Origin of the sequence: Cellulomonas sp. ICMP 17802 (genome assembly GCF_041295535.1) — a bacterium.
In the GTDB taxonomy this organism is placed as follows: Bacteria; Actinomycetota; Actinomycetes; order Actinomycetales; family Cellulomonadaceae; genus Cellulomonas.
The window spans coordinates 1-225,686 of sequence record NZ_JBGFQZ010000002.1; the positions used below are offsets into that span (position 1 = coordinate 1).

Here is a 225,686-nt window from a genome sequence, read left to right on the forward strand (position 1 = left end):
GGGGGGGGGGGGGGGGGGGGGGGGGGGGGGGGGGGGGGGGGGGGGGGGGGGGGCCCCCCCCCCCCCCCCCCCCGGCCGGGTCGTCAGGAGCTGGCGAGCTTCTGGTCCAGAGCGGCGGCCGCCTGCTCCGGCGTCACCGTGCCCTGCACCATCTGCTGGATCTGCGCGACGGCCTCGACGTTGAGCACGTCCTCCGAGCGCGTCCAGGCGATCATCGGCAGGTACACGTTGCCGGCGCGGACGTCCTCCACGATGGCGTCGAGCGAAGGGTCCACGGTCGGCTGGAAGTCCGACGTGACCGTGATGTCGGCCGAGAGCTTCTGGAACGCCTCGACGCCCTGCGCGCTGACCAGGAACTCGAGGAACGTCTTGGCCTGCTCGATCTTGTCCGACTGGGCGTTGATGGCGTAGCCGGGGCTCGCCGCACCAGCGAGGTAGGGGTCGCCGTCGGGCGCGGCCGGGATCGGGGCGATGGCGAACTTCATGTCCGGCGCCGCCTCCTTGAGCGGCGTGACGTTCCACGGGCCGGACGTGATCATCGCGACGCGGCCGTTGGCGAACTCGTCGAACACCTGGTCGCCGGTCAGGCCGACCGTGTTCGGGTCGCCCAGCCCCTCGGCGTAGAGGCGGTTGAACTGGGTGAGCGGCTCGGTCCACTCGTCCTTGAACGTCGACGTGCCGTCGAAGATGGCCTTGTCCATGCCGAAGCCCTCGGCCGCGTTCTTGGCGCCGACGAACGACGACACGATGGTCGGCATCTGCGAGAGGTCCTCGAGGTACGGGGTGATGCCCGCGTCCTTGAGCTGCTGGCAGAGGTCCAGGAACTCGTCCCACGTGGTCGGGACGCCGTCGGCGCCCACCTGGGCCAGGAGCTCCTCGTTGTACATGATCCCGGCGCCCCAGGTGGACGTCGAGGCGCCGTACACCGCGTCGCCCGAGCTGTAGGTCTTCTGGTTGAACTCCGGGATGGTGGACATCCACGGCTCGCCGGACAGGTCGACCACGTGCTTGCCCTCGATGAGGTTGGTCTTGTTCTCCGCCGCGATGACGAAGACGTCCGGTGCGGTGTTGGACAGCACGCGCGTCTGCAGGGCCTGGATGTACTCGGCGACCGGCGGCGCGTAGGAGACCTTGACCTTGATGTCGGGGTGCTCCTTCTCGAACTCCGCCACGACGGGGGCCATCACCTCCTCGCCGCTCCAGGACAGGAACGTGAGGGCATCGCTGTCGCCGCCGGACCCGCCGCTGCAGGCGGTCGCGGTCAGGGCGAGGGTCGCGACGGCCGTCAGGGCCGCGGCGATCCGGGAGCGTCGCTTCATCGGGAGGTCTCCTCGATCGGTGGGGTGAGTCGGGTGGTGCCTGGCACACCGCGGGCGTCGCGGGGCACCAAGATGGGGGGGTGGTCACCATGGACGACGTCGCCAAGGCCGCAGGCGTGTCCAAGATCACCGTGTCGAACGTGGTCAACGGCAGGAACCGGGTGGGGGCGCCGACGCGGCTGCGCGTGCTGCAGGCGATCGACGAGCTGGGCTACGAGGTCAACCTCGCGGCGCGCTACCTGCGCGTGGGCCGCACCGGCGCCATCGGGCTGCTGGTGCCCGAGCTCGAGCGGCCGTACTTCGGCCAGCTCGCGCGCCGCCTGGCCGACCGGGTGGAGAGCCACGGCATGCACCTCGCCGTGGAGCGCACCGGCGCCCTGCGCGAGCGGCAGCTCAGCTCGGTGGCCAAGGAGCGCGTGCAGCTCTACGACGGCGTGGTGCTCAGCGTGACCGGCCTGACCCCGGACGACCTGCGCCGCATCGAGCTCGGCCGGCCCGCGCTGCTGATCGGCGAGCGCGACGTCCCGGCGACCTTCGACCACGTGCTGATGGACAACGTCGGCGGCGCCAGGCTCGCGGTCGGGCACCTGCTCGCGAGCGGCGCGCGGCACGTCGCCATGGTGGGCGGGACGCTGGGCCGCGCCGAGCGCGACGTCGTGACCCTGCGCACCGAGGGCTGGCGCACGGCGCACGAGGACGCCGGCGTCGCGGCCGACCCCGCCCTCGTGGTCGAGCTGGACGAGCTCGACATGGGCGCCGCCCGCGACGCGGTGCAGCGGCTGCTGACCGAGCGGCCCGAGGTCGACGGCATCCTGGCCATCACGGACGTGGTCGGCTTCGGGGTGCTCCGCGGCCTGGCGGACGTGGGCCGGTCGGTGCCGGGCGACGTGCAGGTGGTCGGCTTCGACAACGTCGACGAGGGCGAGTTCTCCGTGCCCCGGCTCTCGTCCGTCGAGCCCGACAACGACGCGATGGCCGACGCGATCGTCGAGCTCCTGCTGCGCCGCATCGGCTCCCCGGACCCCGTGGAGCCGCAGGTCGTCATGCCCGTGCCGCGCCTGGTGCTGCGCGAGAGCACGCGCTGAGATCGGTCGTCGCCCCATCGCGCACCTCCGCCCGGCTCGTCGTCGAACCCTGATGGTGTATCGATACATCACCCGGTAGGCAACGATTAAGCACAGGTCGGGACGGATCGGTCAAGACCTCGAGATCACGGTTTGTTAACGCTCACATCGCGCCGCCCGAGGGCTGGGCCGGCCACGCGCGGTGCCGGGCGGATCAGTGCTGGTCGACGCGGGCGCGCTCGGCCCCCGTGCCGACGCCGGCCCCGGAGACGTCCCGGCGCAGGTAGTTCCAGGCGAGGAACGCGCAGACCAGCCCGTTGAGGGCGCCCATCGTCACGTCCGTCGGGCTGTGCATGCCGCGGTAGAGGCGGGCGGTGCCCACCGAGATCGGGACGAGCAGGCAGAGCACCGTGACCACGCCGCGCGCGACCGGGTTGCCGATCCGCTGCGCCACCATCGCGAGCGTGACGTAGAACGCGGTCGACGCACCGGTGTGCCCGCTCGGGTACGCGGAGGTGGGCGGCGAGTCGTCGAGGTGCTCGACGTCGGGGCGCTCGCGGCCCACCACGAGCGCGGCCGTCATGAAGACCAGGGCCTGCACCGCGATGGCCTGCGCCGGCACGATCGCGAGCCACCACTGCTTGGTGCGCCACCAGAACAGCGCCACGAACAGCACGCACGCGCCGATGATGAACTCGGTGGTGCCGATCCCCGACAGGACGGCCGTCACCGAGTTCAGCGCGGGCGTGCGCACCGACACGAACCACCGGTTGACCGCGCCCTCGCTCGGCAGCCCGCCCAGCGGGCCCGTGATGAGGAACCCGACGCCGACGACGACCACCCAGAGGCCGACCACCGGCAGCAGCACGCGGACGGCGAAGTCCCGCCACGCCTCCTTGCCGGTGGGGGCGGACGTGTCGAGCTCGTAGCGGTGCAGGAAGGTGTGCATCACGTCTCCGGGGCGGGGGCCGTCGCGGACCAGCCGCTGTAGCCGAGGTAGGACGCGCCCGCGAGGGCCGTCCCGAGGGCGAACCCTGCGACGACGTCGGAGGGGTAGTGCACGCCGAGCAGCACGCGGTCGAGGCCGGTGAGCAGGACGGTCGTGGCCGCGACGGCCGGGACGACGACCCGGCCGCGGCGGCCCAGCAGCGGCCAGACCAGCAGGGTGAGCGTGAGGGCCACCGCGGCGATGTTCGTCGCGTGCCCGGACGGGAAGCTGGAGCCGGGCGCGTGCTCCAGGGCGTCGTCGACCACGGGTCGCGCCCGCTGCACGAGCCCCTTCGCCCCGAGCTGCACGGCCCAGGCGGCCATGATCGTGAGGAACGCCCACAGCGCCCGGGTGGTCAGGCCGTGGCGTCGCCACACCCAGACGCAGACGAGCGTCGCGGCGAGGTTGACCCACTTCGCCTGGAAGGCCTGCTGCCAGACGATCAGCGCCTGCTCGAGGCCGGGGTGCGCCCGCGTGAAGTCCGTGGCCGCCTGGATCGCCTGCCGGTCGAGCCGCAGGACGTCCTCCACCTGCGCGCGCACGACGTAGGCGAGAACGGCGACGGGGACGGTGAACGCGAGCCCGAACGCCGCGGCGCGCAGCAGCGCACGGCGGCGGAGCGGGAGCGGTCGCATCCCCGGAGGCTAGGGGCGTCGGCGGTCGCGCGCGCGTCGAGCGGTCAGCCGACCGTCGTGACGACGGTCCCGGCGGGCGCCTGCCAGAGGAGGTCGAGGACGTCGTCGGCCACCCGCACGCACCCGTTCGACACCTCACCCCTGCCCCGCAGCGTCGTGGTGTGGATCGCCGTGGCGGACGTGTGGGTCACCTTGTCGTAGTCGTCCATCGTCTCGCTCTGGGTCGAGAGCAGCAGCACGCGCGGCGTCGTGGTGCCGGGCTCCAGCCAGTGCGTGCCGACGAGGAACGCGGGGACGTGCGGGGTCGGCTTGTCGGGGCTGCCGGTCGCCGTGGTGGGGAACACCCGCGTCGCCGTGCCGTCGTCGACCGTGATGGTCTGCGCCGCCGTGTCCACCTGGACGGTCCAGCTGGTGCCGGCGGCCTCGGTGTCGGCGGAGTCGATCCAGGCGCTGCGGCCGTTGACCTGCGCCGGGTCCTGGCTGGGCAGCGCCCCGCGGGTGGCGAGCATGACCCGAAGCCAGCGCCCGTGCCGGTCGATCACCGGCAGCGTGGTGCGGACCTCGAGCGTGAGGACGGGGACGACGGCGACGGCGGCCCCGGCGGGGGCCACGCGCGCGGCGGTGTCGCGCACCACGACGGCGGTCTGCCACCGGCCCAGTGCCGGGTCGTCGCTCGCGCGCGGGCCGAGCCCGTCCGTGCCGGGCAGGCCGGGGACGACGTGCAGCGGATCGGTCACCGGCAGCGCGGCGAGGTCCGCCGGCGGCGGCGCGGGGACGGCCGGCGGGGCGGCCTTCGCCACCGGGACGGGGGGTGCCACGACGACGGGGGCGGCCGGCGCCCCGGCCGGCGCGGGTGCGCACGCCCCGGTCACGACCAGGACCGCGGCCGCGAGGAGGGCCGTCAGCGTCGTTCGTGCCACCGTGCCCCCTCTCGTCCCGAGAGGTCATCGTGCGCCGCGGCACGTGATCCGGCAAAGCGCCCGCGTGTCGGGACACAGGTCTCACGATGTGGTCGGGTGTTTGACGCCTCCGCGGCGCCGATCTAAATTCCCTACCAATAAGGTCAAGATTTCCAGTGCGAAGCCCCGGCTAGCTGGATGGCAACCCTCCGCATGGCGGGGTGCCCCGGGTGAGGACCTGGTCGCGGTGGCTCCAGCCGCCGTCGACAACATGCGAGCCCCGACGACCGTCGGGACGAAGGGACGGACCATGGACGCGACCGGGGTCTCCACCCGCTCGATGCTGACGCGTTCCTGTCCGGCCCTCTGTCGCCGCTGACCGGCTGACCCACCCCTCCGCACGCCCCGCGACCGGGGCGCGCGACGCGTACCCCGAAGCGCTCGGCGCTCGGTGAGGCGCGCCCAGAACCTGCACCCGGAACGGAACACCCATGTCTCGGCACGCCCATCTCGGCATCGACCTCAGCGACACCGGCGCCCACGCCGCCGCGTGGCGCGACCACGGCTCGCGGGGCCAGCGCCTGTTCGACGCGGCCCGCCTGCTCGAGCTCGTCACCGTCGCCCAGCGCGGCGCGCTCGACTTCGTGGTGTTCGACGACGACTTCGCGCTGCACCCGAGCCGCAGCACCACGCTGCAGGGCCGGCTCGACGCGGCCCTTGTCGCCGCGCGCCTGGCACCCCGCACCACCGGCATCGGCCTGGTGTCCACGGTCGGCACGACGCACACGGCGGCGGCCCACGTGGCCAAGGCCGTCGCGACCATCGACCACGCGAGCCACGGGCGCGCCGGCTGGCAGGTGGGCTGGGACACCCGGATCGACGACGTGCCGACCGCGGGTCCGCGCTCGTCCGCGGTGCAGTCCGCGGCTGTCGCGGCCGCCGCCGAGGCGGCCGGCGTCGTCGGCCGGCACTGGGACCGGTGGGACGAGAGCGCCGAGGCGCCGTCGGCACGCCGCCGGTTCGTCGCGCACGACGGCGTGCACTTCGCCGCCGCGCCCCCGACCGCGGCACCCCGTCCTCCGCAGGGACGCCCGCCGGTCGTGGTGCGGGCGGACAGCCCCGCGGCCACCGAGCTGGCCGGCCGGCACGCGGACGTGGTGCGGGTGCGCGTCACGGGTCCCGACGAGGCGGCGCAGGCCCGCGCCCGGGTGCGTGCGGCGGTCGCCGCGGCCGGTCGTGACCCGCGCGACGTGCGCGTGCTGGTCGACACCCACCTCGTCGTCGGCCCGGACCGGGCGAGCGCGCAGGCCCGGCACGAGATGCTGGCCGAGCTCGAGGGCGTCGACGCCGGCACGCTGTCGTTCGTCGGCACCACCGCGGGCTTCGCGGAGCTGGTCTCCACGTGGGTGGACGACGAGATCGCCGACGGCTTCGTGGTCCGCCCGTCGTCCGTGCACACCGACCTGCCTGCGCTCGTCGACGGCGTCGTCCCGCTGCTGCGTGCGGCGGACCGGTTCCGCCTCGGGTACCCGGGCGCCACGCTGCGCGACACGCTCGGCCTCCCGCTCGCCGCCGCCCGCTACGCCGCGACGGCCTGACATGACGACCACCACCACGCTCACGGTCCGCTCCTTCGGCCTGCTCGACGACGCCGTGCGGCCGATGCTGGACGAGCTCGCGCACGAGTACCTGACCCGGTACGGCGACGACTTCACCGCCGACGACCTGCGCCAGGAGCTCGAGCGGTACCCGGCCCCGCAGTTCGCGGCGCCCGACGGCGACCTGATCCTGCTGCTCGACGACGGCGTGGCCGTCGCGGGCGGCGCGTTCCGGCTGCGCGCCGAGCCCGAGCTGGGGGACGCCGCGCTGCTCACCCGGCCGGGCACGCGCGACGCCGACGGGCTGCCGACGGTCCGGACCGCCGAGTACAAGCGCATCTGGACGAGCTCCGCGCACCGCCGCCGCGGGCTGGCCCGCCGGGTGCTGGTCGAGCTCGAGGCCCGGGCCGTCGCGGCCGGCTACCAGCGGCTGTACCTGACCACGGGTCCGCGGCAGCCCGAGGCCGCCGCGCTGTACCTGGCGACGGGGTTCACGCCGCTGTTCGACGTCGCCGCGGACCCCGTCGGGCCGCTGGCGTTCGAGAAGTGGCTCTGTACGGACGCGCCCCCGTCCCGTCCGTCTCCCACCCCCTCGGAGTGACCGTGTCCACCGCCTTCCTCCACCAGGACGAGTCCCTGGTCCTGTCCCCACCGCCCGTCCTCCCCCGCGCCGACGAGCCGCGGGTCGTCGCGGCCCGCCACCCCGGCCGCTGGGTCGCCACCGCCGTCGTCGCGGTGCTGCTCGCGATGGTCGTCAGCTCGCTGGTGACCAACCCGCGCTGGGAGTGGTCCGTCGTCTGGCAGTACCTGACCTGGCCGTCCGTCCTCGACGGGCTCTGGGGCACGCTGCGGCTCACGTTCGCGTCGGCGGTGCTCGGCTTCGGGCTCGGGGCCGTGCTCGCGCTCATGCGGCTGTCGCGCTCGCCGCTGCTGCGGTCGGTGTCGTGGGCCTACATCTGGGTGTTCCGGTCCGTGCCCCTGATCCTGCAGCTGCTGCTCTGGTACAACCTCGCGTACCTCTACCCGACCCTCACGCTCGGTGTCCCGTTCGGGCCGTCGTTCGTCGGCTTCGACACGCTCGACGTGATCGACAAGTTCGGCGCCGCGGTGCTCGGGCTGGGGCTGTCGCAGGCCGCGTACGCCGCCGAGATCGTCCGCGGCGGCATCCTCGGCGTCGACCAGGGCCAGCACGAGGCGGCCGCCGCGCTCGGGCTCCCGCGGTCCCGTCAGCAGCGTCGGATCATCCTGCCGCAGGCCATGCGCACCATCGTGCCGACGGCCGTGAACGAGATCATCGGCCTGGTCAAGGGCACGTCCGTGGTCTACGTCCTGGCCTACGGCGAGCTGTTCTACATCGTCGGCGTCATCTACGGCCGCAACCAGCGCGTGGTCCCGCTGCTCATCGTCGCGGGCATCTGGTACCTCGTCGTCACCACGGTGATCACCGTCATCCAGTACTACGTGGAGCGGCACTACGCGAAGGGCGCGCTGCGGCAGCTGCCGCCGACGCCGCTGCAGCGTGCCCGCTGGAGCGTCGGGATCGGGTGGACGCGGGTGAGCGGACGCCCGCTGCCGGCCGACCTGCCACCCGGGTACGGGCGCCAGGCGCGCAACGTGCTGGTCCGCACGAGCAGCAACGACGGAGCGCTCTGATGGCCGCCGGCCTGGTCGAGGTCCGGGGCGTGCACAAGGCCTACGGCACGCTCGAGGTGCTCGACGGCGTGGACCTCACGGTCCAGCCGGGCGAGGTGACCGTGATCCTCGGGCCGTCGGGGTCGGGCAAGTCGACCCTGCTGCGCGCCATCAACCACCTGGAGAAGGTCGACCGCGGCTCCATCTCGGTCGACGGCGACCTCATCGGCTACCGCCGCCGGTCCGACGGCGCCCTGCAGGAGCTCAAGGAGAAGGACGTCCTGGTGCAGCGGACCCGGATCGGGTTCGTCTTCCAGAACTTCAACCTGTTCCCGCACCTGACCGCGCTGGAGAACGTCGTGGAGGCGCCGGTCTCGGCGCAGAAGCGGCCGCGCGGCGAGGTCGAGGCCGAGGCGCGCGAGCTGCTCGCCCGGGTCGGGCTCTCGGACAAGGCCGACGCCTACCCCCGGCAGCTGTCCGGCGGGCAGCAGCAGCGCGTGGCGATCGCCCGGGCGCTCGCGGTCAAGCCGGCGGTCGTGCTCTTCGACGAGCCGACCTCCGCGCTCGACCCCGAGCTGGTCGGCGAGGTGCTCGACGTCATCCGCGACCTCGCGGCGACCGGCACCACCCTGATCGTCGTCACGCACGAGATCGGCTTCGCCCGGGAGGTGGCGACGAGCGTCGTCTTCATCGACGGCGGGCAGATCCTCGAGCAGGGCACGCCGAGCCAGGTGCTCGACAACCCGCAGCACCCACGCACCCGCGCCTTCCTCGACAAGGTGCTCTGACCCCCTAGTTCTTCGTCGCCCGCACCCTGCGGACGGCGTGACGAGCGCGCCCCGTGCGCTCCCGACCGAGAGAGAGACCCCCGTGACCACGACCTTCCGACGTGCTGTGAGCGCACTGGCCTTCGTGCCCCTGCTGGCGCTCGCGGCCTGCGCCGGATCGGCCTCTGCGGACAGCGACGCCGACGCCGCCGCCACCCCCGCGGCGTCCGCCGCGGGCCTCCAGATCAGCACGAGCCCCGACCAGGACCGGATCCACACGACGAAGGCGGAGGACGCCATCGCGCTGCTCCCGGCCGACGTCAAGGAGTCGGGCGTGCTCAAGGTCGCCACCACGGCCGGTGCTGCGCCGCCGCTCGGGTTCCTCGCCGACGACGAGAAGACGCCGATCGGCAACGAGACCGACATCGCCAGCCTCGTCGCCGACGCTCTCGGCCTCAAGCTCGAGCTCGAGCAGAAGGCGTGGGCCGACTGGCCGCTCGCCCTGCAGTCGGGCGACGTCGACGCGGTGATCTCCAACGTCACCGTGACCGAGGAGCGCAAGGAGCTCTACGACTTCTCGTCGTACCGCAACGACCAGCTCGGCTGGCTGACCAGCGCCTCCAGCAAGGTCAAGGAGATCAAGGAGCCCAAGGACATCGCGGGCCTCACGATCGGCGTCGGCTCCGGCACCAACCAGGAGAAGATCCTGCTGGCCTGGAACCAGGAGAACATCGACAAGGGCCTCGAGCCGATCAACGGCGGCGAGCCGGAGTACTACGAGAACTACTCCGACGTGCTCCTCGCGGTGCAGTCCGGCCGGCTCGACACCTACGTCGGTCCCAACGCCAGCCTCGCGTACAGCGCGGCGACGGCACCGGACCAGTTCAAGGTCGTCGGCACCCTCAACGGCGGCTGGCCGTTGACGGCGCAGATCGCCGTGGCCACGCTCAAGGGGTCCGACCTCGCACCGGCCGTGACGGCCGCCCTGCAGCACGCGTTCGACGACGGCACCTACGCCGAGGTCCTCGACCGCTGGGGCCTGTCGGCCGAGGCGATCGAGAAGCCCGAGACCAACCCGCCGGGTCTGCCCAAGACGAGCTGACCCCGCACAGACCGGACGCTCCCACGAGCGTTCCGCGGTGGCCGGTCGGGGTCGGGGGACGCCCGGCCGGCCACCATCCCGTCCCCCTTGGAGGTACCCCGTGCAGCTCGTCGACCACCTCGTGATCGGCGGTGGCGTGATGGGCTCGGCCGCCGCGTGGCAGCTGGCCCGCCGCGGCCGCGACGTCGTGCTGCTCGAGCGGTTCGCGCCCGGGCACGTGAACGGGGCGTCGCACGGCGCCTCGCGGATCTACCGGCAGACGTACGACCGGCCCGAGTACCTGGACCTGGCGGCCGAGGCGCTCGAGCTGTGGCGGTCGTTCGAGGGCGTGCTGACCCTGACCGGCGGCGTGAGCCACGGCGAGGCGTCGCCCGGCGTGCTCGAGGCGTTCGTCGCGCGCGGCGTCCCGCACGAGCTGCTCTCGCCGGAGGCCGCGCACGAGCGTTGGCCGGGGCTGCGGTTCGAGGGGACCGTGCTGCACGAGACGCGGACCGCCGGCCGCCTGCATGCCGACCGGGCCGTCGCCGCCCTGCAGTCCGCGGCGGCCGCGCTGGGCGCCGACGTGCGGCACGGCGTGCAGGTCCTCTCGGTGACGGCGGCCGGCGACGGCGTGCTCGTCGAGAGCTCCGACGGGCCGCTGCACGCCCGCAGCGCCGTCCTGGCGGTCGGCGCATGGACCTCCGTGCTGCTCGGCCGCGGGGCGCCCCCACTCGTCGTCACGCAGGAGCAGCCCGCCCACTTCGCGCCGCTGGTCGGGGCGCCCTCCGTCGACGCCTGGCCGAGCTTCACGCACCGGCCGCTCGGCGACCACCCGTGGCCCAGTGGCACCTACGGGCTGGGCACCCCGGGCGAGGGCATCAAGGTCGGGTTCCACGCCGTCGGGCCGGTGACCGACCCCGACCGCCGCTCGTTCACGGCCGAGCCCACGCAGCTCGCGCTGCTGCAGGAGTACGCCGCGCAGTGGCTGCCGGGCGTCGACCCGACCGTGCCGCACCCGATCTCGTGCACCTACACGACGACCCCCGACCACGACTTCGTCCTGGACCGCCGCGGACCGCTCGTGGTCGCCGCCGGGTTCTCCGGCCACGGCTTCAAGTTCGCGCCCGCGATCGGCCGGGTGCTCGCCGACCTCGCCGTGGAACCCGTCGACGACCCCGTCTCGGCGTCGCACGCCGCCTTCCACCTGTCCCGCCCCGCCCTGCAGGAGACCCGATGACCCGCCGTGCCGTGCCCCTGTCCGTGCTCGACCTCGCCCCCGTGCCCGCCGGCAGCACCGGCGCGGCGGCCCTGCGGTCGGCCGTCGACCGGGCGCAGCGGCTCGAGCGGCTGGGCTACCGGCGCGTCTGGTTCGCCGAGCACCACCTCGCGCCCGGCGTGGCCTCCGCGGCGCCGGGCGTGCTGGCCGCGCTCGCGGCGTCCGCGACGTCGACCATCCGCGTGGGGTCCGCCGCCGTGCTGCTGGGCACCACCAGCCCGGCGGTCGCGGCCGAGCAGTTCGGGACGGTCGCGGCGCTGCACCCCGGCCGCGTGGACCTCGGGCTCGGGCGTGCGTCGTTCCCGCCGCCCGGCAAGGACGCGAGCGCCGCACCCGACGCCTCGGCCCCGGGGAACGGACGGGTGCCGGCGTCGGCGACCGAGGCCCGGGTGGTCGACGGCCTCCTCGTGCCGGCCGCGCCGCCGTTCACGTTCGCCGACCCGGACCTGCGCGCGCGGTTCGTCGCGCAGCAGCAGTTCCTCTCCGCGGGCCGCACCCCGGAACCGTTCCGGGACGAGCTGTCCACGGTCCTCGCGCTGCAGGCCGGGACCGCGCGCGCCGGCGACCGGTCCGTCACCAGCCCGGCCGTCGAGGGCTCCGACCTGGCCCTGTGGGTGCTGGCGTCGAGCGCGGGGGAGAGCGCCCGCGTGGCCGGCGAGCTGGGCCTGCCGCTCGCGGCGAACTACCACGTGAGCCCGGCGACCGTGCTGGAGACGGTCGCCGCCTATCGCGCGGCCTTCACGCCGGGCGTGCTCGACCGGCCGTACGTCGTGGTGTCCGCCGACGTGCTCGTCGCCGACACGCAGGCCCGGGCGGACGAGCTGGCGGACCCGTTCGCCGAGTGGGTGCTCTCGATCCGCAGCGGCGCGAGCGCCATCCCGTACCCGCGGCCGGGGACGACGACGCCGTGGGAGCTGCGCGGCGAGGACGAGCGCGCGTTGCTGCGCGACCGGCTCGACACGAGGATCGTCGGCGACCCGTCGACGGTCGTGCGCGGGCTCGACGCCGTGGTCCGGGCGACCGGTGCCGACGAGCTGCTGGTCACCACCATCACGCACGACCCCGCCGACACGGCCCGCTCGGACGAGCTCCTCGCGCGCGCCTGGGGCCTCGCGGCCGCCGGCGAGCTGGTGGGCGCCTCCGCGGCGTCGGGCTCCCGCTGACCCACCCGCAACGTCCGCACTCCGGCGGGTCCTGACCCCCACGAGTGCGGACGTTGCGCATCACCCGACCACAGTGTCCGCACTCCGGTGGGTCCTGGCCCGCACGAGTGCGGACGTTGCGCGTCGCAGGCAGTGAGGCCTCCCCGTTCGCGTCGGGGGTCGCCCGCGTCGATGCGGAGATGGATGCGAGTTTCGTGGGCTCCTGGACCACGTGTCGTGCATTCATCCCTGCATCGACGCCGGAATGCCGACCGCCGCCGCGGCCCGGCCGCTGCCCGCCGCAGCCGTGACGTCCGGACGCAGCGAGGCCCCGGTGGATCACCACCGGGGCATCGTCGCGGGTCGGTCAGACGGCCGTGTGGTCGCCGATCCGGTGGTAGGTGCGGTCGTGGTAGACGAGCGGCAGCGCCTCGTCGGCGATGCCGTGCGCCAGGGCGCGGACCGAGATCAGGTACGACCCGCCGACGGGGACGCGCTGCACGACACGGCCCCGCAGCCAGGACACCGCGCCGTCGATGACCGGCTCGCCGGTGTCGAGCGCGGCCCAGCCGCCCGCGGCGAACCGGTCGATGCCGCTCGTCGCGAACCGCGCGGACACGTCGTCCTGCGCGGCCGACAGGAAGCTGATCGCCAGCGTGCGCGCCCGCGAGAGGGCCGGCCACGAGGACGACGTCGACGCCAGCGAGAACGCCAGCAGGGGCGGCTCGGCCGACACGGAGATGACCGACGTGGCGGTGAACCCGACCGGCCGGCCCTCGTCGTCGAGCAGGGTCACCACGGCGACGCCCGCCGGGTGCCGGCGGAACACGTCCTTGTAGGCCTGCGGGCTCAGCTGCGGCTCGTCCTGCTCCGCGAGGTCGGCGTCGAGCACGCGGAGGAGCTCGGCGGTCATGCCGGGACGACCGCGAGGTCGAGGGCGGCGCGCAGCGGGGCGGCGGCGCGCTCGAGCCAGCGGTCGATCGCGGCGTCGAGGTCGGCCAGGTCGGCCTCCGTGACGGCCAGGGCGCGGGTGGGCACGGTCGCCCCGAGCTCCACCAGCAGCGGCCGCAGGTGAACCTCGCCGGCGAGCAGGTGCGCCGGGCCGCCCGAGACCACGAGCGGGACGGCGACCACCCCGGCGAGCCCGTCCGGCCCGTACAGGTCGAGGAACGACTTGAGCAGCCCGGTGTAGGTGGCCTTGTAGACGGGGGTCGCGACGACGAGCAGGCGGGCGGCCGAGACCGTCGCGAGCGCGGGATCGAGCAGGGAGCGGTCCGCCGTGAACAGCTGGTGGCCGATCGTCGCCAGGTCGACGGTGCCGACCTGCTCACCCTCGGCGAGCCGGCCGGCGACGCGGGTCGCGGCCGCGAGGGTGCGCGACTCGGGCCGAGGGTTGCCCACGAGGGCGACGACGGAGGGGGCTTGCTGCTGGACCACGGTGGAGCTCCTTCTCGCTGCACGCTTGCCGCGCCGGTCGGCACGGCCGGGTCATCTCCCGGAGCACCCCGTCGTGGAGGGGTTGCTGACCAGCGAGCCGGGGCTTCGCGCTGGTGCTCGTGACCTAGGGCGGAGTTGTAGCAACGGGTCGGCGCCCGGCAAGGGCTTCGCCGGAGAATCCCGAATGACGGACACGCCGAGAACCCGGGAGGATGCGTGTCGAGGACGGGCGGCCGGCTCCGACCCAGCAGTGAGAGAGTCCGCAGGGACGAGAGCACCGGGAGCGCATCGTGAAGTACATGCTGATGATGACGTACCACGTCGAGGGCGTCCCCCCGATCGACACCTGGGCGCCGGAGGACGTGCGGCGCCACATCCAGTTCCAGCACGACCTCGGCGCGGAGCTGGTGGCCAGCGGCGAGCTCGTCGACGGCCAGGGGCTCGCGTGGCCGGGCACGGCCAAGTTCGTCCGCAGCGACGGGGTGTCCGCGCCGGTCGTGCTCGACGGGCCGTTCCCCGAGTCGAAGGAGTTCCTGGCGGGCTACTGGATGGTCGACGTCCAGGACGAGGCGCGGGCCGTCGAGATCGCCGCGAGGGCGTCGGCGGCACCCGGGCCGGACGGCGTCCCGATCCAGCAGGTGTTCGAGGTCCGCGCGCTGATGGAGGCTCCCTCTCCTGTCGACTGACCCCGCGGACCGGACGGTCGAGAACCTGCTGCGCGAGCTGGCGCCGCAGGTCCTCGGCGTGCTGGTCCGGCGGTCGGGGGACCTGGCCGATGCCGAGGACGCCCTGCAGGAGGCCCTGCTGGCCGCCACGACACAGTGGCCGGTCGGCGGTGTCCCCGCCAACCCCCACGCGTGGCTCGTGGTGGTGGGTGACCACAAGCTGGTGGACCGGTACCGCAGCGAGGACGCGCGCCGCCGCCGCGAGGAGCTCGTCGCGACGATGGACGCGGGCGCCGAGGCCGTGCAGTCCGACGACTCGCTGCTCCTGCTCTTCGGCTGCTGCCACCCGGCGCTCAGCCCGACGTCGGCCGTGGCGCTGACGCTGCGGTCGGTCGGCGGCCTGACCACCGCGGAGATCGCGCGGGCGTTCGTGGTGCCCGAGGCGACGATGGCGCAGCGCCTCAGCCGGGCGCGCCGGACGCTGCGCGAGCTGGACGGTCCGTTCCGGATGCCGTCGGCGGCGGACTACCCCGGGCGGCTGCGCGCCGTGCTCCGGGTGCTCTACCTGATGTTCAACGAGGGCTACGCCAGCACGACGGGTGCCGCGGTGGCGCGCGCCGACCTCGCCGGCGAGGCCCTGCGGCTGACCCGCGCGCTGCACGCGAGCCTCCCCGACGACCCCGAGGTGACCGGGCTGCTCGCGCTCGTCCTGCTCACCGACGCGCGCCGGCCCGCGCGCACGGGCCCGCACGGCGAGCTGGTGCCGCTGGCGGACCAGGACCGCGGGCTGTGGGACCGGGCGATGATCGCCGAGGGGGTCGCGCTGGTCGAGGACGCCCTCGGGCGGGGTGCCGTCGGGGAGTACCAGCTGCAGGCCGCGATCGCGGCGGTGCACGACGAGGCGCCCACCGCCGACGAGACCGACTGGCCCCAGCTGCTCGCGCTGTACGGGCTGCTCGAGCGCGCGACCGGCAACCCGATGGTGACCCTCAACCGCGCGGTCGCGCTCGCCATGGTGCACGGCCCCGAGGCCGGCCTCGCGCTCCTGTCGACGCTGGACGAGCCGCTGGCCGGCCACCACCGCCTCGCCGCCGTGCGCGGGCACCTGCTGGAGCGGGCGGGCCGGCCCGCCGAGGCCGCCGACCAGCTGCTCCGCGCGTCGCGGGGGACCACCAGCCTGGCGGAGCGCGAGTACCTGCAGGTGCAGGTGGCGCGGCTGCGGCACGGGTCGGCACCCTGACGCGACGGCAGCCCGGCGCCGCGCCCGAACGGGTGAGCGTTGGACCGTTCGGGTGGTCCGATATGTCCGATGTTGCCGACTCACCCGGACGGACCCACCATGAGCAGATCGCACCTCCCGCGACGCAGCGTCGTCTGATCCCAGGCGCCGAGGGAAAGGCACGCCCGTGGCCGACGAGATCGTCTCCCCCATCCGCCGTGGCGCTCACGACATCGCGCTCGAGCGTGACCGGGTCCGCCGCCGGCGCGTCTACCGGATGTCGGCCGTCCTGTTCGCCGTCCAGGCGTACGTGATCATCACCGCGTTCATGAACCGCCCGCTGGTGCCCCCGCTGCCGACGATCGACCCGCTGATCCTCGTGCCGGTGCTGTTCTTCGCGGCCCTGCTGCTCCTGCTGGTGGCCACCCAGCTGGGCTCGGCCCGCTCGCCGCACGTGGTGTACCGGCCCGAGCAGGTGGACGTCCGGCTGGACGACGTCATCGGCATCGACCCCGTCAAGGAGGACGTGCGCCGGTCGATCGACCTGTTCCAGACGCACCGCCAGTTCGCCGAGCAGATGGGCGGCACCCCGCGGCGCGGCCTGCTGTTCGAGGGGCTGCCCGGCACCGGCAAGACGATGACCGCCAAGGCGATGGCGGCGGAGGCCGGGGTGCCGTTCCTCTTCGTGTCGGCGACGTCGTTCCAGTCGATGTACTACGGCGCGACCGCGAAGAAGATCCGCGCGTACTTCAAGGCCCTGCGCAAGGCGGCCCGCACCGAGGGCGGCGCGATCGGGTTCATCGAGGAGATCGACGCCATCGCGATCCGCCGCGGCGGCCTGTCCTCGGCCGCGACGGCCGTGAGCCCCTTCGACGCGTTCCCGGTGCCGCGGACGGTGACCAACGCCGTCATCAGCGAGGGCACCGGCGGCGTGGTCAACGAGTTGCTGGTGCAGATGCAGTCGTTCGACGAGCCCACCCCGTCGGACAAGTTCGTCAACTGGTTCCTGGCCCGCGCCAACCTGTTCCTGCCGGCGCACCGCCAGCTCAAGCAGCGCAAGCCGGGCAAGGCCCCGATCCTGCTCATCGCCGCGACCAACCGCGCCGACTCCCTCGACCCGGCGCTGCTGCGCCCGGGCCGCTTCGACCGCCGGCTCACGTTCTCGACCCCCGACGCGGGCGGCCGGCGCGCGCTGGTGGACCACTTCCTGGCCCGCCGCTCGACCGACGTCGAGCTGGACGACGTCGTCGTGCGGGACCGCATCGCCGCCGCGACCAACGGCTGGACGCCGGTGATGATCGAGCACCTGCTCGACGAGGCGCTGGTCAACGCGCTGCGGCGCGGCTCGCTCACCATGTCCTACGCGGACGTCGAGCACGCGCGCATCACCGAGATGGTCGGCATCGGCCAGCCCGTCCGGTACACGCACGCCGAGCAGGTCCTGATCGCGACGCACGAGGCCGGGCACGCGGTCACCGCGTGGCTGGCGGCGCCCAACCGCACGCTCGAGGTGCTGACGATCATCCGGCGCGGTGATGCCCTCGGGCTGCTCGCGCACACGGACTGCGAGGAGGTCTGGACGCACTCGCACTACGACCTGCGGGCGCTGGTGCAGATCGCGATGGGCGGCTGGGTGGCCGAGGAGCTCTTCTTCGGCCAGACCAGCACCGGTCCCGCCGGGGACCTGGCGTCCGCCACCCGCACCGCGGCGCAGATGGTGGGTGCCGCGGGCATGACCGGCTCGCTCATCTCGTTCGCCGCCACGCCGCACGACCTGGTGTCCGCGGTGCTCAGCGACACCCAGGCGCGCGCGCAGCTCGAGGCCGTGCTGGACGAGGCCCGCAGCACCGTGCGCCGGCTGCTGTCCCGGCACCGCCACCTGGTCGAGGCGCTGCGGGACGCACTGCTGGAGCGGCACGAGCTGCTCGGCTCGGAGATCACCGACGTGCTGGAGGCGGCCGCGCTCGCGCAGCAGCAGATGCTCGAGCACGAGGAGCACGAGAAGAGCGCGGCCGTGGCTGCGGGCGCCGCGGCGCAGGCGGCGGTCGCGGCGGCGGAGCGGCTGCGCGTGGCCTAGCCTTCGGGGCGTGCCCGAGGGTCATACCGTCCACCGCATCGCCCGCCAGCTGTCCACGGACCTGGTGGGCCGGCGGCTGGCCGTGAGCTCGCCGCAGGGCCGGTTCGCTGCCGGTGCCGGGCGCCTCGACGGGCAGGTGCTGGTGTCCGCGGACGCCGTGGGCAAGCAGCTGTTCTGCACGTTCGAGTCCGGCGACGTGCTGCGCGTGCACCTGGGCCTGTACGGCGCGTGGGACTTCTACGGGTCGCTGACGCCCCTGACCGAGGGCTCGTTCGCGGTCGGCAGCATGGGTGCGCCGCGGCTCCGGCGCGCGGTGCGCATGGGGGAGGACGAGCGCGAGGATCCTGCGGCCGAGGGCGGCCTCGTGTCGTTCCCGCCGCACCCGGTGGGGCAGGTGCGCGTGCGGCTCGCGTCGACCGAGACGGTGGCCGACCTGCGGGGCCCGTCCGCGTGCGAGGTGCTCGACCCCGGGGGTGCGGCCGCGGCGATCGAGCGGCTGGGGCCCGACCCGGCCTCGACGGACGACCTCGACCGCGCCGGCGGCGTCATGGTGGACCGGCTCACGTCGCGGAACGTCGCGGTCGGGCAGCTGCTGATGGACCAGTCGGTGGTCGCCGGCATCGGCAACATCTACCGGGCCGAGCTGCTGTTCCGGGCGCGGCTGGACCCGCACACGCCGGGCCGCCGGGTCCCCCGGGAGGTGGCCCGGGCGCTGTGGGACGACTGGGCGGTGCTGCTGGCCGACGGCATCCGCACGGGCGTGATGATCACCCGCGAGGACCTGTCCGCGGCCCAGCGCGAGAGCGCCCTGACCGACCCCGCCCTGCGCCACTGGGTCTACCACCGCACCGGCGAGCCCTGCCTGGTCAGCGGCGACCCGGTGGGGGTCGAGGAGATGGCCGGGCGCAAGCTCTACTGGTGCCCGGGCTGCCAGGTCTGAGGTCGGACGTCAGTCGAGGCCCAGCAGCGCGCGCCAGGCGCGGTGGTGCTCGACCGTGACGCCCTCGTAGCCGGCCAGCTGAGCGAACGCGTCCCGCACCCGCTCGGTCTCGGCCTCGAGGACCGCCGGCCCCTCGTCGACGAACGTGAACTGCGCGCCGCCGGCCACCTGGGCGGTGTCCGTCTCCACCCCGACCGTGAAGGGGCGCCCGGCCGCCGACGCCGCGACGACCGCGGGTGCCGCCAGCGCGATGATCCCGTCCGGTCCGCGCGCGTGGTCGCTGAACGCGACCACGCCCACCCGGCCAGCACGCGCCAGGACCGCGTCGAGCAGCGTCCCGTCGCCCCACGGCTCGTGGGCGAGCCACCACGGGGCGTCGACGCCCAGGGTGACGCCGGCCGGCAGCGCCGCGAGCACGCCGTCGAGCAGGTCCAGCCACTGCCCGCAGACCCGGGCGCGGTCGGTGGCCCAGGCGGCGGTGGCCCACGGCTCGACGTCCAGCTGCAGGCTGTCGCTCGGGCCGGCCCGCAGCGCCGTGAGGGCCCAGGTCACCGCGAGCGACGGCTGCCCGAGCCAGCCGGGGTCGCCGCCCAGGGGACCGACGGCCACGCCCGCGGCCTGGAGGGCGGTGGTCGCCGCGCCGAACCAGTCGCCCACCGGCCCCTCGTCGGCGGCCCACGGGGCCGAGAGGAACACCCGCTGCAGGGCGCGCTCCTGGCAGAAGGCCACCAGTGCCGCGGGCTCGGCCGGCGCGTAGCCGCGACCGCGGGCGTCGACGGAGGCCGGGACGGGGTTGTCCCACGCCCACATCGACGTGACGGCACTCATCGGAACACGCGTTCGCCCACGGGGATCTCCACGGTCAGGGTGTTGGCGCGGGTGGCCAGCGGGCACACCCACGCGGGGTCGTAGGCGCACGAGGGGTTGTACGCGAAGTTCAGGTCGAGCACCAGGCGGTCGCCCGCCATGCCCAGGTCGGCGCCCTTGATGGTGTCCAGCAGGTACCGACCACCGCCGTAGGTGTCGGGCGACGCGTCCTTCACCGGCACGAACAGCCCGCCGGCGTACCCGCGGAGCACCCACACCGCGAGGCTGCCCAGGTCGCCCGGCTCGACGGTGCCGATGCGCTCGAACGGCACCACGCCGTCGTTGCCCGTGCTCACGTCCAGCCGCTGCGGCGGTGCCGGGAGGACCTCGCACTCGAACCGGTACGCGGGGTCGTAGTGCGGCACCGCGAGCCCCTCGAACGACGCCTTGGCGGCGGCGTCCAGGGGCGACGACGGGTGCTCGGCCAGCAGCTCGTCGCGGCGCTGCACCCAGACGGCGTGCGCCGTGGCGGGGTCGGTCTGCGCGAGCCGCCGGACGTCGGCGTAGATCTGCGCGACGCGGCGACGCCAGTCCGCGACGGAGAACGGCTCGTCGGCGGGGTGGCGGCCGAACACGATGGCGGGGATTCCTACGCTCACCCGCCCACCGTCGCACGCCCGACCGTCCCGCCGCGAGCCGCCCCGACGTGTGTGAGGGTGGACGGCATGGATCTGCGCATCTTCACCGAGCCGCAGCAGGGGGCGTCCTACGACGACCAGCTCGCGGTGGCCAGGGCGACCGAGGACCTCGGGTTCGAGGGCTTCTTCCGGTCCGACCACTACCTCGGCTCCGGCACCGGCGACGGCCTGCCCGGCCCGACGGACTCCTGGACCACGCTGGCGGGGCTGGCGCGCGAGACCAGCCGCATCCGGCTGGGCACCCTCGTGTCGTCGGCCACGTTCCGGCACCCCGGGGTCCTCGCGATCCAGGTGGCGCAGGTGGACCAGATGTCCGGCGGGCGGGTCGAGCTGGGCCTGGGCGCGGGCTGGTTCGCGCAGGAGCACGCGGCCTACGGGATCCCGTTCCCCGAGAAGCGGTTCGACCTGCTGACCGAGCAGCTGGAGCTGATCACGGGCCTGTGGGGGACGCCGGTCGGGTCCCACTACGGGTTCGAGGGCTCGCACTACACGCTGACCAACTCGCCGGCGCTGCCCAAGCCGGTCCAGCGCTCGCCGCTCGACCCCGAGCGCGCGGGCGTCCCGGTGATCGTGGGCGGCAACGGCCCCAGGCGGACCCCGGCGCTCGCCGCGCGGTACGCCAGCGAGTTCAACATGTCCTTCCCCGCGCCGGCCGACGTCGAGGCCCGCGTGGCCACGGTGCGGGCCGCGTGCGAGGAGGCGGGCCGGGACCCGTCGAGCCTCACGTACTCGGTGGCCCAGGTGCTGTGCGCGGGTCGCGACGACGCCGAGGTGGCCCGCCGGGCGGCGGCGATCCGGCGCGACGTCACCGAGGTGCGGGCCGTCGGGTTCGCCGGCACCCCGAGCGCGGTGGTCGACCGGATCGGCTCCTACCGCGAGCTCGGCGTGACGCGCGTGTACCTGCAGGTGCTCGACCTGCACGACCTGGACCACCTGGAGCTCGTGGCGTCCGAGGTGGCGTCGCAGCTCGGGTGACCTGCGCTACGCCGCGGGTCGCGCGCTGGTGATCCGCTCCGGGCGGCGCACCGCACCGGGCTGGTCGTCCACGGGCACCGGCCTGACCAGGGCGACCACGGTGTGCACGAGCAGGACGACGAGGGCCACGTTGCGCGCGGCCAGGGTGAACGTGACCCCGGGGCCGCCGAAGATCACCTCGTTGTAGAGCCACGGGAACACCACCTGGGTGGCCCCGGCGATGCCCGCGACCAGCCACGCCGTGGTGCGCCAGCCCGGCAGCCGCAGGGCGAGCGCGACGGCGACGGGCGGGGCCAGCCAGCCCATGTACTGCGGCGAGCCCACCTTGTTGAACACGAGCATCGCGAGCGTCAGCAGCATCGCGCCGCGGACCAGCAGCTCGGTGCGCGCGATGCCGCCGGACCACATCTGCGCGCCCAGCCGCTCGCGGCGCCACCAGAGCAGCAGCGCCGACGCGCCGATGGCCACGAAGAACAACGCCCCGAGCACGTCGGCGACGCCCTGCGTCCCGGGCCCGTGGATCTCCCAGCTGACGATCGCCTGGTTGAGCACGCGCGTGATCGAGGGCACCCAGAGCCCGGCGATCAGCCACGGCGTGGCGCCCGGGGCCTCGATCTGGAGGCCGCGCTCGTCCTGCTCGGTGAGGAACGACGCGACGTGGGCGAACCCGCCGAGCGCGGCGACGGTCCCGACCACGACCACGCAGACGATCGCGGCGGGCACCACGACGCTGCGCCACGGCCGCTTGACGGCGAAGAACAGCGCGATGAGGAGCGCGCCCGGCGCGACCTTGATCCACGCCGCGGCCGTCAGCAGGGCCGAGGTGATGCGGGGGTGCCGCAGCGCGATCGCCAGGGCGACCACGACCACGGGCGCGACGACCGCGTCGAGCCGGCCCATCGCGACCGGGCCGAGCAGCACCAGGAACGCGAGCCACCACCAGGCGCCGTACGTCGTCGGCGGGTCGTCGGGGCGGTCGGGTCGCCGGACCCGCAGCAGCACCGCCAGCGCGATGCCGTCGAGCACCGTGATCATGACCGACCACGCGGGCGCGTACCCGGAGACGCCGCCCGTCCCGCCGACCGCGGCGACGAGCATCGGCACGATGGCCCCCGCCGGGTACACCCACGAGCCGGACAGCACGGGCCACTGGCCGTCGTGCAGCCCGAGCCACATCCAGTAGCGGTAGAGGTCCAGGTCCCAGAACGCCTGCTGCGGGATCAGGACGAGCCCGACGAGCGCGAGCCAGCCGTGCGCCAGGACGAAGGCGACCCAGACGGCGGCGGTGGAGTGCAGGAGTCGGCGGAGCAGGGCGACCTCCGGAGAGCGTGGCCCGACGAGGCCGGCGAGACAGCGAGACCTCAGGCTAGCCCGACTGCCTGTGCGACCGGTCAGCCGGCCGCGGGGGGCTCGGTCGCGACGGGCGCGACCACCTGGTCGAACGGGGTGCAGCCCGCCGGGGCGACGAGCGGAGCCGCCGGGTCCAGGGTCACCTGCTCGACCGGCTTGAGCTCTGCGAACTCCGCGCCGAGCGCGAGGTCCACGCTCGGGTCCGTGCGGGGGTCGAGGATCAGCACCGCGCCGTCGAGCTGGGCGGCCAGCGTGTACGCCGCCGCGACGCCGGTGGTGCCGAAGATGATGCGGGCGGTGCCGTCGTAGCGGACGGCCGCGGTCTCCTTGGCGCCGATGACGAACCCGCGCTCGGCCAGGCTCGCGGCGGTGGCCCCGGCGAGGCCGACGCGGTTGGTCGCGTTGTAGACCTTGACGGTGATCTGCCCGTACGGCACCGGGAGGGCACCGGCGGGCGGGCACGGGTACGGGTCCTGCGTCGCGGTCGGGCTGGGCTCGGCGGCGAACTCGCGCGCGAAGACCGGCAGGTTGAGGCTCCCCGTGAACACCGCCGCGGCGCCGAGCCCCGCGAGCGCGAGGGCCGCGAGCAGCACGCCGAAGATCACGGCCTGGCGCTCGTGCATGTGGCGTCGGCGCAGCTGACGACCCCGGTCCTGCTCGGTCACTTGATCACCAGCACCCGGGCGTGCAGCAGCGCGCGCTGGTGCAGCGCGGCCCGGACGGCCCGGTGCAGGCCGTCCTCGAGGTACATGACCCCGCGGTACTGGACGACGTGCGCGAACAGGTCGCCGTAGAACGTCGAGTCCTCCGCCAGCAGCGCGTCGAGGTCGAGGGTGCGCTTCGTCGTCACCAGCTCGTCCAGACGCACCTGGCGCGGCGGAACCTCGGCCCACTGCTTGGCTGTCTCGAGCCCGTGGTCCGGGTAGGGCCTGCCCTCGCCCACCGCCTTGAAGATCACGGTCGGAGTCTAGGTGACACCCGACACGCCCGTGCTCATCCCGAGGGTGGAGTCATCGCGTCAGGACCTGGTCCCTCGGCATCAGGGTTCCGTCAAGACGGCCGACGAGGGGCGCGGGCGGGCGTAGACCAGCAGGTGTCCTGCTCGTCCCCCTCGTCGGAAAGTCACTCTCATGGCCGATCTGGCCTTCCTCGCGCTGACGGTGGTCTTCTTCGCCGCCGTCGCGCTCCTCGCCCGCCGGGCGGACCGGTCATGACCGGGTTCGACCTCGCCGGGCTCGCGGTCGCGGGTGCGCTGCTGGTGTACCTCGTGGTGCAGCTGCTGCGCTCGGACAAGGTGAGGTGACCGAGGTGACCGCCGTGGCTCAGATCGCCCTCGTGATCCTCGTCCTCGCCGCCACCCACCGCCCCCTCGGCGACTACCTGTACCGGGTCATGTCGTCGACCAGGCACCTGGCCGTCGAGCGCGTCGGCTACCGGCTCATGCGGGTGGACCCCGACGCCGAGCAGCGCTGGAGCACCTACCTCCTGTCGCTGCTGGGCTTCTCGCTGGCGTCGGTGCTCGTGCTCTTCGGGCTCGCGCGGCTGCAGGACCGGCTGCCGCTCGACATCGGGGCCCCGGCCATGGACCCTGCGGGGGCGTGGAACGCCGCCGTCTCGTTCGTCACCAACACCAACTGGCAGTGGTTCTCCGGCGAGGTCGCCGCGGGCCACCTGCTGCAGATGGCGGGCTTCGCGGTGCAGAACTTCGTCTCGGCGGCGGTGGGCATCGCGGTCGTCGCCGCCCTGGCGCGGGGCTTCGCGCGGTCGGGTACCGACGGGCGCGTCGGCAACTTCTGGGCCGACCTGGTGCGCGCCTGCGTCCGCGTGCTGCTGCCGCTCGCGTTCGTCGCGGCGCTCGCGCTGGTGGCGGGCGGCGTGATCCAGAACCTGCACGCGCACACGGACGTCACCACGCTCGCCGGCGGCACGCAGGCGGTGCTGGGCGGGCCGGTCGCGTCGCAGGAGGCCATCAAGGAGCTGGGCACCAACGGCGGCGGGTTCTTCAACGCCAACTCGGCGCACCCGTACGAGAACCCGGCGCCGTGGACCAACGCGCTCGAGGTCGTGCTGCTCCTGCTCGTCCCGTTCGCCATGCCGCGGATGTTCGGCCGCATGGTCGGCGACCGCCGGCAGGGCTGGGCCATCCTCGCGGCCATGTCGACCCTGTGGGTCGCGGCCGTCGGGTTCCTCACCTGGGCCGAGCTGGCCGGCGCGGGCGCCGCGCCGCTGGCGGCCGGCGGGGCGCTCGAGGGCAAGGAGGTTCGCTTCGGCGAGGCGGCGTCGGCGCTGTTCGCGGCGTCGACGACGATGACCTCCACCGGCGCGGTGAACTCGATGCACGACTCGCTCACGGCGCAGGGCGGCGGGGTCGCGCTGGTCGGCATGCTGCTCGGCGAGGTGGCCCCCGGCGGCGTCGGCAGCGGCCTGTACGGGATGGTGATCCTGGCGATCGTCGCGGTGTTCCTGGCCGGGCTCATGGTCGGGCGCACGCCGGAGTACCTGGGCAAGAAGATCGGCCGCGAGGAGATCACGCTCGTCGCGCTCGCGGTGCTCACCATGCCCGCCGTGGTGCTGCTGGGCTCGGCGATCGCCATCTCGACGCCCGCCGGGCTGAGCGGGCTGCTCAACCCCGGCGCTCACGGCCTGTCCGAGATCGTCTATGCGTTCGCGTCCGCGGGGAACAACAACGGCTCGGCGTTCGGCGGCCTGACCACCGGCACGCCGTTCTACAACACGCTGCTGGGCCTGGCGATGCTCATCGGCCGGTTCGTGCCGATCGCGCTGGTCCTGGCGCTGGCCGGGAGGTTCGCACGGACCCGGCGCACGCCCGAGACGGCCGGCACGCTGCCCACCCACACCCCGCTGTTCGTCGGCCTCCTGGTCACGGTGACGCTCGTCGTCGTCGGCCTCACGTTCGTCCCCGTCCTGTCCCTCGGTCCTGTCGTGGAGTCGCTGTCATGAGCACGTCCGTCCTGTCCGCGCCGACGCCGCCGGTGGTCACGCCGTCGTCCGGCGCGCTCTCCGGCCACCAGCTGGCGAAGGCCCTGCCCGGTGCCCTGCGCGGGCTCGACCCGCGCCGGCTGTGGGACGCGCCGGTGCTGTTCGTCGTCGAGGTGGGCGCTGCGTTCACCACCGTGCTCGCCGTCGCGCAGCCGACCGTCTTCGCGTGGTCGATCGCCGTCTGGCTCTGGCTGACCGTGCTCTTCGCGACCCTCGCGGAGTCGGTCGCCGAGGGGCGCGGCAAGGCGCAGGCGGCCAGCCTGCGGGCCACGCAGCGGGACACGACGGCCCGCCGCGTGCTCGCGCCGCAGGACACGCTGGAGTCCTCGTCGGGGCTCGCAGACCTGCCGACCGCGCAGGTCGCGTCCTCGTCGCTGAAGGTCGGCGACGTCGTCGTGGTCGACGCGGGGGAGACGATCCCCGGCGACGGTGACGTCATCGAGGGCGTCGCGAGCGTGGACGAGTCGGCGATCACCGGGGAGTCCGCGCCGGTGATCCGCGAGTCGGGCGGCGACCGCTCGGCCGTCACCGGCGGCACGGTGGTCCTCTCGGACCGGATCGTCGTGCGCATCACCGCACCCGCCGGCCACACCTTCGTCGACCGGATGATCGCGCTGGTGGAGGGCTCGCAGCGGCAGAAGACGCCGAACGAGGTCGCCCTCAACGTCCTGCTCACCACGCTGACCATCGTGTTCCTGCTGGCCGTGGTCACGCTGCAGCCGTTCGCGATCTACTCGGGGGCGACCCAGCAGCTCGTCGTCCTCGTGGCGCTGCTGGTGTGCCTGATCCCGACGACGATCGGTGCCCTGCTCTCGGCCATCGGCATCGCTGGCATGGACCGGCTGGTCCGGCGCAACGTGCTCGCGATGTCGGGCCGCGCGGTCGAGGCCGCCGGCGACGTCGACGTGCTGCTGCTGGACAAGACCGGCACCATCACGCTGGGCAACCGTCAGGCGGCGGACCTGCTGCCCGCGGCGGGCGCCACGGCGGAGGACCTGGCCGACGCCGCGCAGCTCTCGTCCATGGCCGACGAGACCCCCGAGGGCCGCTCGGTGCTCGTGCTGGTCAAGGAGCGGTTCGGGCTGCGCGAGCGGCACGACCTGGCCGGCGCGGAGCTCGTGCCGTTCGCGGCGCGGACCCGGATGAGCGGCGTCGACCTGCCCGGTCGATCGGTCCGCAAGGGCGCCGCCGCGGCGGTCACCCACTGGGTCCACTCCACGGGCGGGCACGCGGGGCCGGACGTCGCGGCGACGGTCGACGCCATCTCCGCGTCGGGCGGCACGCCGCTGGTCGTCGCGGAGCAGCGCGGATCCGCCCCGGCGCGCGTGCTCGGCGTCATCCACCTCAAGGACGTGGTCAAGGACGGCCTGCGCGAGCGGTTCGACGCGCTGCGGGCGATGGGCATCCGGACGGTCATGGTCACGGGCGACAACCCGCTGACCGCGAGGGCGATCGGCGCCGAGGCCGGGGTGGACGACGTGCTGGCCGAGGCGACGCCCGAGGACAAGCTCGCGCTCATCCGGCGCGAGCAGGAGGGCGGGCGGCTGGTCGCGATGTGCGGCGACGGCACCAACGACGCCCCCGCGCTGGCCCAGGCGGACGTCGGGGTCGCGATGAACACGGGCACGACCGCGGCGAAGGAGGCCGGCAACATGGTCGACCTCGACTCGAACCCGACCAAGCTGCTGGAGATCGTCGAGATCGGCAAGCAGCTGCTCATCACGCGCGGGGCGCTCACCACGTTCTCGGTGGCCAACGACGTCGCCAAGTACTTCGCCATCCTGCCGGCCATGTTCGTCGTGGCGTTCCCGCAGCTCGGGGTGCTCAACGTCATGCACCTGTCGTCGCCGCAGTCGGCCATCCTGTCGGCCGTCATCTTCAACGCCCTCGTCATCGTGGCGCTGCTGCCGCTCGCGCTGCGCGGGGTGCGCTACCGGCCGTCGTCGGCGTCGGCCCTGCTGCGCCGCAACCTCCTGGTGTACGGGCTCGGCGGCGTGATCGCCCCGTTCGTCGGGATCAAGCTCATCGACCTGCTCGTCACTGCCCTGGGGATGTCCTGATGGCCACCGGAACCGATGTCGTGTCGTTCGTCCGCCAGTCGTGGGCGGGCCTCCGCGTCCTGCTCGTGCTCACGGTGCTGCTCGGGGTCGCCTACCCGCTGGCCGTCACGGGGGTCGCGCAGCTCGCGATGCCGTGGCAGGCGAACGGGTCGCTGGTCTCCTCGTCCGGCGAGCGCGTGACGTCGCGCGGGGACGCGGTCGGCTCGGTGCTCGTCGGGCAGTCGTTCGGCGGGCCGCAGTGGTTCCACCCGAGGCCGTCGGCCGCCGGGGACGGGTACGACACGCTGGCGTCGGCGGGCTCCAACCTCGGGCCGCTCAACGCCGACCTGGTCGCGGCGATCGAGGAGCGGCGCGCGACGGTCGCGGCGCTCGAGGGCGTCGACCCCGCGGACGTCCCGGCCGACGCGCTCACGGCGTCCGGCTCGGGGCTCGACCCCGACATCTCGCCGGCCTACGCGCACCTGCAGGCCGCCCGGGTCGCGCGCGAGCACGGCGTGCCCGTCGGGTCGGTGGAGGCGCTCGTCGACCGGCTCACCGTCGGTCGCGACCTCGGGTTCCTCGGTGAGCCGCGGGTGAACGTGCTGCGCCTCAACCTCGCGCTGCAGACAATGGGCTCGTGACCAGCGCTGAGCCCTCGGCTCCCGGCCGACCCGGCCGGCTCACCGTCTACCTCGGCGCGGCGCCGGGCGTCGGCAAGACGTACGCCATGCTCGACGAGGCCCACCGCCGGCTCGCCCGCGGCACGGACGTCGTCGTCGGCCTGGTCGAGGACCACGGGCGCGCCGCCACGGCGGCCCAGCTGGACGGGCTCGAGGTCCTGCCGCGGCGGGTGCTGGTCCACCGCGGCGTCTCGTTCACGGAGCTCGACGTCGACGCCGTCCTCGCTCGGGCGCCGCAGGTGGTGATGATCGACGAGCTCGCGCACACCAACGTGCCGGGCAGCGCCCACGCCAAGCGCTGGCAGGACGTGCACGACGTGCTGGCCGCGGGCATCGACGTGGTCACCACGGTCAACGTGCAGCACCTCGAGTCGCTCAACGACGACGTCGAGGCCATCACCGGCGTGAAGCAGAGGGAGACGGTCCCGGACCACGTGGTGCGCGACGCCGACCAGATCCAGCTGGTCGACCTGGCCCCCGAGGCCCTGCGCAGGCGGTTGGCGCACGGCAACGTCTACCGGGCCGAGCAGATCGACGCGTCGCTCTCCCAGTACTTCCGTGTCGGCAACCTCACGGCCCTGCGCGAGCTCGCGCTGCTGTGGCTGGCGGACCGGGTGGACGACGCGCTGGCCACCTACCGGCGCGACCACCGCATCGAGACACCCTGGCCGGCGCGGGAGCGGGTGGTCGTCGCGGTCACGGGCGGGCCCGAGGCGGACACGCTGCTGCGGCGGGGAGCGCGGATCGCGCAGCGCGCCGCGGGCTCCGAGCTGCTCGCGGTGCACGTGCTGGCCACCGACGGGCTGCCGTCCGCGGCGCCCGGGGCCATCGCCTCGCAGCGCCGGCTGGTCGAGTCGCTGGGCGGCACCTTCCACACGGTGGTCGGCGAGGACGTCGCCACGGCCGTGGTCGACTTCGCCCGCGGGGTGAACGCCACGATGATCGTCGTCGGGGTGTCCCGCCGCAGCCGCTGGCGCGAGGCGCTGTCCGAGGGCAACGGCACCGAGATCGCCCGGCTGGCCGGGGTCATCGACGTCCACCTGGTCACGCACGAGAAGGCGCGCGGGGGCCGACGACGACCGCGACGCTCGGCCCTGTCCCCGTCGCGCCGGGTCGCCGGCTGGGCGACCGCCGTGCTCGGGCCGGTGCTCCTGACGGCGCTGCTCAGCGCGCTGCGCGACGTGGTGAGCCTGCCCACCGAGCTCATGCTCTTCCTCGCGCTCACGGTCCTCGTCGCCCTGATCGGCGGGCTGTGGCCCGCGATCGTCAGCGCGGTGGTCGGGTTCCTGCTGCTCAACTGGTTCTTCACGGTGCCGACCGGGCACCTCACGGTCGACCAGCCGGAGAACGCACTGGCCCTCGGCGTGTTCGTGCTGGTCGCCGCGGGGGTCGCCTCCGTGGTCGACCTCGCCGCGCGCCGCACCGCCGAGGCGTTCCGGGCGCGCGCGGAGGCCTCCGCGCTCGCGGCGGTGTCCCGGTCGGTGCTGACCGGGGAGGACACGGCGGCCGCCCTCGTCGCGCGGCTGCGCGAGACGTTCACGCTCTCGGCCGTCGCGCTGCTGTCCGCCCGGGGGTCGGGCTGGGACGTGCTCGCGAGCGACGGCGCCGACCCCGCCCTGCGGCCCGAGGACGCGGACGCCGTGCTCACGGTCGACGACCGCCGTGTGCTCACCCTCACCGGCCGGGTGCTGCCCGCCGGCGACCGCCGCGTGCTCGAGGCGTTCGCGTCGCAGGTGGGCATCGTGCTCGAGCACGACCGACTGCGCGCGCAGGCCGAGCAGGCGCGCGTGCTCGAGCAGGCCGACTCCACCCGGACCGCCCTCCTGGCGGCGGTCTCGCACGACCTGCGCACCCCGCTGGCCACGATCCGGGCCTCCGTCGACGGCCTGTCGCTCCAGCTCGACCCGTCCGACCGCGCGGCGCTCGTGCTCACGCTGGCCGAGTCGACCGCGCAGCTCGAGCGCCTGATCGACAACCTGCTCGACCTGTCCCGGCTGCAGACCGGCAGCGTCCGGCCCGTGCTCCGCGCGACCAGCCTGGACGAGATCGTGCCGCTCGCGGTCGAGGGCTTCCCGCCCGGCGCCGTCGTCCTCGACGTGCCGGAGGAGCTGCCGTTCGTGCTCACCGACCCGGGACTGCTCGAGCGCGTCGTGGCCAACCTGGTGTCCAACGCCGTCCGGTACGCGGGCGGTGCCGGGCCGGTCCGGGTGAGTGCCGCGGTGGTCGGGCGTGGGATGGTGCTGCGCGTGGTGGACACCGGCCCGGGCGTGCCGGACGAGCTCAAGGCCCGGCTGTTCGCGCCGTTCCAGCGCCTGGACGACGGCGCCGGGACCGGGCTGGGGCTCGGGCTTGCGGTGGCCGAGGGCCTCGCGACGGCGGTCGGGGCCGAGGTCACCGCCGAGGACACCCCCGGCGGCGGGCTCACCATGCTGGTGACGGTCCCGCTCGAGAGCGCCCCGGCGACGTCCGGCGGCGCGGCTCCCGGGGACGACCCGGTCGAGGTCTCGTCGTGACCGGCAACCGCGTCCTGGTGGTCGACGACGAGCCCGGCCTGGCCCACGCGCTCGCGATCACCCTGCGCGCCTCGGGCTGGGACGTCGCGACGGCGGCCGACGGCGCCTCGGCGATCACCTCGGCGGCCTCCCGCGCGCCGGACGTGGTCCTGCTCGACCTGGGTCTGCCGGACATGAGCGGCCTCGACGTGATCACCGCGATCCGGGGCTGGAGCCGCGTCCCGATCGTCGTCCTGTCCGCCCGCCAGCACGGCGAGGACAAGGTGGATGCCCTCGACGCCGGGGCCGACGACTACGTGACCAAGCCGTTCGCCATGAACGAGCTCCTCGCCCGGCTGCGCGCGGCGGTGCGCCGGTCGTCCGTCCCGGACGACGCGTCCGAGGCGGTCGTCGTCGCCGGCTCGCTGACCGTCGACCTCGCCCGGGCCCGCGTGCTGCGCGACGGCGTCGAGGTGCGCCTGACCCCGACCGAGTGGTCGATGCTCGAGGTCCTCGTGCGCAACCGGGGCCGGCTGGTGGGCCGCCGACAGCTCCTTCAGGAGGTCTGGGGGCCGGGGTACTCCGACGAGACCCACTACCTGCGCGTCTACTCCGCCCAGCTCCGCCGCAAGCTCGAGGCCGACCCGGCCCACCCGCGCCACATCCTGACCCAACCGGGCCTGGGCTACACGTTCGAGGTCTGACGCCGGCGCGCCCTCCTGTGCGCCGCCGAGCCCTGAGGCGCGCCGCCGGCACTCCCTCTCACGTCCGAGCCCACCCGCCGGCGCCAGGTCGTGAGTTCGCGACGAGGTCGTCAGTTGCAACTCACGACCTCGTCGCAAACTGACGACCTCGCGCCTACTGCGCGCTCGCGGTGACCTCGCGCCTGCTGTGCGGCTCGCCGTGCCCCCCGCCAGCGCCCCACGGTGGGCCCACCCGCGGTCCCGACGGACCGCGGGCCGTCCGCGGCGGGCGCCCGCGAGGCCCGTGCGGCGGCGCGATCCCTGTCGCTGGATAGCGGTTTCCGTCGTCGGGAGCGCTCCCCTCGACGGAATCCGGCGAATGTCTCAGGACGGGTTGACTCGGGTGAACCAGGCGATACGGTCGTGGGCGGTCGGGGTCAAAGGCGCCCCCGGCCTTCCTCATGGTGGGCACCTTGCTCGCGCACGGGAAACTCGTAGGCGATTGAAAGGATTCAAGGATGAGTCTGACGCAAGGACGAGGATCGACGGCCCCCTGGCGCGGCCGAGCAGCACCCCGGCCGGGCCGCACGCTCGTGGCGATCGCCGGCTCCGCGGTGCTCGTCGGCAGCCTGACCGCGGTCCCCGCGACCGCGGCGCCGGCGGGCGTGGCGGACGCCGTCCGCGCGGCGACCGGCACCTCGGTCGCCGGTAGTCCGGCGGCTGCAGCGACCGGGGCGACCGTGCGGACCGGTTCGCACGGCTCCGCGCCCGGGCCGGACGGGCTCACGCTCGAGCGCGTCGATCGCGGCCTGGTCGCGGCGGTGACCGGGCAGGGCGTGTTCCTCAGCTGGCGGCTGCTGGCCAGCGAGGTCACCGGCGCCACGGCGTCGGGGCTCCTCGGCCCGGACTTCGCGGTGTACCGGGACGGCACGAAGCTGGGCACGGTGACCGACTCGACGAACTTCGTCGACCCGGCCGGCACGGCGACCTCCCGCTACCGCGTGGCGGCGGTGGTCGACGGCGTCGAGGTCGACGGCACCGAGGCGAGCCCGTGGGCCCAGCCGAGCCTCGACATCCCGCTGCACAAGCCCGCCGACGGGGTCACGCCCGTGGGCGGCGCGTACACGTACTCGGCGAACGACATGTCGGTCGCGGACGTGGACGGGGACGGCCAGTATGAGTACATCGTCAAGTGGGACCCGTCGAACTCGAAGGACGTCAGCCAGGTCGGCTACACGGGCAACGTCTACCTCGACGCGTACGAGCAGGACGGCTCGCAGCTCTGGCGCATCGACCTGGGCGTGAACATCCGGGCCGGCGCGCACTACACGCAGTTCCCCGTCTACGACTACGACGGCGACGGCAAGGCCGAGCTCATGATGAAGACGGCCCCCGGCACGAAGATCACGCGGTACGCCGCGGACGGGTCGGTGGCCTCCGAGGCGTACGTGACCCTGCCGCAGCGCGATCGCGACGCCGGCGTCACCGACGCCTCCGACTACCGGCTCAGCGCGTCCGGCTACTTCGAGCATCTGGTCAGCATGCTCGAGGGCTGGAGCAGCCACCCGGAGGTCGTCGCGGGGCACTGGCCGTCGACGGTCGAGGAGGCTCTCGGCATCCCGAAGCAGTACGCCTACCCGCTGAGCCACGAGGACGCGACGGCGCTGGCGAGCTACTTCGTCGACGTCTACGCGCCCAGCCGCAGCACCCGCAACCAGCTGCGGAGCTTCGAGGGCTTCATCGTCGACGGGCCGGAGTACCTCACGGTCTTCCAGGGGGCCACCGGCAAGGAGCTGCAGACCATCGACTACAAGCCGGGCCGCGGCGACGACGGCCTGATGTGGGGCGACTACGCGATGGCCCGCATCGAGCCGGCCAACCGCGTCGACCGCTTCCTGGCCGGCGTCGCGTACCTCGACGGGGCGACGCCGTCGGCGATCTTCGCCCGCGGCTACTACACGCGCACGACGGTCGTCGCGTACGACTGGGACGGGCGTGCGCTCAAGGAGCGCTGGTACGTCGACTCGGGCCACGTGCCGATGAGCAACCCGTTCAACGACAGCCCGCACGGACGCGACGGCACCGACCCGGTCTACGGGAAGCTCACCACGCAGGGCTTCCACTCGCTGTCGGCGGCCGACGTCGACGGGGACGGCCGGCAGGAGATCGTCTACGGCGGCGCGACGATCGACGACGACGGCTCCGTCCTGTACTCGTCGTTCGACACGCTCCCGGCGGGCTCGTCGGCACCCGGCACCGAGGCCCGCCTGGGTCACGGCGACGCGATCCACGTGACCGACATCGACCCGGACCGCCCGGGCCTGGAGATCTACACGTGCCACGAGGGTGCGACGGGCGCGCCGTACGGCATGGCCCTGCGCGACGCCAAGACCGGCGAGGTGCTGTTCGGCAAGTACTCGGGTGCCGACACAGGGCGCTCGATGATCGGTGACGTGCTGCCGGACGTCCGGGGCCTGGAGGTCTGGGCGAGCCTGCCCGGCGGGTCCGGGTCGCTCGGGCTGTACACGGCGACGGGCCAGTTCACGCCCGGCGCCATCCCGGGCACGAACATGAGCATCAAGTGGCTGCCGGACGGCACCACGCAGATCGTCAACGGCTCGGGCGACCAGGACGTCACGATCGACGACTGGACCCGCGGCCGCCAGCTCACGGCCACCGGCACGCGCGCCAACAACGGCACCAAGGGCAACCCGTCGCTGGTGGCGGACATCCTGGGCGACTCGCGCGAGGAGCTGCTGGTCCGCACCGCGGACTCGTCGGCGATCCGCGTGTTCACCAGCACGGCCCTGAGCCACCGGAAGATGTACACGCTCATGCAGGACCCGCAGTACCGGGTCGAGGTCGCCCGCCAGCAGACGACCTACAACCAGCCGTCGGACGTGGGCTTCTACCTGGCCTCGGACACGGACTTCACGCAGGTGCCCGTGCCGGCCTACTACGCGCCGGGCAGCATCGACGCGCTGCGGGACGCCACGAAGGCCCAGATCGCGACGGGGGCGATCACGGGCGTGGCGGTCGTGGGGCTGCTCGCGGCGGTCGAGGTGGCCGACAGGGCTGCCGACGCCGGCAACGAGAGGCTCGCGGCGAGGTCGCTCGGGGCGTACGTCGAGCTGCTGACACCGCGGACGAAGCTGTCCACGGTCACGCCCGCCGCGCGCGCGACGCTGGGGTACCAGGCCCAGCAGGTGATCTCGATGCTCTCTTGAGAGCGTCGAGGTGGGGCGGGGTCGCGGGTGACTACGCGTCCCCGCCCTTCTCACCACGGTTCTCGTGCGCGGAACCTCTGAATCCCGGGTCGGCTCCGGGGTGAGACGACGAAGCCCCCGCCGTCCGTGAGGACGACGGGGGCTTCGCTCTGCCGAGGGTCAGACGCGGTACATGGCCGTCATCGGGCAGTTGAACGGGTCGCGGTCCGGCTTCCCGACCGTGTTCAGGTACTTCACGATGATCGCGTACGAGCGGGGCAGCGACACCTGCACGTAGGGGATGTTGTGCTCGCGGCAGTAGGCCTCGACGATCGGCTTCGCGCGGCGCAGGGACGCGCGGGGCATCGACGGGAACAGGTGGTGCTCGACCTGGTGGTTGAGCCCGCCCATGAGCACGTCGACCCACTTGCCGCCGCCGATGTTGCGGCTGGTGAGCACCTGGCGGCGGAGGAAGTCGAGGCGCGAGTCCTTGGGGATCAGCGGCATGCCCTTGTGGTTCGGGGCGAACGAGGCGCCCATGTAGAACCCGAAGACGCCCATCTGCACGGCCAGGAAGACCAGCGCGATCGGCCAGGACATGGTGAGCAGGACGAGGGCGAGGCCACCGCCGAGGCGGATGGTCATCATGACGATCTCGGCGGCGCGGTGCTCGAGCTTGTCCCGCGACGAGAGGCGCTGGATCGCGGCGAGGTGCAGCGCGAGGCCTTCGAGCAGCAGGAGCGGGAAGAAGAACCAGCCCTGGTGGTTCAGGTACCAGACGCCCAGCTTCGACGTCTTGCGCGCCGCCTGCTCGGGCGTGAAGGCGAGGGCCTCGAGCTCGATGTCGGGGTCGTAGTCGATCTTGTTCGGGTTGGCGTGGTGGCGCGTGTGCTTGCGCTGCCACCAGCCGTAGCTGAGGCCGACGAAGAGGTCGGCGAGCACGAGCGACGTCCAGTTGTTGGCGCGGCCGTCGGAGAAGATCTGCCGGTGCGCGGCGTCGTGCCCGAGGAAGGCGACCTGCGTGAGGATCACGGCGGCGGCGAACGCGACGGCGATCTGCCACCAGGAGTCGCCGACCAGGATGATCGCGGCGACCAGGCCGGCCACGGCGACGACGGCGGCGGAGAGCCGCACGGCGTAGTGGGCGGGCCGGCGCTTCATCAGGCCGGCGGCCTGCACGGTCCGGGTCAGCTCGGTGAAGTCGCTGACCGCGCGGTCACGCGGGCGGGGAGGTGTGGGGGTAAGCGTCGAGGAGCTCATGGCATCCGTCCTGTCGGTCGTGCAGTGCGCGGCGCGAGTGCGGTCGGTGCTGAGCGAAAGAAAGGGCGCCTCGGTGGTGATGCGACGAGACCCCGGCCACAAGAGGCCGGGGTCCCGTGCGATGGAGCTATGAGCTCAGCTCAAGCTCAGAGAGGCGTGATGTTCGACGCCTGCGGGCCCTTGGGGCCCTGCGTGACCTCGAACTGGACCTTCTGGTTCTCCTCGAGCGTGCGGTAGCCGCTCGTCGTGATGGCGCTGTAGTGCGCGAACACGTCGGGGCCGCCGTCCTCGGGGGCGATGAAGCCGAAGCCCTTCTCGGCGTTGAACCACTTCACGGTGCCAACAGGCATGATGTTCTCTTCTCTCACGTGCGGTATGGACAACTCCCGGATGACCGGGACCGGTATTCACGGTGTTCGTCGTCCGTCTCCGAGGTGGTCCTCGAGAACGTCCTGCCAGGGTCTCCCCGTGGCCGTCATGACAAGCGATGCACTGCGACTACAGACACAACCGTACGGCACAATGGGCTCGACCGGAACGTGGGAAGCGAACTGGTCTGCTCGGAACCCCCGGTGCGGAGGGTCCGGGCCGCCCCTGCGAGCCCCCGCGACCTGTTGCTAGGTTCGCCGGGACGAGAGGCGGGGAGACCGATGACCGAGACCGACGACCGCTGTCCGTGCGGGTCGGGCGAGACGTACGGCGAGTGCTGCGGCCGCTACCTCGCGGACGGCCGCACGGCTCCCACCGCCGAGGCGCTGATGCGCTCGCGCTACACGGGGTTCGCCACCGGCGCCACGCACTACCTCCTCGTCACCTGGCACCCCAGCACGCGCCCGGACGAGCTCGAGCTGGACCCGGCCATGGTCTGGCACCGGCTCGACGTGCTGGCCACCGACGCGGGCGGCCCGTGGGACGACACCGGCACGGTCGAGTTCGTGGCGCACTACCGGTTCGACGACGGGACCGCGATCGGCAAGCGCGGGCGCCTGCACGAGACCAGCCGGTTCGTGCGCGAGGACGGTCGCTGGCTCTACGTCGACGGCGGCATCGGCGCCTAGCCGGGGTCGCGCGTGAGCGGGGGGTGCAGTGCGGTCGTCGGGCCGCCCCGGTACAGGGCAGCCGGTCGGCCGGGGCCGTCGACGACCGTGCGACCGGTCTCGGTGAGGAAACCCGGGGTGCTGGTCACCTTGCGGTGGAAGTTGCGGGGGTCGAGTGCGGTTCCCCACACGGCCTCGTACACGCGGCGCAGCTCCGAGACGGTGAACTCCGGGCCGCAGAACGCGGTGGCCAGCGACGTGTACTCGAGCTTGGCCCGCGCCCGTTCGACCCCGTCGGTGAGGATCGCGTGGTGGTCGAACGCGAGATCGTCCGCGAGCGCGTCGGCCACCGGGACCCAGCCGGCCGCGGCGGCGTCGCCCCCCGGCTCCGCGTCGGGCAGGCCGGGGGCGAGGGCGAGGTAGGCGACCGAGACGACGCGCATGCGCGGATCGCGGTGCGGGCTGCCGTAGGAGCCCAGCTGCTCGAGGTGAGCGCCGCCCCGGTGCAGTCCGGTCTCCTCGGCCAGCTCGCGGCTCGCGGCGTCGGCGAGGTCCTCGTCGGGTCGCACGAACCCGCCCGGGAGCGCGGGACGGCCGACGAACGGGTCCTCCCCGCGCGTGACCAGCAGGACGTGCAGCGCGTCGTGCCGCACCGTGAGCGCCACCAGGTCCACGGTGACGGCGAACGGCGGGAACGGCGGCATGCGGGCGACTTTATATCGTCAGGTTGACGATAACAAGCACCGGTGGTTAAGGTCGATATGACGATAAATCCTGGAGAGGATCCGAGATGGCCACCATCAAGCGCTACCCGTTCGCCCGCCACCTGCGCACCGCCCCCACGTCGCACGTGCTGCACCTGCACGCCGGGCGCCTCCGCCACGACGGCGCGGGCCTGGCCTTCTGGTTCCGGCCCCTCTCGGCCGTGATCAGCGAGATCCCCGTCGACGACCGCGAGCTCCCGCTCGTCGCCCACGCCCGGACGGCCGACTTCCAGGACGTCGCGGTGCAGGTGACGGTGAGCTTCCGCTTCGAGGACCCGGCGCTGGTGGCCGGCCGGCTGGACTTCGCCATCGACCCCGACACCGGTCGGTGGACGGGCAACCCCCTGGAGCAGGTCGCGCACCTGCTCAGCGAGCTGGCGACCGGGCAGGTCATGGACGCGCTCGCCGGGATGACCGTCCTGGAGGCGGTGACCTCGGGCGGCGGGGCGCTGCGGCGGCTGGTGACCGAGGGCCTGCTCGCCGACGAGCGCCTGGCATCGACCGGGATCCAGGTGCTCGGCGCGCGGATCGGCTCGGTGCGGGCCGAGGCGGACATGGAGCGGTTCCTGCAGACGCCCGCGCGTGAGCAGGCCCAGGGCGAGGCCGACAAGTCGACCTTCCAGCGCCGGGCGCTCGCCGTCGAGCGCGAGCGGGCCATCGCCGAGAACGAGCTGGCCAACCGGATCGAGCTCGCGCTGCGCGAGCAGCAGCTGGTGACCCAGGACGGCGCGAACGCCCGGACCCGGGCCGGCGAGGCGGCGGCCGCCGCGCTGATCGAGGCGAACGCGGCCGCGGAGCGCCAGGGCCTGCTGGCCGAGGCGAACGCGCACAGCACCCGGATCGTCGGCGAGGCCGAGGGTGCCGCCGAGGCTGCTCGGCTCGCCGCGTACGCGGGTGTGGACCGCGAGGTGCTGGCCGCGCTCGCGATGCGGGAGCTGGCCGGCAACCTGCCGAGCATCGGCAACCTCACCGTCACCCCCGACCTGGTGACCGGGGCGCTGGCCGGCCTGGTCGGCACCAAGGGGGCGTGACGTGGTGCTCGCCCCGCGGGTGGTGGTCGTCCACCGGCGCACCGAGCTCGACGGGTTGCTGGAGCGGCACGGCACCCGGGGGCAGGCGGAGTTCTTCCTGCGGACGCGCGGCCGCACCCTCGCCGACGTGCAGGGCCGGCACGACGCCCAGGAGGCGGCGCTCGGCGAGGTTCGCGCGGCCGTGCCGGGCGAGTGGCGACGGGGCGACGTCGAGCGGGAGGACCTGTACCGGTTCGGGTTCGAGCCCGGGGACGTCGTCGTGGTCGTGGGCCAGGACGGGCTCGTGGCCAACGTCGCCAAGTACGTCGGCACGCAGGTCGTCGTCGGCATCGACCCCGAGCCCGGGCGCAACGCCGGCGTGCTGGTGACGCACCGGCCGCGGGAGGCGCGCGACCTCCTGCAGGCCGTCGTCCGAGGCGGTGCCTCGGTGCAGTCGCGGGCCATGGTGAGCGCGACTCTCGACGACGGGGAGTCGCTCGATGCGCTGAACGAGGTGTTCGTCGGCCATCCGAGCCACCAGTCGGCGCGGTACCGCATCGGGGTCGCGGGGGCCGTCGAGCCGCAGTCGTCGTCGGGCCTGATCGTCGCCACCGGGACCGGCGCCACCGGGTGGGCGGCGTCGATCCACCGCGAGCGTCGGGGCGGAGCCGAGCTGCCGGGGACGGCCGACCGGGCGCTCGCCTGGTTCGTGCGCGAGGCGTGGCCGTCGCCGTCGACTGCGACGTCGCTCACCGCCGGGCGGCTGGTGGACGGAGAGGTCCTCACGGTGGTGGTGGAGTCGGACGCGCTCGTGGTCTTCGGCGACGGGCTCGAGGCCGACCGGCTCACGGCCACCTGGGGGCAGACGATCACCCTGGCGCTGGCGGGACGGGCCCTCCGCCTGGTCTGAGCGGCGGCGGATGTGGGCGTGCGGCGGGAGGATGCGGACATGCTGTTCGCCGACCTCGCCACGACCTCGTCCGCGCTGGCGACGAGCCGGTCGCGGCTCGCCAAGCGCGCGCTGCTGGTGGACCTGTTGCGCCGGACCCCGCCGCAGGACGTGGGAGTCGTCTCGCGCTACCTCGGTGGACAGCTGCGGCAGCGCCGGACCGGCCTGGGGTGGCGTTCGCTGAGCTCGCTGCCGCTGCCCGCCGCAGAGCCCAGCCTGACCGTCGCGGAGGTCGATGCCGCGTTCGAGGCGATGTCGCTGCTGTCCGGCCCGGGCTCGGGCGCCGCGCGCAGCACGCAGGCCGCGGCCCTGTTCGGTGCCGCGACACCCGACGAGCAGCGACTGCTCCGAGGGCTGGTCACGGGGGAGCTGCGGCAGGGGTCGCTCGACGCGCTCCTGCTGGACGCGGTCGCGGAGGCCGCCGGGGTTCCTCCGGAGATCGTGCGCCGGGCCGCGATGCTGGCCGGCGACACCGAACCCGTCGCGGTGGCTGCGCTGACGACTCCGGATCCCGCCGCCGCGCTCGCGGGCTTCTCGCTCGTCGTCGGGAGGCCCGTGCGGCCGATGCTCGCGCAGTCGGCGCCGGACGTCGACGGCGCGTGGGCGAGCCTGGCGCCCGGGCCGGTCGTCGTGGACTCCAAGCTCGACGGCATCCGCATCCAGGTGCACCGGCAGGGGCCCGAGGTCCGCGTGTTCACGCGGAGCCTCGACGAGATCACCGGTCGCGTGCCGGAGATCGTCGCCCGGGTGCTCGACATGCCGGCCACCGACCTGGTGCTCGACGGCGAGGCGCTCGCCCTGGGGCCGGACGGGCGTCCGCGACCGTTCCAGGAGACGGCCTCGCGCTCGGCCACCCGCGACGCCGACGTCGCCGCGGCGGTCACGCTCACGCCGTTCTTCTTCGACTGCCTGCACGTCGACGGGACCGACCTGCTCGACGAGCCGCTGCTGCGCCGGCTCGAGGCGCTCGACGCCGTGGCGGGACCCTCGGTGGTGGACCGGCTGGTGACCAGCGACGCGCCGGCGGCGCGCGACTACTTCGCGGGTGCGGTCCGGGCCGGGCAGGAGGGCGTCGTCGTCAAGGCCGCCGGCGCCCCGTACGAGGCCGGGCGCCGCGGCGCCGCGTGGATCAAGGTCAAACCGCGCAACACCCTCGACCTCGTGGTGCTGGCGGTCGAGTGGGGGTCGGGGCGCAGGCAGGGGCTGCTGTCGAACATCCACCTCGGCGCCCGAGACGGCGACGGGTTCGTCATGCTCGGCAAGACGTTCAAGGGCATGACCGACGAGATGCTGCGGTGGCAGACGGAGCGGTTCACCGCGCTGGCCGACGGCCCGACGGACGGGTACGTGGTGCACCTGCGGCCCGAGCAGGTGGTGGAGATCGCGTTCGACGGGCTGCAGCGCTCGTCGCGGTACCCGGGCGGGCTCGCGCTGCGGTTCGCGCGCGTGGTGCGGTACCGCGACGACAAGCCGGCGGCCGAGGCGGACACGATCGACACGGTGCGGGCGCTGGCCGGCTGACCCGGCGGGCCTGCGGGGTCCGTGCCTACGATCGCCGCGTGGATGCGAGAGCCGGCGGCGCCGTGACCGGCCCGGCGGCGGGGCGGCCGCAGGACCGGGCTTCCGTGGTGCGGGTTCCGACGACGGCCGCGGCCTGACGTGTTCCGTCGGCGGACCGGGTGGGACCTGGCGGACGCGACCGAGCGCCACGCGGCGGCGCCGGACAGGTTCCGGGTGCCCGGCGACGAGGTGCTGGCGGCCCTGCGGGTGGGCGACCGGGTCAAGGTCATCGTCGTGCCTCGGCAGGGCCTCGAGGAGCGCGTGTGGCTGACCGTCGTCCGGGTGGGTGAGCTCGAGCTCGAGGGGCGGCTGGAGAGCGAGCCGGTCGAGGTGCGCGGCCTGCACGCCGGTGATCCCGTGGTGCTCGAGAGGCGCCACGTCGTGACGGTGACACGGCCGCTCGGCTGAACCTGGGGACGACCGGACCGCGACGCCCCGCCCGGCCCTACGCTCGTCCCTCGTGGAGACCGCCGCGCAGCCCGAGCCGCTCGTCTGGACGGCGTGGACCACGGACGCGTCGTTCGTCCGGCGGGCCGTCGGCGCGCAGTGGCGGCACCAGCTCCGTCGCCCGCAGCTGGTGGTGCTCGAGGTGCTGTTCGGCGCCCTGCTGCTGCTCGGGGTCGTCACCCGGTCCGGGCCGACGATCGGCGTCGTCGGCGTGGTGGTGGTGCTCGGGCTGACCGGCTACGTGACCGGGCGCGTCCGCACCGCTCGAGTGCTCCCGGCGGGTTCGACGATCCGGGTCGCGGTCGGTGACGACCGGCTCCACACGCAGGGGCCGCTGGGCTCCGCGGCGGTCCGGTACGGGGTGTACGGACGGGTGCTCGTGCGGCGCCGTCTCGTGCTGCTGGAGAACCGCACGAGCAAGCAGCTGGTGCCCTACCCGAGGGAGCTGTTCCCGGACACGGTGCTCGCGGTCCTGCAGGAGCGGGTCCGGGTGGCACTGCCGGTCGGTGCGGACGCCCCGGCTGATGCGTCGCCGGGTGCTGCCCGCCCGGGCGAGGTGGTCAGCTTCACCACCGACGCGGGGTACGTGCGTCGCCTCGCGGGTGCGTACCTCCGGGAGGTGACGTTCGCGCCCGTGCGCGTCGCGGCGCTTCTCGCCACGATCCTCGTCGGGTCCGCCGTGATGGTCGCCCTGACCGGCGACCCGTCCTCCGGATGGGTCGCGGGCGCGATCTTCGCCGCGTTCATGGTCGGGGTGATGGTGTGGGTCGTGTGGCGCCAGCAGGTCCGGATCGTGCGGCAGCTCACGCGGCAGGTGCCCGCGGGGTCGGTGTTCCGGGCTGCGGTGGGCGCCGAGTCCCTGTGGATCGAGGGGCCGGCCGTCGCCGGCGAGACGCGGTGGAGCGCGTTCCGGTCGGTCTCCGTGCGGGGGGAGTTCGTGTTCCTGCAGGCCCGGGAGTCGCGCGTCCGCTCGATCCTGCCGGTCCAGCTGTTCCCGGGCGGCTCGCTGCGCCTGGTGCGCGAGCGGGTCGGCGCCGCAGGGCCTGCGACGCCGACCGTGGGGGCTCAGGCGCCCTCGTCGACCCGGTAGATCTCGTCGGCCACCAGGCCGTGCGCCTCGCGATGCACGGTGGCGGCGGTCTCCGCGTCGGGGGCGTCGACGAGGCAGAAGATCTTGCCCTGCGACTCGTCGACCCAGTACTTCAGGTAGTTGACGTCGTAGGCCCCCTGCGTGGCGAGGTCCGCCTGGTGCGCCTGCGCGACGTCCTTCATCCCGACGGGTCCGTCGACCCGGTGGATGTCCATGAACAGCGGCATGTCCGTTCTCCTTGCTCCGATGGTCGGTGTGACACGATCAGCGTCGTGGCGAGTACGGCTGCGGACCATGACCGGTTGCCCGGTGCTCCTGATCGGGACCCCACGCCCCCCGACCTGCTGCAGGTCTCGCTGGACCGGCTGCGGCTGGAGGGCGCGGTCTTCCTGCGCGCCGAATACCGCGAGCCGTGGACCTACGAGTCTCTGAGCGGCCCGGCCACCGCCGCGCTGCTGCGGCCCGGCACCAGTCGCGTGGTGCTCTTCCACGTGGTCGCGTCGGGCACCTGCTGGATCGCCGTCGACGGGGGCGCCAAGCACTGGGCCGGCACCGGCGACGTCATCGTGCTGCCGTACGGCGACCAGCACCGGATGGGCGGCCTCGAGGACGCCGACGTGGTGCCCATCTCGACGTTCATGCCGCCGACGCCGTGGGCGCAGATGCCGGTGCTGCGCTACGGCCGGGACGGCTCCGAGACCGACGTCGTCTGCGGCTACCTGCACAGCCGGGATCCCCTGTTCGACCCGGCGCTGCGCGCCCTGCCGCCGGTGTTCGTGGTGCACCCCACCGGGCCGGCCGCGCAGTGGGTGCGGGCGAACATCGAGTACGCGCTGCAGCAGACGTCCGCGGGCACCCTCGGGATCCCCACCCGCCTGCCCGAGCTGCTGCTGGTCGAGGTGCTCCGGCTCCACCTCGCGTCGGCGCCGGCCATCGACCAGGGCTGGACGGCGGCGCTCCGCGATCCCGTGCTGGCGCCCGCGCTGGCCGCGATGCACCGGCGGCCCGAGCAGAAATGGACCGTCGAGCTGCTCGCGCGCGAGTCGCTGGTGTCCCGGTCGCTGCTGGACACCCGGTTCCGCGAGGTGCTCGGGCGGTCGCCGATCCGCTACCTCACGGAGTGGCGGATGCACGTGGCGCAGGACCTGCTGGCGACCACCGACGTCGGCGTCGTCGCGGTGGCCCACCACGTCGGGTACGAGTCCGAGGAGGCGTTCAGCCGGGCGTTCAAGCGCAGCGTCGGGGCGGCGCCCAGCGTCTGGCGGGCGGACCACGCGCGAGGCTGAGGGCTCAGGCGCGCTCCTCCAGCACGGCCAGGTCGCGCTCGGCGTACATCCGGTGCGACCACTCCTCGTTGAGCACCACGAGCAGGCACTCGCGGACCGGGAACGTCGCGCCCTCGTCGGGCCACCCCGGGCCCACCAACGGCTCGGTGCGGCGGTCGAGCTGCTCGTCGGTGAGGCCGTCGACCACCCCCCGCACCATCGCCATCGCCGCGTGCCGCAGGGCGAGGGCCTCGTCCAGCGAGGGCCGCGCGGCCCGGTCCCGCGGCACTCCGGGTCGGTCGCGCATCTCGTCCCAGGGCAGGGACAGCGGGTGCCACGGGCTCCAGTCGTGCAGCAGGCAGCGGCCGACCCACGACTCGCTGGCGAACGCGAGGTGGCGCAGGGTCTCGATGAACGACCACTCCTCGTCGACCGACTCGTGCAGCCGTCCCGGCGGCAGCCGGCGGGCCCGCTCGACGGTGGCCGACCAGAGCCGCTCGTTGAGGTCCCAGGCCTCGCGGAACCCGTCGGCGGTGGTCGGGCGGAACTTCGGCCGGTCCGGGTAGCGCTCGTCCAGCGCGGCCTCGACCAGCGGCACGACGTCCACCCCGTTGATGACGAGGTTCTGGATCCAGCCGTCGAAGCTGGCGTCCACCAGCTCGACGCCGCGCATCACGACCTGGGCCAGCTCGACCGACCGGAACGTCGCGCCCGTGAGGTTCACCGACGCGAACCGTGCCCCGCGCAGGTCCGCGTGCTCGAACCGGGTCCCTCGGAGATCGGCGCCGTCGTCGGAGCTCATGCCGACCACGCTAGGACCGGCGTCCGACATCGCGGCAGACCGGTCACGGAGGCTGCCCGCGGTCCGTTACGTTCGGTGGATGCCGACGCCCGCGCTCGAGCCCGCCGGGCTCCCCGCATGAGCACGGCGACCGTGATCGGCGGTGGACCCGCGGGGTTGGCCGCCGCTGAGGTCCTCGCGCGCGCCGGGGTGGCGGTGACGGTGTACGACCGGATGCCGTCGGTCGGCCGCAAGTTCCTGCTCGCCGGCCACGGCGGGCTCAACATCACGCACACCGAGGAGCGGGACCGGTTCCTGGCGCGGTACGGCAGCTCGGCGGACCGCCTCGCGCCGATGCTCGACGTGTTCGGACCGGAGGATCTGCGCGACTGGTGCGCGGGCCTGGGGGAGCCGACGTTCGTCGGGTCGAGCGGCCGCGTGTTCCCCCGGTCGTTCCGCTCGACCCCGCTGGTGCGGGCGTGGCTGGCGCGGCTCGCGGACCTCGGCGTCCGGATCGAGCGGCGGCACCGGTGGACGGGGTGGACCGACGCGCCCGGCGGGCTCCGGTTCACGGGCGACGACGGAGCGCAGAGCGAGGTCGTCGGCGACGCGACCGTGTTCGCGCTCGGCGGGGCGTCGTGGCCCCGGCTCGGTGCGGACGAGGGCTGGGTGGGACTGTTCACCGAGCGGGGTGTCGCCGTGACTCCGCTGCGGGCCGCGAACGTCGGCGTCCGCGTCGGGTGGTCGGAGACGTTCGCGGAGAGGTTCGAGGGCACGCCCCTCAAGCAGGTGGGTCTGCGCGTCGGCGGCTCGGCGGGGCCGGCGGCGCGCGGGGACGCCATGGTCACGCGCACCGGGCTCGAGGGTGGACCCGTCTACGCGGTCGGCGCCGCGATCCGCGACGCCCTCGACGCCGACGGGCGGTGCGTCGTCGAGGTCGACCTGCGCCCAGACCTCACGATCGACCAGCTGGCCGACCGGCTGCAGCGGCGTCGACCCAAGGACTCCGGCTCGAACTGGCTACGGCGCTCGATCGGCCTCGACCCGGTCGCGATCGCGCTGGTGCGCGAGGCGGGCGGCGGCCCGATGACCACCGATCCCGCCGCGATGGCGCGGCTGGTCAAGGCGGTCCCGGTGGTGGTCGCCGCCACGATGCCTCTCGCGCGCGCCATCTCGACAGCGGGGGGCATCGCGTGGTCGGAGGTCGACGAGTCGCTCATGCTGCGCGCGATGCCCGGCACGTTCGTCGCGGGCGAGATGCTCGACTGGGACGCACCCACCGGCGGCTACCTGCTGCAGGCCTCGTTCAGCACCGGGGTGGTCGCAGCCCGGGGGGCTCTCGCCTGGCTCGCTCACTGAGCCGGGCGCTCCGGGCCTCAGCCGCAGTCGTCGCAGATGCCCGTCGCCGGGAGGGTCATCGAGCAGGTCGGGCAGATGGCGGCGACCGCCTCCCGGGCAGGGGTCGCCCGCGGGACCGGGGTGCGCGTGGGGCGCGGTCGCGGGGCCCGCACCGGTGACGCCGGCTCCGACACCTCGAATCCCCGCCTGCGCAGGATCGCGACGGCATCCTGCATCCCGCCGCTGAAGTCGTCGGACGTCGCCAGCCGCCCGGTGGCGAACCGGTGGGCGACGCCGAGCACCGCCCTCGCGTCGTAGGAACGGCCGTCGTGGCGCAGCGTCCAGGCCGGCGCCGGCTCGAAGCCGTAGACGTCCAGGAACTGCGCGCCCCCGCGCTCGTCGTACTCGGCGAGCGCCTGGAGCACGTGCTGACTCGAGACGGAGGAGAAGGTGGCCACGACCTGGGAGCGTACGTCGAACCGGGCCGGATCTCCCCTGCGCGGGTACGGTGACGGCCACGATCGACGACGAACGGAGCCGGGATGCCGGGCTGGGCCTGGTCGCTGGTCGGCCTCGTCGGCGGGCTCGTCCTGCTGTGGCTGGCGCTGGTTGCGGTCCTCTGGGTCACCCGACCCGACGAGCTCCGCCTCCGGGACCTGCTGCGGCTGCTGCCCGACGTCGTGCGGTTGGTGCGCCGGCTCGCCGCGGACGCCGGCCTGCCCCGCGGCGTGCGCGTCCGGCTCTGGCTGCTGCTGGGCTACCTCGCGCTGCCGATCGACCTCGTCCCGGACTTCATCCCCGTGCTCGGCTATGCCGACGACGCCGTCGTCGTGGCGCTGGTGCTCCGCTCCGTCGTCCGCCACGCCGGGGCCGAGGCGGTGACGCGGCACTGGCCGGGGACGCCCGAGGGCCTGGCCGCGCTGCAGCGGCTCGTGGGATCGCCCGGCTGAGTGGCGGCGTGGCCCTCGCGGGGTCGCACGAGGTGCGGCGTCGGTCTCAACTCAGACCGGCGGTTCGTCGATGTGTTGCGTGTGACGGATGCGACCGGACCGATCGATCGAGCGCTGGACCGTCTGGTGAAGGCGTACGAGACGGCGAACCTCCCGCCGATCCGTCCTGCGGGCGACGTCGACGCCGTCCTCGCGGAGATCCGCAAGGAGATCTCGCCCCTGCGGCTCCCGGCCGAGCTGGAGCGGTTCTGGCGACGGGTCGACCCCGACTCGATCACCGTCGCGCCCTACCCGCGGCCGACCAGTCCAGCGTTCGCGCTGCGCTGCTGGACGACGGACCGCGACGGGTTCGCCCAGTGCCCCCGGCTGCTGTTCCCGGTCGCGTACGAGAGCCACGGCTTCCTGTTCGTCGAGCTGGAGGACGGGCGAGGCAGCGGCGACGTCGTCCTGGAGTGGGCTTACGCGGGGTCGCCGTACTACGTGCGGTTTCCGACGCTGTCGGCCTACGTCGACCTGCTCGCGACGATGATCGAGCTCGAGGAGTTCACTCGCCACCAGCAGGGCACGCACCAGTACGTGGAGTTCGACCCCGAGGGCCGCTGGAACGACGCTGTGGCCGTGCGCCTCTCGGCCGCCCAGCCGCTCCACCACTACGGCCACGCGCGAGAGCTCGACGAGCGCCTGCTCCACTGGCCGCAGCACTGGCTGGTCTCGAGCGGGGTGGCCCCCGAGACCCGCACCCTTCGCGGGGCCACCACGACCGTCGCCGAGCTGCTCGAGCACGTGGCGACGACGGGCGCCGTCGCCGAGGGGACACTGCGCGTCGCACTCCAGGGCATCGTCGGGTCGGCCGCCGGCAGCCGGGTCTCCGTCTCCGACGGGACCGGTGTCCTCGACGTCTGGTGCCCGTCGGCGGTGAGCACGTACCTGTCCACGAGCTCCGAGTTCGAGTTCGACGTCGTCGTGCGCCCGACCACCGGACCCTCCGGGGACTGGAGCCGCGAGCACGGGGAGATCCAGTCGGCCGCGCTGGCGGGCGACATCGAAGGCGCACAGGCTGCGGCGACGGAGCTGTACGCGAAGGCGTTCCTCACGCCGGCGACGGCGGAAGCGACGGCGATCCGACCGATCGTGTGACGGGCGGACCTCGCCAGCCCTTGACCGGTGGGCCGACCACGCCGCGTTGCGCGCCGTGCGACGTCACCGCCTGCGCGCGGACCTGACGACGAGGACCAGCCCGAGGATGGCGATGATCGGGCCGAGGATCGCCCAGAGGGTCACGCCCGTCATGGCGCTGCCACCGAGGTAGCCGAGGCCCTGGAACGTGAACACCAGCCCCATGACGACGAGCACGGCGCCGAGCACGATGCCGACGGTCTTGTTCACGCGGTCCTCCTGACGGTGGGGATGGGCTCAGCATCGTGCGTTGCTGCGGTGTCCGCCAGGGGCTTCTCGTTCGACCGATGGCCGAGCGCTCGGCGACCGTCGTCAGTCGTGGACCAGTCGGGCTGATCGCTGTCGAGGTGCTGGCCTCAGCTGGCGTCGGGCGGGGGCGTCGCGACGACGCCCGCCGACGACGAAGGGCCCGCGAGCAGCTGCTCGCGGGCCCTTCGGTGCGCGGAGGATGGGGGATTCGAACCCCCGAGGGCTTTCACCCAACACGCTTTCCAAGCGTGCGCCATAGGCCACTAGGCGAATCCTCCCGGCCGACTGAGGATAGCCGAGGTCGGCGGGTGCGCCGAATCCGCCTGCTGACGGCTGTCCGTGCCCCGACCTAGGCTGGTCGGGTTCCGGGCCCGCCACCCGAGGGCCCGCAGAGGAGTGCGAGGAGCGAGGCCATGGCGCACGGCGACATCACGCACATCGACATCCCGGCAGACGACCTCCAGCGGGCGACGAGGTTCTACTCGGAGCTGTTCGGCTGGGACATCAAGGAGTCGCCCGGCTACGAGGGGTACCCGATGTGGGCCGCACCGAACGGCATCAGCGGCGGCGGGATCGCCGCCCGGGCGGGCGACCTGCAGGTGCCGCGCAGCTATGTCGAGGTCGACTCGATCGACGCCACGCTCGCGCGGGCACAGGAGCTCGGCGGGCGCACGATCCTGGCGAAGACGGAGATCTCCCCGACCAGCTGGTGGGCGGCCTTCGAGGACTCGGAGGGCAACCAGCTGGGCCTCTACGAGGGCACGACGGCCACCGACTGACGTCCGGCCCGTTCACCTCGGCGTCACTCGCAGGGGTGATGATGCGCCCATGACGACGCTCATCGCCCAGGACCTCCAGCCCGATGTCGATCTCGCCCTCCGCGCCGTCGATGCCGGTCTGGCGGTGGTCCGGGGGGCGGACGACCGGGCCGTGCTGCGGCTCAAGGGCCCGAACGACCTGGTCACGGCGGTCGACCTGGCGACGGAGGACGCGGTCGTCCGGACTCTGCGCGCGGGATCGGCGCTGCCCGTGCAGGGCGAGGAGGGGTCGCCGGGGGAGGCCGCGGCGGACCGCTGGGTGGTCGACCCGATCGACGGGACCGCGAACTTCGTCGCCGGCCTGCCGCTGGTCGCGTGCACGCTGGCGCGGGTGGTGGACGGCGAGCCCGTGGTCGGCGTCACCGCGGACGTGACCACGGGCGAGGTCGTCTGGGCGTCGCGCGGGGCGGGGACCTGGCGCCGGACGGACGGGGGAGACGTCCGGGTGTCCACCCACGGCGGCCCGCTGGACTCGCTCACGGTGACGGTCGGCGACCTGTCGTGGACGTCCGTCGGACCGTGGCCGCTCGATGCCCGGGCGGCCGTGCTGCGCGAGGTCGCCGCGACGGTGGGCAAGGTGCGCGTGGTCGGCACCTCGGCCACCGAGCTCGCGTGGGTCGCCACGGGCCGGACGTCCGCGTCGATCGCGTTCGGCAACGCGGCCTGGGACGTCGTCGCCGGGGTGGTGCTCGTCCGGGAGGCGGGTGGCGTGGTGCTCGATGCGCGCGGGGAGCCGTGGTCGCTCGCGTCCGACTCGATCCTGGCCGCGGCGACGCCCCAGATCGCCGAGGCGATGGTCGCGGCGGTGGCCCGCGGGCTGGCGGTCACAGGCTGAAGCGGGCCACCTGGCGGATCTTGTTCGTCGCGTCCAGGGCGGCCACCTTGTACGCCTCCGAGAGCGTCGGGTAGTTCAGGACGGTGTCGACCAGGTAGTCGACCGTCCCGCCGCAGGCCATGATCGCCTGGCCGATGTGCACCAGGTCGGTGGCCGACGTCCCGAAGATGTGGACGCCGAGCAGCTCCCGCGTCTCGGTGTGGACCAGCAGCTTGAGCATCCCATAGGAGTCGCCGACGATCTGCCCGCGCGCGAGCTCCCGGTAGCGGGCCACGCCGACCTCGTACGGGACTGCCTCCGCGGTGAGCTCCTCCTCGGTGCGGCCGCAGTAGGAGATCTCGGGGATCGTGTAGATGCCGATGGGCTGCATGGACTGCAGCTCGCGGGCCGGCTCGTCGAACGCGTGGTACGCCGCGAGGCGGCCCTGGTCCATGCTCGTGGCCGCCAGGGCAGGGAAGCCGATGACGTCGCCGACCGCGAAGATGTGCGGCACCGCGGTCCGGTACTGCGCGTCGACGGAGATGCGCCCGCGCGAGTCCGCCGACAGGCCCGCCGCCGCCAGGTTCAGCGCATCCGTCGCCCCTTGCCGGCCCGCGGAGTACATGACGGCGTCGGCGGCGATCCGCTTGCCCGAGACCAGGCGCGTCACGGTGCCGTGCGTGTTGCTGTCGACGCCCGCGACCTCCTCGCCGAACCGGAACGACACCGACAGGTCCCGCAGGTGGAACTTCAGCGACTCGGCCACCTCGGGGTCGCACATCTCGAGCATCGCGGGGCGCTTGTCGATGACCGTGACGCGGGTACCCAGGGCGGCGAACATCGAGGCGTATTCGATGCCGATGATCCCGGCGCCGACCACGACCATCGAGTTGGGCACGTTCTCCAGCGCGAGGACGCCGTCGGAGTCGAGCACCGTGCGCCCGTCGAACTGGACGGTGTTCGGCCGGTGCGGCTTGGACCCGGTGGCGATCACGACAAAACGGGCCGTGAACTGGGTGCGGCGCACGCCGTCGTCGTCGAGGAGCCCCACCGTGTGCTCGTCGAGGAACGACCCGGTGCCGTTGAGGATGTCGATGTGGTTGCGCAGCAGCTGGGCGCGGATGACCTCGTGCTCGCGACCGATCACGTGCTGCGTGCGGGCGAACAGGTCCTCCATCGTGATGTCGGACTTCACGCGGTAGCTCGCGCCGTAGACCTCCCGCTGCGCCATGCCCGTGAGGTACATGACGGCCTCGCGCAGGGTCTTGCTCGGGATGGTGCCCGTGTTCGTCGAGACCCCGCCCATCATGTGCCGGCGTTCGATGATGGCGACCTTGTGCCCGAGCTTGGCGGCGGCGATCGCCGCCTTCTGCCCGCCCGGACCCGTCCCGATCACCACGAGGTCGTAGTCGAAGCGAGCCTCCGCCGCGTCCTGCACCACCGCGGCCTCGCCGGGAACGCCGTCAGTCGCCATACCGGAAGTCTGCCCACAAACCGGTCGCCATGTGAGCCGGCCGCAGGAGCAGCTCTCAGGTGGTCGTGCGCAGCGGTTGTCCGTGCCGGTCGGTGAACCGCCATCGGCCCGACCGGTCGCGCGTGATCTCGATGCCGCGGTCGTGGACCACCTCGTGGTGGTGCCAGCACAGAAGACAGCCGGTGTTGACGTCGGTGGAGCCGTTGTCGCGGTGCCAGTGCTCGGTGTGGTGGACCTCGGACATCGCGGGTGGTGCATCGCAGCCCGGGTACTGGCAGTGGGCGTCGCGGGCGATGATCGCCCTGCGTCTGGCTCCCGTGTAGGTGCGTTCCGTGCGTCCCACGTTCAGGACCTGCGACTCCGCGCCGAACACGACGCGGGTGATCGCCGAGTCGCACGCGAGCCGCGCCAGCACGGTGTCGGGGATGGGTCCGGTGCCGACCAGCTCCGCGACCGCGAACCGCTCGACCTCACGCACGGGTCCTGGCGGACGCGGCGACGCCTCCGCGTTATTGGCGGTGCGCGGGCGGGCACCCGGCGCGCGGTCGAGGGCGCGGTTCAGGGTCTCGAGGTCCACCACGGCGGTGATGTGCGGGCGGTGGGTGCCGGTCGCACCGGTCAGATCCCGGTCGAGGACCAGGCGGGTCAGGTTCACCAGCGCGCCCGCCCGGCGCCGCGGCGCGGGTTCGCCGGCACTGTCCGCCGACGTGCTGGTCATCGCCCGCAAGGCGGCCTGCAGCGCGTGGCCGTGCTCGGTGGTGAGGAAGCCGCGCAGGTGGCAGCCGTCCATCGTCTGCGACAGCGTCACGAACTCCCGGTCCGACGCCTCCACGTACCCCCGATCGTCGGAGGCGGGGTCGGCGTGGGCAGCCCAGCGGCGGGTCAGCACTCGAAACTGCGAGGCCGGCAGCACCCGCCCGAGCTCGAGCAGGAACTCCTCCCCGCACTCGTCGGCGGGAGCGGCCAAGGCCGCGCGGCGGTCCTCGGTGTTGGCGACAGCCGCGATCGCGTGTGCCGCGCCCAGTGGCACGGTGCCATCGACGACCTCGGTCGCCGTCGCGGGGAGGTGATCACGCAACGCCCGCCCGAGCGTCACCAGCCGGGCTGCCTCGCCATGGGGCAGCCGACCCTTGGCAGCCACCCACGTCGTGATCGACCGCGCACCGTCCAGCGACCACCACCCGTCGGCCTCCACCGTCGGGATCGTCCGCGCGGCGATGGCGGACAGGCGCCCCGCCAGCGCCAACGCCTCGCGCACGACGTGGACCGCTGCCTCGCCCTCCAGGCGGTCTGCGGGGTTTGTCGGGTCGGAGACGACCGCGAGCAGATCCACGGCCGCGGTGAGCGTCGCCATCGTGGCCGACGCCCTCGCTGAGGCGGTCGCGCCCACGTCGGTCGCAGGTCGGCAGGCGCACCCCCCGGCGGAGCCGCCACCGGCGGCGAGAGGGGCGGGTACAGCGCCCCCGGAGATCTCCTCGATCGACACCACAGCCCACCTCCTTCCCGCGACTCTGGGGATGGCCCGCCAATCGAGCCCGATATCCCGTCAGAAAGAAGTCTCCCAGCCACCACTGACATTGACCGCGCTATTTGCATCGCATGATGAGACGAGAATCGATGTCACCGTACCTGCAGGTCAGCGCTCCGCGGCTGTGCACATCGAGCCGCCCACAGTCCCGGAAATCGGGACCTCTATCCACAGGAAGAATGTCACCACGGTGCAATTGCGGACAGGAATGCGGGGTCTATGAATGGGTCGAAGGCGATCGCCCCCGCTGAGGCCGATGCTCGAGCGCGCTCGCCGCGGAGCCGCGAGCCTGCGCTCACTCTCCGTGCTGTCGCCACGGAACGCTGGGTTCTTCCGGTGGGCTGTCCCACCTGCATCACGGATGAGGTGCAGCGCCAGCACTTGCCGGACGGGCTGAACGAGGACGTTGCCACCGTTCGCACTGGAGCGGATCTCCTCAGGGTCATCAACTCCGTCTGAGCCGACGCCCGGTGTGCCGGCCGCGACGGTCACCGTCGCGGCCAGGTCGACCGGGCTAGACCTCCACCACGATCACGTCCACGCCCGCGGCGACGATCCGGGCGAGCTCGTCGGGGTCGGCGGTCGTGTCGGTGACCAGCACGTGCACCTGCGAGAGGTCGGCCATCTTCGCCAGGGTGACGCGCCCGACCTTGGACCCGTCGGCGACGACGACGACCCGCTGCGCGTGGCAGACCATCGCGTTGTTGGTGCGGGCCTCGGTCTCGTCGTGGGTGGTCGCGCCGCCGGCGGCGCTGATGCCGTCGGTGCCGAGGATCGCGGTGCCCACGTTGATGGCGTTGAACGTGTTCTCGGCGAGCACGCCGACGGCCTCGAACGAGGTCGACCGCACCACCCCGCCGGTCATGATCACCTTGAGGTTGGGCCTCGACGCGATCTCCATGGCGGTGGTCAGCGCGTTGGTGACGATGGCGAGGTCGGGCCGGTTGGCCAGCACCTTGGCCACCTCGGCGGTGGTGGTGCCACCGCTGATCGCCACGCTGTACGGGCCGGTCGGGATCAGCTCCGCGGCGCGCCGGGCGATCCGCTGCTTGGCCAGCCGGAACTGGGAGTCGCGCAGCCGCACGGGCACCTCGGTCCGCACCGCCGCGGAGGCCCGGGCCCCGCCGTGGGTGCGCACCAGGAGGCCCTGCTCCTCGAGGTCGGCGAGGTCGCGGCGCACGGTTGCCGACGACACGCCCAGGGTGCGCGTGAGCTCCGTCAGCGTGACCGTCGCGCCCGGCTCGAGCAGCGCCAGCACCGCGAGCATCCGGTCCGAGCGCTTGCGCGACGTCGCCCGGGGGACGTCCTCGGTGACTGTCATCTCCACCCCGCTCACTCAGAATGATCACTTCGACTGATCGAACGAGGAATTCTTGCACGAATCGATCAGCCCAGCGATCATCCCAGCATGGCCAAGATCGCGTTCGTCGGCGCCGGCAGCGTCGTGTTCACCCGCCAGCTCGTCGCGGACCTGCTGCGCTTCGGCGACCTCGACCTCGAGCTCGCGCTGCACGACATCGACCGCGAGCGGCTGGACGTCGCCGAGGGCACCGCGCACCGCCTGGTCGAGCAGCTGGGACACCCGGCGCGGATCAGCGCGACCCTGGACCGCAAGACGGCTCTGGACGGCGCCGACTTCGTCATCAACATGATCCAGGTCGGCGGCATCGACGCGACGATCACGGACCTCGAGATCCCCGCGCGCCACGGGCTGCGCCAGACCATCGGGGACACGACCGGCGTCGGCGGGGTGTTCCGCGCTCTGCGCACCTTCCCGGTGCTGACCGGGATCCTCGACGACATGCGTGCGGTGTGCCCCGACGCGCTGCTGCTCAACTACACCAACCCGATGGCGATGAACGTCTGGTGGGCGTCGGTCGTCGCGCCGGAGATCCGCACGTTCGGCCTCTGCCACTCGGTCTACTGGACGGCTCACGACCTCGCCGGCCTGCTCGGCCTCGACGTCGAGCAGACCCGTTTCCGGGCCTTCGGCGTCAACCACCAGTCCTGGCTGCGCGACTGGACGACGCTCGACGGCGAGGACCTCTACCCCCGCCTGAGGGCACGGATTGCCGAGGACCCCGAGCTCGAGCGGCGCGTGCGCGTGGAGATGTTCCGCCGCATCGGCTACTACCCGACCGAGACCAGCGAGCACTCGTCGGAGTACCTCTCCTGGTTCCTGCGGTCCGACGCGCAGGTGGACCGGTTCCGCATCGAGCCGCTGCAGTACATCGGGATCAGCCGCGAGAACGTCGCGGAGTACGAGCAGGCCAAGACGCTCCTGCGCGACGGACGAGACCTGCCGCTCGAGGGCGGCGCCTCGGAGTACGCGCCACAGATCATCCACTCGATCCTGACCGGCACGACGCGCGAGATCCACGTGAACGTGCCCAACCGCGGGCTCATCGACAACCTGCCGGCGGGCGCCGCGGTCGAGGTGCCCGCGCACGTCGACGGCAACGGCGTGGTGCCCATCGCCATGGGTCCGCTCCCCGTCCAGTGCGCGGCGCTGAACCGCACCTACCTCTCCGTCGCCGAGCTCGCCGTCGAGGCGGCACGCACGGGCGACCCACGGCTCGTGCGGCAGGCGGTGCTGGTCGACGGCAACGCGAGCTCGACCCTGACCCCGGCCCAGATCTGGGACCTGTGCAACGAGCTCGTCGCGGCCCACGGCGACCTGCTGCCCGAGCCCCTGCGAGCGCTCCTGTGACGCTCGCGCGCACGCGGGACCTGGTCGACGACGCCGTCGCCAAGGGCACGGCCGTCCTCGCGTTCAACGTCATCACGCTGGAGCACGCCGAGGGCATCGTCGCGGGGCTGGAGCGCGCGGGATCGCCGGGCCTGCTGCAGGTCAGCGAGAACGCCGTCCGCTACCGCCAGGGCCGTCCCGGCCCGCTCCTGGCGGCCTGCCGCGAGCTCGCGGAGCAGGCGACCGTGCCCGTCGCGCTGCACCTGGACCACCTGCAGGACCTGGACCTGCTGCGCGACGGGGTCGCGCAGGCCCGGGTCTACGGCGTCTCGTCGGTGATGGTCGACGCCGCGCACCTCCCGTACGACGACAACGTCGCGACGACCGCGGCGCTGGCGGCCGACGCCCATGCCGCGGAGCTGTGGGTCGAGGCCGAGCTGGGAGAGGTCGGCGGCAAGGACGGCGCCCACGCGCCCGGCGTGCGCACCGACCCGGACGAGGCGGCGGCGTTCGTCGCGGCCACGGGCGTCGACGGGCTCGCGGTGGCCGTCGGCTCGGTGCACGCCATGACGACCGCGACGGCGCACCTCGACCTCGACCTCGTCGCGCGCCTCGCGCAGCGCGTGGCCGTCCCGCTCGTGCTCCACGGCTCCTCGGGCGTCCCGCCGGCGACGCTGCAGGACGCGGTCCGCGCCGGCATCCGCAAGATCAACGTCGGCACCGCCCTCAACGTCGCCCTCACGGCGCAGGTGCGCCGGGCGCTGGCCGCCGACGACCGCCTCACCGACCCGCGGCGCTACCTCGCACCGGCCCGCGACGCGGTCGCCGCGACAGTCGCCGCCACCTGCGCGACGATCCACGCCGCCTGACCGACGCGCGCCCGGACGGGCGGCCACCGCACGGCGCGAGCCCGCGCGCCGAGAGGCCGAGAACCCCCGCCCGGCGCGAGCCCGCGCCCCGAGAGACCGAGCACCCCGCCCGGCGCGGGCCCGCACCTACAGGCCGAGCACCCGCCGCGCGTTCCCCGCGTACAGCGCCTCGAGCGCGTCCGCGCCCAGCCCCAGCCCCGACACGGTCCACCGCCCCTGCGGCGGCACGGCCTCGCCGGGCGCGTAGTCGAACGCCTCGTCCTCGGTCTCGAGGAACCGGAAGTGCGTGGTCAGCGCCTCGTCGTCGAGCGGGAACGCGTCGGTGCCGAACAGGACGCGGTCGCCGAACCGCTCGATGAGTCGTCGGGTCCGCCGCGGCTGCCGCCCGAGCTCCGCCATCCGGCCGCCGATGTCGACGTGCCAGTTCGGCGCCGCGGCGAGCAGCTGCTCCACGCGGTCGAGGTCCTCGGCGCAGCAGCCCACGTGGGCGCCGACGTAGGTGGTCCCCGGCGTCGCCAGCACGAGGGTCTCGAGCGCCGTCATCAACCGGTCGAACGTCGGGTGCACGTCGCGGTCTCCGAACCACCAGTCCGGGTGCGCCTGCAGCTCGTCGATCCGCTCGTTGGACGCGTCCACGGGGTCGAAGAACGCCATCGGGTCCGCGGTGTGGATGAGCACGGGCAGACCCAGCGAGCCGGCCAGCGCGAGCGTCGACACCACGCGAGGGTCGTCGGGCAGCACGAGCGCCCCGGACTCGTCGCGGACCGACAGCCCGAGGTTCTTCCACACCTTCACGCCGCGGGCTCCCCGCGCGGCGCAGTCGCGCAGCTGCGCCGCCAGCAGCTCCGCGCCGGACGGCTGGGCGAGCAGTCCCCAGTCCAGCTGGCAGAACGTGACGAAGCGGTCCGGGTGCGCGCGGTCGTACCGGTCGAGGTTGGCCTCGAGCTCGTCGCCGTGCATCCCGTCGAGGTTGACGATCGCCGCCACGTTGCGGCGGTCCATCAGCGCGAGCAGCTCGTCCACCGACGGGGCCGTCCAGCCCGGCGGCGTCAGCCAGCGGCCCAGGTGGTTGTGCACGTCGATGCAGGCCACAGCGCTGCGCTCGACGCGCGTGGTGGCCGCGGCGAGCCGGCTGCGCGGCTGCCAGTCCGCCAGGCGAAGGTGGGCGGCGGCGGTCCAGTCGGGGGTAGCCACAAGTACGGTCCTCTCGCAGGCGCTCACCAATAGTGAGCGTTTGCCGCAGTTTCATTGCGGATCGATCACTCCGGTACGCAGTATTGCGCACACGGCGCCGAGATCAACCCGGCGGCCGGAGCAGAGAGGCAGCACCCGTGAGCACGAGCATCACCGCGCGAGAGATCGCCAGCCAGCCGACCGTGTGGGCCCGCGCCCTGCAGGACGCGGCCACCACCGGTGCGATCTTCGGCGGCCCGGGCGACCGGGTCCTGGTGCTCGGCTGCGGCACCAGCGCCTTCGTCGCCGAGTCCGTCGCGGTGCTGCGCGAGCAGGCCGGCCTGGGCCTCACGGACGCCGCCTACGCCTCCGAGTGGCGCCCGGGCCGCGCCTACGACCGCGTGGTGGTGATCAGCCGGTCGGGCACCACGAGCGAGGTGCTCGCCGCGCTCGAGCTGGTCGAGCCCGGCACGCCCGTGGCCGCCGTCGTCGGCGTCGACGACAGCCCGATCGCCCGCCGCGCCGACCACGTGCTGCTGCTCGACTACGCCGACGAGGACTCGGTGGTCCAGACGCGCTTCCCGACGACGGTCCTCGCGATCGCCCGCGCCGCGTTCGGCGACGCCACTGACCACCTGCCGGCCGCCGCGGAGCGGGTCCTCGACGCGCCCCTGCCGGTGCCGGTCGACGGCATCGACCACGTGGTCTACCTCGGCACCGGCTGGACCCACGGGCTCGCCCAGGAGGCCGCCCTCAAGGTCCGCGAGGCCGCGCAGGCGTGGTCGGAGTCCTACCCCGTGCTCGACTACCGCCACGGCCCCATCGCGGTGGCCCACCCGGGCACCCTGGTCACGCTGTTCGGCACCGCGGACCCGACGATCGTCGCCGACATCGAGGCCACCGGCGCCCGCGTGCTGGCCACCGACGAGGACCCGCTTGTCCAGCTCGTGCAGGCCCAGCGGTTCGCCGTCGAGCTGGCGGAGAGCCGCGGCCTGAACCCCGACACGCCCCGCCACCTCACCCGCTCCGTCGTCCTGTCCTGACCGCGCGCACCACCGACTCGAGGAGAACGACGTTGTCCCCCCAGCGCTCGCACCGGAACCGCCTCGCCGCCCTCACCGCGGCCATCGCCGTCGTCGTCTCCCTGTCCGTGACCGCCTGCTCGGGCGGGAGCGCCGGCGCCACCACCTTCGACCCCGAGGCCAAGACCACCATCACGTGGTGGACCGGCCAGGCGGACCAGGCGGAGACGATCCTCGAGGGGCTGGCCAAGGACTTCGAGAAGCTGCACCCGAACGTCACCGTCGACATCTCGTCGGGCGCGCCCTCGACCGACGAGCTGCTGCAGAAGCTGTCGGCGGGCTTCGCGGGCAACACCTACCCCGACATCTCCTACGCGTACGGCTCGTGGGCGAGCGAGCTGCAGGGCTCGAAGCGCACGCTCGACATCACGGACCAGGTCAAGGACCCCGACGTGAAGTGGGACGAGTTCCCGGCCGCGGCGCGCCAGACGGCCCAGCCCGGCGGCGGCACGACCATCGGCTTCCCCGCCGTCGTCGACAACCTCACGCTCATCTACAACAAGACGGTGTTCGACGCCGCGGGCGTGGACTACCCGACCGCCGACTGGACGTGGGACGACTTCCGCGCGGCGGCCAAGAAGCTGACCGACCCGAGCACCAACACGTACGGCTACGGCTACTCGGTGTCCGGCTCGGAGGAGACCACCTGGCAGTTCTGGCCGCACCTGTGGCAGAACGGCGGCGAGATCCTGTCCGACGACCAGAAGACGGCGACGTTCGACTCCGACGCGGGTGTGACGTCCCTGACGCTGCTGCGCGACATGGCCGTCGACGACAAGTCGATCTACCTGGACCAGACCGACACCAAGGCCGCCCAGCTGTTCGCCAGCGACCGCATCGGCATGATCACGTCGGGCCCCTGGACCCTGTACGACCTGCAGACCGCCAAGACGAGCTACGGCGTCGTGCCGCTGCCCGGCACCGACGGCAACCACGAGAGCGTCTCCGGCCCGGACCTGTGGGTGCTCTTCGACCACAAGGACGCCAACCGTGAGCACTGGGCGTACGAGCTGACCAAGTGGCTGACGTCGGCCGAGCAGGACATCAAGTGGAACGTCGCGTACGGCAACCTGCCGCTGCGGCCGTCGGAGGCGCAGTCGCCCGAGTTCCTGGCACAGGTCGAGGCGCTCCCGGGTCTCGACGTCATGGCGGCCAACATGGTCAACTCCAAGCACTCCCGGCCGACGGTCAAGGGGTACGTCAAGCTCTCCGAGGCGATCGGGTCGGCCATCTCCGAGGTGATGCAGGGTCAGGGTGACCCGGCCGACGCGCTGACCCAGGCCGCGGCCACGGCGACGCAGGCTCTCGGAGGGTGACGATGGCGAGCACGACGGCCCCCGCCGGCCGACGCGGGGCGCTCCTCCCGCAGGCCCACGCACCGCGAGCGGTGGTGACCCGGCCCGGCCAGCGGCGGGAGCGTCGACGGGCGGGGCTGCAGGGCTGGGGGTTCGTCGCCCCCGCGATGCTCATCGTGCTCGGCCTGTCGATCTTCCCGGCGGCCTGGGCGTTCTGGCTCTCGCTGCAGAGCTGGGACGGGTTCTCGACGCCCACCTGGGTCGGCATCGGGAACTACCAGGCGATGGTCACCGACGCAGCCCTGCGCGACGCGGTCGGCCACACGATCCTCTACACCGCGCTCTTCGTGCCGGCCTCGGTGCTGCTCGGTCTCGCGCTCGCCCTGCTGCTCAACCGCTCGCTGTTCCTCATCGGCTTCTACCGGACGGCGATCTTCCTGCCGTTCGTGGCCTCGGCCGCGGCGACCGGCATCCTCACCACGTACCTGTTCAACCCGCAGTTCGGCCTGGCCAACACCGTCCTGCGCGCCCTGCACCTGCCGCAGCAGGGCTGGCTCGAGGACCCGTCGCAGGCGATGGTCGTCATCACGCTGATGTCGCTGTGGGGCCAGGCCGCGTTCACCACCGTCATCTACCTGGCGGCCCTGCAGGACATCCCCGGCGAGCTGCTCGAGGCCGCCCGCATCGACGGCGCCAACCGGTGGCAGTCGTTCTGGCACGTGACGTTCCCGCAGCTGGCCCCGGTCACCGTGTTCGTCACCGTGTGGCAGGTCATCGGCGCGATCCAGCTGTTCGACCTCGTCTACACCACGACGCGCGGCGGACCCCTCGACGCGACGCAGACGATCGTCTACTACCTGTGGCAGACGGCGTTCAAGAACCTCGAGTTCGGCTACGCCTCGGCGGTGGCCTACGGCCTGTTCGCGGTGACGCTGATCATCACCGGCGGCGTCGTCCTGTACTCCCGGCGCGCGAAGGTGGAGGCGTTCTGATGGCCGTCCAGATCCTGTCCCGCACGCCGGTGCCCGACACCCCGGACGACATCCGGCTCTCCCGCCGCCGCGGCGGCCGCCGGCACTGGTGGTGGCACGTCCTGCTCGCGCCGGTCGCCCTGCTGTTCGCCCTGCCGTTCCTGCAGATGTTCCTCACGGCCCTGACGCCGGCGTCGGAGATCAACAAGTTCCCCCCGCGGCTGATCCCGTCGACCCTCACGCTCGACGGCTTCGCCAAGCTGTTCGCCGAGTCCGACATCCTGCGCTGGCTGCTCAACACCGTGATCGTGTCGACCATCGGGGTGCTGTCGCACCTGGTCCTGTGCTCGCTGGCCGGCTACGGGTTCGCGCGCCTGAAGTTCCCGGGCCGCACGTTCGGGTTCCTGGCCATCGTCGCGACGATCATGATCCCGACCCAGCTGCTCATGGTCCCCACCTACGTGATGTTCGCCAAGGTCGGGCTCATCGACACCCTCGGCGCGGCGATCGTGCCGTGGCTGGCCTCCGCGTTCGGCATCTTCCTCATGCGGCAGTTCTTCCTGTCGCTGCCCGCCGAGCTCGAGGAGGCCGCGGTGCTCGACGGCTGCTCGCGGCTCGCGGTGTTCTGGCGGATCGTGCTCCCGCTGGCCAAGCCGGCCATGGCCACGCTGGCGATCTTCACGCTGCTGGGCTCGTGGAACGACCTGGTCTGGCCCCTCATCGCCATCAACGACCCGAGCACGTTCACCCTCCAGCTCGGCATCACCAACTTCCAGGGCGACCGCCGCACCGACTGGTCGCTGCTCATGGCCGGCAACGTCGTGGCGACCCTGCCGCTCATTGCCTTCTTCGTGCTCGCGCAGAAGCAGTTCATCGCGACCATGACCTTCTCGGGGCTCAAGGGATGAGGACCGTCCTCGTCGCCGGCGACGCCAACGTCGACCTCGTGCTCCGTGGCGACGTCGTCCCCCGGTTCGGGCAGGCCGAGCAGCTGCTGGACTCCGGCGAGCTGGTGCTCGGCGGGAGCGCGTCGATCGTGGCCTGCGGTCTGGCCCGGCTGGGGGTGCCGACGGCGCTCGTCGCGCGGGTGGGCGACGACCCGTTCGGCCGGTTCCAGCGCGACGGGCTCGAGGCGGCCGGCGTCTCGACGGAGCACGTGGAGGTCGATCGGGACCTGCCCACCGGCCTCTCGGTGATCCTGTCGGCGCCCGACGACCGCGCGATCCTCACCGTGCCCGGGACCATCCCGACGCTGCGGGCCGCCGCGGTCCGGGCCGCGCTCGCCGCGACCGGCGCGGCCCACCTGCACGTCGCGTCGTACTTCCTGCAGCCGTCGCTCGCGGCCGAGCTGCCCGGGCTCCTGGCCGAGGTCCGCGCCGCGGGCGTCACCGTCAGCCTGGACACCAACTGGGACCCGGCGGAGCGCTGGGACGGCGTGCTCGACCTGCTCGCCCACGTCGACGTCGTCCTGCCGAACCTGGCGGAGCTCCGGGCGCTCGCGGCCGGGCCCCGCACCGACGTCGACCGCGCCCGCCGGCTGGCGTCGCTCGGCCCGCGCGTCGTGGTGAAGGCCGGGGCCGACGGCGGCTGGTCGGTCGACCCCGCCGGCGCGTTCTTCGAGGCGCCTGGGCTGCCCGTCGACGTGGTCGACACCACGGGCGCGGGGGACAGCTTCGACGCGGGCTACCTCGCGGCGCTCGCCCACGGCATCGCCGACGAGGCCGAGCGCCTCCGCTGGGCCGCCGGCGCCGGCTCCCTGTCCACCTTGGGCAGCGGCGGGACCGGGCGGCAGGCGTCGCTGGCCGACCTCGGCGTCGCGTGATCACGGCCGCCGCCCTCAGCCCGTCCCTGGACGTCACGTACGTCGTCGAGGAGCTGACGGGCATCCAGCGGCCGCTCGAGGTGCACCGGGTGGCGGGCGGCAAGGCGCTCAACGCCGCGCGCGCCGCGGCGCTCCTGGGCTCGTCGGTCGCCGCGGTCGCCGTGCTCGGCGGCGGCACGGGAGCGGTGGTCGCCGACCTCGCGCGCGCCGACGGCCTGGACCTGCGGGTGGTCGACGGCGGCGAGCTCACGCGGACCTGCGTGAGCGTGCACGCGCGGTCCGACGACCGGCTGACGGAGATCTACGAGCACGCGACGCCGGTGTCCGCCCCGGTCTTCGATGCGTTTCTCGACGCCCTCGCCGCGCTGCTGGTCGACCGGCCCGGCTGGTGCCTGGTGAGCGGCGGGTCGCCGGCCTCGCTCGGCCCGGACGCGCTGCGCGACCTGCACGCGAGCCTGCCGCCCGGCACGCGGCTGGCGGTCGACAGCCACGGACCCGCGCTTCGGGCGCTGCTGCGCGACGCCTCCCCGGCCCTCCTCAAGGTGAACCGCGCCGAGGCGTGCGAGGCCCTCGACGCCGCGGCGACCACGCCGCTGGCCGAGCTCGTCGTACGCCTGCACGAGCGCACGGGCGCGCCGGTCGTCGTGACCGACGGCCTGGCCGGCCTGGTGGCCACGGACGGGGTCCGCACCCGGCACGCATCGCTGCCCGGCGTGGTCGGCCAGTTCCCCGTCGGCAGCGGCGACTCGCTGCTCGGCGCGCTGGTCCAGGCGCTCGACGAGGGTCTCGACCTGGACGACGCCCTGCGGCGCGCGACGGCCGCCGGCGCCGCGAACGCCCTCCTCCCGGGCGCCGCCCGGTTCGACCCCGCGACCGTCGCACGCCTGACGGATGCGGTCATCGTCACCGACGGTTCGGGTTAGGATTTCCGGCAGACCCCTCGTGCGGCGTCATCTCGCTGAACTCCCCCAGGGCCGGAAGGCAGCAAGGGCAGGTGAGCTCTGGCGGGTGTGCGGGGGGTCCTTTTCATGCCCGCATCGCGAGCCGCGTGAACGTCTGGGCCACGCCTGCCTCCCGCTTCAACCGACGGACGAAGAGGTCCAGGGCCGCGGGGTCGGTGACGACCGCGTGCAGCAGGTAGTCGTACGAGCCGGTCACGTGCACCGCGTCGAGCACATGCGGGAATCCCCGCCGAGCCAGCGCGTCCGTGAAGTCCTCGTTGGTGGTCCCCTCGGCCAGCCGGACCTCGACGAACACCTCGAGCCCCGGCCCCGGCGCGGCCCCGGCGCCGCCCCGGACGATGGTGAACGCGCGGATCGTGCCGTCGGCGACCAGGCGCCCCACCCGGTTCGCGGCGGCGTTCGGGCTGAGGCCGACGCGCGCGCCGAGCTCGCTGTAGGGCAACCGCGCATCCACGGTCAGCTCGCGGAGGATTGCGTCGTCGATGGCGTCCATGCATCGATTCTCTCAGTCTCACGACGAATTCCGCAGAATCGGCTTTCGCCTCCGATGCCGCTTCGAGGAACCTGTCCCGCGTGACCAGCGCCTTCGTCCTCGGCGTGCTCGCGGGCCTGTCCGTCGCGATGCCGGTCGGGCCGGTCGGCGTGCTGCTCCTGCGCACGGGGCTGGTCGACGGCGCGCGGGTGGCCGTCGGCGCGGCGTGCGGCATCGCGACCGTCGACCTCGCCTACGCGGTGCTCGCCGTCGCCGTGGGCGCGCCGGTCAGCCGCGTGCTGGGCGCGCACGCGTCCGTGGTCCGCTGGGTCAGCGCCGGCGTGCTGGTCGCGGTCGGTGTGGTCGGGGTCGTCAGCGCCGCGCGGGCCTCCCGGGACCCCGCGCCGACCGGGACCGTCGCGCCGTCGGCGCCGCGCGCCTACCTGCGGTTCGTCGGGCTGACCGCGGTCAACCCGCTCACGGCCATCACGTTCACGACGATCGCCGTCGGGCTCGCCGCTCAGGTCGGGGGAGCCGGGTCGGTGTCGGCGTTCGTCGTCGGGGTCGGGCTGGCCTCGCTCGCGTGGCAGCTGGTGCTCGCGGTCAGCAGCGGCGCGCTCGGCCTGCGGGTCCCGCCGCAGGCGCGCCGGTGGGTGTCGATGGTGGGTGCCGGCGTCGTCGTGCTCGCGGGCGTGGCGCTCGTGGTCTGACCGAGGGGCGTCCCACGACGGACGGACCCGCGTCCGTCTGCGGGTGCAGAGCGGTCCGGGCGGAAGCAGCCTGCGGGCCGACGCGCGGGGCACGGTGGCGCAGCCAGCCTGGGCAGCATGACCTCCGCCACGCCCCGACTCTCCGCCCGCGGCCTCGTCAGGAGCTTCGGGTCCACCACCGCCCTCGCCGGCGTCGACGTCGACCTCGCCGCGGGCGAGTCGCTCGCCGTGATGGGGCCGTCCGGGTCGGGCAAGTCGACCCTGCTGCACTGCCTGGCCGGCATCCTGCTGCCCGACGCAGGCACGGTCGCGCTCGACGGGCGGGAGGTCGGCCGGCTGTCGGACCGCGAGCGCTCGCTGCTGCGGCGCCGGCACTACGGCTTCGTGTTCCAGTTCGGGCAGCTGCTGTCCGAGCTCCCGGCGATCGAGAACGTCGCGCTGCCCGCGATGCTGCTGGGCACGTCCCGGAAGGAGGCGACGGCGCTGGCCGGGCAGTGGCTCGGCTCCCTCGGGCTCGCCGGCATGGAGGGCCGTCGGCCCGGCGAGCTGTCCGGCGGGCAGGCGCAGCGGGTCGCCGTCGCGCGCGCGCTCATCACCGGTCCGGCCGTCGTGTTCGCCGACGAGCCCACGGGCGCCCTGGACCAGGCCACCGGGCACGACGTCATGCACGTGCTCACGCACACGACGAAGGCGGCCGGCGCGTCGCTCGTCGTCGTGACCCACGACGCCCAGGTGGCCGCATGGTGCGACCGCCGCATCGAGGTCCGCGACGGGCTCGTCGTCGGCGCGTCGGCCCCCGCGGCGGTGGCCCGATGAACGCCGTGGTCGCGCTCGCTCCGCGGTTCCAGCGCGCGGGCGGCCGGGACTCGCGGGTCACCACGGTCCTCGCGATCACCGCGTTCACGGTGACGACCGGGCTCACGCTCAGCGTCGTCGGCGGCCTGCTCGGCTTCGCGGGCCGGACCACGCTGCCGGTCGGCGACGACACGACGGACATCCGCGGGCTGTACCTGACCCTCGCGTGGTTCGCCGTGGTGCTCCTGGTGGTCCCTCTGGTCTCGCTCGGCGGGGCCGCCGCCCGGCTCGGGGTCGCGCGTCGCGACGCCCGCCTGGCGACCCTGCGGCTGCTGGGCGCGACGCCCCGCGAGGTGGTGGCGCTGACGGTCGCCGAGACGGCGTGGCAGGGGTTCATCGGGGCGGTGCTGGGCATCGGCCTCTACGGCCTGCTGCTCCCGGTGGTGTCGCTGCTCCCGTTCCAGGGCACGACGTTCTCCGTCGGCGAGCTGTGGGTGGGGTGGCAGGGGCTGGCGATCGCCCTGGTGGCCGTCCCGGTCCTCGCCGCGTTGTCCGGGGCGATCTCGCTGCGGCGGGTGACCGTCTCGCCGCTGGGCGTGGCCCGACGGGAGACGCCGAAGAAGATGACCTGGCTCCGCGTGGTGGTCGCCGTGGTCGGCATCGGGCTGTTCATGGTGCTCAGCGCCGCGGCGGGGGCGCTCGGGGCGGCCGCGGTCGGTGCGCTGGTCGGGGCGCTCGCGCTCGGGTTCGCCACCCTCAACGCGATCGGGCCGTGGGTGCTCGGGCTCGTCGGCAAGGTGCAGCTGCGCCGCGCGACGACCCCCGCCCGGCTCCTGGCGGCGCGCCGGTTGCTCGACGACCCCAAGGCGGCCTGGCGGGTGGTCGGCGGGCTCGGGCTCGCCGGGTTCGTCGCAGGGGTGCTGGCCGTGCTGCCGGCGATCGTCGCGGTGGACACGTCCCAGGACCCGCAGGGCGCGATGCTCGTGGACGACCTGGTCACCGGCGCGATGGTCACGCTGGTGGTCGCGTTCCTGCTCGCCGCCGTGTCCGCGGGCATCGCGCAGGCCGCCTCCGTCCTCGACCGGCGCCGGGAGATCGCGCTGCAGAACCTGGCCGGGACCCCGGTCGAGCTGCTCGACTCCGTGCGGCGCCGCTCGGTGCTCGTGCCGCTCCTGTTCGTCGCCGTCGGCTCCGCCGCGACCGCGCTCGTCATGTTTTTCCCGCTGTTCGGCACGGCCGCGGTGACGTCGCCGCAGGGCCTCCTGCTGCTCGCCGGGTTCCTGACCGGCGGGTGCGCGCTGGTGTACGGCGCGACCGAGACGTCGCGCCCGTTGCTCCGTTCCGTGCTGGCGGACACGGTGGTGCGCGCGGACTGACCCCGGGGGCGCCGTGTGTGGGTCGGGGCGTCTAGGGTTCGTGGCGTGACGACAGCCCTGTACCGGCGCTACCGGCCGGAGAACTTCGCCGAGGTGATCGGTCAGGACCACGTCACCGCCCCCCTGCGGCAGGCGCTGCGCAGCGGCCAGGTCAACCACGCCTACCTGTTCTCGGGCCCGCGCGGCTGCGGCAAGACGACGTCGGCCCGCATCCTGGCCCGCATCCTCAACTGCGCGCAGAACACCGAGGAGAACCCCACCGACACCCCGTGCGGCGTGTGCGAGTCGTGCGTCGAGCTGGCGCGCGGGGGACCGGGCAGCCTCGACGTGGTCGAGATCGACGCGGCCAGCCACGGCGGGGTCGACGACGCCCGTGAGCTGCGCGAGCGCGCGACGTTCGCCCCCGCGCGCGACCGGTACAAGGTGTTCATCCTCGACGAGGCGCACATGGTCTCGAACCAGGGCTTCAACGCGCTGCTCAAGATCGTCGAGGAGCCCCCGCCGCACATCAAGTTCATCTTCGCGACGACCGAGCCGGACAAGGTCATCGGCACCATCCGCTCGCGCACGCACCACTACCCGTTCCGGCTGGTGCCGCCCGACGTGCTCGTGCCGTACCTGCAGCAGCTCTGCGACGCCGAGGGCGTGCCCGTGGCGTCCGGCGTGCTGCCGCTCGTAGTCCGCGCCGGCGGGGGATCGGTCCGGGACACGCTCTCGGTGCTCGACCAGCTGATCGCCGGGTCCGGCGGGGGCGAGCTCGGGTACGAGGGCGCCGCCGCGCTGCTCGGGTACACCCAGGCCTCGCTGCTCGACGACCTGGTCGAGGCCGTGGCCGCCCGCGACGGCGCCTCGGCCTTCCGCGTGGTCGAGCGCGTGATCTCCACGGGGCACGAGCCTCGCCGGTTCGTCGAGGACCTGCTCGAGCGCCTGCGCGACCTCATCGTCATCGCCGCGTCCGGTGACGCCGCCGACGCCGCGCTGCGCGACGTGCCCACCGACCAGCTCGACCGGATGCGTCTGCAGGCCCGCCACCTCGGGCCGTCGGAGCTGTCGCGGTCGGCCGACCTCTGCAACGCCGCGCTGACCGAGATGACCGGCGCCACGTCCCCGCGCCTGCACCTCGAGCTGCTCATGGCCCGGTTGCTGCTGCCCGCTGTCGAGGACAGCCGCACCGGCATCGGCGCGCGGCTCGACCGGCTCGAGCGCGGCCTGCCGCCCGAGGGCGGGGCGAGTGTGCGCGTGCCCACGCGCGACGCCGCGCCGGCGCCGGTGCAGTCGGCCGCTCCGGCCCCGGCCCGTGCCGCTGCACCTGCCCCCGTGCCGGTGGCAGAGCCCACCCCGGCCCGTGCCGCTGCACCTGCCCCCGTGCCGGTGGCAGAGCCCACCCCGGCCCCTGCCCGCGTCCCTGCCGCTGCGCCGAGCCCGAGCCCGACCCCGGCGCCGGTGGCCGAGGCCGCCGCGGCGTCTGCCCCGATCCCGGCCGCGCTCCCCGAGCCGGAGGAGGAGCCGGCCGCCGAGCCTGCAGCTGTCGCGGACGCGCCGACGCCGACGGAGCCCGCACCGGCCGTAGCCGCCTCGACCGCGCCCGCCGCCAGCGTGCCCGACGCGACAGTTCCGGCTCCGGCCGTTCCCGCTGCGGCCGCCCCCGCCCCCGCGCCGGCCCGCTCCGCCGCCGGCCCCGACACCGAGGTGCTCCGCCGCCGCTGGCCGGAGGTGCTGGAGACGGTCAAGGGGCTGCGCCGCGTCACGTGGGCGCTCATCGACCCCCGCAACGCGCAGGTGGCCGAGCTCGACGCGACGACGCTGAAGGTGGCCTTCGACAACCCGGCGCTGGCGACCACGTTCCGCAACGGCGGGCACGCCGACGTCGTCGCGCGGGCCGTGCGCGAGACGCTGGGCTTCGACGTCAGGGTCGAGGGCATCCTGGCCGAGCAGGCACCCGGGGCGGTCGCCGCGCCGGCGCCGTCGGCGCCTGGTCCGCGGACCCCCGCGGACGACCGAGCCAACCCGCGCGCGGTGACCCCCGCCGAGGCCGCGGCGTCGTGGGACGACGAGCCCCCCGCCGTCGAACCGCCGGACGACGAGCCCGGCGAGCCGGCCACGCCGGACGCCCCGCCGGCCGATCTGGCCCCGCCGGCACCGTCCCCGGGCACGGCCCGCGAACGCGGCATGGCGGCGGCGCGCGAGTCGGCGTCGCGGGTGATCCCCGGCGTGCCGGACGAGCCGTCCCCGGACGACCCCGACATCGCCACGTCGACGCTCATCGGCGCACCCCTGGTCGCCCAGATGCTCGGCGGCACCGTCATCGACGAGCAGCTGGACGACGGCACGCCGTGACGGGTCCGGCACCGCGCGACGGGTGGCGTCCGGCGGCGGGACGGCCGTGACCCCGTAGGCTGGCTGTCGTGTACGAGGGCGCGGTCCAGGACCTGATCGACGAGCTCGGGCGGCTGCCCGGGGTCGGTCCCAAGAGCGCCCAGCGCATCGCGTTCCACCTGCTGTCGGCTGATCCGGCGGACGTGCGGCGGCTGGCCGACGCGCTCACCGAGGTCAAGCTGCGCGTCCGGTTCTGCGAGATCTGCGGCAACGTCGCGCAGGAGCCGCAGTGCCGCATCTGCCGCGACCCGCGCCGCTCGCCGCTGACCATCTGCGTGGTGGAGGAGCCCAAGGACGTCGTCGCCATCGAGCGCACGCGGGAGTTCCGCGGCAAGTACCACGTGCTCGGCGGCGCCATCAACCCGATCGCGGGCGTGGGACCCGACGACCTGCGCATCGCGGCCCTGATGACGCGGCTGGCGGACGGCACGGTCACCGAGGTCATCCTGGCCACCGACCCGAACGTCGAGGGCGAGGCGACGGCCACCTACCTGGCCCGCCTGCTGGTGCCGATGGGCCTGACGGTCAGCCGGCTGGCGTCGGGCCTGCCGGTGGGCGGGGACCTGGAGTACGCGGACGAGGTGACGCTCGGCCGCGCGTTCGAGGGCCGACGACGGATCAGCGCGTAGGGGATGCAGATGAGCACAGCGGCCGACGCCGACCTTCGCGAGATCGCCCAGGCGGTTGCCGCGGAGACCCGCAGCTACCTGACCACGATCACCGAGGTGGCCGCGGGCTCGAACCCGGAGGCCTCGCTGCCCCTGCTGCTGCTCGCGGTCAGCGACGTGCTGGCGGCCGGCGCCCGGTTGGGTGCGACCACGGACGTGGTGCCGGCGGAGCGGTTCGAGCCGGACCTCGGCCCCGACCCCGACGTCGAGCCGCTGCGCGCCAACCTGGCCAACGTGTTCGAGGGCATCGACGAGTACGCCGAGGTGATCGACCCGCTGCTGGGGGCCGAGGTGCAGCCCGCGAGCGTGTCGGGCGACCTGGTCGCGATCGCCGGGGCGCTGGCCCAGGGCCTGCGGCACTACGAGACCGGCGGCGTGCTCGAGGCCCTGTGGTGGTGGCAGTTCTCGTACCTGTCCGACTGGGGCGAGCGCGCGTCGAGCGTGCTGCGCACCCTGCAGACGATGTTGGCGCACCTGCGGCTGGACGTGGAGGACGACGTCGCCGCGGAGGCCGAGTACGACGCCCTGCAGCCCTGACCCCCTCGGGCGAAGGGCTGTTCGGTGCGGGTGATCTGCGGGGCTCGCGCGACGCCGCCTGAGAGCCGACGATCCGGCATCTGAAACTCGCTGCCCACCTGGTGGGCACGGCCGTACACTCGCCCGGTCCTGTCCGAGCCCGCGAAAGAGCTCTCCCGTGGCCCTGATCGTGCAGAAGTACGGCGGTTCCTCCGTCGCCGACGCCGCCAGCATCAAGCGCGTCGCGAAGCGGGTGGCCGAGGCCAAGCGCGCCGGCCACGACGTCGTCGTGGTGGTCAGCGCGATGGGGGACACCACCGACGAGCTCATCGACCTCGCGCGCCAGGTGACCCCGTTGCCGCCGCAGCGCGAGATGGACATCCTGCTGACCGCCGGCGAGCGCATCTCGATGTCCCTGCTGGCCATGGCGATCCACAACCTGGGCGTCGAGGCGAAGTCGTTCACCGGGCAGCAGGCCGGGGTGATCACGGACGAGTCGTACGGCAAGGCACGGATCATCGACGTCACGCCGAGCCGCATCCGGGACACCGTCGCGCGGGGCTCGGTGGCGATCGTCGCCGGCTTCCAGGGCGTCAACCCGACCACCAACGACGTGACGACGCTCGGCCGCGGCGGCTCGGACACCACGGCGGTCGCGCTCGCGGCGTCGCTCAAGGCCGACGTGTGCGAGATCTACACCGACGTCGACGGCGTGTTCACCGCCGACCCGCGCATCGTGCCGAACGCCCGCAAGCTCGACCGGGTCAGCTACGACGAGATGCTCGAGCTCGCGGCCAGCGGCGCCAAGGTGCTCGTGCTGCGCTGCGTCGAGTACGCCCGCCGCTACGGGGTACCGATCCACGTGCGTTCGTCGTTCAGCACACACAAGGGCACGCTGGTGACCGACCAGCCTGCAGACGAGGGAGAGACCGTGGAGCAGCCGATCATCGCCGGCGTCGCGCACGACCGCAGCGAGGCCAAGATCACGGTCGTCGGCGTCCCCGACGTGCCGGGCAAGGCCGCACGCATCTTCGAGGTCGTCGCCGCAGCCGGCGTCAACATCGACATGATCGTGCAGAACGTGTCGGTGGCCGCCACGGGCCTGACGGACATCTCGTTCACGCTCCCCGCCACGGACGGCGCGGCCGGCACCGCGGCGCTCACCGAGCACCAGCCCGACATCGGCTTCGCGTCGCTGCAGTACGACGACACCATCGGCAAGCTCTCGCTCATCGGCGCGGGCATGAAGTCGCACCCCGGCGTCTCCGCGCGGTTCTTCGCCGCGCTGTCGGACGCCGGCATCAACATCGAGATGATCTCGACGTCGGAGATCCGGATCTCCGTGGTCACGCGGGCCGACTCGCTCGACGACGCGGTCCGCGCCGTGCACACGGCGTTCGACCTGGACACCACGGAAGACGAGGCCGTCGTGTACGGCGGGACGGGACGGTAGGGCCATGGGACTGAACATCGCGGTGGTCGGCGCGACCGGCCAGGTCGGTGGCGTCATGCGCCGCCTGCTCGAGGAGCGCGACTTCCCGGTCGCCTCGATCCGCTACTTCGCCTCCGCCCGCTCGGCCGGTACGACGCTGCCGTGGAAGGGCGCCGACGTCGTGGTCGAGGACGTCGAGACCGAGGACCTCTCCGGCATCGACGTCGCCCTGTTCTCCGCGGGTGGCGCGGCGTCGAAGATGCACGCCCCGCGGTTCGCCGCGGCCGGCGCGCTGGTCATCGACAACTCGTCGGCCTGGCGTCGCGACCCCGAGGTCCCGCTCATCGTCTCCGAGGTGAACCCGGGCGCGCTCGCGGGCGCGGTCAAGGGCATCATCGCGAACCCGAACTGCACGACCATGGCCGCGATGCCGGTGCTCAAGGTGCTGCACGACGAGGCCGGCCTCAAGCGCCTCGTCGTCTCCACGTACCAGGCCGTGTCCGGCTCGGGCCTCGCGGGTGCTGCCGAGCTCGACGGCCAGATCCGCGCCGCCGTCGAGCAAGACACGCTCGCGCTGGTGCACGACGGGTCCGCCGTCACGCTGCCCGCGCCGGTGAAGTACGTCGCGCCGATCGCGTTCGACGTCATCCCGCTGGCCGGGAACCTGGTCGACGACGGGTCGTTCGAGACCGACGAGGAGCAGAAGCTCCGCCACGAGTCGCGCAAGATCCTCGACCTGCCCGGCCTGCTGGTCTCGGGCACCTGCGTCCGCGTGCCGGTGTTCACGGGCCACTCGCTGTCGATCAACGCCGAGTTCGACCGGGCGATCACCCCCGAGCGCGCAGCCGAGCTGCTCGCCGACGCCCCCGGCGTCCAGCTGACCGACGTCCCGACGCCGCTGCAGGCCGCGGGGCAGGACCCGTCGTTCGTCGGCCGCCTGCGCCAGGACGAGGGCGTCGAGGGCGGCCGCGGGCTCGCGCTGTTCATCAGCAACGACAACCTCCGCAAGGGCGCCGCGCTCAACGCGGTCCAGATCGCCGAGCTGGTCGCCGCGCAGCGCCTCACCGCCGTCTGATCCCACCCGCAACGTCCGCACTCGAGGGGCCCTGGGCCCGCTCGAGTGCGGACGTTGCTGCGTCTCCGGGAGTCGCAGCGTCCGCACATTCGCGCGCCCCGACGACCCGATCCGCGGACGGTGCGGGAGGACGGGGCGCGGAGGGGGTTGTCGTCCGCGCAGTTCTATGGTTGGTTGGTGGAGTAATGAACCAGGGAAGGAGGCGCGCGATGTTCGACGGGCGTGACCCCCTGTACGTGCAGATCGCCGACCAGATCCGTGCCGACGTCCTGTCGGGTGCGCTGAGCGCCGAGGAGCAGGTCATGTCCACCACGCAATACGCGACGACGTTCCGGATCAACCCGGCGACCGCGGCCAAGGCGTTCACCGAGCTGGTCGACGAGGGCGTCCTCTACAAGCGGCGCGGCATCGGGATGTTCGTCGCCGAGGGTGCGCGGGAGAAGCTGCTGGCCGAGCGCCGGCGCACCTTCTTCGCCGACGTCGTGGACCCCGTGCTGCAGCAGGCCCGGGTGCTCGGCATCGGCGTCGACGAGATCGTCCACCGTCTCCAGGAGGGACCGCGATGAGCGGCTTCGGCGTCGAGGTCCACGACCTCACGGTCCGCTACGGCTCGACCACCGCGCTCGACGCGGTGTCGTTCAGCCTCCGCCCCGGCGTCATCACGGGGCTGCTCGGCCGCAACGGCTCGGGCAAGACCACCGCGCTGTCGGTGCTCGCGGCGTTCCGCCGGCGGACCTCCGGCACGGTGCTGGTGGACGGCGAGGACCCGTGGGAGAACGCGCGCGTGATGAGCGGGACCTGCCTGGTCCGGGAGAGCGGCGACGTCGCGCCGGACCGGTCCTTGGCGGACACGCTGGGGTTCCTCGCGGACCGCCGGCCGCTGTTCTCCCGGGACCTGGCGGACAGCCTGCTCGACCGGTTCGAGCTGGACCCCGCCATGCGCCCCGACCGGCTCTCGCGCGGCAAGCGGTCGGCGTTCGGGGTGGTCGTCGGCCTGGCCTGCCGGACCCCGCTGACCCTGCTCGACGAGGTGCACCTGGGTATGGACGCGCCGGCCCGGTACGCGTTCTACGACGCTCTGCTGGCCGACTGGCTGGAGCACCCCCGCACGATCGTCCTGTCCAGCCACCTCATCGGGGAGGTCGAGCGGCTGCTCGAGGACGTCGTGGTGCTGGACCGCGGCACGGTGCTCACCTCGTCCGACGCGGACACCCTGCGCTCCGGCGGGCTGACGGTCACGGGCGCGGCCGAGACGGTGGCCGCGTTCGTCGCCGACCGGCACGTGGTCGCCCGGCAGCAGCTGGGCCGCACGGCGCAGGCCACGGTCATGGACGCGCGGGCCGACGACGCCGAGCGCGCCCTCCGGGCCGGCCTCGAGCCCGGGCCGGTCGCCCTGCAGGACCTGTTCGTCCACCTGACCGACCGCCCGAGCGCGGCCCCGAGCGAGGAGACCCGATGAGCATCGACACGGTCCGCACCCGGGTCCCCGGCCGCTCCTCCGTGGGAGCGACGGCGCGCTGGCTCCTCGGGATGTACCTGTACCTGGCGGCGTGGTTCTGGGTGATCGTGGTCGTCGCCGCGATCGGCGCGCTGGTGGTGATCGACCAGGTCGGCACGGTGCAGAACAGCATCCTGGCGTTCGCCCGCCAGGGGGCCCTCTGGTTCCCGTTCGCCCTCTTCATCGCGGTCACCGCCGCCTACCTGCCCGTGCACGTCGCGGCCGGTCTCACCCGCCGCAGCCTCGCGCTCGGCTCGATCCTCGCAGCGGTGTGCACCGCGCTGGCCAACGGCATCGTGTTCGGCGGCCTGCTCCTGCTCGAGCGCGCGGTGTTCGGCGCCCTGGGCTGGCGGTGGCGGATCCTCGACGACCTCGTGCCGTCGCCCGTCGACGCCGGGACCTTCCTGCTCTCCACGACCCTGACGTTCCTCGTCGCCTACGTGTCGGGGCTGCTCGTCTGCATCGCCTACCAGCGGATGGGCGGGTGGTGGGCGACCCTCGCGCTGCCCCTGACCGCGGGACCGATCTTCCTGGTCACCGCGCTGCTCGCCCCGGAGGCGGGTCCGTTCGGACGGGTCGGGGGCGCGCAGCCGCTGCTCGTCGGCGCGGCCCTGAGCCTGCTGGTCTCGGCTGTGCTGGCGGTCGCGTTCGACCGGCTGGTGCGCGGCGCGTCCGTGCCCGCGCGCACGTCCTGAGCACGACCGCCCGCGGCGGACGTCGACCAGCACCGCGCGTCGGGGTAGGGAGAACCCCACCCCGACCTCGTGGGTGGTCAGGGTGTCTGGCAGCAGCCCCGGACCCCTAGCGTCACTGTCATGACCTCCCCGACCTCACCGCCCAGCGTGGCCGACGACCGGTCCGTCGTCGCCCCCGCGTTCACGGACCTGCGCGCGCTCGCCGCGGCGCCGGTGTCCGTCGCCACCTGGCGCGGGATCTCGCAGATCGTCGTCGGCTCGTTCGTCATCCTCGCCGCGGCGATCGCGCTGACGGTCGCCCTCTCGTTCTCGCTGAGCCTGCTGGTGCTGTTCGTCGGCATCCCGATGCTGGTCGCGACCCTGTGGGCGTGCCGCCCGTTCGCCCGGCTGGAGCGCGCCCGCCTGCACGCCCAGCTCGCGGTCGACATCTCCGCGCCGACCTACCCGCAGCGCGAGGGCACGTGGGCCTCGTGGTGGGCGGTCGTCGCCGACGGCCGCACCTGGGCGCACGTGGCCTACGTGGTGGTCGCCGGCGCCCTCCTCACGGTGCAGAGCGTCGTCGTGACCGTCGCCGGCGGGTTCGCGGTGGGCGGCCTGGTGTACCCCGTCGTCGCCCTGGCCAACGGCCTGACCCACCCGCCGGTCCCGCTGGTGCTCATGGTGCCCGCGGCGCTGGCCTGCGCGTGGATCGCCGCTCTGGCCACCCAGGCCGGGTCGCTCGCGATCGTCCGGACCGCGCGGTCGCTGCTCGGCGCCTCGCCGCGGGCCGAGGCGGTCGAGGTCGCGCGGCAGGCCCAGGCGCGCGCCGTGCAGGCCGAGACCCGCGCGGTCCAGCTGACCGAGACCCGCACGGCCGCCGTCGGCGCCGCCGACGAGGAGCGCCGCCGCATCGAGCGCGACCTGCACGACGGCGCGCAGCAGCGGCTGGTCGCCCTCGGCGTCGAGCTCGGAGCCGCCAAGCGCAGGGTCTCCAGCGACCCCGAGGCCGCCGCGGCCCTCGACCACGCGCACCGGGAGGTCAAGGAGACGCTGGCCGAGCTGCGCGACCTGGTCCGCGGCATCCATCCGGCCGTCCTCACCGACCGCGGCCTCGACGCCGCGCTGTCGGCGCTCGCCGCCCGCAGCCCGGTCCCGGTGCGCGTCGAGGTCCCCGACCCGCCCTCGCTGAACCGCGCGAGCACGTCGGCACAGGCCGCGGCGTACTTCGTCGTCGCCGAGGCCCTCACCAACGCCGCCAAGCACGCGGACGCGCACCAGGTCGTCGTCACGGTCACCGCCGACGACCGCCTGCGCCTCGTGATCGCCGACGACGGCCGCGGGGGAGCCGTCGCGACGCCCGGCAGCGGGCTCGACGGCCTGCGCAGCCGCGTCGCCGCCCTCGACGGCACCTTCGACCTGGACAGCCCGGCCGGAGCCGGCACCCGACTCACCGTGGAGGTGCCGTGCGCATCGTGATCGCCGAGGACTCCGTCCTGCTGCTCGACGGCCTGACCAGGCTGCTCGTCGCGGAGGGGCACCAGGTCACCGGCTACACCACCGCCGACGAGGTCGTCGCCGCTCTCGGGCCCGACGACCAGCTGCCGGACGTGCTGGTCACCGACGTCCGGATGCCCCCGTCCCACACCGACGAGGGCCTGCGGGCCGCCGTGCACCTGCGCAGCCTGCACCCGAGGCTGCCGGTCCTGGTCCTCTCGCAGTACGTGGAGCAGCGATACGCCCGCGAGCTGTTCGCGGGAGACGTCCGCGGCCTCGGCTACGTGCTCAAGGACCGGGTGGCCGACGTGGACGAGTTCCTCGACGCCCTCGGCCGCGTGGCCGGCGGCGGCACCGTCATCGACCCCGAGGTCGTCGCCCAGATCCTCGCCCGCGCACGCCGCTCGGGCCTCGAGACCCTCACACCGCGCGAGCGCGACGTGCTCGGCCTCATGGCGGAGGGCCGCTCCAACGCGGCCATCGCCGACCGTCTCGTCGTCGGCCTGCCGGCCGTCGAGAAGCACGTGACCTCCATCCTCACCAAGCTCGACCTCCCGCAGGCCGCCGACGACCACCGCCGCGTGCTCGCCGTGCTGCGCTGGCTGGAGCACGAACCAGGAGACCGGCCATGACCACCACCCTCGAACGCCCGACCGTCACCCCGCCGCCGCCGGCGCGCAGCCCGGGCGCCCGCGCCCTGACCTGGACCGGCGCGATCGTCGGCGGCGTGCTCCTGCTCGCGGGCGGCTACAGCGCCGTCGACCTGCTCGTGCTGGGGTCCGACGACGCGTCGACCTTCTCCGACACCGCGTCCTACGCCGCCGCGCCCGTGGTCGAGCTGGTGGCCGACGGGCACGTCTCGGTGACCACCGGAGGCGCCCGCGTCGAGGTCGAGCGCACGGCCCGCACCGCGCTCACCACGGCGCACTACCGCGTCGACCAGGCCGCCGACCGCCTGCAGGTGGCGTACCGCTGCGACCAGTGGCGGCCGGGGTTCTGCTCGGCGTCCCTGGACGTCACGGTGCCCGACGGCACGTCCGTCGTCGTACGCGCCAGCGATGGCACGGTCACGGCGACCACGCTGAGCGGCCCGCTCGACGTGCACGTCAGCGACGGCCCGTCGACCATCTCGGACATCGACGGTGACGTCACCGTCCGTTCCGCCGACGGCGACACCGACATCAGCGACGTCCGCGGGGACGTCACGGTGAGCTCGGCGGACGGTGCGGCCACGGTCTCGGGCGTCTCCGGCTCGGTCGACGTCCGCTCGAGCGACGGCCGCGTCGAGATCGCGGACGTGCAGGGCAACATCGACGCGCACGCCAGCGACGGCGACGTCACCGTCTACGGCACGGGCGAGCCGGTCGCGCTCGACCTGTCCGCCTCCGACGGCCGGCAGATCGTCGAGGGCCCCGTCGACCCGACCGCGTCCGTGCACGTGCGGATCCGCACCAGCGACGGCGACGCCGCCTACCTGCGGCCCCGCGGCTGAGCGACTGACGACCGACCCCCCGACCGGATCCGGTCGGGGGGTCGTGCCGTGCGCTACGCCGCCGGGTCGTACTCGTGCAGGCCGACGAGCACGCCCGCGGGGTCGGTCACGTAGCACCCCCGACCGACGCCGGCGATGGTGAACGGCGGCACGACGACCTGACCGCCGTGGGCCTCCACGCGGCCGCACACCTCGTCCAGGGAGTCGACCCGGATCACCGGGACGGTCCGCGGGGTGCCGTCGCGCGAGGCGAGGAGGGCGGCGTCGACGCCCGGGCCGTCGCCGTGCGGGGCCACCAGGTACCCGGGGTCGGCGAACGGCTGCAAGGCCCAGCCGAACGTGTCGGCGAAGAAGGCGGTGGAGACGGCGAGGTCCGGGCTGCTGATCTCGACGTAGGTCACGGGCATGGTCATCGGTGCTCCTGCTCAGAGGTCGGTCGGTGCTGGGCGGCGCGGGGCGGCGGCGCTGCCGTCCACCGTTCCGCGAGGTCGTGCGCCCAGGACTCGACGAGGAACAGCTGCGCGGGCGCGAGCTGGTTGGGCGCGTTGCGCCCGGTGCCGAGGGGCTCGACCAGGCCGGCCTCGCGCAGCACCCGCAGGTGCTGGGAGACGGCCGGGCGGCTGATCGGGAACAGGTCGGCCAGCTGGCCGGTGGTCGCGGCCCCGTGAGCCAGCCGCTGGAGCATGGCGCGCCGCGTCGGGTCGGCCAGGGCCGCGAACGTCCGATCCAGCACGGCGCCTCCCTCGTTGGTAACGAACAACTTACCAACACCGCGGGCGGGACGGCACGACAAAGGCCCCCGACCGAGCATCTCTGCTGGTCGAGGGCCTGAGCCGTCTGTCGGGGTGGCGGGATTCGAACCCACGACCTCTTCGTCCCGAACGAAGCGCGCTACCAAGCTGCGCCACACCCCGTGGAGCCTGGCAAGGATAGCCGACGACCACCGCGGACACGAAACTGGATCAGGCCGCCACGAGCGTGAGGAGCGTCGCTTCCGGCCGGCACGCGAACCGCACCGGCGCGTAGGGCGAGGTGCCGAGCCCCGCGGACACGTGCATCCAGGTCGAGCCGGCGCCGCCGGGCTGGTCCGGACGCGGCCCCGGCCAGCCGTGCAGCCCCTTGGCGCGGCGGGTGTCGAGGTCGCAGTTGGTCACCAGCGCGCCCCAGAACGGGAGCGCCAGCTGCCCGCCGTGCGTGTGCCCGGCGATCGCCAGGTCGACGTCGTCCGCGTGCATGGCGTCGAGCACGCGGCGGTAGGGCGCGTGCGTGATGCCCAGGTGCAGGTCCACCGGCGTCGAGCCCGTGCGGGCGTCGTCGTCGCCGCCCGCCTCCGGGAAGCGGTCGCGGTCGAGGTGCGCGTCGTCGGTGCCGACGAGGGACAGCACGCGGCCGTCGACCTTGATCACGTCCCGGCGGTTGGTGAGGTCGATCCAGCCGGCCGACCGGAACCGTGCCGTCAGCTCGCGCCAGGGCAGCTCCGGCGGCTGGACCGGGTGCGTCCGGCGTGCGTCGGGCAGCAGGTACCGCGCGGGGTTCTTGGGCATCGGGGCGACGTAGTCGTTGGAGCCCAGCACGAACGCGCCGGGCACCGCGAGGTGCGGCTCCAGGGCCTCGAGCAGGGCGGGCATGGCGTCGAGGTGCGCCCAGTTGTCGCCCGTGTCGACCACCAGGTGCGGGTCCAGCGACGCCAGGTCGCGCACCCAGTCGACCTTCCTGCGCTGGCCCGGCGTCAGGTGCAGGTCCGACAGGTGCAGGATCCGCAGGGGGTCCTGGCCGGTCGGCAGCACCGGGACGGTGACCTCGCGCAGCGTGTACCAGCGCACCTCGACCAGCGAGGCGTACGCGAGCGCGCCGGCACCGGCCAGCGCGAGGGCGCCGGCGGCGCGTGCGAGAGAGTGCGCGGCCGAGGTGTCGTCACCCATCAGGGGTTGCCGCCGCCGCCACCGCCGCCGCCGCGGCCGTTCCCATTGCCCGGGCTGCCCGGCCCCGGGCCCGGTCCGGGCTGGTTCGGGTCGACCTGAGCGGCGGGCTGGCCGTTGGACAGCGTGAGGACGACGGCCGTCCCGCGCGTGGCGCTGCCCGACGGGCTCTGCGACACGACGGTGCCCGCGGGGTAGCCGGACGGCACCTGGGTCGGGTCGATGGCCACGTTGAACCCGGCGCCCTTGAGCACGGCGCGGGCGTCGCCCTCGGACTTGCCGACGACGGACGGGACCGGGATCTTCTCGCCGAAGACCAGCTTGTTGTCCGGAGCGGCGAAGTCGGGGTTGGCCGCGCCGCTCAGCGCCTGGACCGAGAACCGCTTCCAGGTGGGTGCAGCGATCGTCGACCCGAAGGTGAACTTGACGTACTTGCCGTTGATCGTGAGTCGCTGGACGGGCTGGAAGCCCTCCTTGTAGCCCACCCACACGGCGGTCGCCAGCAGCGGGGTGTAGCCGACGAACCACGTCTCCTCGTTGTGGCTCGTGGTGCCCGTCTTGCCGGCGGACGGGAACGGCGGGGCGCCGACCGACTCGGCGGTGCCCTTCCACACGTTGCTCAGCGCGAAGTTGATCGTGTTGGCGTACTTGGGCTCGATCGCGGCGTGGCAGTTGGCCGCCGGGATGGGCAGCTCGGCGCCGTCGGCGTTCTTGACGCTGGTGATGGCGATCGGGGTGCAGTACGTGCCGCCCGACGCGAACGTGGCGAACGCCGCGGCCATCGACATGGGGGCGACCGAGTCGCTGCCGATCACGTTCGACGGGTTGACGGACGGCGTCGTCGTGCCGTCCTTCTTCGCCTTGGCCGTGTGCATCCCGAGGTCCTCGGCGCCCTTCATGATGTTGCACATGTCGAGCTGGCTGGCCATGGTCAGGTAGGCGAGGTTGACCGAGTTCATCGTGGCGTTGAGCACGGTCATCATGCCGGCGCCGCCCTCGGAGTTCCCCACGGGCCAGGGCTTGTTCGGGCCCTTCTGGCCGCACGTGGTGAACATGTTCTCGTTCAGGGTGCGCTCGGTGCCGTTGACCTGCTCGTACAGGCTGTGGCCCTGCTTGAGCCACTCGAGCAGGGTGAACGGCTTGAACGTCGACCCCGGCGCGAAGCCCCCGGATCCGCCGTACGCGGCGTCGGTGTTGAAGTTGACCGACTCCTCGCGCGTGCCGGGCGCCGCGGCCGCCGCGTAGATGCGGTTCTGCGCCATCGTGAGGATCTTGCCGGTGCCCGGCTCGACGGTGACGATCGAGCTGGCCACGCCCGAGGGGTCGTCCACCGGGATGCCGTTCTTCACCTCGGTGTCCGCGAGCGTCTGCAGCCGCGGGTCCAGCGTGGTGGTGATCGTCAGGCCGCCGCGGTAGAGGAGGGCGATGCGCTCGGCCTTGGTCGCGCCGAAGGCGGGGTCGTTGGCGATGACCTTGGTGACGTAGTCGCAGAAGTAGCCCGAGCCCGCGATGACGTCGCCGGCCGCCGCGCAGCCCTGCTTGAGCGGGTGCACGTTGAGCGTCGAGGCCAGGGGCGTCGCCCGGCCGGCCTCGTACTCGGCGTTGGTGATGAACTTCTGCTGGTTCATCAGCAGCAGCACGCGGTTGCGGCGCTCCTGCGAGGCGTCCGGGTGCAGCACCGGGTCCCACTTGGACGGGCTCTGCGTGATGCCCGCGATCGTGGCGGCCTCGAGGTAGTTGAGGTCCTTGGCCGGCTTGCCGAAGTAGTACTGTGCCGCCGACTCCGCGCCGTAGACCGACGCCCCGAACGGCGCGATGTTGAGGTACTTCTCGAGGATCTGGTCCTTGGTGTCGCGCTTCTCGAGCGCGATGGCGAGCTTGGCCTCGCGCAGCTTGCGCGCGTAGCCCTCGGTGCCGCTGGCGCCGCGGGCGGCCTGCAGCGCGGCGAGCCGCTCGGCCTCGGTGTCCTTGGAGAGCGCCTCGTCGATGAGGACGTTCTTGATGTACTGCTGGGTGAGCGTCGAGGCGCCCTCCTGGCCGCCGCTGTCGTCCGTCTGGTTCCGCACGAACGCGCGCAGCATGCCCGTGGGGTCGACGCCCGCGTGCTGGTAGAACCGCTTGTCCTCGGTCGCGATCACCGCGTGCTGCAGCAGGGGCGAGATCTCCGTCAGCGGCACGACGACGCGGTTCTGCACGAAGAACGTCGCGAGCAGCTGCCCGTCGGCGGCGCGGATCTCCGACTTCTCCGGCAGGGTCGCCTCGTTGAGCTCGGTGGGCAGGTCGTCGAAGGCGGTGACCGTCAGGTCGGTCACGCCGTTGGCGGCGGCGACTCCGGGCAGGACGAGTCCGGCGGCGAGCACCCCGCCGACCCCGGCGACGAGCGCGAAGGACAGCAAGAGGGCCAACGCCTGGAAGACGTTGACCTGTCGGCCGCGCTGGCGCGCAGGGTTCGGCATGCCGTCAGGGTAGTCGGCCGGTCTGTCCGCGCTCCTCCGGAACGGGGGTCGACGCCGCGACCTGCACGGGACCTGCACATGCGTGCCTGCACCCGTTCTGACTCGGTCAAGCGTCCATCTGACGATATGACCCGAACGGAGTCTCGCCAGAGTGCCTGTTCGACCGCTAGTTTCCCGGCAGGACTCGGGTGCGGTTGCCACGGCACGCCCCCGTCGGCGTGCTCGGGAGGATGCGTGACCACACTCGTGCAGGACGCGCACTGGACCGCGCTCGCGGCGTGCGGGACGGGCAAGCTCGCGCCCGACGCGCTCTTCGTCGAGGGCGCCGCCCAGCGTGAGGCCCGCGCGGTGTGCACCGGCTGCCCCGTGCGGCTCGCCTGCCTGGCCGACGCGCTCGACAACCGCATGGACTTCGGGGTCTGGGGCGGGATGACCGAGCGGGAGCGGCGCGCGCTGCTCCGGCGCCGGCCCGAGGTGCGGTCGTGGCGCGCCGAGCTGGTCGGATCGGACGTCGTCGACGGGGTGTGAGAGCGCTCCGACCGGTGCAGCGCCCCCGCTAGGGTGGCCTGCATGGCTACGACGTGGGAATACGCGACGATTCCGCTCATCATTCACGCCACCAAGGCGATCCTCGACCAGTGGGGTGCTGACGGCTGGGAGCTGGTCCAGGTGATCCAGGGACCCGACGCCGGCCTGGTGGCCTACCTCAAGCGGCCCAAGGAGTCCTGATGGGTGCCGCTGCCCGGCTCGCCGAGCTCGGGCTCGAGCTGCCCGAGGTCGCCCTGCCCCTCGCGGCCTACGTGCCCGCCGTGCGGTCCGGGGCGTACGTGTACACGTCGGGCCAGCTGCCCTTCGTCGCGGGAGCCCTGCCCGCCACGGGCAAGGTCGGCGTCGGCGTGGGCCTGGTCGCCCCCGAGGACGCCGCCGGCTACGCCCGGATCTCGGCGCTGAACGCCCTCGCGGCCGTCGCCGCGGTGGTCGCGGCCGAGGGAGGCCCGTCGGGCGCCGACGCACTCGACCGGATCGTGCACGTGACCAAGGTTGTCGGCTTCGTCGCCAGCGACCCCGCGTTCACGGGTCAGCCGGCCGTGCTCAACGGCGCCAGCCTGCTGCTGCACGAGGTGCTCGGCGACGCGGGCGTGCACGCGCGGTCCGCCGTGGGCGTCGCGGTGCTGCCGATGGACTCGCCGGTCGAGGTCGAGATCGTCGTCGAGCTGCGCTGAGGCGTCGGGCCGCGCTGAAGCGTCGGGCCGTGCTGGGTGCCGCGCGGGAGCGCGGGCCTCAGCGGGCCCGGCGCTCCAGCCGCTCGACGTCCAGCAGCACGACCGCGCGGCCCTCGCGGCGCACCCAGCCGCGGGCGGCGAAGTCGGCGAGCGCCTTGTTCACGGTCTCCCGCGAGGCGCCGACGAGCTGTGCGAGCTCCTCCTGCGTGAGGTCGTGCGCGACGCGGATGCCCTCGTCCACCTTCTCCCCGAAGCGGGTCGACAGGTCGAGCAGCGCCTTGGCGACGCGACCGGGGACGTCCGAGAACACCAGGTCCGCGAGCGCCTCGTTGGTGCGGCGCAGCCGGCGGGCGAGCGCCTGGAGCAGGTGCTGCGCGACCGTGGGCTTGTCCTGGAGCCAGCGGATGAGGTCGCCGTGGCCGAGCTCGAGCACGACGGCGTCGGCGACGACCGTCGCGGTCGCGGTGCGGGGGCCGGGGTCGAACAGGCTCAGCTCGCCGAACATCTCGCCCGGGCCGAGGACGGCCAGCAGGTTCTCGCGTCCGTCGTTGGAGCGCCGACCGAGCTTGATCTTGCCCTCGCGCACGACGTAGAGCCGGTCGCCCGGCTCGCCCTCGTGGAACAGGGCGTCGCCACGGGCGACGTCGATCGCCTTCATCGTCGCGACGAGCGCCTCGGACGCCTCCGGGTCGAGCCCGGCGAACAGCGGCGCCGACAGCACGATGTCGTCCTCCACGGGGACACCTCACCTTCCTGGCCGCGCGCTGCCCGGATCGTCCCGGTGGCGGCATCGTTCACAACAGTGTTCCGGTGGGCCGGCCGCTGGTCAGCGGCCTGATCCGACCTCAGTCTGCCCCATGGAGGCCCTCATACGCGGCCCAGCGGCTCGCGCAGGCCCACGACGACCACCTCAGGGTTCGCGGCCAGGCGCGCGATCAGGCGGTCGGTGGCGCGTGCGAGCGCCGCCTCGACGCCCGCGGCGTATGTCGAGAGCTGGGCGTCGAGCGCCCGCAGCTCGTGCAGCCGGTCGACGTCGGCCACGCCGTCGGTGCCTCCGAGCACCGCCGCGAGCGCGGCCGGGCGCGGCACCTCGACCCCGACCTCCAGCGGCAGCTGGAACGCGACGTCCTCGCCGAGCGTCTGCGGCCGTGCCGCCTGGGCGACCGCGAGGTCGAGGCGGGCCCTCACCAGCCGGCGCCACCAGGTGACGCGGGCGTGCTCGGCGCGCAGCGCGCGCCGGTCGAGACGAAGATCGCTGACCCGTTGTTCGACGGGTGGCGTCATGGACCAGGCCCTCCTCAGACGGGCACCTCAGAGTGGAACTGTGTGTGGTTTCGGCCCGGTACGGTCCGACCTTGAGGGTGGGTACCTGTGTCTGCCACGGGAATCACTCCAAGGGAGCAACGGGGCGCGACGGGTGCGCGGCGGGACGACGTCGCAGGTCAGAGCCATGTGGGTGACGGGCCGTACGCTGCCGCTGTGACAGCCCCCGACGTGGAGTCCGACCTCGCGCGCACCCGCCGCGCGCGCCGCATCGACCGCGCGCTGGCGGTCCGCTACCCCGACGCCCGCTGCGAGCTCGACTTCACGTCGCCGTTCGAGCTGCTGGTGGCCACCGTGCTCTCGGCGCAGACCACGGACGTGCGCGTGAACCTCACGACGCCGATCCTGTTCGCCCGGTACCCCGACGCCGCGGCCCTGGCGGGGGCCAACCCGGAGGAGCTCGAGGAGATCCTGCGGCCCACCGGGTTCTTCCGCGCCAAGGCCCGGTCGGTCATGGGGCTCTCGCGGGAGCTGGTCGAGCGGTTCGGCGGAGAGGTGCCGGGGCGCATGGCCGACCTGGTGACGCTGCCCGGGGTCGGGCGCAAGACCGCGAACGTGGTGCTGGGCAACGCGTTCGGCGTGCCGGGGATCACCACGGACACCCACGTCATGCGCCTGTCGAAGCGGCTCGGCTACACCGCGAGCGACGACCCGCTGGTGGTGGAGAAGGAGCTGGACGCCCTGATCCCGCGCAAGGACTGGACCATGGCCTCCCACCGGCTGATCTTCCACGGCCGGCGCACCTGCTTCGCCCGCCGGCCGGCATGCGGGGCGTGCCCGGTCGCGGCGATGTGCCCGTCGGCCGGTATCGGGGAGCTCGACCCCGCCAAGGCCGCCGCGATGGTCAAGGCGTAGGGCCCGCGGTCAGACCGGAGCGACCGTCCGCAACCACGTCAGCAGCAGGTCGTTGACCCGGTCGGGCGCTTCCTCGGCCAGGTAGTGGCCCGCGGACGGCAGCAGCTCGAACTGGTAGCGCGGGCCCACCAGGGCCGCGGTGTCGCGGGACAGCGCCGCGTGGGACGGCGGCCGCAGCCCGTCGCGGCCGCCGTGCAGCTGGAGCACCGGCAGCGGCCGGGTCTCCTCGAGGGCCGCGTGGTAGCGGCGCCCGTCCAGCCGGGGCATCGAGCGGACCAGCCACCGCAGCTGCTCCATCTGGCTGTGCGCCGCGAAGGGCACGCGGGCGGCGGACCGGTACGTGGCCTCGGCGTCGGCGTCGAGCCAGCCGGGCGCGCCGCCCCACTCGCGCAGCAGCCGCGACACCAGGTCGCCCGCCATGAGCGCGTTCTCGGGGAACGACGGCAGCTGGACGAAGGCGAGCCGCCGGACGGCGGACGGTCGCACGGCCGCCCGGGGGTGGCCGCGAGTGTCCAGCGGGTGCGGGGCGGCCAGCGGGGCGACCGCCCGCACGCGCTCGGGGTGCAGGCCGGCCATCGCCCAGGCGATCTCGCCGCCCGTGCCGCTGCCCACCACCACCGCGTCGGCCGCGCCGAGCGACTGGATGACGCCGGCCACGTCGGCGGCCAGCGTCGGGACGTCGTACCCCTGCGGCGGCTTGTCCGAGCCGCCGGTGCCGCGCACGTCCATGGCCGCGACCCGGTAGCCCGCGTCGGCCAGCACCGGGAGCTGGTGGCGCCACGCCCACCAGAACTCGGGGATGCCGTGCAGCAGCACGACGAGCGGGGCGTCGCGGTCGTCGGGACCGGCGACGGCTACGTGGAACCGTGCGCCGTTCGCGGCCACGAACCGGTGCTCCCAGGGGCCGTCGATGAGGAGCGAGGCGGAGTCGACGGTGCTCATCGGTGCCGAACCTACCCGGTCCCGGGACCGTCGGGGACGGGTCCGCCCGTCGCGCGTGCGTGATGACGGTCCCGCTGGTATAGCGCCGCGCCGCCCAGGAGGGCCGCGACCAGCGAGGCGACCAGCACGGAGACGACCACGTGCTCGTCGTGCGCGCTGCCGGCCCCGAAGGCCAGCTCGCCCACCAGCAGCGAGACGGTGAACCCGATGCCGCCCAGCAGCCCGACCGCGGCGACGTCCGCCCAGCCGAGCCCGGGTGCCAGCGCGGCGCGCGTGAACCGCGCGACCAGCCAGGTGGCGCCCAGGATGCCCAGGGGCTTGCCGACGACCAGACCGAGCGCGACGCCCTGGGCCACCGGGTCGCGGAACGCGGTCGAGATCGCGCCGGCGGACAGCGTGACCCCGGCCGCGAAGAGCGCGAAGACCGGCACCGCCACACCGGCGGACACGGGCCGCCAGGCGTGCTCCCACCGCTCGGCCAGCGACTCCTCCGGCGTCGCCGAGAGCCGCAGGGCCCGGCGCGTCGCCTCCGGGGTGGCGGGCACGACGAGGCCCAGCGCCACGCCGGCGATCGTCGCGTGCACCCCCGACGCGTGCACGGCGGCCCACGCGACCAGCCCGAGCGGCACCAGCAGCCACCCGCTCACCCACCCGCGCCGGATCGCCAGCGCGAACACGGCGACCACCGCGACGCCCGCGCCGAGCCAGAGCGCCGAGACGGTCTCGGTGTAGACGACCCCGATGACGACGATCGCCAGCAGGTCGTCCACCACCGCGAGCGTGAGCAGGAAGGCGCGCAGCGCGTTGGGCAGGCTGCGGCCGACGATGGCCAGCACCGAGACCGCGAACGCGATGTCGGTGGCCGTCGGCACGGCCCACCCGCGCGCCACGCCGTCGGCGGCGGTCAGGTTGACGGCCAGGTAGAGGAGCGCCGGCACGAGCATGCCGCCGACCGCCGCGACCACCGGGACGACCGCCGTGCGCGGCTGCCGCAGCTCGCCGGCGACGATCTCCCGCTTGAGCTCGAGCCCGACGACGAAGAAGAAGATGGCGAGCAGCCCGTCCGTCGCCCAGGCGGCCAGGGTCAGGTCGAGGTGCAGGGCCGCAGGCCCGACCACCGTGCCCGACACCGCGGCGTACGAGGCCGGGACCAGGTTCGCCCAGAGCAGCGCGACGACCGTGCCGGTGAGCAGCAGGGCGCCGCCGACGCGCTCCTCGCGCAGCGTGTCGAGCAGGTTGCGCTCGGAGCCCGGAGAGAGGGCAGCGAAGAGGCGGCTGGCGGGTGTGGGCACGGGCACCTCCGGGCAGGCGGGTGGGACGTGCCGACCAGGCTTCCCGGCTCACCGAGGCCCAGGCTAGCGGCTACGCCTCCGCGGGCTCGGGGACCTCGTTGCGCCCGTCGACCGCGCTGCGGCGGTCCTTCGGCGGGTCGAAGCGGTAGCCGACGTTGCGGACCGTGCCGATGAGCTGCTCGTGCTCGGGGCCGAGCTTGGCGCGGAGGCGTCGCACGTGCACGTCGACCGTCCGGGTGCCCCCGTAGTAGTCGTAGCCCCAGACCTCCTGCAGAAGCTGGGCGCGGGTGAACACGCGACCCGGGTGCTGGACCAGGTACTTGAGGAGCTCGAACTCCTTGTAGGTGAGGTCGAGCGGCCGGCCACGCAGCCGGGCCGTGTAGCCGCCGGCGTCGATGGTGAGCTCGCCGGACGAGATCTCCTGCGGGGAGTCGTCGTACCCCGCCGTGGCCGCGCGCTCCATGACGAGCCGGAACCGCGTCTCGACCTCGGCCGGGTTCGCCGTCTCCAGGATGATGTCGTCCGCGCCCCACTCGGCCGTGACGACGGTGAGGCCGCCCTCGGTCAGCACGAGGATGAGCGGGACCGTCAGACCGGTCGCGCGGAGCAGCCGGCAGGTGGTGCGCGCGGTGACCAGGTCGCGGCGCGCGTCGAGCACGACGATGTCCGCGTCCGGTGCATCCACGAGAGCCGACGGTTCGACGGGGAGCACACGAACGCGGTGGGACAGCAGACCGAGGGCCGGGAGCACCTGGGCGGAGCCCCCGGACGCTGGAGTGAGCAGCAGCAGATCTGCCACCTGGAACCTCCCCGCGTGCGAGTGGGGGCCACGGTACCGCGCGTCCCGCCCAGGTCGCGCCCGCATGTCGAGGGATGGCGTGGCGTCCCCCACACGGGTCACCCGTCACGCGGGGGAAATCGCGGCGGGATGCGACAATCGGCGGCGTGCTCCTCCCCTCCCTGCAGGCCGGCCGCCGCCGCGCGCGCTCGACGCGACGCCTCGTGACGCCGGTCGCGGGACGGTAGGACGCCATGCAGCTCGCCACCAGAGCGGTCGTCACGGCCGCGCTCGCCGCCGTCGTGGCCGTCGCCGGCTACCTCGGCGGCCTGCCGCTGAGCATCGTCGCCGCGGTGCTCGCGGTCGTGTTCGCGCTCGGCTGGCCCTCGCTCGCCGGGCTGCCCTTCGTGGCCGGCTCGGCCGCGGTGGTCGCCCTCGGGGGGGTCGGCGCGGTCGCCGTCGTGCACCTCACCACCACCCAGCCGTTCCTGCGGTATCTGCCCGTGGTGTTCGCGGCGTCGATCCTGCTCGCGTTCGTCAACGAGCTGCTGCGCCGCGACGGGCGCGCGCGGCTGGTCGAGTCCGTGTCGGGGACGGTCGCCGGGACCCTCGTGGCGGTCGCCGTCGCGGGATGGGTCGCGATCGGCCGCACGCCCGGGGGCGAGCCCCTCGTGGTCGTCGGCGCGCTGGCGCTCGCGGTGGGCTCGGCCGTGGTCGCACTGCACCTCACGCCGTGGATCGGCTCGCTGGTCACGGCCGGCGCAGCAGCCGGCGCCGGCGCCCTGGGCGGCCTGCTGCTGCCGGGCATCGACCCGCTGGCCGGCGCGCTGCTCGGGCTCGCGGTCGGCATCCTCGTCGCCACGCTGCACGCGCTGTTCGACCAGCTGCCGTCGCTCGAGCGCCGTTGGCCCTCGCTCGCCGCGGTGACGCTGCCCGTGACGGTGACGGGGATCCTCGTGTACGTCGTCGGCCGCGTGCTGGTGGGTTGATGGACCGCCTCCTGCTGGTCGTCGCCGTCCTGGCCGTCGCCACGGCGCTCGGCCTGTGGTGGCGCGCCCGCAACGGCCGCTACACCGCGGTCGACCCCGCGCTGCTGGCGTCCGCGCCCGACGACGGGGCCGACGACACGCGCCTGACCGCCGCGCAGCTGGGTGCCCCGCTGGGGGCACGGGCGACGTTCGTGCAGTTCTCCAGCGAGGTCTGTGCCCCCTGCCGGCGCACCCACGCGGTGCTCGCGCAGCTGGTGACCGAGCACGACGGCCTCTCACACGTCGAGATGGACGTGGTCGAGCACCTCGATCTCGTGCGACGCTTCGACATCATGCGCACCCCGACCACGCTCCTGCTCGACGCCCGTGGCGTCGTGGTCGGCCGCATGTCCGGTGCCACGGACCGTCGCCACGCGCTCAGCGCGCTCGCGTCCTGTCTGGGCGAGGTCCCCGCGGCCTGACGCCGCACCCCTCGGGGTGACCGGCCGGGCGCGCAGCGACCTCGGCCGACGTACCCGACCGCGACCCCCCTGCACCGCCCTGGAGCTCTCCCATGACCACGCCCACGCACACGTCCGCGCCCGCGGGCATCGACCCCCGCGGCCCGCGGTTCGGCGCCGCGCTCACCCTCGTCCTGCTCGTCGCCGTGCTGCTGCTCGGCACCACCCCCGGCGCGTTCGTCGTGCTCGCGGTCGTCGTCGCGAGCTTCGCGCTCGGCGCCTTCGGCGGCGTCGGCCGCACGTGGCAGGGGTGGGTGTTCAAGAAGGTCGTCCGCCCGCGCCTCGCGCCGCCCACCGAGCTCGAGGACCCGCGGCCGCCGACGTTCGCGCAGCTGGTCGGCCTGGTCATCACCGGTGCCGGGCTCGTGATCGGGCTCGCCGGGGTGGCCGTCGCCGTGCCCGTCGCGGCCGCGCTCGCGCTGGTCGCGGCGTTCCTCAACGCGGTGTTCGGCCTGTGCCTCGGCTGCGAGCTCTACCTGCTCGGCGTGCGGCTGCGGAGCGGGACCGCCTAGTAGACGAGCGCCTGCGCGCGCTCCGCCAGCGACTCCTCCACGAACACCGCCGCGCCCGCGATCCGGACGCCGGGCAGCACGTGCTCGGGGCCGATGCCGCGGCGGGCGGCGCACTGCGTGCACACGGTCACGCGCCCGCCCTCGAGCACGGCTGCCAGCAGCTCGGCCAGCGGGGTCGCGTGCTCGAGCACCAGGTCGTCGGCGCGGCCGGGCAGCGCGAACCACGCCGACTCGCCCGTGAGCCACAGGCTCACCTCGGCACCGGCCGCGACGGCCGTGGCGGCCACGGTGAACGCCTGGTTGGTGGCCTCCGGACGGTCGGTGCCGGACGTGGTCTTGATCACGAGGGGGCGTGGCGTGGCGCTCATCGGAACAGGCTAGGGGTCCGCGCTCGTTAGGATCGGCAGCATGACTGCGCTCGAGGGAGTCTTCATCGGCCTGCTGGTCGCGGCGACGCTGACGATCGGCTGGTTCGCCGGCTTCGTCGTCTACCGGCTCTACAAGGGCCAGCGCTGACGTCGTGCCGTGAGCTGAGGGAGGCCCCGTATGCCGTTCGTCCTGCCCGACCCCGAGGGGCTCGCCCCTGAGGTGTACCCGCTGGCCTGGCTGGTGGGCACCTGGCGCGGCGAGGGGGTGGTCGACTACCCCGGCATCGACGAGTCGACCTTCACCCAGGAGATCGTGATCGCCAGCGACGGCGGCCCGTACCTGTCGTACACGTCCACCATCCGGCTGGTCACGGCGCCGGCGGACACGGGTGCGCTGGTCGACGAGCCGCCCGCTCCCGTCTGGCAGACCGAGGCCGGCTACTGGCGCGTCCCGCCCGAGCGGCCCACCGACTGGGGCCTCACCGAGGACCAGCACCCGGTCGAGCTGCTGGTCGCGGACCCGTCCGGGCACGTGGCCGTCTACATCGGGGCCGTCGGCAAGGGGCGCATCGACCTGGTCAGCGACGCGATCGTGCGCACGGCCTCCGGCGCCGACGTGAGCGCCGGCAAGCGCCTGTACGGCCTGGTGAACGGCGAGCTCATGTGGGCCCACGACATCGCCGCGTTCGGGCACCCCATGCAGTCCTACGCCTCGGGCCGCCTCGCGCGGGCCGAGGCCCTCACCGACGACGAGGCCTGATGACCACCGACGCACCCGTCGAGACCCCGGCCGCCCACGGCGAGCCGCCGCGGCACAGCAGCCCCCTGCTCGCCCGGCACGGCGCGGTGCGGGCGTCGGGTCCCGACGACGGGGTCGCCTGGCACTACGGCGACCCGACCGCCGAGCAGCGCGCGCTGTCACGGGGCGGTGCCGTGGTCGACCAGTCGTACCTCGGCGTCGTCACCGTTGCGGGTCCCGACCGGCTGAGCTGGCTGAACTCGATCACGTCGCAGGAGCTCACCACCCTGGCGCCGCGCACGTCGACCGAGCTGCTGGTGCTCAGCCCCCAGGGGCACGTCGAGCACGCCGCGGGCGTGGTCGACGACGGCGAGACCACCTGGCTGCTCACCGAGACGCCGATCGGCCTGGCCGCCTGGCTCAACCGCATGAAGTTCATGCTGCGGGTCGAGATCGCCGACGTGACCGACGACTGGGCGGCCATCGGTGAGCCGGTCGACGCCGAGGGCGCGGCCGACGAGCCCGTGACCTGGCGCGACCCGTGGCCCACCACGGCGGCCGGCGGCACGCGCTACGGACCGGCCGACGCCGAGCACCCCGGCGCCGACCGCGCCTGGCGGCTGGTGCTCGTGCCCCGCGACCGGCTGGTCGAGGAGGTGCGCGCGCGGGAGGCCTCGGGCTGGCCGCTCGTCGGCACCTGGGCCAGCGAGGCCGCGCGCGTCGAGGCCTGGCGCCCGCGGGCGTCGCACGAGGTCGACCACCGGACCATCCCGCACGAGCTCGACTGGCTGCGCACCGCCGTGCACATGAACAAGGGCTGCTACCGCGGGCAGGAGACGGTCGCGCGCGTGCACAACCTGGGCCGGCCGCCGCGGCGGCTCGTCCTGCTGCACCTCGACGGGTCGGGGCACCTGCTGCCCGAGCCCGGCGCCGCGGTGCACGACGTGGTGAAGACCGACAGCTCGCAGGAGCCGGGCCGCGTGGTCGGGCAGGTCACCACGATCGCGCGGCACCACGAGCTGGGTCCGGTCGCGCTCGCCGTGGTCAAGCGGTCGACGCCCGCGGACGTGGAGCTCGTGGTCGACTGCGAGGGCGGTGCGGTCGCGGCCGGGCAGGAGACGATCGTGCCCGGCGACGGGGTGTCCGTGGACCGCCCGGCAGCCCGCGGCCCCCTGACCCGCGGCCTGGGGCAGCACCCGAGCCTGTGACCGCCGCCGACTCGCGTGCGCGCGTGGTCGTCGACGCGCGGGTCCGGCAGGGCTGGACCCGGGTCCGGGCCGCCTGGTTCCCCATCCTGCAGGCGTCCGTGGCCGCGGCGATCGCGTTCGCGATCGCCCGGTACGCGGTGGGTCACCCGTTCCCGTTCTTCGCGCCCGTCTGCGCGTGGATCGCGCTCGGGTTCACCACCGACCGGTCCGTGCGGCGGGTGGCCGAGCTGGCCGTCGGCGTGGCGATCGGGGTGGCGCTGGGGGACCTGCTGGTGCACCTCATCGGCAACGGTGCCTGGCAGGTGGCCGTGGTGCTCTTCCTCGCGGCGATCATCGCGCGGTTCATCGACCGCGGGCAGATGCTCACCACGCAGGCGGGCGTGCAGGCGCTGGTGATCGTCGGGCTGCCCGCGATCTCGGCCAGCGGCGGCCCGGTCGGGCGGTGGATCGACGCCGCGATCGGCGGCGCCGTGGCCCTCGCTGTCGCGCTGCTGACCCCGCGCGACCCGCGGCGCCACCTGCGCACGCTCGCGCACGCCGCCGTCGAGGAGCTCGCCGCCATGCTGCGCGTGCTCGGCCGGGGGCTGCGGTCGGGCTCGACGGCCGACGTGCAGGACGCCCTGGTCCGCGGCCGCGCCTCGCAGCCGGCCCTCGACGAGTGGAGCGATACCGCGACGAACGCGAGCGAGCTCGCGCGCGTGTCCCCGGCCCTGCGCAAGTACCGGGACGAGCTGGCGGGGCTGGGCGGGACGGCGGTGCTGGTCGACCGGGCGATGCGCAACGCCCGCGTGCTGGCCCGCCGCTGCCGCTCCGCGGTCGACGCGCAGACGCACGACATGACGACGGTCGCCGACCAGGTCGACGCGACCGCGCGGGCCACCGAGGAGCTGGCCGCGGCCCTCGGCTCCGGGCGCGACCCGGAGCGGGCGCGGTCGCAGCTGCTCGCCGTGTCGCACGCGCTCGACCCGTTCGAGCTGGCCGCCCGCGACTGGCAGGTGCAGAGCCTCGTGCTGCTGCACCGGTCGCTCGTTGTCGACCTGCTCGAGGCGTCCGGCGTCTCCCCGAGCGACGCGCGCGAGTCGCTGCCCGAGATCTGAGCACCCCACACCGGCCCGCCGTCGCTGCACGGATGGATGCATCGGACGCGGCGTTCCGCCCGCCTTTCGCACATCCATAGGTGCACTCACGGGCGCGGGGGTCGACGCGCGCGAGTCGCTGCCCGAGATCTGAGCGCGGATCCGTCGGACCTGCTCCTCGCGGGCCTGCCGGTTCGGTACGGTCGCTGCGTGGACGTCTCGGTCAGCGCGCTGCGCGCGGAGCTCAGGCAGTGGATCGAGGCCGCGCGCGCGGGGGAGGACGTCGTCATCACCGAGCGCGGGATCCCCGTGGCTCGCCTGAGCGGCATCGAGGCGGCGGACCTGCTGGCCCGGCTCGAGCGCGACGGCCTGCTGACGCCGGCGGCCGCGCCGCGACCGGCTGCGCGCAGCGGCGACCGCACGAGCCCCGCCGCCAAGGGCGGGGTCTCCGACCTGGTCCGCCGGCTGCGCCGCTGAGATGGCGGTCGTCTACCTCGACACCAGCGCGCTGGTGAAGCTGTGCGTGGCCGAGCCCGGGTCCGCGCTCGCCGCGGCGCTCTGGGACGGCGCCGACCTGGTGGTGACGTCGCGGCTCGCCGACGCCGAGGTGCGCGCGGTGCTCGCCGCGGGGCGGCGCGCCGGGCGGCTGGACGACCAGGCGGCCGCTCGGGCGCTCGCGGCCTGGGACCGGCTGTGGCCCGGCCTGCACGTGCTCGAGCTGCGCGACGTGGTGACGACGGCGGCAGCGGCACTGGTCGGCCGGCACCCGCTGCGCGCCGCCGACGCGCTGCACCTGGCGTCCGCGCTCGAGCTGCGGTCGCCCGACCTCGTGGTCGCCGCGTGGGACGAGCACCTGGCCGCGGCCGCGCGGGCCGAGGGCCTGCTGGTGGTGCCGTGATGTCTCGTAGGCTCGCCCCGTGATCGCCGGCCTGCAGCTCGTCATCTTCCTCGTCTTCTACGTCGCCATCTTCGGGCTCAGCCTGTGGGCGCTCATCGACCTGCTCCGGCGGCCGGCGTCGGCGTTCCCGCAGGCCGGGAAGCGGACCAAGGGGTTCTGGGGCGCCATCGTCGGCGTCGCCACGGCCGTCTCGTTCAGCGTGATCCCCGTGCCGGGCGTGCCGCACCTGCCGTCGTTCCTGGCCCTGCTGGCCGCCGTCGGCGCGATCGTCTACCTGGTCGACGTGCGGCCGGCCGTCGCGCCGTACACGCGCCGTCGCGGCCCCCGTGGACCCTCGTCCGGAGGCTGGTGACCGTGACCGACATCGGCACCGCCGCGGTCCCGCTGGCGCGGGTGCTGCGCGGGGGGCTGGTCGAGTCGGTGCACTCCGGCCACGTCGTGGTGCTCGCGCCCGACGGGTCCGAGCGGCTGGTGCTCGGCGACGCCGACGCGACGATCTGGGCCCGGTCGTCCCTCAAGCCGCTCCAGGCGGTCGCCATGCTGCGGGCCGGGCTCGACGTGGACGGCGCGGCGCTGGCCCTCGTGTGCGCCAGCCACAACGCCGAGCCGGGGCACCTCGAGGTCGTGCGGGGCCTGCTCGCGGGCGCGGGCCTGGGTGTCGACGACCTGCGCAACACCCCCGACTGGCCCCTCGACGCGGACGCGGCCTGGCAGTGGCGGGCGGACGGCCACGGGACCGAGCCGCTCACCCAGAACTGCTCGGGCAAGCACGCCGGGATGCTGGCCACCTGCGTCGCCGCGGGCTGGCCCACCGACGGCTACCTGGACGCCGACCACCCCCTGCAGCGCGCGACGCGTGCGGTCGTCGCCGAGCTGACCGGCGTCCCGGTCGAGCTGGCCACGGTCGACGGCTGCGGCGCGCCCCTGTTCTCCACGAGCCTGCGCGGGCTGGCTCGCGCGTTCGGGCGTCTGGCGGCCGGTGACGGGCTCGAGCGGCGCGTCGGCGACGCGATGGCGGCGCACCCGTGGCACGTCGCCGGCACGGGGCGCGACGCCACCCGGTTCATGGAGGCGGTCCCCGGGCTGGTGGCCAAGGACGGGGCCGACGGCGTCTACGCGGCGGGTCTGGCCGACGGCGGTGCCGTCGCGGTGAAGGTGGTCGACGGGTCGTCGCGCCCGCGCCCGGCGGTCCTGGCCGCCGCGCTCGCCGTGGCCGGCGTGGACCCCGCGCTCGTCGAGCCCGTCGGGCTGACCCCGGTGCTCGGGCACGGGTCGCCCGTGGGCGAGGTCGTCGCCACTTTCGGCGCATGAGGGCGGTCGTCCAGCGGGTCACGCGCGCGTCGGTCACGGTGGACGGCGTGGTCGTCGGCGCAATCGACCGGCCCGGGCTGCTCGCGCTGGTCGGGGTGACGCCCGGCGACGGTCCGGCGCAGGTCGAGCTCATCGCGCGCAAGATCGCCGAGCTGCGCATCCTGCGCGACGAGCAGTGCGCGGTCGACGCCGGCGCGCCCGTGCTCGTGGTCAGCCAGTTCACGCTCTACGGCGACACCCGCAAGGGGCGTCGGCCCACGTGGAACGCCGCCGCACCCGGTCCGGTCGCGGAGCCGCTGGTCTCTGCCGTCGTCGCGGACCTGCGCGCGCGGGGGCTCGAGGTGGCCACGGGCGTGTTCGGTGCGGACATGGCCGTCGAGCTGGTCAACGACGGGCCCGTCACGCTCGTGCTGGAGTCGGTGCCGGAGCCCTGACGCTCCTCAGTCGCAGCGGGACGTCTCGACGCTGAGCAGCTCCATGCCCGGCGGCGCCGCCGGCGGGTCGACGATCGACGGGTCGGGCTCGTTGGCGAACGTCACGCCGAACCCGTCGCGGCAGAACCCGCCACCGTCCTGGGCTCGCCACCCGGCCGCGACGAGCCCGTCGCCGACCTCCGCCTGCGCCTCGCCCGCGTCGGCGACCGCGTACAGGTGGGTGACCCGCGAGCACTCGTGGAGGCAGAGGGCGTGCTCGACGCTCGACGTGGTCAGCAGCTGCGCGCCCGTCGCCACGGGCAGGGAGGCGCCGACGCCCGTCATGCGGGCCAGGCTCGGCCCGCCGAGCCGGCCGAGCCCCAGCCCGAGCGCCACCAGCACCAGGGCGGCGCCGGCCATCAGCCACCACCGCCGACGTGCCGCCCGGACCAGGAACCACGTCGGGACGAGCGCGAGCAGCGTCGCGGCCACGGCGACCACGCGGCCCGCGCTCGTCCCGAGGTTCCCGGTCAGCAGCAGCAGGCCGCCCACCAGGAACGTCCAGGCGACCCAGAGCACCAGCACCCCGATCGCGCGTACCGCCCAGCGGCCGGTGGTCGGGCGCCGGACCGGGGGCTGCGGTCCCGCCGAGGTGGTCGCCACGGCATCCCCTCTCCGCCGCGACGCTGCGGCGCTGGTGGTCGTCACTGGACGGCCGGCCCACACGGCTCCCGCACGCGGCCCGGCGGTCGACACCGAACCAGAACCGGCGCCGATGCGGATCGCGATCCGCGGCGGTCCACCCGAACGGGCCTCTCGCTTCACCCCCTCGGGGTCGGTGGGGCCGGGCACGGAGAAGGCCCCTCGGAGTAAGCGTCCGAGGGGCCTTACCGTGCTCTCAGGTCTTCCGTCCCCGGCGAACCGGCGACCGACGCCGCTCTGACGGTGCGACTACGTCCCGGCACCCGGTGGGCCACCTGCGCCGTCGACCCCGGAGGGAGTCCAGCGCGTGCGGTCCGCCGTGGGCGGGACGACTGCGAGCAACCTCCCGGTCCGTAACGACCCCCGCGTCGTCATCCGCGGGTCGTCGTGTTGCCACGACGATGTGGTCGCCCGTTCTCCGGTCGGCCCGACATCCACAGCCTGTCGCCCCCGGCGCCACCTCCCCGAAGGGTGTTCTGCGCCGCCGGCACGATTCCCCGAGGGGCCCCGTGCGTCGAGGTTCCGGCCCTCCTGGTCAGCCGTCCACCCGGTCCACGCGATCTCCGAAGAGGCCACCTGACCTGCAGTTTCGTGCGTCCCTGGCGGGATCCTTCACCTGCGGTTCTCGATCTGTCGATCTCGATGTGAGATTTCTAGTCCTCCCCGGGAAGGTGCCACAAGGGCTTCTGTGAGCTTTCTTTGTCCACCGGTTCCCCCACACCCTTGTCCACAGGCCGACCTGCGGAAACATCCGGTTAACACAGGGCTGTGGACGAAATTTGTGGATGGGTCGTGTGTCGTTCACCCGTCCGGACCTCACCCTTCGGTAGCCTCGATCACAGCGAAGGCCCCTCGGAGTAAGCGTCCGAGGGGCCTTGCTGCGTCGCCGGCCGGGGTGATGATGGCGTGGTGCGCATCGAGTCGGTCCAGGGAGACATCACGACGCAGGGCGTGGACGCGATCGTCAACGCCGCCAACTCCTCGCTGCTGGGCGGCGGGGGCGTCGACGGGGCCATCCACGCCGCGGCCGGGCCGGAGCTGCTGGACGCCTGCCGCGAGCTGCGTCGGACCACGCTGCCCGACGGGCTGCCGGTCGGTGACGCGGTGGCCACGCCGGGGTTCCGGCTCCCCGCGCGCTGGGTGCTGCACACGGTCGGGCCCAACCGGCACCGCGGCCAGACCGACCCGGTGCTGCTGGCCTCCTGCTTCGCGCGGCCGCTCGAGCTGGCCGTCGAGCTGGGGGCGTCGAGCGTCGCGTTCCCCGCGGTCAGCGCGGGCGTCTACGGCTGGGCGCTCGACGACGTGGCGCGGATCGCGGTCGGGACCGTGCACGCCTGGCAGAGCAGCACGGACCCCGAAGGCGGGGTCGAGCTCGTGCGGTTCGTGCTCTTCTCGTCGGCCGCGCTGGACGCCTTCCGGACCGAGCTGGGCTGACGCCCGTCAGCCCCAGACGGCCGCCTCGACCGGAGCCGTCGGGGGGACGTACGGCAGCCGGGCCATCCGGAACGAGACGACGAGGCCGCTGAGCGCGGCGACCAGGGGGATCAGCAGGGCGATCTGCAGGGCGAGCGGGCGGGCCTCGGTGTTGATCCGGATGATCTCGTCCTGGGTGTCCTGCGGCTGGCCGGCGAGCAGCTCGTCGAGGGCCGTGTTGCTGACCACCTGCGCGTCGTGCTCGAGCACCTCCGCGACCTGCGTCTGCTCGGCCGGATCCAGGACCGTGCTCTGCGACGCCATCGACCCGAAGATGGTCGAGAGCGCCGCGAGCAGGATCGCCCCCGCGAACGCCAGCCCGAACGAGAGCCCGAACGAGCCGGCCGCCGAGTTCACGCCGGCGGCCTCGCTGACGCGCTCCTCCGAGATCGGCGCCAGCGTGTAGTTGTTCAGCTGCGAGACCAGCAGGCCCAGGCCGGACCCCGCGACGACCAGCGGGACCACCAGCCACCAGCCGGAGTCCGCCCGCGGCACCACGGCGACCACGAGGGCGATCCCGACCACGAGCAGCGAGAACCCCCAGCGGATGATGCCGCTCGGGTTGCGGGTCCCGGCCTTCTTCCCCGCGACGATCGCGACGGCGAACATGCTCAGCGAGAGCGGGGCGATCGACAGCCCGGCGCCCATCGCGCTGTACTCGAGCACCACCTGCAGGTAGATCGGCAGGGCGATCATGGTGCCGCCGAGGGCGATCTGCTGGAGCGTCTGCTCGGTGATCCCGAACCGGAAGACCGGCGAGGAGAACAGGTCCGGGTCGATGAGGGTCGGCCGGGCCTGGCGCTTGCGCCGGGCGAGCCAGTAGACCAGCGACCCGAGGGCCACCACGCCGACCGCCAGGATGGCGGCGACCGACTCCCCACCCTCCTGCCACACCAGGATGCCGAGCACGAGGCCGCCCATCCCCAGCACCGACAGCACCGCGCCGACCCCGTCGATCTCGCGCGAGCCGGTGTACCGCACGTCGTGCACGAGACCGATCCCGGAGAGCACGACAGCGATGACGACGACCTCGAGCAGGAACGCCAGGCGCCACGACAGGTAGGTGGTGATGAAGCCGCCGATGAGCGGGCCGACCCCCGCGGCGATGGCCGCCGCCGCGCCGACCAGCGCGTACGCCTTGCGCTGGGCCGCGCCGGTGAAGTTGCCGTGGATGAGCGACTGCATGGCGGGCAGCAGCAGGGACGCGCCGAGACCGCCGATGACGGCCCAGAACACGATGATCGCCGTGAGGCTCTGGGCCAGGGTCATCGCCAGGGCGCCGACCGCGTACGCGAGCAGCCCGACGATGTACGCCCTCTTGCGCCCGAAGAGGTCGCCCACCTTGCTGCCGATGAGGATGAACGCCGCCGAGACGAGCGCCTCCAGTGCGATCGCCGACTGCACGCCGCTGACCGTCGTGCCCAGGTCCTCCACCACCGCCGAGATGGAGACGTTCATCAGCGACGTGTCCACCACCAGGACGAACATGGCCATCGCGAGCAGGATCGCGAGGCGGGGGTTGCCCGAGGTCTCCGTGGCGTCGTCGTCGGTCACGTCGGTCCCCGCCCGTCAGGCGCGGGCTCGCGTGGGACTCACTGCCACCTGGGGATCCAGGACCGGGGGCGCCGCGGAGCGCCGGCGCATGATCACCTTGTCGACCTCCGCGACGATCGGCAGCAGCAGCGCGAGACCCAGGCAGGCCAGCCACTGGGGGCCGGAGAGCGACTGCGTGGTGAGCCAGCCCTGCAGGAAGTTCAGCTCGGTGGCCAGGACGACCAGGATCACCGGGATCGACAGCACCTTGATGGCCGTCAGCAGCGGCGCGGCCAGGCCGGAGTCGGGCTCCCGGCGCAGGACCAGTCCCGACAGCACCGAGCCGAGGCCCATGATGACGAACGCCATGGTCATCGATGCCGTCGCGTGGTCGGGGCTCGGCGTGTCCGGGCCGGCGACCAGCGGGATCGCGGAGGCGGCGAACAGCACGAAGCCGTACAGGAGCCAGCGGCGCACGGCGTGCGCGTTGCTGATGCCCTGGGTGGGGTCGCGCGGCGCGCGGTCCATGATCCCGGGGCCCACCGGGTCGAGCATGATCGCGATCACCGGGAACACGCAGACGAAGAAGTTGAGGAACAGCACCATCATCGGCGTCATCGCGACGCCGTCGGCGATGTCGAAGAGGCTGGCCGCCAGGAACAGGATCACCAGGCCGATCAGCTGGCTCATCTGGAACCGGATGTACGCGGTGATCTTCTGGTAGATGCTGCGGCCCAGCTCGACCGCGTGCACCAGCGTGCTGAAGTTGTCGTCGGTGAGCACGAGGCGCGCGGCCTGCTTGGTGACCTCGCTGCCCGAGCCCATCGCGACGCCGATGTCCGCCTGCTTGATCGCGGCGGCGTCGTTCACGGCGTCACCGGTCATGGCGACGACGAGGCCCTCCTTCTGCATGAGCTGCACGAGCCGGAGCTTGTCCTCGGGGGTCACGCGGCCGAACACGTGCAGGTTCGGCAGCCGCTCGAGGAGCTCGTCGTCCGTCAGGCGGGCGAGCTCGGGCCCGCTGATCGCGCCCGGGCCGAGGCCGAGCTGGGCACCGATCGCGCTCGCGGTGACCGCGTGGTCGCCGGTGATCATGCGGACCTCGATGCCCGCCTTGAGCGCGATCTCGACGGCGACCTTGGCCGTGGGTCGCAGGGGGTCGACGATGCCGACCAGGCCGACGAACACGAGCTCCTGGACGTAGGACATCGGGTCCGCCGTGATGCCCGCCTCGTCGGCCGGCGTGAGGAACCGGGTGGCGAACGCGAGCGTGCGCAGACCTTGCTCGGCGAGCCGGCTCATCTCGGCCTCGATGTCGGCCCGCATGTCCGCCAGCGGGACGACCTGCCCGGGGCCCGCCAGCGCCGTCGTGCAGCGCTCGAGGACCACGTCCGGGCCGCCCTTGACCACCTCCACCAGCGTGTGGTCGCCGCGCCACGGCAGCCAGTGGGCCGTCGCCATGAACTTGTACGCCGAGTCGAACGGCACCTCGGCGACGCGCGGGTAGGTCCGTCGGCTCTCCTCCGCGTCGATCCCGAGCTTCGCGGCGAGCACCACGAGCGCGGCCTCGGTCGGGTCGCCGATGACGTCGCCGTCGTCGGAGACCGTCGCGTCGCTGGCGAGGCACAGGCCGTAGGCCAGCGGGGTGAGGTCCGGGGCCTCCTTGCCGGCCGCCTGCAGGATCCGGCCGGTCTTGCCGTAGCCGCTGCCCTCGACGGTGAAGTGCTGGCCGACCGTGTACAGGGCGGTCACGGTCATCTCGTTGAGCGTCAGGGTCCCGGTCTTGTCCGAGTTGATCGAGCTGGTCGCGCCGAGCGTCTCGACGTCGTTGAGGTTGGCCACCACGGCCTTCGCGTCGGCCAGCTGCCGGGCGCCGTACGCGAGCATCGCCTGCACGAACGTGGGCAGGCCGGTGGGGATCGCGGAGATCGCGACGGCGGTGGCGAGGAAGAGCAGGTCGCTGGGCGACTGGCCGCGCGCGATGCCGATGGCGACGATCACGGCCACCGCGCTCCACGCGATGACGCCGAGCACCTTGGTCAGCTTGTCCAGCTCGCGCTGCAGCGGCGACTTCGTCTTCTCCACCGACGACAGCAGCGTCGCGATGGTGCCGATCTGCGTGGTCATGCCGGTCGCGGTGACCACCATGGTGCCGGTGCCGCGCGTGACCGACGTGTTCTGGAACGCCATGTTCGCGCGGTCGCCCAGCGGGACGTCGTCGTCGGCGAGCGTCGTGACGTCCTTGCCGATCGGCGCGCTCTCGCCGGTGAGTGCCGCCTCCTGCGTCTCCATGGTGGCGGTCCGCACGAGCCGCCCGTCGGCGGGGACGATGTCGCCGGCCTCGAGCTCGACGACGTCGCCCGGGACCAGCTCCCGCGCGGGCACCTGGACGAGCGTGGCGTCGCGCCGCACGCGGGACTGGGGCTCCTGCATGGTGGCGAGGGCGTCGACGCTCTTGCGGGCGAGCATCTCCTGACGCGCGCCGATGACGACGTTGAGGACCACGAGGAACCCGACGATCAGGGCCGTCGAGCCCTGCTGGATGGCGACGCTCACCGCGGCGACGGCGATGAGCATGATGTTCATGGGGTCGCGCACCTGTTGGAACACCACGGCCCACACCGACGGCGGGGCCTGCGCGGTCAGGGTGTTCGACCCGTACCGGGCCTGCCTGGCCCCCACCTCGGCGGTGCTCAGGCCCGTGGTGAGGTCGGTGCCGAGCTCGGCACCCACGGCCTCCGGGTCGAGCGCCCACCAGCGGGTGGGTGCTGCGGTGGTGGTGCTGCTGCTGAGGGTCTCTGTCACGGGTGCTCCTCGGGCCGCGGCGAGCGTCAGGGCTCGTGCGGCCCACGCTAGCGCGAGATGCCCGGATCGCGGATGATCCGGGCATCTCGGTCAGCGGGCGGTCGGTACCTCAGGAGACGGGCACCGCGACCGGCTGCTCGGCGGGCTCCGGGTCCTTCTGCCGGCTCAGCGCGCTGGGCCACCACATGGTCCTGCCGATGTCGAGGTTCAGGGCCGTGACCAGCACGGACCGGACCACGAGCGTGTCCAGCAGCACGCCGAACGCGACCGCGAACCCGATCTCCGCGAACGCCACCAGCGGCAGGGTGCCGAGCACCGCGAACGTCCCCGCCAGGACCAGCCCGGCCGAGGTGATCACGCCGCCGGTGGCCGCCAGGCCGACCAGCGAGCCGCGGTGGTGCCCGATGCGGATCGCCTCCTCGCGCACCCGGGTCATGAGGAAGATGTTGTAGTCGATCCCCAGCGCGACCAGGAAGACGAAGACGAACAGCGGGAAGGACGTGTCCGCCCCGGCGTAGTCGAAGACGTACTTGAAGATGAGCGCGCTGATGCCGATGGCCGCGCCGAACGAGAGCACGACCGTGCCGATGAGGACCAGCGGCGCGACCACCGCCCTCAGCAGGATCATCAGGATGAGGAAGACGACCAGCAGGATGATCGGGATGATCAGCTTGTTGTCGGCCGACGACGCCCGCTGCACGTCCAGGTTGACGGCGGTCGTGCCGCCCACCAGCGCGTCGGCGCTCGGCACGGCGTGCACGGCGTCCCGCACCCGGTCGACCGTGGCGAAGGCCTCGTCGCTGTCGGGCGCGGAGGTCAGCGTGCCCTCGAGGTAGGCGAGGTCGCCCTTGACGACGGGCTCGCTGACGCTGGTCGGGTCGATGCCCTCGACGCCGGCGAGCACCGTCGCCACCTGGCTGGCCTGGTCGGCGTTCGCGATGACGACGACGGGGGAGCCGGCGCCGCCCGGGAAGTGCGCGGACAGGACCTTCTCGCCCTGGATCGACGGCTGGACCCCGCGGAACGACTCCTCGGTGGTCAGGCCCGTCGCGTTGAGCGCGACGATGCCCAGGCATGCCACCGCGAGGATCGCGGACGTGCCGATCCAGGTGCGGCGCGGGTGCCGCTCGATGCGCGTACCCACCCGGGCCCAGAACCCGTGCACGGAGGGCTCGTCGTCCCCGAGCTTCGGGCTGCGCGGCCAGAAGATCCAGCGGCCGCAGGTGACCAGCAGCGCGGGCAGCAGCGTGAGCATGACCAGCATGGCGACGACGATGCCGACGGCCGCGACCGGGCCCAGGCCCGCGGTGGAGTTCATGGTGGCGAACAGCAGGCAGAGCATGCTGACGGCGACCGTGGCGCCGCTCGCGATGATCGCCGGGCTGGCGCGGTGCAGCGCCAGGGACATGGCCTCGTGCCGGTCGCCGTGCTTGCGCAGCTCTTCCCGGTATCTCGCGACGAGCAGCAGCGCGTAGTCGGTCCCGGCGCCGAACACCAGGACCGTGAGGATGCCGGCGCTCTGGGCGTTGACGGTGAGGTCGAAGTTGTCCGCGAGGAGGTAGATGACTCCCTGCGACACCGTGAGCGCGACGCCGGCGGAGATCACCGGCAGGAGCCAGAGGATGGGGCTGCGGTACGTGATGAGCAGGATGACGATGACGACCGCGACGGCGGCGTACAGCAGCGTGCCGTCGATGCCCTCGAACGCCTTCGACGAGTCGGCGGCCGAGCCGGCGGGGCCGGTCACGTAGACGGCGAGCCCGTCCGGACCGTCCTGCGCGGTGGCCCGCAGGTCGGCGACGGCGTCGGCGGCCAGGTTCCAGCCGTCCTTGCCGAGGTCGAGCGGCACGATGATCTGCGCGGCCTGCCCGTCCTGGGACGGGATCGGGCCGACCACGTCACCGTCGAGGGTGTCGAGCGTGCCGAACTCCTGCGCGTCCGCCTGGATCGCGGCGAGGTCGTCGGGCGTGAGGCCGGACGGGCGGGTGTAGACGATGACCGCGGGGATGGTGTTGGCGGACACGAAGCTGCCGGCGACGTCGAGCACCTCGGTCGACTCGGCGTTGGACGGGAGCCAGGACTTGGCGTCGTTGTCCTGCGCGCCCGTGAGCTTGCCCGCGAGGGGGCCGAGCAGGGCGACGACGACGAGCCAGAAGACGATGACAGCAAACTTGAGGTAGCGATGGGTGATCCATCCGGCGACCTGAGACATGGGTGTTCCTTCGCAGGGGATGTCGACGACGACTGGAAAGGGGCGGACCGCCTGCGCGGAGATACCGCGGCGGGGCGCCGGTCTCGGTGCTGTGAGAGCGATCCTAGGATTGCGGCGTCGGCCGGCCCAGGGATATCAGGGAGACCCCCGAATCGACCCTCAGGTTCCCCTCAGGAGTTGCTCAGGGCAGCCACGGCGCGGGTGACGTCCGCGGCGTCGTTCCAGACGTGGAACGCGAGCCGGACGCCCCCGCCGCGGCCCGCCGCGCGCGTGCCGCCGGCCGCCAGGAGCGCGCGGCGCGAGCCGGCCTCGTCGTCGGGCAGGGACACGATCGCGCTGCCGCCCGGCTCGAGGCCGAGGTCGGCCCGGAAGCTGTCGGCGAGGCCCACCGCGTGGCGGCGGACCTGCTCGGGGTCGGCGGCGGCGAACGTCTCGAGCGCCGGGACCGCCCCCACCCAGCACAGCCAGGCGGGGGAGACGTCGAACCGGCGCGCGTCCCGCGCCAGCGTCATTCCCGGGCCGTAGACCGACGACCAGATCTGCTCGCCCGCGTACCAGCCGGCGTGCAGGGGTCGCAGGTCGTGCGCGAGCTCGGGCCGGACCGTCAGGAACGCCGTCCCGCGCGGGGCGGCGAGCCACTTGTACGACGCGCACACGGTGGCGTCGAACCGCGTGGCGTCGACCGGGAGCCAGCCCGCGGCCTGCGTGACGTCGCAGACGGTCCGCGCGCCCGCCGCCTCGGCCGCGGCGAGGACCGCGTCGACGTCGGCGAGCCGGCCGTCGCGGGACTGCACCAGCGAGAACGCGACGGTGTGGGTGGTCGGCCGGACCTCGTCGGCGAGCCGCTCGAGCGGCACGTGCCGGACCGTCACGCCGCGATCCGCGTGCGCGGTGAACGGGAACGTCACGGAGGCGAAGTCGCCGTCGACGGCGAGCACCTCGGCTCCGTCGGGGACGCCCGCGGCGACGAGCCCGACGAGCGCGGACGCCTGCGACCCGACGGCGACCTGCGAGGCGTCGGCGCCGACGAGCCGCGCGTACGCCGCGCGGGACCGGGTGACGGCCTCGTCGTAGACCGCCAGGTCCGCCCTGCCGGCCTGCCAGGTGTCGAGGGCCTCCCGCATCGCCTCGACGGTCGCCCGCGACGGCAGCCCGCAGGTGGCGGCGTCGAGGTAGCCGGGCACCGGGGTGAACGCGGCCCGCAGGGCGTCGAGGGAGTCCATGCCGACGATCGTCCCGCGCGCGGTCGCGCGTTGCGAGAACCGGGCGTTCCCGCATGCGCGAGACCTCACCTCGCTACCGTGTGACCTGCACCGTCGCACCCGAAAGGTCACCCCATGCCGCCGCTCTGGACCTCCCGCCGCCTGCTGTGGACCGGCGTGGCCGTCGCGCTCGTCGCGGAGCTCGTGGTGAGCCCGCTGCTCGTGAACCTCGCCGCGAGGCTCCTGATCGGGTACGGGGTGCTGGGCTGGATCGACACCGTGCTCAGGCTCGCCGCGTACACCGGGGCGTCGATGGTCGCCGCGTCGTTCGTCGTGCGGGTCCTCGAGCAGCGCGGCGTGGTCCCCGCGGCCGCGCGGAACGCCAACAGCGTGCGCCCCGACGACCGGTCGAACGACCTCTAGCGCGTCAGCGCGTCCTGCACGGCCGTCTCGGGCGGTCCGTCGTACACGGCCGTGCGCCCGGTCGCGACGTCGAGCGCCGCCTTCCACGACGCCGGCAGCTCCCGGACCCGCCACGTGAGCGCCTGCACCGGCCGCACCGAGGCCGACGAGACCCCGACGCCCGTCACGGCGATCCCCGCCTCGGTGCACGAGAACAGCGCGCGGCGCAGGTGGTAGTCCTGCGTGACGACGACCGCCGCGTCCACGCCGAACACGTCGTGCGCGCGGACGCAGGAGTCGTGGGTGTCGAAGCCGGCGTGGTCGCGGACCACCGCGGACGCGGGCACGCCGTGCTCGACCAGCCAGTCGCGCATCGCCGTGGGCTCGTCGTGGTTGGCGTGCGCGTTGTCCCCGCTGACCAGGATCACCTCGACGGCGCCCCGCTCGTACAGGACCCGGGCCGCGTCGAGTCGGCGGGTGAGGTACACCGACGGGCTCCCGCCGGGCCGGAGGCCCGCGCCGAGCACCAGGGCGACCGGCGTCGCCGGCACGTCGGCGGCGGACCGGACCTTGGTCTGGCCGAGCCCCTGCACCCACAGGATCGGCCCGATGACCAGGGCGGACGCGACCGCGAGGGCGATCCAGGCGGCGCGTCGGCGGGTGCTCACGCACGGAGCGTAGGGCGCGGGAGCGGACCCGCGTGACGACTTCGTTGCGCTGAGCGCAACGAGGTCTTCACACGAGGGTGGAATGGCGGCGGTCAGCCGCCGTCGAGGGTCGCGAGCCAGTCACGGACCGCCTCGGCCACCGCTGTCGGGCTCGTCGGCAGGTGCGGGCCGGGGAGGAAGACGGTCGTGACCGGGCCGGGGACCGCGGCCAGGTGCTCGGTCAGCTCGTCCGGCGAGCCGAACGGGTCCGTGGTGCCCGAGACGGCCAGCACGGGGACGTGGAGGTCCGGCAGGTGCGCGGTGCGGAGCGTCTCGGGGCGGCCCGGCGGGTGCAGCGGGTACGACAGCAGCACGAGACCGGCCGCGGGCAGCCCGGCGGCGACGGCCATCGAGCACATGCGCCCCCCGAACGACCGGCCGCCGAGCACGAGCCGGTCCGTGCCGACCCCCAGGGACGCGGCGAACGCCTCGGCCTCGGCGGTCACGTGCGCGATCGCGGGCGCGGCGGTCTTCGGCAGCTCGATCCGCAGCACCGGCAGCGGCGCGACGGCCGTCTCGACGGCGACCAGCGAGGGGCTGTCCCGCGACCCACCGAAGCCGGGGGTGAGCACGAGGCCGGCGACCGTCACGCGAGCCCCAGCACCGAGCTGATGGTCCGGACCACCCCGTTCTCCGTGTTGGCCGGCGCGACGAAGCGGGCGTGCGCGCGGACGTCGGGGTGCGCGTTGTCCATGGCGAACGAGTAGAAGGCGGCGTCGAGCATGCCGATGTCGTTGAAGTAGTCGCCGAACGCCATGGTCTGCTCGGCCGTGATGCCGAGCGCGTCCTGGACCGCCCGCAGGGCGTGGCCCTTGTCCGCGGTCGGGCTCATGACGTCGACCCAGTGCTCGCCCGAGACCAGGGCGTCGAACGGCTGCAGCAGCGGGCCGGCACCGGTCGCGGCCGAGCCGAAGTCGTAGACCGCGACCTTGAGCACGTCGTCCTGGACCGCGGTGAGGTCGTCGACCACCGCGAGCCGGGCGTAGTAGGGCGTGGCCTGGTCGAGGAAGGCGGCGTCGGAGCGCTCGACGTACGCGGAGCGCTTGCCGCACACGACCGTGCCCAGGTCCAGGTGGGTCGCCGCGCGCACCACCTCGACCGCGGCCCGGGCGGCCGCCAGGGACAGGCCGTCCGAGCTGATCTCCTCGTCGTGCTGGACCACGTAGGAGCCGTTCTCGGCGATGTACACGAGCTCGTCGCGGCCGAACTGGCGGCGCAACGTGGCGTACTGCCGGCCGCTCGCGGGGCAGAGGCGGATGCCGCGGCGGTCGAGCTCGTCGAGCAGCGGCCAGAAGTCGTCGTGGATCCGCTTCTCGTCGTCGAGCAGGGACCCGTCCATGTCGACCGCGATCAGCCGGATGTCGGGGACGGGGTCGAAGACGAGGGGTTCCACGCGACCGATCCTGCCATCGACGATCAGGCGGTCTCGCGGGCCAGGTGCTCGACCGTGGCCGTCAACGCCTGCAGCCCGGTCTCGACGTCGGCCAGGCTCACGGACTCGTCCGGGTGGTGGCTGATGCCGTCGGGGTTGCGCAGGAAGAGCATGCCGACGCCCGTGACCGCGCCGATCGCCATGGCGTCGTGGCCCGCGCGGCTGAACAGCGCGGGGACGTGCCGCCGGCCGGTGTCCTCGATCCCAGCACGGACGACGTCCTGCAGCAGCGAGTCGCACAGGACCGCGGGGGCCTCGTGCAGCTCCCGGGCCGACCAGGTCAGGCCGCGTCGGCTGGCGATCTCGTCCAGCTCGCGCGTGATGCTGCCCCACACGCGGTCGCGGTCGTCGTCGTGCTCGCCGCGCAGGTCGACCGTCAGGCGGGCCTCGCCGGGCACCACGTTGACCGCCCCCGGGAACGTCTCCAGGCGGCCGACCGTGCCGATGATGTGGTGCTCCGCGCGGCAGAGCCGCTCGACGGCGAGCGCGACCTCGCTGGCGCCGAGCAGGGCGTCGTGCCGCTTCTCGTACCGCGCGCCGCCCGCGTGCCGGGCCTCGCCGTCGATCTGCACGGCGAACCGCCGCGCGCTCGCGATCGAGGTCACGACGCCGAGCGGGGCTCCGCCGTCGTCGAGCTCGGGACCCTGTTCGATGTGCGCCTCGAGGTAGCCCGCCAGCGACTCCCGCGAGCGCGCTGCGGCGCCGATGCGCCCGGGGTCCAGGCCGAACTCGCCGAACGCGGTCCGCAGGGTGGTGCCGTGCTCGTCGGTCAGGTCCCACCACGCCTCGTTCCAGCGCCCCGCCATCGCGGACGACCCCAGCAGGGCGGTGCCGAACCGCGCGCCCTCCTCGTCCCAGAACGCGACGACGTCGAGCCCGAACCGGAGCTCGGCGGCGCGCGGCCGCAGGGCCCGGACGACTTCGATCGCCATGAGCACGCCGAGGATGCCGTCGTAGCGGCCGGCGTCGCGGACCGAGTCGAGGTGTGAGCCCAGCAGCAGGGACGGCGCGTCGGGGTCCTTGCCGGGCAGGTGGCCGACGAGGTTGCCGGCCTCGTCCTGTCGCGTCTCCAGCCCGACCTCCCGCATCCACCGCGCCGCCACCCGGTTCACGCGTGCGTGCTCGGGGGACAGGTAGACGCGCTCGATCCCGCCGGTCATCGACGTGTACGCCGCGAGCTCGTCGCAGCGGGCCATGATCCGCCGGGCGGCGGTGTGCACGTCGAGCATCAGTAGGCCGAGTACGCCGCGTCGACGCCGCCGCCGTGGGGCACGCGGGCACCCGCGCGGCGCAGCACCTGCTCCAGCGCGGCGAGCGTGACCAGGACCGTGTCCAGGCGCGCGTTGGCGCCCATGGTGCCGATCCGCCAGACCCGGCCGTGCAGCGGGCCGAACGACGTGCCGATCTCGATGCCGAAGTCCTGCAGCATCGCGCCGCGGGCCGCGTCGCCGTCCACGCCGTCGGGGATCTCGACCGCGACCACGTTGTTCATCTTGTGCGCGACGTCCCCGAACACCTGCAGGCCCAGCCCGCGCACCCCCGCGAGCATCGCGGCGCCGGCCCGGGCGTGCCGGTCGATCACCGCCTGCCGGCCCTCCTCGAGGACGATCCGGGCGCACTCGCGGGCGGCGTACAGCATGCTCGTCGCCTCGGTGTGGTGGTTCAGGCGCCGCGGACCCCAGTAGTCGAGCACCATGCCCAGGTCGAAGTAGTTGGAGTGCACGGGCTCGCCCGCGTCCTCGTCGGACTCCTCGCGCAGCCCGGCCTCGATGCGCCGGCGCCCGCGGATCACCTCGACGGCCCGGTCCGACAGGCTGACCGGCGCGCTGCCCGAGGGGCCCGAGAGGCACTTCTGCAGCCCCGCGGTCGCCGCGTCGATGCCCCACGCGTCCATCTCGAACGGGTTGCCGCCCAGGGAGGCCGTGGCGTCCGTGTAGAGCAGCACCCCGTGGCGCGCGCAGATGGCGCCGAGATCCTCGAGCGGCTGGTTCATCGTCGTGGACGTGTCGCCCTGGACCATCGCGAGCAGGTGCGGCTTGACCCGGACGATCGCCTCCTCGACGGCCGACGCGGTGAACACCTGCCCCCACGGCACCTCGATGGTGTGCACCTCGGCCTGGGCCCGCAGCGCGATCTCGGCCAGCAGGTGCCCGAACCGGCCGAACACGGGCACCAGCACGCGCTGCCCGGGCCGGACCAGCGACACGATCGCCGCCTCGATCCCCGCGCGGGACGTGCCGTCCACCAGCAGCGTCGCCTCGTTGGTGGTGGCGAAGACCTCGCGGTACAGCGCCATGGTCTCGGTCATGTAGCCGGTCATCACCGGGTCGTACTGGCCGATCAGCGGCGTGGACAGGGCCCGCAGCACGCGCGGGTCGGCGTTCACCGGCCCGGGGCCCATGAGCAGTCGGGGCGGCGGGTTCACGGGGGCGGTCACGGGGTTCCTCCGAGGGCGCGAGCGTGGCGGACGAGCGAGAGGTCGGTGCCGCGGGGGCCGACGAGGCAGACGCCGACCGGCGCCGGCCCGAGCTCCGACGGGAAGTGCAGCGCGGGCACGGACAGGGCGGGCAGGCCGCCGATGCCCGCCAGGGCGGTCATCCGCAGCGTCGCCGCGCGCACCCGGTCGAGCTCGTCGGCGCTCGCGGTGCGGGCGGGGGCCGGGCCGGGCGTGGTCGGCAGCACGAGCACGGCCTCGTCGGCGACCGCCCGGATCACGGCCGCCAGCCGGTCGACGTCGGCGCGCGCGGCGGCCTCCTGGTCGGCGGTGACCTCGGCGGCGATCGCGAACCGCTCCCGGACGCCGGCGCCCAGCGCGTCGGGGTGCGCCGCGATCCAGGTGCCGTGCGCGCGCCAGGCCTCGGCCGCCTGGACCACGCGGAACGCCTCGAACCACTCGTCCAGCGGGCCCACCGAGATCTCCTCGACGGTGCCGCCGGCCCAGGCCTCGAACGCCTCCCGCGTCGCGGGCTCGACCAGCTGGAGGACCTCGGCCGGCACCACCCGGCGCGCCGGCAGCAGCGGGGCGTCGTCTTCGAGGCACCAGGCGGCGACGTGCTCGAGTGTCGCGCCGTCGCGCGTCAGCCAGCCGACGGTGTCGAACGAGGGCGCCAGGGGCAGCATCCCCTGGCGCGGCACCAGGCCGTGCGTGGTCCGCAGCCCCCACAGGCCCTGGTAGCTGGCCGGCACCCGGACCGAGCCGGCGGTGTCGGTGGCCAGGCCCACGTCCGCCTGCCCGGTGGCGACGGCCGTCGCGGGCCCGCTCGACGAGCCGCCCGGCAGCGCGCCGGGCACGGCGCCGTTCGCGGGGGTGCCGTAGTGGGGGTTCGCGCCGGCGATGGAGTACGCGAGCTCGTCGGTACGGGCCAGGCCACGCACCGACGCCCCGCCCTTGAGCAGGTCGAGCACCGCGGGCGCGTGCTGGCGCTCGGGGGCGGCGTCCCGCAGCCACGTCGGGTTGCCGCCGCCGATGCGGTAGCCGCGGACGGCGAATACGTCCTTGACCGCGACGCGCAGGCCCAGCAGCGGACCCTCGAACGCACCCTGGTAGAGCGGGTCGCCCACCGTCCGCCACACCGACCGGTCGAAGCTCGGCGTGCGACCCGTGACGTGCGCGGCCGTGATGCGCCAGCGGCCGTCCGCCAGCTGCCAGACCTGCGTCTGCAGCCCGGTGCCGCCGCCGTCGTAGCGGGAGGTGGCGACCAGCAGCCAGCAGTCGTCCGCGAGCCGGCGGGACTCCACGCGGTCGAGCACCCGGGGGGCGATGCCGCCGCGGGTGCTCCGGAACGCGCTGATGGCGTCGTGCCCGACGAGCAGGCCGTCACCGTCGCCGCGCAGTGTCGAGGGTCCGGGCGCGAACGCGTCGTCGAGCGCGGCCACGTCGTCGTCGGCGAGCGCGCGCTCGTAGGCGTCGAACGCGGCCTGGAGCTCCTCGGGGATCACCGCGCCACCTTCTCCAGGTCGGCGACGCGGATCCGTGCGTGCGCGCCGCACACCTGGTCGACCACCTGCGAGACGTCGATGTCGGTGGCGGCGGACAGGTACGCGTACGCGAGGTGCTCGTCGAGGCCCCACCGCGCCTGCAGCAGGGCCAGCGCGGCCCGGACGCACCGGCGGACGGCCTCGTCCAGGTCCCGGTCGAGGCCGGTCGGCACCAGGTACTCCGGCGTCTCGACCAGCGGGCCGGTCAGCACGCCGAACTGCGCGGCGGCCTCGGCGGCGGGCACCACGTCGAACCGCAGCGTGACCCGCAGCGAGGCCTCCAGGGCGGTGAGCGCCACCTCGCCGTCGCCCTGCGCGAAGTGGGGGTCGCCCACGTACGCCAGCGCGCCGGCCACCTGGACGGGCAGGTAGAGCGTGGTGCCCACCTGCAGCAGGTTGATGTCGATGTTGCCGCCGTGCGGGCCGGGCGGCACCGAGTGCGGGCGCTCGTCGCCGGCCACCGCGACGCCCATGATCCCGAGGAAGGGGGCCAGCGGGAACTCGATCAGCCGCTCGCCGCCCTCGACCGCGGGCAGGCAGCCGACCAGGTCGCCGTCGCGCTCCCGGACCGACGCGAACACGCTGACGTTCCCCGGCCCGCGCGGCAGCTCGCCCGCGAGGGCACCGCGGCCGTGCCGGTTGGAGATGACGCCGTACGGCACGCGCGGGGTGGTCTCGAGCACGGTGATGGCCAGCAGGTCGCCCGGCACGGCGCCCTCGACGTGGATCGGCCCGGTGACCACGTGCGGACCGTCGTCGGGGGAGCGGGTCAGGGTGCCGACGATCTCGATCGCGTCGGTCAGCACGTCGCCGGGGGCGACCCCGTGGCCGGTGAACCACGCCAGCGGGTCGCTGCCCTGGTCGTCGAGGAGGCCCTCGTGGCTGACCGTGTCGATGGTGACCTCGGTGCCCGACGCGATGCGCAGCACGGGCTCGTCGGTCGCGCACGGCAGCCGGCCCCACAGCACCGTGGCCGGTGTCGACGGCAGGTAGGCCGCCGCCCGGATCGTGCCCGAGCCGGCCTGCAAGATTGCACTCATCGCTCCCGCACCCCCACCATGACGCCGTGAAGACCTGGGACGACGCGCGCCGACACCTGGTGCTGATGCTGGCACTGACGTTCACCACGGGCATCGTCGACGCCGTCGGCTACCTGGGTCTGGACCGCGTGTTCACCGCGAACATGACCGGCAACGTGGTCATCCTCGGCATGGCGCTCGCGGGCGCCGACGACCTCCCGATCCTCGGACCGGCCCTCGCGCTCGTGGGCTTCCTGGGCGGCGCCGCGATCGGCGGACGGGTGCTGCGGACCGCCCCCGCCGGCTGGTCGCACCGCACCAGCGGCACCTTCGCGGCCACCGGCGTGCTGGCCGCGGCGCTCGGCGTCGGCGCGCTCGTGGCCCCGCCCGAGCAGGGCACGTCCTGGGCCCTCGTGGTGACCACCCTGCTGGCCGTCGCCATGGGCCTGCAGGCCGCGACCGCGCGGCGGCTGGCGGTCAAGGACGTGACCACGGTCGTGGTGACCTCGACGCTCACCGGTCTCGCGGCGGACAGCCGCCTCGCCGGCGGGAGCGGCGACGGGTGGGCGCGGCGCTCGTTCGCCGTGGCGCTGATCCTGGTCGGGGCCGGCGTCGGTGCGCTGCTGCTCCAGGTGGGCGGGGAGCAGGGCGTCGGCATCGGCATGCTGGTGGCCGGGGTGCTCGCGCTGGTCGCGGCCGCGGTGGGCCACCGGCACCGCGAGGCCTGACGGCTCACGCACGGGCGACCTCCGGCAGGAGCACGCGGCCGGTGCCGGGAGCGGTGACGGCTCCGCCCTGCACCACCGGCGAGCCGTGCAGCCAGACGGTCCGGACCGCGCCGGCGACGGTCGCGCCGTCGTAGGGCGAGACCGGGTTCCGGTGCTCGAGGCGGTGCACGTCCACCACGCGCTCGTCGTCGGGGGCGAACGCCACGAGGTGGGCGGGGGCCCCGACGGCGAGCTCCCCGAGGCCCGCGAGCCCGGCGACGCGCGCGGGGCCCGTGGTGAACAGCGGCAGCAGCCGCTCCAGCGGCACGCCGCGCCGCCGGGCCTCGGTCCACACGACGGACAGCCCGAGCTGGAGCCCCGCGATCCCGCCCCACGACAAGCCGAAGTCGCCACTCTTGAGGTCGGCGGTGGACGGCGAGTGGTCGGACACGATCGCGTCGACGGTCCCGTCCAGCACCGCGTCCCAGAGCAGGTCCTGGTTGGCGGCGTCGCGGATGGGCGGGCAGCACTTGAACTGCGTCGCCGCCTCGGGCACGTCCTCCGCCCGCAGCGCCAGGTAGTGCGGGCACGTCTCCACGGTGAGCGGCAGCCCCTCGGCCTTCGCCGACCGGACCAGGTCCAGCGAGCCGGCGTCGGACAGGTGCAGCACGTGCGCGCGGGCCCCCGTGCGCCGCATCGCGTCGATCACGCGCCCGATCGCGTGCCGCTCGCTCACGGCCGGGCGGCTGGCCAGGAAGTCCGCGTACCGCCCGCCGAGGGCGCCGTCGGCGTGCAGGTCGGCGGGGTCCTCCGCGTGCACGATCAGCACGCTGCGCAGCGCCGCGACCTCGGCCAGGGCGAGCTCGAGCTGGTCCGCGTCGAGGTGCCCGAACTCGTCGACGCCCGACGGCGTGAGGAACGCCTTGAACCCGCGAACCCCGGCGGCGTGCAGGGGCCCGAGAGCGCCGAGGTTGCCTGGGACGGCGCCGCCCCAGAACGCGACGTCGACGCTGAGCTTGCCGGCCGTGGCCGCGCGCTTGGCGTCGAGCGCCGCGACCGTCGTGGTGGGCGGGATCGAGTTGAGCGGCATGTCGACCAGCGTGGTCACGCCGCCCGCGGCGGCCGCCCGCGTCGCCGACGCGAAGCCCTCCCAGTGCGTGCGCCCCGGCTCGTTGACGTGCACGTGGCTGTCCACCAGCCCGGGCAGCAGCACCTCGTCGTCGGCGAGCTCGACCACGGGCACGTCGGGCGGGGTCGGCACGCCGATCGCCGCGATGCGGCCGTCGGTCACCAGCAGGTCCGCCTCCCGCAGGGCACCGCCCACCCAGGCGCGGCGGGCGCGTACGACGAGGTCGGGCGGCGTCATCCAGGCTCCTTGCGGTCGTCTGCTGCGTCAGGCTACGGCCACCGGCGTCGGGAACGCCGCGCCTGCCCGGCTCCGGACGCGCGGGAGGGCCGGGCGCGGACGCCCGGCCCTCCGTCTGGTGCTCAGTGGCCGTGCCGACCGAGGTCGACCGTCCACACCTCTCCGCCGAGCGTCACGACGTAGGCCGTGCCGCGGATGACCTGGAACGAGACCGGCTGGTTCAGCCCGTCGGCCAGGACCTCGAGGGTGCCGTGCCGGCCCACCTTGAGCAGCTGGCCGGTGTTCGGCGCCGAGGGTGAGCCCGCCTGACCGCCGAGCGGCCAGTCACCCTGCGCGAGCGCGTAGAGCCCGTGTCCCCGGCCGACGTGGACGTCGACCATCAGCGGGCCGCCCGACGCGACCTCGGTCGCGGTGGTCGAGTGCTTGCCGAACGTGACGATCTTCCCGTTCGCCGCGAGGTGCGGCAGAGGTCCGGCCTCGGCCATGTAGACCCGCGACCCGTCGACGTCGATGCCCGTCGGCACGATGTTGTCGAACGCGATCCGCACCGAGGTCGAGCCGTCGAGACCCACCTGGTAGACCCGGTTGTGGTGGCCGTCCGTGACCAGGAAGCCGCCGCGGTAGGGCACGAACGCGTACTGCACGCCGGTCTTGACGAAGAAGTCGGTGGCCGGCGGGTTCGCCTCGGCGAACGCACCGAGGTCGGCGATCAGGGTGAACGCGCTCGGGCCGTCGACGCGGTAGATGCCGTTCACGCCGGTGCCGCCGACCTCGGGGGTCACGAAGGTCACGAGCACGTAGGCGGTGCCGTGGACGAACGCGATGTCCGTCGGGCCTCCGTTGGGGGCCACCGGTAGTCCGCTGGCGAACACGGTCACCGCGCCCGTGCGCGGATCGACCCGGGAGACCTCGCCGGACCCGTTCTCGGCGACGTACAGAGCGCCGTCCGGGCCGACCGTGCTGCCCCAGCCGACGGACAAGCCGCTGGCCAGGAGCCGTGGCTCCGGATCGGTCGACGGATGGTGCGCACTCGCCGCGGACGGCGTCAGCACGAGCAGCAAGGCTGCGGACAACAGGACAAGAACTCGTCGGGGACCCATAGGACCCCTCCCCTCGACAGCTTCCTGGAGCAGTACGTGTCGGGGTAGCAGGGGGCAGCGTGGTCGTCGCCCCCTTGCGCGCCCGGATGTCCCTCCGCCTCTCGACGCTAGACCCGACCGCCGGGAGCGATCCATGACCCCGGGCAACCGGGCGGCGTCGTCACGCCTGCGGCGAACACGGGCAGTCGAGGCACCACCCCGCCGTTAGCATCGAACAACGCCGCCCCGTCGTCCCCCGGTGCGCCAGCCAGGGGAGCCGGCACGCAGCTCGTGAGGAGTGCACATGTTCGAGAGATTCACGGACCGAGCCCGTCGCGTGGTCGTCCTTGCCCAAGAAGAGGCACGGATGCTCAACCACAACTACATCGGGACGGAGCACATCCTCCTGGGCCTGATCCACGAGGGTGAGGGTGTCGCGGCGAAGGCTCTGGAGTCGCTCGGCATCTCGCTCGAGGCCGTCCGCGCCCAGGTGCAGGAGATCATCGGCGAGGGCCAGCAGGCTCCGTCGGGTCACATCCCCTTCACCCCGCGCGCCAAGAAGGTGCTCGAGCTCTCGCTGCGCGAGGCGCTCCAGCTGGGTCACAACTACATCGGGACCGAGCACATCCTGCTCGGCCTCATCCGCGAGGGCGAGGGCGTCGCCGCCCAGGTCCTCAACAAGCTCGGCGCGGACCTCAACCGCGTGCGCCAGCAGGTCATCCAGCTCGTCTCCGGCTACCAGGGCAAGGAGCCCGTCGCCGCCGGCGGTCCGCAGGAGGGGCAGCCCTCGGGCAGCGCCGTCCTCGACCAGTTCGGCCGCAACCTCACGCAGGCTGCGCGCGACGGCAAGCTCGACCCGGTGATCGGGCGCGAGAAGGAGATCGAGCGGGTCATGCAGGTGCTGTCCCGCCGCACCAAGAACAACCCGGTCCTCATCGGGGAGCCCGGCGTCGGCAAGACCGCCGTCGTCGAGGGCCTCGCGCAGGACATCGTGCGCGGCGACGTGCCCGAGACGCTCAAGGACAAGCAGCTCTACACGCTGGACCTGGGCGCGCTCGTGGCCGGCAGCCGCTACCGCGGTGACTTCGAGGAGCGCCTGAAGAAGGTGCTCAAGGAGATCCGCACGCGCGGCGACATCATCCTGTTCATCGACGAGATCCACACCCTCGTCGGGGCGGGCGCCGCCGAGGGCGCCATCGACGCCGCGAGCATCCTCAAGCCGATGCTGGCGCGCGGCGAGCTGCAGACCATCGGTGCCACCACGCTCGACGAGTACCGCAAGTACGTCGAGAAGGACCCGGCCCTGGAGCGTCGCTTCCAGCCGATCCAGGTGGCCGAGCCCAACCTGCAGCACGCGATCGAGATCCTCAAGGGTCTGCGCGACCGGTACGAGGCCCACCACCGCGTGTCCATCACGGACGCCGCGCTGGTCGCCGCCGCCACTCTGGCGGACCGGTACGTCAACGACCGCTACCTGCCGGACAAGGCGATCGACCTGGTCGACGAGGCCGGCGCCCGCCTGCGCATCCGCCGCATGACGGCTCCCCCGGAGCTGCGCGAGCTCGACGAGCAGATCGCCGAGACGCGCCGCGACAAGGAGTCGGCGATCGACGAGCAGGACTTCGAGAAGGCAGCCCGACTCCGCGACGCCGAGAAGCAGCTCGGTCTCAAGCGCGTGGAGAAGGAGAAGGCCTGGAAGTCCGGCGACCTCGACGCGGTCGCGGAGGTGGACGAGGAGCTCATCGCCGAGGTGCTGGCGATCGCCACGGGCATCCCGGTGTTCAAGCTCACCGAGGAGGAGTCCAGCCGCCTGCTCCACATGGAGGAGAACCTGCACAAGCGGGTCGTCGGCCAGGACGCCGCCATCAAGGCGCTCTCGCAGGCCATCCGTCGCACGCGTGCGGGCCTCAAGGACCCGAAGCGTCCCGGTGGGTCGTTCATCTTCGCGGGGCCCACGGGCGTCGGGAAGACCGAGCTGGCCAAGGCGCTCGCGGAGTTCCTGTTCGGTGACGAGGACGCGCTCATCCAGCTCGACATGTCCGAGTTCTCGGAGAAGCACACCGTCTCGCGGCTGTTCGGCTCGCCCCCCGGCTACGTCGGGTACGACGAGGGCGGCCAGCTGACCGAGAAGGTGCGGCGCAAGCCGTTCTCCGTGGTCCTCTTCGACGAGGTCGAGAAGGCGCACGCGGACATCTTCAACTCGCTGCTGCAGATCCTCGAGGACGGTCGCCTGACCGACTCGCAGGGCCGGGTGGTCGACTTCAAGAACACCGTCATCATCATGACCACCAACCTCGGCACCCGGGACATCGCCAAGGGCCTCATGACCGGCTTCCAGGCCGGCGGGGACCTGTCGACGTCGTACGAGCGCATGAAGGCCAAGGTCAACGACGAGCTCAAGCAGCACTTCCGGCCTGAGTTCCTCAACCGCGTCGACGACGTGGTCGTGTTCCCGCAGCTGTCCCAGCCGGAGATCTTCGCGATCGTCGACCTCATGGTCGCCAAGCTGGACAAGCGCCTGCGGGACAAGGACATGGCCATCGAGATCACGCCTGCGGCCAAGAAGCTGCTGTCGGAGAAGGGTTACGACCCGGTCCTGGGTGCTCGGCCGCTGCGCCGCGCGATCCAGCGGGACATCGAGGACGCACTGTCCGAGAAGATCCTGTTCGGCGAGCTCAAGGCCGGCCAGCTGGTGATCGTGGACGCCGAGGGCGAGGGTCTGCTCGGGGAGTTCACGTTCCGCGGCGTCCCCAAGGGCGAGAGCCTGCCGGAGCCGGTCGCGGTCGGTGCCAGCTACGGCACGCCGACCTCGGGGACGGACCTGCCTGCCGCGGGTCCCACCTCGACCATCGGCGACGGCGGCACGGGCACCCTGCCCCAGGTGGGCTGACCCGCACAGCACGCACGACGACGCCCCGGCCCGCTCGCGGACCGGGGCGTCGTCGCGTCCGGGGGACTGCCGTGGCGGCGGACGCCGAGCTCGGTGACTCGTGCCGAGCTCGGTGGTCCCGACCACCGAGCTCGGCGCCAACCACCGAGCTCGGGCATGCGGCCGAGCGGACCGCGGAGGGAGCGCTGGGCGTGGCCCCGCGGTGGCGTCGCGAGCCTCGCCGTGCGACGAGCTCGTGAGTTGGCGACGAGGTCGTCAGTTGCAGCTCACGACCTCGTCGGGAACTCACGACCTCGTGCGGTAGTCGCCCGCCGTCCCTCGCACCGGCGGCCGGGTCGCGCGGCGTGACGCGCAGGTCCGTGTCGGTGGCAGGGTGGGGGCATGCCCGGACTCCGACGCCTGCCCCGATCCACCCCCGAGGAGCAGGGAGTCGACCCGTGGGCTCTCCTGCGGCTGGTCGACGCGCTGGTCGCGTGGCCCGAGCTCCACTCGGTGATGGTGGTGCGGCACGGGTCCGTGGTGGCCGAGGGCTGGGCGGCGCCGTTCGCGGCGGACCGGCTGCACGAGCTCTTCTCGCTCAGCAAGAGCTTCACGTCGACCGCGGTCGGGTTCGCGGTGGCCGAGGGGCTGCTGACGGTCGACGACCTGGTGCTGGACCACTTCCCGGAGCAGGCGCTGGCGGCCCCCGACGAGAACCTGCGGCGGATGCGGGTGCGCCACCTGCTCACGATGACCACGGGGCACGCCGAGGACCCCACGCCGCGTGTCCAGGGGACGGACGACTGGGTGACGGCGTTCCTCGAGGAGCCGGTGGAGCACGAGCCGGGGACGTTCTTCGTCTACAACACCGCCGGCACGCACCTCCTGTCCGCGCTGGTCCAGAAGCTCACCGGGCAGCGCGTGCTCGACTACCTGGGCCCGCGGCTGCTGGAGCCGCTCGGCATCGAGGGTGCGGCGTGGCAGCGCTCGCCGAGCGGTGTCGACGTGGGCGGCAGCGGGATGTCGGGGACCACCGAGGACATCGCGGCGCTCGGCCAGCTCTACCTGCAGGACGGGGTCTGGGACGGTCGGCGCGTGCTCCCCGAGGGCTGGGCGGCCGAGGCCACGCGGGCGCAGGTGTCCAACGCCGGGAACCCCGACGTCGACTGGGCGCAGGGCTACGGGTACCAGTTCTGGCGCGGGCGGCACGGCAGCTACCGCGGTGACGGCGCCTTCGGCCAGTTCTGCGTCGTGCTGCCCGAGCAGGACCTGGTCGTGGCGATCACGTCGGGCGTCGCCGAGATGCACGGCGAGCTCGCGCTGGTGTGGGACCACCTGCTGCCGGGGCTGTCCGACGGGCCGCTGCCGGACGACCACCACGGGCGGCACGCGCTGACCCAGCGGCTCGAGGGGCTGCGGATCGATCCGCCGCACGGTGCGCCGACCACGCCGACGGGGGACCGGCTGGACGGCCGGACGATCACGTTCGAGCCGAACACGCTCGGGATCCGCAACGTGGTCCTCGAGGTGGGCGACTCGCACGACCGGCTCACGGTCGACCACGAGGAGGAGACGGTGATCGTGTCGGTCGGGCACGCCCTGCCGGCCCTCACGCGGACCACCCTGCGCCGCGCCGACCCCGAGGACGTGCTGGTCAGCGGCGCGTGGACCGGGCCCGACACCTACGTGCTGACCTTCCGGTTCGTGGAGTCGCCCTTCGTGGTCACCGCCACCGCGACCGTGACCGGCGACGCCGTCGTCGTGGGGAGCGGGTTCAACGTCGCCTTCGGGCCGACCGAGCTCCCGACTCTCACGGGCACGGTGCTGAGCCACCCGCAGGCGGCGGTCAGCTGAGCTCGAGCACGGTCCACCAGTCGTTGACGTCCCGCTTCGGGAAGCCGGTGACCTCCTGCTGACCGAGGGTCAGCCGGGGATCGGACGCGTGGTGCGAGTGCAGCGCCGCCTTCGTCGCGACGTGCACGAGACGGACGCGGGCGCCGGCGGTCCAGGGGCGGTCGTCGGGGACCTCGACCCGCCAGTCGGCCGAGTCGTCGGCGACGTCCGCGGCGCTGACCTCCTGCTGGTGGGAGAGCGGTGAGGCCACACCCGCCGCGCTGCGGAGCCACCGGCCCGTCGACACGTGGCGCAGGCGCACCACGGAGCCGTCACGCACGTCGGTCCCGGCCGGGGTTCCGTCGGAGCCGACGAGCAGCCAGCGGTCGTTGTCGTCGGCGCCCAGGAAGGCCGTGACCTGCTGGAGGCCGTCTGTCCCGGGGTGAACGTACGGGTGGTCGTGGGAGTGCAGGGTCAGACCGGTCCACACGTGCGACAGCTTGACCGTGTCGCCGGTGGACACCTGGTCCTTGACGTCGGGCGCGTGCGTGGTGAGCACCCGCGGGCGCCGGGGCGTGTAGTCCTGCACGAAGAAGCCGCGCCACGGGTGGCCGTTCGAGGCGGTCCAGTCGTGCTGGTCGCGCTCGGACGTGAGCGTCACTGGCTTGCCGGGGGTGTTGTTGTCGTGGATCTGCACGGTCACCCGGCCCGTAGCCCGGTCCTGTTCGTAGCCGTACGCGATGACCTGGTGGTTGTCGCCGATGGAGCCGAGGTCGCGGGCGACCACCAGACCGAGCACCACGGGCCGGCCGGCGTCGATCGACTTCATGACCCGCGGCAGCTCCTCCTCCTTGGTCCACCGCGTGACGCCCTTGAACACCCAGGTCTCGTCGTCGGAGTGCATCGACCACGTGACGAACTTGGCCGCCGACCCGGTGAAGAACGAGTCCCGCAGCCGCTGCGTGAACAGCCGGGCCAGCCAGTGGCTGTCGGGCGGCACGCGGCTGGGGGCCCACAGGTCGGACCGCCAGCGGGGCACGGGCTGCCCGGCGAGGAAGTAGTCGAGCGCGGCGTAGGCCATCCCGCCGCAGCGGCCCGCCGTGGTGATCTTGGCCCCGTTGGGCAGCGTGAGCACCTCGTTGACGAACGCGTTGGGGAACGCGAACCCGTGTGTCGCCGGGTCGAACGCGACCGCCCGCCGGGTCAGGACCTGCTCGGTCATCGACGTCCCTCTCTCCTGGGCAGCAGCGCGTACGCGCACAGCACCCTCGTGTCGAGGGTGCCACGAAGGAGTCACCCGGGCAGGGGTGAGATACGACGCCGGGACGGGCCCGGCCGCCTGACTTCCCACGACGTCCGAGCCGCAGTGTCCCCTGCCCTGCACCTGCTCGGACGTCCCGCCGTACGGCACCATCGGGGGATGGCCGGACGGTGGCGGGTGATGGCGGTCGCGGCCGTGCTCGCACTCGCCGGCTGCACGACCGGCTCGGCCGGCTCGACCGGCTCGCCCGGCGAGCCGACCCCGACCCCCATCCCCTCGGACGTGCTGGCGGGGCTGTCGGTCGAGGTGCGGCAGGCGCGCAGCGACTGGGCGCTGCGGGTGGTGCAGCTGCGGGTGACCAACGCCGGCCCCGGTGACGTGACGGTCGCGCGGGCGCGGCTGGTCACGCCGGACGACGAGGGTGTTGCGACGAGCGACCGCGAGCGGCCCGTGCGGGCGGGCGTCGACCGGGACGTGTCCGTGGCGCTGGGCCACCCGGTCTGCGACGACGCGGCCTCCGGTCCGGCCCGCGCCGAGCTCGACCTGGTCGACGCCGCCGGCCGCCGGTCGACCCTGACGGTCGAGCCGGCCGACCCGCAGGGTCATCTGGCCCGGATCCACGGCGAGGACTGCGCCGCGGCGGCGGTGGCCGCGGGCGCGTCGCTGAACCTGGCGGACGCGATCACCACGCGCGACGCCGGCGGGACGCTCGCGGCCGACGTGGTCCTGGAGGTCGTGCCCGTGGCCGGTGGGCCGCGGGTGCAGATCACGCAGGTCGACGGGACCGTGCTGCTGGCGCCCGTCGGCGGGGCGACCGCCTGGCCGACCGATGTCGACACCGCCGACGGGGCCGTGGACGCCGTGCCGCTCGAGCTCGTGCCGTCCCGTTGCGACCCGCACGCGGTCGCCGAGGACAAGCGCGGGACGTTCTTCGGGGTGCACGCGTCGGTGGACGGGGTCGCGCAGCCGGTGTTCTACCTGGCGTCGAGCGACGCCCTGCGCGGTGCCCTGCACGAGTTCGTCGGCCGGTCGTGCGGGATGCCGGGCGCGGGCTGACCAGGGCCGGGCTGTCGGGCGCCCGGGACCTGCGGGGTCAGGGCAGGCGGACGTGCTGCGGGCCGAGCTCTTTGACCGTGGAGACGCCCAGCAGGGCCATGGTCCGGCGGACCTCGCGCTCGAGGATCTCGACGGCCCGCTCCACGCCGCGCTCGCCGCCGGCCATGAGGCCGTAGAGGTAGGCGCGGCCGACCAGGGTCGCGTCGGCGCCGAGCGCAAGGGCGGCGACGACGTCGGCGCCGGACATGATCCCGGTGTCGACCCAGACCTGTGTGCGGTCGCCGACGGCCTCGGCGACGTCCGGCAGCAGGCGCAGCGGCACGGGCGCGCGGTCGAGCTGGCGGCCGCCGTGGTTGGACAGGACGAGGGCGTCGGCACCCGCGTCGGTCACGCGCCGGGCGTCGTCGACGGTCTGGATGCCCTTGATGATCAGCGGGCCGTCCCAGGAGGCGCGGATCCACTCGAGGTCCGCGATGGTCATGGTCGGGTCGAACAGCTTGTCCAGCAGGTCCGCCACGGTCCCCGACCAGGAGCTCAGCGACGCGAAGGTCAGCGGCTCCGTGGTCAGCAGGTTCATCCACCACGCGGGGTGGGTCGCGGCGTCGAGCACTGTCTTGACCGTGAGCGCGGGCGGGATGGAGAAGCCGTTGCGGGCGTCGCGCAGCCGTGCCCCGGCGACCGGCACGTCGACCGTGAGCATGAGCGCCTCGTAACCGGCGGCCTTGGCCCGGGCCATCAGGTCCTCGCCGGCGGAGCGGTCCTTCCAGACGTACAGCTGGAACCACTTGCGGGCATCGGGCCCCGCCTTGGCGACCTCCTCGATCGACGTCGTGCCCATCGTCGACAGGGCGTACGGGATACCCCGGCGCTGGGCGACCTTCACGACGGCCCGCTCGCCCTCGTGGTTCATCATCCGCGTGAAACCGGTGGGGGCGAACGCGAACGGCAGAGCGCTGGGCGTGCCGATCATGTCGGTGGTCGGGTCGACGTGCGAGACGTCGTGCAGGATCGACGGCCGGAACTCGAGCTCACGGAACAGGTGGCGGGCCCGGCGCAGGCTGATCTCGGCCTCGGCGGCGCCGTCGGTGTAGTCGAACACCGACCGTGGGGTGCGCTTGCGGGCCAGGGTGCGCAGGTCCGAGATGGTCAGGGCGTCGCCGAGCCGGCGCTTGGTGCCGTCGAGCTCGATCGGCTTGGGGCGCAGGAGCGGCTTGAGCTCGGACCACGAGGGGATCTGACGGTCGGTCACCGGTGACTCCAGGGTGTGTGGCGCATCGTCGGGCAGCACAAGGATTGAAACGATACAACAGGTCCGGGAGGAGGGGAACGGGCGCAGCTGCGTCCGGTTCGTCGGCCCCCGCCGACCGTTCCCAGCATCCACCCGCCGTGCTGCCGACCGCCCCTGGACCACGGGCGCGTGGGAGGCCCGGACGTCCGCAGATTCGAGCGCCCCGGCGACCGGATGTGCGGACGCAACGGTTCAAAGGGCCGGACGTCCGCAGGATCGAGCGCCCCGGCGACCGGATGTGCGGACGTCGCCCCGAGGGGGCGGTGTCCGCCGGGCAGGACGCCCCTGCGGCCCGGGGCGGCGCGTGGCAGGGTACTGCGGGGACCAAGGCCTTTGTAACGATTCAGCGCCGACCCGTTGACAGTCGGGTAAGCGCTCGCCTAACGTCCGGAATGCGCTTTCACACCCCGAGCAAGGAGGCTCAACGACGATGAAGCGAACCCTTTGGAAGACAGCCGCAGTTGCCGCCGTCGCCGCACTCGCCCTGACCGCCTGCTCCTCCGGTGGTTCCGGCAGCACCGAGCCGACGGCCAGCTCCACGGGCCCCGACACGTCGCCCGTCACCCTGAACTTCACGTGGTGGGGCAACGACGACCGGGCCGACCGCTACAACCAGGCCCTCGCGCTGTTCAAGGAGAAGTACCCGTACATCACGGTCCAGACCAGCTTCGCGGCGTTCCCGGACTACTGGACGGCCCGCTCCACCGAGGCCGCCGGGCGCGCGCTGCCGGACGTCATGCAGTTCGACCTGTCGTACCTGCGGGAGTTCAACCAGAACGGCCAGCTGCTCGACCTGCAGAAGTACGTCGACAACGGCACGATCGACCTGTCGGGCTTCGACAAGACGCTCACCAAGGCCGGCGTCCTCGACGACAAGATGATCGGCATCCCGACGTCGACCAACACGTTCGCCATGTTCCAGAACCCGAACGTCATCGAGCAGACCGGGGCCACGTTCCCCGACGAGGCCGAGTACACCTGGGACGACTACAACGACTTCATCAAGGACGTCTCGAGCGCCGGTGAGAAGACGGCCGACGGCTACGGCCTGTATGGCGCGGTCGACTACACGGGCACCTTCTGGTTCTTCATCCAGTGGCTGCTGCAGGAGGGCAAGACGCCGTTCAAGGACGACGGCACGTTCGGCTTCGAGGAGAAGGACATCGTCAAGTTCCTCGACCTGACGGCCGACCTGCGCAAGGACAAGCTGGTCTACCCGACGGACCGGAACATCGCGCTCGCCCCCAAGGGCGGGTTCACGGTCAACGAGACGGCGTCGGAGATGAGCTGGGACAACTTCCTGGCCGGCTACGTGGCCGACTCGGGCACGCCGAACCTGTCGATGGCGCAGATCCCGTCGGTCAAGCCCGGCGAGAAGCACCTGTTCTTCAAGCCGTCGATGCTGCTGTCGTCGGGGGCCAACACCAAGCACCCGGAGCAGGCCGCGACGCTGATCAACTTCCTGCTCACGGACCCCGAGGTCGGCAAGATCTTCGGTACGTCGAAGGGTGTGCCGGCCGACGCCGACCAGCGCGCCGCCGTCGACACCACCGAGGGAAGCGTCGACGCCCAGGTCATCGCGTACGAGGAGAAGATCGCCGACCAGGTGACCGAGTCGACGCCGATCCCCGTCAAGGGCTTCGGCACCATCGAGGCCAAGTGGAAGACGCTGGCCGAGGACCTCGGCTACGGCAACATCACGCCGGAGGACTTCGCCTCGCAGTGGTTCTCCGAGGCGGAGATGTCCACCTCCTGATCCCGGCGGTGGGCCGCCCGCACGCCCGGGCGGCCCACCCTCGATCGCACCTACGAACACCACCGACGAACGGATCACGCTCGTGACCCTCACTGCCGAGGCTCCGACGACGGGAACCTCCATCGCCGCGTCGTCCGCCGCCGCCAAGAAGCGCCGGAAGCGCGCCGAGACCCGGGCCGGCTACGCCTTCCTGAGCCCGTGGCTGCTCGGCTTCGTCCTGCTCACCGCAGGCCCGATGCTCGCCTCCCTGTACCTGTCGTTCACGAACTACAACCTGTTCGCGCCGCCGCAGTGGATCGGGCTGGAGAACTTCCAGCGTCTGTTCCACGACCCGAACTACCTGCAGGCCTGGAAGGTCACCGGCACCTACGTGCTGCTCGGCACGCCGATCAAGCTGATCTCCGCCCTGGCCGTCGCGATGCTGCTGAACAACGCGCACCGCGGCAAGGGCTTCTACCGCTCGTCGTTCTACGCCCCGTCGCTCATCGGCGCCTCGGTGTCGATCGCGATCGTGTGGAAGGCGATGTTCATCGACAGGGGCATCGTCGACCAGATCCAGCAGCTCTTCGGGTTCGAGGCCGGCGGCTGGGTGGGTGACCCGTCGCGCACCATGCCGATGCTGATCCTGCTGACCGTCTGGCAGTTCGGCGCCCCGATGGTGATCTTCCTGGCGGGGCTCAAGCAGATCCCGAACGAGCTCTACGAGGCCGCGGCGGTCGACGGCGCGGGTCCCGCGCGCAAGTTCCGCCAGATCACGCTGCCGATGCTCTCGCCGGTCATCTTCTTCAACCTGCTGCTCGAGACGATCCACGCGTTCCAGATCTTCGCGTCGGCGTTCATCATCTCCAACGGCACCGGCGGCCCCGCGCGGTCGACGTTGTTCTACACGCTCTACCTCTACTTCCGCGGCTTCCAGGACTTCCAGATGGGCTACGCCTCGGCGATGGCCTGGGTCCTCGTGCTCGTCGTCGGCGCCATCACCCTGGTCTTCTTCCGCAGCTCGAAGTTCTGGGTCCACTACTCCGGGGAGGGCAAGTGATGACCACTGTCAGCCAGGTGTCCGCCACGGCCGACCACCTCGTCAGCGCCGAGGACAGCGCCCGCCTGCGCCACTCCACCAAGCTCCGCAAGCGCGGCCGCTCGCTGGTCTTCCACCTGTGCTCGATCGCCATCGTGGTCGTCGTGCTCTATCCGGCGGTCTGGATGGTGGTGTCGGCCTTCAAGCCCAGCAACCAGATCGTCGGCAACGTCAGCCTGATCCCCACCGACGCGACGATCGCCAACTTCCAGAAGGCCATCGAGGGCATCGGCGGCGTCTCGTTCTGGACCTTCTTCACCAACTCGCTGATCCTCGCGGTCGGCGCGGTGGTCGGCATCACGATCTCGTGCTCGGTGTCCGCCTACGCGTTCGCCCGCATCGAGTTCCCCGGCCGGAACGTGTTCTTCGCGCTCATGATCGGCACGCTCCTGCTGCCGTTCCACGTGGTGATCATCCCGCAGTACATCGTGTTCAACCGGCTCGGGCTGGTGGACACGTTCGTGCCGCTGCTCGTCGGCAAGTTCCTGGCCGCCGAGGCGTTCTTCGTGTTCCTCATGGTCCAGTTCATGCGGAACCTGCCCCGCGAGCTCGACGAGGCGGCGCGCATCGACGGCGCCGGTCACGTGCGGATCTTCCGCTCGATCATGCTGCCGCTGATGAAGCCGGCCCTGGTGACCAGCTCGATCTTCGCGTTCATCTGGTCGTGGAACGACTTCTTCGGCCCGCTGCTCTACCTCAAGCGGCCCGACCTGTACTCGCTGCCGATCGCCCTGCGGCTGTTCGTCGACCAGACCACGACCTCCGACTACGGCGCCCAGATGGCCATGGCCGTCCTCGCCCTGGTCCCGGTCATGCTCTTCTTCCTGGTGTTCCAGCGGTACCTCGTCGAGGGCGTCGCCACGCAGGGGCTCAAGGGCTGATGGGCGTTTCCGCCCGGCCTCGGGTACGTGTGAGGCTGGAGGGCATGAGCGCGCAGCTTCCCGACGACGACGCCCAGCCACCCGTCGAGCCGGCTCCCGACGAGAAGCCGCTGCTGGGCGGCGGGCGGTTCGGGCTGTTCAGCGAGGCGCTGCTGGTCGGGCTCGGGGTCTCGGTGCTCAGCCTGCCGCTCGTCACGGCCGTCCCGGCGCTCGCCGCGGGGGTCTCCCACGTGCGCCGACACCTCGACGGCCGGCCCGACACGGTCGCGGTCCTCTGGCAGGACTTCCGAGCCGCCTGCCGCGGCGTGTGGCTCGTGTCGATCGGGATCCCGGTGCTGCTCTTCGTCTTCCTCTTCAACCTCCAGCTCGCCGGCTCGGGCGGCCTCCCCGGCGGCACCGGGGTGCGCATCGCGACCCTGTTCCTCGTCGTCGTCGTGCTGGTCGTCGTCCTGCGGGCCGCGGCCGGCTGGACACCCGGCGCGTCGTGGGGCGCGGTGGTGCAGACGGCGGCGAAGCGGACCGGCGACGACCTCGTCGGCACGCTCCTGCTCGCCGTCGCCCTCGGGCTGTGCGCGGTGATGGTGTGGATGCTCGCGCCGCTGGTGGTCATCGTGCCGGGGCTGCTGGCGCTCGCGGTTGTGGCGGTCGAGCACCGCGCGGCCGTCAGGGGCTGAGCGGGGCGACGACGACCGCACCGTTTCGCTCCCGTTCCGCTCGCGCGTGGCTAATGTCGGTACCAGCGCGAGCAAAGGAGCCGGCGTGGTTGAGGAGAATTGGCACGAGGCGCGACTGATTCCGACATCGGGGATCAGCGGCGCTGACGAGCAGGAGCGCCGAGCAACATCCGCGCTCTTGGCAGTGATGTGTGCAGTCCGCGAGTACGGCCGCTCGCTCACCAAACCTTTCGGGGCTCCGGCCGGAACTGTCGAGACATTCATCGAGGTCCCGTTCATGTTGGGCGAGACCCGGCTTTACCCGGACGGCTTGATCCGCGTGCATCGCGGGCAGAAGTCGTGGACCGCCCTCGTCGAGGTCAAGACGGGAGGAAACCAGCTCGCGGTTCCGCAGATCGAGTCCTATCTGGACATCGCCCGCGAGCAGGGTTTCGACGCGGTGATCACCATCTCCAACGAGATCCCGGCCATCGCAGGGCAGCATCCGACGAAGGTCGACAAGCGGAAGCTGAGGAAGGTTGCACTGCACCACCTCTCGTGGACGCAAGTTCTCGCCGAAGCGGTCATGCAGAAGGAGTTCAGGGGCGTAGCCGACCCTGACCAGGCGTGGATTCTCGGGGAACTCATCCGGTACCTCGAGCACCCACGTTCCGGTGCACTCGAGTTTGATGACATGGGGGAGTCGTGGGTCTCGGTCCGCGAATCGGTCAAGGCCGGCACGCTCCGGGCGACCGACAAGGGCGTAGGTGAAGTCGCGGCTCGATTCGACGCCCTTCTCCGGTTCGCCTGCTTGAGCCTTGGTCGACAGCTCGGGGCTGAAGTGATTCCCGTCCTCTCGCGCAGGGAAATGGCGGAGCCGCCGCTGAGGACGCAAGCTCTCGTGGCCAGTCTCGTCACGAGCGGTCAGATGGTCGGATCCGTGCGCATCCCGGCGACGGCCGGAGACCTCGTGATCACCGCCGATCTCCGCGCGAGTACGGTCACGTGCCACATCGACATCGACTCTCCTCGTGAGGGTCGGCCGACAACTCGAGTGAACTGGCTCGCACGCCAGCTCAAGACCGCTCCCGAGACCGTTCGGGTCGAGGCATTTACGATGCACTCGCGCGGACCGGGCGCGGCTGAGCTGCTTCGGGTCGTCCGAGAGAACCCGTCGAGCCTGGTCATGGATCCTGCTCGCGAGATCAGGTCGTTCCGCATTGCGATGACGATCGCGATGGGAGCCAAGCGTGGACGAGGGCGTGGAGCATTCATCGATTCGGTGCTCGCCGCTGTCGACGCGTTCTATCTCGAGGTGGTCCAGCAGCTCAAGGCGTGGTCCGCGACGCCGCCGCGGCTTCGACCGGAGCCCACTCAAGATGTCGACGAGCAGGATGTCGCCCCCGCTCTCGTGTCGACGGCGCTCTCGTCACAGGATGGAGCCGAGACCTCGACTGAGCCGGCGGTTGCGGCAGACGCAGTCTGAAGCGACGGCATGCTCGCACCGGCAGCCTCATGGTGCTCAAAGCGGTGCGGAGTGACCCAGGCCGTTCAGTCTCTGAGCGCCGCGATCGCCGACGTGGCCCACTCGGCCTGCGCCCGCGCCGACGCCTCGCCGGCGGCGAGGGTCAGGAGGAAGTAGGGGCGGTCGGGGTTCTCGTCCTCCGCGTCGACCTCGGCCCGGATGGCCGCGAGTGTCTCCAGCGTGGCCAGCGCCTCGGTGTGCGCGGTCCGGAGCAGGTCGGCGCACGCCTCGCGGCCCAGGGTCCGGCCGAAGAACAGCCGCAGCAGCAGCCCGTTGCGCGGTGGCGTGCGCTCGATCGGCTCGCCCAGCAGGTTGCGCAGGCGCTCGCGGCCCGCAGGCGTGATCGCGAACTGCCGGCCATCCTTTCGGACGTCCCCGTCGGCCTCGAGGCGGGCGAGCGTGGGGTAGATCTGCCCGAAGCTCTCGCTCCAGAAGTGGCCCAGGGTCGAGATGATCGCGGCCCGGAGCGCGTACCCGGTCATGGGTTCGATCGACAGGGCCCCGAGGACGGCGATCTCGGTCTGCGGGCGTCGGGACATGGGGTGACTATATCTGGCAGATATGATTGGGTGAGCCCATGACACACGAGACGCGGCGCGCCGGGCGCGTCGCCGGTTGCCTGATGGTCACGGTCGCGGCGTTCCAGGGCGCGCTGGCCCTGGGGGCGCCCTGGGGAGAGGCCGCCTACGGCGGGGCGACGGTCGGTGTCCTGGGCGCGCAGCAGAGGATCTCGAGCGCCGTCGCGGTGCCCGTCTACCTGGCGATCGCCGCCGTCGCGGACGGGCGCGTCGGCTCGACGGCGGTCCGGCGGCGTTTCCTGCGTGCCGCGTCGGCGGTCATGGCTGTCGGCTCGCTCGTCAACCTCGCGTCCCCGTCGCTGGTCGAGCGGGTGATCTGGGTGCCCGTGACCGTCGTCGCGACGATCGCGCTGTGGCGGGCAGCACCCGGAGCGCCCGACGCCCCCAGCGAGCCCGCCGTCGCCTGAGGGGGCGCCGCTCAGGGCAGCTGAGCGACGAACTTCTGGATCGTCTCCAGCGCCAGCCGGCCGGCGTCGGTATCGACGTGGAACTGGAACTCGTGCCCGACGGGCGGCACGTGGTCGTCGTCGAAGAACAGGGTCTCGTGCGGCACGTCCAGGCGCTCCAGGGTGGCGACGAGCGAGAGCGAGTGGCGGAGCGCCGGGTCGGCGTTGCCGCAGGACACCAAGGTCCGCGGGAAGTCGGCCGTGAGGTGCTCGACCACGGAGATGCCCGCGAACCGCGGGTCGTCCAGGTACGCCGCCGACCCCGTGAAGGACCGCATCACCGAGTCGACGAACCACCGGTCCCGCCCGCGCAGGCCGCGGGCGAACGACATGTCGAAGACGCCGCAGAACAGCACGGTCGCGGCGATCTGGTCGGGCGAGATCCGCGGGTGGGCGTCGATCGACGCGGCGTACTGCGGGCTCGTGATGACGCCGGCCACCTGCGCCGCGATCTGCGCGCCCGCCGAGTCGCCCGCCAGCACGAGCCGAGCAGGATCGATCCCCAGCTCCTCGGCGTGCTCGGTCAGGTACGCCAGCGCGTCGAGCACCTGCAGCACGGGCGTGGGGTAGGTGGCGCGCGGCGCGATGGAGTAGCCGATGCCGACCACCGTGCTCCCCTCGCCGGCCACCACGCGCAGGTAGTTCGCGATGAGGTCCTTGCTGCCCGAGAGCCACGCGCCGCCGTGCACCCACACGATCGTCGGCAGCGTCCCGTCGGACGCCGTCGACCGGTGCACGTCGAGCAGGGCGTCGCGGTCTCCGTCGCGGTACGGGATGTCGACCAGGGACTCGACGTGCGCGGGGACGTACGGCGCGGTCGCGGTGAACCGTGCGTAGCCGTGGCGGTCGAAGTTGCGCCGGAGCACCACGGAGGCGGGTTTGGGACTGAGACGAGCCGCGATGCCGAAGCCGACGAGGCCCGCGACGAGCAGGCCGAGCAGCCAACCGAACCCGAGCGCGATGCGTCTCATCTGTCGATCGTGCCACCGGCTCGGCGCGTCGGCGGTGGTCGGACCCGGGTGAGTATTCCGGTCCGGGCTCTTCCGCCGTGGGACCTGTCGGGAACGCGCTCCACGGCTTAGGCTGGACGACGACGGACAACGCTTTCCCGCACAGCGAGTCGACGACGACCCCGAGGACACCGTGAGCGACCAGAACCCCACAGCCCCCCGCCCCGCCTCGAGCAGCAGCGCGGCCGCGAGCCCGGGCGTCATCCCCGAGTTCGCTCCGGCGCCCGAGGGCGAGCAACGGCGGTACGCGGTCGTCGGCACCGGGCACCGGGCGGGCATGTACATCGGCGCGATCGCCGGGGAGCACGCGGACGTGGCCACGCTCGTGGCGCTGCTCGACCCGAACCCGGGTCGCATGGCGTACTACGAGGCCGTGGTCTCGGAGGCGCTAGGCCGGCCCGCCGAGCTCCCGCAGTACGCGCCGGACGGGCTCGAGAAGATGATCGCGGAGCAGTCGGTCGACGTCGTCGTCGTCACCGCGCCCGACCACGCGCACGCGGAGCTGGTGGCGCGCGCGCTCGCGGCGGGTGCCGACGTGGTCGTCGAGAAGCCGCTGACCATCGACCGGCCCGGCTGCCGGCGGATCACGGGCGCGGTGCGCGAGACCGGCCGCGACGTCGTCATGACCTTCAACTACCGGTACGCGCCGCGGAACTCGTCGCTGCGCGAGGTCATCGCGTCGGGCGAGATCGGCGAGGTGACCAGCGTGCACTTCGAGTGGGCGCTCGACACGGTGCACGGCGCCGACTACTTCCGCCGCTGGCACCGCGAGAAGAAGAGCTCGGGCGGCCTGCTGGTGCACAAGTCGAGCCACCACTTCGACCTGGTCAACTGGTGGCTCGGGGACGTGCCGGCCCGGGTCTACGCGCGGGGCGGGCTCAAGTTCTACGGCGACCGCAACGCCGCCGCGCGCGGCCTGGGACCCCGGCCGGCGCGGGGGACCGGCGTCGTCGGCGACCCGTTCACGCTCGACCTCCGCGACGACCCCCGGCTGACGTCGCTCTACCTCGACGCCGAGCAGTACGACGGCTACCTGCGCGACCAGGACGTCTTCGGCCCCGGCATCACCATCGAGGACAACCTGGCGCTCCTCGTCGACTACCGGCGCGGCGCCACCCTGACGTACTCGCTCAACGCGCACAGCCCGTGGGAGGGGTACCGCGTGACGGTCAACGGCACCGCCGGGCGGGCCGAGCTCGAGGTGGTCGAGCGGGGCGCGATCGAGCTGGACGAGCACGGCAACGCCCTGCTGGACCCGTCGGCCACGCCCACGGCGTCGTCGGACGCGCTCCGCCCCGAGGGGGAGCGCCTGCTGGTGCAGAAGCACTGGGAGCGCGCGACCGAGTTCCCGATCCCCGACGGCATCGGCGGCCACGGCGGCGGCGACGCGATCCTGCTCAAGGACGTGTTCCGACGCCACCTGCGGGTCTCCGACGAGGCGCTCGGCCGCCCGGCGGGGTACCTGGACGGTCTGCGCGCCGTGGCGGTCGGCATCGCCGCCAACCAGTCGCTGGTCACGGGGCTGCCGGTCACGGTGGCGGACCTCGACCTGGGCGTCGACCTGGACGCCCGGTGAGCGGCCTCGCCGCGCTCCACGACGTCGGGCGCGCCGTCGACGTCACGCTGGGCGGCACCACGCTCGCGCGCTACGTCTACGTCCCCACCGACGTGCAGCTGGAGAGCCCGCGCCCCTACCTGCACCCGGTCCGCACGCGCGGCGGCGACCTGGTCACCGCGTTCCGCCCGCACGACCACGTCTGGCACAAGGGCATCGCGTGGTCGCTGCCGGTCGTGGGCGAGCACAACTTCTGGGGCGGTCCCACCTACGTGCACGGCGAGGGCTACGTGCAGCTGGAGAACGACGGGTCGATGGACCACGTCGCGCTCACGTCGCTCGCCGTCGCGGACCGCCGGGTCGACCTCGCGCACACGCTCGCCTGGCACACGCAGGCCGGGGCGCACGTGATCGACGAGCAGCGGTCGCTCGCGTTCGTCGTCCCCGCGGACTGCGACGACGCCTGGGTGCTGACGTTCGAGACGACGATGACGAACGTGTCGTCGGCCGACCTCACCATCGGCTCCCCGACCACCAGAGGGCGCGAGAACGCCGGCTACGGCGGGCTCTTCTGGCGGGGGCCGCGGTCGTTCACCGGCGGCACGCTGCTGGCGCCGGACTTTGCGGGCGGCGAGGAGGTACGTGGCAGCCGCGGGCCGTGGATGGGGTTCGTCGGGCGGCACGACGAGACCGGCGGGTCCTCGACGGTCGTCATGGTCGACGACCCCGACAACCCGTCGCACCCGCCCCAGTGGTTCGCCCGGACCGAGCTGTTCGGCTGCCTCAACCCGGCGCCGTTCTTCTCCACCGAGGTGCCCTTCGCGCCCGGCGACTCGTTGCGCTTCCGGTACGCGATGGTCGTCGCCGACGGCCCCGCGGATCCCGCCTCGGCCGCGGGCCTGGCCGCTCTCGGCGGCGGGATCCTGTCCGCATGAGTGCGTCCGTCGGTCCGAGCAGGGGGATGCTGTGGCCATGAACGGACTTCCCGGCGGGGTCTCGGTCAGCCACCTGCGCGTGTACGACTGGGTGGCGCCCGACGACGTGGGGCTGGCCGGCAGCGGGTCGCCGCACCTGCACGTCGTGTCGTCGGAGGCGTACGTGGTGCTCGGCGGCGCCGGCGCGGTGCACACGCTCGGGCCGTCCGGGGCCGCCGTGCACCAGTTGCACGCCGGCTCGATCGTGTCGTTCGGCCCCGGCGTGGTGCATCGCGCGGTCAACGACGGCGACCTCGAGGTCCTCGTCCTCATGTCGAACGCGGGCCTGCCCGAGGCCGGCGACGCGGTGCTGACGTTCCCTGCCGCGGTGCTCGCCGATCCCGCGGCCTACCGGGCGGCCGCGACCCTGCCGCCCGCGGCGTCGTCCGACGACGAGCTCGCCGCGGCCGCTCGCCGGCGCCGCGACCTGGCCCTGGAGGGGTACGCCGAGCTGACCGCCGCCGTGGCCCGCGTCGGGGCGGCGGCCGCGCTGGCGCCCCTGCACGAGGCTGCTGCCCGCATCGTCCGACCCCTCGTCCCGCACTGGCAGGACGTGTGGACGCGGAACGTCTACCCCGAGACCGAGACCACGGCCGGGGCGCTCGAGGGGCTGATCCGCGGCGTCGCGCCCCACCTGTCGCGCGGGTCGGTGTCGGCGGTCGAGGCCGCGCCCGCGCCGCGCCGGTACGGCATGTGCGGTCGGCTGCAGACCTGGCCGATCGGGGACTGAGCAGCCAGAAGGGCGCGCGTGGGCCACGATAGGGGTCACGCGTCCGACCACGGAGGGCCGATGAACGTCGAGCAGCAGCGGTTCACCCGCGTCGACCGCTTCATGCGCAACAAGGGTCCCGCTGAGGTGCTCTACGGCGCCCTCGTGTCCAGCGTCGTCCTGGCGGCCACGAGCGCGAGCGCCGAGAGCGGCGAGATCGTCCTGGTGGCCACGGGCCTGGTGTCGGTGACGTACTGGCTGGCGCACGTCTACGCGGACGCGGTCGGCGGACGGTTCGAGGACGTCGACCACAGCTCGGGCCACCGCCTGAAGCACGCCCTACGGAACAACACCGGGGTGCTGCTGGGGAGCATCCCCGTCCTGGTGGTGTTCGCGATCGGACGGCTGTTCGGCATGGGCGTGGTCGACGCGGCGTTCCTCGCGCTCTGGTTCACGGTCGCGATGCTCGCCGCGGTCGCCGCCCTGGCGGCCCACCGCGCGGGGGTGCGGGGCGCCGCGCTGGTCGGCGAGACCGCGCTCGCCGCCGTGTTCGGCCTCCTGGTGATCGTGCTGAAGTACATCCTCAGCCACTGAGCCCGGGCTACTTCGCCTGGTCGTAGGTGTCCACCACGCCGACGTTCAGCGCGAACTCCACGGGCGTGTCGCCGAACAGCAGCCGCCCGGCCTCGACTGCGGACGCCCGGACCGCCTCCGCCACCTCCTCGGCCACGGCGGCCGGCGAGTGCACCATGACCTCGTCGTGCAGGAAGAACACCAGGTGCGGCCGCCCGTCGAGGGTCAGGAGCCGCCGCCGCAGGGCCGCCATCCAGCACAGGGCCCACTCGGCGGCGGTGCCCTGCACGATGAAGTTGCGCGTGAACCGCCCCCAGTCGCGGCCGCGTCGGCGGGCCGCGCGGACGTCGTCGGCCCCCGCCCCCTCCGCTGAGGCGGCGGCGAGCTCGGCCTGCCAGGCGGCGTCGGGACGCGGGGACGTGCGGCCGAGCCAGGTGGAGACGACGTCGCCGCGCTCGCCGGCCCGGGCGCCCGCCTCGACGAGGGCGACCGCGCGCGGGTACGCCCTGGTCAGGCGGGGCATGAGGACGGCGGACGGGCCGGTGGTGGCGCCGTAGATGGCGCCGAGCATGGCGTACTTGGCCTCGGACCGGGTCTCGACGATGCCGGCGTCGACCACGCCCTGGTACAGGTCGGCCGCGCGGCCGGCCGCGGCCATCGCGCCGTCGCCGGACATGGCGGCGAGGACGCGGGGCTCCAGCTGGGCGGCGTCGGCCACGACGAGCTTCCAGCCGGGATCGGCCCGCACGGCCGCGCGCACGGCGGCTGGGAGCTGCAGGGCGCCGCCGCCGCTGGTGGCCCAGCGACCGGTGACCACCCCGCCGGGCACGTAGTCGGGCCGGAACCGGCCGTCGTGGACCCACGCCTCCATCCACGCCCACCCGTTGGCGCTCAGCAGGCGCGACAGCTTCTTGTACGCGAGCAGCGGGTCGCGCACGGGGTGCTCCAGGGCCTTGATCTCCCACGTCCGCGTCGACTCGACGTCGCAGCCGGCCGAGCGCAGCCCGCGCAGCAGGTCCGGCTGCGAGTCCAGGTTCAGCGACGGCTGCCCGAGCGCCGCGCGCACCTCGTCGGCGAGCGCCTCGAGCTTGGCCGGGCGCCCGCCGCCGCGGGGGCGCGGACCCAGCAGGTCGGTGAGCAGGGCGTCGTGGGTCTCGACGCTCCACGGCATGCCGTCGTGCTGCATCTCGGCGGCGATGAGCGCGCCCGTGGACTCCGCGGCGAGCAGGAGCCGCAACCGACCCGGCTCGTCGGCCCCCGCGACGGCCGCGAGCTGGCGCCGCAGCTCGTCGAGCGGGTCGTGCGGGACCTCCGCCCGAGGCTCGTCGAACAGGCTCACCTCGACCGGCGCCGGGATTCGCGGCCCGTCCCACGGCCCGGCGGCCGCCCGGGCGAGCTCCGACGACTGCGCGTACACGCTCCGCCGCAGGATCGCGTGGCAGAGCCGCAGGTCGTGGCACCGCTCGACCGTCACCCCGGCGGCCAGCAGGGGCGGGTACCGGCGGGCCGTGTCGTCCCACACCCAGCGCGGCCGGTCCGCCTCGCGCTCCCGGACGACCGCCGCCAGGCCGTCGACCGCGACGTCCTGCGACGCCTCGAGCGCACCGTCGTCGGAGAGCGACTGCAGCACGACGACGTCGGGGCGCGACGGGTCGTCGGCGAGCAGCAGCAAGGACACGGCTCATTGTCGCCGCCGGGTCCGACACGTGCGCCCGCGTCGTCGCGCCAGACGACGCGGACGACCCGTAGGTAGTCGGGCCGCTCGCTCCCGGCGGTCCCCCAGACCTGCCGTTCGCGCGACCACCAGACCCACGGGCGGGACGGTACCCGGCGAGTCGACGCTCTGGCGGCTCCTACGTCGCTGCGCCCACGACGTGGCGAACGGTCTCGGGCTGATCGAGCATGCGGAGCATGAGGTGGGCGACGTCGGCACGTGAGATCGACCAGCCGCCGCGGGCGTTCTGGTCCAGCGCGGTCCGGTACTGGCCACTGAGCGGCTTGTTCGTGAGCTTCGGCGGGCGCGCGATCGTCCAGTCGAGCCCGCTGGCGCGGACCACGTCCTCCATCGCCGCGAGGTCGGCGTAGTGGGTCGCGAACAGCACCTTCGGGATGCGGCTGAACAGGTGGCGCATGAAGAACCCGTCGCCGGCGTCGTGCGCCGGCGGGTGCGGGGTGTCCGGGGACGGCACGGTCCCGATGGGGGCCGCGCTGACGACGACGAGCCGCGCGGACCCGGTCGCCCGCATGGCGTCGACGATCGCTCGCGTCCCGCGGGTTGCGATGCCCTCGTCGGCCTTCGTCCGCGCGCCGAGCCCCGAGAGGACGGCATCCGCCCCGGCGACCGCGTTCTGCAGCGCCGCCGTGTCCTTCGCCAGGTCCACGGTGACAACCCGGGCCGTCGTGCTCGGCAGCCGGCTCGGGTCCCGGACCACGGCGGTGACGTCGTGCCCGGCGGCGGTGGCCTGCTCGAGCAGCTGCCGCCCGATGCCGCCTGTCGCGGCGATGATCGTGAGCTTCATGGGGGCGCTCCGGGTCTCGGTGTACGGTCTGTTCAGAGAACAAGAAGATATGGAGACCGTAACATATGAGTGCCGAAGCGTCTGCCGACGACCGCCGCCGCAAGCGCCGCCTCGCCGTCTCGGTGCGCGAGTCGATGCGAGAGCTGAGCATCCAGCTGGCCCTCCTCAACCACCAGGTGGGCCAGCGTCTCGACATGCGCGACGTCGACCTCGACTGCCTCGACCTCATCAGCCGCCACGGCCCGCTGGGCGCCTCCGCGCTCGCCCGCCTGGCCGGCCTGCACCCCGCGACCATGACCGGCGTGCTCGACCGGCTGGAGAAGGGCGGCTGGATCGTCCGCGAGCGCTCGCCCGAGGACAGGCGAGCGATCGTCGTCCGCGCCGCGAAGGAGCGGGGGGCGGAGATCTACCAGCTGTACTCGGGGATGAACGGGTCGATGGAGGAGCTGCTCGGCGGCTACTCGGAGACCGAGCTGTCAGTCATCGCGGACTTCCTGGCCCGGGCCCGGGACGCGGGTGTCACGGCGACCGACGAGCTCGCACGCGACTGAGGGGAGTCGGTCAGACGTCGCCGCTCGGCGTTGCACCCAGCTGGCGGAGGTACGCCTCGACCTCGTGGCCGGTCAGCGTCGCCACCCGGTCCTGGGCAGTCTCGAGCCCGTCGGCGCTCATCGCGTCCATCTCCACGCAGTAGGGGATGTCGTCGTAGCAGAGAGCGAGCAGCGGGGCGTCGAGGTCCTTGGTCATCGGCGTGCTGCCGACGAAGCCCGGTCCGAGCGCCTCGCCGCGCGGCCAGCGCTCGGGGTCGACCTCGCGGAACCCGTTCGCGGCGGAGATGTCCCGCCAGAGCGCCGGCCCGTCGTCGACCGACGGGAACCGCGCGACGACGACGTCCACGTCCAGGTCCGGCCAGGTGCAGTGCCAGGCCTCCGCGGCCTCGGGGGCGTAGTCGTCGGCGGGGAGCCGGTCGCAGTCGGCGGTGGCCACCCGGTCGAGGTCGAACGCCCACGTCGCTCCGGTGAACCCCTCGAGCGGGAGGCACGGGTCGGTGGTGATGCCGTTCCAGCAGGACGCAGCCGGCGGCTCCGGGCGCAGGTGGCGCGGGATCGTCAGGCCGACCGCGACGGTGCCGGCGACGAGCAGCAGGCCACCGACGACGGCGACGGAGACGAGCAACCCGCGCCGGCGCGGGGTGGGGTCAGGTGTCACGGAGGTCCATCGGCCGGGGACGGCGCCGACTCAAGCCCCCGGCACACGGTTCCGACGTGACGCGGAGCTCACCGCCGCGAGCTGCGCATCGCCGCCGTCACGGTGACCGCGGAGCCGTCGGGGGCGACGCCGGCCGCCAAGGACTCGTACGCGTCCGACCCGACCGCATACACGGCCAGCCGCCCGTCGGCGTCGGCGTGGATGCCCCAGCCGTACCGCTTGCCCAGGTCGCTGGACCGCAGGCAGGCGTGCGGCGTGGAGTAGAACGCGGCCCACTCGTCGGCGGACGACGCGTCCACCTCGTGCCGTGATGCCCACACCCGGAAGATCACGTCGGACGACCGCAGCGCGTACGGCTCCGGGGCGATCAGCGCGAAGGTCGAGGCAGCGATCGACGAGCCGACGGGCTCGACCCCGGCCACGGCGCGGGTGTCCGGCGCCACGGTGATGAACGTGGAGGTGTAGTCGACGTTCTCCATGACGCCCGACGCTAGACCCGGGCTCCGACAGCCACCCGGCTCATGGGGAAGATCCACGGCCCGTCGTCGGTGGAGATCGCCACGCGCGAGCGGACCGGCTCGTAGCCCAGGGCCGTGTAGTAGGCGACGTTGTCGGGCTTGGTGGTCTCCAGGTACGAGGGTCCGCCGGCGGAGTCGATGAGCTCGAAGACCGTGGCCATCAGCCGCTTCCCCCGGCCGGCCCTCTGCAGGTCGGGCCGGACCCCGAGCGCCTCGACGTACCAGGCGTCGGACGGGACGCCCGCCGAGGTCACGTCGCCGAAGCGGATGATCCCGAGGCTGTGCTCGCGGGTGTGGAGGGCGATCCGCACGATGCGGAGGGCCTGGCGCCACCACCGGGCAGGGGTCATCGGGTACGTCCCCGGCGGGTACAGGGCGATCGCGCCCGTCACGGCGCCGTCGAGCCGCGTCACGAACGCGTGCCCGTACCGGACCGAGTCCGACAGGGTCATCCGGTAGAGCGCGCGCAGCTCGCGCTCGCGCCGGGCCCGGACCGGGAACAGGTGCACGAAGCCGGGGTCGTCGGCCAGCGCCGCCGCCAGCACGCTCGCGGTCTCGGCGATGCCCTCCGGGCGGAGCGGCTCGACGACGTCGGGCGGCGGGGGTGCTGACATGTCGGGCATCCTCTAGGGGACATGCGTCCAGATGCAACCCCGACGGGTGACGGACAACCCGCGTGACCTGCGCAAACGCTCACGACGCTGTCAGCGCGTCCCGCAGCTTGATCCGCCCGCCGCTGCGCAGCACCGCGTGGGAGTAGATCCGGCCCGCCAGCCACACCAGCACCGGGATCAGGGCGAGGGACAGCCCGAGCGCCAGCGCGACCTCCCACGGCTCCACCTCGCCCAGTGCGATGCGCATCGGCATGAGCAGCGGCGCGCAGAACGGGACGTACGACAGCCACACCACCAACGGGTTGGTCGGGTCCCACGGCGCGATGCTCACGCCGATGATGTACGGGATCATCATCAGCGTCATGACCGGCGCGGTCACCGAGCCGACGTCCTCCTGCCGCGACACCAGCGCCGCCAGTGCACCCAGCGCCAGCGCGTACATCGTGAAGCCGATGACGAACCAGATCACGACCCACAGCGCGGCCACCCCGAGGTTGATCGAGCTGGTGTCGACGAGCCCCAGCGCGAGGGCCGTCCCCGCGCCCGACGCGACCACCAGCACCACCTGCGACAGCCCGATCACGCCGATGCCCAGGACCTTGCCGGCCATGAGCTGCCACGGCCGGACGGTGGCCAGCAGCAGCTCGACCACGCGGCTCGACTTCTCCTCCACCACGCCCTGCGCCACCAGCTGCCCGGCGGTCATCAGCGAGATGAACAGCAGGATCCCGGCGACGAACCCGGCGACGATCTGCGCCGCGTCCTGCTCCGGCTCAGGCTCGAGCGCGGTGACGTCGGGCGCCGCCTGCGCGATCTCGCGGCCCACCTCGCCCGGGTCTCCGCCGAGCGACGTGACGGCCGACGACAGCGCCTCCTGCTGCGCGAGCGACGCGAACGCGGGCGCGAGAGCGTCGGGCATCTTCGTGTGCACGACGACGGTCAGCGGTTCCGTGCCTGTGACCAGCGCCGCGAGGGTCCCGTCCTTGAGCAGCGCCTCGCCGGCCGCCTGCGACGCGACCTCCTGCGTCTCGATCGTCGCGCCCGTGACCTTGCCCGTGGCGACGAGCTGGTCGGCCACTGCCGCGGTCTCGGCCGTGACGCCGACGTGCTGCGTGGGGTCGCTCTTGCTGACGAAGCTGAGCAGCACGCCGCCCAGCACCACCGCCGCGACCAGCGCGACCGTCGTCCAGATGAACGCCTTGGACCGGATTCGGGTGCTGATCTCACGCCCCGCGATGAGCCGGACCGCGGCGCCCGACGACAGCTGGACGAGGGTCGGTCGCGGGGTCATGCCGACACCGCCTGCTTCTCGGTCGCGTCGACGTCGGTGCTCACCACGTGGCGATAGAGCTCCGTCAGCGACGGCCGCAGCAGGCTGAACTCGCGCACCGCGCCGGCCGCCAGCGCCGCCCGCAGGATCTCCTGGTCGGCGTCGTCGGCGGACTGGCCCTGCACCTCGACCACCGACCGCGGCCCGTCCGTCGAGACCAGGCGCGCCGACGGGACGGCGGGGACCCACGACGCCGCGGGCGGCCCGTCCACCACCCAGCGCCGGTGCTCCGTGCGCCGCAGCTCCTCGATGCCGCCGAACGCCACCATGGACCCGCTCTTGATGATCCCGACGCGGTCGCACAGCGCCTCGACCAGCTCGAGCTGGTGCGACGAGAACAGCACCGGCACGCCGGCCGCGGCCTGGTCGCGCAGCACGCCGCTCATCACGTCGACCGCCACGGGGTCCAGGCCGGAGAACGGCTCGTCGAGCACCAGGATCTCGGGGAAGTGGATCAGGGCCGCGGCCAGCTGCACGCGCTGCTGGTTGCCCAGCGAGAGCTTGAGGATCTCGTCGCCGCGCCGCTCGGCGATGCCCAGCACCTCGGTCCAGTGCTCCATGGCGGTTCGGGCCGACCGGGTGTCCAGCCCGTGGAGCCTGGCGAGGTACACCAGCTGGTCGCCGACCTTCATGCGCGGGTAGAGGCCGCGCTCCTCGGGCATGTACCCGATGCGCCGCCGCACGTCGAGGTCGACCGGCCGCCCGTCCCAGCGCACCTCGCCGGAGTCCGCCTCGAGCACGCCCAGGACGATCCGCATCGTGGTCGACTTCCCGGCGCCGTTGGAGCCGACGAACCCGACGATCTCGCCCGCGCGCACCTCCATCGAGAGGTCGCGCAGCGCGCGGAGGTCGCCGTAGGACTTGTTGAGGGACTCCATCGTCAGTGCGCCCATGCCGTCGATCCAAACACGCCGCACCCACGCGGATCGAGCCCATAGCAGGATGCAGGCATGCGATCTCGGGCGGTCTGGGCTGTCGGCGTGGTCCTGCTGCTGGCGGCCTGCTCGGCCACCCCGGCAGCGGTGCCGACCAGCGCGCCGACGAGCCTGCCACCGAGCACCCCGACGCCCACCGCGGCTCCCGACCCGCTCGCCGGCTGGACCCTCGAGCAGAAGATCGGCCAGATCGTCATGGTCGGCGTCAACCTCGCGGCGCCGCAGCAGGCGAGCATCGACGCCGTCACCACGGAGCACGTCGGCAACGTCTTCCTGCAGAACCGCACGGCGGCGGGCACGCAGCCGGTCCTCGACCTGGTGCACCGGTTCACCGACCAGGTCGCGGACGCGACGACCCACGGCACGCCCCTGCTGGTCGGCGTCGACCAGGAGGGCGGCCAGGTCCAGACGCTCACGGGCCCGGGCTTCAGCACGATGCCCCCGGCGCTGGCCCAGGGTGCCCTGTCACCGGCCGACCTGCAGTCCTCGGCGGAGACCTGGGGTCGGGAGCTCGCCGCCGCGGGGGTCACCCTCAACCTCGCACCGGTCGTCGACATCCCGACGCAGGAGGGGGCCGCCGCCAACGCCCCGATCGGGCACTACCAGCGCGAGTTCGGCTACGACCTGTCCACGGTCACCACGCACGGCGACGCCTTCGCCGCGGGCATGGCCGCCGCCGGCGTCGACACCGCCGTCAAGCACTTCCCCGGCCTGGGCCGGGTCACCGGCGACACGGACACCACCGCCAACGTCACTGACGACGTCACCGGCCCGTCGTCGGACCAGGTCGCGTCGTTCCAGCACGCGATCGACCGCGGCACGCCGTTCGTCATGGTGTCGACGGCCATCTACGCGCTCATCGACCCGTCGGCGCCTGCCGCCTTCTCCGCGCCCGTGGTGACCGACCTGCTGCGCGGCACGCTCGGCTACGACGGGGTCGTCCTCACCGACGACGTCTCCGCCGCCGCGCAGGTGGCCGCCTGGACCCCGGGCGACCGGGCGATCGACGCCATCTCCGCCGGCTGCGACATCGTCCTGGCCTCCAAGGACCCGACCGTCCTGCCCGCGATGATCGCCGCCCTCACCCAGAAGGCCGAGTCCGACCCCGAGTTCGCCGCCAAGGTGGACGCTGCGGTCCTGCGGGTGCTCGCGGCGAAGCACGCGGGGTGAGATCGAGGGTCCGGCCCGAGATCGACGGTCCGCACCCTCGATCTCGTGCCGAACCCACGATCTCGCCGTGGTCAGCCGCCGACGGTCAGCCTCGCGCCGCGTCGTACGCCGCGCGGTGGCCGTCGATCTCGTCGGCGTGCTCCTGGCTCCACGCGACGAGCTCGAGGACCGGGCGCAGGAGGGTGTGGCCGAGGTCGGTGAGCTCGTACTCGACCTTGGGCGGGACCACGGCGTAGACCTCGCGCCGCACGAGCCCGTCGCGTTCGAGGTGCCGGAGCGTGAGCGTGAGCATGCGCTGGGAGATGCCGTCGATGCCGCCCAGCAGGGCGGTGAACCGCTGCGGACCGGCCTGCAGGGTGCCGAGGATGAGCAGGCTCCACTTGTCGCCGACGCGGTCCAAAAGGCTCCTGATCTGCGAGTTCACCGCGTCGCCGGAGCATGCGACCTGCGGCAGCGCCTCGTCGTGTGACACCGATGACACCTCCACAGGCACATTCGTGTGCCCTGTTGTCTTCGCCCCAACTGTTCCGCACGATGGTGTCAGGCACAAGAGGTAACCGACCTGCAGTGCAGTAACCGCGAGAGAGACCAAAGTATGAACATCGCCCTCTGGATCGTCGCCGGCCTGCTCGCCGCCGCCTACCTCGGTGCCGGGATCATGAAGGCCACGCAGCCGCTCGAGAAGCTCAAGGCCGTCATGCCGTGGACGTCCGAGTACTCCGCGCGGACGGTCCGGTTCGTCGGCGTCGCCGAGATCGCCGGCGCGGTCGGCCTCATCCTGCCCTGGGCCACGGGCATCGCCCCGGTGCTCACCCCGATCGCCGCGACCGGCCTGGTGGTCATCCAGGCCCTGGCCATCCGGCACCACGTGCAGCACAGGGAGTTCCAGGTCCTGCCGGTCAACGTCGTGCTGCTGCTGCTCGCGCTGTTCGTCGCGATCGGCCGCTTCGCCGGGCTCTGATCAGCCCTCGCGCACCACGGCGACCGCGCCCGGCGGCACGACGACGGCCCCGGGCGCGGTCTCGTCGCGCAGCAGCTCGTGCCCGCTCGCCGGGACCTTCACCTCGTCGGTCGTGTGGTTGAGCACGAACAGCCAGGACCGCCCGTCGTCGGCGTGGCGCCGCACCAGCTCGACCCCCTCGGGGGCGTCGACCGGTGTGAGCCCGGCCTCCGCGATCAGCGCGTCGGTCACGGTCTGCAGGCCGTCGGCGTCGAGCCGCGTCGCCAGGTACCAGGCCGCGCCGGTGCCGACCGGCCGCCGGGTGAGGGCCGGCCAGCCCGCCAGGTCGCCGTCGGCGAACGTCCGGACCGTGGACGTCCCCTCGACCAGGTGGATCTGCTCGGACCAGACGTCTGCCGACGAGCCGTCGTCGAGAGTGAGCACCTCGTCGTCCTGCAGAGGCCACAGCTCCTCGGTGCGCACGCCCAGCAGCTCGCGGAAGGCACCCGGGTAGCCGCCGAGGCGGACGTGGTCGTTCTCGTCGGCGATGCCGGAGAAGTACGTGACCAGCACCGAGGCGCCGTCCGACGCCGCCCGCGCGATGTTCGCCGCGTCGGCGTCGGTGACCAGGTAGAGCGTGGGGACGACGACCACCGCGTAGCCCGAAAAGTCCGCCGACGGCCGCACGATGTCGACCGTGATGTTCCGCTGCCAGAGCGCGCGGTAGTGCGCGAGCACGCGGTCCGGGTAGGTGACCGCCGCGGACGGGTGGCTGTCCAGCTCGGTGCCCCACCAGGCCGGGTAGTCGAAGACGACGGCCGCCTGCGCGCGCACGCGGCTGCCCTCGACCTCGCTCAGGGCCTTCAGTGCCGACCCGAGCGCCACGGTGTTCCGCCACACCTCGGTGTCGGTCCCCGCGTGCGGGAGCATCGCCGAGTGGTACTTCTCCGCCCCCGCGGCGGACTGCCGCCACTGGAAGAACATGACCGCGTCGGCCCCGCGGGCCACGTGCGCGAGCGAGTGCCGCAGCATCTCGCCGGGCCGCTTGGTGCGGTTGCGCGGCTGCCAGTTCACCGCGCTGGTCGAGTGCTCCATGAGCATCCACGGCTCGCCCCCCGCCACCCCGCGGGTCAGGTCCGCGCTGAACGCGAGCTCGATGTGCGCCTCGGGGTCGTGGGCGCGCGTGTAGTGGTCGTTGGCGATGACGTCGAGGTCGTCGGCCCAGGAGAAGTAGTCCATCCACTTCGTGCCGGTCGACAGCATGAGGTTGGTGGTGATCGGGATGTGCGGCGTGACCTCGCGGAGCACGTCCCGCAGGGCCCGGTAGTGGACCAGCAGCTCGTCCGAGCTGTACCGCGCGAAGTCCAGCTGCTGCGTCGGGTTCGGGTAGGTCGGGGCGCTGCGCGGGGGCAGGACCTCGTCGAAGTCGCCGTACCGTTGCGACCAGAACGCCGTGCCCCAGGCGGCGTTGAGCGCCTCGACCGTGCCGTAGCGGTCCGCGAGCCAGCGCCGGAAGGCCGCCGCGGCGTCGTCGGAGAAGTCGTGCGGGACGTGGCAGCCCAGCTCGTTGTCGACGTGCCACAGGACCAGCGCCGGGTGCGTCCCGTACCGCTCGGCCATGGTGCGCGTCATCCGCAGCACGTACTCGCGGTACGCGGGCGAGGAGACCCGGTACGCCTGCCGCCCGCCCGGGTGCAGCACCGTGCCGTCCGCCAGCTCGGGCAGGAACTCGGGGTGCTTGCGCGTGAGCCACGGGGGAGGGCTCGCCGTGGCCGTCGCGAGCGTGACCGTGATGCCGGCCGCGTGGAGGCGATCGAGGACGTCGTCGAGCCAGCCGAAGTCGAACTCCCCCTCGCGCGGCTCGAGCTGCGCCCAGCTGAAGATGCCGACGCTGACGAGCGTGACGCCCGCCTGCTGCATGAGCTCGACGTCCTCGATGCGCGTGGCCAGCGGCCACTGCTCGGGGTTGTAGTCGCCGCCGTACTGGATCATCGGGTCCTCATCGGTCGTCGGTCTTCGATGCCGTGCAGGAAGCCGTCGCGCAGCTCGCTCCCGGCGGCCAGGTCGGCTTGGGTGACCGGGCGTCCGAGCGAGGCCGACGCGTAGATCGCGGTGACCAGCTCGAGCGACCGGTGCGGGTCGGCCGCCACCGCCGGCAGCGGCTCGCCGGCGCGCAGGGCACCGTAGACCGCGCGCAGCAGGGGGGCGTGGCCCGAGGGCTCGTCGTCGGTCGGCAGGGTCCAGCTCTCGGGAGCGTCCGGGGCCTCGCCGCCGGTCACGTCGGGCGCCGGAGTCAGCCGCCACGAGCGGGCGTCGTGCCCGTACAGGTGCTCGACCTCGACCGTGCCGAGCGTCGTGTCGACCCGGACGTAGCTGACCTGCCGCGGGGCGAGCGCGGTGGTGAGCACCGACACGATCGCGCCGTTGGCGAACCGGATCACGGCCGTCGACGTGTCCTCGGTCTCCACGTCGCGGTCCAGGCGGAAGGCACGGGCGTCGACCTCGGCCCACTCGCCCAGCAGGAACCCGAGCAGGTCGAGCTGGTGGATGCCGAGCCCGAGCAGCGGCCCGCCGCCCTCCGTGGCCCACTTCCCGCGCCAGGGGACCGCGTAGTAGTCCTCCTGCCGGCGGTACCAGAGCGTGTGGCAGACGCCGACGAGCGGGCGTCCGAGCGTCCCGTCCGCCAGCAGCCGCTGCACGTGCCCGACGGCGGTGCCGGTGCGCTGCTGAAACACCACGGCGTACTCGCGACCGACCTCGCGGGCCACCTCGAGGACGTCGTCCAGGTCCTTGAGGGAGAGCACCGGCGGCTTCTCGCAGACCACGTGCGCGCCGGAGCGCAGGGCGGTGATCGCCTGGTCCTTGTGCAGGCCGGGCGGGGTGCACAGGTGCACGACGTCGACCGTCTCCGCGTCGAGCAGCTGGTCCAGGCCGTCGTACCGGCCGGGCACGGCGTACTCGTCAGCGAACGCGTCCCGCACGGCCGGGTTCGGGTCCGCGACCGCGACGACCTCCGCCAGCGGGTCCCGCGCGAGCACCTGTGCGTGGGCGTGGGCGATGGCCCCGGTCCCGACGAGGGCGACCCTCAGCCGGCCCTCCGACAACTCCGTCACGTCCGCTCCCTCGCGTCGTCCTCTGCCCGTGCCACCGTCACGGTAAGCGCTTGCCTACCGATCCGTCCATCGCCGGTGTGATGCGCGCCGGTGTGATGCGCGCCGGTCTGATGCTCGCCGACGAGCGGCGCCGACGAGGTCGGTGCCCCGGGCCGAGCTCGGCAGTCCGAACCACCGAGCTCGACCCGGACCACCGAGCTCGACCGCCACCACCGAGCTCGACCGCAAGCCCCAGAGCTCGACCCCCACCGCCCAGTTCGGCCGCAACCAGCGAGCTCGACCGCAACCCCGAGCCGGGCCCAGCCCTCGAGCTCGTCCCAAAACCACAAGCTCGGGGCGCCGGGCGACGAGGTCGTGAGTTCGCGACGAGGTCGTGAGTTGCAACTGACGACCTCGCCGCCAACTGACGAGTTCGTCCCCACCGACGATGTCGCCGCCGACTGACGATGTCCCCCCACCGACGACTTCGGCGCCAACCCGCGACGTCGCCCGCCCTGCGAGATCGAGGGTTCTGCGCGAGATCGAGGATCCGGACCCGCGATCTCGCGCCCGACCCTCGATCTCGCACGGCCACGGAGCGGGGTCGCGGCTCGGACCCGTCAGGCCGACGGGTCCGAGGAGCCGCGGACCACCAGCTCCGGCTGGAACTGGACCCGCTGGTGCTGGAAGGACGCGCCCTCGGACCGCTGGCGCAGCAGCAGGTCGGCGGCGGTCCAGCCCAGCTGGTGGGTCGGCTGCCGCACGGACGTGAGGGGCACCGTGAGCATCGAGGCGAAGACGACGTCGTCGTACCCGACCACCGCCATCTCGGCGGGGATCGCGACGCCGTGGGCCCGCAGCGCTCGCAGGGCACCCAGCGCGGTGAGGTCGTTGACGCAGAACAGGGCGGTCGGGCGGTCGCCGTCGCGGGCGAACAGCTCGTCGATGCCGGCCTCGCCGCCGTCCGCGTTGAGCGAGCCGATGGTGATCTCGACCAGGGCGTCGGCGGGGTCCAGGCCGGCGGTCGCGAGCGCCTCGAGCACCCCGGCGCGGCGGTCGTGGCACTGCTTGATGGTGAGCGGCCCGTTGATGAACGCGATGCGGGTGTGGCCGAGCCCGATGAGGTGCTCGATGGCGAGGGCGCCGCCGCGGACGTCGTCGACCGCGACCGACGAGATGTCGTCGACCGGGGAGGTGGTGTCCAGGAGCACGACGTCGATGCCGCGGTCGCGCAGGGCGAGCAGCGCGTCGAGCGAGCCCGCCGACGGCGTGACCATGACGCCCTGCACGCCGTGCTCCTCGAACAGCCGCAGGTAGCGGGCCTCGCGCTCGGGGTCCTCGTCGGAGGACGACAGCATGAGCGTGTACTCATCGGCGGCCAGGCGATCCTCGACCCCGCGCGCGACCTCGGTGAAGAACGGGTTGGCGATGTCCAGGACGATCGCGCCGATGGTCTGGATGGTCCCCGCGCGCAGCTGCCGCGCCGAGGCGTTGCGGACGAACTGCAGCTCCTCGATGGCCAGGAGCACGCGGTCGCGCGTCGCCTCGCTGACCTGGTCGGGGCGGTTGAGCACGTTGGAGACGGTGCCGACGGACACGCCGGCCCGCTTGGCGACGTCCGTGATGGACGGGCGACGGTCTGCTCGCCCTCGTGTCGTCGTCGACATCGACCGTCGTCCTCTCCGTCACGCACTCGCTCGTCCGGCGGCCGGCCGGCGACCGCGCCGTCGGGCCCGGGCCTCTCTGCGTCCGCCCGATGCTAGTTGCCCGTCGGGCGGCAACCGTGCAGGTCAACGCCACACACCGTAGTGAATCGATTCATGGTGCACAAGGCCGGATCGCCGCGAACCGGGGGCTTACGCGGCGATTATTACGATTCAATCACTGCGTTGACGGGCGGCCGAGCGAGGGCCTAGGGTCCGAATACCCGAGTTTTGAATCGTTTTAAGCCTTCTCGACACTGTCGTCGGAACGGAGACGTTGCATGGTGGTCGCTGCCGACGTCCCGGCGCTCGAGCTGATCGGCGTGGCCAAGTCGTTCGGACCCGTCGTCGCCCTGCGCTCCGGCTCGCTCACGGTCCACGCGGGCTCGATCCACGCCCTGGTCGGCGAGAACGGCGCGGGCAAGTCGACGATCGTCAAGATCATGTCGGGCCTGTACCGCCGGGACTCGGGCGAGTTCAGGCTGAACGGTGAGGACGTCGACTTCACGTCCACCGCCGAGGCGAAGGCGGCCGGCGTCGCGGTCATCTACCAGGAGCCGACGCTCTTCCCCGACCTCAGCGTCATGGAGAACATCTTCATGGGCCGCCAGCCACTGCGGTCCGGGCGCCGGATCGACCGCCGGTCCATGCGTGCCCAGTCGGCCGAGCTGTTCGCGCGCCTCGGCGTGCACCTCGACCCCCTCCGCCCCGCCGAGGGGCTCTCGATCGCCGACCAGCAGATCATCGAGATCGCCAAGGCCATCTCGCTGGACGCCAACGTGCTGGTTATGGACGAGCCGACGGCGGCCCTCTCGGGCGTCGAGGTCCGGCGGCTGTTCCAGGTCGCGCGGAGCCTGCGCGACGAGGGCCGGGCGCTGGTCTTCATCTCGCACCGGTTCGACGAGGTCTTCGAGCTGTGCGACACCGTGACCGTGCTGCGCGACGGCGAGTACATCGCGACGTCCGCCATCGCGGACACGTCCGTGCACGAGATCGTCACGCAGATGGTCGGACGCCGGGTCGACGACCTCTTCCCCAAGGTGCCCGCGCAGGTCGGCGACGTGGCGCTGGAGGTGCGCGGCCTGCAGCGGACGGGCGTGTTCCACGACGTGTCGTTCTCGGTGCGGTCCGGCGAGATCGTCGCGCTGGCGGGGCTGGTGGGAGCGGGCCGCAGCGAGATCGCGCGCGCGGTCTTCGGGGTCGACCGGTACGACGCCGGCACCGTGGAGCTGCACGGGAAGCGGGTGGTGCCGGGGCGCCCCCAGGCGGCGGTCGCGGCGGGCATGGCGCTGATCCCGGAGGACCGCCGCCAACAGGGCCTGGTCACCGAGTCGACCGTGGCCAAGAACGTCACCGCGGTGATCCGGTCGCGGATCGCCCGCTACGGGCTGCTGACCACGGGCCGGGAGAGCGTCGCGGCCACACCCTGGGCCTCGCGGCTCGAGGTCAAGACGAACGCGCTCGACATGACCGGCAGCACGATGAGCGGCGGCAACCAGCAGAAGGTCGTCATCGCCAAGTGGCTGGCCACCGAGCCGACGCTCCTGATCATCGACGAGCCGACGCGCGGGATCGACGTCGGGACGAAGGCCGAGGTGCACCGGCTGCTGTCCGAGCTGGCGGGTCAGGGCATGGCGATCCTCATGATCTCCTCCGAGCTCCCCGAGGTGCTCGGCATGGCCGACCGCGTGCTCGTCGTCGCCGAGGGTCGCATCACCGCCGACCTCCCGCGTGCCGACGCCACCCCGGAGGCCGTCATGCACGCGGCGACCGCGACCCTGGAGCACCAGTCGTGACCGAGGTCCTGGTCGAGCCCAGCCGGCTCTCGCCCGCGCGACGGGCGGTGCGCACGGTGCTGCGCTCGCGCGAGCTCGCGATCGCCATCGTCCTGGTCGTGGTGATCGCCGCCGCGACCATCAAGACGGACACGTTCCTGTTCAGCCCCAACAGCTGGCGCGACCTGCTGGTCACGCCCTCGATCCTGATCCTGCTGGCGGTCGGGCAGGCCGTCGTCATCATCACGCGGAACGTGGACCTGTCCGTCGGGTCGGTCCTGGCGCTGACCGCGTACCTGTCCGGGCGCATCTTCGTGGCCAACCCGTCGATCCCGATCGTCGTCGTGTTCCTCGTCGCGATGGCCGCGGGCGCCGGGCTCGGCCTGATCAACGGCGTGCTCGTTGCGTTCGGCAAGGTCCCCGCGCTCGTGATCACCCTGGGCACGCTCTACATCTACCGGGGCGTCGTGCTGACCTGGGCGGGCAGCAACCGCGTGAACGCGTCCGACCTGCCCGACGCCTTCCTCGCCCTGGGCACCAGGACGCTGGCGACGATCCCGGTGCTGACGATGATCTCGCTCGTCTTCCTCGTCGTGGTCGGCTACTACCTGTACACCGCGCGCGGTGGGCGCGAGCTGTACGCGATCGGGTCCGAGCCGGACGCGGCCGTGCTCTTCGGCCTGCCGGTGCGTCGCCGAGTGCTCGGTGCCTTCGTCCTGTGCGGGTCGCTGGCGGGTGTCGCCGGGGTGGTCTACGCGGCCCGCTACGGGACCATCAGCTCCGGGGCCGGCGTGGGCATCGAGCTGCAGGCCGTCGCGGCCGCGGTCATCGGCGGGGTCGCGATCTTCGGCGGCAGCGGCACCGTCTGGGGCGCCGCGCTCGGAGCCGTGCTGCTGGTCACGATCAACCGGGCCCTGCCGATCCTCGGGATCCCCGACTTCTGGCAGCAGGCCGTCGTCGGCGTCCTGATCATCGGCGCGATCGTCCTCGACCGCGTGCTCGCGATGCGCAACGCCCGCCGGCTCGTCGAAGCGAGGGACGCCTGATGGCCCGCAGCTATCCCGCCCACGCCAAGCCGCTGTGGCAGCGGGTGCTGCTCACCCGCGAGATGGCGATGATCGCCCTCCTGGTGGTGGTCGTCCTCTACTCGCTGCGCTCCGTGCCCAACTTCGGCAACCCGCTCACGCTGCCGTACCTGGTGCTGGACACCGCGCCGATCCTGCTCATCGCGCTGCCCATGACGCTCGTGATCGTGACCGGCGAGATCGACCTCTCGGTCGCGAGCGTCGTCGGGCTGAGCAGCGTCACGCTGGGCGTGCTGACCGAGGCCGGCTTCTCGGTGCCCGCGGCGGCGACCGTCTCCCTCGCGGTCGGCGTGCTGTGCGGCCTGCTCAACGGGTTCCTCGTCGCCTACGTCGGGCTGCCCTCGCTCGCGGTCACCATCGGCACGCTCGCGCTCTACCGCGGCATCGCCGTCGGGATGCTGGGCACCAAGGCCGTGACCGACTTCCCCGAGCGCTGGACCCACCTGGCGACCGCGCGGATCGGGGGGAGCCAGTTCCCGGTGATCGTCGTCCCGATCGTGGTGCTCGCCGCGGTGTTCGTCGTCCTGCTGCACTTCACGCCGTTCGGCCGGGGCGTGTACGACATCGGCCTGAGCGCGGACACCGCGCACTTCTCGGGCGTCCCCGTCGCGCGCACCAAGCTCACGCTGTTCGTCCTGTCGGGGGTGGTCGCGGCGTTCGCCGGAGTCTTCTTCACCCTGCGCTACGGCAGCGCGCGCGGCGACAACGCGACCGGCATGGAGCTGCAGGTCGTGGCAGCGGTGCTGCTGGGTGGCGTGTCCATCTTCGGCGGCCGCGGCGCGCTGCACGGCGTCGTCGCGGGCGTGCTGCTGATCGGCGTCATCTCCAGCGCCCTGCGGCTCGAGAGCGTGACGGTCAACGTCATCAACATCATCATCGGCGCCCTGCTGGTCCTGTCGGTGATCTCCACGAGCGTCGTCGGATGGTTCGTCCGCCGACGCCAACGCCCCGCGAAGGCACTCCCCACGGCCGGACGACCCAGCCCGGCCTGACCGCACGCGAACCTGCCCAGGAAGGAAGAACGATGAAGTTCACCAACAAGCGGCCCGCAGCACTGGCCGCACTGGCCGTGACCATCGCCCTCACGATCGCCGGGTGCTCCGGCGACAGCGGTGGCAGCGGCGGCTCGACCGACTCCAGCAGCGGCGGCGGATCCGGCGGCGACGTGTCCGTCGTCATGCTGCCCAAGAACCTCGGCAACCCCTACTTCGACACGAGCACCAAGGGCGCCAAGGCGGCGACCGAGGAGTTCGGCGGCACCTTCTCCGAGGTCGGCCCGGACGCCGGCTCGCCGGACGCGCAGGTGCCGTTCATCAACACCGCGGCCCAGCAGGGCACCAAGGCCCTGATCGTGTCGGCCAACGACCCGAAGGCGATCTGCGACGCCCTCAACGAGGCGCGCCAGGCCGGCACCAAGGTCGTCACGTTCGACTCCGACACGGACCCGACCTGCCGCGACCTGTTCATCAACCAGGCGACGGCCGAGGGCATCGCCAAGGTCCAGATCGACATGGTGGCCGACCAGATCGGCGACGCCGGCGAGATCGCGATCCTGTCGGCCAGCGCGAACGCCACGAACCAGAACGCGTGGATCGAGATGATGAAGAAGGACCTGGCGGACAACCACCCGAACATCACGCTCGTCGACACCGTGTACGGCGACGACAACGACCAGACGTCGTTCGACAAGACCGCCGCCCTGCTGCAGTCGCACCCCGACCTCAAGGCGATCATCGCGCCGACGACGGTCGGCATCGCGGCCGCCGCCCGCTACATCTCGACCTCCGACTACAAGGGCAAGGTCGCGGTGACCGGGCTCGGCACCCCGAACCAGATGCGCGAGTACGTCAACGACGGCACCGTCACCGAGTTCGCCCTGTGGAACCCCGAGGACCTCGGGTTCCTCGCCGCCTACGCGGCGGACGCGCTGGTCAAGGGCGACATCACCGGCAAGGAGGGCGACACCTTCACCGCCGGAAAGCTCGGCGACTTCACCGTCGGCGCCGACGCCACGGTGCTGCTCGGCGAGCCGTACAAGTTCAACAAGGACAACATCGGGAACTTCGACTTCTGAGTCTCCGCAAGGGGCCGGGTGCGGGTCCGCGCCCGGCCCCTTGACAGGTCGACGGGCACCTCCGTACATTGCATGAATCGTTTCAAAGACGACTCGAGAAAGGCGTCGGCATGACCCGCGTGTGCTTCGTCTCGCACGTCCGGCCCGATCGGCTGGACGAGTACCGGTCCCGGCACGCCGCCGTGTGGCCCGAGATGCTCGAGGCGCTGCGGGACACCGGCTGGCGCGACTACTCCCTGTTCCTCGCCCCCGACGGGCTGCTCGTCGGCTACCTCGAGACCGACGACTACGCCGCCGCTCAGCAGGCCATGACCCGCACCGCGGTGAACCCGCGCTGGCAGGCCGAGATGAGCGAGTTCTTCGTCGACGACGGCAACCCGGACGAGGGCTTCACGGTCCTCGACGAGGTGTTCCACCTGGAGGACCAGCTGCTCGCGGCCGGCCTCCCGACCCATCCCCAGGAGCTCCGCGCATGACCATCCACGACGTCCTGGCCCAGCAGACCATCGAGCTCCCCTCGTGGGCGTTCGGGAACTCGGGCACCCGGTTCAAGGTGTTCGCCCAGCAGGGCGTGCCGCGCGACCCGTACGAGAAGATCGCCGACGCCGCGCAGGTGCACAAGTACACCGGCGTCGCCCCGCGCGTGAGCCTGCACATCCCGTGGGACCTGGTCGACGACTACGACGACCTGGCCGCGCACGCCCGCGGGCTGGGGGTGTCGATCGGGGCGATCAACTCGAACCTGTTCCAGGACGACGACTACATGCTGGGCTCGCTGACGCACCCGTCGGCGACCGTGCGGGCGAAGGCCGTCGCGCACCACCTGCAGTGCATCGACGTCATGCGCGCCACCGGGTCCACGGACCTCAAGCTGTGGCTGCCGGACGGCCTGAACTACCCCGGCCAGGACTCGCTGCGGGCCCGGCAGGACCGGCTCGCCGACTCCCTGCAGCAGATCTACGCCGCCCTCGACGACAACCACCGATTGATCCTCGAGTACAAGTTCTTCGAGCCGGCGTTCTACTCGATGGACATCCCCGACTGGGGCACGTCGCTGCTGCACTGCCTCGCGCTCGGGGACCGGGCGTTCGTCGTGCTCGACACCGGGCACCACGCGCCGGGCACCAACATCGAGTTCATCGTCGCCCAGCTGCTGCGCGCGGGCCGGCTCGGGGCGTTCGACTTCAACTCGCGGTTCTACGCCGACGACGACCTCATGGTCGGCTCGGCCGACCCGTTCCAGCTGTTCCGGATCATGCACGAGATCGTGCAGTCGGGAGCGCTGGCGCCCGGCTCCGGCGTGAACTTCATGCTCGACCAGTGCCACAACATCGAGCCGAAGATCCCCGGGCAGATCCGCTCGGTCATGAACGTGCAGGAGGCCACGGCCAAGGCGCTGCTGGTCGACGCCGACGCGCTGCTGGCGGCCCAGACCGCCGGCGACGTGCTCGGTGCGAACGGGCTGGTGATGGACGCGTACAACACCGACGTGCGCCCGCTGCTCGCTTCCCTGAGGGAGTCGCAGGGCCTCGACCCCGATCCGATCGGGGCGTACAAGGCGTCGGGGTACGCGGAGAAGATCGTCGCCGAGCGGGTCGGCGGCACGCAGGCGGGATGGGGAGCATGAGCACGGTCGCAGAGCAGCTGGTCGCGCGGTCGAACAGGCTGGGGGCGGACCCGCGCACGACGAACTACGCCGGGGGCAACACCTCGGCCAAGGGCACGGCGACGGACCCGGTGACGGGCACGGACGTGGAGCTGCTCTGGGTCAAGGGCTCGGGCGGCGACCTGGGCACGCTGACCGAGAAGAACCTCGCGGTGCTGCGCCTCGACCGGCTCCGCGCGCTGGCCGACGTCTACCCGGGCGTCGAGCGCGAGGACGAGATGGTCGCCGCGTTCGACTACTGCCTGCACGGCAAGGGCGGCGCGGCGCCGTCGATCGACACGGCGATGCACGCGCTGGTCGACGCCGCGCACGTGGACCACCTGCACCCGGACTCGGGGATCGCGTTCGCCACCGCGGCCGACGGGGAGGCGCTCACCCAGGAGGTGTTCGGCGACTCGGTGGTGTGGGTGCCGTGGCGTCGGCCCGGGTTCCAGCTGGGTCTGGACATCGCGGAGATCAAGGCGAAGAACCCGCAGGCGATCGGCTGCATCCTGGGCGGGCACGGCATCACCGCCTGGGGGGACACGTCGGAGGAGGCCGAGCAGCGGTCGCTGCACATCGTGCGGACCGCGGAGGAGTTCATCGCCTCCCGCACGGGTCCACACCCGTTCGGTGACGTGGTGGTCACGGCGCTTCCCGACGACGAGCGCCGCGCCCGGGCGGCCGCCCTCGCGCCGGTGATCCGCGGCCTGGCGTCGACCGACAAGCCGCAGGTCGGCCACTACACCTCCTCGGAGGTCGTGCTCGACTTCGTGTCCCGCGCCGAGCTCGGTCGCCTCGCCGAGCTGGGCACGTCCTGCCCGGACCACTTCCTGCGCACCAAGGTCAAGCCGCTGGTGGTGGACCTGCCCTCGGACGCTCCGCTGGACGAGGTGGTCGGCCGGCTCAAGGAGCTGCACGCCACCTACCGCGCCGACTACCAGGCCTACTACGACCGACACGCGACGCCGGACAGCCCCGCGATCCGCGGCGCGGACCCGGCGATCGTGCTGGTGCCGGGCGTGGGCATGTTCTCGTTCGGCAAGGACAAGCAGACCGCGCGCGTGGCCGGCGAGTTCTACGTCAACGCGATCAACGTGATGCGCGGCGCGGAGGCGATCAGCACCTACGTGCCGATCGACGAGGCCGAGAAGTTCCGCATCGAGTACTGGGCGCTGGAGGAGGCCAAGCTCGCGCGCATGCCCAAGCCCAAGCCGCTGGCCACCCGCGTGGCGCTGGTGACCGGCGCCGGGTCGGGCATCGGGCGCGCGATCGCCGAGCGCCTGGCCGCCGAGGGGGCGTGCGTGGTGATCGCGGACCTCAACCTGGAGGGTGCTGCCGAGGTGGCCGCCTCGCTGGGCGGTCCGGACGTGGCGATCGCGGTGCAGGCCGACGTGACCTCCGAGGAGGACATCGCCCGGCTGGTCGCCGAGACCTCGCTCGCGTTCGGCGGCGTCGACCTCGTGGTCAACAACGCCGGCCTGTCCATCTCCAAGCCGCTGCTGGAGACCAGCGTGCGGGACTGGGACCTGCAGCACGACGTCATGGCGCGCGGCTCGTTCCTGGTCGCCCGGGAGGCCGCGCGGGCGATGATCGCCCAGGACATGGGCGGCGACATCGTCTACATCGCCTCGAAGAACTCCCTGTTCGCGGGCCCGAACAACATCGCCTACTCGGCCACCAAGGCCGACCAGGCCCACCAGGTCCGGCTGCTCGCGGCCGAGCTGGGCGAGCACGGCATCCGCGTCAACGGGGTCAACCCCGACGGCGTCGTGCGCGGCTCGGGCATCTTCGCCGGCGGCTGGGGCGCCAAGCGCGCGGCGGTCTACGGGGTCCCCGAGGAGGAGCTGGGCGCGTACTACGCGCAGCGCACCCTGCTCAAGAAGGAGGTCCTGCCCGAGCACGTGGCCGCGGCGGTGTTCGCGCTGACCGGCCCCGACCTGGTGCAGACCACCGGGCTGCACGTGCCGGTCGACTCCGGCGTCGCGGCGGCCTTCCTGCGATGAGCGCGTTCGCCGCGGTCGACCTCGGGGCGTCGTCCGGGCGGGTCATCGTCGGGACCGTGGCCGACGACCGGGTCGCCCTGCACGAGGTCAACCGGTTCCCCAACGGGCCGGTGCGCGTGGGCGGGTCGCTGCACTGGGACGTGCTCGGGCTGTACTGGGGGATCCTCGACGGGCTGCGCGCGGCCGCCCGCGAGGTCGGGGAGCTCGACGGGGTCGGCATCGACTCGTGGGCGGTCGACTACGGGCTGCTCGACGCCGACGGATCGCTGCTGGGCAACCCGTTCCACTACCGCGACGGCCGGACGGACGGCGTGCCCGAGAAGGTGTTCGCCACCGTCCCGGCCGAGGAGCTCTACGCCCGCACGGGCCTGCAGGTGCAGCCGTTCAACACGGTGTTCCAGCTGGTCGCCGCCCAGGGGACCGCGGCGCTGGCGGCCGCGCGCCGCGCACTGCTGATCCCCGACCTGCTGGGCTACTGGCTCACCGGCGTGCAGGTGGCCGAGGTGACCAACGCGTCGACCACGGGCCTGCTCGACGCGACCACCCGGGCCTGGGCACCGGACCTCGCCGGCCGGCTCGGCATCGACCCGGGCCTGCTCCCGCCGCTGCGCGACGCCGGCGTGCTGCTGGGGCACGTGCGCGAGGACGTCGGCCTGCTGGGCTCCGTGCCGGTGTGGACGGTCGGCTCGCACGACACCGCCTCAGCGGTCGTCGCGGTCCCGGCCACGGGCCCGGACTTCGCCTACATCTCGTGCGGCACCTGGTCGCTGGTCGGCCTCGAGCTCGACCGGCCGGTGCTGACCGAGGCCGGCCGCGCGGCCAACTTCACCAACGAGGCCGGCGTCGACGGGACGGTGCGGTACCTGCGCAACGTCATGGGCCTGTGGGTGCTGCAGGAGTCGATCCGCACGTGGAACGAGGCCGGCCTGCCCGCCGACCTGCCCGACCTGCTGGCGGCCGCCGCGCGCGTGCCGGCGCTCACCACCGTGGTCGACATCGACGGCCCGGCGTTCCTGCCGCCCGGGGACATGCCGTCCCGCATCGCCGCGGAGGCCGCGCGCACGGGGCAGACGCCCCCGCAGTCGCAGGCCGAGACCGTGCGCTGCATCCTCGACTCGCTCGCGCTGGCCTACCGCGGGGCGGTGCGGCAGGCGGCGCAGCTGGCCGACCGGCCCGTGAGCGTCGTGCACGTGGTCGGCGGCGGGGTGCGCAACGAGCTGCTCTGCCAGCTGACCGCGGACGCGACCGGGCTGCCCGTGGTCGCCGGACCGGTCGAGGGCGCCGCGCTCGGCAACGTGCTGGTGCAGGCGCGGGCGGCCGGGGTGCTCGCGGGCGACCTCGGCGCCCTGCGGGCCGTGGGGGCGCGCGGCCTGGACCTGCGCCGCTACGAGCCCGGCGCCACCGGCGGCCCGACCGACCGCCAGTGGGCCGCCGCGGAGGACCGGGTCGCTCGTCGACAGGGCCTCGCGACGGTCGGTTCGGCACGTCGCGTGAAGGGTTCCTTGCGCTGAGCGCAACCAAGTCGTCACGCGAAGGGGGTGGAGCCGGAGCGCGATGCGGTGGTGGCCGACGTCCGCGGATCGGCGGGCGGCTGGCGCGTCGACCGCCCGGCGCTCCGCGTGAAGGGTTCGTTGCGCTGAGCGCAACCAAGTCTTCACGCGAGGGGCGCAGCAGGAGCGTGACGCGGTGGAGGACCGACGCGCGGGGCCGCTGCGGACGGATCCGCGCGCCGGTGGTGCCATCGTGCCGGGCGCGTCTCGGCCGTCGCGAGGACCAAGGTCCCTCGCCGCCCGCCCACCGGCACGGAATCCTGGTTGAAAGGATTCAACCAGGAAGGCCACCGCCATGCTCCAGCCGACGATCTCCCGGGCCTCGGTGCAGGTCCGCGAGGAGATCCTCTACTACTGCCGCGAGTCCGTCCGGTCCGGCCTCAACTTCAACACCCAGGGCAACATCAGCGTCCGCCTGCCCGCCGACGACGGCACCGAGGCGATCGTGATCACGCCGTCGGACGTCCGCTACGACGCGATGACCCCGGACGACATGGTGGTCGTCGCCCTGGACGGCACGGTGCTCGAGGGCGACCTGCTCCCGTCGACCGAGCTGCCGGTGCACCTGGCGCACTATCGCCGGCGGCCTGACGCGCAGGCCATCGTGCACACCGAGTCGACGTTCGTGAACGTGCTGGGCGCCCTGGGCCGGCGGATCGACCCGGTGCTGCTCAACATGGTCCTGTACGCCAAGGGTCCGGTGCCGGTGATGCCCTTCGAGTTCTCCACCAACGCCGACTTCGGGCGGCGCAGCGCCGAGCTGATGGGCGACGACGTCAACGCGGTCGTCTGGGCCAACCACGGGCTGCTGTCGGTCGGCGTCTCGCTCAAGCTCGCGTTCAAGGTGGCCGTCGCGGTCGAGGAGAACGCCGAGGTGCTGCACCACGCGAGCCTCGCCGGCACGCCCCGCGTGCTGGTCTACGACCAGATCGACGTCCCCGCGGGTGCGCGCCTGCCCTGAGGGGGTCGAAGGTCCGTATCCCCGGGGCCGGCACGGTTCCTAGCGTGGAGACGAGGCCCCTCGAAGGCGTCGGGCCCAGTCCCGAGGGAGTCGTCATGCGCACCGTCGTCATCACCGGATCGGCATCGGGCATCGGGCTCGCGACCGCAGAGATCCTGCGTGATCGCGGCGACCGGGTCATCGGCGTGGACCTCCACGACGCGGACGTCACCGTCGACCTCACCACCGCCGAGGGCCGGGCCTCCCTGGTCGAGCAGGTCCGGGAGCTCAGCGGCGGCACCGTGGACGCGGTGATCGCCAACGCCGGCCTGGCGCTGCCCGTCGCAGCCACCGTGGCCGTCAACTTCTTCGGCGCCGTGGCCACCCTCGACGGGCTGCGCCCGTTGCTGCTGGCCTCCGACGCCCCGCGCGCCGCGCTCACCAGCTCCATGGCGAGCCTCATGCCGCACGACGACCTGCTGGTGGACGCCGCGCTGGCCGGCGACGAGTCCAAGGCCATGGCCCGCGCGCAGGAGCTGGTCGACGCCGGCCTGGGGCAGCTGATCTACGCGTCGAGCAAGGTCGCGCTGAGCCGGTGGATGCGCCGGGTCGCGGCGGCGGCGGCGTGGGCGGGCGCGGGCATCCCGCTGAACGGGATCGGCCCGGGGATCGTCGAGACGCCGATGACGGCGGAGATGATCGCGACCGAGGAGCAGCGCACCGCGATGGCCGACATGGTCCCCATGCCGCTCCACGGGTACATGCAGCCCGACGTCCCGGGCCACCTGCTCGCGTGGCTGGTCAGCGAGGAGAACACCCACCTCTGCGGGCAGCTGGTCTTCGTCGACGGCGGGTCCGACGTGGTGCTCCGGGGCGACAGCACCTGGTGAGCCTCGGGCAGCGGGCGCCCGTTCCATCCGTGCGGCCCACGTCGTCGGACGGAAAGCGCTTGCCCTCGACCGTCCTCCCGTGGCACGATCGAGACCGACGCGCAGGTCACGCGCGCGTCCCGCACACGAGAGAAGGCAACGATGCCGGCAGTCGCACTGGTCACCGGGGGCAATCGGGGGATCGGCCTCGGGATCACGCAGCGGCTGCTCGCCGACGGCTTCGCCGTGTCGATCCTGGCCACGCGCGAGGAGCCGACCGAGCTGCTGGAGTCGTTGGGCGCGCCCGGTCGGGTGCGCTACGTGCGCGGGTCGGTGGCCGACCTCGAGGACCACGCCCGGTTCGTCGACGACGCGGTCGAGGCCTGGGGTCGCCTCGACCTGCTGGTGAACAACGCCGGGGTCGCTCCAGCCGTGCGGGCGGACCTCCTCGAGGCCGGCCCCGAGAGCTTCGACCGCGTGCTGGGCATCAACCTGCGCGGTCCGTACTTCCTCACGCAGACGTTCGCCAACCGCGTGATCGCGCTGGGCTCCGACACCCTCCCGCGCGCCACCGTCATCAACGTGTCGAGCATCTCGGCGACCGCGGTGTCCACCAACCGCGGCGAGTACTGCGTCTCCAAGGCCGGCGTCGCCATGGCCACGCAGCTGTTCGCGGTGCGTCTGGCCCCCGCGGGCATCGTCGTCTACGAGGTGCGGCCGGGCGTGATCGCGACCGACATGACCGCGGGCGTCACCGAGAAGTACGACGCACTGATCGAGGAGGGGCTCGCGCCCATCAACCGCTGGGGCCGGCCGTCCGACGTCGCGGGCGCCGTGTCGCTCCTCGCCTCCGGCCAGACCCCGTACTCCACCGGCGAGGTGTTCCACGTCGACGGCGGCATGCACATCCCGGTGCTGTGATGGACCGGCTGGACGGGGTTCCCGTCGTCACCGTCAACACGGTCGTCGTCGGCACCGGCTCCGCCGGGTTCTGCGCGGCCGACCGCCTGTGGGAGCTGGGCCAGACCGACGTCGTCATGGTGGCCGACAAGGTCAACGCGGGGTCGTCGCGCAACGCGGGCTCGGACAAGCAGACGTACTACAAGCTCACGCTGTCGGGCGGCGACGGCGACTCCGTGCGGGAGATGGCCGAGACGCTCTACGCGGGCGGGGCGATGGACGGCGACAACGCGCTGGCCGAGGCGGCCCTGAGCGCCCGCGGCTTCCTGCGCCTGTGCGACCTCGGCGTGCCGTTCCCGCAGAACCGGTACGGCGAGTTCATCGGCTACAAGACCGACCACGACCCCCGGCGTCGGGCCACGTCCGTCGGCCCGTACACCAGCCGGTCGATGGTCGAGCAGCTGGAGAAGAAGGTCCACCGCAACGGCACGCGGATCTACGACGAGTGCCGCGTGGTCGACGTGATCGTGCACGACGGCGCCGTGGCCGGGCTGCTGGTGCTGCGGACCGACGTGCCGCACGACGGCGTCGAGAGCCCGTTCCTGCTGTTCCGGTGCACCAACCTCGTCTACGCCACCGGCGGCCCGGCCGGGATGTACGCGACGCGCGTCTTCCCGCACGGCCAGTGGGGGGCGTCCGGTGCCGCCTACCGGGCCGGCGTGCACGGCAAGAACCTCACCGAGTGGCAGTTCGGGCTGGCATCCACCCACCCGCGCTGGAACGTCTCGGGCACGTACATGCAGGTCATCCCCACGTTCGTGTCGACGGACGCCGACGGGGGCGACGAGCGGGAGTTCCTCACCGAGGCCGTCGGCGACTACGGGCAGCTCCTGTCGCTGGTGTTCCTCAAGGGGTACCAGTGGCCGTTCGACATCCGGAAGGCGCGCGACGGCTCCTCGCTGATCGACCTGCTCGTCTACCGCGAGACCGTGCTGCGCGGGCGGCGGGTGTTCCTCGACTTCCGTCGCAACCCCGTCCGCCCCGACCTCGACCCGAGCGCGCTGAGCCCCGAGGCGTACGAGTACCTCGACCGGGCCGGCGTCCTCTTCGGGACGCCGATCGAGCGGCTGCGGCGCATGAACGAGCCCGCGTACCAGTTCTACCTGGGCAAGAACCCGTACGTGGACCTCGAGACGACCATGCTCGAGGTCGACGTCTGCGCGCAGCACAACAACGGCGGGCTCGTGGTCGACGCGTGGTGGCAGTCCAACGTCGAGGGCTTCTTCCCGGTGGGCGAGGCCGGCGGCGCGCACGGCGTCTACCGTCCCGGGGGCGCGGCGCTGAACAGCGGGCAGGTGGGCGCGACGAGGGCGGCGCAGTTCATCGCCGCGCGCCGCTCGGCCGGTCCGGGGCCGTTCGACGAGGCGGCGAGGCCCGTGCTCGACGCCGCGCTCGCGCTCGTCGCGGCCTCCACGGCGCGCGCCTCCGACGGCGTCGCCGACAACACCGGCGACCTCCTCCACGAGGTCCAGGCGCTCATGAGCGCCAAGGCCGGGCCGGTCCGCTCGGAGGCGTCGATCCGCGAGGCGCTCGCGCAGGTGCACGACTGGCTGTCGTCCTTCGAGGCGACCGTGTCCGCCGACGCCTCGTCGCGCCGCTCGGTCAACCGCGTCTTCCTCGTCCGCGACATCCTCACCAGCGCGTACGTCTACCTCGCGGCCATGGCCGACTACGTCGCGCACGGCGGCCGGTCGCGCGGCTCGGTCCTCTACACCGACGCCTCCGGCGAGCTCCCGCACGGGCTCGAGCAGCTGCCCGACGTCTTCCGGTTCGCCCTCGACGGCGGCGCGCTGGACGACGAGGTGCAGGAGGCGTCGTGGGTGCCGTCCGCCGACGACCCCGCGGGTGAGCCGGTCTTCCGCTGGCGCCCCCGCCGGCCGATCCCGCAGGACGACGACTTCTTCGAGAACGTCTGGCGCGAGTTCCGCGACCACGGGAACGTCTTCTGATGCGGCTCGCGCTGCCCGACCCGCGCGTCGAGGTCCGCGGGGCGGCGTGGCTGGAGGGCGGGCTGCCCCACCGGCTCCCCGCCTGGGTGCGGCCGCAGCTGCCCGACGACTTCGCGGCGATGGTCGAGGCGCAGCCGGCCGGCGTCCGGCTGCGCTTCCGTACCGCGGCCCGCTCGGTGCGTCTGGACGTGCGGGTGCTCCGCGTCGCGGTCGCCCCCCAGCCGCCCGCGGCGCCCCAGCCGTACGGCCTGCTGGTGGATGGCGCCGAGGTCGCGGGCGCCGCCGCGGGGGAGTCGGGCGTCGTCGACCTCGAGCCCGTGCGCGGCACCACCGTCGAGCGCCCGGGACCCGTCACCTCCGTCGAGCTGGCCCTCGGCGGGGACGGTCGGTCCGTGCGCGACGTCGAGGTGTGGCTGCCGCACGGCGAGACGACGACGCTCGTCGCCCTGGACGCCGACGCCGACATCGAGCCACCGAGCCCGGTCGCCGCCCCGCGCTGGGTGCACCACGGCTCGTCGATCAGCCACGGCGCGGGCGCGGACACCCCGCTCGGCACGTGGCCCGCGGTCGCCGCGCGTGCCGCCGGCCTGGACCTGGTGAACCTGGGGTTCTCCGGCAACGCGCTGCTCGACCCGTTCGTGGCCCGCGCGATCCGGGACCAGCGCGCCGACGTCATCACGCTCAAGCTCGGCATCAACGTGGTCAACCACGACGCGATGCGCCTGCGGTCGTTCGTCCCCGCGGTGCACGGCTTCCTGGACACCGTCCGCGAGGGCCACCCGACCACGCCGGTGGTCGTCGTCTCGCCGCTGCTCTGCCCGCTCGTCGAGGACACTCCCGGACCCACCTCGCTGGACCCGGCCGACCCCACGGTGTTCCGCACCAGCGGTCACCCGTCCGAGGTCGCCGACGGCAAGCTCTCGCTGACGGTGATCCGGTCGGCCCTCGAGCGGGTGGTCGCCTCGCGCGCCGACGCTGCCCTGACCTACGTCGACGGGCTGTCCCTCTACGGCTGGCCGGAGTGGGACGCCCTGCCGATGCGCGACCTCCTGCACCCGGACGCGCCGGCGCACCGGCTGATCGGCACGCGGTTCGCCGCGGTGCTGGCCGACCTCCTGGCGGAGAGCGCCGACCGCGCGTCAGACCTCGCCGAGGATGCGCTGCCGCATCTCACCGAGCTCGTCGGCGGTGATGAGCCCGCGCTGGTGGAGGTCGACCGCCTCCGCGAGCCGTGACTCCGCCGAGCGCTCCACCGAGCGGTCCGGCGCGAGATCCAGGCGGTGGTGCATCTGCGCGAGGACCTGGGCGTCGGCGGTCAGGGGGTCGAGGCCGGCGTCGCGGAGCACGGTGCGCCGACGGACCGCGACGACGACCGACGAGACGATGCCCACCAGGATCAGGACCGCGACGATCGCGAACACCGCGCTGAAGGCCGCGTCGAAGCCGGTGGGCTGCAGCGGGCTCGGGTCCATCTGGTCCTCCGGGTGGTCGGTCTCCACCGCCGACGCTAGCGGGCCCGACGGTGGCCTGTCCGAGGAACGGGGGCCGGGTCAGAGGTACGGCTGCACGTGCTCCCGGTAGCGCGCGGCCAGGGTGCCGACCGTCTCGTCGCCCGGGGCGTCCCAGACCGACTCGCGGAAGATCTCCACCTCGACGTCGCCGGTGTAGCCGGCCTCGGCCACCCACCGGGTGATCGTCGGGAAGTCGATGTACCCGTCGCCCACGTGCCCGCGCGACAGCAGCGGGTCGGCGGCCAGGGGCAGGATCCAGTCGCACACCTGGTAGCTCGCGATCCTGCCGGCGGCGCCCGCCCGGGCGATCTGCGGCTGCAGGTCCGGGTCCCACCACACGTGGTAGGTGTCGACGACCACGCCGACGACCTCCGCCGGGAACGGCTCCGCGAGGTCGAGCGCCTGGCCCAGCGTCGAGAGGACCGCGCGGTCGGCGGCGAAGATCGGGTGCAGAGGTTCCAGCACGAGCCGGACGCCGTGCCCCGCGGCGAACGGCGCGAGCTCCCCGATCCGGTCGGCCACGCGCCGCCGGGCGCCGACGAGGTCGCGGCTCCCCTCGGGCAGCCCGCCGACGACCATGATCAGCTCGTGCGTGCCGAGCGTCGCGGCCTCGACGATCGCGCGGCGGTTGTCGTCGAGCGCCGCCGTCGCCTCGGCGTCGTCCTCGGCGGTGAGGAAGCCGCCGCGGCACAGCGACGAGACGCGCAGCCCGGCGTCGGCGACGATCTTCGCGGCCTCGGCGAGTCCGACCTCCTGCACGCGGTCCCGCCACACGCCGACCGCGGGGAGCCCGGCGCGCACGGCGCCGTCGACCGCCTCGCGCAGGGTCCAGCGCTTGGTCGTCGCCGTGTTCAGCGACAACCGGCTCAGGTCGGCGGTCACAGCTCGATGGCCGGGACGTCGAGCCGGCGTCCCTCCGCCGACGACCGCAGACCCAGCTCGGCCAGCTGCACGCCGCGCGCGGCCGAGAGCAGGTCGAACCGGTGGGTGCGCCCGGCGACGACGTCGCGCAGGAACTCCTCCCACTGCAGCTTGAACCCGTTGTCCAGGTCGCCGTTGGACGGCACCTCGAGCCACTGGTCGCGGAACGACTCGGTGACCGGGAGGTCCGGGTTCCACACGGGCTTCGGGGTGTGTGCGCGCTGCTGGGCGACGCACTTGTTCAGGCCCGCGACCGCCGACCCGAGCGTGCCGTCGACCTGGAACTCGACCAGCTCGTCGCGGTACACGCGGACGGCCCAGGACGAGTTGATCTGCGCGACCACGGGGTCGCCGCCGGGCGTCTCGATCTCGAAGATGCCGTAGGCGGCGTCGTCGGCGGTGGCGTCGTACGGGTTCCCCTGCTCGTCCCAGCGCGTGGGGATGTGCGTGACGGCCTGCGCGTTCACCGTCCTGACCGTGCCGAGGATGCCCTCCAGCACGTAGTTCCAGTGGCAGAACATGTCGACGACGATGCCGCCGCCGTCCTCCTTGCGGTAGTTCCAGCTGGGGCGCTGGGCCTCCTGGCCGTCGCCCTCGAACACCCAGTAGCCGAACTCCCCGCGCAGCGACAGGATCCGGCCGAAGAAGCCCTCGTCGACGAGCCGGCGCAGCTTGACCAGGCCCGGCAGGTACAGCTTGTCGTGCACGACGCCCGCGGTGACGCCCGTGCTCTCGCGGAGCCGGGCCAGGTCGATCGCGTCCGCCAGCGTCTCGGCCGTCGGCTTCTCGGTGAAGATGTGCTTGCCGGCCTTCATCGCCGCGGCGAGCGCCTCGTACCGGCGGCTGGTCACCTGGGCGTCGAAGTAGACGTCGACGGTCGGGTCCGCGATCACCGCGTCGGCGTCCGTGGTCCAGTGCTCGACCCCGTGCAGCTGCGCGAGCTCCCGCACCTTGTCCGCGTTGCGGCCCACGAGGATCGGCTCGACCTGCACCCGCGTGCCGTCCTCGAGCGTGACGCCGCCCTGGTCGCGGATCGACAGGATCGACCGGACCAGGTGCTGGCGGTAGCCCATCCGGCCCGTGATGCCGTTCATCCCGATGCGCAGGGTGCGAGTCGTCATGGGTGCTGCTCCGAGTGGTCGGGACCGCGGTGTCGGTCGGAGTGGAATGCGCTTTCCAGCGTAGCGCACGCACGCCCGGTGCCGTCAAGGGATCGAGGTCCGGAGCGCTGCCGCTCAGACCGGGTCGGCCACCAGCCCCGCCAGGGCCGAGCGCACCGCCAGCCGGAACGCGTCCTGCCCGGCCAGGTCGTCGCCGAAGACCGCCCGCACGCCGAGCATCCGGTCGGCGAGGGAGTCGAGCGGCCCCGCGGCGGCCTCCGCGAGAGTGCTCGCCAGCGGGTCGTCGAGCGCGACCGGCCGGCCGTCGACGTCGAGCTCGCCCCGCGACGTCGCCCGCACGTAGGCGATCCACGCGGCGACCGTGGTGGCCGACGCCGTGGGGACCGCCCCCGCCGCGAGCCGGTCGCGCACCGTGCCGAGCAGCCGCTGCGGCAGCTTCTGCGACCCGTCCATGGCGACCTGCACGGTCGTGTGGCCGGTGTGCGGGTTGGCGAACCGCGCGAGCACGTCGTCGCGGTACCGGGTCAGGTCCACCCCGTCGGGGGCGACGAGCGTCGGCAGCACGTCCTCGTCCACCAGCGCGCGGACGGCGCCGGCCAGGTCGGGGTCGGCCATCGCCTGCGCGATCGTCGCGTGACCCCGCAGCGCCCCGAGGTACGCGAGCGTGGAGTGGCTGGCGTTCAGCACCCGCAGCTTGGCGCGCTCGTACGGGGCGACGTCGGCGGTCAGGGTGGCCCCGGCGCGCTCCCAGGCCGGCCGCGGCCCGGCGAACGCGTCCTCGACCACCCACTGCGAGAACGGCTCGCCGACCACCAGACCCGCGTCGTCGTGCCCGAGCAGCGCGCGGGCCTGTGCGCGGTGGGCGTCCGTGGTCGCCGGGACGATCCGGTCCACCATCGTCGCCGGGAACCGGACCGAGGCCCCGATCCACGCGCGGAGCGCGTCCGCGCCGGGCACGGCGTCCAGCGTGGCGTGGACGAGGGCGGCCAGGACCGGGCCGTTCTCCGCGAGGTTGTCGCAGCACACCACCGTCAGCGGCCCCGCGTCCCGGCCGTGCCGCAGGGCGAGCCCGCGCAGCAGCAGGCCGAGCGGCGAGCGCGCGGGCCGGACCTCCTGCGGCGCGCCCCGCAGCTCCCCGGCGAGCGCCTCGAGGTCCGCCGCGAGGTCCGGGTCGGCCAGGTCCGGGCCGCCGCCGACCGCTCGCCGGTAGCCCTTCTCGGTGACGGTGAGGGTCACGACGTGCGTGGTCGGCGCGGCGATCCGGTCGAGCACGCGCGCCGTGTCCGTGCCGGGGAACGCGACGTCGCGCAGCGAGCCGACCAGGCGGAGGGACGTCTCGTCGGCGCCCTTGGTGAGCACCCCGTACAGCCCGTCCTGCGGCGCGAGCTGCTCGACCACGCGGCCGCTGCGCTGCGTGACGCCGAGGATCCCCCAGCCGAGCTCGCCGGTCGCCGCCGCCGCGTCCTCGGTGAAGACCGCCTGGTGCGCGCGGTGGAACGCGCCCAGGCCCAGGTGGACGATCCCGACCGTGACCGCGCCCGGGTCGACCACCGGCAGTCGCACGCCCGGTCGCGCCTCGAGCGTCCGCAGCGTGGTGCGCGAGAGGCGGGGGCCGCTCATCGCGCGTCCGTGGCTGCCACGCCGGTCGAGGCACGGACGACGAGCTCGACGCCGATGAGCACCGTGGGCGTGTCGTCCGGCTCGCCGCGGGCGGCTCCCAGCCCCGCGGCCAGGGCGGACTCCGCGACCGTGGGCACCGGACCGGTCTCCACCAGCAGGTCGACGGCGGCCCGGCCGAGCCGGCCCAGCGGGACCGTCACCGTGGTGAGCGCGGGCGAGACGAGCGTCGCGGCGGGGATGTCGTCGTACCCCACCACCGAGACCTCCTCGGGCACCCGGATCCCGCGCGCCCGCAGCCGGCTGAGGATGCCCAGCGCGAGGAGGTCGTTGTGCGCGAGCACCGCCGTGACGCCGCTCGCCGCCACGAGGTCGCCCGCCGCCACGCCGCCGGCGAAGACGGGCGGGAAGTGCCCGAGATCGACCATCTCGACGCTGCGCAGACCGTGCGAGGCGTGCTCCACCCCGCGGCGCCGCTGGGCGTCGGACCACGAGCCGGCCGGCCCGCCGGCGAACCCGATGCGCCGGTGGCCGAGCGCGTGCAGGTGCCGCACCGCCTGGCGGACGCCGTCCGCGTTGTCGATGACGACCGACGGCAGGCCGTCGTGCAGCCGGTTGACCAGGAGCAGCGGGACGCCGCGATCGAGGACGTCGCGGCGCAGCCGGTCGAGCTCGGCCTCGGACATCCGCGGCGAGCACAGGACGACGCCGTCCACCTGGGCGCCCAGGTGCCCGACCAGCTCGGCCTCGAGCCGCGGGTCCTCCTCGGCGTCGGCGACGAGCAGCGCGAAGCCGAGCGCGCGGGCCCGGGCCTGGACGCCCTTGGCGACCGCGGCGAAGAACGGGTTCTCGAGGTCGGGCACGACGAGGCAGAGGTTGCCGGTGCGACCGGTGATGAGCTCGCGCGCGGCGCGGTTGGGCCGGTAGCCGAGCTCACGGGCGATCTGCTGCACGTGCTCGCGGCGCGCGGGGGCGACGAGGTCCGGTGCGCTCAGCGCGCGGGACGCGGTGGCCGGGGACACGCCGGCGGCGCGCGCGACGTCGCGCAGCGTGACCACCACAGGTGCCCTCCCCGATGCCGTCGTCGTTCGATGAATGCGATTGCAGCACGTCGTCGCGCCTGCGGGCAACAGGCATCCCGCGATGCGGGATCCTTCTTGCTGAGGGCTTGTGGTCAGCGGCGACGCCTGGTTGGCTGCGATGAATGCGTTTGCACCGGGAGTCATCCGAGGAGGGTTCGATGGCGGGCGAGGCGGGCTGGTCGCTGCACCCCGACAGGGCATTGCCCAGCGACCCGTCGGTCCGGCCGCTGGCGCGGGAGATCCTCGACGCGACCGCGGGACTGCCCATCGTGTCCATGCACGGCCACGTCGACGCCGGGGTGCTGGCCCGCGACGAGCCGTTCGCGGACCCGGCCTCGCTGCTGGTCACGCCGGACCACTACCTGGTCCGGATGCTGGTGTCGCAGGGCGTGCCCCACGACGCCGTCGGGGTCCCGCGCGGCGACCGGCCGGGGGCGACGGCGGACCCGCGTGAGGTCTGGCGCACGTTCGCCACCCACTGGCCGCTGTTCCAGGGGACGCCGACGCGCTACTGGCTCGAGCACGAGCTGGTCGAGGTGTTCGGCGTCGACGAGCGGCCGTCCGCCGGGTCGGCCGACCGGCTCTTCGACCAGATCTCCGCGCGGCTGGCGGAGCCGGGCTTCCGTCCGCTGGCCCTGTTCGAGCGCTTCGGGCTGGAGACCTTGGCGACGACGGACGCCGCGACGGCCACGCTCGCCGACCACGCGGACCTCGCGGCGCGCGGCTGGGGCGAGCGTGTCGTCCCGACCTTCCGGCCTGACGCCGTCCTGCACGTCGACCGCCCGGGGTGGCGCGCCGACGTCGCGCTGCTGGAGGAGCGGTCGGGGGTGGCCGTCGGGGGCTACCGGGACCTGCTGCGCGCGCTCGAGGAGCGCCGGCGGGCGTTCGTCGCGGCCGGTGCGCGGGCGACCGACCACGGGCACCTGTCGGCGGACACCACGCCGCTGGGCGCCGCCGACGCCGAGCGGATCGTGGCGGCCGCGCTGCGCGGGGACGTGAGCGCGGCCGACGCTCAGGCGTTCTCGGGGCACATGCTGTTCGAGATGGCCCGGATGTCGTCCGAGGACGGCCTCGTGATGCAGCTCCACCCCGGCGTGCTGCGCGACCACGACCGGGCGGTCGCGGCGCTGCGCGGGCCGGACGTGGGGTACGACATCCCGGTGCCGACGGAGTACGTGCGCGGCCTGCGCCCGCTGCTCGAGGCGTTCGGGCACCACCCCGGCCTGCGGCTGGTGCTCTTCACGGTGGACGAGGACACCTTCAGCCGTGAGCTCGCCCCGATCGCGGGGGTGTACCCGGCCGTGCGGCTGGGCGCGCCGTGGTGGTTCCTCGACACCCCCGACGGGATGCGGCGGTTCCGCGAGGCGGTGACCGACACCGCGGGGTTCGCGAACACGACCGGGTTCGTCGACGACACCCGCGCGTTCTGCTCGATCCCCGCGCGGCACGACCTCGCCCGGCGGGTCGACGCCGGCTTCCTGGGGCGGCTGGTGGCGGAGCACCGTCTGGACCTGGACGAGGCGATCGAGACGGCGGTCGACCTCGCGTACCGGATCCCGCGGCAGGCGTATGCTCGACCACGGACGGCAAACGCTTTCCCGTCGGCGACGGGACCCGGCGACGAGCACGGTGCGAAGGAGCACGAGTGAGCGAGATCCTGGAGCGCCTGGCGGCGCACCGACTGGTTCCGGTCGTGGTCATCGACGACGCGGCCCACGCTGACAGGCTCGCCCAGGCGCTCGTCGACGGCGGGCTGCCGGTCGCCGAGGTCACCTTCCGCACTCCGGCCGCGGCCGACGCCATCCGCGTCATGGCCGCGCGCGGCGACCTGCTGGTGGGTGCGGGGACCGTGCTGACGCCGCAGCAGGTCGACGCGGCGGTGGCCGCGGGCGCGTCGTACGTGGTGTCGCCCGGCACCAGCCGCGCGGTCGTGGAGCGGTGCCAGGAGCACGGCGTGCTCGCCCTGCCCGGCGCCGTGACCGCGACCGAGGTGCAGGCGGCCCTCGAGCTCGGCCTCACCACCGTGAAGTTCTTCCCGGCCGGCACGTCCGGCGGCGCCAAGGCCGTGGCCGCCCTCGCGGCCCCGTTCGGCGACGTCGGCTTCGTCCCGACGGGAGGCATCGGCCCCGCGAACCTCGCCGAGTACCTCGCGCTCCCGTCGGTCCGTGCCGTCGGGGGCTCGTGGATGGTCCCGCGCGAGCTGGTGCGCGTGGGCGACCTCGATGCCGTCCGCGACCTGACGGCCGAGGCGGTCAGCCTCGTCGCGCACCCCTAGGAGCTCCGGTCATGTCCAGCCTCACCATCCGCCCCGCGGCCGAGACGCGCTACGACGCCGTCTCGCTCGGCGAGGTCATGCTCCGCCTCGACCCCGGCGAGGGCCGCATCCGGACCGCGCGCTCGTTCCGGGTGTGGGAGGGCGGCGGCGAGTACAACGTGGCCCGCGGCCTGCGCCGGGCGTTCGGCCTGCGCACCGCCGTCGTCACCGCGCTCGCGGACAACGAGGTGGGCCGGCTGGTCGAGGACTGCATCCTCACCGGCGGCGTCGACACGTCGTTCCTGCGGTGGGTGCCCTACGACGGGGTCGGCCGGTCGGTCCGCAACGGGCTCAACTTCACCGAGCGCGGCTTCGGGGTGCGCGGGGCCGTCGGGGTGAGCGACCGCGGGCACACCGCCGCCGCGCAGCTGGCACCGGGCGACGTCGACTGGGAGCACCTCTTCGGCGAGCTCGGGGTGCGCTGGTTCCACACCGGCGGCATCTTCGCGGCGCTCTCGGACAGCGCCGCCGAGACGGTGATCGAGGCCGTGACCGTCGCCCGCAAGCACGGCACGGTGGTCAGCTACGACCTCAACTACCGCCCCAGCCTCTGGAAGGCGGTCGGCGGGCAGGCGCGGGCGCAGGAGGTCAACCGGGCGATCGCCCCGTCGATCGACGTGATGATCGGCAACGAGGAGGACTTCACGGCGTCGCTCGGCTTCGAGGTCGAGGGGGTCGACGAGAACCTCAGCACGCTGGAGCTCGACTCGTTCGCGGCGATGATCGACCGGGTTGCGCAGGCGTACCCGAACTTCCAGGTCATCGCGACGACCCTCCGCACCGTGCACTCCGCGACCGTCAACGACTGGGGCGCCATCGCGTGGTCGACGGAGACCGGGCTGGTCAGCGCCACGCACCGGGAGCGGCTCGAGATCCTCGACCGGGTGGGCGGCGGCGACTCCTTCGCGTCGGGCCTGGCGTACGGGCTGCTCGCCGGCGAGGACCTGCAGACGGCCGTCGAGTACGGCGCCGCGCACGGGGCGCTGGCCATGACCACACCCGGCGACACCACGATGGTGAGCAAGGCCGAGGTGCTCAAGCTCGCCGGCGGGGGCGGTGCCCGGGTCGACCGCTGACCTACTCGGTGAACCGCCACGTGCCGACGGACGTGTACGACGAGTCGGAGATCGTCTCGCCGGCGCCCGGCTCCAGCGGGTAGTGCTTCACGTTCCCCGCCCAGTAGCGCAGGATCCGGCCGAGCTCCCCGACGACGTCGTCGGGGACCACGCCGGCCGCGAGGTCGACCTCGAGCACGAACTTCATGTCGGAACCTCCCTGACTCAGGTGACCGCGCCCAGCTGCCAGGGCACGAACTCGTCCGACCCCAGGTCGAGCTCCTCGGACACCGTCTGCCGCCCGGACGCGACCGCGACGACCAGCTCGAAGAGCTCCTCGCCCACGGAGGTCACGGTCGCGGTGCCGTCGACGATCCGCCCGGCATTCAGGTCCATGTCCTCGGTCATGCGCAGGTACGTCGCGGTGTTCGTCGCGACCTTGATGGACGGCGTCGGCTTGCAGCCGAGCACGGAGCCGCGGCCGGTGGTGAACACGACGACGGTCGCGCCGCCGGCGACCAGCCCGGTGACCGAGACGGGGTCGTAGCCCGGGGTGTCCATGAACGTGAGGCCGCGGGTGGTCACCTTCTCGGCGTACTCGTAGACCTCCACCAGCTCGGCGGTGCCGCCCTTGGCCACGGCGCCGAGCGACTTCTCCAGGATCGTGGTCAGCCCGCCCGCCTTGTTGCCCGGGGACGGGTTGTTGTCCATGGTGCCGCCGCCGGCCGCGGTGTAGCCCTTCCACCAGTCGAGCCGGTCGAGCAGCTTCTGCCCGACGTCCCGGGAGACCGCGCGACGCAGCAGCAGGTGCTCGGCGCCGAACACCTCGGGCGTCTCGGCGAGGATCGACGTGCCGCCGCGGGCCACCAGCAGGTCGGACGCGTGGCCGAGCGCGGGGTTGGCGGTGATGCCGGAGTACCCGTCGGACCCGCCACAGTTGAGCCCGAGCACCAGCTCGGACACGGGCGCGGGCGATCGCCGGAGCGCGTCGATGCCGGGCAGCATCGCCTCGATCTCCGCGACGCCCGCCCGCACGGTGGCGCGGATCCCGCCGGTCTCCTGGATCACCAGGGTGCGCACCGGCTTGTCGGCGGGCAGGTCGAGCCCGTCCAGCAGCGTCTGGGCGGGCAGCATCTCGCAGCCGAGCCCGAGGACGAGCAGGCCGGCGATGTTCGGGTGGTCGGCGTACCCGCGCAGCGTGCGCCGCGTGATCTGCGCGCCCTCGCTGGTCGGCACCAGGCCGCACCCGGTGTCGTGGGTGAGCGCGACGACGCCGTCGACGTGCGGGTAGGCGTCGAGCACGCGGCCGCGGAACTGGTCGGCGATCAGCCGGGCGGTCGAGGCCGAGCAGTTCACCGAGGTGACGATGCCGACGTAGTTGCGGGTGCCCCACCGGCCGTCGCCGCGCGCGTACCCGTCGAACGTCCGCACGGGCCCGTCGGGCGTCGGCAGGGTGACGCGCGCGGTGCCGAACTCGTAGGCGCGCTCGTCGTCGTCCATGCCGAGGTTGTGGCTGTGCACGTGCTGGCCGACGGCGATGTCGCGCGTGGCGCGCCCGATCGACTGCCCGTACTTGCGCACCGGCTCCCCGCGGGCGACGTCCCGGACGGCGAGCTTGTGGCCCCGCGGCACGCTCTGGGTGACCACCACGTGCTCGAGCACGGTGCCGGACTGCAGGTCCCGGGTGGCGACGCCCACGTCGTCGTCCGGGCGCAGCACGAGCACGCACTCGGCCAGGCTGGGCGGCGTCGTCACCTGGGCAGGATACCGCTTTCCCTCAGACGAGCACCGGCGTGCCCGCGCCGAACGCGCCGCGCGGCCGTGGCAAGCGCCTACCCTCCTGACATGGCCGCATCCGTGACCCTCAGCGACGTCGCGCGCGAGGCAGGCGTGTCCCTCGCCACCGCCTCCCGCGCGATCAACGGCAGCGCCAACCGGACGGTGCGGGCCGACCTGCGCGACCGCGTGCTCGCCGCGGCGGCCCGCCTGCGCTACACGCCGGACGCCAATGCGCAGGCGATGGCCCGCGGCCGCACGACGTCGCTCGGGCTCGTGGTGCACGACATCGCCGACCCGTACTTCTCCTCGATCGCCGCCGGCGTCGCGCGCGCCGCCGACCGGGCCGGCCTGCAGGTCACGCTCGCCAGCACGCAGCACGACCCGAGCCGGGAGAGCGGGCTGGTCGACCTGCTGAAGCGGCAGCGCGCGCGGGCGATCGTCATCGCGGGTGGCCGTCTGGACGACGACGCCACCAACGACGAGCTGCGCGCGGCGCTCGCGGACTACCGCGCGGTCGGCGGGTCGGTCGCGCTCATCGGCCAGCCGATCCTGGGCGTCGACGCCGTGGTGATCGACAACGCGCAGGGTGCGGGCGACCTGGCCAAGGCGCTGCACGCTCGCGGCTACCGGCGGTTCGCGGTGCTGGCGGGGCCGGCGGGCCACCTGACCGCGCGCGAGCGGAGCGAGTCGTTCCGCGGCGCGCTCGCCGAGCTGGGCGACCCGGTGCCGGACAGCGCGGTGCTCACGAGCGCCTTCACGCACGAGGGCGGCGAGGACGCGATGCGCGCGCTGCTGCGCGGCGGCGAGCTGCCGGAGCTGGTGTTCGCGGTGAACGACGTCATGGCGCTCGGCGCCCTCGCGGCGGCGCGGGAGGCCGGTGTCCGGGTGCCGGAGGACGTCGCGCTCGCGGGGTTCGACGACATCTCGACGCTGCGCGACGTGGTCCCGGCGCTGACCACCGTGCGGATCCCGCTGGTCGACGTGGGCATCGCGGCCACCGAGCTGGCGCTGGCCGACGCGGCGGACGAGCCGCGGCTCACCCACGTGCCCACCGAGGTCGTGCTGCGGGCCTCGACCCCGGGGCGCTAGTCCTCACCGCCCGACGGCGTAGCCCTGCATCCCGCGAGCGTTGGCGGCGGCGACCAGCATCCCGTCGGACCGGACGCCCGCGGCGCTGAGCCGGCCGAGCTCCCAGGGGCCGGTGGTCTCCACCGCATGCCCGCGCCGGGACAGCCCGTCCAGCACGTCGGTCCCCAGGCGCGACTCGGCCACGAGCCCGCGCGGCGTGTGCGTGCGCGGGTAGAACGAGCCGGGCACGTGCGACGAGTGCCACATGGGCGCGTCGATCGCGGCCTGCAGCCCGGCGCCGCCCACCAGGTGCCGCAGCAGGAACGGCACGGTCCACTGGTCCTGCTGGTCGCCGCCGGGGGTGCCGAACGCGACGCCCGACCCGTCGTCGTCGAGCAGCATCGCGGGGCTGAGGGTGGTCCGGGGCCGCTTGCCGGGCGCGAGGCTGTTGGGCAGCCCCGGCTCGAGCCAGAACATCTGCGCGCGCGTCGGCAGCGCGAACCCCAGGCCCGGCACCACCGGGCTCGACTGCAGCCAGCCGCCCGACGGCGTCGCGGACACGCGGTTGCCCCAGCGGTCGACGACGTCCACGTGGCAGGTGTCGCCGGGGCTCAGCCCGAGCGGCGAGACGGTGGGCTCGCCGACGCCGGCGTCCGCGCTCTCGCGCGACCCCCAGAGGCTGGCCGACATCCGGGGCACCCGTCCCTCGGGCGAGCCGGGCAGCAGCCCCTCGGAGGCCTCGGGCCCGACGAGGGCCGCCCGGGCGGCGGCGTACGCGGGCGAGAGCAGCGCCTCGAGCGGCACGTCCGGGACGTCGCCGTACCAGGCCTCGCGGTCGGCGAACGCGAGCTTGGCCACCTCGACGACGGTGTGCACGAGGGCGAGGGTGTCGTTGCTCCGGACCATCGCCGCGACGTCGAGCGCGTCGAGCATCGCGAGCTGCTGGAGCAGCACGGGCCCCTGCCCCCAGGCGCCGGTCTTGTGGATCGTGCGGCCGGCGAACCGCAGCGAGGTCGTCGGCTCCTCGGTCGCGCGCCACGCGGCCAGGTCGGCGGCCCGCAGCAGGCCGGTGTGGCGTCGGCCCGACGAGTCGCGCACGGCGACGGACGTCTGGAAGGCGTCGACCGCCTCGGCGACGAAGCCCTCGTAGAACGCGCGCCGGGCCGCCTCGATCTGCTCCTCGCGGGTGCCGCCGGCCACCAGTAGGCGCTCGAAGGTGTCGGCCAGCACCGGGTTCGTGAACCGGGTGCCCGGGGCGGGGACCTGGCCGTGCGGCAGGTAGACCTCCGCGGAGGTGGGCCAGTGCTCGGCGAACATCTCGGCCACGGTCGCGATCGTCCGCGACGCCGCCCGCACCAGCGGGTAGCCGTCGCGCGCGTAGCCGATCGCCGGGCCCAGCACGTCGGCCAGCGGGAGCGTGCCGTACCGCGCGAGCAGGTCCAGCCAGGCGCCGAACGCCCCCGGCACGACGGCGGCGAGGTGGCCGGTGCCGGGCACCAGGTCGAGGCCGAGGTCGCGGTAGGCGTCGATCGTCGCCAGCGCCGGCGCGGAGCCCTGGCCGCAGAGCACGAAGGTGTGCGCGTCGGAGGCGCGGTGCCCGATGATCGGGGCGTCGCCACCCGGCCCGTTGAGGTGCGGCTCGACCACGCTGAGCGTGAAGCCGGCGGCGGCCGCCGCGTCGAACGCGTTGCCGCCGGCCTCGAGCGTGCGCATGCCGACGGCGGACGCCAGCCAGTGCGTCGAGGCGACCATGCCGAACGTGCCGAGGAGCTCGGGGCGCGTGGTGAACATCCGTCGATCCTGCCGCACCTGGGGCCTCTAGACCCCGCCGACGAACCCCAGCTGCCGCCACGCTTCGTACGCGCCGACCGCCGCGGCGTTCGAGAGGTTCATCGACCGCCGGCCCGGCAGCATCGGGATCCGCACCCGTCCGGTGATCCGCGGGTGGGCCAGCACCTCGTCGGGGAGCCCTGTGGGCTCGGGCCCGAACAGCAGGACGTCCTCGTCGGCCCAGGCGACGTCGGTGTGGTGCTGGGTCGCCTGCGTGGTGAAGGCGAAGACGCGCCCCGGGAGCAACGCCAGCAGGTCGTCGAGGGACGGGTGCACGACCACGTGCGCGAGGTCGTGGTAGTCGAGCCCGGCCCGCCGCAGCTTGGCCTCCGACAGGTCGAAGCCCAGCGGCTCGACCAGGTGCAGGGTGGCGCCCGTGCCCGCGGCCAGCCGGATGGCGCTGCCGGTGTTGCCGGGGATGCGGGGCTCGAAGAACGCGACGTGCAGCACACGGTGATCCTACGGATAGCGTTGTCTCATGCCCTTCGCTGCCGACGACGCCCGCTACGACTCGATGACCTATCGCCGGACCGGACGGAGCGGCCTCGACCTGCCGGCGCTGTCCCTCGGCCTGTGGCACAACTTCGGGGACACCACCCCGCTGGACACGCAGCGCGCGGTCCTGCGCCGGGCGTTCGACCTGGGCATCACGCACATCGACCTGGCCAACAACTACGGCCCGCCGTACGGCTCCGCCGAGGAGAACTTCGGTCGGATCCTGGCCTCGGACCTGCGCCCGTACCGCGACGAGCTGGTCATCTCCTCGAAGGCCGGCTACGACATGTGGCCCGGCCCGTACGGCGACGGCGGCTCGCGCAAGTACCTGCTGTCCTCGCTGGACCAGTCGCTGGCGCGCATCGGCGTGGACTACGTCGACATCTTCTACTCGCACCGCCCCGACCCCTCGGTGCCGATCGAGGAGACGATGGGGGCGCTGCACACCGCCGTGACCAGCGGCAAGGCGCTGTACGCGGGCATCTCGAACTACTCGCCCGCGCAGACCCGCGTCGCGCAGCGGGTGCTCGCCGACCTGGGCACGCCGCTGCTGATCCACCAGCCCAGCTACTCGATGTTCAACCGGCACGTGGAGAACGTGGCCGAGGGGCAGACCGAGAGCCTGCTCGACGTCGTCGGCGACCTCGGCATCGGCACGATCGTGTTCTCCCCGCTGGCGCAGGGTCTGCTCACCGGCCGCTATCTCTCGGGTGACGTGCCGGCCGACTCCCGCGCCGCCGTCGGGCACTTCCTCAAGCCCGCCGCCATCTCGGAGACGTACCTGTCCCGTGCGCGCGCCCTGGACGAGATCGCGTCCGGCCGCGGGCAGTCGCTCGCGCAGCTGGCCCTGTCGTGGGTGCTCCGCGACGACCGGATCACGTCCGCCCTGGTCGGCGCGAGCTCGGTCGCGCAGCTCGAGGACAACGTCGCGGCCCTGTCCGCCTCACCGCTGACCGCCGACGAGATCGCCGCGATCGAGCCCCACGCGGTGGACGGCACCGGCCGCTGACCCTTCGGCCCGACCCGTCCGTTCAGCGCCGGGCGATGCGGCGCAGGCCGACGCCGGCCGCGATGATCGCCGCGCCGACCAGGGCGAGCAACCCGGCCTGCGACCCGGTCGCCGCGAGCCTGGCGTCGGTCTCGTCGGCAAGCACGGCGTTCGCCGGGACCACCGGCGGGTCCGCCACGGGCGCGGCGGGGACGGCCGGCGTCGTGGGCTCCGAGCCCGCCGGCGCCGGGGGCGTCGTGACCGTGGGCGCCAGGCCGAAGGTGTAGGTCGCCCCGCCGACGACGATCCGCGAGATGACCGCGTCGCCGATCACGCCGGAGCCCAGCGAGTAGCCGACGCCGATGACCCGGGCGTCGGGGTTCGCGGCCACGAAGTCGTCGATGGTGCCGAACGAGCTGTAGCCCATGCCGGAGCCCACTCCGAACCCGGCCTTCGACGTCCACCAGCTTCCGTCGCCGTACGCCCAGGGCTCGTACACGAGGTAGCCGTCCCAGGTGCCGTTGCCGTCGCGGTCGACGGCCAGCTGCACGCTCGGGCGCACGCCGGTCGATGACGCGAAGTCGATGCGGGTAGCTGCCGCGTCCGCGAGCGGGAAGCTCGCCGCGACGTAGCCCGCGGCCTTGGACTGCGACAGGCCGGGGTTCGCGGTGCCGGCCTCGGTCCACACGTGCAGGCCGTCCGCGACGTACTCGTGGTGGCCGAACGTCCGGTTCTCCATGCCCCAGCCGGCCGCGTCCTTGTCGGTGGAGTGCAGGGTGAACACGGGCCCGGGGGGCGTCACGACCACGGGCGCGAGCCCGAAGGTGTAGGTCGCCCCGCCGACGACGATCCGTGAGATGACCGCGTCGCCGATCACGCCGGAGCCCAGCGAGTAGCCGACCCCGATGACCCGGGCGTCGGGGTTCGCCGCGACGAAGGCGTCGATGGTGCCGAACGAGGCGTAGCCCATGCCGGAGCTCACTCCGAACCCGGCCTTCGATGTCCACCAGCTGCCGTCGCCGTACGCCCAGGGCTCGTAGACCAGGTAGCCGTCCCAGGTGCCGTTGCCGTCGCGGTCGACGGCGAGCTGCACGCTCGGGCGCACTCCCGAGGTCGACGCGAAGTCGATGCGGGTGGCTGCCGCGTCCGCGAGCGGGAAGCTCGCCGCGACGTAGCCCGCGGCCTTGGACTGCGACAGGCCGGGGTTGGCCGTGCCGGCCTCGGTCCACACGTGCAGGCCGTCCGCGACGTACTCGTGGTGGCCGAACGTGCGGTCCTCCATGCCCCAGCCCGCCGCGTCCTTGTCGGTGGAGTGGACGGTGGTCACGGCGACGGGCGCGGCGACCGCGGCCGGCGCGGACCCGACCGGGTCGGCCACCTCGCTCGGTGCCCCCGCGGCGATGGCGGGGTCGCCCGTCGTGGTGTCGTCGGAGATCGCCTCGTCGTCCACCGGCGCCTCGTCCGCCGCGCCGTCGGCGCTGCCGTCGGCCGGAGCCGCGTCCGCCGCGTCGTTCGTGGCGTCGCCGGCACCGTCGTCGACCACGACGACGTCCTGGGCGGTCGTGCCGTCCGACGCCGGGACGTCGTCGTTCGCCATCGCCGGCGCGGCGACGGCGCCGAGCAGCACGACGCTCGTGGCGATCGCGCCGAAGCGGTGGGTGGTTCTCTTCACGGTCGTTCCTCCCTGTGGCGGGTGCCTCGACCCGCGCATGTCCTGGTGCGCCTCGCGCTCCGATACCTACATACTGGTATGCGGGTATACCAAGATTCGAGGACGTTGGTCCCGACCGAGGTCCTCCGAGAGGGCTGCCGCGCCGGGCTACTGTCGGGAGTCGCCGAGCGAGCCGTAGGAGCTGTCCGTGCCATTGAGTCCGCCGAAGGAACCGCTCCGGCTCACGTCGTTGACCGACCAGCTCGTCGCGACCGTCCGCGCGGCGATCGTCACCGGCGAGCTGGAGCCGGGGGAGGCCCTGCGCGAGGCGGAGCTCGCCGACACGCTGGGCGTCTCACGCACGCCGGTCCGCCAGGTTCTCCAGCAGCTCGCGGGCATCGGCCTCGTCCGGATCGACGTGGGCCGTCGCTACACGGTCGCGCCCGTCGACCCGGAGCGGCTCCAGCAGATCGTCGTCGTGCTCGCGGAGCTGTTCGGCCTCGCGACGCGGCTGGCGGCGCCGAACCTCACCGACGAGGACCGGGACTGGGTCGCGCAGGCGGGGCGTGCCGCCCGCACGGCCGACCCGTTCGTCGGTCCCGGCTTCTTCGACCTCGTCCTCGCGCGGTGCGACAACCCGGTGCTGGTGGAGAGCATCGATCGCTACCGGGTGCACGTGACCCGCTTGCGGACCCTGGTCGGCGGGGCGCCGGAGATGGAGTCGCGGCGGATGGCGACGATCCTCGCCGAGCTGCACCGCCGCGACGGCGATGCCCTGGCGCTGCTCGCTCGCGACGTGTTCCTCGAGCACGGGACCGAGCTCGTCGCCACCGTCGCGGCGCAGGCTGGCACCCTGTCCTCGTGACCCTCACCGACGCCGACCTCGCCCACCTGACCCGCGCCGTCGAGCTCGCGCGCGAGGCCCTCGACGACGGCGACGAGCCCTACGGCTCCGTGCTGGTCGACGCCGCCGGCCAGGTCCGGTTCGAGGACCGCAACCGCGTGAAGGACGGCGACGAGACCCGCCACCCCGAGCTCGAGATCGCGCGCTGGTCGGCCGGCCACCTCACGCCCGACGAGCGCGCCGCGGCGACGGTCTACACGTCCGGCGAGCACTGCCCGATGTGCGCGGCCGCCCACGCGTGGGTCGGCCTGGGCCGGATCGTCTACGTGACCTCGGCGGAGCAGACCGCGGCGTGGCGCGCGGAGTGGGGCATCCCGGCCGGGCCGGTCGCGGTCCTGCCGATCACGACGGTCGCGCCGGGCCTCCCGGTCGAGGGGCCGGTGCCCCAGCTGGTCGACCAGGTGCGGGAGCTGCAGCGCCGCCGGTTCGGGAAGGCCTGAACCTCAGGCCGGCTCGCCCACCCCGGCCAGCGCCGCCAGCAGCCCGGGCCCGTGCCGCTCGAGCTTGGCCGCGCCGATCCCGCTGATCCCGCCGAGGGCCTCCAGCGACGTCGGCCGCTGCGCCACCACCTCGCGCAGCGTGGCGTCGTGGAACACCACGTACGCGGGCACGCCCTGCTCCTTGGCGACGCCCGCGCGCCACGCCCGCAGCACCTCGAACAGCTCGGCCTCCGGCCCGTCGAGCGCCGCCGCGCGGGCGGTCCGGGTGCCGCGGCTGCGCACGACCTTCTCGGTCTCGCGCCGCAGCCGCACCTCACGCGCGCCGCGCAGCACCTCGGCGCTGTCCGGCGCCAGCCGCAGGGTGCCGTAGCCGTCGGTGTCGACCCCCAGCAGCTCCATCGCGAGCAGCTGCCGGACCACCCCGCGCCACTCGCCGTCCGACAGGTCCTGCCCGACGCCGAACGTCGAGAGCGACTGGTGCCCGAGCTGGGTGATCCGCGGGGTGGCCTTGCCGCGCAGGATGTCGACCAGGTGCCCCACGCCGTACCGCTGCCCGCGCTGCTCGAGGCGGACGACGGTCGAGAGCAGCTTCTGCGCGGCCACGGTCCCGTCCCAGGACTCGGGCGGCGTCAGGCACGTGTCGCAGTTGCCGCACGCCTCGGAGGGCTGGCCGAAGTAGTTGAGCAGCTGCACCCGTCGGCACGAGACCGTCTCGCAGAGCGCGAGCATGGCGTCGAGGTGCGCGGTGAGCCGGCGCTTGTGGGCCGCGTCGCCCTCGGACGTGTCGATCATGCGGCGCTGCTGCACCACGTCCGCCAGGCCGTACGCGAGCCATGCCGTCGAGGGCAGCCCGTCGCGGCCGGCGCGGCCGGTCTCCTGGTAGTAGCCCTCGACCGACTTCGGCAGGTCGAGGTGCGCGACGAACCGCACGTCCGGCTTGTCGATGCCCATGCCGAACGCGATGGTCGCCACCATCACGATCCCGTCCTCGCGCAGGAACCGCGACTGGTTGCGCGCACGCACGGTCCGGTCGAGGCCCGCGTGGTACGGCAGCGCCGGCACGCCGTGGTCGACCAGGAACTGCGCGGTCTGCTCGACCGAGTTGCGGGACAGGCAGTAGACGATCCCCGCGTCGCCCTCGTGCTCGGTGCGCAGGAGGTTCAGCAGCTGGTCGCGCGGCTTGTCCTTGGGCGCGATCCGGTACTGGATGTTGGGCCGGTCGAAGCTGGCGACGAAGTGCCGGGCGTCGCCCAGCTGCAGGCGCTGCGCGATCTCCGCGTGCGTCTGCTCCGTGGCCGTGGCGGTCAGGGCGATCCGCGGGACCTCGGGCCAGCGCTCGTGCAGCATCGACAGCTGCAGGTAGTCGGGCCGGAAGTCGTGCCCCCACTGCGACACGCAGTGCGCCTCGTCGATGGCGAACAGCGCGACCGTGCCGCGGTCCAGGAGCTCGATCGTCTCGGGCACCCGCAGGCGTTCGGGGGCGAGGTAGAGCAGATCCAGCTCGCCGGCGAGGTAGGCGTCCTCGACCTTCCGCCGCTCGAACGACTGCTGCGTCGAGTTGAGGAACCCCGCGCGCACCCCGAGCGTCGACAGGGCGTCCACCTGGTCCTGCATGAGGGCGATCAGCGGCGAGACGACGACTCCGGTGCCCTGCCTGACCAACGCGGGGACCTGGTAGCACAGCGACTTGCCGCCGCCCGTGGGCATGAGCACGAGGGCGTCGCCGCCGCGGACGACGGTGTCGATGATCTCGGCCTGCTCGCCGCGGAAGGCGTCGTACCCCCACACGCTGCGCAGCACCTCGGCGGCGGCGGCCAGCGCGGCCTCGGGGTCGAGCACCTGGGCGACCTCGCGCGGGATGTCCGGACGGGGCGCCGGTGCGCGTCGCGGGGTACCGGACCGGTCGCGACGCTCGGCGGCCGGCAGCGCCCGCGGGTCGTCCTGCTCGGGCGGCGGGGCGTCGTAGAACGGGTCGAACGGCGGCTCCTCGTCCAGAGGCCAGTCCGGCGCGTCGCCACCCCACCCGTCAGTCACGCGCACACCCTACGTGCCCCCACCGACGTCCGTTCGGCCCTCCACACGTCCTTCAATAGGGTGGGGCCATGGCAACCGCACTCATCACCGGCGCGTCCGCCGGTCTCGGCCTGGAGTTCGCCTGGCAGCTCGCCACGGCCAAGCACGACGTCGTCCTGGTGGCGCGCAACGAGGAGCGCCTGACGCGGCTCGCCGCCCAGCTCGAGGCCGCCGCGGGCATCCGCGCCGAGGTGCTCGTCGCCGACCTCTCCGTCCGCGCCGACGTCGAGCGCGTGGCCGACCGCCTGCGCGCCACGGAGCGGCCAATCGGCCTGCTGGTCAACAACGCGGGCCTGGGCCTCAACCAGCGGTTCGTCACGGGCGACCTGGCCCACGAGGAGTCGGCGCTCGCCCTCATGGTCACGGCCGTCATGGTCCTGTCGCACGCGGCCGCGGGTGCCATGGTGCAGCGGGGCCGCGGCGCCATCCTCAACGTCGCGTCCGTCGCCGCGCTGCTCACGTCCGGGACGTACTCCGCGCACAAGGCGTGGGTGCGGGTGTTCACCGAGAGCCTCGCGGTCGAGCTGCGCGGCACCGGCGTGACCGCCACGGCGCTCAACCCGGGCTTCGTGCACACCGAGTTCCACGACCGCGGCGAGATCGACATGACCGCGTACCCGGAGATCGCGTGGCTCAACGCCGAGGACGTGGTGGCCACGGCCCTGGCCGACGTCCGCCGCGGCGCGGTCATCTCGACGCCGAGCCTGCGGTACCGCACCCTGTCGGCGGTCGCCCGCCTGGCCCCGCGGTCGGCCGTGCGCGCGTTCGGCCGCTACCGTCGCGCGTACCAAGGGCAGGAGACCGACCTGGTCGTCGAGCCGGTCGACTGAGCGCCGCCCGGTAGCCTGACCGCCGTGAGCCACGACCTCTCCCCGACGCCCCGCGAGCAGCTGCTCGAGCTCATCAAGACCCTCGCGGTCGTGCACGGGAAGGTCACGCTGTCGTCCGGCCGTGAGGCCGACTACTACGTCGACCTGCGCCGGGTCACGCTGCACCACCGGGCCGCCCCGCTGATCGGTCACCTGCTGCTGGACCGGCTGGAGGAGGTCGGCCTCGGCACGGCGGAGATCGACGCCGTCGGCGGCCTGACGCTCGGCGCGGACCCCGTCGCGACGGCCTTGCTGCACGCCGCCGCGAGCCGCGGCCAGGACCTCGACGCGTTCGTCGTCCGCAAGGAGGCCAAGGCGCACGGCATGCAGCGGCGTATCGAGGGCCCGGACATCGCGGGCCGCAAGGTCGTGATCCTGGAGGACACGTCCACCACGGGCGGCTCGCCCATCGCGGCCGTCGAGGCGGCGCGCGAGGTCGGTGCGGAGGTGCTCGGGGTCGCGGTGATCGTCGACCGCGCCACCGGGGCCCAGGCCAAGATCGAGGCGCTCGGCGTGCCGTACCACTACCTGTTCAGCCTGTCGGACCTCGGCCTGGCCTGACCGCATGGCCGACGGGATGTTCGGCGTGCTGCTCGTGCTCGGCCTGGTCGTCGGGGTCGGGCTGCTCGTGGCGGGCGTCTGGGTGCAGCGCAAGCGGCACGAGCGCTTCCGCGCGTGGGCGGTGGCCAACGGCTGGACCTACGCCGAGTCCGACCGCTCGCTGGTCGACCTCTCCCGCGGGCAGCCGTTCGGAGCCGGGAGCGCGCGGCGGGCGACCGAGGTGCTGCGCGGGACGTTCGAGTCCCGGCCGGCGCTGTCGTTCACCTACACGTGGACCACCGGCAGCGGGAAGAACCGCTCCACCCACCACGCGCACGTCGTCGGGCTCGGCCTGCCCGCATACCTGCCGACCGTCGAGGTCACCCCCGAGGGGTTCGGCGCCATGCTGGCCAAGCTGGTGGGTGCCCAGGACATGCAGTTCGAGTCCGAGGACTTCAACCGCGCGTTCCGCGTGGCCGCCACCGACGAGCGGGTCGGGCACGCGATCGTGCACCCGCGCCTCATGGAGCGGCTGCTGCGGCCCGACGCCCGCGCCGCGGCCTGGCGGATCGACGGGACGTGGATCCTGTCGTGGGAGATGGGCACCACCGATCTGGACCGCCTGGCCCCGCGGCTCGGCCTGCTCGCCGCGGTGGTCCGCTCGGTCCCGCGGCACGTCTGGCTGGACCACGGGTTCGACCCGCTCGCCGCGACGGACGCCCCGGAGGGCCGAACGGGCTACTGACCTCGGCCGCCGTGACCGTCGACCGTAGGCTCACCGCGTGCTCGAGACCGTCCACTCCGTGCTCGTGCTCGGCGCCGTCGTCCTCGGGCTCGGCGCGTGGATGCGCCACCAGACCCAGCAGGCGGCCGCGCAGCGTCGACGGATGGCCGACTGGGCGGCGGCCGACGGCTGGACCTGGGTGGCGTCCGACTCGAGGGTGCCGCGGCTCACCGTCCAGCCGCCGTACTCGCTCTCGCTCGACGTCCCCGGCGACGTCCTGCGCGGGACCGTGCGCGACCTGCCCGCGGTCGCCTACACCGACGCCGTGCTGAACGGGCGCAGCCGCACCTCCGTGCAGGTCGTGGCTGTGCGGCTGCCGGTCCCGCTGCCGTTCCTCCAGGTCTCTCCCGTGGTGTGGGGGTCCTGGCTCGGCGAGCGGGGCACGGACGTGGATCTCGAGTCGGCGCGGTTCAACGAGACCTACGAGGTGCGCACCGAGCTCCCGCGGTACGGGCACGCCGTCGTCCACCCCCGGCTCATGGAACGGCTCCTGGCGGAGCCGGCGCCCGGCCTGGGGTGGCGGACCGAGGGGGAGTGGCTCTGGTCCTGGGGTCCCGGCCCGGTCGACCTGGACCTGGTCCGACGACGGCTGGCACTCCTCGAGGACGTCGTCGCGTCGATCCCGAGGCATGTCTGGGACGACGCCGCGGCCTCGCGCGCGGTCGCCCTCGACCCGGACTGGCTGCCCGATGCCCGCTCGTGACCGCCCGCCGACGCTACGATCGCCTGACCCGCCCGACCTCCGAGAGGCCCTGCCGTGAGCACCGGTGTCATCGTCCTGATCGTCCTCGTCGTGATCGTCGTGATCGCGCTCATCTGGGCCGTCGCCACCTACAACGGCTTCGTCCGCCTGCGGAACCTGGTGCAGGAGGCCTGGCGGCAGATCGACGTCGAGCTGCACCGCCGGCACGACTTGATCCCGAACCTCGTCGAGTCGGTCAAGGGTTACGCCGCCCACGAGCGGGGCGTGTTCGACGAGGTGGCCCGCGCCCGTGCCGCGGCCATCGCCCCCGGAGCCGGTCCGGCCGAGCAGGCCGCGCAGGAGAACCAGCTGACCCAGGCGCTCGGCCGGCTGTTCGCGGTGGCGGAGGCGTACCCGGTGCTGCGCGCCAGCGAGAACTTCCAGCAGCTGCAGGCCGAGCTCACCAACACCGAGGACCGCATCGCCGCCGGCCGCCGGTTCTACAACGCCAACGTGCGGCAGCTCAACACCAAGGTCGAGTCGTTCCCGTCCAACGTCATCGCGGGCGCGTTCCATTTCGAGCGCGCCGAGTACTTCGAGGTCGACGAGCCCAGCGTGCGGGCCGCGCCCGAGGTCAGCTTCTGAGCTAGACCCGCTCGACCAGGTCCTCCACGGAGGACAGAGGTGATCGCTCATGGGGACGCACGTCGCCCGTAGGCCCGCCGGCTCGCCGGGCGAGGGGCGCACGGCGACACTGCGTCTGCGTGGACGCACACGGGGGATGCAGCTGACGTTCGGTGTCCTGTTCGGAGCGGTGCTCGTGGGCATGTCCGTCCCGTTCGCGACGGACCCGGACGGCGGCTGGCTCCTGACCCTCGCCGGGGTCGCCGCAGGAGCACTGTTCCTCACGATCGGCATCCGGGGCTCGCGGCGAGGGATCGATGCCGATCAGGACGGTGCGCTCGTCAGGAACATGTTCACGAGCCGGTGGGTGCCGTGGTCGGACCTGGTCGACATCACGTTCGACGCCGTGCAGAACCAGGGCGGGGGGACGTCGTACCACCGACTCCTGCTCGGCACGCGGCACGGGCCGGTCGTGGCGCAGGCGCCAGGTGGGCGAACGACGCCCGGCGGCCGGCTCGACACGGCACGAGCCCGACTTCTGGCGATGCGCGACCAGGCGACCGCCGCGGGCAGCTAGACCCGCTCGATCAGGTCCTGCACGGAGTCCAGGATCTCGGTCGGCCGGAACGGGAAGCTCTCGACGTCCCCGAGGCGGGTCGAGCCGGACAGCACGAGGAACGTGCGCAGCCCGGCCTCGATGCCCGCGACCACGTCGGTGTCCATCCGGTCGCCCACCATGACGGTGGTCTCGGAGTGCGCGTCGATCCGGTTGAGCGCGGACCGGATCATCATCGGGTTGGGCTTGCCGACGAAGTACGGCTGCCGCCCCGTCGCGGCGCTGATCATGGCGGCCACCGCGCCGGTGGCGGGGAGGTCGCCGTCCGCGGACGGGCCGGTGACGTCGGGGTTGGTGGCGATGAACCGCGCGCCGCCCTGGATGAGCCGGATGGCCTGGGTGATCGCCTCGAACGAGTAGGTCCGCGTCTCGCCCAGCACCACGAAGTCGGGCTGCGCGGCGGTCAGGGTGTAGCCGGCCTCGTACAGCGCCGTGGTGAGCCCGGCCTCCCCGATGACGTAGGCCGAGCCGCCGGGCATCTGGTCCGTGAGGAACTGCGCGGTGGCCAGCGCCGAGGTCCAGATGGCGTCCTCGGGGACGTCGATCCCGGAGGCGGCCAGCCGCGCCCGCAGGTCGCGCGTGGTGAAGATCGAGTTGTTGGTGAGGATCAGGAACGGCCGGTCGTTGTCGCGCAGCGCGCGGACGAACTCGGGGGCTCCCGGCAGGGCGGTGCCCTCGTGCACGAGCACGCCGTCCATGTCCGACAGCCACGACCGGATCTCGCGCGGCCCGTGGTGGGTCACGCGCCGAAGGCCTTGCGCTCGACGGCGTCGCGCTCGGCCTGCTCGTCGTACCGCTCGTCGCGCTCGGCCTCGGGGGGCAGCCCGGCCTTGTCCCGACGGCGCTTGCGCCAGACCTCGATGATCACCGGGAGCACCGAGATGAGGACCACGAGGACCAGGAGCACCTCGATGTTCTTGCTGACGAACGCGATGCTCCCGAGCAGGTATCCCAGCATTGTGACGCCGCCGGCCCACAGGAATACGCCGATCGCGTTGAACAGCGCGAAGTGCCGGTAGGGCATCTTGCCGACCCCGGCGGCGACCGAGGCGTACGTGCGCACGAACGGGATGAACTGCGCGACGATCAGGGTCCGGCCGCCGTACCTGTCGAAGTAGGCATAGGTCTGGTCGATGTACTTCTGCTTGAAGAACCGCGAGTCGGGCTTGTTGAACACCCGGGGGCCGAGCTTGCGGCCGATGAGGTAGCCGGTCTGGGTTCCCGCGTAGGCGGTGACGATGAGGATCCCCATCAAGGCCCAGATGCTGATGTTGACCTGGAGCTTGTCCTGGGCGACCAGCGCACCGGCCGTGAACAGCAGCGAGTCCCCCGGCAGGATCGGGAACAGCAGCCCGACCTCGATGAAGATGATCGCCATGATGCCGAGAAGCACCCAGGTGCCGAACGAGTCGATCAGGTGCTGCGGGTCGAGGAAGTCGGGGCCGAGGGCCCCGAGCGACCCAGCGGCCGAGAGAGCGGTCGTCATCAGCATGCCGCCCAGCCTACGGGGCCGTCCGTGGCTAGCCCGCGGCCAGGTTGTGCGGACCCTGTGAGCCCGGTGCCGAACAGGGGCGGGTACAGACGGTCACAGTATCCGATGACTCCGGTGAACCGCCGGTGTTGCAGGTCCGTTCCAACGATGTAATGATGCCCGACGACGACGACGTCAGAGGTGTCTCACGAAGGAGTGAGGGCATGGAGCTGTACCACCCGCCCGGCTCGGGCATCACCCGCCGACAGATGCTGCTCGGCTCGCTGGCCGCCGTCGGAGGCGTCGCCGCGGCGGGCGCCCTGGCGGGCTGCACGCCGGCCAGCGCGGCGTCGAACGGCGTGAACCAGCTGGCCTTCTGGCACCTGCTCAGCGGCGGCGACGGCATCAACATGGCCGGCCTCGTCGACAAGGTCAACGGCCTGCACCACGGGTACGAGGCGACCCAGACCGTGCTCGCGTGGGGCGCCCCGTACTACACCAAGCTCGCCATGGCGAGCGTCGGCGGCCGGGCGCCCGACACCGCGATCATGCACGCGTCGCGCGTGGCCGGGTACGCGCCCGGCGGGCTGCTCGACCCCTGGGACCTCGACCTGCTGGCGGAGAACGGCGTGCACCAGTCCGACTTCCTCGACCGCGTCTGGGCCAAGGGCGGGCTGAACGGCACGCAGTACTCGATCGCCCTCGACTCGCACCCGTTCATCATGATGTACAACACCGACGTCGCCGATCAGGCCGGCGTCCTGGGCGCCGACGGGCAGCTCGCCCCCATCGACAGCCCCGACCAGTTCCTCGAGATCGCGCGGGCCATGCAGGCCGTGACCGGCAAGCACGGGCTGTCCTACGGCTACCTCGGCGACGGCGCCCAGATGTGGCGGCTGTTCTACACGCTCTACAAGCAGCACGGCGCCGACTTCGACCTGTCCGGCGCCAAGGCGAAGGTCGACGAGGACGCCGCCGTGTCGTCGCTCCAGTTCGTCCAGCAGCTGCTCGACGGCACCATCTGCACCCCGAGCGGCGACTACGGGACGGCGGTCTCGGAGTTCATGTCCGGCGAGAGCGGCATGTTCTTCACCGGCGTCTGGGAGCTGCCGACCGCGAAGAACGCCGGCATCCCGTTCGACGCCCAGCCGATCCCCACGCTGTTCGGCACGCCGGCCGCGTACGCCGACTCGCACGCGTTCACGCTGCCGCACCAGTCGAGCCCGAACGAGCAGCAGCGGCGGGCGACGTACCGGTTCGTGGCGGACATCCTCACCAGCTCGCTCGCGTGGGCCGAGGCTGGCCACATCCCGGCGTTCCAGCCCGTCGTGCAGAGCCCCGAGTACCAGGCGCTCCTGCCGCAGGCGCACTACGCACCGGCCGCGGAGATCCTCAACTACGACCCGGAGGCGTGGTTCACAGGCTCCGGCAGCGACTTCCAGAACTACTTCCTGGAGACCGTGCAGGGCGTGTACCTCGACGGCTCCGACCCGGCGAAGGGCTTCGACGCCTTCGTCAAGCGCGTGAACGTGCAGCTGTCCAAGCCGAACCCCGTCTGACCGGAAGGAGTCGACCGTGTCCACCGCAGCCCTCAGCGTCGCCACCGGCACCCGCGCAGGCTCTCAGCAGGCCCGGCCGGGCGAGCGTTCGGCGCACGCCCGCAACAACCGCATCGGCTGGGCGTTCGTCGCGCCCTTCGTCATCGTCTTCGTGATGTTCCTCATCTGGCCCCTGGTGCACGGCTTCTACCTCAGCTTCACCGGGGAGAGCATCACGGGCGCCAACGGCGAGGTGATCGGGTTCGCCAACTACGCCGAGGCGCTGCAGGACCCGATCATGTGGCGGTCCTTGCTCAACACCCTCTGGTTCACGGTGCTGTCCACGATCCCGCTGGTGGTCGTCGCCCTGGTGCTCGCCCTGCTCGTGCACCAGGGGCTGCCCGGCCAGTGGCTGTGGCGGCTCTCGTTCTTCATGCCGTTCCTGCTGGCGTCGACCGTCGCGGCCCAGTTCTGGATCTGGATGTACAACCCCCAGCTCGGGCTCGTGAACTACCTGCTGGGCGCCGTGGGGGTCGATCCGGTGGCGTGGCTGCAGGACCCGACCTGGGCGATGTTCGCGGTCGTCGTCATGACGACCTGGTGGACCGTCGGGTTCAACTTTCTGCTCTACCTGACCGCGCTGCAGAACATCCCCGAGCAGCAGTACGAGGCCTCCGCGCTGGACGGGGCCGGGCGCTGGCGGCAGCTGCGCTCGATCACGGTCCCGCAGCTGGGCCCGACCACCGTGCTCATCGTGATGCTGCAGGTGCTGGCGTCGCTCAAGGTGTTCGACCAGATCTACATCATGACCAACGGCGGCCCGGCGGGCGTCACCCGGCCGGTCGTGCAGTACATCTTCGAGACCGGCTTCACCGGCTACCGGTTCGGGTACGCGTCGGCCATCGCGTACATCTTCTTCGCCCTCATCGTCATCATCTCGATCGGCCAGGTCCGGTTGACGTCCCGCAGGAGCGCCTGATGACCGCCATCGCCACGGAACCAGCCGCAGCCCGGACCGTCCGGCACCCGCGCAACCGCTTCGCCGAGCGGGCCGGCCTGCGCATCGGCGAACGCTTCGCCAGCCCCGGCCGCATCGGCGCGCTCGTCGCCCTGGTCGTGCTCGCCGTCCTCTGGCTGCTGCCGTTCCTCTGGGCGCTGGTCACGTCGTTCAAGTCCGAGACGGACGCGGCCGCGACGCCGGTGTCGTTCTTCCCGAAGGACGGCTTCACCGCTGACGCCTACGCGAACGTGCTGCGCGAGGGGAACATCCCGCTCTGGACGTGGAACAGCCTGATCACGGCGACGGCCATCACGGTCATCACGCTCGTGGTGTCGTCGCTGGCGGCCTACGGGTTCTCCCGGCTCGACTTCACCGGCCGGCGCTGGCTGTTCTGGGGCATGATCGCGTCGATCATCATCCCGCCGCAGGTGCTCATCGTCCCGCTGTTCTACGAGATGCTCACGCTCAACCTGGTCGACACCTACTGGGCGGTGATCCTGCCCCAGGTGGTGGCGCCGGCCATGGTGTTCATCCTCAAGAAGTTCTTCGACCAGGTGCCCGTCGAGCTCGAGGACGCGGCCCGGATCGACGGCGCCGGGCGCCTGCGGGTGTTCTGGTCGATCGTGCTGCCGCTGTCGCGCCCGATCCTCGCGGCGGTCGCGATCTTCGTGTTCATCGCGGCGTGGAACAACTTCCTCTGGCCGTTCATCGCCACCAGCGACTCGTCGCTCATGACGCTGCCCGTGGGCCTGCAGACCGTGAAGAGCGCCTACGGGTTGCAGTACGCGCAGGTCATGGCGTCGGCGGTGCTCGCCGCCATCCCGCTGGTGGTCGTGTTCCTGTTCTTCCAGCGCCAGATCATCCGCGGGTTCGCCACGACCGGCTTCGGAGGACAGTGATGACTCGCGCACGCGTCACGCTCGACCGCGACTTGGTCGTCGGGGAGGTGCCCCGGCGGATCTTCGGCTCGTTCGTCGAGCACATGGGCCGGTGCGTCTACACCGGCATCTACGAGCCCGGCCACGCCACGGCCGACGAGCAGGGGTTCCGCCGCGACGTCCTCGACCTGGTCAAGGAGCTGGGCGCCACCGTGATCCGGTACCCCGGCGGCAACTTCGTCTCGGGGTACGCGTGGGAGGACGGCGTGGGTCCCGACCGGCCACGGCGGCTGGACGGCGCCTGGCACACGGTGGAGACCAACGCGTTCGGGCTGCACGAGTTCGTCGACTGGTCGCGCGTGGCCGGCGTCGAGGTCATGGAGGCCGTCAACTTGGGCACCCGAGGGGTCGAGGAGGCCCGCGCGCTGGTCGAGTACGCCAACCACCCTGGTGGCACGGAGCTGTCCGACCGACGGCGCAAGAACGGCCACGAGGACCCGTTCGACATCCGGCTCTGGTGCCTGGGCAACGAGATGGACGGCCCGTGGCAGATGGGCGCCAAGACCGCCGACGAGTACGGGCGCCTGGCCCAGGAGGCCGGCAAGGCCATGCGGCTGGTGGACCCGGGCATCGAGCTGGTCGCCTGCGGCTCGTCCAGCTCGGCCATGCCCACGTTCGGCGCCTGGGAGCAGACGGTGCTCGGGCACGCCTACGACCAGGTCGACTACGTCTCGCTGCACGCCTACTACCAGGAGCACGACGGCGACCACGCGAGCTTCCTGGCCAGCGCGGTCGACATGGACTACTTCATCGAGTCCGTGGTCTCCACCGCCGACGCCGTGCGCGCCCGCGGCAAGCACAAGAAGTTCGTGAACCTCTCGTTCGACGAGTGGAACGTCTGGTACCAGTCCGGCAAGGACACCGAGGACCAGCCGCACGTGATCGAGAAGGCCGGCGTATGGAAGGAGCACCCGCGGATCATCGAGGACGAGTACTCGGTCACCGACGCCGTGGTCGTCGGCACCCTGCTCAACTCGCTGCTGCGCCACGGCGACCGCGTGAAGATCGCCAACCAGGCGCAGCTGGTCAACGTCATCGCGCCCATCCGCTCGGAGGAGGGCGGCCCGGCGTGGCGGCAGTCGATCTTCTGGCCGTTCGCGCGCACGGCGGCCCTGGCCAAGGGCGTCGTCCTGCGCACCGCGGTCACCTCCGACCGCTACGAGACCGCCCGCTTCGACGACGTGGACCTGGTCGACGTCGCCGCCACCTGGGACGAGGAGCACGGCCGGGTCGCGCTCTTCCTGGCCCACCGGGGTCTCGACGAGGACGCCGAGGTGACGGTCGACCTGCGCGGCTGGGCCGCGAGGCGCGTCACGCGTGCCGAGGTGCTCACCGTGCCCGAGGGCGGCGACCGGCACACGTCGAACTCGGTCGACGCCCAGGACACCGTCGGCCTGGTCCCGCTCGACGGCGTGCGGGCCGACGGCGGCCGCGTGAGCCTGCGGCTGCCGCCGCTGAGCTGGGCCGTCGTGGAGCTGGAGGTCACGCCGGCCTGACCGGCCGTTACGGTGGCGCCCGTGGACGAGGAGCGCGCGGAGGTTGGGGTCGGCCCGTGGGTCGGCGAGTGGCCGTCGGACGACCGCTACGACCCGGAGCTCCTGGCTCACGGCGACCGCCGCAACGTGGTCGACCGCTACCGGTACTGGACGCTCGAGGCGATCGTCGCGGACCTGGACACCCGCCGGCACCCGTTCCACGTGGCCATCGAGAACTGGGCGCACGACCTCAACATCGGGTCGGTGGTGCGCACCGCCAACGCGTTCCTGGCGGCCGAGGTGCACATCGTCGGCAACAGGCGCTGGAACCGCCGCGGCGCCATGGTCACCGACCGCTACCAGCACGTCCGCCACCACCCGTCCGTCGACGACCTGCTGGCCTGGGCTGCCGCCGCAGGCCTTCCGGTGCTCGGCGTGGACAACCTGCCCGGCTCGGTGGCGCTCGAGGGGTACCCGCTGCCCCGCGCGTGCGTCCTGCTGTTCGGGCAGGAGTCGGTCGGGCTGTCCGACGCGGCACGCGACGCGGTGGTCGACGTCCTGCACATCGCGCAGTTCGGCTCGACCCGCTCGATCAACGCGGGAGCGGCCGCCGCGATCGCCATGCACGCCTGGATCGCGCAGCACGCGTCCGGCGTCCAGGGGTAGAACGTCCCGGCCGGGCAACCCTGCAGCCGTGCCAGAATCGAACCGATACCCCTCCCACTACACGCAGGAGATGCTGCAGATGGCCATCGCCACCCCCGAGGTGTACGCCGAGATGATCGACCGGGCGAAGGCGGGCAAGTTCGCCTACCCGGCCGTGAACGTCACCTCGTCCCAGAGCGTCACCGCCGCCCTGCAGGGCTTCGCCGAGGCGGAGTCCGACGGCATCATCCAGGTCTCCGTCGGCGGCGCCGAGTACGCGTCCGGCGCGACCGTCAAGGACCGCGTCGCCGGCTCGCTCGCCCTCGCGGCCTACGCGGCCGAGGTGGCCAAGGGCTACCCGATCACCGTCGCGCTGCACACCGACCACTGCGCCAAGCAGAACCTCGAGTCCTGGGTGCGGCCGCTGCTCGCGCTCGAGATCGAGCAGGTCAAGGCCGGCAAGCTCCCCACGTTCCAGTCGCACATGTGGGACGGCTCGTCCGTGCCGCTCGACGAGAACCTGATCATCGCCGAGGAGCTCCTCGAGCTCTCCGTCGCGGCCCGCACCATCCTCGAGATCGAGGTCGGCGTGGTCGGTGGCGAGGAGGACGGCCACACGGCCGAGATCAACGACAAGCTGTACACGACCGTCGAGGACGGCCTGGCCACGGTCAAGGCGCTCGGCGCGGGCGAGAAGGGCCGCTACCTGACGGCCCTCACGTTCGGCAACGTGCACGGCGTGTACAAGCCGGGTGCGGTCAAGCTGCGCCCGTCGATCCTCGCGGACATCCAGAAGGCCGTCGGCGACGCGATCGGCAAGGAGAACCCGTTCGACCTCGTGTTCCACGGCGGCTCCGGCTCGACCGAGGCCGAGATCTCCGAGGCCGTCGACAACGGCGTCATCAAGATGAACATCGACACGGACACGCAGTACGCGTTCAGCCGTCCGGTGGCGGACCACTTCTTCCGCAACTACGACGGCGTGCTCAAGGTCGACGGCGAGGTGGGCAACAAGAAGGCCTACGACCCGCGCGCCTGGGGCAAGCTCGCCGAGGCCGGCATGGCCCAGCGCCTGGTCGAGGCCGCGCAGCAGCTGCGCTCGGCGGGGCACACGCTCGGCGCCTGACCTCCGCACCGAAGAAGGGCCCCGTCCACCTGGACGGGGCCTTTCTCAGCTCTGGTTGTCGCCCACCGGCTGGAACTGCGACTCGTCACCCTCGACGACGTCGAGCAGCTCCCCGATCCGGGTGACCTCGAGCAGGAACCGCACGGTGGGCGGCACCCGCAGGAGGCGGACGCGGTGCTGGGAGCGGATGGACAGGCGGGCGAGGAAGGCGACGCCCGACGAGTCCATGAACGTCACGTGGTGCGCGTCGACCTCGATGGGCAGGCCCACCTGCTCGGCCTCCGCGGTGGCTTCCTGCAGCTCCGGACCGAGGTCGGCGTCGACCTCTCCCGAGAGCACGATGCGGGTGGCGTCCGTCCCGACGATGACGTGGACGGCGCCGGGCTCGCCGACGACCCCCGTGCCCTGGTCGTCGTTCGAGACGTCGGCAGGCCCGCCGGGGGTCGTGCTGTTACCGTCGCGCACGGCGTTCCTTTCGCTGACAACCGTCCGGGGCCGGCGCCGGCTTCTCGACGACCCGCCTGTTCGGCACGCTAGACGATCGGAGGTGGTAGCGGTCAACTCCCACGCTGCCCCCTTCCCCCGTCCTGACCTCGCCGACGTCCGTGACCGCGCCCTGGGAGCTGCGTCCGTCCCGATCGCCTTGCTGGATGCGACCGTGCACGGGCTGCCCGTCGTGTGGGTCAACGACGCCTTCGAGAGAGTGACAGGGTACGGCCTGCACGAGGCGCAGCGGCGCCACGGCGACGTGCTCCGGGACAACGCGTTCCTGCAGCCCGAGATCGAGCGGCTGCGCGAGGCCGTGCACGCCGGTCAGCAGGTGGTCCAGACGCTCACGCTGCGCCGGGCCGACGGCTCCCCGTTCGCGTGCCGGGCGACCCTGTCGCCGGTGCCGGCCGACGACGACGACGGCACGCTCACGCACTGGGTGGTCGCGCTGCAGGACCTCACCGAGCAGCTCTCGCACGACGCGGAGCAGGCGGCGCTGGTCGAGGCCGAGCGGCGCGAGCGGCGCAGCCTCGGGCTCATCGCGCAGGTGTCGGACCTGCTGATGGACGTGGACGACCCGCACGCCCTGCGGGAGATCGCGGCGATGCTGCGCCGGTCGGTGGTGGGGTGGGCGGCCTTCTACCTCAACGACGGCGGCCTGCGCGTGGCCGACGGGATCGACGTGCCGCACGCCCCGACCGGCAAGGGGTCGCGGCACGGCGACGGACCCGCGGTCCACGACTCGGGCCCGGACGCCGTCCAGGAGCTGCTCGACGGAGAGGTCGACCGGCCGGTCGAGCTCGACCTGGACGGGTCGTACGGACCCGGCAGCGCGTCGGCGTGGCTGGCGCACCAGGTCGGCCAGGACCTCGCCGGGACCGACGACCGGCGCGTCGTGGTGTTCCCGCTGACGGGCCGTCGACGCGTGCTCGGCGTCCTCGCGGCGCACGCCCACGAGGGGGACGACGCGAGCGGCCTGGAGGACTCCGTGCGGACCGTGCTCGAGCTGACCGCCCGGCGCGTCGGCATGGTCATCGACAACGCGCGGCTCTACGACCGGGAGCACCGCCTGGCCGAGACCCTGCAGCGCGCGATGCTGCCCGAGCAGGCCGAGGTGGACGGGCTCGACGTCTGGACCTACTACGCGCCGAACTCGGAGAACGCGCAGGTGGGCGGCGACTGGTACGACGTGCTGCAGGTCGGGCCCGACGTGGTCGGCGTGGTCATCGGCGACGTGGTCGGGCACGACGTCGAGGCCGCCGCCTCGATGGGTCAGCTGCGCTCGGTGGTGCGCTCGTACATCTACGACCTGACCACGCCCGGGCCGGTGCTCGAGCGGGTCGACCAGCTGGTGGCGGGCATGCGCGTGCCGCGGCCGGCGGGGCTGGTGCTCTCGACCCTGACGCGCACGGACGGCAGCTGGCGGCTGCAGTACTCCCGCGCCGGGCACCTGCCGGCGATGCTGGTGCGCGACGGGCGGGTGACCCAGCTGAGCGAGGCGGGCGGCGCGCTCATCGGGTTCGGGGGGGTGCCTCGCGCCACGGCCGCGGTCGACCTCGAGCCCGGCGACGTCGTCCTCTACTACACCGACGGGCTCATCGAGCGCCGGGACCGCGGCCTGCCCGACGGGCTCGCCGCTCTGTCCGCCGTCGCCGCGGCAGTCACGGCGCGCGACGCCGCGGGCGTCGGCGAGGAGCTGCTCTCCCGGCTCGCGGACCACCCGGAGGACGACGTCGCCGTCGTCGTGGTGCGCGTGCCGTCGCCGCTGGACGCCTCCGAGCGGGCCCGCAGCCCGCGCCGCCGTCGCTGGTCGCTGCCCAGCGAGCCGGCGTCCATCGCCCGCGCGCGGCACGCGGTGGTGCGGACCTGCCAGGCCTGGGGCATCGAGGACGCGGCCAACGCCGAGCTGGTGGTCTCCGAGCTGGTGGCCAACGCCGTGCTGCACGGCTTCGGGCACGTGTCGCTGCAGCTCTACGACACGGGCGACGGCCTGCGCATCGAGGTCGAGGACGCCAACCCCACGCCGCCGGTCAGCACGGACGGCCACCCCGGACGCGTGGGCGGGTTCGGCATGCAGATCGTCGAGCGGCTGGCCGACTGGGGCTGGCGGCAGTCGCGCGGCGGCAAGCTCGTGTGGGCGAAGGTCCGCCCGGGCTCGCTGCCGGGCTCCTAGGCGGGAGCGGGTGCCCCGTCGGGGCGCCGGAAGCCGGACTCGCTGACCCCGTCCTCGCAGTGGTGCTCCGCGTCGACGCGGAACAGCTCGAGGGCGCCGCAGATCTCGATGACGAACAGGTCGCGCGGGTCCGCGCCGCGCAGGACGGTGGCACCGCCGCGCTTGCGGCCGGCGTCGGCGAGCGAGATGAGGAACGCTGCGCCGGTGGAGTCCATGAACGTGACCTGGCACATGTCGATGACCAGCAGCTGGCGGCGCAGCCCGACCACGCGCGCGGCGATCTCCGGGAACTGGTCGCGTTCGGCCAGGTCCAGGTCGCCGGCGATGGCCAGCGTCGTGGTCGTCGAGGACGTCGAGATCTCGATCATGTCCGCCCTGTCGTGGAGGGGCAGTGCTGCCGAACAACGGTCCAGGTCGGCGGCACGACTGTAGTCGCGCGTCCGGGGGCCCGCACGCGGGGACACGGCCGGACCTGGAGGACACTGGCCGCATGAGCCACGAGAACCTGCTGGATGGTCCCGCCCCCACCCTGCTCCCCGCGGACGGCCCCGACGCCGACGCCCGCGCCGCCCTGACCAGCGGCTCCACCCCGCGCGAGGCGATCCCCGCCGCGCCGGCGTCGTCCCTGCTGTGGGCGCTGCTGGCGGAGGGGGCGCTCGCCGACGAGGGCGACCCGGTCGCCGCCTACGCGTACGCCCGCACGGGGTACCACCGCGGGCTCGACGCGCTGCGCCGCGCGGGCTGGCACGGTCGCGGCCCGATCCCGGCGACGCACGCCCCGAACGAGGGCTTCCTGCGCGCCTTGCTCGCGCTCGCGGAGGCCGCCGAGGCCATCGGCGAGACCGAGGAGTCCGCGCGGTGCGAGCAGTTCCTGGTGGACAGCGGGACGTCGGTCGACGAGGTGGCCGACCTGCGCTGACATGACCCTTTCTTGACGATCCGGTACCCTCTCGGAGGTACTGGGTCACTGCCGCCCGGTGCTCGCGGCCGGAGCTCGGTCCGCACCGTAGGCAGGGTGGGAGTGGTGATCTCGATGCCGGCCGTCGTGGTGCTCGGTGCTCAGTGGGGCGACGAGGGCAAGGGCAAGGCGACCGACCAGCTCGGCTCGCGGACCGACTTCGTCGTGAAGTTCAACGGCGGCAACAACGCGGGCCACACGGTCGTGATCAACGGCGAGAAGTACGCCCTGCACCTGCTGCCGTCGGGCATCCTCTCGCCCGGCGTCGTGCCCGTCATCGGCAACGGCGTCGTCGTCGACATCGACGTGCTGTTCGAGGAGATCGACGCGCTCGAGGCGCGCGGGCACGACACGTCCGCCCTCCGGGTGTCGTCGGCCGCGCACATCATCGCGCCCTACAACCGCACGCTCGACAAGGTCACCGAGCGGTTCCTGGGCAAGCGCCGCATCGGCACCACGGGCCGCGGCATCGGCCCCGCGTACTCCGACAAGATCAACCGCGTCGGCATCCGCATCCAGGACCTGTTCGACGAGAAGATCCTGCGCGAGAAGGTCGAGGGCGCGCTCGACCAGAAGAACCACCTGCTGGTGAAGGTCTACAACCGCCGGGCCATCACGGTCGACGAGACCGTCGACGACCTGCTGCGCCACGCCGACCGCCTGCACCCGCTGGTCGCGGACACGCCGCTGCTGCTCAACCGGGCCCTGGACGACGGCAAGACGCTCGTCTTCGAGGCCGGGCAGGCCACGATGCTCGACGTCGACCACGGCACCTACCCGTTCGTCACGTCCTCGTCGGCCACGGCCGGCGGCGCGTGCACGGGCTCGGGCGTGGGGCCCACCCGGATCGACCGCGTGGTCGCGGTGGCCAAGGCGTACACCACGCGCGTGGGCGAGGGCCCGTTCCCCACCGAGCTGCTCGACGACGACGGCGAGTGGCTGCGGCAGACGGGCGGCGAGTTCGGCACCACCACGGGCCGCCCGCGCCGCACGGGCTGGTACGACGCGGTCGTCGTCCGCTACGCCGCCCGTGTCAACGGCCTGACCGACCTCGTGGTGACCAAGCTCGACGTGCTCACCGGCCGCGACAAGATCCCCGTCGCCGTGGCGTACGACGTCAACGGCCGCCGGTTCGACGAGATGCCGTACGACCAGTCGGACTTCCACCACGCGACGCCCGTCTACGAGTACCTCGACGGCTGGACCGAGGACATCTCCGGGGCGCGCGAGTTCGACGACCTGCCGGTGAACGCCCAGCGCTACCTGCTGCGGCTCGAGGAGATCTCGGGCGTCCGGATCTCGTCGGTCGGCGTCGGGCCCGGCCGCGAGGCGACCATCGTCCGGCACGAGCTGCTCAGCTGACCGCCGCGGTCTCGCGCACGACGGCGGGCAGCTCCAGCTCGGCGACCATGTGCTGGCGGACCACGGCGATCGGGTAGGCGACCGCCGCCAGGCTCAGCGCGGTCGCGCCCACGAACACCGCGGGCAGGCCCCACTGCTCGGCGACGAACCCGCCGAGCAGCGCGCCGACCGGCATGAGCCCGAACGCGAGCGTCCGGCCGGCGCCGCCGACGCGGCCGAGCATCCCGGGCGCGACCATCCGCTGCCGCATGGACTGCGAGATCACGTTGCCGTTGGTGTTGAGGAAGCCGAGGAAGAACGCGGTGACCGTCAGGGCGGGGACCGTCGGCACGAGCACCGGGACCACGAGCAGCGCCGCGTTGAGGGTCCAGCAGCCCAGCAGCAGGCGGACCTCCGGGATCCGTCGGCCCAGCGGCTCCGCCGCGACCGAGCCGAGCACGGCGCCGACCGCGAGGACGGCGATGACCAGCGGGTAGTGCGCGGGCTCGAGGCCGACGCGGGAGCCGGGGCCGACCACCCAGAGCACGAACACCGCGAAGTAGCCGGTGCTGGCCATGTTCATCACGCTGCCGGCCACCAGGAGCGGGCGCAGCACGGGGTGCCGGACCAGGAAGCCGACGCCCTCGCGGATCTCGGCGGTCGCGCGCCGCTTCTCGGCCTGCGCGTGCTTGTAGCTGCCGGGGATGCGGGTGGAGATGAGCACCAGGGCCGCGACGGCGAGCCCGGCGGGGATGCCGAACACCCAGCCGGCGCCGAAGGCGAGCACCGCCCCGGCGATCGGCCCGCCGACGAACGCGGCCATGACCTGCTGCGCCGCCAGCGTGCGGCCGTTGGCGGCCTCGAGCCGGGACCGGGGCACCAGGTCCGGCACCAGCGCGGACCCGGCGAGGTCGACGAACACGTCGGTGACGCCGTACGCCAGCACGATCACGGTGAGCACCGGCATGGTCATGCGCCCGGTCGCCACCAGGTGCACGGCCACCGCGAGCAGGAGGGCGCGGGCGGCGAGCCCGACCACCTGCGTGTACTTGCGGTCCCGCCGGTCGACGACGACGCCGGCGGCGAGCCCGAGCACCAGCCACGGCAGCCAGGCGGCGGCGGTGAGCAGCGCGATCTGGCCCGGGGAGCGCGTGAGGGTCAGGGCGTAGAGCGGCACGCCGGTCTGCAGGACGCCGTCGCCCAGGTTGGCCAGCCCCGTGGCCGTCAGGTGGGCGGTGAACCGGCGGCCGAGGGGCTCGCGCACGGCGGGGGCGTCGCTCATGGGTGGGCTCCGGGTAGGATCGAAAAGGAAACTCTGCAAAGACAACTCTGCAAAGGTATCTCTGCGAATGAGCGAGAGCAACCCCCTGCCGTTCCGGGCCCGCGCGATCGGGCCCGACGAGCTCAAGGCCCTGGCGCACCCGCTGCGCATGGCGATGTACGACTACCTGTCCGAGCACGGGTCGGCGACCGCCAGCCAGCTGGGCCGGCACCTGGGCGAGAGCAGCGGGCAGACCAGCTACCACCTGCGCCAGCTGGAGAAGCACGGGTTCGTCGAGGACGACCCGGCGCACGAGCGCGGCCGCGACCGGTGGTGGCGGGCGGTGGGGTTCAGCGTCGACGGGCGGGACATGCTCCGCGACCCGCGGACGGCGGACGCGGCCGAGGCCCTGCTGCAGGGTGTCGTCGCGGAGCGCACGCAGGTGCTGCAGCGGTGGCTGTCCACGGGCGACACCCCGGAGTGGGAGGCGGCGTCGCTCAACGACCGCTCGACGGCCGACCTCACTCTCGAGGAGATGCAGGAGGTGGTCCTCGCGGTGCAGGAGGTGGTCGACGGGGCGCTCCGGCGGGCGAAGGAGCGCAAGGCCGCGGGCGAGGTCGAGGGTCGGCGGCGCGTGCGCATCTACATCGACGCGCTGCCGCTGCCCCGGGAGGGTGAACTGCGCCCCTGAGTTGTGCTGGGCGAAAGAAACACGAATGTTTCCGGTCGTGGGTGATGGAAACGGGGCGCGCATAGGTCCACGGTGGAAGGACCGGTTCCCTTCACGGAGGTCGTCATGACGCTCGTCGAGCCCCACCCGTTCGACTACCCCTTCGATCTCGCCCCGATCGCCGTCCCCGCGGCGCCCGGCGGGCAGCGGCACCGCGCGCTGCAGGCGTGGGTCGGGGCGGTCGCGGCGCTCACCGAGCCCGACGAGGTCGTGTGGGTGGACGGCTCGGCCGCGCAGGCGGACGCGCTGGTCGAGGAGATGGTCGAGGCCGGCACCCTGATCCGGCTCAACCCGGCGCTGCGGCCGAACAGCTACCTCGCCCGGTCCGACCCGTCCGACGTCGCGCGGGTCGAGGACCGCACGTTCATCTGCTCGGTCGACCCCGACGACGCCGGGCCCACCAACAACTGGCGCGAGCCGCACGTGATGCGCGCCGAGCTGGCGGGGGTCTTCGCGGGGTCGATGCGCGGCCGGACCATGTACGTCGTCCCGTTCTCGATGGGCCCGCTGGGCGGCCCGATCTCCCAGCTGGGCGTGCAGGTCACCGACTCGCCGTACGTCGTCGTGAGCATGCGCGTGATGACGCGCGTGGGGACCGCGGTGCTCGACCTGCTCGGGGCCGACGGCGACTTCGTGCCCGCCGTGCACTCGGTCGGGGCGCCCCTGGGCCCGGACGACGACGACGTCCCCTGGCCCTGCAGCCCGATCAAGTACATCGCGCACTTCCCCGAGACGCGCGAGATCTGGTCGTTCGGCTCCGGGTACGGCGGGAACGCGCTGCTGGGCAAGAAGTGCTTCGCGCTGCGCATCGCGTCCGTGATGGCGCGCGACGAGGGCTGGCTCGCCGAGCACATGCTCGTGCTGCGCGTGACCTCGCCCGCCGGCCGCGTCTCGCACGTGGCCGCGGCGTTCCCGTCCGCGTGCGGCAAGACCAACCTGGCGATGCTCCAGCCGTCGATCCCGGGCTGGACGGTCGAGACGATCGGCGACGACATCGCGTGGCTGCGGCCCGGCGGTCCGGGCACCGACGGCCGGCTGCGCGCGATCAACCCCGAGGCCGGCTTCTTCGGCGTCGCCCCCGGCACCGGCGCGGCGACCAACCCGGCCGCCATCGCGACGCTGGCGCACGACGTGATCTTCACCAACGTCGCCCTCACCGACGAGGGCGACGTCTGGTGGGAGGGCCTGACGGACACCCCGCCGGCGCACCTCACCGACTGGCAGGGCCGTTCGTGGACCCCCGACAGCCCGGAGCCCGCCGCGCACCCGAACAGCCGGTTCACGGTGGCGGCGCAGCAGTGCCCGACGATCGCGGACTCCTGGGACTCGCCCGAGGGCGTGCCCGTGGACGCGATCTGGTTCGGCGGCCGGCGGGCCACCAACGTGCCGCTGGTGGTGCAGGCGCGGACCTGGCCGCACGGGGTGTTCCTGGGCGCCACGATCGCGTCCGAGCAGACCGCCGCCGCGGAGGGACCGGTCGGCGCCCTGCGCCGCGACCCGTTCGCCATGCTCCCGTTCTGCGGCTACAACATGGCCGACCACTGGGGGCACTGGCTGCGCCTGGGCGCCCAGCTGTCCTCGAGGGGCGTCCCGCTGCCGGCGGTCTTCGGCGTGAACTGGTTCCGCAAGGGCTCCGACGGGTCGTACCTGTGGCCGGGGTTCGGCGAGAACGCGCGGGTCCTGGCCTGGGCGCTCGGGCGGCTCGACGGGTCGGTGGAGGGGACCGACTCGCCGCTCGGCGTCCTGCCCGCGCCCGGCGAGCTCGACCTGCGCGGGCTCGACCTGCCGGACGGCGCGCTCGAGCAGCTGCTCGCGATCGACCCGGCGGCGTGGCTGGCGGAGTGCGACCTGACTGAGGAGTTCTTCGCGCGGTTCGGGGACCGGCTGCCGGTGGCGATGGTCGACGAGCTCGACGCCCTCCGGGCACGCCTGAGCGAGCGGCTCCGGGCCGGGTAGGCTCCCGGCCCGTGAAGATCCTCGTCGTCGGCACCGGTGCCCGTGAGCACGCGCTGGTGCGCGCGCTGTCCGTCGACCCCGCGGTGACGGCGCTGCACGCGGCGCCGGGCAACCCCGGCATCGGCGCGCTGGCCACGCTGCACGCGGTCGACCAGCTGGACGGCGCCGCGGTCGCGGCCCTCGCGACGTCGCTCGGCGCCGACCTCGTCGTGGTCGGCCCGGAGGCCCCGCTCGTCGCGGGCGTCGCCGACGCCGTGCGCGCCGTCGGCATCCCCGTGTTCGGCCCCTCCGCCGAGGGCGCCCGGCTCGAGGGATCGAAGGCGTTCGCGAAGGACGTCATGGCCGCCGCCGGTGTCCCCACCGCGGAGCCGCGGGTGGCGACGACCCTCGAGGAGGCGGCCGCCGGCCTCGACGCGTTCGGTGCGCCCTACGTGGTCAAGGACGACGGGCTGGCCGCGGGCAAGGGCGTCGTCGTGACCGACGACCGCGACGAGGCCCTCGCGCACGCGGCCGCGTGTCTGGACAAGCCCGGCGGCCGCATCGTGATCGAGGACTACCTCGACGGCCCCGAGGTCTCGCTGTTCGTCCTGTCCGACGGGGTCGACGTGGTGCCGCTGGTGCCCGCGCAGGACTTCAAGCGCGCGCTCGACGGCGACGAGGGACCCAACACCGGCGGCATGGGCGCGTACTCGCCGCTGCCGTGGGCACCGGCCGACCTGGTGGACGAGGTGGTCGAGCGCGTCGCGCGGCCGACGATCCTCGAGATGTCCCGCCGCGGCACGCCGTTCTCCGGCGTGCTCTACGTCGGCCTGGCCCTGACCTCGAACGGCCTGCGGGTCGTCGAGTTCAACGCCCGCTTCGGCGACCCTGAGACGCAGGTGGTCCTGGCCCGGCTGGCCACGCCGCTGGCCGGCGTGCTGCTCGCGTCGGCCACCGGGACCCTGGGCGCGCTGCCCCCGCTGGAGTGGCGCGACGACGCCGCGGTCACGGTGGTCATCGCGTCCGGCGGCTACCCGGGCGCGGTCCGCTCGGGCGACCCGATCACGGGCATCGAGGACGCCGAGGCGCTGCCCGGCGTGCACGTGCTCCACGCCGGCACCGCGCTGCAGCTCAACACGCCGGGTGACGACGACGACGCGATCGACGGCGCGCACCTCGTCTCCGCCGGCGGGCGCGTGCTCTCGGTGGTCGGCGTCGGCACCGACCTCGCCGCCGCGCGGGCCGCGGCCTACGCCGGGGTCGAGCAGATCGAGCTGCCCGGCTCGCACCACCGCTCGGACATCGCGGCCGAGGTGGCGGACCTGCCGCTGGTCTAGCCCGTCAGCGCGCGGATCTCGGCGAGCGCCCGGGCGACGGTCTGGCCCGCCGTGTCCACCACGGTCGCCTCGGGCCACGGGTCGAGCTGCCGGCCGGTCACGTCGGCCCACGTCGGCTGCCGGTGCCCCGGGATGTCGGCCACCCGCTCCTCGACCCGCCGCCGGTGCTCGACCGTGTCGGAGCACACCACGCGCACCTCGACGATCCGCGCGCCGGCCTCGTCGGCGACCCGGCGCCAGCCCTCCTGGCTCTCCCGCACCGGGTTGACGCAGTCCGCGACCACGGGCAGGCCGAGCCGGAGGTTGTCGAGCGCGACGCGCGCCCCGGCGGCGTAGCCGGCCTCCGCGGCATCCGGCACGGCGAGCGACGACTGCACGATCGCCTGCTCGAGCGTGTCGATCCGGACGTGCACCGCGCGCAGCTCGAGGGCGAGGGCGCGCGCGAGGGTGGTCTTGCCAGAGCCGGGCAGGCCGCCGAGCACCACCAGCAGGGATTTCTCGGTCATGGGTGCCATCATCGCGGGATGGCCACCACCACGTTCGTGTACGGCGACGGCACCTGGGGCGGCGACCCCGCGGTGACGCCCAGCCTGAGCATCGAGGTCCAGGACGGGGACATCGCGACCGTCCGCTACCAGCCGGCGCCCGAGGGGCTGGGCCGGTTCTACCTGGGCTTCCAGCCGCGCGACTTCTTCGACGACCCGGCCGAGAGCGAGCCCGTCGACCTCGGCGCCGAGGCCGAGGCGTTCGCCGGGTGGGCCCTGCTGGTGGGGGCGGTCGACGTCGAGGCCAAGCACGTGCGGCGGCTGCTGGCCGAGGAGCACGTGGACGAGCCCGAGGACACCTTCGTCGAGGAGACGGCCCAGCGCCTGGTGCGCCTGGTCGGGCTGCCCGTCCCGGACGGGCTCGAGGGCGGGGACGAGCTCGTCTGATCCGGCACACTTAGCGCCGTGACTGCTGCGATCCCCGGCTGGACCCACACCTACTCGGGCAAGGTCCGCGACCTGTACGTCCCCGACGAGACGACGGCGCTGGGCGACGTCGTCCTCGTGGTCGCCAGCGACCGGGTCTCGGCGTACGACCACGTGCTCAGCCCCGGCATCCCCGGCAAGGGCGTCGTGCTCACGCAGCTCAGCCTGTGGTGGTTCGAGCAGCTGGCGGACCTCGTGCCCAACCACGTGGTGTCGACGGACGTGCCGGCCGAGGTGGCGGGGCGCGCGATGGTCTGCCGCCGGCTCGAGATGTTCCCCGTCGAGTGCGTCGCGCGCGGCTACCTCACCGGGTCCGGGCTGGCGGAGTACCGGGTGTCCGGGTCGGTCACCGGCATCGCGCTGCCCGCCGGGCTGGTCGACGGGTCCCGGCTGCCCGAGCCGATCTTCACGCCGGCGACCAAGGCCGAGCTGGGGGAGCACGACGAGAACGTGCCGTTCTCCACCGTGGTCGACCAGGTCGGCGCCTCCGCGGCGGCCTCGCTGCGCGACCTGACGCTCGCCGTCTACGCCCGCGCCGAGGGCATCGCGCGCGAGCGCGGCGTGATCCTGGCCGACACCAAGCTCGAGTTCGGCACCGACCCCACGACCGGTGCGATCACGCTGGGCGACGAGGTGCTCACGCCCGACTCGTCGCGGTTCTGGCCTGCCGACCTGTGGCAGCCGGGCCGCGCGCAGCCCAGCTTCGACAAGCAGTTCGTGCGCGACTGGCTCACCTCGGACGCGTCGGGGTGGGACCGGGCGTCCGACGCCCCGCCGCCCGCGCTGCCCGCCGACGTCGTCGAGCGCACCCGCGACCGCTACCTCGAGGCGTTCGAGCGCCTCACCGGGACCACCCTGTCGGTGTGACCTTTCGCTCATCGCCGGCTTGCGAGAGTGGCGCAGTACAGAGGTTAGGCTAACCTCATTCAGCGCCACCTCCTGCGGCTCTGCCGGGTGGCCGACCCTGACGAATGGGAGCACCCCCGTGCGCATCGCGCGCCTCTCGGCCCTCGTGGCCACCGCGACGGCCGTCGCCCTCACCCTGACCGCCTGCGGCGGCGCGTCGGGCGGCTCGACGCCGTCGGCCACGGACGCGACGGGCACGACCGGAGCCGCATTCCCCGTGTCCATCGACTCGGCCCTGGGCACGGCGGAGATCACCGCGAAGCCCGAGCGCGTGGTGACGCTGGGCTGGGGCGCCGCCGACATCGCGTTCTCGCTGGGCACCACGCCCGTCGGCATCGAGGCGGACACGTGGGGCGGCGACGCCGACGGGTACCAGCCGTGGTTCCGCGAGGCCGTCGAGAAGGCCGGCGACGAGCTGCCGACCACCATCGCGATGTACCCCGAGCTCGACGTCGACGCGGTCGTCGCGCTGGACCCCGACCTGGTGCTCGCCCCGCAGTCGGGCCTCGACCAGGCCACGTACGACCAGCTCTCGGCGTTCGTCCCCGTGGTGGCCTACCCCGGCGACGCGTGGCAGACCTCGATCGAGGACCAGGTCACCCTCGCCGCGAAGGCCCTGGGCGTGCCGGAGAAGGCGCAGCCGCTGCTCGACCAGCGCCAGGCGGCGATCGACGACGCGGCCGCGGCCCACCCCGAGCTCGCCGGGACGACGTTCGCCTACGTCTACGGCGGCGACCAGCCCGGTGCGCTCTCGGTGTACCTGCCCGGCGACCCCCGCGTCGAGCTGCTCACCGGCCTGGGCCTGACGCTCGCGCCCTCGGTGTCGTCGCTCACCGCGTCGCCCGGCACGTTCGTCGCGACGCTGGGCCTGGAGAACGCGGACCAGCTGGACGACGCGCAGCTGTTGTTCACGTGGTTCAACAGCGCCGACGAGCAGGCCACCACCGAGGCGCAGCCGCTGTGGGCGCAGATCCCCGCGTTCGCGTCGGGGGCCTACGTGCCGATGCTCGACCCGCAGCTGGGCATGGCCGTGTCGGTGGCGACGCCGCTGAGCGTGCCGTGGGCGCTCGACGCGTACCTGCCGCTCATCACGGCGGGCGCGGCGAAGACCGCTCCGTAGCCTGCACCCTGTGACCACCGTCCTCGACGCCCGAGCCCCGCGCGCCACCCGCGCGCGGGGCTCCCGCGCGTTCGGGCTCGGCCTGGGGCTCGTCGCGGCGGTGCTGCTGCTGGTGCTGGTGGTCGGCCTGAGCGTCGCCGTCGGGTCGAAGGCCGTCCCGCTCGGCGACGTCTGGGCCGCCTGGCGGCACCCGGACGGCTCGTACACGTCCACGGTGGTCGCCTCGAGGATCCCCCGCACGCAGCTCGGCCTCCTGGTGGGCGCGGCGCTCGCGGTGGCCGGCGTCGTGATCCAGGGGCTCACGCGCAACCCGCTGGGCGACCCCGGGCTGCTCGGCGTGAACGCCGGGGCGTCGGCGTCGCTCGTGGTCACCACGGCGCTGCTGGGCGGTGCCGTCGGCCGGTCCGTGTGGGCCGCCGTGCCGGGTGCGCTGGTGGCGGCGGTCGCGGTGTACCTGGTCGGGTCGGGGGGCCGACGAGCCACGCCCGTGCGGCTCGTGCTCGCGGGCGCGGCCGTCTCCGCGGTGCTGGTCGCGCTGGTCGAGGCCGTCACGCTGGCGAACCCGACCGTGTTCGACACCTACCGGTCCTGGGTGGTCGGGTCGCTCGCCGGGCGGCCGCCGTCGACGGTGGGCGCCGTGCTCCCGTTCGTCGTCGTCGGGCTCGTCGTGTGCCTGCTGCTCGCCCGGCCGCTCAACGCGCTGGCGCTCGGCGACGAGGCGGCCACCTCGCTCGGCCTGCGCGCGGGCCGGACCCGGCTGCTCGGCGCGGCGGGCGCGACCCTGCTCTGCGCCGCGGCCGTCGCCGCCGTCGGGCCCATCGCCTTCGTCGGCCTGGCCGTCCCGCTGGTCGTGCGCGGGTTCACCGGCTCCGACCACCGCTGGCTGCTCCCGTACTGCCTGGTGCTCGGCCCGGTCCTCCTGCTGGCGGCCGACGTCCTCGGCCGCGTGCTCGCGCGGCCCGGCGAGCTGCCCGTCGGCGCGGTGACGGCGTTCGTCGGCGCCCCGTTCCTCATCGCGGCCGTCCGCCGGGGGAGGGTCGCCCTGTGACCCTGACCCTCGGCCGCGCCGCCGAGCCCGTCGTCTCGCTGCGCTGGCACCGCCGCCCCGTCGTCGTCTGCGTGGTCGCGCTCGCGGTCGTCGTCGTCACCATGCTGGTGACGTTGGCCGCCGGGGAGCTCGGGATCCCGCTGGCCGAGCTGCCGTCGGTGATCGCCGGGAGCGGCTCGCGCGTGCAGGAGTGGGTGCTCTGGACCAACCGGCTGCCCCGGCTGCTGGTCGGCGCCGCGGCCGGCGCGGCGTTCGCGGTCGCCGGCGCGATGTTCCAGTCGGTCACGCGCAACCCGCTGGGCAGCCCCGACGTGATCGGCCTCGGTGCCGGCGCCGCCGCGGGTGCGGCTGCCGCCGGGCTGCTGTGGCCGGGCGTGGTGCCCGTCCCGGTCGGCGCGCTGGTCGGCGCCGGGGTCGCGATCCTCGCGGTCTACCTCGGGTCCGGGGCCGGGTTCCGGGCGCCGCTGCGGATGGTCGTCGTCGGCATCGCGGTCGGCGCCATGTCGCTCGCGTTCGTGCAGCTGGCGCTCGCCCGGGCGACCCGCGAGGACGCCCAGGTGGTCGCCGCGTACCTCAACGGGAGCCTCGCCGCGCGGTCCTGGGCCGACGTCGTGCTCATCGTGGCGGCGCTGCTCGTGCTGCTCCCGGCCGCGCTGGTGCTCACGCGGCCGATGCAGCTGGTCGAGATGGGCGACGAGGTCGCCGTGTCGGTCGGGGTCCCGGCCGACCGGGTGCGCACGTGGGCCGTCGTGGTCGGCGTGCTGCTCACGGCCGCGGCGGTCACCGTCAGCGGGCCGATCGCGTTCGTCGCGCTCACCGCGCCGCAGATCGCGCGCCGCCTGACCCGGTCGACCGGTCCCGGTCTCCTGGCCGCGGCCTGCTGCGGCGCGGCCGTGCTGGTCGTCGCCGACCTGGTCGCGCAGTACGCCGTGCCCGGCGTGGTCTACCCCGTCGGAGTGGTCACCGCCGCGCTCGGCGGCGTGTACCTCGCGGTCCTGCTGGTCCGCGAGTGGAGGAGGAGCGCCGCGTGAACGGTCCACCGCTGGAGGCCGCGGGCCTGACCCTGGCCTACGACCAGCTGGTCGTCGCCCGGGACCTGTCCGTGCAGATCCCGCCCGCGTCGTTCACGGTCATCATCGGGCCCAACGGGTGCGGCAAGTCGACGCTCCTGCGCGCGCTGGGCCGCACCCTGGCGCCTCGCGCGGGCCGCGTGCTGCTCGACGGCGTGCCCATCGACTCGCTCCGCAGCAAGGACGTGGCCCGGCGCATGGCGCTGCTCCCGCAGAGCCCCATCGCGCCCGAGGCGATCACGGTGGGCGACCTGGTCGCGCGCGGCCGGTACCCGCACCAGGGGCTGCTGCGGCAGTGGTCCGCCGCCGACGCGGCCGCCGTCGCCGACGCCCTGGCCGCCACCGAGGTGGCCGACCTGCGCGACCGGTTCGTCTCCGACCTCTCCGGCGGTCAGCGCCAGCGGGTGTGGCTGGCCATGGCCCTGGCCCAGCAGACCGACCTGCTGCTGCTCGACGAGCCGACCACGTTCCTCGACATCGCGCACCAGTTCGAGGTCATGGACCTGTGCGCCCGGCTGCACGAGGAGGGGCGCACGCTCGTCGCGGTGCTGCACGACCTCAACCAGGCCGCCCGGTACGCCACCCACCTGATCGCGATGAAGGCCGGGGTGGTCGTCGCCGAAGGTCCCCCGTCCGAGGTGGTCACCGAGCCGCTGGTCCGGGAGGTGTTCGGGCTGGCGTGCCGCGTCGTGCCCGACCCCGAGACGGGGACGCCCATGGTCGTGCCGGCGCGCCGCGACGCGCACGTGCGGCACTAGAGCGCGATCTGCTCCAGCGCGGTCAGCTCCGTCCAGCGCTCGCGGTCGCCCAGCGCGCCCACCGGCGCGAGCACGTCCGCGCTCACCAGGGGCCCGAGGTCGAGGCCCGTGAGCTGCTCGACGTCCGCGACCGGCACCTGGAACGTGCGGAACGGCCCCAGCGGTGGCACCTCGTCCGTCGCCCGGATCGTCGCGACCAGGGACGTCTGGTCGAGCACGAACGCGGTCGCGCGCAGCCGGTCACCGCTCGCCCACGCCGCCACCTTCCAGAACAGCCGCGGGATGCCGACGCCTCGGTAGACCGGGTCGTCGTCGGCGAGGACCGGTCCCGTGAAGACCGAGAGCCGGCTGCGGTTGCTCGTGGCGTACTCCAGCACGTGGTCCTCGAGGCCCACCCAGAGCAGCTCGCCCTGGTTGAACGCGGAGGCCTGCGGCGCGGCGTTGGGGTACGCGAACGTCTCGAGGTTCGCCCGGCGCGCCACGACGAGGTCGCCCCACACCGGGTCGCGGCGGCGGACCAGGTGCCCGCGGTCCAGGTCGTTGCGCGCGTACAGCTCCGGGCCGGCCTGCTCGTCGGCGGGGACCCGGGGGTCGAGGTGCCAGTCGTCGCCGCGCTCGAGGTCCACCAGGCGCGCGCCGTCGATGTTCACCGCCGTCGCGGCGGCGAGCCGGCGCTCCGGGTCGAGCAGCACGGTGAAGTGCGTGGACGGCAGCTCGCGCACCTCCTGCTCCGGCACCGGGAGCGGCACCGGTGGACCGAGGAACGTCGGGTCGTATCCCGCCTCTACGGTGCTCACATGGGGACCGTACCGACCGCCGCCGACGCTCACCCGGCTGCCGCGCTCCTGCTGCGCCAGGCGCGCCTCGTCGACGGCGACCAGCCCGTCGACGTCCTGCTCCGGGACGGCCGGGTCGCGGCGGTCGGTGCCGACCTGACCGCCGCCGCGGGCCCGCGGGCGACGCACGTGCCGCTCGACGGCCGGTGGCTCATGCCCGGGCTCTGGGACGCCCACGTCCACCTCACGCAGTGGGCGCTGGCCCGGCGCCGTCTCGACGTCTCGTCGGCCACGTCTGCCGCGCACGCCGTGTCGCTGGTCGCCGCGGCACCGCCGCCGGCTCCCGGCACCGCCCTCGTGGGCTTCGGCTTCCGCGACGGCCTGTGGCCCGACGTGCCGACCGCCGCGCTGCTCGACGCCGCCGTCGGCGACGTGCCGGTCGTGCTCGTGTCCGGCGACCTGCACTGCGCGTGGGTCTCGACCGCGGGCCTGCGGTTCCTCGGCGTCGGGTCGCACCCCACCGGCCTGCTCCGCGAGTCCGAGTGGCTGCCGCTGCAGGGCGCGGTGGACCACGTTCCCGACGCCGTCGCCGACGCCCTCGTCGACGACGCGTCCGCAGCGGCGGCCGCCCGCGGCGTGGTCGGCGTCGTGGACCTCGAGATCGCCGACAACGTCGCCGTCTGGCGTCGCCGCGCCGCCGACCGGCCCGGCCGGCTCCGGGTCCGCGCCGGCGTGTGGGAGGAGTACCTCGACCGGGTCGTGCGCGAGGACCTGCACACGGGCGACACCGTCGCCGGGCTGGTGACGCAGGGTCCGCTCAAGGTCATCACGGACGGCTCGCTCAACACCCGCACCGCGTACTGCCACGACCCCTACCCGGGCGCGACCGGCCCGAACGCCCGCGGGATCCTGGCCGTCCCGCCCTCGCGGCTGGCGCCCCTCATGGCCCACGCGACCCGGCACGGGCTGCGCTGCGCCATCCACGCGATCGGCGACGCCGCCAACAGCCTGGCCCTCGACGCGTTCGCGGCCTCGGGCGCGACCGGGTCGATCGAGCACGCGCAGCTGGTGTCGTGGGCCGACGTCGAGCGCTTCGCGTCCCTCGGCGTCGTGGCCAGCGTGCAGCCCGAGCACGCGATGGACGACCGCGACGTCGCCGACCGACACTGGGCCGGCCGGACCGACCGCGCCTTCGCCTTCGGTGCCCTGCACCGGGCCGGCGTGCGGCTCGCGCTCGGCTCGGACGCACCCGTCGCGCCCCTCGACCCGTGGGTCGCCGCCGACGCCGCCGTCACCCGGTCGCGTGACGGTCGGTCGCCCTGGCATCCCGAGCAGGCCCTCGACCGGCGGGCGGCCCTGGAGTCGTCGGTGGACGGCCGCGGGCTCGTGCCCGTCGTCGGCGCCCCGGCGGACCTCGTCGTCCTCGACGCCGACCCGCTGATCGCGCCGCTGCGGGGGATGCCGGTGGCGGGGACGCTCGTCGGCGGCGCGTGGACGTATCGCGACCTCTGACGTCGCCGGTCGCTCGCGCCGCCCCGACCTTGCGTCGCCGGTCGTCGCGACGTCGTCCCGTCGGCGAGGATGTGCGCCATGCGTGCCGTCGTGATCGAGAAGTTCGGCGTCCCCCCGACGCTGCGTGACGTCCCCTCGCCCGCCTGTCCCGCCGACGGCGTCGTCCTGCGGGTCACGGCGACCGGAGTCTGTCGCTCGGACTGGCACGGGTGGCAGGGGCACGACGACGACATCACGCTCCCGCACGTCCCGGGCCACGAGCTGGCCGGGGTCGTGGTCGAGGTCGGCGCCGACGTCCGCTCGTGGGTCGTCGGCGACGAGGTCACCGTGCCGTTCGTGTGCGCCTGCGGCACCTGCGCCGCGTGCCTGGCGGGCGAGCAGCAGGTGTGCGAGCGGCAGCGCCAGCCGGGGTTCACCGACGACGGCTCGTTCGCGGAGCTGGTCGCCCTGCACCACGCCGACGTGAACCTCGTGCGCCTCCCCGCCGGGATGTCACCGGTCACCGCCGCGGGCCTCGGCTGCCGGTTCGCCACGGCCTACCGTGCGGTCACCGTCCACGGCCGCGTCGCCCCGGGGGACTGGGTCGCCGTCCACGGGTGCGGCGGCGTGGGGCTCTCGGCCGTGATGATCGCGGTCGCCGCCGGCGCGAGGGTCGTCGCGGTCGACGTCGCTCCCGCCGCCCGGCAGGCGGCGCTCGACATGGGTGCGTCCGTCGTGCTCGACGGGACCGGCGACGTCGCCGCCCAGGTCCGCGCGGTCACCGACGGCGGGGCCGCCGTGTCGCTCGACGCCCTCGGCAGCCGGTCGACGGCGGCCGCGTCGATCCTCTCCCTGCGCCGCCGTGGGCGGCACGTCCAGGTCGGTCTGCTCCTGGGTGCCGATGCCTCGCCGCCCCTGCCGATGGGTCGCGTGATCGGCTGGGAGCTCGAGCTCTACGGCAGCCACGGCATGGCCGCGCACGAGTACCCGGCGATGCTGACGCGGATCGCTTCCGGGGAGCTGGACCCGTCCCGGCTGGTCGGACGCACTATCGGGCTCGACGACGCCCCTGCCGCGCTCGTCGCGCTCGGAGCAGGGTCCGCCGGGCCGGGGATGACGGTCGTCGTCCCCTGACCGTCGCCGGTCACCCCCGCAGCGGCGCCTCGGCCTTCTGCGTCGTCTGCGTCTCCTGCTCGGCCTGGAGCGCGGTCGCGGCGGCCGTCCGGCGTCGAGCGGCACCCCACTGCGTCAGCGCGACACCCGCGAGCACCACGGCCCCGCCGACCGGCTCGTACCAGTGGAGTCCCTCGTGCAGCACGAGCACGCCGAGGGTGGTGGACACCAGCGGGATCACGTAGGTGACGCTGGCCGTGACGGTGGCGCCGGCGATCGCGAGCACCCGCCAGAACAGCACGTACGCCAGGCCCGTCCCGCCGAGCCCGAGAGCCAGGAGGGCCAGCGCCGGCGCCGGAGCGAGCGGGCCGGTCAGCGGGGTCGAGACTGCGAACGGCAGGATCACCAAGGCCCCGACCGCCAGCTGGATCGCCGGCAGCGCGACGGTCGACAGCCCCGTGCTGGTCAGCCGCCGACGGCTCCACGCGTTGCCCAGCCCGTAGCAGAACGTGGCGCCGAGCAGCATGAACCCGCCGGCCAGGTCGATCGCACCCGAGTCCCACACGCCGAGCAGCACCGCGATGCCGCCGAACCCGATCACCAGCCCGCCCACCTGCACGCGGTCCGGGCGCTCGGCGGGCAGCAGGAGCGCGACGAACACCGCCGTGAACAGGGGAGTCGTGGCGTTCACCAGCCCCGCGAGCACGGAGCTGACCCGCTGCTCGGCCAGCGCGAACAGCACGAACGGGATCGCCGTCATCACCGCGCCGACCACCACGAAGTCGCCGATCCGACGGCGCTCGACCCGCACCCGCTCGCGCCGGACCAGCAGGATCAGCGCCAGCATGGCGAACCCGACGACGATCCGCCCGAACGCCACCTGCGTGGGTGCGAACGTCTGCAGCGCCGTGGCGATGAAGAGGAAGCTGCACCCCCACAGCCCGGCGAGCAGGAGGTACGGGCCGATCCAGCCGCGCGTCGAGGGGGCTGCAGAGCTCATGCGCGCATCATCTCCCGGCCCACCGACACTCCGGACCGCGCACCGGGACAGGGGCTGAAACTGCTCGGAATCTGGCGGTCCCGATGGGATCGGTTGGGAGCCGGTCGCGCCGCCGAGGAGATCGAGCGCCGTGGCGGCGGACCCGACGCGACACCGAGCCGGGCGGACGGCGTGGCAGGCCACCTATACCCGGCCGCCGTTGGGTCGGCGCCGGGCGGCTGTCGTCCCCGAGGAGAGGGCAGGCGAGGGCGGACGCTCCTGTCGGCGGAGCGTCCGCGCTGGCTGGTGGGTGTCAGAAGGGTGGGTGGCCGGGGTGGGGTGGGGGTGGTCGGTGGTGCAGGGCGTGGTCGGGGATCAGGACGGGGGTGGGGTGGCGGGCGTAGGTCAGGCCGTGTCGGTCGGTCCAGGTGGAGACCCCGGTGGTGGGGTTGTAGGTGACCTGCCACCAGCGTTTGGTCTTGGCCTGGTGGTGGTGCTTGCACAGCGCGTGCAGGTTCGCCGCACAGGTCTGCGGCTCGTGCGCGTCGTCCTGACCGGGTGCCTGCGAGTCGGTGGACCGGTTGCCTGCGGGGGCTGCTTGGTCGGTGCCGGCGGATGACCGGTGGTGGTCGTAGGGGGTGCGGTGGTCGATCTCGCAGCGAGTGGCGGGTTGGCGGCAGCCGGGGAAGGTGCAGGTCACGTCCCGGGCGATGATGGTGCGGGTCAGGTCGGCGCCGGGTCGGTAGGTGCGGGAGTCGACGGCGCAGGCTTGCCCGGTGGGGTCGGTCAGGATGCGTCGCCAGGTGGCGTCCTGGGCCAGCTCGCGGGCGAGCTGGGCCGGGATCGGCCCGTACGAGCCCAAGTACCCGGGCTGGTTGTCCAGCCCGGCCAGGGTGGACGCGGCCACGGTGACCTGCAGGGCGGCCCGTTGCCCGTGCCGGCGGGGTAGCGCGGTGCCGTCCGGGGTGGCCTGCCGATCCAGGAGGCCGGTGAAGACGTCCGCGAACGCGTCCGCGCGCCGCTGGTCGACCGTGCGGGTGTCCCCGTCCACGCCAGCGTTGCCGGCCAGGGCGTCGATCGCGGTGAACGCCGCGGTGGCCTCCGCCGCCGGCAGGTAGGCGATCAGCCGCGCCATCGCGTCCGGGGCCGGGTCCAGGAACACCCCGCGCCGGTCCCGGGCGGCCACCCGCTGCTTGTCGCCCGCGTCCGGGTCGGCGGCCAGGACCATGGCGCGCACGTGCCGGGCCAGCTGTGGGGCGGTCAGGTCACCGGCACGCTGCACGGCGTCGTGGATCACCGCGTCCCGCACCGCGCTGCCCAGGGTGGTGCCGGCCTGGGCCTCGGTCAGGATCACGTCGATCTTGCGCGCCTCGATGCCCCCGGCCGCCCACGCGTCGGCCAGCACGAGATGGGTGGCGGTGGCGTCGGCGCGCAGCACCAGGTCCTGGGCCAGCCGGCGGGTGCACACCAGGGCGCACGCGACCTCATCGGCCACCCGACCCAACGGATCCATCGGCGTGCGCGCCACCAGCTCGCGTACCCACCCCGCCTGGGCCGCTTGGGCCATCGCGATCACTTGCTGCCACGCCGCCACCCCATGCACCAACGCCGCCCCCGAGACCTCCGCGACCGGCACCGAGGCCAGCATGGCGACCAGATCCGCCAGGTCCACCGGCAGCGGGAACCCCTCCACCGCACCCAGGTCCACCACCGCTGCACCGGGCATCGGCTCGGGCGCCGCACCCGGACGCGCACCACGACCCGAATCCGCCCACACCAGCGCAGGCGAGGTGACGGGTGGACGAGCAGGGCAGTCCACGGCGAGGTCATCGACCTGCGGACGCTCCAGCACCGCCGTCACCCCGACCACCTCCCTCTGCACCCGCAGAAGCCCGAACCGGCTATCGAACAAGTGTACGACTGACCACTGACATTCAACGCGAATCGGTGCATCTGTGGATGCGCGGCTCGATGGCAAACGAAACGACGCTCGCTAGCGTCGCCGCCCCGAGCCGCCCCGAGCCGCCCCGAGCCAGCCACCGACCGACGTGCCGGCACGCCCTCGTCGCCCAGCGCCCACCGACTGAACGCCTGCGCAGAAGCCGGCGACGCACTCGCTAGAATCGCCGCGACCCCCCACCGCCGCGCGAACACCTGGAGCCCTTTCGTGGGACGAGTCGTCGTCGATGTCATGCCGAAGCCCGAGATCCTCGACCCGCAGGGCAAGGCCGTCGCCGGCGCCCTGCCGCGGCTCGGCTTCGGCCAGTTCGCGTCCGTCCGCCAGGGCAAGCGGTTCGAGCTCGAGGTCGACGGGCCGGTGACCGAGGAGATCCTCGCGGCGGCCCGCGCGGCCGGCGAGCACGTGCTGTCCAACCCGGTGATCGAGGACGTCGTCGCGGTCTACGAGGACACCGACGTGCAGGACGCGCAGGCATGACCCGCATCGGCGTCGTCACCTTCCCCGGCACGCTGGACGACCGGGACGCCGCGCGCGCGGTCCGGCTCGCGGGCGCGGAGGCCGTGAGCCTCTGGCACGGCGACGCCGACCTGCACGGGGTCGACGCGGTGGTGCTCCCGGGCGGCTTCTCCTACGGCGACTACCTGCGTGCGGGTGCCATCAGCCGGTTCGCGCCGGTGATGGGCGAGATCGTCGACGCCGCGCACAAGGGCCTCCCGGTCCTGGGCATCTGCAACGGCTTCCAGGTGCTCACCGAGGCGCACCTGCTGCCGGGCTCGATGATCAAGAACGACCACCTCCACTTCGTGTGCCGCGAGCAGGTCCTGTCGGTCGACAACGTCGACACCGCCTGGACCCGCGACTACACGGCGGGCGAGCACATCACGATCCCGCTGAAGAACCAGGACGGCCAGTACGTCGCGGACGAGCGCACGCTCGACGAGCTCGAGGGCGAGGGCCGCGTGGTCTTCCGCTACCAGGGCTGGAACCCGAACGGCTCGCGCCGCGGCATCGCGGGCATCTCGAACGCGGCGGGCAACGTGGTCGGCCTGATGCCGCACCCCGAGCACGCGGTCGAGGCCGGCTTCGGCCCGGACGGCGCCAAGGGCCCCCGCACGGGCACGGACGGCCTGCGGTTCTTCACGTCGGTGCTCAAGGCCCTCGTCGGCTGACCGTGCTGGAGATCGTCGACTGGGACCACCCCGACGCGGTCCGGCTGCGCGCCGCGCAGCAGGCCGAGCTGAAGGACCTCTACGGCGAGGACGACATCGGCCACGCGATGACGGGGGAGACCATCCTCGCGATGGTGCTGCTGCGCGTCGACGGCGACGCCGTGGCCTGCGGAGCGATCCGCGACGCCTCCGACGAGGACGGTCTGGGTCCCGACGTCGGCGAGCTCAAGCGCATGTTCGTGCTCCCGGCGGCGCGCGGCCGGGGGTACTCCCGCGTGGTGCTGACCGAGCTCGAGCGCCTCGCGCGGGGCCGCGGCCTGCGCCGGCTCGTCCTGGAGACGGGCGTCCTGCAGGTGCAGGCGATCGGCCTGTACCTGTCCGCGGGCTACCACTCGATGGACAACTTCGGCGAGTACGCCACCGAGACGTCGTCGCGCTGCTTCACCAAGGACCTGCACCAGCAGCCGCGGGAACGGCGCACCGCCCCCCGGCCCCCGATCGAGCTGGCGCGCGTCCCGTGGGAGCACCCGGACGCGACCGCGCTGCGCAAGGAGATGTTCGCCGACGGCGCCGTCCGCTACCCGGAGTTCCCGGCGCCCGAGTCGTACGAGCGCTACGACGCCGAAACGGGCGTCGGCATGCTGTCCACGGTCGTCGCGCGCATCGACGGGCACGCGGTGGGCTGCGCCTCGCTGCGGGCCACCGGCGACGGGTTCCCCGCGGGCTCCGGCGAGCTCAAGAAGGTCTGGGTGGCCGACGAGGCCCGCGGCACCGGCGTCGCGCGCGCCCTGCTCGCCGCGATCGAGGACGACGCCCGCGCCCACGGCCTGACCAGCGTCGTGCTGCAGACCGGGATCCGGCAGCCCGAGGCCGTCACGCTCTACCGCACGGCCGGCTACCGCCCCGCGCCCCCGTTCGCGCCGTACGCGGACGACTTCCTCTCGCTGTGCTTCGCGAAGGACGTCTGAGTCTCACATCGCGGGATCTTCGGTCCCAGGCCTGGCCATCGGGTCGACCCCTTCCTACCTTGTGCGCGCCATCCCGAGCGACCGAGAGACCTGGCTCGTCGACGTCGCAGCAACCCCCCGGCCATCCGGGTGCGGGTGCTCCCGCCAGGACCGATGCGCCCGACGACCGGAAGACACGATGACCCTCACGCACCGCCGCCCGTTCCCCGTCGCCGTCGAGCTGACGGCCGCGGGCCGCCACCCCGCCGCCTGGCGCCTGAACCCCACCGACCCGTTCGCAGCCCAGCACTGGGTCCGCCTCGCGCGCGCCGCCGAGGCCGCGGGCGCCGCCTTGGTGATCCTCGACGACTCGGCCGCGCCGCCCGTCGAGCGGCCGGGCGCCCTCGTCGGCAGCCTCGACGCGGTGGGCGTCGCCGCCCTGCTGGGCCCGCTGACCGAGCGCGTCGGCCTGGCCCCCGTGGTGCCCGTCACCTACCGCGAGCCGTTCCACGTGGGCAAGGAGATCCAGACGATCGACCACGTGAGCCTGGGCCGCGGCGCGGTGCAGGTCGACGGCGCCGCGCCCGCGGACGCCAGCAGCGCCGGCGCGGAGGCGCTGCGGTACGACGAGCGCGTGCCGCGCGACCTGGCGGCGCTGTGGCGCGAGGCCGACGACGTTCTCGAGGTGCTCGGCCGGCTCTGGGACAGCTGGGAGGACGACGCGATCGTGCTCGACGCCGAGACCGACCGGTACATCGACCGCGACCGCGTGCACGCGATCGAGTTCGAGGGCGAGTTCTTCTCGGTGCAGGGCGCCTCGATCACCCCGCGCTCGCCGCAGGGCCGGCCGGTCGTCATCCTGCGCGGCGACGAGCCGCACGCCCGCGCGGTCGCCGCGCGCCGGGCCGACATCGTCCGGGTGGCCGACGAGGCGACGGTCCCCCTCGTGCGCGCCGCGGCGGCCGACGAGGGCCGCGAGGTGATCGTCCTGCTCGACGTCGACGTCCTGCTCGGCACGACCGACGACGAC

The 225,686-nt window shown here is 73.4% G+C and carries 219 protein-coding genes, 2 tRNA genes, 1 other RNA gene and 2 riboswitches (1 of these 224 running past the window's edge); of the genes, 138 read left to right on the forward strand and 84 right to left on the reverse strand.

The window, feature by feature from the left end; genetic code table 11:
* Window positions 1-83 precede the first annotated feature (83 nt).
* Window positions 84-1,319: an ABC transporter substrate-binding protein gene (locus AB5970_RS03575; protein WP_370502537.1), complete on the reverse strand. Its 1,236-nt coding sequence runs from the start codon at window positions 1,317-1,319 to the stop codon at window positions 84-86.
* Between the two features lie 89 nt (window positions 1,320-1,408).
* Between AB5970_RS03575 and AB5970_RS03580 the strand changes: the two genes are divergently transcribed.
* Window positions 1,409-2,404, forward strand: a complete 996-nt coding sequence (locus AB5970_RS03580) for a LacI family DNA-binding transcriptional regulator (protein ID WP_370502837.1) — start codon at window positions 1,409-1,411, stop codon at window positions 2,402-2,404.
* A 193-nt stretch (window positions 2,405-2,597) separates the two neighbouring features.
* Here the strand turns inward: AB5970_RS03580 and AB5970_RS03585 are convergent, their stop codons facing one another.
* The 3 genes from AB5970_RS03585 to AB5970_RS03595 are packed head-to-tail and all read right to left on the reverse strand — an operon-like array spanning window position 2,598 to window position 4,926.
* A complete protein-coding gene (locus AB5970_RS03585; RefSeq protein WP_370502538.1) occupies window positions 2,598-3,332 on the reverse strand; it encodes a phosphatase PAP2 family protein in 735 nt (244 codons plus the stop codon).
* On the reverse strand, window positions 3,332-4,006 hold the full coding sequence (locus tag AB5970_RS03590; RefSeq protein WP_370502539.1) for a phosphatase PAP2 family protein: 675 nt from the start codon (window positions 4,004-4,006) through the stop codon (window positions 3,332-3,334). Before AB5970_RS03590 ends, AB5970_RS03585 begins: the two co-directional genes overlap by 1 nt.
* 44 nt (window positions 4,007-4,050) lie before the next feature.
* The gene (locus AB5970_RS03595; protein WP_370502540.1) at window positions 4,051-4,926 is read right to left on the reverse strand and encodes a L,D-transpeptidase; all 876 of its coding nucleotides are present in this window, start codon (window positions 4,924-4,926) and stop codon (window positions 4,051-4,053) included.
* 141 nt (window positions 4,927-5,067) lie between these two features.
* Window positions 5,068-5,184: riboswitch (SAM riboswitch) on the forward strand.
* 212 nt (window positions 5,185-5,396) lie between these two features.
* Between AB5970_RS03595 and AB5970_RS03600 the strand changes: the two genes are divergently transcribed.
* From AB5970_RS03600 to AB5970_RS03630, 7 genes are all read left to right on the forward strand, one after another.
* Complete coding sequence (locus AB5970_RS03600; protein WP_370502541.1) at window positions 5,397-6,503, forward strand: LLM class flavin-dependent oxidoreductase; 1,107 nt, start codon at window positions 5,397-5,399, stop codon at window positions 6,501-6,503.
* A 1-nt stretch (window position 6,504) separates the two neighbouring features.
* Window positions 6,505-7,104, forward strand: a complete 600-nt coding sequence (locus tag AB5970_RS03605) for a GNAT family N-acetyltransferase (protein ID WP_370502542.1) — start codon at window positions 6,505-6,507, stop codon at window positions 7,102-7,104.
* A 2-nt stretch (window positions 7,105-7,106) separates the two neighbouring features.
* Window positions 7,107-8,156: an amino acid ABC transporter permease gene (locus tag AB5970_RS03610; RefSeq protein ID WP_370502543.1), complete on the forward strand. Its 1,050-nt coding sequence runs from the start codon at window positions 7,107-7,109 to the stop codon at window positions 8,154-8,156.
* Window positions 8,156-8,923 carry an amino acid ABC transporter ATP-binding protein gene (locus tag AB5970_RS03615; protein ID WP_370502544.1) on the forward strand — a complete coding sequence of 256 codons (768 nt, stop codon included), beginning with the start codon at window positions 8,156-8,158 and terminating at the stop codon, window positions 8,921-8,923. The genes AB5970_RS03610 and AB5970_RS03615 overlap by 1 nt, the downstream gene beginning before the upstream one ends.
* An 82-nt stretch (window positions 8,924-9,005) precedes the next feature.
* Window positions 9,006-10,004, forward strand: coding sequence for an ABC transporter substrate-binding protein (locus tag AB5970_RS03620; protein WP_370502545.1), 999 nt, complete (start codon window positions 9,006-9,008; stop codon window positions 10,002-10,004).
* Between the two features lie 100 nt (window positions 10,005-10,104).
* Entirely contained in the window at window positions 10,105-11,220 is a 1,116-nt protein-coding gene (locus AB5970_RS03625) for an FAD-dependent oxidoreductase (RefSeq protein ID WP_370502546.1), read from the forward strand.
* Window positions 11,217-12,422 (forward strand): LLM class flavin-dependent oxidoreductase, encoded by a 1,206-nt coding sequence (locus tag AB5970_RS03630; protein WP_370502547.1) that lies wholly within the window; start codon window positions 11,217-11,219, stop codon window positions 12,420-12,422. The genes AB5970_RS03625 and AB5970_RS03630 overlap by 4 nt, the downstream gene beginning before the upstream one ends.
* A gap of 346 nt (window positions 12,423-12,768) precedes the next feature.
* Here the strand turns inward: AB5970_RS03630 and AB5970_RS03635 are convergent, their stop codons facing one another.
* Complete coding sequence (locus AB5970_RS03635) at window positions 12,769-13,314, reverse strand: flavin reductase family protein (RefSeq protein ID WP_370502548.1); 546 nt, start codon at window positions 13,312-13,314, stop codon at window positions 12,769-12,771.
* Window positions 13,311-13,838: an NADPH-dependent FMN reductase gene (locus tag AB5970_RS03640; protein ID WP_370502549.1), complete on the reverse strand. Its 528-nt coding sequence runs from the start codon at window positions 13,836-13,838 to the stop codon at window positions 13,311-13,313. Before AB5970_RS03640 ends, AB5970_RS03635 begins: the two co-directional genes overlap by 4 nt.
* A gap of 16 nt (window positions 13,839-13,854) precedes the next feature.
* Window positions 13,855-13,963, reverse strand: a riboswitch (SAM riboswitch).
* A gap of 174 nt (window positions 13,964-14,137) precedes the next feature.
* Here AB5970_RS03640 and AB5970_RS03645 point away from each other — a divergent pair.
* The 4 genes from AB5970_RS03645 to AB5970_RS03660 all read left to right on the forward strand — a co-directional run bounded on the left by AB5970_RS03645 (window position 14,138) and on the right by AB5970_RS03660 (window position 18,739).
* On the forward strand, window positions 14,138-14,524 hold the full coding sequence (locus AB5970_RS03645) for a YciI family protein (RefSeq protein ID WP_370502838.1): 387 nt from the start codon (window positions 14,138-14,140) through the stop codon (window positions 14,522-14,524).
* A 37-nt stretch (window positions 14,525-14,561) separates the two neighbouring features.
* The gene (locus AB5970_RS03650; RefSeq protein ID WP_370502839.1) at window positions 14,562-15,743 is read left to right on the forward strand and encodes an RNA polymerase sigma factor; all 1,182 of its coding nucleotides are present in this window, start codon (window positions 14,562-14,564) and stop codon (window positions 15,741-15,743) included.
* Window positions 15,744-15,909: 166 nt separating this feature from the next.
* Window positions 15,910-17,799, forward strand: a complete 1,890-nt coding sequence (locus AB5970_RS03655; RefSeq protein ID WP_370502550.1) for an AAA family ATPase — start codon at window positions 15,910-15,912, stop codon at window positions 17,797-17,799.
* A gap of 10 nt (window positions 17,800-17,809) precedes the next feature.
* Window positions 17,810-18,739, forward strand: coding sequence for an Fpg/Nei family DNA glycosylase (locus AB5970_RS03660; protein WP_370502551.1), 930 nt, complete (start codon window positions 17,810-17,812; stop codon window positions 18,737-18,739).
* Between the two features lie 9 nt (window positions 18,740-18,748).
* On the opposite strand, the gene AB5970_RS03665 is transcribed toward AB5970_RS03660, so the two are convergent.
* Together AB5970_RS03665 and AB5970_RS03670 are read right to left on the reverse strand one after the other, a co-directional pair.
* Window positions 18,749-19,567, reverse strand: a complete 819-nt coding sequence (locus AB5970_RS03665) for a hypothetical protein (RefSeq protein WP_370502552.1) — start codon at window positions 19,565-19,567, stop codon at window positions 18,749-18,751.
* Window positions 19,564-20,205, reverse strand: a complete 642-nt coding sequence (locus AB5970_RS03670) for a DUF1684 domain-containing protein (protein ID WP_370502553.1) — start codon at window positions 20,203-20,205, stop codon at window positions 19,564-19,566. The genes AB5970_RS03665 and AB5970_RS03670 overlap by 4 nt, the downstream gene beginning before the upstream one ends.
* Window positions 20,206-20,271: 66 nt before the next feature.
* Between AB5970_RS03670 and AB5970_RS03675 the strand changes: the two genes are divergently transcribed.
* Complete coding sequence (locus AB5970_RS03675) at window positions 20,272-21,219, forward strand: LLM class F420-dependent oxidoreductase (RefSeq protein ID WP_370502554.1); 948 nt, start codon at window positions 20,272-20,274, stop codon at window positions 21,217-21,219.
* A gap of 6 nt (window positions 21,220-21,225) precedes the next feature.
* On the opposite strand, the gene AB5970_RS03680 is transcribed toward AB5970_RS03675, so the two are convergent.
* From AB5970_RS03680 to AB5970_RS03690, 3 genes are all read right to left on the reverse strand, one after another.
* Complete coding sequence (locus AB5970_RS03680; RefSeq protein WP_370502555.1) at window positions 21,226-22,395, reverse strand: glycosyltransferase 87 family protein; 1,170 nt, start codon at window positions 22,393-22,395, stop codon at window positions 21,226-21,228.
* Between the two features lie 215 nt (window positions 22,396-22,610).
* On the reverse strand, window positions 22,611-23,234 hold the full coding sequence (locus AB5970_RS03685; protein WP_370502556.1) for a LytR C-terminal domain-containing protein: 624 nt from the start codon (window positions 23,232-23,234) through the stop codon (window positions 22,611-22,613).
* Window positions 23,231-23,527 carry a type II toxin-antitoxin system VapB family antitoxin gene (locus AB5970_RS03690; protein WP_370502557.1) on the reverse strand — a complete coding sequence of 99 codons (297 nt, stop codon included), beginning with the start codon at window positions 23,525-23,527 and terminating at the stop codon, window positions 23,231-23,233. Before AB5970_RS03690 ends, AB5970_RS03685 begins: the two co-directional genes overlap by 4 nt.
* A 350-nt stretch (window positions 23,528-23,877) precedes the next feature.
* Between AB5970_RS03690 and kdpA the strand changes: the two genes are divergently transcribed.
* The 6 genes from kdpA to AB5970_RS03720 all read left to right on the forward strand — a co-directional run bounded on the left by kdpA (window position 23,878) and on the right by AB5970_RS03720 (window position 34,690).
* A complete protein-coding gene (kdpA, locus tag AB5970_RS03695; protein ID WP_370502558.1) occupies window positions 23,878-25,530 on the forward strand; it encodes a potassium-transporting ATPase subunit KdpA in 1,653 nt (550 codons plus the stop codon).
* On the forward strand, window positions 25,527-27,629 hold the full coding sequence (gene kdpB / locus AB5970_RS03700) for a potassium-transporting ATPase subunit KdpB (RefSeq protein ID WP_370502559.1): 2,103 nt from the start codon (window positions 25,527-25,529) through the stop codon (window positions 27,627-27,629). The genes kdpA and kdpB overlap by 4 nt, the downstream gene beginning before the upstream one ends.
* The gene (gene kdpC, locus AB5970_RS03705; RefSeq protein WP_370502560.1) at window positions 27,629-28,249 is read left to right on the forward strand and encodes a potassium-transporting ATPase subunit KdpC; all 621 of its coding nucleotides are present in this window, start codon (window positions 27,629-27,631) and stop codon (window positions 28,247-28,249) included. The genes kdpB and kdpC overlap by 1 nt, the downstream gene beginning before the upstream one ends.
* Window positions 28,246-30,801 carry a DUF4118 domain-containing protein gene (locus AB5970_RS03710; RefSeq protein ID WP_370502561.1) on the forward strand — a complete coding sequence of 852 codons (2,556 nt, stop codon included), beginning with the start codon at window positions 28,246-28,248 and terminating at the stop codon, window positions 30,799-30,801. The genes kdpC and AB5970_RS03710 overlap by 4 nt, the downstream gene beginning before the upstream one ends.
* Window positions 30,798-31,484 (forward strand): response regulator, encoded by a 687-nt coding sequence (locus AB5970_RS03715; RefSeq protein ID WP_370502562.1) that lies wholly within the window; start codon window positions 30,798-30,800, stop codon window positions 31,482-31,484. The genes AB5970_RS03710 and AB5970_RS03715 overlap by 4 nt, the downstream gene beginning before the upstream one ends.
* Before the next feature lie 497 nt (window positions 31,485-31,981).
* Complete coding sequence (locus tag AB5970_RS03720) at window positions 31,982-34,690, forward strand: rhamnogalacturonan lyase (RefSeq protein WP_370502563.1); 2,709 nt, start codon at window positions 31,982-31,984, stop codon at window positions 34,688-34,690.
* 159 nt (window positions 34,691-34,849) lie between these two features.
* Here AB5970_RS03720 and AB5970_RS03725 read toward each other — a convergent pair whose 3' ends face one another.
* The gene (locus AB5970_RS03725) at window positions 34,850-35,929 is read right to left on the reverse strand and encodes an acyl-CoA desaturase (protein ID WP_370502564.1); all 1,080 of its coding nucleotides are present in this window, start codon (window positions 35,927-35,929) and stop codon (window positions 34,850-34,852) included.
* A 146-nt stretch (window positions 35,930-36,075) separates the two neighbouring features.
* Window positions 36,076-36,279, reverse strand: a complete 204-nt coding sequence (locus tag AB5970_RS03730; RefSeq protein ID WP_028049733.1) for a cold-shock protein — start codon at window positions 36,277-36,279, stop codon at window positions 36,076-36,078.
* A 300-nt stretch (window positions 36,280-36,579) separates the two neighbouring features.
* Here AB5970_RS03730 and AB5970_RS03735 point away from each other — a divergent pair, with 300 nt between their 5' ends.
* Window positions 36,580-36,987 (forward strand): YchJ family protein, encoded by a 408-nt coding sequence (locus tag AB5970_RS03735; RefSeq protein ID WP_370502565.1) that lies wholly within the window; start codon window positions 36,580-36,582, stop codon window positions 36,985-36,987.
* On the opposite strand, the gene AB5970_RS03740 is transcribed toward AB5970_RS03735, so the two are convergent.
* Window positions 36,984-37,670, reverse strand: a complete 687-nt coding sequence (locus AB5970_RS03740; RefSeq protein ID WP_370502566.1) for an NUDIX hydrolase — start codon at window positions 37,668-37,670, stop codon at window positions 36,984-36,986. The genes AB5970_RS03735 and AB5970_RS03740 overlap by 4 nt on opposite strands.
* Before the next feature lie 86 nt (window positions 37,671-37,756).
* On the opposite strand from AB5970_RS03740, the gene AB5970_RS03745 reads away from it, so the two are divergent.
* The 5 genes from AB5970_RS03745 (at window position 37,757) to AB5970_RS03765 (ending at window position 42,786) form a co-directional block, all read left to right on the forward strand.
* Window positions 37,757-38,761 carry an SPFH domain-containing protein gene (locus AB5970_RS03745; protein WP_370502567.1) on the forward strand — a complete coding sequence of 335 codons (1,005 nt, stop codon included), beginning with the start codon at window positions 37,757-37,759 and terminating at the stop codon, window positions 38,759-38,761.
* A gap of 1 nt (window position 38,762) precedes the next feature.
* Entirely contained in the window at window positions 38,763-39,650 is an 888-nt protein-coding gene (locus AB5970_RS03750) for a hypothetical protein (protein ID WP_370502568.1), read from the forward strand.
* 39 nt (window positions 39,651-39,689) lie between these two features.
* Window positions 39,690-41,210: an ATP-dependent DNA ligase gene (locus tag AB5970_RS03755; protein ID WP_370502569.1), complete on the forward strand. Its 1,521-nt coding sequence runs from the start codon at window positions 39,690-39,692 to the stop codon at window positions 41,208-41,210.
* A gap of 138 nt (window positions 41,211-41,348) precedes the next feature.
* Window positions 41,349-41,657, forward strand: a complete 309-nt coding sequence (locus AB5970_RS03760; RefSeq protein ID WP_370502570.1) for a hypothetical protein — start codon at window positions 41,349-41,351, stop codon at window positions 41,655-41,657.
* Between the two features lie 52 nt (window positions 41,658-41,709).
* Window positions 41,710-42,786 (forward strand): hypothetical protein, encoded by a 1,077-nt coding sequence (locus AB5970_RS03765; RefSeq protein ID WP_370502571.1) that lies wholly within the window; start codon window positions 41,710-41,712, stop codon window positions 42,784-42,786.
* Here AB5970_RS03765 and AB5970_RS03770 read toward each other — a convergent pair.
* On the reverse strand, window positions 42,762-43,013 hold the full coding sequence (locus AB5970_RS03770; protein ID WP_370502572.1) for a DUF4242 domain-containing protein: 252 nt from the start codon (window positions 43,011-43,013) through the stop codon (window positions 42,762-42,764). The two genes, AB5970_RS03765 and AB5970_RS03770, sit on opposite strands and share 25 nt — an antisense overlap.
* Window positions 43,014-43,088: 75 nt before the next feature.
* Here AB5970_RS03770 and AB5970_RS03775 point away from each other — a divergent pair, with 75 nt between their 5' ends.
* Window positions 43,089-44,072 carry an AraC family transcriptional regulator gene (locus AB5970_RS03775; RefSeq protein ID WP_370502573.1) on the forward strand — a complete coding sequence of 328 codons (984 nt, stop codon included), beginning with the start codon at window positions 43,089-43,091 and terminating at the stop codon, window positions 44,070-44,072.
* Between the two features lie 4 nt (window positions 44,073-44,076).
* On the opposite strand, the gene AB5970_RS03780 is transcribed toward AB5970_RS03775, so the two are convergent.
* A complete protein-coding gene (locus AB5970_RS03780) occupies window positions 44,077-44,853 on the reverse strand; it encodes a DinB family protein (RefSeq protein WP_370502574.1) in 777 nt (258 codons plus the stop codon).
* Window positions 44,854-44,970: 117 nt separating this feature from the next.
* Here AB5970_RS03780 and AB5970_RS03785 point away from each other — a divergent pair, with 117 nt between their 5' ends.
* Window positions 44,971-46,191 carry a TIGR03862 family flavoprotein gene (locus tag AB5970_RS03785; protein ID WP_370502575.1) on the forward strand — a complete coding sequence of 407 codons (1,221 nt, stop codon included), beginning with the start codon at window positions 44,971-44,973 and terminating at the stop codon, window positions 46,189-46,191.
* Between the two features lie 17 nt (window positions 46,192-46,208).
* Here the strand turns inward: AB5970_RS03785 and AB5970_RS03790 are convergent, their stop codons facing one another.
* On the reverse strand, window positions 46,209-46,628 hold the full coding sequence (locus tag AB5970_RS03790) for a hypothetical protein (RefSeq protein WP_370502576.1): 420 nt from the start codon (window positions 46,626-46,628) through the stop codon (window positions 46,209-46,211).
* Window positions 46,629-46,712: 84 nt separating this feature from the next.
* Here AB5970_RS03790 and AB5970_RS03795 point away from each other — a divergent pair, with 84 nt between their 5' ends.
* Both AB5970_RS03795 and AB5970_RS03800 read left to right on the forward strand, forming a co-directional pair.
* A complete protein-coding gene (locus tag AB5970_RS03795) occupies window positions 46,713-47,120 on the forward strand; it encodes a YkvA family protein (RefSeq protein ID WP_370502577.1) in 408 nt (135 codons plus the stop codon).
* 126 nt (window positions 47,121-47,246) lie between these two features.
* Window positions 47,247-48,257, forward strand: a complete 1,011-nt coding sequence (locus AB5970_RS03800; RefSeq protein WP_370502578.1) for a hypothetical protein — start codon at window positions 47,247-47,249, stop codon at window positions 48,255-48,257.
* Window positions 48,258-48,320: 63 nt separating this feature from the next.
* On the opposite strand, the gene AB5970_RS03805 is transcribed toward AB5970_RS03800, so the two are convergent.
* Complete coding sequence (locus AB5970_RS03805) at window positions 48,321-48,506, reverse strand: hypothetical protein (protein ID WP_370502579.1); 186 nt, start codon at window positions 48,504-48,506, stop codon at window positions 48,321-48,323.
* Window positions 48,507-48,738: 232 nt separating this feature from the next.
* Window positions 48,739-48,823 (reverse strand) — tRNA-Ser (locus tag AB5970_RS03810).
* A 135-nt stretch (window positions 48,824-48,958) separates the two neighbouring features.
* Here AB5970_RS03810 and AB5970_RS03815 point away from each other — a divergent pair.
* Entirely contained in the window at window positions 48,959-49,324 is a 366-nt protein-coding gene (locus AB5970_RS03815) for a VOC family protein (protein ID WP_370502580.1), read from the forward strand.
* A gap of 49 nt (window positions 49,325-49,373) precedes the next feature.
* Window positions 49,374-50,198 carry an inositol monophosphatase family protein gene (locus AB5970_RS03820; protein WP_370502581.1) on the forward strand — a complete coding sequence of 275 codons (825 nt, stop codon included), beginning with the start codon at window positions 49,374-49,376 and terminating at the stop codon, window positions 50,196-50,198.
* Here the strand turns inward: AB5970_RS03820 and sthA are convergent.
* The 3 genes from sthA to AB5970_RS03835 form a co-directional block, all read right to left on the reverse strand.
* Entirely contained in the window at window positions 50,188-51,651 is a 1,464-nt protein-coding gene (sthA, locus tag AB5970_RS03825) for a Si-specific NAD(P)(+) transhydrogenase (RefSeq protein WP_370502582.1), read from the reverse strand. The genes AB5970_RS03820 and sthA overlap by 11 nt on opposite strands.
* Window positions 51,652-51,706: 55 nt before the next feature.
* The gene (locus AB5970_RS03830; protein ID WP_370502583.1) at window positions 51,707-53,005 is read right to left on the reverse strand and encodes an HNH endonuclease signature motif containing protein; all 1,299 of its coding nucleotides are present in this window, start codon (window positions 53,003-53,005) and stop codon (window positions 51,707-51,709) included.
* A gap of 688 nt (window positions 53,006-53,693) precedes the next feature.
* A complete protein-coding gene (locus AB5970_RS03835) occupies window positions 53,694-54,500 on the reverse strand; it encodes a DeoR/GlpR family DNA-binding transcription regulator (protein WP_370502584.1) in 807 nt (268 codons plus the stop codon).
* 87 nt (window positions 54,501-54,587) lie between these two features.
* Here AB5970_RS03835 and AB5970_RS03840 point away from each other — a divergent pair, with 87 nt between their 5' ends.
* Together AB5970_RS03840 and AB5970_RS03845 are read left to right on the forward strand one after the other, a co-directional pair.
* A complete protein-coding gene (locus tag AB5970_RS03840) occupies window positions 54,588-55,889 on the forward strand; it encodes an alpha-glucosidase/alpha-galactosidase (protein WP_370502585.1) in 1,302 nt (433 codons plus the stop codon).
* Window positions 55,886-56,737: a class II fructose-bisphosphate aldolase gene (locus tag AB5970_RS03845; protein WP_370502586.1), complete on the forward strand. Its 852-nt coding sequence runs from the start codon at window positions 55,886-55,888 to the stop codon at window positions 56,735-56,737. Before AB5970_RS03840 ends, AB5970_RS03845 begins: the two co-directional genes overlap by 4 nt.
* Before the next feature lie 126 nt (window positions 56,738-56,863).
* Here AB5970_RS03845 and AB5970_RS03850 read toward each other — a convergent pair whose 3' ends face one another.
* Window positions 56,864-57,931 carry an amidohydrolase family protein gene (locus AB5970_RS03850; RefSeq protein ID WP_370502587.1) on the reverse strand — a complete coding sequence of 356 codons (1,068 nt, stop codon included), beginning with the start codon at window positions 57,929-57,931 and terminating at the stop codon, window positions 56,864-56,866.
* A 137-nt stretch (window positions 57,932-58,068) separates the two neighbouring features.
* On the opposite strand from AB5970_RS03850, the gene AB5970_RS03855 reads away from it, so the two are divergent.
* From AB5970_RS03855 to ffs, 7 genes are all read left to right on the forward strand, one after another.
* Window positions 58,069-58,953, forward strand: coding sequence for an SIS domain-containing protein (locus AB5970_RS03855; protein ID WP_370502588.1), 885 nt, complete (start codon window positions 58,069-58,071; stop codon window positions 58,951-58,953).
* Window positions 58,954-58,985: 32 nt separating this feature from the next.
* Entirely contained in the window at window positions 58,986-60,308 is a 1,323-nt protein-coding gene (locus tag AB5970_RS03860) for an ABC transporter substrate-binding protein (protein WP_370502589.1), read from the forward strand.
* A 2-nt stretch (window positions 60,309-60,310) separates the two neighbouring features.
* A complete protein-coding gene (locus tag AB5970_RS03865; protein ID WP_370502590.1) occupies window positions 60,311-61,279 on the forward strand; it encodes a carbohydrate ABC transporter permease in 969 nt (322 codons plus the stop codon).
* On the forward strand, window positions 61,279-62,166 hold the full coding sequence (locus AB5970_RS03870; protein ID WP_370502591.1) for a carbohydrate ABC transporter permease: 888 nt from the start codon (window positions 61,279-61,281) through the stop codon (window positions 62,164-62,166). Before AB5970_RS03865 ends, AB5970_RS03870 begins: the two co-directional genes overlap by 1 nt.
* The gene (locus tag AB5970_RS03875; RefSeq protein WP_370502592.1) at window positions 62,163-63,080 is read left to right on the forward strand and encodes a carbohydrate kinase family protein; all 918 of its coding nucleotides are present in this window, start codon (window positions 62,163-62,165) and stop codon (window positions 63,078-63,080) included. The genes AB5970_RS03870 and AB5970_RS03875 overlap by 4 nt, the downstream gene beginning before the upstream one ends.
* Window positions 63,077-64,003, forward strand: coding sequence for a PfkB family carbohydrate kinase (locus AB5970_RS03880; RefSeq protein WP_370502593.1), 927 nt, complete (start codon window positions 63,077-63,079; stop codon window positions 64,001-64,003). Before AB5970_RS03875 ends, AB5970_RS03880 begins: the two co-directional genes overlap by 4 nt.
* Before the next feature lie 8 nt (window positions 64,004-64,011).
* An RNA gene (gene ffs, locus AB5970_RS03885) (signal recognition particle sRNA small type) lies at window positions 64,012-64,108 on the forward strand.
* Here ffs and AB5970_RS03890 read toward each other — a convergent pair.
* Complete coding sequence (locus AB5970_RS03890; RefSeq protein WP_370502594.1) at window positions 64,107-64,535, reverse strand: Lrp/AsnC family transcriptional regulator; 429 nt, start codon at window positions 64,533-64,535, stop codon at window positions 64,107-64,109. The two genes, ffs and AB5970_RS03890, sit on opposite strands and share 2 nt — an antisense overlap.
* An 80-nt stretch (window positions 64,536-64,615) precedes the next feature.
* Between AB5970_RS03890 and AB5970_RS03895 the strand changes: the two genes are divergently transcribed.
* The 14 genes from AB5970_RS03895 (at window position 64,616) to AB5970_RS03960 (ending at window position 78,620) form a co-directional block, all read left to right on the forward strand.
* Window positions 64,616-65,224: a LysE family transporter gene (locus AB5970_RS03895; RefSeq protein ID WP_370502595.1), complete on the forward strand. Its 609-nt coding sequence runs from the start codon at window positions 64,616-64,618 to the stop codon at window positions 65,222-65,224.
* A gap of 117 nt (window positions 65,225-65,341) precedes the next feature.
* Entirely contained in the window at window positions 65,342-66,040 is a 699-nt protein-coding gene (locus AB5970_RS03900; protein WP_370502596.1) for an ABC transporter ATP-binding protein, read from the forward strand.
* Window positions 66,037-67,395 carry an FtsX-like permease family protein gene (locus AB5970_RS03905; RefSeq protein ID WP_370502597.1) on the forward strand — a complete coding sequence of 453 codons (1,359 nt, stop codon included), beginning with the start codon at window positions 66,037-66,039 and terminating at the stop codon, window positions 67,393-67,395. The genes AB5970_RS03900 and AB5970_RS03905 overlap by 4 nt, the downstream gene beginning before the upstream one ends.
* Before the next feature lie 45 nt (window positions 67,396-67,440).
* Complete coding sequence (locus AB5970_RS03910; RefSeq protein ID WP_370502598.1) at window positions 67,441-69,732, forward strand: DNA polymerase III subunit gamma and tau; 2,292 nt, start codon at window positions 67,441-67,443, stop codon at window positions 69,730-69,732.
* A 68-nt stretch (window positions 69,733-69,800) separates the two neighbouring features.
* Window positions 69,801-70,400, forward strand: a complete 600-nt coding sequence (gene recR / locus AB5970_RS03915; RefSeq protein WP_370502599.1) for a recombination mediator RecR — start codon at window positions 69,801-69,803, stop codon at window positions 70,398-70,400.
* Between the two features lie 9 nt (window positions 70,401-70,409).
* Window positions 70,410-70,976 carry a DUF5063 domain-containing protein gene (locus AB5970_RS03920; RefSeq protein WP_370502600.1) on the forward strand — a complete coding sequence of 189 codons (567 nt, stop codon included), beginning with the start codon at window positions 70,410-70,412 and terminating at the stop codon, window positions 70,974-70,976.
* Window positions 70,977-71,133: 157 nt separating this feature from the next.
* Window positions 71,134-72,408: an aspartate kinase gene (locus tag AB5970_RS03925; RefSeq protein WP_370502601.1), complete on the forward strand. Its 1,275-nt coding sequence runs from the start codon at window positions 71,134-71,136 to the stop codon at window positions 72,406-72,408.
* Between the two features lie 4 nt (window positions 72,409-72,412).
* Window positions 72,413-73,462, forward strand: coding sequence for an aspartate-semialdehyde dehydrogenase (locus AB5970_RS03930; protein WP_370502602.1), 1,050 nt, complete (start codon window positions 72,413-72,415; stop codon window positions 73,460-73,462).
* A 209-nt stretch (window positions 73,463-73,671) separates the two neighbouring features.
* Window positions 73,672-74,028, forward strand: coding sequence for a GntR family transcriptional regulator (locus AB5970_RS03935; protein WP_370502603.1), 357 nt, complete (start codon window positions 73,672-73,674; stop codon window positions 74,026-74,028).
* Complete coding sequence (locus AB5970_RS03940; RefSeq protein WP_370502604.1) at window positions 74,025-74,921, forward strand: ATP-binding cassette domain-containing protein; 897 nt, start codon at window positions 74,025-74,027, stop codon at window positions 74,919-74,921. Before AB5970_RS03935 ends, AB5970_RS03940 begins: the two co-directional genes overlap by 4 nt.
* Window positions 74,918-75,655: a hypothetical protein gene (locus AB5970_RS03945; RefSeq protein WP_370502605.1), complete on the forward strand. Its 738-nt coding sequence runs from the start codon at window positions 74,918-74,920 to the stop codon at window positions 75,653-75,655. Before AB5970_RS03940 ends, AB5970_RS03945 begins: the two co-directional genes overlap by 4 nt.
* Window positions 75,656-75,775: 120 nt before the next feature.
* The gene (locus AB5970_RS03950; protein ID WP_370502606.1) at window positions 75,776-77,110 is read left to right on the forward strand and encodes a sensor histidine kinase; all 1,335 of its coding nucleotides are present in this window, start codon (window positions 75,776-75,778) and stop codon (window positions 77,108-77,110) included.
* Window positions 77,098-77,760 carry a response regulator gene (locus AB5970_RS03955; RefSeq protein ID WP_370502607.1) on the forward strand — a complete coding sequence of 221 codons (663 nt, stop codon included), beginning with the start codon at window positions 77,098-77,100 and terminating at the stop codon, window positions 77,758-77,760. Before AB5970_RS03950 ends, AB5970_RS03955 begins: the two co-directional genes overlap by 13 nt.
* Window positions 77,757-78,620 (forward strand): DUF4097 family beta strand repeat-containing protein, encoded by an 864-nt coding sequence (locus AB5970_RS03960; RefSeq protein ID WP_370502608.1) that lies wholly within the window; start codon window positions 77,757-77,759, stop codon window positions 78,618-78,620. The genes AB5970_RS03955 and AB5970_RS03960 overlap by 4 nt, the downstream gene beginning before the upstream one ends.
* 53 nt (window positions 78,621-78,673) lie before the next feature.
* Here AB5970_RS03960 and AB5970_RS03965 read toward each other — a convergent pair whose 3' ends face one another.
* The 5 genes from AB5970_RS03965 to AB5970_RS03985 all read right to left on the reverse strand — a co-directional run bounded on the left by AB5970_RS03965 (window position 78,674) and on the right by AB5970_RS03985 (window position 82,995).
* On the reverse strand, window positions 78,674-79,033 hold the full coding sequence (locus AB5970_RS03965) for a VOC family protein (RefSeq protein ID WP_370502609.1): 360 nt from the start codon (window positions 79,031-79,033) through the stop codon (window positions 78,674-78,676).
* Complete coding sequence (locus AB5970_RS03970; protein ID WP_370502610.1) at window positions 79,030-79,353, reverse strand: ArsR/SmtB family transcription factor; 324 nt, start codon at window positions 79,351-79,353, stop codon at window positions 79,030-79,032. The genes AB5970_RS03965 and AB5970_RS03970 overlap by 4 nt, the downstream gene beginning before the upstream one ends.
* Window positions 79,354-79,460: 107 nt before the next feature.
* Window positions 79,461-79,534: transfer RNA gene (locus tag AB5970_RS03975), tRNA-Pro, on the reverse strand.
* 48 nt (window positions 79,535-79,582) lie between these two features.
* Window positions 79,583-80,542 (reverse strand): metallophosphoesterase, encoded by a 960-nt coding sequence (locus AB5970_RS03980; RefSeq protein WP_370502611.1) that lies wholly within the window; start codon window positions 80,540-80,542, stop codon window positions 79,583-79,585.
* Complete coding sequence (locus AB5970_RS03985; protein ID WP_370502612.1) at window positions 80,542-82,995, reverse strand: penicillin-binding protein; 2,454 nt, start codon at window positions 82,993-82,995, stop codon at window positions 80,542-80,544. Before AB5970_RS03985 ends, AB5970_RS03980 begins: the two co-directional genes overlap by 1 nt.
* Before the next feature lie 234 nt (window positions 82,996-83,229).
* Here AB5970_RS03985 and AB5970_RS03990 point away from each other — a divergent pair, with 234 nt between their 5' ends.
* Genes AB5970_RS03990 through AB5970_RS04000 form a run of 3 tightly spaced genes read left to right on the forward strand, consistent with a single transcriptional unit; the run spans window position 83,230 to window position 84,218 of the window.
* Entirely contained in the window at window positions 83,230-83,523 is a 294-nt protein-coding gene (locus tag AB5970_RS03990) for a WhiB family transcriptional regulator (RefSeq protein ID WP_370502613.1), read from the forward strand.
* 42 nt (window positions 83,524-83,565) lie between these two features.
* The gene (locus AB5970_RS03995) at window positions 83,566-83,724 is read left to right on the forward strand and encodes a DUF4177 domain-containing protein (RefSeq protein WP_146847999.1); all 159 of its coding nucleotides are present in this window, start codon (window positions 83,566-83,568) and stop codon (window positions 83,722-83,724) included.
* Window positions 83,724-84,218, forward strand: coding sequence for a RidA family protein (locus AB5970_RS04000; protein WP_370502614.1), 495 nt, complete (start codon window positions 83,724-83,726; stop codon window positions 84,216-84,218). Before AB5970_RS03995 ends, AB5970_RS04000 begins: the two co-directional genes overlap by 1 nt.
* Window positions 84,219-84,276: 58 nt before the next feature.
* Here AB5970_RS04000 and AB5970_RS04005 read toward each other — a convergent pair whose 3' ends face one another.
* Entirely contained in the window at window positions 84,277-84,954 is a 678-nt protein-coding gene (locus tag AB5970_RS04005) for a Crp/Fnr family transcriptional regulator (RefSeq protein WP_208212822.1), read from the reverse strand.
* A gap of 131 nt (window positions 84,955-85,085) precedes the next feature.
* Window positions 85,086-85,502, reverse strand: a complete 417-nt coding sequence (locus AB5970_RS04010; protein WP_370502615.1) for a hypothetical protein — start codon at window positions 85,500-85,502, stop codon at window positions 85,086-85,088.
* A gap of 195 nt (window positions 85,503-85,697) precedes the next feature.
* On the opposite strand from AB5970_RS04010, the gene nth reads away from it, so the two are divergent.
* Window positions 85,698-86,396 carry an endonuclease III gene (gene nth / locus AB5970_RS04015; RefSeq protein ID WP_370502616.1) on the forward strand — a complete coding sequence of 233 codons (699 nt, stop codon included), beginning with the start codon at window positions 85,698-85,700 and terminating at the stop codon, window positions 86,394-86,396.
* A 9-nt stretch (window positions 86,397-86,405) separates the two neighbouring features.
* On the opposite strand, the gene AB5970_RS04020 is transcribed toward nth, so the two are convergent.
* From AB5970_RS04020 to AB5970_RS04030, 3 genes are all read right to left on the reverse strand, one after another.
* The gene (locus tag AB5970_RS04020; RefSeq protein WP_370502617.1) at window positions 86,406-87,338 is read right to left on the reverse strand and encodes an alpha/beta fold hydrolase; all 933 of its coding nucleotides are present in this window, start codon (window positions 87,336-87,338) and stop codon (window positions 86,406-86,408) included.
* Window positions 87,339-87,349: 11 nt separating this feature from the next.
* Complete coding sequence (gene nhaA / locus AB5970_RS04025; protein ID WP_370502618.1) at window positions 87,350-88,630, reverse strand: Na+/H+ antiporter NhaA; 1,281 nt, start codon at window positions 88,628-88,630, stop codon at window positions 87,350-87,352.
* Window positions 88,631-88,700: 70 nt separating this feature from the next.
* Complete coding sequence (locus AB5970_RS04030; RefSeq protein WP_370502619.1) at window positions 88,701-89,429, reverse strand: winged helix-turn-helix transcriptional regulator; 729 nt, start codon at window positions 89,427-89,429, stop codon at window positions 88,701-88,703.
* 233 nt (window positions 89,430-89,662) lie between these two features.
* Here AB5970_RS04030 and AB5970_RS04035 point away from each other — a divergent pair, with 233 nt between their 5' ends.
* From AB5970_RS04035 to AB5970_RS04045, 3 genes are all read left to right on the forward strand, one after another.
* A complete protein-coding gene (locus AB5970_RS04035) occupies window positions 89,663-90,397 on the forward strand; it encodes a hypothetical protein (protein WP_370502620.1) in 735 nt (244 codons plus the stop codon).
* Window positions 90,397-90,858: a thioredoxin family protein gene (locus tag AB5970_RS04040; protein ID WP_370502621.1), complete on the forward strand. Its 462-nt coding sequence runs from the start codon at window positions 90,397-90,399 to the stop codon at window positions 90,856-90,858. Before AB5970_RS04035 ends, AB5970_RS04040 begins: the two co-directional genes overlap by 1 nt.
* Before the next feature lie 92 nt (window positions 90,859-90,950).
* Complete coding sequence (locus tag AB5970_RS04045) at window positions 90,951-91,409, forward strand: DUF4395 domain-containing protein (RefSeq protein ID WP_370502622.1); 459 nt, start codon at window positions 90,951-90,953, stop codon at window positions 91,407-91,409.
* Here AB5970_RS04045 and AB5970_RS04050 read toward each other — a convergent pair.
* Window positions 91,406-91,777, reverse strand: coding sequence for a DsrE family protein (locus AB5970_RS04050; protein ID WP_370502623.1), 372 nt, complete (start codon window positions 91,775-91,777; stop codon window positions 91,406-91,408). The two genes, AB5970_RS04045 and AB5970_RS04050, sit on opposite strands and share 4 nt — an antisense overlap.
* 178 nt (window positions 91,778-91,955) lie before the next feature.
* On the opposite strand from AB5970_RS04050, the gene AB5970_RS04055 reads away from it, so the two are divergent.
* The 8 genes from AB5970_RS04055 (at window position 91,956) to dtd (ending at window position 97,443) form a co-directional block, all read left to right on the forward strand.
* Window positions 91,956-92,537: an FABP family protein gene (locus AB5970_RS04055; RefSeq protein ID WP_370502624.1), complete on the forward strand. Its 582-nt coding sequence runs from the start codon at window positions 91,956-91,958 to the stop codon at window positions 92,535-92,537.
* Window positions 92,537-93,724, forward strand: a complete 1,188-nt coding sequence (locus AB5970_RS04060; RefSeq protein ID WP_370502625.1) for a YgfZ/GcvT domain-containing protein — start codon at window positions 92,537-92,539, stop codon at window positions 93,722-93,724. Before AB5970_RS04055 ends, AB5970_RS04060 begins: the two co-directional genes overlap by 1 nt.
* Entirely contained in the window at window positions 93,721-94,821 is a 1,101-nt protein-coding gene (locus AB5970_RS04065) for an FUSC family protein (protein WP_370502626.1), read from the forward strand. Before AB5970_RS04060 ends, AB5970_RS04065 begins: the two co-directional genes overlap by 4 nt.
* 189 nt (window positions 94,822-95,010) lie before the next feature.
* On the forward strand, window positions 95,011-95,277 hold the full coding sequence (locus AB5970_RS04070) for a type II toxin-antitoxin system Phd/YefM family antitoxin (protein ID WP_370502627.1): 267 nt from the start codon (window positions 95,011-95,013) through the stop codon (window positions 95,275-95,277).
* A 1-nt stretch (window position 95,278) separates the two neighbouring features.
* Complete coding sequence (locus AB5970_RS04075) at window positions 95,279-95,698, forward strand: type II toxin-antitoxin system VapC family toxin (protein ID WP_370502628.1); 420 nt, start codon at window positions 95,279-95,281, stop codon at window positions 95,696-95,698.
* Window positions 95,699-95,717: 19 nt separating this feature from the next.
* A complete protein-coding gene (locus AB5970_RS04080; protein WP_370502629.1) occupies window positions 95,718-96,050 on the forward strand; it encodes a DUF2516 family protein in 333 nt (110 codons plus the stop codon).
* Window positions 96,051-96,052: 2 nt separating this feature from the next.
* A complete protein-coding gene (locus AB5970_RS04085; protein WP_370502630.1) occupies window positions 96,053-97,009 on the forward strand; it encodes an asparaginase in 957 nt (318 codons plus the stop codon).
* Entirely contained in the window at window positions 97,006-97,443 is a 438-nt protein-coding gene (gene dtd, locus AB5970_RS04090; protein ID WP_370502631.1) for a D-aminoacyl-tRNA deacylase, read from the forward strand. Before AB5970_RS04085 ends, dtd begins: the two co-directional genes overlap by 4 nt.
* 6 nt (window positions 97,444-97,449) lie before the next feature.
* Here dtd and AB5970_RS04095 read toward each other — a convergent pair whose 3' ends face one another.
* On the reverse strand, window positions 97,450-98,085 hold the full coding sequence (locus tag AB5970_RS04095) for a hypothetical protein (RefSeq protein ID WP_370502632.1): 636 nt from the start codon (window positions 98,083-98,085) through the stop codon (window positions 97,450-97,452).
* A 948-nt stretch (window positions 98,086-99,033) separates the two neighbouring features.
* On the opposite strand from AB5970_RS04095, the gene AB5970_RS04100 reads away from it, so the two are divergent.
* Entirely contained in the window at window positions 99,034-99,558 is a 525-nt protein-coding gene (locus AB5970_RS04100) for an O-acetyl-ADP-ribose deacetylase (RefSeq protein WP_370502633.1), read from the forward strand.
* 6 nt (window positions 99,559-99,564) lie between these two features.
* Here AB5970_RS04100 and AB5970_RS04105 read toward each other — a convergent pair whose 3' ends face one another.
* The 4 genes from AB5970_RS04105 to AB5970_RS04120 form a co-directional block, all read right to left on the reverse strand.
* Window positions 99,565-101,091 carry an MFS transporter gene (locus tag AB5970_RS04105; protein ID WP_370502840.1) on the reverse strand — a complete coding sequence of 509 codons (1,527 nt, stop codon included), beginning with the start codon at window positions 101,089-101,091 and terminating at the stop codon, window positions 99,565-99,567.
* Between the two features lie 75 nt (window positions 101,092-101,166).
* Window positions 101,167-103,935, reverse strand: coding sequence for a cation-translocating P-type ATPase (locus AB5970_RS04110; RefSeq protein ID WP_370502634.1), 2,769 nt, complete (start codon window positions 103,933-103,935; stop codon window positions 101,167-101,169).
* Between the two features lie 109 nt (window positions 103,936-104,044).
* Window positions 104,045-106,147, reverse strand: a complete 2,103-nt coding sequence (locus tag AB5970_RS04115) for an MMPL family transporter (RefSeq protein WP_370502635.1) — start codon at window positions 106,145-106,147, stop codon at window positions 104,045-104,047.
* Window positions 106,148-106,317: 170 nt separating this feature from the next.
* The gene (locus AB5970_RS04120) at window positions 106,318-107,370 is read right to left on the reverse strand and encodes an aminotransferase class V-fold PLP-dependent enzyme (RefSeq protein WP_370502636.1); all 1,053 of its coding nucleotides are present in this window, start codon (window positions 107,368-107,370) and stop codon (window positions 106,318-106,320) included.
* Between the two features lie 114 nt (window positions 107,371-107,484).
* On the opposite strand from AB5970_RS04120, the gene AB5970_RS04125 reads away from it, so the two are divergent.
* On the forward strand, window positions 107,485-107,772 hold the full coding sequence (locus AB5970_RS04125; protein ID WP_370502637.1) for a hypothetical protein: 288 nt from the start codon (window positions 107,485-107,487) through the stop codon (window positions 107,770-107,772).
* Here AB5970_RS04125 and AB5970_RS04130 read toward each other — a convergent pair.
* From AB5970_RS04130 to AB5970_RS04160, 7 genes are all read right to left on the reverse strand, one after another.
* The gene (locus AB5970_RS04130; RefSeq protein WP_370502638.1) at window positions 107,769-108,419 is read right to left on the reverse strand and encodes a SanA/YdcF family protein; all 651 of its coding nucleotides are present in this window, start codon (window positions 108,417-108,419) and stop codon (window positions 107,769-107,771) included. The two genes, AB5970_RS04125 and AB5970_RS04130, sit on opposite strands and share 4 nt — an antisense overlap.
* Window positions 108,420-108,511: 92 nt before the next feature.
* Window positions 108,512-109,048: an alpha/beta hydrolase family protein gene (locus AB5970_RS04135; RefSeq protein ID WP_370502639.1), complete on the reverse strand. Its 537-nt coding sequence runs from the start codon at window positions 109,046-109,048 to the stop codon at window positions 108,512-108,514.
* Entirely contained in the window at window positions 109,045-109,851 is an 807-nt protein-coding gene (locus tag AB5970_RS04140; RefSeq protein ID WP_370502640.1) for a Cof-type HAD-IIB family hydrolase, read from the reverse strand. Before AB5970_RS04140 ends, AB5970_RS04135 begins: the two co-directional genes overlap by 4 nt.
* A 23-nt stretch (window positions 109,852-109,874) precedes the next feature.
* A complete protein-coding gene (locus AB5970_RS04145) occupies window positions 109,875-111,119 on the reverse strand; it encodes an allantoate amidohydrolase (protein WP_370502641.1) in 1,245 nt (414 codons plus the stop codon).
* Window positions 111,119-112,291 carry a pyridoxal-phosphate-dependent aminotransferase family protein gene (locus AB5970_RS04150; RefSeq protein ID WP_370502841.1) on the reverse strand — a complete coding sequence of 391 codons (1,173 nt, stop codon included), beginning with the start codon at window positions 112,289-112,291 and terminating at the stop codon, window positions 111,119-111,121. Before AB5970_RS04150 ends, AB5970_RS04145 begins: the two co-directional genes overlap by 1 nt.
* A gap of 32 nt (window positions 112,292-112,323) precedes the next feature.
* Window positions 112,324-113,829: an AtzH-like domain-containing protein gene (locus AB5970_RS04155; protein ID WP_370502642.1), complete on the reverse strand. Its 1,506-nt coding sequence runs from the start codon at window positions 113,827-113,829 to the stop codon at window positions 112,324-112,326.
* Window positions 113,826-114,908 carry an acetamidase/formamidase family protein gene (locus AB5970_RS04160; protein WP_370502643.1) on the reverse strand — a complete coding sequence of 361 codons (1,083 nt, stop codon included), beginning with the start codon at window positions 114,906-114,908 and terminating at the stop codon, window positions 113,826-113,828. Before AB5970_RS04160 ends, AB5970_RS04155 begins: the two co-directional genes overlap by 4 nt.
* A gap of 26 nt (window positions 114,909-114,934) precedes the next feature.
* Between AB5970_RS04160 and AB5970_RS04165 the strand changes: the two genes are divergently transcribed.
* The gene (locus AB5970_RS04165; protein WP_370502644.1) at window positions 114,935-115,615 is read left to right on the forward strand and encodes a YoaK family protein; all 681 of its coding nucleotides are present in this window, start codon (window positions 114,935-114,937) and stop codon (window positions 115,613-115,615) included.
* Window positions 115,616-115,619: 4 nt separating this feature from the next.
* Here the strand turns inward: AB5970_RS04165 and allB are convergent, their stop codons facing one another.
* Together allB and AB5970_RS04175 are read right to left on the reverse strand one after the other, a co-directional pair.
* Window positions 115,620-116,960, reverse strand: a complete 1,341-nt coding sequence (allB, locus tag AB5970_RS04170; protein ID WP_370502645.1) for an allantoinase AllB — start codon at window positions 116,958-116,960, stop codon at window positions 115,620-115,622.
* 122 nt (window positions 116,961-117,082) lie between these two features.
* Window positions 117,083-117,940, reverse strand: coding sequence for a ScyD/ScyE family protein (locus tag AB5970_RS04175; RefSeq protein ID WP_370502646.1), 858 nt, complete (start codon window positions 117,938-117,940; stop codon window positions 117,083-117,085).
* 403 nt (window positions 117,941-118,343) lie between these two features.
* Between AB5970_RS04175 and AB5970_RS04180 the strand changes: the two genes are divergently transcribed.
* Complete coding sequence (locus AB5970_RS04180) at window positions 118,344-120,929, forward strand: ATP-dependent Clp protease ATP-binding subunit (RefSeq protein ID WP_370502647.1); 2,586 nt, start codon at window positions 118,344-118,346, stop codon at window positions 120,927-120,929.
* Window positions 120,930-121,310: 381 nt separating this feature from the next.
* Window positions 121,311-122,762, forward strand: a complete 1,452-nt coding sequence (locus AB5970_RS04185) for a serine hydrolase domain-containing protein (protein WP_370502648.1) — start codon at window positions 121,311-121,313, stop codon at window positions 122,760-122,762.
* Here the strand turns inward: AB5970_RS04185 and AB5970_RS04190 are convergent.
* The gene (locus AB5970_RS04190) at window positions 122,755-123,963 is read right to left on the reverse strand and encodes an MIR domain-containing protein (RefSeq protein WP_370502649.1); all 1,209 of its coding nucleotides are present in this window, start codon (window positions 123,961-123,963) and stop codon (window positions 122,755-122,757) included. The genes AB5970_RS04185 and AB5970_RS04190 overlap by 8 nt on opposite strands.
* Before the next feature lie 198 nt (window positions 123,964-124,161).
* Here AB5970_RS04190 and AB5970_RS04195 point away from each other — a divergent pair, with 198 nt between their 5' ends.
* Window positions 124,162-125,058 (forward strand): hypothetical protein, encoded by an 897-nt coding sequence (locus AB5970_RS04195; protein WP_370502650.1) that lies wholly within the window; start codon window positions 124,162-124,164, stop codon window positions 125,056-125,058.
* A 37-nt stretch (window positions 125,059-125,095) separates the two neighbouring features.
* Here the strand turns inward: AB5970_RS04195 and AB5970_RS04200 are convergent, their stop codons facing one another.
* Window positions 125,096-126,307, reverse strand: coding sequence for an alpha-hydroxy acid oxidase (locus tag AB5970_RS04200; RefSeq protein ID WP_370502651.1), 1,212 nt, complete (start codon window positions 126,305-126,307; stop codon window positions 125,096-125,098).
* A gap of 469 nt (window positions 126,308-126,776) precedes the next feature.
* Between AB5970_RS04200 and AB5970_RS04205 the strand changes: the two genes are divergently transcribed.
* From AB5970_RS04205 to AB5970_RS04225, 5 genes are all read left to right on the forward strand, one after another.
* Window positions 126,777-128,102, forward strand: a complete 1,326-nt coding sequence (locus AB5970_RS04205; RefSeq protein ID WP_370502652.1) for an ABC transporter substrate-binding protein — start codon at window positions 126,777-126,779, stop codon at window positions 128,100-128,102.
* A 121-nt stretch (window positions 128,103-128,223) separates the two neighbouring features.
* Window positions 128,224-129,141: a carbohydrate ABC transporter permease gene (locus tag AB5970_RS04210; protein ID WP_370502842.1), complete on the forward strand. Its 918-nt coding sequence runs from the start codon at window positions 128,224-128,226 to the stop codon at window positions 129,139-129,141.
* Window positions 129,141-130,061, forward strand: a complete 921-nt coding sequence (locus AB5970_RS04215; RefSeq protein ID WP_370502653.1) for a carbohydrate ABC transporter permease — start codon at window positions 129,141-129,143, stop codon at window positions 130,059-130,061. The genes AB5970_RS04210 and AB5970_RS04215 overlap by 1 nt, the downstream gene beginning before the upstream one ends.
* Before the next feature lie 44 nt (window positions 130,062-130,105).
* A complete protein-coding gene (locus tag AB5970_RS04220; RefSeq protein ID WP_370502654.1) occupies window positions 130,106-130,735 on the forward strand; it encodes a hypothetical protein in 630 nt (209 codons plus the stop codon).
* An 85-nt stretch (window positions 130,736-130,820) separates the two neighbouring features.
* Window positions 130,821-132,200, forward strand: coding sequence for a hypothetical protein (locus tag AB5970_RS04225; protein WP_370502655.1), 1,380 nt, complete (start codon window positions 130,821-130,823; stop codon window positions 132,198-132,200).
* 65 nt (window positions 132,201-132,265) lie between these two features.
* Here the strand turns inward: AB5970_RS04225 and AB5970_RS04230 are convergent, their stop codons facing one another.
* The gene (locus tag AB5970_RS04230; RefSeq protein WP_370502656.1) at window positions 132,266-132,778 is read right to left on the reverse strand and encodes a PadR family transcriptional regulator; all 513 of its coding nucleotides are present in this window, start codon (window positions 132,776-132,778) and stop codon (window positions 132,266-132,268) included.
* A gap of 38 nt (window positions 132,779-132,816) precedes the next feature.
* On the opposite strand from AB5970_RS04230, the gene AB5970_RS04235 reads away from it, so the two are divergent.
* The gene (locus tag AB5970_RS04235) at window positions 132,817-133,224 is read left to right on the forward strand and encodes a hypothetical protein (protein ID WP_370502657.1); all 408 of its coding nucleotides are present in this window, start codon (window positions 132,817-132,819) and stop codon (window positions 133,222-133,224) included.
* A gap of 11 nt (window positions 133,225-133,235) precedes the next feature.
* Here the strand turns inward: AB5970_RS04235 and AB5970_RS04240 are convergent, their stop codons facing one another.
* Window positions 133,236-134,234, reverse strand: coding sequence for an alpha/beta hydrolase (locus AB5970_RS04240; protein ID WP_370502658.1), 999 nt, complete (start codon window positions 134,232-134,234; stop codon window positions 133,236-133,238).
* A gap of 172 nt (window positions 134,235-134,406) precedes the next feature.
* On the opposite strand from AB5970_RS04240, the gene AB5970_RS04245 reads away from it, so the two are divergent.
* The 4 genes from AB5970_RS04245 to AB5970_RS04260 are packed head-to-tail and all read left to right on the forward strand — an operon-like array spanning window position 134,407 to window position 138,105.
* Window positions 134,407-135,849: a Gfo/Idh/MocA family protein gene (locus AB5970_RS04245; RefSeq protein WP_370502659.1), complete on the forward strand. Its 1,443-nt coding sequence runs from the start codon at window positions 134,407-134,409 to the stop codon at window positions 135,847-135,849.
* Window positions 135,846-136,763, forward strand: coding sequence for a PmoA family protein (locus AB5970_RS04250; RefSeq protein WP_370502660.1), 918 nt, complete (start codon window positions 135,846-135,848; stop codon window positions 136,761-136,763). The genes AB5970_RS04245 and AB5970_RS04250 overlap by 4 nt, the downstream gene beginning before the upstream one ends.
* 37 nt (window positions 136,764-136,800) lie before the next feature.
* Complete coding sequence (locus tag AB5970_RS04255) at window positions 136,801-137,532, forward strand: cupin domain-containing protein (protein ID WP_370502661.1); 732 nt, start codon at window positions 136,801-136,803, stop codon at window positions 137,530-137,532.
* A 60-nt stretch (window positions 137,533-137,592) separates the two neighbouring features.
* Window positions 137,593-138,105 carry a hypothetical protein gene (locus AB5970_RS04260; RefSeq protein WP_370502662.1) on the forward strand — a complete coding sequence of 171 codons (513 nt, stop codon included), beginning with the start codon at window positions 137,593-137,595 and terminating at the stop codon, window positions 138,103-138,105.
* A 7-nt stretch (window positions 138,106-138,112) separates the two neighbouring features.
* On the opposite strand, the gene AB5970_RS04265 is transcribed toward AB5970_RS04260, so the two are convergent.
* Window positions 138,113-139,756, reverse strand: a complete 1,644-nt coding sequence (locus AB5970_RS04265) for a bifunctional 3'-5' exonuclease/DNA polymerase (RefSeq protein WP_370502843.1) — start codon at window positions 139,754-139,756, stop codon at window positions 138,113-138,115.
* A gap of 181 nt (window positions 139,757-139,937) precedes the next feature.
* A complete protein-coding gene (locus tag AB5970_RS04270; RefSeq protein ID WP_370502663.1) occupies window positions 139,938-140,603 on the reverse strand; it encodes an NAD(P)-dependent oxidoreductase in 666 nt (221 codons plus the stop codon).
* A 65-nt stretch (window positions 140,604-140,668) separates the two neighbouring features.
* Between AB5970_RS04270 and AB5970_RS04275 the strand changes: the two genes are divergently transcribed.
* Window positions 140,669-141,154, forward strand: coding sequence for a MarR family transcriptional regulator (locus AB5970_RS04275; RefSeq protein ID WP_370502664.1), 486 nt, complete (start codon window positions 140,669-140,671; stop codon window positions 141,152-141,154).
* A gap of 10 nt (window positions 141,155-141,164) precedes the next feature.
* On the opposite strand, the gene AB5970_RS04280 is transcribed toward AB5970_RS04275, so the two are convergent.
* The 5 genes from AB5970_RS04280 to AB5970_RS04300 all read right to left on the reverse strand — a co-directional run bounded on the left by AB5970_RS04280 (window position 141,165) and on the right by AB5970_RS04300 (window position 145,167).
* Window positions 141,165-141,812, reverse strand: a complete 648-nt coding sequence (locus AB5970_RS04280; RefSeq protein WP_370502665.1) for a hypothetical protein — start codon at window positions 141,810-141,812, stop codon at window positions 141,165-141,167.
* A gap of 68 nt (window positions 141,813-141,880) precedes the next feature.
* On the reverse strand, window positions 141,881-142,291 hold the full coding sequence (locus tag AB5970_RS04285; protein ID WP_370502666.1) for a DUF6157 family protein: 411 nt from the start codon (window positions 142,289-142,291) through the stop codon (window positions 141,881-141,883).
* A gap of 11 nt (window positions 142,292-142,302) precedes the next feature.
* Window positions 142,303-142,944 carry a GNAT family N-acetyltransferase gene (locus tag AB5970_RS04290; RefSeq protein WP_370502667.1) on the reverse strand — a complete coding sequence of 214 codons (642 nt, stop codon included), beginning with the start codon at window positions 142,942-142,944 and terminating at the stop codon, window positions 142,303-142,305.
* 79 nt (window positions 142,945-143,023) lie between these two features.
* Entirely contained in the window at window positions 143,024-144,235 is a 1,212-nt protein-coding gene (locus AB5970_RS04295) for an ABC transporter permease (RefSeq protein WP_370502668.1), read from the reverse strand.
* Entirely contained in the window at window positions 144,232-145,167 is a 936-nt protein-coding gene (locus AB5970_RS04300; RefSeq protein ID WP_370502669.1) for an ABC transporter ATP-binding protein, read from the reverse strand. Before AB5970_RS04300 ends, AB5970_RS04295 begins: the two co-directional genes overlap by 4 nt.
* A 57-nt stretch (window positions 145,168-145,224) precedes the next feature.
* Between AB5970_RS04300 and AB5970_RS04305 the strand changes: the two genes are divergently transcribed.
* Window positions 145,225-146,379, forward strand: coding sequence for a glycoside hydrolase family 3 N-terminal domain-containing protein (locus AB5970_RS04305; RefSeq protein WP_370502670.1), 1,155 nt, complete (start codon window positions 145,225-145,227; stop codon window positions 146,377-146,379).
* An 85-nt stretch (window positions 146,380-146,464) separates the two neighbouring features.
* On the opposite strand, the gene AB5970_RS04310 is transcribed toward AB5970_RS04305, so the two are convergent.
* The gene (locus tag AB5970_RS04310; RefSeq protein ID WP_370502671.1) at window positions 146,465-146,851 is read right to left on the reverse strand and encodes a winged helix-turn-helix transcriptional regulator; all 387 of its coding nucleotides are present in this window, start codon (window positions 146,849-146,851) and stop codon (window positions 146,465-146,467) included.
* Between the two features lie 123 nt (window positions 146,852-146,974).
* Here AB5970_RS04310 and AB5970_RS04315 point away from each other — a divergent pair, with 123 nt between their 5' ends.
* Entirely contained in the window at window positions 146,975-147,340 is a 366-nt protein-coding gene (locus tag AB5970_RS04315) for a DoxX family protein (RefSeq protein WP_370502672.1), read from the forward strand.
* On the opposite strand, the gene AB5970_RS04320 is transcribed toward AB5970_RS04315, so the two are convergent.
* The 3 genes from AB5970_RS04320 to AB5970_RS04330 form a co-directional block, all read right to left on the reverse strand.
* Entirely contained in the window at window positions 147,341-149,311 is a 1,971-nt protein-coding gene (locus AB5970_RS04320; protein WP_370502673.1) for a beta-galactosidase, read from the reverse strand.
* Entirely contained in the window at window positions 149,308-150,432 is a 1,125-nt protein-coding gene (locus AB5970_RS04325) for a Gfo/Idh/MocA family protein (RefSeq protein WP_370502674.1), read from the reverse strand. Before AB5970_RS04325 ends, AB5970_RS04320 begins: the two co-directional genes overlap by 4 nt.
* Before the next feature lie 599 nt (window positions 150,433-151,031).
* Window positions 151,032-152,078 carry a LacI family DNA-binding transcriptional regulator gene (locus AB5970_RS04330; protein ID WP_370502675.1) on the reverse strand — a complete coding sequence of 349 codons (1,047 nt, stop codon included), beginning with the start codon at window positions 152,076-152,078 and terminating at the stop codon, window positions 151,032-151,034.
* Between the two features lie 317 nt (window positions 152,079-152,395).
* Here AB5970_RS04330 and AB5970_RS04335 point away from each other — a divergent pair, with 317 nt between their 5' ends.
* The 13 genes from AB5970_RS04335 (at window position 152,396) to AB5970_RS04395 (ending at window position 168,202) form a co-directional block, all read left to right on the forward strand.
* Window positions 152,396-153,910, forward strand: a complete 1,515-nt coding sequence (locus AB5970_RS04335; protein WP_370502676.1) for a sugar ABC transporter ATP-binding protein — start codon at window positions 152,396-152,398, stop codon at window positions 153,908-153,910.
* Window positions 153,907-154,935, forward strand: a complete 1,029-nt coding sequence (locus AB5970_RS04340) for an ABC transporter permease (RefSeq protein WP_370502677.1) — start codon at window positions 153,907-153,909, stop codon at window positions 154,933-154,935. The genes AB5970_RS04335 and AB5970_RS04340 overlap by 4 nt, the downstream gene beginning before the upstream one ends.
* Entirely contained in the window at window positions 154,935-155,966 is a 1,032-nt protein-coding gene (locus AB5970_RS04345) for an ABC transporter permease (protein WP_370502678.1), read from the forward strand. The genes AB5970_RS04340 and AB5970_RS04345 overlap by 1 nt, the downstream gene beginning before the upstream one ends.
* Window positions 155,967-155,998: 32 nt before the next feature.
* Window positions 155,999-157,048, forward strand: a complete 1,050-nt coding sequence (rhaS, locus tag AB5970_RS04350; RefSeq protein WP_370502679.1) for a rhamnose ABC transporter substrate-binding protein — start codon at window positions 155,999-156,001, stop codon at window positions 157,046-157,048.
* Window positions 157,049-157,158: 110 nt separating this feature from the next.
* Window positions 157,159-157,524, forward strand: coding sequence for an L-rhamnose mutarotase (locus AB5970_RS04355; RefSeq protein WP_370502680.1), 366 nt, complete (start codon window positions 157,159-157,161; stop codon window positions 157,522-157,524).
* The gene (gene rhaI / locus AB5970_RS04360; protein WP_370502681.1) at window positions 157,521-158,675 is read left to right on the forward strand and encodes an L-rhamnose isomerase; all 1,155 of its coding nucleotides are present in this window, start codon (window positions 157,521-157,523) and stop codon (window positions 158,673-158,675) included. Before AB5970_RS04355 ends, rhaI begins: the two co-directional genes overlap by 4 nt.
* On the forward strand, window positions 158,672-160,699 hold the full coding sequence (locus tag AB5970_RS04365) for a bifunctional aldolase/short-chain dehydrogenase (protein ID WP_370502682.1): 2,028 nt from the start codon (window positions 158,672-158,674) through the stop codon (window positions 160,697-160,699). Before rhaI ends, AB5970_RS04365 begins: the two co-directional genes overlap by 4 nt.
* Entirely contained in the window at window positions 160,696-162,210 is a 1,515-nt protein-coding gene (locus tag AB5970_RS04370; protein WP_370502683.1) for a rhamnulokinase, read from the forward strand. Before AB5970_RS04365 ends, AB5970_RS04370 begins: the two co-directional genes overlap by 4 nt.
* Before the next feature lie 334 nt (window positions 162,211-162,544).
* A complete protein-coding gene (locus tag AB5970_RS04375; RefSeq protein ID WP_370502684.1) occupies window positions 162,545-163,210 on the forward strand; it encodes a class II aldolase/adducin family protein in 666 nt (221 codons plus the stop codon).
* A gap of 95 nt (window positions 163,211-163,305) precedes the next feature.
* Window positions 163,306-164,079, forward strand: a complete 774-nt coding sequence (locus AB5970_RS04380) for an SDR family oxidoreductase (protein ID WP_370502685.1) — start codon at window positions 163,306-163,308, stop codon at window positions 164,077-164,079.
* Window positions 164,080-164,220: 141 nt separating this feature from the next.
* A complete protein-coding gene (locus AB5970_RS04385) occupies window positions 164,221-164,979 on the forward strand; it encodes a 3-ketoacyl-ACP reductase (protein ID WP_370502686.1) in 759 nt (252 codons plus the stop codon).
* Window positions 164,979-166,967, forward strand: coding sequence for an FAD-binding protein (locus AB5970_RS04390; protein ID WP_370502687.1), 1,989 nt, complete (start codon window positions 164,979-164,981; stop codon window positions 166,965-166,967). Before AB5970_RS04385 ends, AB5970_RS04390 begins: the two co-directional genes overlap by 1 nt.
* On the forward strand, window positions 166,967-168,202 hold the full coding sequence (locus AB5970_RS04395; protein WP_370502688.1) for an SGNH/GDSL hydrolase family protein: 1,236 nt from the start codon (window positions 166,967-166,969) through the stop codon (window positions 168,200-168,202). Before AB5970_RS04390 ends, AB5970_RS04395 begins: the two co-directional genes overlap by 1 nt.
* Here the strand turns inward: AB5970_RS04395 and AB5970_RS04400 are convergent.
* From AB5970_RS04400 to AB5970_RS04420, 5 genes are all read right to left on the reverse strand, one after another.
* Window positions 168,107-168,466: an SHOCT domain-containing protein gene (locus tag AB5970_RS04400; RefSeq protein ID WP_370502689.1), complete on the reverse strand. Its 360-nt coding sequence runs from the start codon at window positions 168,464-168,466 to the stop codon at window positions 168,107-168,109. The two genes, AB5970_RS04395 and AB5970_RS04400, sit on opposite strands and share 96 nt — an antisense overlap.
* 51 nt (window positions 168,467-168,517) lie before the next feature.
* On the reverse strand, window positions 168,518-169,360 hold the full coding sequence (locus tag AB5970_RS04405; protein WP_370502690.1) for a sugar phosphate isomerase/epimerase family protein: 843 nt from the start codon (window positions 169,358-169,360) through the stop codon (window positions 168,518-168,520).
* Window positions 169,357-170,520: a Gfo/Idh/MocA family protein gene (locus AB5970_RS04410; protein ID WP_370502691.1), complete on the reverse strand. Its 1,164-nt coding sequence runs from the start codon at window positions 170,518-170,520 to the stop codon at window positions 169,357-169,359. The genes AB5970_RS04405 and AB5970_RS04410 overlap by 4 nt, the downstream gene beginning before the upstream one ends.
* A 114-nt stretch (window positions 170,521-170,634) precedes the next feature.
* The gene (locus AB5970_RS04415) at window positions 170,635-172,140 is read right to left on the reverse strand and encodes a mannitol dehydrogenase family protein (RefSeq protein WP_370502692.1); all 1,506 of its coding nucleotides are present in this window, start codon (window positions 172,138-172,140) and stop codon (window positions 170,635-170,637) included.
* On the reverse strand, window positions 172,137-173,198 hold the full coding sequence (locus AB5970_RS04420) for a LacI family DNA-binding transcriptional regulator (RefSeq protein ID WP_370502693.1): 1,062 nt from the start codon (window positions 173,196-173,198) through the stop codon (window positions 172,137-172,139). Before AB5970_RS04420 ends, AB5970_RS04415 begins: the two co-directional genes overlap by 4 nt.
* Window positions 173,199-173,377: 179 nt before the next feature.
* Here AB5970_RS04420 and uxaC point away from each other — a divergent pair, with 179 nt between their 5' ends.
* From uxaC to AB5970_RS04435, 3 genes are read left to right on the forward strand one after another with little or no spacing between them, the layout of a single operon-like run.
* Window positions 173,378-174,868, forward strand: a complete 1,491-nt coding sequence (gene uxaC, locus AB5970_RS04425) for a glucuronate isomerase (RefSeq protein WP_370502694.1) — start codon at window positions 173,378-173,380, stop codon at window positions 174,866-174,868.
* Complete coding sequence (eda, locus tag AB5970_RS04430) at window positions 174,865-175,494, forward strand: bifunctional 4-hydroxy-2-oxoglutarate aldolase/2-dehydro-3-deoxy-phosphogluconate aldolase (protein ID WP_370502695.1); 630 nt, start codon at window positions 174,865-174,867, stop codon at window positions 175,492-175,494. Before uxaC ends, eda begins: the two co-directional genes overlap by 4 nt.
* 11 nt (window positions 175,495-175,505) lie before the next feature.
* Window positions 175,506-176,609, forward strand: coding sequence for a PfkB family carbohydrate kinase (locus AB5970_RS04435; RefSeq protein ID WP_370502696.1), 1,104 nt, complete (start codon window positions 175,506-175,508; stop codon window positions 176,607-176,609).
* 1 nt (window position 176,610) lies between these two features.
* On the opposite strand, the gene AB5970_RS04440 is transcribed toward AB5970_RS04435, so the two are convergent.
* Both AB5970_RS04440 and AB5970_RS04445 read right to left on the reverse strand, forming a co-directional pair.
* Window positions 176,611-176,796, reverse strand: a complete 186-nt coding sequence (locus tag AB5970_RS04440) for a hypothetical protein (RefSeq protein ID WP_370502697.1) — start codon at window positions 176,794-176,796, stop codon at window positions 176,611-176,613.
* Window positions 176,797-176,813: 17 nt separating this feature from the next.
* The gene (locus AB5970_RS04445) at window positions 176,814-178,343 is read right to left on the reverse strand and encodes a UxaA family hydrolase (protein WP_370502698.1); all 1,530 of its coding nucleotides are present in this window, start codon (window positions 178,341-178,343) and stop codon (window positions 176,814-176,816) included.
* 90 nt (window positions 178,344-178,433) lie between these two features.
* On the opposite strand from AB5970_RS04445, the gene AB5970_RS04450 reads away from it, so the two are divergent.
* A complete protein-coding gene (locus AB5970_RS04450) occupies window positions 178,434-179,456 on the forward strand; it encodes a LacI family DNA-binding transcriptional regulator (RefSeq protein WP_370502699.1) in 1,023 nt (340 codons plus the stop codon).
* Between the two features lie 3 nt (window positions 179,457-179,459).
* On the opposite strand, the gene AB5970_RS04455 is transcribed toward AB5970_RS04450, so the two are convergent.
* Window positions 179,460-181,226 (reverse strand): gamma-glutamyltransferase family protein, encoded by a 1,767-nt coding sequence (locus tag AB5970_RS04455; protein ID WP_370502700.1) that lies wholly within the window; start codon window positions 181,224-181,226, stop codon window positions 179,460-179,462.
* 27 nt (window positions 181,227-181,253) lie between these two features.
* Window positions 181,254-181,715, reverse strand: coding sequence for a tRNA (cytidine(34)-2'-O)-methyltransferase (locus tag AB5970_RS04460; protein WP_370502701.1), 462 nt, complete (start codon window positions 181,713-181,715; stop codon window positions 181,254-181,256).
* 28 nt (window positions 181,716-181,743) lie between these two features.
* On the opposite strand from AB5970_RS04460, the gene mgrA reads away from it, so the two are divergent.
* On the forward strand, window positions 181,744-182,769 hold the full coding sequence (gene mgrA / locus AB5970_RS04465) for an L-glyceraldehyde 3-phosphate reductase (RefSeq protein ID WP_370502702.1): 1,026 nt from the start codon (window positions 181,744-181,746) through the stop codon (window positions 182,767-182,769).
* A 22-nt stretch (window positions 182,770-182,791) separates the two neighbouring features.
* Here mgrA and AB5970_RS04470 read toward each other — a convergent pair whose 3' ends face one another.
* Window positions 182,792-184,420: a hypothetical protein gene (locus AB5970_RS04470; protein WP_370502703.1), complete on the reverse strand. Its 1,629-nt coding sequence runs from the start codon at window positions 184,418-184,420 to the stop codon at window positions 182,792-182,794.
* 187 nt (window positions 184,421-184,607) lie between these two features.
* Here AB5970_RS04470 and AB5970_RS04475 point away from each other — a divergent pair, with 187 nt between their 5' ends.
* Both AB5970_RS04475 and AB5970_RS04480 read left to right on the forward strand, forming a co-directional pair.
* On the forward strand, window positions 184,608-185,264 hold the full coding sequence (locus tag AB5970_RS04475) for a GntR family transcriptional regulator (protein ID WP_370502704.1): 657 nt from the start codon (window positions 184,608-184,610) through the stop codon (window positions 185,262-185,264).
* Window positions 185,261-185,743, forward strand: a complete 483-nt coding sequence (locus AB5970_RS04480; protein ID WP_370502705.1) for a nucleoside deaminase — start codon at window positions 185,261-185,263, stop codon at window positions 185,741-185,743. Before AB5970_RS04475 ends, AB5970_RS04480 begins: the two co-directional genes overlap by 4 nt.
* Before the next feature lie 3 nt (window positions 185,744-185,746).
* Here AB5970_RS04480 and recQ read toward each other — a convergent pair whose 3' ends face one another.
* Window positions 185,747-187,777 carry a DNA helicase RecQ gene (gene recQ / locus AB5970_RS04485; protein WP_370502706.1) on the reverse strand — a complete coding sequence of 677 codons (2,031 nt, stop codon included), beginning with the start codon at window positions 187,775-187,777 and terminating at the stop codon, window positions 185,747-185,749.
* A gap of 68 nt (window positions 187,778-187,845) precedes the next feature.
* On the opposite strand from recQ, the gene AB5970_RS04490 reads away from it, so the two are divergent.
* The 6 genes from AB5970_RS04490 (at window position 187,846) to AB5970_RS04515 (ending at window position 191,892) form a co-directional block, all read left to right on the forward strand.
* The gene (locus tag AB5970_RS04490) at window positions 187,846-188,646 is read left to right on the forward strand and encodes an SDR family NAD(P)-dependent oxidoreductase (protein WP_370502707.1); all 801 of its coding nucleotides are present in this window, start codon (window positions 187,846-187,848) and stop codon (window positions 188,644-188,646) included.
* 24 nt (window positions 188,647-188,670) lie between these two features.
* A complete protein-coding gene (gene pyrE / locus AB5970_RS04495; RefSeq protein ID WP_370502708.1) occupies window positions 188,671-189,246 on the forward strand; it encodes an orotate phosphoribosyltransferase in 576 nt (191 codons plus the stop codon).
* A 4-nt stretch (window positions 189,247-189,250) separates the two neighbouring features.
* Window positions 189,251-189,970 (forward strand): DUF3137 domain-containing protein, encoded by a 720-nt coding sequence (locus AB5970_RS04500; protein ID WP_370502709.1) that lies wholly within the window; start codon window positions 189,251-189,253, stop codon window positions 189,968-189,970.
* A gap of 37 nt (window positions 189,971-190,007) precedes the next feature.
* Window positions 190,008-190,712 carry a hypothetical protein gene (locus AB5970_RS04505; protein WP_370502710.1) on the forward strand — a complete coding sequence of 235 codons (705 nt, stop codon included), beginning with the start codon at window positions 190,008-190,010 and terminating at the stop codon, window positions 190,710-190,712.
* A gap of 54 nt (window positions 190,713-190,766) precedes the next feature.
* Window positions 190,767-191,336, forward strand: coding sequence for a LemA family protein (locus AB5970_RS04510; RefSeq protein WP_370502711.1), 570 nt, complete (start codon window positions 190,767-190,769; stop codon window positions 191,334-191,336).
* A 136-nt stretch (window positions 191,337-191,472) separates the two neighbouring features.
* A complete protein-coding gene (locus AB5970_RS04515; protein ID WP_370502712.1) occupies window positions 191,473-191,892 on the forward strand; it encodes a hypothetical protein in 420 nt (139 codons plus the stop codon).
* Here AB5970_RS04515 and AB5970_RS04520 read toward each other — a convergent pair.
* The gene (locus tag AB5970_RS04520) at window positions 191,889-192,629 is read right to left on the reverse strand and encodes an HAD-IIA family hydrolase (RefSeq protein WP_370502844.1); all 741 of its coding nucleotides are present in this window, start codon (window positions 192,627-192,629) and stop codon (window positions 191,889-191,891) included. The two genes, AB5970_RS04515 and AB5970_RS04520, sit on opposite strands and share 4 nt — an antisense overlap.
* 41 nt (window positions 192,630-192,670) lie before the next feature.
* Window positions 192,671-193,423, reverse strand: a complete 753-nt coding sequence (locus AB5970_RS04525) for a DedA family protein (protein ID WP_370502713.1) — start codon at window positions 193,421-193,423, stop codon at window positions 192,671-192,673.
* A gap of 203 nt (window positions 193,424-193,626) precedes the next feature.
* Between AB5970_RS04525 and AB5970_RS04530 the strand changes: the two genes are divergently transcribed.
* From AB5970_RS04530 to fbaA, 6 genes are all read left to right on the forward strand, one after another.
* A complete protein-coding gene (locus AB5970_RS04530) occupies window positions 193,627-194,961 on the forward strand; it encodes an extracellular solute-binding protein (protein WP_370502714.1) in 1,335 nt (444 codons plus the stop codon).
* Between the two features lie 16 nt (window positions 194,962-194,977).
* Window positions 194,978-195,919, forward strand: coding sequence for a carbohydrate ABC transporter permease (locus tag AB5970_RS04535; RefSeq protein WP_370502715.1), 942 nt, complete (start codon window positions 194,978-194,980; stop codon window positions 195,917-195,919).
* Complete coding sequence (locus tag AB5970_RS04540; RefSeq protein WP_370502716.1) at window positions 195,919-196,839, forward strand: carbohydrate ABC transporter permease; 921 nt, start codon at window positions 195,919-195,921, stop codon at window positions 196,837-196,839. Before AB5970_RS04535 ends, AB5970_RS04540 begins: the two co-directional genes overlap by 1 nt.
* Window positions 196,839-198,374, forward strand: coding sequence for an alpha-N-arabinofuranosidase (locus tag AB5970_RS04545; protein WP_370502717.1), 1,536 nt, complete (start codon window positions 196,839-196,841; stop codon window positions 198,372-198,374). Before AB5970_RS04540 ends, AB5970_RS04545 begins: the two co-directional genes overlap by 1 nt.
* A gap of 21 nt (window positions 198,375-198,395) precedes the next feature.
* Window positions 198,396-199,019, forward strand: a complete 624-nt coding sequence (locus tag AB5970_RS04550) for a TrmH family RNA methyltransferase (protein WP_370502718.1) — start codon at window positions 198,396-198,398, stop codon at window positions 199,017-199,019.
* A gap of 70 nt (window positions 199,020-199,089) precedes the next feature.
* Window positions 199,090-200,124, forward strand: a complete 1,035-nt coding sequence (gene fbaA, locus AB5970_RS04555) for a class II fructose-bisphosphate aldolase (RefSeq protein WP_370502845.1) — start codon at window positions 199,090-199,092, stop codon at window positions 200,122-200,124.
* A gap of 45 nt (window positions 200,125-200,169) precedes the next feature.
* Here fbaA and AB5970_RS04560 read toward each other — a convergent pair whose 3' ends face one another.
* Complete coding sequence (locus AB5970_RS04560) at window positions 200,170-200,589, reverse strand: STAS domain-containing protein (protein WP_370502719.1); 420 nt, start codon at window positions 200,587-200,589, stop codon at window positions 200,170-200,172.
* Window positions 200,590-200,782: 193 nt separating this feature from the next.
* Here AB5970_RS04560 and AB5970_RS04565 point away from each other — a divergent pair, with 193 nt between their 5' ends.
* Window positions 200,783-202,786, forward strand: coding sequence for a SpoIIE family protein phosphatase (locus tag AB5970_RS04565; RefSeq protein WP_370502720.1), 2,004 nt, complete (start codon window positions 200,783-200,785; stop codon window positions 202,784-202,786).
* Here the strand turns inward: AB5970_RS04565 and AB5970_RS04570 are convergent.
* Window positions 202,783-203,154, reverse strand: coding sequence for an STAS domain-containing protein (locus AB5970_RS04570; protein ID WP_370502721.1), 372 nt, complete (start codon window positions 203,152-203,154; stop codon window positions 202,783-202,785). The genes AB5970_RS04565 and AB5970_RS04570 overlap by 4 nt on opposite strands.
* Window positions 203,155-203,276: 122 nt before the next feature.
* Here AB5970_RS04570 and AB5970_RS04575 point away from each other — a divergent pair, with 122 nt between their 5' ends.
* Both AB5970_RS04575 and AB5970_RS04580 read left to right on the forward strand, forming a co-directional pair.
* Complete coding sequence (locus tag AB5970_RS04575; RefSeq protein WP_370502722.1) at window positions 203,277-203,705, forward strand: DUF3151 domain-containing protein; 429 nt, start codon at window positions 203,277-203,279, stop codon at window positions 203,703-203,705.
* A 114-nt stretch (window positions 203,706-203,819) separates the two neighbouring features.
* On the forward strand, window positions 203,820-205,106 hold the full coding sequence (locus tag AB5970_RS04580; RefSeq protein ID WP_370502846.1) for an adenylosuccinate synthase: 1,287 nt from the start codon (window positions 203,820-203,822) through the stop codon (window positions 205,104-205,106).
* On the opposite strand, the gene AB5970_RS04585 is transcribed toward AB5970_RS04580, so the two are convergent.
* A complete protein-coding gene (locus AB5970_RS04585) occupies window positions 205,099-206,367 on the reverse strand; it encodes an MFS transporter (protein ID WP_370502723.1) in 1,269 nt (422 codons plus the stop codon). The two genes, AB5970_RS04580 and AB5970_RS04585, sit on opposite strands and share 8 nt — an antisense overlap.
* A 67-nt stretch (window positions 206,368-206,434) precedes the next feature.
* Here AB5970_RS04585 and AB5970_RS04590 point away from each other — a divergent pair, with 67 nt between their 5' ends.
* From AB5970_RS04590 to purD, 3 genes are all read left to right on the forward strand, one after another.
* Window positions 206,435-207,037: an ArsR family transcriptional regulator gene (locus AB5970_RS04590; protein ID WP_370502724.1), complete on the forward strand. Its 603-nt coding sequence runs from the start codon at window positions 206,435-206,437 to the stop codon at window positions 207,035-207,037.
* A 105-nt stretch (window positions 207,038-207,142) separates the two neighbouring features.
* Window positions 207,143-209,032 carry a phosphoenolpyruvate carboxykinase (GTP) gene (locus AB5970_RS04595; protein ID WP_370502725.1) on the forward strand — a complete coding sequence of 630 codons (1,890 nt, stop codon included), beginning with the start codon at window positions 207,143-207,145 and terminating at the stop codon, window positions 209,030-209,032.
* Window positions 209,033-209,043: 11 nt separating this feature from the next.
* Complete coding sequence (gene purD / locus AB5970_RS04600; protein ID WP_370502726.1) at window positions 209,044-210,348, forward strand: phosphoribosylamine--glycine ligase; 1,305 nt, start codon at window positions 209,044-209,046, stop codon at window positions 210,346-210,348.
* Here purD and AB5970_RS04605 read toward each other — a convergent pair.
* Window positions 210,345-210,854: an AAA family ATPase gene (locus tag AB5970_RS04605; RefSeq protein ID WP_370502727.1), complete on the reverse strand. Its 510-nt coding sequence runs from the start codon at window positions 210,852-210,854 to the stop codon at window positions 210,345-210,347. The genes purD and AB5970_RS04605 overlap by 4 nt on opposite strands.
* 18 nt (window positions 210,855-210,872) lie before the next feature.
* On the opposite strand from AB5970_RS04605, the gene AB5970_RS04610 reads away from it, so the two are divergent.
* The 6 genes from AB5970_RS04610 to AB5970_RS04635 all read left to right on the forward strand — a co-directional run bounded on the left by AB5970_RS04610 (window position 210,873) and on the right by AB5970_RS04635 (window position 216,221).
* The gene (locus AB5970_RS04610; RefSeq protein ID WP_370502728.1) at window positions 210,873-211,280 is read left to right on the forward strand and encodes a hypothetical protein; all 408 of its coding nucleotides are present in this window, start codon (window positions 210,873-210,875) and stop codon (window positions 211,278-211,280) included.
* An 18-nt stretch (window positions 211,281-211,298) separates the two neighbouring features.
* The gene (locus AB5970_RS04615; protein WP_370502729.1) at window positions 211,299-212,186 is read left to right on the forward strand and encodes a phosphoribosylaminoimidazolesuccinocarboxamide synthase; all 888 of its coding nucleotides are present in this window, start codon (window positions 211,299-211,301) and stop codon (window positions 212,184-212,186) included.
* Between the two features lie 118 nt (window positions 212,187-212,304).
* Window positions 212,305-213,345 carry an ABC transporter substrate-binding protein gene (locus AB5970_RS04620; protein ID WP_370502730.1) on the forward strand — a complete coding sequence of 347 codons (1,041 nt, stop codon included), beginning with the start codon at window positions 212,305-212,307 and terminating at the stop codon, window positions 213,343-213,345.
* Window positions 213,346-213,355: 10 nt separating this feature from the next.
* Complete coding sequence (locus tag AB5970_RS04625) at window positions 213,356-214,393, forward strand: FecCD family ABC transporter permease (RefSeq protein WP_370502731.1); 1,038 nt, start codon at window positions 213,356-213,358, stop codon at window positions 214,391-214,393.
* Window positions 214,390-215,424, forward strand: a complete 1,035-nt coding sequence (locus tag AB5970_RS04630) for a FecCD family ABC transporter permease (protein WP_370502732.1) — start codon at window positions 214,390-214,392, stop codon at window positions 215,422-215,424. The genes AB5970_RS04625 and AB5970_RS04630 overlap by 4 nt, the downstream gene beginning before the upstream one ends.
* The gene (locus AB5970_RS04635) at window positions 215,421-216,221 is read left to right on the forward strand and encodes an ABC transporter ATP-binding protein (RefSeq protein WP_370502733.1); all 801 of its coding nucleotides are present in this window, start codon (window positions 215,421-215,423) and stop codon (window positions 216,219-216,221) included. The genes AB5970_RS04630 and AB5970_RS04635 overlap by 4 nt, the downstream gene beginning before the upstream one ends.
* Here the strand turns inward: AB5970_RS04635 and AB5970_RS04640 are convergent.
* On the reverse strand, window positions 216,218-217,018 hold the full coding sequence (locus AB5970_RS04640) for a DNA/RNA non-specific endonuclease (protein ID WP_370502734.1): 801 nt from the start codon (window positions 217,016-217,018) through the stop codon (window positions 216,218-216,220). The two genes, AB5970_RS04635 and AB5970_RS04640, sit on opposite strands and share 4 nt — an antisense overlap.
* Between AB5970_RS04640 and AB5970_RS04645 the strand changes: the two genes are divergently transcribed.
* Both AB5970_RS04645 and AB5970_RS04650 read left to right on the forward strand, forming a co-directional pair.
* Window positions 217,019-218,509: an amidohydrolase gene (locus AB5970_RS04645; protein WP_370502735.1), complete on the forward strand. Its 1,491-nt coding sequence runs from the start codon at window positions 217,019-217,021 to the stop codon at window positions 218,507-218,509.
* 78 nt (window positions 218,510-218,587) lie between these two features.
* Complete coding sequence (locus AB5970_RS04650; RefSeq protein ID WP_370502736.1) at window positions 218,588-219,622, forward strand: zinc-dependent alcohol dehydrogenase family protein; 1,035 nt, start codon at window positions 218,588-218,590, stop codon at window positions 219,620-219,622.
* A gap of 10 nt (window positions 219,623-219,632) precedes the next feature.
* Here the strand turns inward: AB5970_RS04650 and AB5970_RS04655 are convergent, their stop codons facing one another.
* Window positions 219,633-220,601 carry a DMT family transporter gene (locus AB5970_RS04655; protein WP_370502737.1) on the reverse strand — a complete coding sequence of 323 codons (969 nt, stop codon included), beginning with the start codon at window positions 220,599-220,601 and terminating at the stop codon, window positions 219,633-219,635.
* Window positions 220,602-220,893: 292 nt separating this feature from the next.
* Window positions 220,894-222,306 (reverse strand): DUF222 domain-containing protein, encoded by a 1,413-nt coding sequence (locus AB5970_RS04660; protein ID WP_370502738.1) that lies wholly within the window; start codon window positions 222,304-222,306, stop codon window positions 220,894-220,896.
* A 441-nt stretch (window positions 222,307-222,747) separates the two neighbouring features.
* Between AB5970_RS04660 and purS the strand changes: the two genes are divergently transcribed.
* The 4 genes from purS to AB5970_RS04680 all read left to right on the forward strand — a co-directional run.
* Window positions 222,748-223,017, forward strand: coding sequence for a phosphoribosylformylglycinamidine synthase subunit PurS (purS, locus tag AB5970_RS04665; protein ID WP_370502739.1), 270 nt, complete (start codon window positions 222,748-222,750; stop codon window positions 223,015-223,017).
* Window positions 223,014-223,709 carry a phosphoribosylformylglycinamidine synthase subunit PurQ gene (gene purQ, locus AB5970_RS04670; RefSeq protein ID WP_370502740.1) on the forward strand — a complete coding sequence of 232 codons (696 nt, stop codon included), beginning with the start codon at window positions 223,014-223,016 and terminating at the stop codon, window positions 223,707-223,709. The genes purS and purQ overlap by 4 nt, the downstream gene beginning before the upstream one ends.
* Window positions 223,710-223,711: 2 nt before the next feature.
* Entirely contained in the window at window positions 223,712-224,677 is a 966-nt protein-coding gene (locus AB5970_RS04675; RefSeq protein WP_370502741.1) for a GNAT family N-acetyltransferase, read from the forward strand.
* Between the two features lie 178 nt (window positions 224,678-224,855).
* On the forward strand, window positions 224,856-225,686 hold the 5' portion of the coding sequence (locus AB5970_RS04680) for an LLM class flavin-dependent oxidoreductase (RefSeq protein WP_370502742.1). 261 nt of this gene lie beyond the right edge of the window; the window shows 831 of its 1,092 coding nt (coding positions 1-831); the start codon lies at window positions 224,856-224,858; its stop codon lies beyond the right edge, outside the window.

Bases quoted from the DNA above. Each gene is read 5' to 3' on its own strand.
- AB5970_RS03575 (WP_370502537.1), bottom strand. From the start codon at position 1,319: ATGAAGCGACGCTCCCGGATCGCCGCGGCCCTGACGGCCGTCGCGACC.
- AB5970_RS03580 (WP_370502837.1), top strand. From the start codon at position 1,409: ATGGACGACGTCGCCAAGGCCGCAGGCGTGTCCAAGATCACCGTGTCG.
- AB5970_RS03585 (WP_370502538.1), bottom strand. From the start codon at position 3,332: ATGCACACCTTCCTGCACCGCTACGAGCTCGACACGTCCGCCCCCACC.
- AB5970_RS03590 (WP_370502539.1), bottom strand. From the start codon at position 4,006: ATGCGACCGCTCCCGCTCCGCCGCCGTGCGCTGCTGCGCGCCGCGGCG.
- AB5970_RS03600 (WP_370502541.1), top strand. From the start codon at position 5,397: ATGTCTCGGCACGCCCATCTCGGCATCGACCTCAGCGACACCGGCGCC.
- AB5970_RS03605 (WP_370502542.1), top strand. From the start codon at position 6,505: ATGACGACCACCACCACGCTCACGGTCCGCTCCTTCGGCCTGCTCGAC.
- AB5970_RS03615 (WP_370502544.1), top strand. From the start codon at position 8,156: ATGGCCGCCGGCCTGGTCGAGGTCCGGGGCGTGCACAAGGCCTACGGC.
- AB5970_RS03630 (WP_370502547.1), top strand. From the start codon at position 11,217: ATGACCCGCCGTGCCGTGCCCCTGTCCGTGCTCGACCTCGCCCCCGTG.
- AB5970_RS03635 (WP_370502548.1), bottom strand. From the start codon at position 13,314: ATGACCGCCGAGCTCCTCCGCGTGCTCGACGCCGACCTCGCGGAGCAG.
- AB5970_RS03645 (WP_370502838.1), top strand. From the start codon at position 14,138: ATGCTGATGATGACGTACCACGTCGAGGGCGTCCCCCCGATCGACACC.
- AB5970_RS03665 (WP_370502552.1), bottom strand. From the start codon at position 19,567: ATGAGTGCCGTCACGTCGATGTGGGCGTGGGACAACCCCGTCCCGGCC.
- AB5970_RS03675 (WP_370502554.1), top strand. From the start codon at position 20,272: ATGGATCTGCGCATCTTCACCGAGCCGCAGCAGGGGGCGTCCTACGAC.
- AB5970_RS03680 (WP_370502555.1), bottom strand. From the start codon at position 22,395: ATGTGGCTCGGGCTGCACGACGGCCAGTGGCCCGTGCTGTCCGGCTCG.
- kdpB (WP_370502559.1), top strand. From the start codon at position 25,527: ATGAGCACGTCCGTCCTGTCCGCGCCGACGCCGCCGGTGGTCACGCCG.
- kdpC (WP_370502560.1), top strand. From the start codon at position 27,629: ATGGCCACCGGAACCGATGTCGTGTCGTTCGTCCGCCAGTCGTGGGCG.
- AB5970_RS03720 (WP_370502563.1), top strand. From the start codon at position 31,982: ATGAGTCTGACGCAAGGACGAGGATCGACGGCCCCCTGGCGCGGCCGA.
- AB5970_RS03725 (WP_370502564.1), bottom strand. From the start codon at position 35,929: ATGAGCTCCTCGACGCTTACCCCCACACCTCCCCGCCCGCGTGACCGC.
- AB5970_RS03730 (WP_028049733.1), bottom strand. From the start codon at position 36,279: ATGCCTGTTGGCACCGTGAAGTGGTTCAACGCCGAGAAGGGCTTCGGC.
- AB5970_RS03735 (WP_370502565.1), top strand. From the start codon at position 36,580: ATGACCGAGACCGACGACCGCTGTCCGTGCGGGTCGGGCGAGACGTAC.
- AB5970_RS03740 (WP_370502566.1), bottom strand. From the start codon at position 37,670: ATGCCGCCGTTCCCGCCGTTCGCCGTCACCGTGGACCTGGTGGCGCTC.
- AB5970_RS03745 (WP_370502567.1), top strand. From the start codon at position 37,757: ATGGCCACCATCAAGCGCTACCCGTTCGCCCGCCACCTGCGCACCGCC.
- AB5970_RS03755 (WP_370502569.1), top strand. From the start codon at position 39,690: ATGCTGTTCGCCGACCTCGCCACGACCTCGTCCGCGCTGGCGACGAGC.
- AB5970_RS03770 (WP_370502572.1), bottom strand. From the start codon at position 43,013: ATGCCGCTGTTCATGGACATCCACCGGGTCGACGGACCCGTCGGGATG.
- AB5970_RS03780 (WP_370502574.1), bottom strand. From the start codon at position 44,853: ATGAGCTCCGACGACGGCGCCGATCTCCGAGGGACCCGGTTCGAGCAC.
- AB5970_RS03785 (WP_370502575.1), top strand. From the start codon at position 44,971: ATGAGCACGGCGACCGTGATCGGCGGTGGACCCGCGGGGTTGGCCGCC.
- AB5970_RS03795 (WP_370502577.1), top strand. From the start codon at position 46,713: ATGCCGGGCTGGGCCTGGTCGCTGGTCGGCCTCGTCGGCGGGCTCGTC.
- AB5970_RS03815 (WP_370502580.1), top strand. From the start codon at position 48,959: ATGGCGCACGGCGACATCACGCACATCGACATCCCGGCAGACGACCTC.
- AB5970_RS03820 (WP_370502581.1), top strand. From the start codon at position 49,374: ATGACGACGCTCATCGCCCAGGACCTCCAGCCCGATGTCGATCTCGCC.
- sthA (WP_370502582.1), bottom strand. From the start codon at position 51,651: ATGGCGACTGACGGCGTTCCCGGCGAGGCCGCGGTGGTGCAGGACGCG.
- AB5970_RS03830 (WP_370502583.1), bottom strand. From the start codon at position 53,005: ATGGCGACGCTCACCGCGGCCGTGGATCTGCTCGCGGTCGTCTCCGAC.
- AB5970_RS03835 (WP_370502584.1), bottom strand. From the start codon at position 54,500: ATGACAGTCACCGAGGACGTCCCCCGGGCGACGTCGCGCAAGCGCTCG.
- AB5970_RS03840 (WP_370502585.1), top strand. From the start codon at position 54,588: ATGGCCAAGATCGCGTTCGTCGGCGCCGGCAGCGTCGTGTTCACCCGC.
- AB5970_RS03865 (WP_370502590.1), top strand. From the start codon at position 60,311: ATGGCGAGCACGACGGCCCCCGCCGGCCGACGCGGGGCGCTCCTCCCG.
- AB5970_RS03870 (WP_370502591.1), top strand. From the start codon at position 61,279: ATGGCCGTCCAGATCCTGTCCCGCACGCCGGTGCCCGACACCCCGGAC.
- AB5970_RS03875 (WP_370502592.1), top strand. From the start codon at position 62,163: ATGAGGACCGTCCTCGTCGCCGGCGACGCCAACGTCGACCTCGTGCTC.
- AB5970_RS03890 (WP_370502594.1), bottom strand. From the start codon at position 64,535: ATGGACGCCATCGACGACGCAATCCTCCGCGAGCTGACCGTGGATGCG.
- AB5970_RS03900 (WP_370502596.1), top strand. From the start codon at position 65,342: ATGACCTCCGCCACGCCCCGACTCTCCGCCCGCGGCCTCGTCAGGAGC.
- AB5970_RS03905 (WP_370502597.1), top strand. From the start codon at position 66,037: ATGAACGCCGTGGTCGCGCTCGCTCCGCGGTTCCAGCGCGCGGGCGGC.
- AB5970_RS03920 (WP_370502600.1), top strand. From the start codon at position 70,410: ATGAGCACAGCGGCCGACGCCGACCTTCGCGAGATCGCCCAGGCGGTT.
- AB5970_RS03930 (WP_370502602.1), top strand. From the start codon at position 72,413: ATGGGACTGAACATCGCGGTGGTCGGCGCGACCGGCCAGGTCGGTGGC.
- AB5970_RS03935 (WP_370502603.1), top strand. From the start codon at position 73,672: ATGTTCGACGGGCGTGACCCCCTGTACGTGCAGATCGCCGACCAGATC.
- AB5970_RS03940 (WP_370502604.1), top strand. From the start codon at position 74,025: ATGAGCGGCTTCGGCGTCGAGGTCCACGACCTCACGGTCCGCTACGGC.
- AB5970_RS03945 (WP_370502605.1), top strand. From the start codon at position 74,918: ATGAGCATCGACACGGTCCGCACCCGGGTCCCCGGCCGCTCCTCCGTG.
- AB5970_RS03950 (WP_370502606.1), top strand. From the start codon at position 75,776: ATGACCTCCCCGACCTCACCGCCCAGCGTGGCCGACGACCGGTCCGTC.
- AB5970_RS03960 (WP_370502608.1), top strand. From the start codon at position 77,757: ATGACCACCACCCTCGAACGCCCGACCGTCACCCCGCCGCCGCCGGCG.
- AB5970_RS03965 (WP_370502609.1), bottom strand. From the start codon at position 79,033: ATGACCATGCCCGTGACCTACGTCGAGATCAGCAGCCCGGACCTCGCC.
- AB5970_RS03980 (WP_370502611.1), bottom strand. From the start codon at position 80,542: ATGGGTGACGACACCTCGGCCGCGCACTCTCTCGCACGCGCCGCCGGC.
- AB5970_RS03985 (WP_370502612.1), bottom strand. From the start codon at position 82,995: ATGCCGAACCCTGCGCGCCAGCGCGGCCGACAGGTCAACGTCTTCCAG.
- AB5970_RS03995 (WP_146847999.1), top strand. From the start codon at position 83,566: ATGGCTACGACGTGGGAATACGCGACGATTCCGCTCATCATTCACGCC.
- AB5970_RS04000 (WP_370502614.1), top strand. From the start codon at position 83,724: ATGGGTGCCGCTGCCCGGCTCGCCGAGCTCGGGCTCGAGCTGCCCGAG.
- AB5970_RS04010 (WP_370502615.1), bottom strand. From the start codon at position 85,502: ATGACGCCACCCGTCGAACAACGGGTCAGCGATCTTCGTCTCGACCGG.
- AB5970_RS04020 (WP_370502617.1), bottom strand. From the start codon at position 87,338: ATGAGCACCGTCGACTCCGCCTCGCTCCTCATCGACGGCCCCTGGGAG.
- AB5970_RS04035 (WP_370502620.1), top strand. From the start codon at position 89,663: ATGCAGCTCGCCACCAGAGCGGTCGTCACGGCCGCGCTCGCCGCCGTC.
- AB5970_RS04040 (WP_370502621.1), top strand. From the start codon at position 90,397: ATGGACCGCCTCCTGCTGGTCGTCGCCGTCCTGGCCGTCGCCACGGCG.
- AB5970_RS04045 (WP_370502622.1), top strand. From the start codon at position 90,951: ATGACCACGCCCACGCACACGTCCGCGCCCGCGGGCATCGACCCCCGC.
- AB5970_RS04050 (WP_370502623.1), bottom strand. From the start codon at position 91,777: ATGAGCGCCACGCCACGCCCCCTCGTGATCAAGACCACGTCCGGCACC.
- AB5970_RS04055 (WP_370502624.1), top strand. From the start codon at position 91,956: ATGCCGTTCGTCCTGCCCGACCCCGAGGGGCTCGCCCCTGAGGTGTAC.
- AB5970_RS04060 (WP_370502625.1), top strand. From the start codon at position 92,537: ATGACCACCGACGCACCCGTCGAGACCCCGGCCGCCCACGGCGAGCCG.
- AB5970_RS04075 (WP_370502628.1), top strand. From the start codon at position 95,279: ATGGCGGTCGTCTACCTCGACACCAGCGCGCTGGTGAAGCTGTGCGTG.
- dtd (WP_370502631.1), top strand. From the start codon at position 97,006: ATGAGGGCGGTCGTCCAGCGGGTCACGCGCGCGTCGGTCACGGTGGAC.
- AB5970_RS04105 (WP_370502840.1), bottom strand. From the start codon at position 101,091: ATGGCCATGTTCGTCCTGGTGGTGGACACGTCGCTGATGAACGTCTCC.
- AB5970_RS04115 (WP_370502635.1), bottom strand. From the start codon at position 106,147: ATGTCTCAGGTCGCCGGATGGATCACCCATCGCTACCTCAAGTTTGCT.
- AB5970_RS04120 (WP_370502636.1), bottom strand. From the start codon at position 107,370: ATGGACTCCCTCGACGCCCTGCGGGCCGCGTTCACCCCGGTGCCCGGC.
- AB5970_RS04125 (WP_370502637.1), top strand. From the start codon at position 107,485: ATGCCGCCGCTCTGGACCTCCCGCCGCCTGCTGTGGACCGGCGTGGCC.
- AB5970_RS04145 (WP_370502641.1), bottom strand. From the start codon at position 111,119: ATGCTCGACGTGCACACCGCCGCCCGGCGGATCATGGCCCGCTGCGAC.
- AB5970_RS04150 (WP_370502841.1), bottom strand. From the start codon at position 112,291: ATGGGCCCCGGGCCGGTGAACGCCGACCCGCGCGTGCTGCGGGCCCTG.
- AB5970_RS04160 (WP_370502643.1), bottom strand. From the start codon at position 114,908: ATGAGTGCAATCTTGCAGGCCGGCTCGGGCACGATCCGGGCGGCGGCC.
- allB (WP_370502645.1), bottom strand. From the start codon at position 116,960: ATGACGCCGCCCGACCTCGTCGTACGCGCCCGCCGCGCCTGGGTGGGC.
- AB5970_RS04180 (WP_370502647.1), top strand. From the start codon at position 118,344: ATGTTCGAGAGATTCACGGACCGAGCCCGTCGCGTGGTCGTCCTTGCC.
- AB5970_RS04185 (WP_370502648.1), top strand. From the start codon at position 121,311: ATGCCCGGACTCCGACGCCTGCCCCGATCCACCCCCGAGGAGCAGGGA.
- AB5970_RS04190 (WP_370502649.1), bottom strand. From the start codon at position 123,963: ATGACCGAGCAGGTCCTGACCCGGCGGGCGGTCGCGTTCGACCCGGCG.
- AB5970_RS04195 (WP_370502650.1), top strand. From the start codon at position 124,162: ATGGCCGGACGGTGGCGGGTGATGGCGGTCGCGGCCGTGCTCGCACTC.
- AB5970_RS04205 (WP_370502652.1), top strand. From the start codon at position 126,777: ATGAAGCGAACCCTTTGGAAGACAGCCGCAGTTGCCGCCGTCGCCGCA.
- AB5970_RS04215 (WP_370502653.1), top strand. From the start codon at position 129,141: ATGACCACTGTCAGCCAGGTGTCCGCCACGGCCGACCACCTCGTCAGC.
- AB5970_RS04220 (WP_370502654.1), top strand. From the start codon at position 130,106: ATGAGCGCGCAGCTTCCCGACGACGACGCCCAGCCACCCGTCGAGCCG.
- AB5970_RS04230 (WP_370502656.1), bottom strand. From the start codon at position 132,778: ATGTCCCGACGCCCGCAGACCGAGATCGCCGTCCTCGGGGCCCTGTCG.
- AB5970_RS04235 (WP_370502657.1), top strand. From the start codon at position 132,817: ATGACACACGAGACGCGGCGCGCCGGGCGCGTCGCCGGTTGCCTGATG.
- AB5970_RS04240 (WP_370502658.1), bottom strand. From the start codon at position 134,234: ATGAGACGCATCGCGCTCGGGTTCGGTTGGCTGCTCGGCCTGCTCGTC.
- AB5970_RS04255 (WP_370502661.1), top strand. From the start codon at position 136,801: ATGAACGGACTTCCCGGCGGGGTCTCGGTCAGCCACCTGCGCGTGTAC.
- AB5970_RS04260 (WP_370502662.1), top strand. From the start codon at position 137,593: ATGAACGTCGAGCAGCAGCGGTTCACCCGCGTCGACCGCTTCATGCGC.
- AB5970_RS04270 (WP_370502663.1), bottom strand. From the start codon at position 140,603: ATGAAGCTCACGATCATCGCCGCGACAGGCGGCATCGGGCGGCAGCTG.
- AB5970_RS04275 (WP_370502664.1), top strand. From the start codon at position 140,669: ATGAGTGCCGAAGCGTCTGCCGACGACCGCCGCCGCAAGCGCCGCCTC.
- AB5970_RS04285 (WP_370502666.1), bottom strand. From the start codon at position 142,291: ATGGAGAACGTCGACTACACCTCCACGTTCATCACCGTGGCGCCGGAC.
- AB5970_RS04290 (WP_370502667.1), bottom strand. From the start codon at position 142,944: ATGTCAGCACCCCCGCCGCCCGACGTCGTCGAGCCGCTCCGCCCGGAG.
- AB5970_RS04295 (WP_370502668.1), bottom strand. From the start codon at position 144,235: ATGACCCCGCGACCGACCCTCGTCCAGCTGTCGTCGGGCGCCGCGGTC.
- AB5970_RS04300 (WP_370502669.1), bottom strand. From the start codon at position 145,167: ATGGGCGCACTGACGATGGAGTCCCTCAACAAGTCCTACGGCGACCTC.
- AB5970_RS04305 (WP_370502670.1), top strand. From the start codon at position 145,225: ATGCGATCTCGGGCGGTCTGGGCTGTCGGCGTGGTCCTGCTGCTGGCG.
- AB5970_RS04315 (WP_370502672.1), top strand. From the start codon at position 146,975: ATGAACATCGCCCTCTGGATCGTCGCCGGCCTGCTCGCCGCCGCCTAC.
- AB5970_RS04320 (WP_370502673.1), bottom strand. From the start codon at position 149,311: ATGATCCAGTACGGCGGCGACTACAACCCCGAGCAGTGGCCGCTGGCC.
- AB5970_RS04330 (WP_370502675.1), bottom strand. From the start codon at position 152,078: ATGTCGACGACGACACGAGGGCGAGCAGACCGTCGCCCGTCCATCACG.
- AB5970_RS04335 (WP_370502676.1), top strand. From the start codon at position 152,396: ATGGTGGTCGCTGCCGACGTCCCGGCGCTCGAGCTGATCGGCGTGGCC.
- AB5970_RS04345 (WP_370502678.1), top strand. From the start codon at position 154,935: ATGGCCCGCAGCTATCCCGCCCACGCCAAGCCGCTGTGGCAGCGGGTG.
- rhaS (WP_370502679.1), top strand. From the start codon at position 155,999: ATGAAGTTCACCAACAAGCGGCCCGCAGCACTGGCCGCACTGGCCGTG.
- AB5970_RS04355 (WP_370502680.1), top strand. From the start codon at position 157,159: ATGACCCGCGTGTGCTTCGTCTCGCACGTCCGGCCCGATCGGCTGGAC.
- rhaI (WP_370502681.1), top strand. From the start codon at position 157,521: ATGACCATCCACGACGTCCTGGCCCAGCAGACCATCGAGCTCCCCTCG.
- AB5970_RS04365 (WP_370502682.1), top strand. From the start codon at position 158,672: ATGAGCACGGTCGCAGAGCAGCTGGTCGCGCGGTCGAACAGGCTGGGG.
- AB5970_RS04370 (WP_370502683.1), top strand. From the start codon at position 160,696: ATGAGCGCGTTCGCCGCGGTCGACCTCGGGGCGTCGTCCGGGCGGGTC.
- AB5970_RS04375 (WP_370502684.1), top strand. From the start codon at position 162,545: ATGCTCCAGCCGACGATCTCCCGGGCCTCGGTGCAGGTCCGCGAGGAG.
- AB5970_RS04380 (WP_370502685.1), top strand. From the start codon at position 163,306: ATGCGCACCGTCGTCATCACCGGATCGGCATCGGGCATCGGGCTCGCG.
- AB5970_RS04385 (WP_370502686.1), top strand. From the start codon at position 164,221: ATGCCGGCAGTCGCACTGGTCACCGGGGGCAATCGGGGGATCGGCCTC.
- AB5970_RS04390 (WP_370502687.1), top strand. From the start codon at position 164,979: ATGGACCGGCTGGACGGGGTTCCCGTCGTCACCGTCAACACGGTCGTC.
- AB5970_RS04395 (WP_370502688.1), top strand. From the start codon at position 166,967: ATGCGGCTCGCGCTGCCCGACCCGCGCGTCGAGGTCCGCGGGGCGGCG.
- AB5970_RS04410 (WP_370502691.1), bottom strand. From the start codon at position 170,520: ATGACGACTCGCACCCTGCGCATCGGGATGAACGGCATCACGGGCCGG.
- AB5970_RS04415 (WP_370502692.1), bottom strand. From the start codon at position 172,140: ATGAGCGGCCCCCGCCTCTCGCGCACCACGCTGCGGACGCTCGAGGCG.
- uxaC (WP_370502694.1), top strand. From the start codon at position 173,378: ATGGCGGGCGAGGCGGGCTGGTCGCTGCACCCCGACAGGGCATTGCCC.
- AB5970_RS04435 (WP_370502696.1), top strand. From the start codon at position 175,506: ATGTCCAGCCTCACCATCCGCCCCGCGGCCGAGACGCGCTACGACGCC.
- AB5970_RS04440 (WP_370502697.1), bottom strand. From the start codon at position 176,796: ATGAAGTTCGTGCTCGAGGTCGACCTCGCGGCCGGCGTGGTCCCCGAC.
- AB5970_RS04450 (WP_370502699.1), top strand. From the start codon at position 178,434: ATGGCCGCATCCGTGACCCTCAGCGACGTCGCGCGCGAGGCAGGCGTG.
- AB5970_RS04455 (WP_370502700.1), bottom strand. From the start codon at position 181,226: ATGTTCACCACGCGCCCCGAGCTCCTCGGCACGTTCGGCATGGTCGCC.
- mgrA (WP_370502702.1), top strand. From the start codon at position 181,744: ATGCCCTTCGCTGCCGACGACGCCCGCTACGACTCGATGACCTATCGC.
- AB5970_RS04490 (WP_370502707.1), top strand. From the start codon at position 187,846: ATGGCAACCGCACTCATCACCGGCGCGTCCGCCGGTCTCGGCCTGGAG.
- AB5970_RS04500 (WP_370502709.1), top strand. From the start codon at position 189,251: ATGGCCGACGGGATGTTCGGCGTGCTGCTCGTGCTCGGCCTGGTCGTC.
- AB5970_RS04515 (WP_370502712.1), top strand. From the start codon at position 191,473: ATGCAGCTGACGTTCGGTGTCCTGTTCGGAGCGGTGCTCGTGGGCATG.
- AB5970_RS04520 (WP_370502844.1), bottom strand. From the start codon at position 192,629: ATGGACGGCGTGCTCGTGCACGAGGGCACCGCCCTGCCGGGAGCCCCC.
- AB5970_RS04525 (WP_370502713.1), bottom strand. From the start codon at position 193,423: ATGCTGATGACGACCGCTCTCTCGGCCGCTGGGTCGCTCGGGGCCCTC.
- AB5970_RS04530 (WP_370502714.1), top strand. From the start codon at position 193,627: ATGGAGCTGTACCACCCGCCCGGCTCGGGCATCACCCGCCGACAGATG.
- AB5970_RS04540 (WP_370502716.1), top strand. From the start codon at position 195,919: ATGACCGCCATCGCCACGGAACCAGCCGCAGCCCGGACCGTCCGGCAC.
- AB5970_RS04545 (WP_370502717.1), top strand. From the start codon at position 196,839: ATGACTCGCGCACGCGTCACGCTCGACCGCGACTTGGTCGTCGGGGAG.
- fbaA (WP_370502845.1), top strand. From the start codon at position 199,090: ATGCTGCAGATGGCCATCGCCACCCCCGAGGTGTACGCCGAGATGATC.
- AB5970_RS04570 (WP_370502721.1), bottom strand. From the start codon at position 203,154: ATGATCGAGATCTCGACGTCCTCGACGACCACGACGCTGGCCATCGCC.
- AB5970_RS04575 (WP_370502722.1), top strand. From the start codon at position 203,277: ATGAGCCACGAGAACCTGCTGGATGGTCCCGCCCCCACCCTGCTCCCC.
- AB5970_RS04580 (WP_370502846.1), top strand. From the start codon at position 203,820: ATGCCGGCCGTCGTGGTGCTCGGTGCTCAGTGGGGCGACGAGGGCAAG.
- AB5970_RS04585 (WP_370502723.1), bottom strand. From the start codon at position 206,367: ATGAGCGACGCCCCCGCCGTGCGCGAGCCCCTCGGCCGCCGGTTCACC.
- AB5970_RS04590 (WP_370502724.1), top strand. From the start codon at position 206,435: ATGAGCGAGAGCAACCCCCTGCCGTTCCGGGCCCGCGCGATCGGGCCC.
- AB5970_RS04595 (WP_370502725.1), top strand. From the start codon at position 207,143: ATGACGCTCGTCGAGCCCCACCCGTTCGACTACCCCTTCGATCTCGCC.
- AB5970_RS04605 (WP_370502727.1), bottom strand. From the start codon at position 210,854: ATGACCGAGAAATCCCTGCTGGTGGTGCTCGGCGGCCTGCCCGGCTCT.
- AB5970_RS04610 (WP_370502728.1), top strand. From the start codon at position 210,873: ATGGCCACCACCACGTTCGTGTACGGCGACGGCACCTGGGGCGGCGAC.
- AB5970_RS04645 (WP_370502735.1), top strand. From the start codon at position 217,019: ATGGGGACCGTACCGACCGCCGCCGACGCTCACCCGGCTGCCGCGCTC.
- AB5970_RS04650 (WP_370502736.1), top strand. From the start codon at position 218,588: ATGCGTGCCGTCGTGATCGAGAAGTTCGGCGTCCCCCCGACGCTGCGT.
- AB5970_RS04655 (WP_370502737.1), bottom strand. From the start codon at position 220,601: ATGAGCTCTGCAGCCCCCTCGACGCGCGGCTGGATCGGCCCGTACCTC.
- AB5970_RS04660 (WP_370502738.1), bottom strand. From the start codon at position 222,306: ATGCCCGGTGCAGCGGTGGTGGACCTGGGTGCGGTGGAGGGGTTCCCG.
- purQ (WP_370502740.1), top strand. From the start codon at position 223,014: ATGACCCGCATCGGCGTCGTCACCTTCCCCGGCACGCTGGACGACCGG.